Annotated in this window: 224 protein-coding genes and 1 tRNA gene (1 of these 225 cut by a window edge); 136 read left to right on the forward strand and 89 right to left on the reverse strand. The window is 58.2% G+C overall.

What is annotated here, in order from left to right:
- Together ACR0DB_RS07965 and ACR0DB_RS07970 are read left to right on the forward strand one after the other, a co-directional pair.
- Window positions 1–716: hypothetical protein (locus ACR0DB_RS07965; protein WP_480549980.1), on the forward strand; the 716-nt coding region annotated here is incomplete at its 5' end.
- 272 nt (window positions 717–988) lie between these two features.
- On the forward strand, window positions 989–2,710 hold the full coding sequence (locus ACR0DB_RS07970) for an adenylate/guanylate cyclase domain-containing protein (RefSeq protein ID WP_480549982.1): 1,722 nt from the start codon (window positions 989–991) through the stop codon (window positions 2,708–2,710).
- A 297-nt stretch (window positions 2,711–3,007) separates the two neighbouring features.
- Here ACR0DB_RS07970 and ACR0DB_RS07975 read toward each other — a convergent pair whose 3' ends face one another.
- Window positions 3,008–4,153, reverse strand: coding sequence for a glycosyltransferase (locus ACR0DB_RS07975; protein WP_480549984.1), 1,146 nt, complete (start codon window positions 4,151–4,153; stop codon window positions 3,008–3,010).
- A 558-nt stretch (window positions 4,154–4,711) separates the two neighbouring features.
- Here ACR0DB_RS07975 and ACR0DB_RS07980 point away from each other — a divergent pair.
- Together ACR0DB_RS07980 and ACR0DB_RS07985 are read left to right on the forward strand one after the other, a co-directional pair.
- On the forward strand, window positions 4,712–5,647 hold the full coding sequence (locus ACR0DB_RS07980; RefSeq protein ID WP_480550518.1) for an NAD-dependent epimerase/dehydratase family protein: 936 nt from the start codon (window positions 4,712–4,714) through the stop codon (window positions 5,645–5,647).
- A gap of 1 nt (window position 5,648) precedes the next feature.
- The gene (locus ACR0DB_RS07985; RefSeq protein WP_170789462.1) at window positions 5,649–6,971 is read left to right on the forward strand and encodes a protoporphyrinogen/coproporphyrinogen oxidase; all 1,323 of its coding nucleotides are present in this window, start codon (window positions 5,649–5,651) and stop codon (window positions 6,969–6,971) included.
- A 10-nt stretch (window positions 6,972–6,981) separates the two neighbouring features.
- Here ACR0DB_RS07985 and ACR0DB_RS07990 read toward each other — a convergent pair whose 3' ends face one another.
- Complete coding sequence (locus tag ACR0DB_RS07990; protein WP_170789463.1) at window positions 6,982–7,896, reverse strand: sugar phosphate nucleotidyltransferase; 915 nt, start codon at window positions 7,894–7,896, stop codon at window positions 6,982–6,984.
- A 146-nt stretch (window positions 7,897–8,042) separates the two neighbouring features.
- On the reverse strand, window positions 8,043–9,368 hold the full coding sequence (locus ACR0DB_RS07995; RefSeq protein WP_480549986.1) for an O-antigen ligase family protein: 1,326 nt from the start codon (window positions 9,366–9,368) through the stop codon (window positions 8,043–8,045).
- A gap of 292 nt (window positions 9,369–9,660) precedes the next feature.
- On the opposite strand from ACR0DB_RS07995, the gene ACR0DB_RS08000 reads away from it, so the two are divergent.
- The 3 genes from ACR0DB_RS08000 (at window position 9,661) to ACR0DB_RS08010 (ending at window position 14,028) form a co-directional block, all read left to right on the forward strand.
- Window positions 9,661–11,088 (forward strand): oligosaccharide flippase family protein, encoded by a 1,428-nt coding sequence (locus ACR0DB_RS08000; protein ID WP_480549988.1) that lies wholly within the window; start codon window positions 9,661–9,663, stop codon window positions 11,086–11,088.
- A 1,012-nt stretch (window positions 11,089–12,100) separates the two neighbouring features.
- A complete protein-coding gene (locus ACR0DB_RS08005; RefSeq protein ID WP_237215821.1) occupies window positions 12,101–12,712 on the forward strand; it encodes a sugar transferase in 612 nt (203 codons plus the stop codon).
- A 32-nt stretch (window positions 12,713–12,744) separates the two neighbouring features.
- Window positions 12,745–14,028, forward strand: coding sequence for a polysaccharide biosynthesis/export family protein (locus ACR0DB_RS08010; protein ID WP_480503513.1), 1,284 nt, complete (start codon window positions 12,745–12,747; stop codon window positions 14,026–14,028).
- Window positions 14,029–14,129: 101 nt separating this feature from the next.
- On the opposite strand, the gene ACR0DB_RS08015 is transcribed toward ACR0DB_RS08010, so the two are convergent.
- The gene (locus ACR0DB_RS08015; RefSeq protein ID WP_480549990.1) at window positions 14,130–16,322 is read right to left on the reverse strand and encodes a GumC family protein; all 2,193 of its coding nucleotides are present in this window, start codon (window positions 16,320–16,322) and stop codon (window positions 14,130–14,132) included.
- 304 nt (window positions 16,323–16,626) lie between these two features.
- Here ACR0DB_RS08015 and ACR0DB_RS08020 point away from each other — a divergent pair, with 304 nt between their 5' ends.
- The 12 genes from ACR0DB_RS08020 to ACR0DB_RS08075 all read left to right on the forward strand — a co-directional run bounded on the left by ACR0DB_RS08020 (window position 16,627) and on the right by ACR0DB_RS08075 (window position 28,276).
- Entirely contained in the window at window positions 16,627–17,427 is an 801-nt protein-coding gene (locus tag ACR0DB_RS08020) for a WecB/TagA/CpsF family glycosyltransferase (protein WP_170773028.1), read from the forward strand.
- Window positions 17,428–17,481: 54 nt separating this feature from the next.
- Window positions 17,482–18,363, forward strand: a complete 882-nt coding sequence (locus tag ACR0DB_RS08025; protein WP_480549992.1) for a sulfotransferase family protein — start codon at window positions 17,482–17,484, stop codon at window positions 18,361–18,363.
- A gap of 3 nt (window positions 18,364–18,366) precedes the next feature.
- A complete protein-coding gene (locus tag ACR0DB_RS08030) occupies window positions 18,367–19,338 on the forward strand; it encodes a sulfotransferase family protein (RefSeq protein ID WP_480549994.1) in 972 nt (323 codons plus the stop codon).
- The gene (locus ACR0DB_RS08035) at window positions 19,328–20,293 is read left to right on the forward strand and encodes a glycosyltransferase family 2 protein (protein WP_480549996.1); all 966 of its coding nucleotides are present in this window, start codon (window positions 19,328–19,330) and stop codon (window positions 20,291–20,293) included. The genes ACR0DB_RS08030 and ACR0DB_RS08035 overlap by 11 nt, the downstream gene beginning before the upstream one ends.
- A 1-nt stretch (window position 20,294) precedes the next feature.
- Window positions 20,295–21,221 carry a glycosyltransferase family 2 protein gene (locus ACR0DB_RS08040; protein ID WP_170785320.1) on the forward strand — a complete coding sequence of 309 codons (927 nt, stop codon included), beginning with the start codon at window positions 20,295–20,297 and terminating at the stop codon, window positions 21,219–21,221.
- 31 nt (window positions 21,222–21,252) lie between these two features.
- Window positions 21,253–23,787, forward strand: a complete 2,535-nt coding sequence (locus ACR0DB_RS08045) for a glycoside hydrolase family 9 protein (RefSeq protein WP_480549998.1) — start codon at window positions 21,253–21,255, stop codon at window positions 23,785–23,787.
- A gap of 148 nt (window positions 23,788–23,935) precedes the next feature.
- The gene (locus ACR0DB_RS08050) at window positions 23,936–24,370 is read left to right on the forward strand and encodes a hypothetical protein (protein ID WP_480550000.1); all 435 of its coding nucleotides are present in this window, start codon (window positions 23,936–23,938) and stop codon (window positions 24,368–24,370) included.
- Entirely contained in the window at window positions 24,367–25,026 is a 660-nt protein-coding gene (locus ACR0DB_RS08055; protein WP_170785314.1) for a MotA/TolQ/ExbB proton channel family protein, read from the forward strand. The genes ACR0DB_RS08050 and ACR0DB_RS08055 overlap by 4 nt, the downstream gene beginning before the upstream one ends.
- Window positions 25,027–25,057: 31 nt before the next feature.
- Window positions 25,058–25,384, forward strand: coding sequence for a biopolymer transporter ExbD (locus ACR0DB_RS08060; RefSeq protein ID WP_170773012.1), 327 nt, complete (start codon window positions 25,058–25,060; stop codon window positions 25,382–25,384).
- On the forward strand, window positions 25,381–25,758 hold the full coding sequence (locus ACR0DB_RS08065) for an ExbD/TolR family protein (RefSeq protein ID WP_170773010.1): 378 nt from the start codon (window positions 25,381–25,383) through the stop codon (window positions 25,756–25,758). Before ACR0DB_RS08060 ends, ACR0DB_RS08065 begins: the two co-directional genes overlap by 4 nt.
- A complete protein-coding gene (locus ACR0DB_RS08070; RefSeq protein WP_480550002.1) occupies window positions 25,755–26,921 on the forward strand; it encodes an energy transducer TonB family protein in 1,167 nt (388 codons plus the stop codon). Before ACR0DB_RS08065 ends, ACR0DB_RS08070 begins: the two co-directional genes overlap by 4 nt.
- 341 nt (window positions 26,922–27,262) lie before the next feature.
- Window positions 27,263–28,276, forward strand: a complete 1,014-nt coding sequence (locus tag ACR0DB_RS08075; RefSeq protein WP_480550004.1) for a porin — start codon at window positions 27,263–27,265, stop codon at window positions 28,274–28,276.
- Between the two features lie 52 nt (window positions 28,277–28,328).
- Here the strand turns inward: ACR0DB_RS08075 and ACR0DB_RS08080 are convergent, their stop codons facing one another.
- From ACR0DB_RS08080 to ACR0DB_RS08100, 5 genes are read right to left on the reverse strand one after another with little or no spacing between them, the layout of a single operon-like run.
- A complete protein-coding gene (locus ACR0DB_RS08080) occupies window positions 28,329–28,871 on the reverse strand; it encodes a DUF3833 domain-containing protein (protein WP_480550006.1) in 543 nt (180 codons plus the stop codon).
- Window positions 28,868–29,485 carry a DUF3833 domain-containing protein gene (locus ACR0DB_RS08085; protein WP_480550008.1) on the reverse strand — a complete coding sequence of 206 codons (618 nt, stop codon included), beginning with the start codon at window positions 29,483–29,485 and terminating at the stop codon, window positions 28,868–28,870. The genes ACR0DB_RS08080 and ACR0DB_RS08085 overlap by 4 nt, the downstream gene beginning before the upstream one ends.
- Window positions 29,482–30,705, reverse strand: a complete 1,224-nt coding sequence (locus ACR0DB_RS08090) for an MFS transporter (RefSeq protein ID WP_480550010.1) — start codon at window positions 30,703–30,705, stop codon at window positions 29,482–29,484. Before ACR0DB_RS08090 ends, ACR0DB_RS08085 begins: the two co-directional genes overlap by 4 nt.
- The gene (locus ACR0DB_RS08095; RefSeq protein WP_480550012.1) at window positions 30,705–31,181 is read right to left on the reverse strand and encodes a hypothetical protein; all 477 of its coding nucleotides are present in this window, start codon (window positions 31,179–31,181) and stop codon (window positions 30,705–30,707) included. Before ACR0DB_RS08095 ends, ACR0DB_RS08090 begins: the two co-directional genes overlap by 1 nt.
- Before the next feature lie 19 nt (window positions 31,182–31,200).
- Complete coding sequence (locus ACR0DB_RS08100; RefSeq protein ID WP_480550014.1) at window positions 31,201–32,535, reverse strand: NAD(P)/FAD-dependent oxidoreductase; 1,335 nt, start codon at window positions 32,533–32,535, stop codon at window positions 31,201–31,203.
- Window positions 32,536–32,724: 189 nt separating this feature from the next.
- Between ACR0DB_RS08100 and ACR0DB_RS08105 the strand changes: the two genes are divergently transcribed.
- Window positions 32,725–33,450 carry an SDR family NAD(P)-dependent oxidoreductase gene (locus ACR0DB_RS08105; RefSeq protein WP_480550016.1) on the forward strand — a complete coding sequence of 242 codons (726 nt, stop codon included), beginning with the start codon at window positions 32,725–32,727 and terminating at the stop codon, window positions 33,448–33,450.
- A gap of 15 nt (window positions 33,451–33,465) precedes the next feature.
- Here the strand turns inward: ACR0DB_RS08105 and ACR0DB_RS08110 are convergent, their stop codons facing one another.
- Window positions 33,466–35,118 (reverse strand): Y-family DNA polymerase, encoded by a 1,653-nt coding sequence (locus tag ACR0DB_RS08110; RefSeq protein ID WP_480550018.1) that lies wholly within the window; start codon window positions 35,116–35,118, stop codon window positions 33,466–33,468.
- A 61-nt stretch (window positions 35,119–35,179) separates the two neighbouring features.
- Complete coding sequence (locus tag ACR0DB_RS08115; protein WP_480550020.1) at window positions 35,180–35,467, reverse strand: I78 family peptidase inhibitor; 288 nt, start codon at window positions 35,465–35,467, stop codon at window positions 35,180–35,182.
- Between the two features lie 130 nt (window positions 35,468–35,597).
- On the opposite strand from ACR0DB_RS08115, the gene ACR0DB_RS08120 reads away from it, so the two are divergent.
- Window positions 35,598–36,710 carry an S-(hydroxymethyl)glutathione dehydrogenase/class III alcohol dehydrogenase gene (locus ACR0DB_RS08120; RefSeq protein ID WP_480550022.1) on the forward strand — a complete coding sequence of 371 codons (1,113 nt, stop codon included), beginning with the start codon at window positions 35,598–35,600 and terminating at the stop codon, window positions 36,708–36,710.
- Window positions 36,711–36,762: 52 nt separating this feature from the next.
- Here ACR0DB_RS08120 and ACR0DB_RS08125 read toward each other — a convergent pair whose 3' ends face one another.
- The 3 genes from ACR0DB_RS08125 to ACR0DB_RS08135 all read right to left on the reverse strand — a co-directional run bounded on the left by ACR0DB_RS08125 (window position 36,763) and on the right by ACR0DB_RS08135 (window position 41,216).
- Entirely contained in the window at window positions 36,763–37,701 is a 939-nt protein-coding gene (locus ACR0DB_RS08125) for a DMT family transporter (RefSeq protein ID WP_480550024.1), read from the reverse strand.
- A 134-nt stretch (window positions 37,702–37,835) separates the two neighbouring features.
- On the reverse strand, window positions 37,836–38,249 hold the full coding sequence (locus ACR0DB_RS08130) for a group III truncated hemoglobin (protein ID WP_480550026.1): 414 nt from the start codon (window positions 38,247–38,249) through the stop codon (window positions 37,836–37,838).
- Between the two features lie 48 nt (window positions 38,250–38,297).
- Window positions 38,298–41,216, reverse strand: a complete 2,919-nt coding sequence (locus ACR0DB_RS08135; protein WP_480550028.1) for an error-prone DNA polymerase — start codon at window positions 41,214–41,216, stop codon at window positions 38,298–38,300.
- Between the two features lie 110 nt (window positions 41,217–41,326).
- Here ACR0DB_RS08135 and ACR0DB_RS08140 point away from each other — a divergent pair, with 110 nt between their 5' ends.
- The gene (locus tag ACR0DB_RS08140) at window positions 41,327–41,791 is read left to right on the forward strand and encodes a DUF1203 domain-containing protein (RefSeq protein ID WP_480550030.1); all 465 of its coding nucleotides are present in this window, start codon (window positions 41,327–41,329) and stop codon (window positions 41,789–41,791) included.
- Here ACR0DB_RS08140 and ACR0DB_RS08145 read toward each other — a convergent pair.
- A complete protein-coding gene (locus tag ACR0DB_RS08145; protein WP_480550520.1) occupies window positions 41,788–42,780 on the reverse strand; it encodes an ABC transporter ATP-binding protein in 993 nt (330 codons plus the stop codon). The genes ACR0DB_RS08140 and ACR0DB_RS08145 overlap by 4 nt on opposite strands.
- An 87-nt stretch (window positions 42,781–42,867) precedes the next feature.
- On the opposite strand from ACR0DB_RS08145, the gene ACR0DB_RS08150 reads away from it, so the two are divergent.
- From ACR0DB_RS08150 to polA, 4 genes are all read left to right on the forward strand, one after another.
- A complete protein-coding gene (locus ACR0DB_RS08150) occupies window positions 42,868–43,041 on the forward strand; it encodes a zinc-finger domain-containing protein (protein WP_170772979.1) in 174 nt (57 codons plus the stop codon).
- 90 nt (window positions 43,042–43,131) lie between these two features.
- Window positions 43,132–43,794: a YrbL family protein gene (locus ACR0DB_RS08155; RefSeq protein ID WP_480550031.1), complete on the forward strand. Its 663-nt coding sequence runs from the start codon at window positions 43,132–43,134 to the stop codon at window positions 43,792–43,794.
- Between the two features lie 138 nt (window positions 43,795–43,932).
- Complete coding sequence (locus tag ACR0DB_RS08160; RefSeq protein ID WP_170772976.1) at window positions 43,933–44,403, forward strand: hypothetical protein; 471 nt, start codon at window positions 43,933–43,935, stop codon at window positions 44,401–44,403.
- 70 nt (window positions 44,404–44,473) lie between these two features.
- Window positions 44,474–47,269 carry a DNA polymerase I gene (gene polA, locus ACR0DB_RS08165; protein ID WP_480550034.1) on the forward strand — a complete coding sequence of 932 codons (2,796 nt, stop codon included), beginning with the start codon at window positions 44,474–44,476 and terminating at the stop codon, window positions 47,267–47,269.
- A 43-nt stretch (window positions 47,270–47,312) separates the two neighbouring features.
- Here the strand turns inward: polA and ACR0DB_RS08170 are convergent, their stop codons facing one another.
- Window positions 47,313–47,543 (reverse strand): DUF2798 domain-containing protein, encoded by a 231-nt coding sequence (locus tag ACR0DB_RS08170; RefSeq protein WP_170789490.1) that lies wholly within the window; start codon window positions 47,541–47,543, stop codon window positions 47,313–47,315.
- Between the two features lie 60 nt (window positions 47,544–47,603).
- Window positions 47,604–48,359, reverse strand: coding sequence for a hydroxypyruvate isomerase family protein (locus ACR0DB_RS08175; protein ID WP_480550036.1), 756 nt, complete (start codon window positions 48,357–48,359; stop codon window positions 47,604–47,606).
- 172 nt (window positions 48,360–48,531) lie between these two features.
- Here ACR0DB_RS08175 and ACR0DB_RS08180 point away from each other — a divergent pair, with 172 nt between their 5' ends.
- Complete coding sequence (locus ACR0DB_RS08180; protein WP_237215817.1) at window positions 48,532–49,473, forward strand: DMT family transporter; 942 nt, start codon at window positions 48,532–48,534, stop codon at window positions 49,471–49,473.
- On the opposite strand, the gene ACR0DB_RS08185 is transcribed toward ACR0DB_RS08180, so the two are convergent.
- Window positions 49,470–50,048, reverse strand: coding sequence for a DUF1285 domain-containing protein (locus ACR0DB_RS08185; RefSeq protein ID WP_170785275.1), 579 nt, complete (start codon window positions 50,046–50,048; stop codon window positions 49,470–49,472). The two genes, ACR0DB_RS08180 and ACR0DB_RS08185, sit on opposite strands and share 4 nt — an antisense overlap.
- Window positions 50,049–50,112: 64 nt before the next feature.
- On the opposite strand from ACR0DB_RS08185, the gene ACR0DB_RS08190 reads away from it, so the two are divergent.
- The 4 genes from ACR0DB_RS08190 to ACR0DB_RS08205 are packed head-to-tail and all read left to right on the forward strand — an operon-like array spanning window position 50,113 to window position 56,790.
- Window positions 50,113–51,120: an AAA family ATPase gene (locus ACR0DB_RS08190; RefSeq protein WP_480550039.1), complete on the forward strand. Its 1,008-nt coding sequence runs from the start codon at window positions 50,113–50,115 to the stop codon at window positions 51,118–51,120.
- Entirely contained in the window at window positions 51,117–51,992 is an 876-nt protein-coding gene (locus ACR0DB_RS08195) for a DUF58 domain-containing protein (protein WP_480550041.1), read from the forward strand. The genes ACR0DB_RS08190 and ACR0DB_RS08195 overlap by 4 nt, the downstream gene beginning before the upstream one ends.
- Window positions 51,989–54,751, forward strand: coding sequence for a DUF4159 domain-containing protein (locus ACR0DB_RS08200; RefSeq protein WP_480550043.1), 2,763 nt, complete (start codon window positions 51,989–51,991; stop codon window positions 54,749–54,751). Before ACR0DB_RS08195 ends, ACR0DB_RS08200 begins: the two co-directional genes overlap by 4 nt.
- Window positions 54,748–56,790, forward strand: a complete 2,043-nt coding sequence (locus ACR0DB_RS08205; protein WP_480550045.1) for a hypothetical protein — start codon at window positions 54,748–54,750, stop codon at window positions 56,788–56,790. Before ACR0DB_RS08200 ends, ACR0DB_RS08205 begins: the two co-directional genes overlap by 4 nt.
- Here ACR0DB_RS08205 and ACR0DB_RS08210 read toward each other — a convergent pair whose 3' ends face one another.
- On the reverse strand, window positions 56,791–57,642 hold the full coding sequence (locus tag ACR0DB_RS08210; protein WP_480550047.1) for a 2-keto-4-pentenoate hydratase: 852 nt from the start codon (window positions 57,640–57,642) through the stop codon (window positions 56,791–56,793).
- Window positions 57,643–57,759: 117 nt separating this feature from the next.
- On the opposite strand from ACR0DB_RS08210, the gene ACR0DB_RS08215 reads away from it, so the two are divergent.
- Complete coding sequence (locus ACR0DB_RS08215; protein WP_480550048.1) at window positions 57,760–59,964, forward strand: response regulator; 2,205 nt, start codon at window positions 57,760–57,762, stop codon at window positions 59,962–59,964.
- Between the two features lie 9 nt (window positions 59,965–59,973).
- Window positions 59,974–60,432, forward strand: coding sequence for a VOC family protein (locus ACR0DB_RS08220; protein WP_170785263.1), 459 nt, complete (start codon window positions 59,974–59,976; stop codon window positions 60,430–60,432).
- Here ACR0DB_RS08220 and yaaA read toward each other — a convergent pair.
- The 3 genes from yaaA to ACR0DB_RS08235 form a co-directional block, all read right to left on the reverse strand.
- Window positions 60,423–61,193: a peroxide stress protein YaaA gene (gene yaaA, locus ACR0DB_RS08225; RefSeq protein ID WP_480550050.1), complete on the reverse strand. Its 771-nt coding sequence runs from the start codon at window positions 61,191–61,193 to the stop codon at window positions 60,423–60,425. The genes ACR0DB_RS08220 and yaaA overlap by 10 nt on opposite strands.
- Window positions 61,194–61,225: 32 nt before the next feature.
- Window positions 61,226–63,265 (reverse strand): DNA helicase RecQ, encoded by a 2,040-nt coding sequence (gene recQ, locus ACR0DB_RS08230; protein WP_480550052.1) that lies wholly within the window; start codon window positions 63,263–63,265, stop codon window positions 61,226–61,228.
- A 78-nt stretch (window positions 63,266–63,343) separates the two neighbouring features.
- The gene (locus tag ACR0DB_RS08235) at window positions 63,344–63,631 is read right to left on the reverse strand and encodes a YggT family protein (protein ID WP_480550054.1); all 288 of its coding nucleotides are present in this window, start codon (window positions 63,629–63,631) and stop codon (window positions 63,344–63,346) included.
- Between the two features lie 130 nt (window positions 63,632–63,761).
- Here ACR0DB_RS08235 and ACR0DB_RS08240 point away from each other — a divergent pair, with 130 nt between their 5' ends.
- The 10 genes from ACR0DB_RS08240 (at window position 63,762) to smpB (ending at window position 71,914) form a co-directional block, all read left to right on the forward strand.
- Window positions 63,762–65,129, forward strand: coding sequence for an MFS transporter (locus ACR0DB_RS08240; protein WP_480550056.1), 1,368 nt, complete (start codon window positions 63,762–63,764; stop codon window positions 65,127–65,129).
- Window positions 65,126–65,989 (forward strand): penicillin-insensitive murein endopeptidase, encoded by an 864-nt coding sequence (gene mepA / locus ACR0DB_RS08245; RefSeq protein WP_170785255.1) that lies wholly within the window; start codon window positions 65,126–65,128, stop codon window positions 65,987–65,989. The genes ACR0DB_RS08240 and mepA overlap by 4 nt, the downstream gene beginning before the upstream one ends.
- On the forward strand, window positions 65,962–66,846 hold the full coding sequence (locus tag ACR0DB_RS08250) for an esterase-like activity of phytase family protein (RefSeq protein WP_480550058.1): 885 nt from the start codon (window positions 65,962–65,964) through the stop codon (window positions 66,844–66,846). The genes mepA and ACR0DB_RS08250 overlap by 28 nt, the downstream gene beginning before the upstream one ends.
- A 91-nt stretch (window positions 66,847–66,937) precedes the next feature.
- The gene (locus ACR0DB_RS08255) at window positions 66,938–67,582 is read left to right on the forward strand and encodes a queuosine precursor transporter (protein ID WP_480550060.1); all 645 of its coding nucleotides are present in this window, start codon (window positions 66,938–66,940) and stop codon (window positions 67,580–67,582) included.
- Between the two features lie 263 nt (window positions 67,583–67,845).
- Entirely contained in the window at window positions 67,846–68,265 is a 420-nt protein-coding gene (gene arfB, locus ACR0DB_RS08260) for an alternative ribosome rescue aminoacyl-tRNA hydrolase ArfB (protein WP_480550062.1), read from the forward strand.
- 55 nt (window positions 68,266–68,320) lie between these two features.
- Window positions 68,321–69,067, forward strand: a complete 747-nt coding sequence (locus tag ACR0DB_RS08265; RefSeq protein WP_480550064.1) for an SDR family oxidoreductase — start codon at window positions 68,321–68,323, stop codon at window positions 69,065–69,067.
- Between the two features lie 81 nt (window positions 69,068–69,148).
- A complete protein-coding gene (locus ACR0DB_RS08270) occupies window positions 69,149–70,168 on the forward strand; it encodes a P1 family peptidase (protein ID WP_480550066.1) in 1,020 nt (339 codons plus the stop codon).
- A gap of 113 nt (window positions 70,169–70,281) precedes the next feature.
- Entirely contained in the window at window positions 70,282–70,695 is a 414-nt protein-coding gene (locus tag ACR0DB_RS08275) for a c-type cytochrome (RefSeq protein WP_170772938.1), read from the forward strand.
- 152 nt (window positions 70,696–70,847) lie between these two features.
- Window positions 70,848–71,390, forward strand: a complete 543-nt coding sequence (gene idi / locus ACR0DB_RS08280; RefSeq protein ID WP_480550068.1) for an isopentenyl-diphosphate Delta-isomerase — start codon at window positions 70,848–70,850, stop codon at window positions 71,388–71,390.
- Between the two features lie 41 nt (window positions 71,391–71,431).
- The gene (smpB, locus tag ACR0DB_RS08285) at window positions 71,432–71,914 is read left to right on the forward strand and encodes an SsrA-binding protein SmpB (protein WP_170755184.1); all 483 of its coding nucleotides are present in this window, start codon (window positions 71,432–71,434) and stop codon (window positions 71,912–71,914) included.
- 13 nt (window positions 71,915–71,927) lie between these two features.
- On the opposite strand, the gene glpK is transcribed toward smpB, so the two are convergent.
- From glpK to panB, 3 genes are all read right to left on the reverse strand, one after another.
- Entirely contained in the window at window positions 71,928–73,406 is a 1,479-nt protein-coding gene (glpK, locus tag ACR0DB_RS08290; RefSeq protein WP_480550071.1) for a glycerol kinase GlpK, read from the reverse strand.
- Window positions 73,407–73,476: 70 nt separating this feature from the next.
- Window positions 73,477–74,319, reverse strand: coding sequence for a pantoate--beta-alanine ligase (panC, locus tag ACR0DB_RS08295; RefSeq protein ID WP_480550073.1), 843 nt, complete (start codon window positions 74,317–74,319; stop codon window positions 73,477–73,479).
- Window positions 74,316–75,155 carry a 3-methyl-2-oxobutanoate hydroxymethyltransferase gene (gene panB / locus ACR0DB_RS08300; protein WP_480550075.1) on the reverse strand — a complete coding sequence of 280 codons (840 nt, stop codon included), beginning with the start codon at window positions 75,153–75,155 and terminating at the stop codon, window positions 74,316–74,318. Before panB ends, panC begins: the two co-directional genes overlap by 4 nt.
- Window positions 75,156–75,326: 171 nt before the next feature.
- Here panB and ACR0DB_RS08305 point away from each other — a divergent pair, with 171 nt between their 5' ends.
- From ACR0DB_RS08305 to ACR0DB_RS08330, 6 genes are read left to right on the forward strand one after another with little or no spacing between them, the layout of a single operon-like run.
- Window positions 75,327–76,814, forward strand: a complete 1,488-nt coding sequence (locus ACR0DB_RS08305) for an ABC transporter substrate-binding protein (protein ID WP_480550077.1) — start codon at window positions 75,327–75,329, stop codon at window positions 76,812–76,814.
- Window positions 76,815–76,874: 60 nt separating this feature from the next.
- Entirely contained in the window at window positions 76,875–77,936 is a 1,062-nt protein-coding gene (locus ACR0DB_RS08310) for a ligand-gated ion channel (protein ID WP_170785236.1), read from the forward strand.
- A gap of 40 nt (window positions 77,937–77,976) precedes the next feature.
- Window positions 77,977–78,924, forward strand: coding sequence for an ABC transporter permease (locus ACR0DB_RS08315; RefSeq protein WP_170772926.1), 948 nt, complete (start codon window positions 77,977–77,979; stop codon window positions 78,922–78,924).
- Complete coding sequence (locus ACR0DB_RS08320; RefSeq protein WP_209195758.1) at window positions 78,921–79,736, forward strand: ABC transporter permease; 816 nt, start codon at window positions 78,921–78,923, stop codon at window positions 79,734–79,736. The genes ACR0DB_RS08315 and ACR0DB_RS08320 overlap by 4 nt, the downstream gene beginning before the upstream one ends.
- Window positions 79,733–81,331, forward strand: a complete 1,599-nt coding sequence (locus ACR0DB_RS08325) for an ABC transporter ATP-binding protein (protein WP_480550079.1) — start codon at window positions 79,733–79,735, stop codon at window positions 81,329–81,331. The genes ACR0DB_RS08320 and ACR0DB_RS08325 overlap by 4 nt, the downstream gene beginning before the upstream one ends.
- 32 nt (window positions 81,332–81,363) lie before the next feature.
- Complete coding sequence (locus ACR0DB_RS08330) at window positions 81,364–82,815, forward strand: aldehyde dehydrogenase family protein (protein WP_480550081.1); 1,452 nt, start codon at window positions 81,364–81,366, stop codon at window positions 82,813–82,815.
- Window positions 82,816–82,818: 3 nt separating this feature from the next.
- On the opposite strand, the gene pncB is transcribed toward ACR0DB_RS08330, so the two are convergent.
- Window positions 82,819–84,111 carry a nicotinate phosphoribosyltransferase gene (gene pncB, locus ACR0DB_RS08335; protein WP_480550083.1) on the reverse strand — a complete coding sequence of 431 codons (1,293 nt, stop codon included), beginning with the start codon at window positions 84,109–84,111 and terminating at the stop codon, window positions 82,819–82,821.
- Window positions 84,112–84,275: 164 nt separating this feature from the next.
- Between pncB and ACR0DB_RS08340 the strand changes: the two genes are divergently transcribed.
- A complete protein-coding gene (locus tag ACR0DB_RS08340) occupies window positions 84,276–84,809 on the forward strand; it encodes a hypothetical protein (protein WP_170772915.1) in 534 nt (177 codons plus the stop codon).
- Here the strand turns inward: ACR0DB_RS08340 and pncA are convergent.
- Entirely contained in the window at window positions 84,806–85,399 is a 594-nt protein-coding gene (gene pncA / locus ACR0DB_RS08345; protein WP_480550085.1) for a bifunctional nicotinamidase/pyrazinamidase, read from the reverse strand. The genes ACR0DB_RS08340 and pncA overlap by 4 nt on opposite strands.
- 93 nt (window positions 85,400–85,492) lie before the next feature.
- Here pncA and trhO point away from each other — a divergent pair, with 93 nt between their 5' ends.
- A complete protein-coding gene (gene trhO / locus ACR0DB_RS08350) occupies window positions 85,493–86,398 on the forward strand; it encodes an oxygen-dependent tRNA uridine(34) hydroxylase TrhO (RefSeq protein WP_480550087.1) in 906 nt (301 codons plus the stop codon).
- Between the two features lie 63 nt (window positions 86,399–86,461).
- Window positions 86,462–86,962, forward strand: a complete 501-nt coding sequence (locus ACR0DB_RS08355) for a potassium channel family protein (protein ID WP_170772909.1) — start codon at window positions 86,462–86,464, stop codon at window positions 86,960–86,962.
- 3 nt (window positions 86,963–86,965) lie between these two features.
- On the opposite strand, the gene ACR0DB_RS08360 is transcribed toward ACR0DB_RS08355, so the two are convergent.
- Window positions 86,966–87,295, reverse strand: a complete 330-nt coding sequence (locus tag ACR0DB_RS08360; RefSeq protein ID WP_480550089.1) for a hypothetical protein — start codon at window positions 87,293–87,295, stop codon at window positions 86,966–86,968.
- 370 nt (window positions 87,296–87,665) lie between these two features.
- Here ACR0DB_RS08360 and ACR0DB_RS08365 point away from each other — a divergent pair, with 370 nt between their 5' ends.
- Window positions 87,666–90,110: a GcvT family protein gene (locus ACR0DB_RS08365; protein ID WP_480550091.1), complete on the forward strand. Its 2,445-nt coding sequence runs from the start codon at window positions 87,666–87,668 to the stop codon at window positions 90,108–90,110.
- Window positions 90,107–91,456 (forward strand): MmgE/PrpD family protein, encoded by a 1,350-nt coding sequence (locus ACR0DB_RS08370; protein ID WP_480550093.1) that lies wholly within the window; start codon window positions 90,107–90,109, stop codon window positions 91,454–91,456. The genes ACR0DB_RS08365 and ACR0DB_RS08370 overlap by 4 nt, the downstream gene beginning before the upstream one ends.
- Window positions 91,457–91,492: 36 nt before the next feature.
- Here ACR0DB_RS08370 and ACR0DB_RS08375 read toward each other — a convergent pair whose 3' ends face one another.
- Genes ACR0DB_RS08375 through ACR0DB_RS08395 form a run of 5 tightly spaced genes read right to left on the reverse strand, consistent with a single transcriptional unit; the run spans window position 91,493 to window position 96,099 of the window.
- A complete protein-coding gene (locus ACR0DB_RS08375) occupies window positions 91,493–93,631 on the reverse strand; it encodes a tetratricopeptide repeat protein (RefSeq protein WP_480550095.1) in 2,139 nt (712 codons plus the stop codon).
- Complete coding sequence (gene motA, locus ACR0DB_RS08380; protein WP_480550097.1) at window positions 93,628–94,497, reverse strand: flagellar motor stator protein MotA; 870 nt, start codon at window positions 94,495–94,497, stop codon at window positions 93,628–93,630. Before motA ends, ACR0DB_RS08375 begins: the two co-directional genes overlap by 4 nt.
- Window positions 94,498–94,543: 46 nt before the next feature.
- Entirely contained in the window at window positions 94,544–95,116 is a 573-nt protein-coding gene (locus tag ACR0DB_RS08385) for a MotE family protein (protein WP_480550099.1), read from the reverse strand.
- Window positions 95,113–95,592 carry a hypothetical protein gene (locus ACR0DB_RS08390; RefSeq protein ID WP_480550101.1) on the reverse strand — a complete coding sequence of 160 codons (480 nt, stop codon included), beginning with the start codon at window positions 95,590–95,592 and terminating at the stop codon, window positions 95,113–95,115. Before ACR0DB_RS08390 ends, ACR0DB_RS08385 begins: the two co-directional genes overlap by 4 nt.
- 9 nt (window positions 95,593–95,601) lie before the next feature.
- Window positions 95,602–96,099 carry a flagellar basal body-associated FliL family protein gene (locus ACR0DB_RS08395; RefSeq protein WP_480550103.1) on the reverse strand — a complete coding sequence of 166 codons (498 nt, stop codon included), beginning with the start codon at window positions 96,097–96,099 and terminating at the stop codon, window positions 95,602–95,604.
- Window positions 96,100–96,218: 119 nt separating this feature from the next.
- On the opposite strand from ACR0DB_RS08395, the gene fliF reads away from it, so the two are divergent.
- The 4 genes from fliF to fliP are packed head-to-tail and all read left to right on the forward strand — an operon-like array spanning window position 96,219 to window position 99,412.
- Window positions 96,219–97,808 carry a flagellar basal-body MS-ring/collar protein FliF gene (fliF, locus tag ACR0DB_RS08400; RefSeq protein WP_480550105.1) on the forward strand — a complete coding sequence of 530 codons (1,590 nt, stop codon included), beginning with the start codon at window positions 96,219–96,221 and terminating at the stop codon, window positions 97,806–97,808.
- Window positions 97,808–98,404, forward strand: a complete 597-nt coding sequence (locus tag ACR0DB_RS08405) for a FliH/SctL family protein (RefSeq protein WP_480550107.1) — start codon at window positions 97,808–97,810, stop codon at window positions 98,402–98,404. Before fliF ends, ACR0DB_RS08405 begins: the two co-directional genes overlap by 1 nt.
- Window positions 98,397–98,684, forward strand: a complete 288-nt coding sequence (locus ACR0DB_RS08410; protein WP_170785198.1) for a FliM/FliN family flagellar motor switch protein — start codon at window positions 98,397–98,399, stop codon at window positions 98,682–98,684. Before ACR0DB_RS08405 ends, ACR0DB_RS08410 begins: the two co-directional genes overlap by 8 nt.
- Complete coding sequence (gene fliP, locus ACR0DB_RS08415) at window positions 98,684–99,412, forward strand: flagellar type III secretion system pore protein FliP (RefSeq protein WP_480550109.1); 729 nt, start codon at window positions 98,684–98,686, stop codon at window positions 99,410–99,412. The genes ACR0DB_RS08410 and fliP overlap by 1 nt, the downstream gene beginning before the upstream one ends.
- Before the next feature lie 4 nt (window positions 99,413–99,416).
- Here the strand turns inward: fliP and ACR0DB_RS08420 are convergent, their stop codons facing one another.
- Window positions 99,417–100,859 carry a sensor histidine kinase gene (locus tag ACR0DB_RS08420; protein ID WP_480550111.1) on the reverse strand — a complete coding sequence of 481 codons (1,443 nt, stop codon included), beginning with the start codon at window positions 100,857–100,859 and terminating at the stop codon, window positions 99,417–99,419.
- Complete coding sequence (locus tag ACR0DB_RS08425; RefSeq protein WP_480550113.1) at window positions 100,856–101,590, reverse strand: response regulator transcription factor; 735 nt, start codon at window positions 101,588–101,590, stop codon at window positions 100,856–100,858. Before ACR0DB_RS08425 ends, ACR0DB_RS08420 begins: the two co-directional genes overlap by 4 nt.
- Before the next feature lie 220 nt (window positions 101,591–101,810).
- Here ACR0DB_RS08425 and ACR0DB_RS08430 point away from each other — a divergent pair, with 220 nt between their 5' ends.
- Genes ACR0DB_RS08430 through ACR0DB_RS08445 form a run of 4 tightly spaced genes read left to right on the forward strand, consistent with a single transcriptional unit; the run spans window position 101,811 to window position 105,987 of the window.
- Window positions 101,811–103,055: an ABC transporter substrate-binding protein gene (locus ACR0DB_RS08430; RefSeq protein WP_480550115.1), complete on the forward strand. Its 1,245-nt coding sequence runs from the start codon at window positions 101,811–101,813 to the stop codon at window positions 103,053–103,055.
- A gap of 58 nt (window positions 103,056–103,113) precedes the next feature.
- Complete coding sequence (locus ACR0DB_RS08435) at window positions 103,114–103,986, forward strand: carbohydrate ABC transporter permease (protein ID WP_480550117.1); 873 nt, start codon at window positions 103,114–103,116, stop codon at window positions 103,984–103,986.
- Window positions 103,979–104,884, forward strand: a complete 906-nt coding sequence (locus ACR0DB_RS08440; RefSeq protein ID WP_480550119.1) for a carbohydrate ABC transporter permease — start codon at window positions 103,979–103,981, stop codon at window positions 104,882–104,884. Before ACR0DB_RS08435 ends, ACR0DB_RS08440 begins: the two co-directional genes overlap by 8 nt.
- A 5-nt stretch (window positions 104,885–104,889) precedes the next feature.
- The gene (locus ACR0DB_RS08445; protein WP_170772880.1) at window positions 104,890–105,987 is read left to right on the forward strand and encodes an ABC transporter ATP-binding protein; all 1,098 of its coding nucleotides are present in this window, start codon (window positions 104,890–104,892) and stop codon (window positions 105,985–105,987) included.
- A gap of 58 nt (window positions 105,988–106,045) precedes the next feature.
- Here ACR0DB_RS08445 and ACR0DB_RS08450 read toward each other — a convergent pair whose 3' ends face one another.
- Together ACR0DB_RS08450 and ACR0DB_RS08455 are read right to left on the reverse strand one after the other, a co-directional pair.
- Complete coding sequence (locus ACR0DB_RS08450; RefSeq protein ID WP_170772878.1) at window positions 106,046–106,648, reverse strand: MlaC/ttg2D family ABC transporter substrate-binding protein; 603 nt, start codon at window positions 106,646–106,648, stop codon at window positions 106,046–106,048.
- Window positions 106,638–107,450 carry an MlaA family lipoprotein gene (locus ACR0DB_RS08455; RefSeq protein ID WP_480550122.1) on the reverse strand — a complete coding sequence of 271 codons (813 nt, stop codon included), beginning with the start codon at window positions 107,448–107,450 and terminating at the stop codon, window positions 106,638–106,640. The genes ACR0DB_RS08450 and ACR0DB_RS08455 overlap by 11 nt, the downstream gene beginning before the upstream one ends.
- Window positions 107,451–107,750: 300 nt before the next feature.
- Between ACR0DB_RS08455 and ACR0DB_RS08460 the strand changes: the two genes are divergently transcribed.
- The 4 genes from ACR0DB_RS08460 to ACR0DB_RS08475 are packed head-to-tail and all read left to right on the forward strand — an operon-like array spanning window position 107,751 to window position 110,493.
- Window positions 107,751–108,206: a RidA family protein gene (locus ACR0DB_RS08460; RefSeq protein ID WP_170772876.1), complete on the forward strand. Its 456-nt coding sequence runs from the start codon at window positions 107,751–107,753 to the stop codon at window positions 108,204–108,206.
- Window positions 108,203–108,970: a glycerophosphodiester phosphodiesterase family protein gene (locus ACR0DB_RS08465; RefSeq protein WP_480550124.1), complete on the forward strand. Its 768-nt coding sequence runs from the start codon at window positions 108,203–108,205 to the stop codon at window positions 108,968–108,970. Before ACR0DB_RS08460 ends, ACR0DB_RS08465 begins: the two co-directional genes overlap by 4 nt.
- 45 nt (window positions 108,971–109,015) lie before the next feature.
- Window positions 109,016–110,203 carry a GNAT family N-acetyltransferase gene (locus tag ACR0DB_RS08470; RefSeq protein ID WP_480550126.1) on the forward strand — a complete coding sequence of 396 codons (1,188 nt, stop codon included), beginning with the start codon at window positions 109,016–109,018 and terminating at the stop codon, window positions 110,201–110,203.
- A complete protein-coding gene (locus ACR0DB_RS08475; RefSeq protein ID WP_170785182.1) occupies window positions 110,200–110,493 on the forward strand; it encodes a 4a-hydroxytetrahydrobiopterin dehydratase in 294 nt (97 codons plus the stop codon). Before ACR0DB_RS08470 ends, ACR0DB_RS08475 begins: the two co-directional genes overlap by 4 nt.
- On the opposite strand, the gene ACR0DB_RS08480 is transcribed toward ACR0DB_RS08475, so the two are convergent.
- From ACR0DB_RS08480 to ACR0DB_RS08495, 4 genes are all read right to left on the reverse strand, one after another.
- Window positions 110,490–110,801, reverse strand: coding sequence for a hypothetical protein (locus ACR0DB_RS08480; RefSeq protein WP_170772872.1), 312 nt, complete (start codon window positions 110,799–110,801; stop codon window positions 110,490–110,492). The two genes, ACR0DB_RS08475 and ACR0DB_RS08480, sit on opposite strands and share 4 nt — an antisense overlap.
- Window positions 110,802–110,829: 28 nt before the next feature.
- The gene (locus ACR0DB_RS08485; protein WP_170772871.1) at window positions 110,830–111,177 is read right to left on the reverse strand and encodes an EF-hand domain-containing protein; all 348 of its coding nucleotides are present in this window, start codon (window positions 111,175–111,177) and stop codon (window positions 110,830–110,832) included.
- Between the two features lie 10 nt (window positions 111,178–111,187).
- A complete protein-coding gene (locus ACR0DB_RS08490; protein WP_170772870.1) occupies window positions 111,188–111,433 on the reverse strand; it encodes a glycine zipper 2TM domain-containing protein in 246 nt (81 codons plus the stop codon).
- Window positions 111,434–111,533: 100 nt separating this feature from the next.
- On the reverse strand, window positions 111,534–112,019 hold the full coding sequence (locus ACR0DB_RS08495; RefSeq protein WP_170755218.1) for a peroxiredoxin: 486 nt from the start codon (window positions 112,017–112,019) through the stop codon (window positions 111,534–111,536).
- A gap of 99 nt (window positions 112,020–112,118) precedes the next feature.
- On the opposite strand from ACR0DB_RS08495, the gene ACR0DB_RS08500 reads away from it, so the two are divergent.
- From ACR0DB_RS08500 to ACR0DB_RS08515, 4 genes are read left to right on the forward strand one after another with little or no spacing between them, the layout of a single operon-like run.
- On the forward strand, window positions 112,119–113,330 hold the full coding sequence (locus ACR0DB_RS08500; RefSeq protein WP_480550129.1) for an NAD(P)/FAD-dependent oxidoreductase: 1,212 nt from the start codon (window positions 112,119–112,121) through the stop codon (window positions 113,328–113,330).
- Complete coding sequence (gene rsmD, locus ACR0DB_RS08505; RefSeq protein ID WP_170785176.1) at window positions 113,327–113,887, forward strand: 16S rRNA (guanine(966)-N(2))-methyltransferase RsmD; 561 nt, start codon at window positions 113,327–113,329, stop codon at window positions 113,885–113,887. Before ACR0DB_RS08500 ends, rsmD begins: the two co-directional genes overlap by 4 nt.
- Window positions 113,880–114,515 (forward strand): HAD family hydrolase, encoded by a 636-nt coding sequence (locus tag ACR0DB_RS08510; RefSeq protein ID WP_170785174.1) that lies wholly within the window; start codon window positions 113,880–113,882, stop codon window positions 114,513–114,515. The genes rsmD and ACR0DB_RS08510 overlap by 8 nt, the downstream gene beginning before the upstream one ends.
- 25 nt (window positions 114,516–114,540) lie before the next feature.
- A complete protein-coding gene (locus ACR0DB_RS08515; protein WP_170785172.1) occupies window positions 114,541–114,726 on the forward strand; it encodes a hypothetical protein in 186 nt (61 codons plus the stop codon).
- Here ACR0DB_RS08515 and map read toward each other — a convergent pair.
- Entirely contained in the window at window positions 114,714–115,526 is an 813-nt protein-coding gene (gene map / locus ACR0DB_RS08520) for a type I methionyl aminopeptidase (protein ID WP_170772862.1), read from the reverse strand. The two genes, ACR0DB_RS08515 and map, sit on opposite strands and share 13 nt — an antisense overlap.
- A 247-nt stretch (window positions 115,527–115,773) precedes the next feature.
- Here map and ACR0DB_RS08525 point away from each other — a divergent pair, with 247 nt between their 5' ends.
- Entirely contained in the window at window positions 115,774–116,136 is a 363-nt protein-coding gene (locus ACR0DB_RS08525) for a hypothetical protein (RefSeq protein ID WP_170785170.1), read from the forward strand.
- On the opposite strand, the gene sfsA is transcribed toward ACR0DB_RS08525, so the two are convergent.
- Complete coding sequence (gene sfsA / locus ACR0DB_RS08530) at window positions 116,133–116,843, reverse strand: DNA/RNA nuclease SfsA (protein ID WP_170785168.1); 711 nt, start codon at window positions 116,841–116,843, stop codon at window positions 116,133–116,135. The genes ACR0DB_RS08525 and sfsA overlap by 4 nt on opposite strands.
- Window positions 116,844–116,894: 51 nt before the next feature.
- Here sfsA and ACR0DB_RS08535 point away from each other — a divergent pair, with 51 nt between their 5' ends.
- From ACR0DB_RS08535 to ACR0DB_RS08550, 4 genes are read left to right on the forward strand one after another with little or no spacing between them, the layout of a single operon-like run.
- Window positions 116,895–117,617 carry a competence/damage-inducible protein A gene (locus tag ACR0DB_RS08535; protein ID WP_170785166.1) on the forward strand — a complete coding sequence of 241 codons (723 nt, stop codon included), beginning with the start codon at window positions 116,895–116,897 and terminating at the stop codon, window positions 117,615–117,617.
- Window positions 117,614–118,321, forward strand: coding sequence for a GNAT family N-acetyltransferase (locus tag ACR0DB_RS08540; protein WP_480550133.1), 708 nt, complete (start codon window positions 117,614–117,616; stop codon window positions 118,319–118,321). Before ACR0DB_RS08535 ends, ACR0DB_RS08540 begins: the two co-directional genes overlap by 4 nt.
- 15 nt (window positions 118,322–118,336) lie before the next feature.
- Window positions 118,337–118,909, forward strand: a complete 573-nt coding sequence (locus ACR0DB_RS08545) for a peroxidase-related enzyme (RefSeq protein ID WP_170785162.1) — start codon at window positions 118,337–118,339, stop codon at window positions 118,907–118,909.
- On the forward strand, window positions 118,906–119,808 hold the full coding sequence (locus tag ACR0DB_RS08550; protein ID WP_480550135.1) for an OmpA family protein: 903 nt from the start codon (window positions 118,906–118,908) through the stop codon (window positions 119,806–119,808). Before ACR0DB_RS08545 ends, ACR0DB_RS08550 begins: the two co-directional genes overlap by 4 nt.
- A 5-nt stretch (window positions 119,809–119,813) precedes the next feature.
- Here ACR0DB_RS08550 and ACR0DB_RS08555 read toward each other — a convergent pair whose 3' ends face one another.
- On the reverse strand, window positions 119,814–120,776 hold the full coding sequence (locus tag ACR0DB_RS08555; RefSeq protein WP_480550137.1) for a sodium-dependent bicarbonate transport family permease: 963 nt from the start codon (window positions 120,774–120,776) through the stop codon (window positions 119,814–119,816).
- Window positions 120,777–120,874: 98 nt separating this feature from the next.
- On the opposite strand from ACR0DB_RS08555, the gene ACR0DB_RS08560 reads away from it, so the two are divergent.
- Window positions 120,875–121,792, forward strand: a complete 918-nt coding sequence (locus ACR0DB_RS08560) for a hydrogen peroxide-inducible genes activator (protein WP_480550139.1) — start codon at window positions 120,875–120,877, stop codon at window positions 121,790–121,792.
- Between the two features lie 52 nt (window positions 121,793–121,844).
- Here ACR0DB_RS08560 and ACR0DB_RS08565 read toward each other — a convergent pair whose 3' ends face one another.
- Complete coding sequence (locus ACR0DB_RS08565) at window positions 121,845–122,750, reverse strand: LysR family transcriptional regulator (protein WP_170772843.1); 906 nt, start codon at window positions 122,748–122,750, stop codon at window positions 121,845–121,847.
- Window positions 122,751–123,033: 283 nt separating this feature from the next.
- A complete protein-coding gene (locus ACR0DB_RS08570) occupies window positions 123,034–125,061 on the reverse strand; it encodes a 2,4-dienoyl-CoA reductase FMN-binding domain-containing protein (protein WP_480550141.1) in 2,028 nt (675 codons plus the stop codon).
- A 134-nt stretch (window positions 125,062–125,195) separates the two neighbouring features.
- On the opposite strand from ACR0DB_RS08570, the gene ACR0DB_RS08575 reads away from it, so the two are divergent.
- The 3 genes from ACR0DB_RS08575 to ACR0DB_RS08585 all read left to right on the forward strand — a co-directional run bounded on the left by ACR0DB_RS08575 (window position 125,196) and on the right by ACR0DB_RS08585 (window position 127,971).
- Window positions 125,196–125,681, forward strand: coding sequence for an RNA pyrophosphohydrolase (locus ACR0DB_RS08575; protein ID WP_480550143.1), 486 nt, complete (start codon window positions 125,196–125,198; stop codon window positions 125,679–125,681).
- Window positions 125,682–125,761: 80 nt separating this feature from the next.
- On the forward strand, window positions 125,762–127,135 hold the full coding sequence (locus tag ACR0DB_RS08580; protein WP_480550145.1) for a radical SAM protein: 1,374 nt from the start codon (window positions 125,762–125,764) through the stop codon (window positions 127,133–127,135).
- The gene (locus ACR0DB_RS08585; RefSeq protein WP_480550147.1) at window positions 127,132–127,971 is read left to right on the forward strand and encodes a DUF547 domain-containing protein; all 840 of its coding nucleotides are present in this window, start codon (window positions 127,132–127,134) and stop codon (window positions 127,969–127,971) included. The genes ACR0DB_RS08580 and ACR0DB_RS08585 overlap by 4 nt, the downstream gene beginning before the upstream one ends.
- A gap of 48 nt (window positions 127,972–128,019) precedes the next feature.
- Here ACR0DB_RS08585 and ACR0DB_RS08590 read toward each other — a convergent pair whose 3' ends face one another.
- Window positions 128,020–129,009, reverse strand: a complete 990-nt coding sequence (locus tag ACR0DB_RS08590) for an adenosine kinase (protein ID WP_480550149.1) — start codon at window positions 129,007–129,009, stop codon at window positions 128,020–128,022.
- On the reverse strand, window positions 129,006–129,650 hold the full coding sequence (nth, locus tag ACR0DB_RS08595) for an endonuclease III (protein ID WP_170772829.1): 645 nt from the start codon (window positions 129,648–129,650) through the stop codon (window positions 129,006–129,008). The genes ACR0DB_RS08590 and nth overlap by 4 nt, the downstream gene beginning before the upstream one ends.
- Before the next feature lie 116 nt (window positions 129,651–129,766).
- Between nth and ACR0DB_RS08600 the strand changes: the two genes are divergently transcribed.
- Both ACR0DB_RS08600 and ACR0DB_RS08605 read left to right on the forward strand, forming a co-directional pair.
- Complete coding sequence (locus tag ACR0DB_RS08600; protein ID WP_480550151.1) at window positions 129,767–130,609, forward strand: bifunctional helix-turn-helix domain-containing protein/methylated-DNA--[protein]-cysteine S-methyltransferase; 843 nt, start codon at window positions 129,767–129,769, stop codon at window positions 130,607–130,609.
- Window positions 130,610–130,772: 163 nt separating this feature from the next.
- Window positions 130,773–131,423 (forward strand): peroxiredoxin, encoded by a 651-nt coding sequence (locus ACR0DB_RS08605; protein WP_170355987.1) that lies wholly within the window; start codon window positions 130,773–130,775, stop codon window positions 131,421–131,423.
- Between the two features lie 38 nt (window positions 131,424–131,461).
- Here ACR0DB_RS08605 and ACR0DB_RS08610 read toward each other — a convergent pair whose 3' ends face one another.
- From ACR0DB_RS08610 to ACR0DB_RS08620, 3 genes are all read right to left on the reverse strand, one after another.
- A complete protein-coding gene (locus tag ACR0DB_RS08610) occupies window positions 131,462–132,184 on the reverse strand; it encodes a glycosyltransferase family 25 protein (RefSeq protein WP_480550153.1) in 723 nt (240 codons plus the stop codon).
- A gap of 69 nt (window positions 132,185–132,253) precedes the next feature.
- Window positions 132,254–132,943, reverse strand: a complete 690-nt coding sequence (locus tag ACR0DB_RS08615; RefSeq protein WP_170772824.1) for an outer membrane protein — start codon at window positions 132,941–132,943, stop codon at window positions 132,254–132,256.
- A gap of 132 nt (window positions 132,944–133,075) precedes the next feature.
- On the reverse strand, window positions 133,076–133,561 hold the full coding sequence (locus ACR0DB_RS08620) for a PACE efflux transporter (protein ID WP_480550155.1): 486 nt from the start codon (window positions 133,559–133,561) through the stop codon (window positions 133,076–133,078).
- 249 nt (window positions 133,562–133,810) lie between these two features.
- On the opposite strand from ACR0DB_RS08620, the gene ACR0DB_RS08625 reads away from it, so the two are divergent.
- Window positions 133,811–134,446 (forward strand): DUF1326 domain-containing protein, encoded by a 636-nt coding sequence (locus tag ACR0DB_RS08625; protein WP_170772820.1) that lies wholly within the window; start codon window positions 133,811–133,813, stop codon window positions 134,444–134,446.
- 57 nt (window positions 134,447–134,503) lie between these two features.
- On the forward strand, window positions 134,504–135,025 hold the full coding sequence (locus tag ACR0DB_RS08630) for a GNAT family N-acetyltransferase (RefSeq protein WP_170772818.1): 522 nt from the start codon (window positions 134,504–134,506) through the stop codon (window positions 135,023–135,025).
- A gap of 61 nt (window positions 135,026–135,086) precedes the next feature.
- On the opposite strand, the gene pnp is transcribed toward ACR0DB_RS08630, so the two are convergent.
- Window positions 135,087–137,234 (reverse strand): polyribonucleotide nucleotidyltransferase, encoded by a 2,148-nt coding sequence (pnp, locus tag ACR0DB_RS08635; protein WP_170785135.1) that lies wholly within the window; start codon window positions 137,232–137,234, stop codon window positions 135,087–135,089.
- Window positions 137,235–137,580: 346 nt separating this feature from the next.
- Here pnp and ACR0DB_RS08640 point away from each other — a divergent pair, with 346 nt between their 5' ends.
- Complete coding sequence (locus ACR0DB_RS08640; protein WP_480550158.1) at window positions 137,581–139,293, forward strand: adenylate/guanylate cyclase domain-containing protein; 1,713 nt, start codon at window positions 137,581–137,583, stop codon at window positions 139,291–139,293.
- Between the two features lie 69 nt (window positions 139,294–139,362).
- Here the strand turns inward: ACR0DB_RS08640 and ACR0DB_RS08645 are convergent, their stop codons facing one another.
- Window positions 139,363–140,133: a nuclear transport factor 2 family protein gene (locus ACR0DB_RS08645; protein WP_480550160.1), complete on the reverse strand. Its 771-nt coding sequence runs from the start codon at window positions 140,131–140,133 to the stop codon at window positions 139,363–139,365.
- Between the two features lie 180 nt (window positions 140,134–140,313).
- Here ACR0DB_RS08645 and ACR0DB_RS08650 point away from each other — a divergent pair, with 180 nt between their 5' ends.
- Complete coding sequence (locus ACR0DB_RS08650) at window positions 140,314–140,691, forward strand: winged helix-turn-helix transcriptional regulator (RefSeq protein ID WP_170772810.1); 378 nt, start codon at window positions 140,314–140,316, stop codon at window positions 140,689–140,691.
- 83 nt (window positions 140,692–140,774) lie between these two features.
- Here ACR0DB_RS08650 and rpsO read toward each other — a convergent pair whose 3' ends face one another.
- From rpsO to rbfA, 6 genes are all read right to left on the reverse strand, one after another.
- Window positions 140,775–141,044, reverse strand: a complete 270-nt coding sequence (gene rpsO / locus ACR0DB_RS08655) for a 30S ribosomal protein S15 (protein WP_008757925.1) — start codon at window positions 141,042–141,044, stop codon at window positions 140,775–140,777.
- 145 nt (window positions 141,045–141,189) lie between these two features.
- Window positions 141,190–142,188: a calcium-binding protein gene (locus ACR0DB_RS08660; protein WP_480550162.1), complete on the reverse strand. Its 999-nt coding sequence runs from the start codon at window positions 142,186–142,188 to the stop codon at window positions 141,190–141,192.
- 95 nt (window positions 142,189–142,283) lie between these two features.
- Window positions 142,284–142,787 (reverse strand): DUF1643 domain-containing protein, encoded by a 504-nt coding sequence (locus ACR0DB_RS08665; protein WP_480550164.1) that lies wholly within the window; start codon window positions 142,785–142,787, stop codon window positions 142,284–142,286.
- Between the two features lie 20 nt (window positions 142,788–142,807).
- Entirely contained in the window at window positions 142,808–143,713 is a 906-nt protein-coding gene (gene truB, locus ACR0DB_RS08670) for a tRNA pseudouridine(55) synthase TruB (RefSeq protein WP_480550166.1), read from the reverse strand.
- Between the two features lie 54 nt (window positions 143,714–143,767).
- Window positions 143,768–144,511 carry a phosphodiester glycosidase family protein gene (locus tag ACR0DB_RS08675; RefSeq protein ID WP_480550168.1) on the reverse strand — a complete coding sequence of 248 codons (744 nt, stop codon included), beginning with the start codon at window positions 144,509–144,511 and terminating at the stop codon, window positions 143,768–143,770.
- The gene (rbfA, locus tag ACR0DB_RS08680; protein WP_170379347.1) at window positions 144,508–144,903 is read right to left on the reverse strand and encodes a 30S ribosome-binding factor RbfA; all 396 of its coding nucleotides are present in this window, start codon (window positions 144,901–144,903) and stop codon (window positions 144,508–144,510) included. The genes ACR0DB_RS08675 and rbfA overlap by 4 nt, the downstream gene beginning before the upstream one ends.
- A gap of 90 nt (window positions 144,904–144,993) precedes the next feature.
- Between rbfA and dapB the strand changes: the two genes are divergently transcribed.
- Window positions 144,994–145,803 carry a 4-hydroxy-tetrahydrodipicolinate reductase gene (dapB, locus tag ACR0DB_RS08685; protein WP_480550170.1) on the forward strand — a complete coding sequence of 270 codons (810 nt, stop codon included), beginning with the start codon at window positions 144,994–144,996 and terminating at the stop codon, window positions 145,801–145,803.
- Window positions 145,804–145,841: 38 nt separating this feature from the next.
- The gene (locus ACR0DB_RS08690) at window positions 145,842–146,525 is read left to right on the forward strand and encodes a DUF2306 domain-containing protein (protein WP_480550172.1); all 684 of its coding nucleotides are present in this window, start codon (window positions 145,842–145,844) and stop codon (window positions 146,523–146,525) included.
- On the opposite strand, the gene ACR0DB_RS08695 is transcribed toward ACR0DB_RS08690, so the two are convergent.
- Genes ACR0DB_RS08695 through tmpA form a run of 3 tightly spaced genes read right to left on the reverse strand, consistent with a single transcriptional unit; the run spans window position 146,512 to window position 148,900 of the window.
- Window positions 146,512–147,180 carry an ureidoglycolate lyase gene (locus tag ACR0DB_RS08695; RefSeq protein WP_480550174.1) on the reverse strand — a complete coding sequence of 223 codons (669 nt, stop codon included), beginning with the start codon at window positions 147,178–147,180 and terminating at the stop codon, window positions 146,512–146,514. The genes ACR0DB_RS08690 and ACR0DB_RS08695 overlap by 14 nt on opposite strands.
- On the reverse strand, window positions 147,177–147,767 hold the full coding sequence (gene tmpB, locus ACR0DB_RS08700; RefSeq protein WP_480550176.1) for a (R)-1-hydroxy-2-trimethylaminoethylphosphonate oxygenase: 591 nt from the start codon (window positions 147,765–147,767) through the stop codon (window positions 147,177–147,179). The genes ACR0DB_RS08695 and tmpB overlap by 4 nt, the downstream gene beginning before the upstream one ends.
- On the reverse strand, window positions 147,764–148,900 hold the full coding sequence (gene tmpA / locus ACR0DB_RS08705) for a 2-trimethylaminoethylphosphonate dioxygenase (protein ID WP_480550178.1): 1,137 nt from the start codon (window positions 148,898–148,900) through the stop codon (window positions 147,764–147,766). Before tmpA ends, tmpB begins: the two co-directional genes overlap by 4 nt.
- A gap of 99 nt (window positions 148,901–148,999) precedes the next feature.
- On the opposite strand from tmpA, the gene ACR0DB_RS08710 reads away from it, so the two are divergent.
- Window positions 149,000–149,854, forward strand: coding sequence for a LysR substrate-binding domain-containing protein (locus ACR0DB_RS08710; protein ID WP_480550180.1), 855 nt, complete (start codon window positions 149,000–149,002; stop codon window positions 149,852–149,854).
- 4 nt (window positions 149,855–149,858) lie between these two features.
- Here the strand turns inward: ACR0DB_RS08710 and ACR0DB_RS08715 are convergent, their stop codons facing one another.
- Window positions 149,859–150,041, reverse strand: coding sequence for a DUF1674 domain-containing protein (locus ACR0DB_RS08715; RefSeq protein WP_170772791.1), 183 nt, complete (start codon window positions 150,039–150,041; stop codon window positions 149,859–149,861).
- 89 nt (window positions 150,042–150,130) lie between these two features.
- Here ACR0DB_RS08715 and ACR0DB_RS08720 point away from each other — a divergent pair, with 89 nt between their 5' ends.
- From ACR0DB_RS08720 to ACR0DB_RS08750, 7 genes are all read left to right on the forward strand, one after another.
- Window positions 150,131–151,387, forward strand: coding sequence for an RsmB/NOP family class I SAM-dependent RNA methyltransferase (locus ACR0DB_RS08720; RefSeq protein ID WP_480550182.1), 1,257 nt, complete (start codon window positions 150,131–150,133; stop codon window positions 151,385–151,387).
- Between the two features lie 90 nt (window positions 151,388–151,477).
- Window positions 151,478–153,217, forward strand: a complete 1,740-nt coding sequence (locus ACR0DB_RS08725) for a heparinase II/III family protein (protein ID WP_480550184.1) — start codon at window positions 151,478–151,480, stop codon at window positions 153,215–153,217.
- A gap of 22 nt (window positions 153,218–153,239) precedes the next feature.
- Window positions 153,240–154,829 (forward strand): bifunctional phosphoribosylaminoimidazolecarboxamide formyltransferase/IMP cyclohydrolase, encoded by a 1,590-nt coding sequence (purH, locus tag ACR0DB_RS08730; protein ID WP_480550186.1) that lies wholly within the window; start codon window positions 153,240–153,242, stop codon window positions 154,827–154,829.
- The gene (gene lspA / locus ACR0DB_RS08735) at window positions 154,829–155,299 is read left to right on the forward strand and encodes a signal peptidase II (RefSeq protein WP_480550188.1); all 471 of its coding nucleotides are present in this window, start codon (window positions 154,829–154,831) and stop codon (window positions 155,297–155,299) included. Before purH ends, lspA begins: the two co-directional genes overlap by 1 nt.
- A gap of 50 nt (window positions 155,300–155,349) precedes the next feature.
- Window positions 155,350–155,868 (forward strand): DUF3035 domain-containing protein, encoded by a 519-nt coding sequence (locus tag ACR0DB_RS08740; protein WP_170772786.1) that lies wholly within the window; start codon window positions 155,350–155,352, stop codon window positions 155,866–155,868.
- 81 nt (window positions 155,869–155,949) lie between these two features.
- Window positions 155,950–157,290, forward strand: a complete 1,341-nt coding sequence (locus ACR0DB_RS08745) for a M16 family metallopeptidase (protein ID WP_480550190.1) — start codon at window positions 155,950–155,952, stop codon at window positions 157,288–157,290.
- Window positions 157,287–158,591, forward strand: a complete 1,305-nt coding sequence (locus ACR0DB_RS08750) for a M16 family metallopeptidase (protein WP_480550192.1) — start codon at window positions 157,287–157,289, stop codon at window positions 158,589–158,591. Before ACR0DB_RS08745 ends, ACR0DB_RS08750 begins: the two co-directional genes overlap by 4 nt.
- Before the next feature lie 3 nt (window positions 158,592–158,594).
- On the opposite strand, the gene ACR0DB_RS08755 is transcribed toward ACR0DB_RS08750, so the two are convergent.
- The 3 genes from ACR0DB_RS08755 to deoC form a co-directional block, all read right to left on the reverse strand.
- On the reverse strand, window positions 158,595–159,326 hold the full coding sequence (locus tag ACR0DB_RS08755) for a cyclic nucleotide-binding domain-containing protein (RefSeq protein WP_170785097.1): 732 nt from the start codon (window positions 159,324–159,326) through the stop codon (window positions 158,595–158,597).
- Window positions 159,327–159,461: 135 nt separating this feature from the next.
- Window positions 159,462–161,795 (reverse strand): aldehyde dehydrogenase family protein, encoded by a 2,334-nt coding sequence (locus ACR0DB_RS08760; RefSeq protein WP_480550195.1) that lies wholly within the window; start codon window positions 161,793–161,795, stop codon window positions 159,462–159,464.
- 11 nt (window positions 161,796–161,806) lie between these two features.
- Window positions 161,807–162,796 carry a deoxyribose-phosphate aldolase gene (deoC, locus tag ACR0DB_RS08765; protein WP_480550196.1) on the reverse strand — a complete coding sequence of 330 codons (990 nt, stop codon included), beginning with the start codon at window positions 162,794–162,796 and terminating at the stop codon, window positions 161,807–161,809.
- 200 nt (window positions 162,797–162,996) lie between these two features.
- Between deoC and ACR0DB_RS08770 the strand changes: the two genes are divergently transcribed.
- From ACR0DB_RS08770 to ACR0DB_RS08795, 6 genes are all read left to right on the forward strand, one after another.
- On the forward strand, window positions 162,997–163,950 hold the full coding sequence (locus ACR0DB_RS08770) for a metal ABC transporter solute-binding protein, Zn/Mn family (RefSeq protein WP_480550198.1): 954 nt from the start codon (window positions 162,997–162,999) through the stop codon (window positions 163,948–163,950).
- Window positions 163,951–163,953: 3 nt separating this feature from the next.
- A complete protein-coding gene (locus ACR0DB_RS08775; RefSeq protein WP_480550200.1) occupies window positions 163,954–164,757 on the forward strand; it encodes a metal ABC transporter ATP-binding protein in 804 nt (267 codons plus the stop codon).
- A 3-nt stretch (window positions 164,758–164,760) separates the two neighbouring features.
- Complete coding sequence (locus ACR0DB_RS08780; protein ID WP_480550202.1) at window positions 164,761–165,966, forward strand: metal ABC transporter permease; 1,206 nt, start codon at window positions 164,761–164,763, stop codon at window positions 165,964–165,966.
- Complete coding sequence (locus ACR0DB_RS08785; RefSeq protein WP_480550204.1) at window positions 165,963–166,892, forward strand: metal ABC transporter permease; 930 nt, start codon at window positions 165,963–165,965, stop codon at window positions 166,890–166,892. Before ACR0DB_RS08780 ends, ACR0DB_RS08785 begins: the two co-directional genes overlap by 4 nt.
- 254 nt (window positions 166,893–167,146) lie before the next feature.
- Window positions 167,147–168,997 carry a DNA mismatch repair endonuclease MutL gene (gene mutL / locus ACR0DB_RS08790; protein WP_480550206.1) on the forward strand — a complete coding sequence of 617 codons (1,851 nt, stop codon included), beginning with the start codon at window positions 167,147–167,149 and terminating at the stop codon, window positions 168,995–168,997.
- Between the two features lie 52 nt (window positions 168,998–169,049).
- A complete protein-coding gene (locus ACR0DB_RS08795; protein ID WP_480550208.1) occupies window positions 169,050–170,279 on the forward strand; it encodes a DNA recombination protein RmuC in 1,230 nt (409 codons plus the stop codon).
- Between the two features lie 3 nt (window positions 170,280–170,282).
- Here the strand turns inward: ACR0DB_RS08795 and ACR0DB_RS08800 are convergent, their stop codons facing one another.
- The 3 genes from ACR0DB_RS08800 to ACR0DB_RS08810 are packed head-to-tail and all read right to left on the reverse strand — an operon-like array spanning window position 170,283 to window position 172,057.
- A complete protein-coding gene (locus ACR0DB_RS08800) occupies window positions 170,283–170,687 on the reverse strand; it encodes a hypothetical protein (RefSeq protein ID WP_480550210.1) in 405 nt (134 codons plus the stop codon).
- Between the two features lie 52 nt (window positions 170,688–170,739).
- The gene (locus tag ACR0DB_RS08805; RefSeq protein WP_480550212.1) at window positions 170,740–171,390 is read right to left on the reverse strand and encodes a ChrR family anti-sigma-E factor; all 651 of its coding nucleotides are present in this window, start codon (window positions 171,388–171,390) and stop codon (window positions 170,740–170,742) included.
- A 10-nt stretch (window positions 171,391–171,400) separates the two neighbouring features.
- The gene (locus tag ACR0DB_RS08810) at window positions 171,401–172,057 is read right to left on the reverse strand and encodes a sigma-70 family RNA polymerase sigma factor (protein ID WP_170773067.1); all 657 of its coding nucleotides are present in this window, start codon (window positions 172,055–172,057) and stop codon (window positions 171,401–171,403) included.
- 146 nt (window positions 172,058–172,203) lie between these two features.
- Here ACR0DB_RS08810 and ACR0DB_RS08815 point away from each other — a divergent pair, with 146 nt between their 5' ends.
- Window positions 172,204–172,977 carry a DUF1365 domain-containing protein gene (locus ACR0DB_RS08815; RefSeq protein ID WP_480550214.1) on the forward strand — a complete coding sequence of 258 codons (774 nt, stop codon included), beginning with the start codon at window positions 172,204–172,206 and terminating at the stop codon, window positions 172,975–172,977.
- A gap of 237 nt (window positions 172,978–173,214) precedes the next feature.
- Window positions 173,215–173,532, forward strand: a complete 318-nt coding sequence (locus ACR0DB_RS08820) for a DUF3775 domain-containing protein (protein WP_170408475.1) — start codon at window positions 173,215–173,217, stop codon at window positions 173,530–173,532.
- Window positions 173,533–173,543: 11 nt separating this feature from the next.
- Here the strand turns inward: ACR0DB_RS08820 and ACR0DB_RS08825 are convergent, their stop codons facing one another.
- Together ACR0DB_RS08825 and ACR0DB_RS08830 are read right to left on the reverse strand one after the other, a co-directional pair.
- On the reverse strand, window positions 173,544–175,778 hold the full coding sequence (locus tag ACR0DB_RS08825; protein ID WP_480550216.1) for a CHASE2 domain-containing protein: 2,235 nt from the start codon (window positions 175,776–175,778) through the stop codon (window positions 173,544–173,546).
- A 34-nt stretch (window positions 175,779–175,812) separates the two neighbouring features.
- Window positions 175,813–176,772 carry a FecR family protein gene (locus ACR0DB_RS08830; RefSeq protein WP_480550217.1) on the reverse strand — a complete coding sequence of 320 codons (960 nt, stop codon included), beginning with the start codon at window positions 176,770–176,772 and terminating at the stop codon, window positions 175,813–175,815.
- A gap of 347 nt (window positions 176,773–177,119) precedes the next feature.
- Between ACR0DB_RS08830 and ACR0DB_RS08835 the strand changes: the two genes are divergently transcribed.
- The 8 genes from ACR0DB_RS08835 to ACR0DB_RS08870 all read left to right on the forward strand — a co-directional run bounded on the left by ACR0DB_RS08835 (window position 177,120) and on the right by ACR0DB_RS08870 (window position 181,387).
- Window positions 177,120–177,209: transfer RNA gene (locus tag ACR0DB_RS08835), tRNA-Ser, on the forward strand.
- Window positions 177,210–177,389: 180 nt separating this feature from the next.
- Window positions 177,390–178,532 (forward strand): tyrosine-type recombinase/integrase, encoded by a 1,143-nt coding sequence (locus tag ACR0DB_RS08840; RefSeq protein ID WP_480550219.1) that lies wholly within the window; start codon window positions 177,390–177,392, stop codon window positions 178,530–178,532.
- A gap of 18 nt (window positions 178,533–178,550) precedes the next feature.
- On the forward strand, window positions 178,551–178,856 hold the full coding sequence (locus tag ACR0DB_RS08845) for a hypothetical protein (RefSeq protein ID WP_480550221.1): 306 nt from the start codon (window positions 178,551–178,553) through the stop codon (window positions 178,854–178,856).
- Window positions 178,853–179,482, forward strand: coding sequence for a hypothetical protein (locus ACR0DB_RS08850; protein WP_480550223.1), 630 nt, complete (start codon window positions 178,853–178,855; stop codon window positions 179,480–179,482). The genes ACR0DB_RS08845 and ACR0DB_RS08850 overlap by 4 nt, the downstream gene beginning before the upstream one ends.
- Window positions 179,483–179,575: 93 nt before the next feature.
- Window positions 179,576–179,785 carry a MerR family transcriptional regulator gene (locus ACR0DB_RS08855; RefSeq protein ID WP_170789589.1) on the forward strand — a complete coding sequence of 70 codons (210 nt, stop codon included), beginning with the start codon at window positions 179,576–179,578 and terminating at the stop codon, window positions 179,783–179,785.
- A 183-nt stretch (window positions 179,786–179,968) separates the two neighbouring features.
- Window positions 179,969–180,310, forward strand: a complete 342-nt coding sequence (locus ACR0DB_RS08860) for a hypothetical protein (protein ID WP_170789457.1) — start codon at window positions 179,969–179,971, stop codon at window positions 180,308–180,310.
- A gap of 103 nt (window positions 180,311–180,413) precedes the next feature.
- Window positions 180,414–180,830, forward strand: coding sequence for a helix-turn-helix domain-containing protein (locus ACR0DB_RS08865; protein ID WP_480550226.1), 417 nt, complete (start codon window positions 180,414–180,416; stop codon window positions 180,828–180,830).
- Window positions 180,831–181,006: 176 nt separating this feature from the next.
- Window positions 181,007–181,387, forward strand: a complete 381-nt coding sequence (locus tag ACR0DB_RS08870; protein WP_480550228.1) for a hypothetical protein — start codon at window positions 181,007–181,009, stop codon at window positions 181,385–181,387.
- 490 nt (window positions 181,388–181,877) lie between these two features.
- Here the strand turns inward: ACR0DB_RS08870 and ACR0DB_RS08875 are convergent, their stop codons facing one another.
- Both ACR0DB_RS08875 and ACR0DB_RS08880 read right to left on the reverse strand, forming a co-directional pair.
- Window positions 181,878–185,021 (reverse strand): efflux RND transporter permease subunit, encoded by a 3,144-nt coding sequence (locus tag ACR0DB_RS08875; protein WP_480550230.1) that lies wholly within the window; start codon window positions 185,019–185,021, stop codon window positions 181,878–181,880.
- 12 nt (window positions 185,022–185,033) lie between these two features.
- Window positions 185,034–186,095, reverse strand: coding sequence for an efflux RND transporter periplasmic adaptor subunit (locus tag ACR0DB_RS08880; protein WP_480550232.1), 1,062 nt, complete (start codon window positions 186,093–186,095; stop codon window positions 185,034–185,036).
- A 186-nt stretch (window positions 186,096–186,281) separates the two neighbouring features.
- Between ACR0DB_RS08880 and ACR0DB_RS08885 the strand changes: the two genes are divergently transcribed.
- Complete coding sequence (locus tag ACR0DB_RS08885) at window positions 186,282–186,923, forward strand: TetR/AcrR family transcriptional regulator (protein ID WP_480550234.1); 642 nt, start codon at window positions 186,282–186,284, stop codon at window positions 186,921–186,923.
- Window positions 186,924–187,184: 261 nt separating this feature from the next.
- On the opposite strand, the gene ACR0DB_RS08890 is transcribed toward ACR0DB_RS08885, so the two are convergent.
- The 5 genes from ACR0DB_RS08890 to ACR0DB_RS08910 form a co-directional block, all read right to left on the reverse strand.
- Window positions 187,185–188,171, reverse strand: coding sequence for a zinc-dependent alcohol dehydrogenase family protein (locus ACR0DB_RS08890; protein WP_480550236.1), 987 nt, complete (start codon window positions 188,169–188,171; stop codon window positions 187,185–187,187).
- Window positions 188,172–188,252: 81 nt separating this feature from the next.
- Complete coding sequence (locus ACR0DB_RS08895) at window positions 188,253–189,098, reverse strand: enoyl-CoA hydratase/isomerase family protein (protein ID WP_480550238.1); 846 nt, start codon at window positions 189,096–189,098, stop codon at window positions 188,253–188,255.
- Between the two features lie 91 nt (window positions 189,099–189,189).
- A complete protein-coding gene (locus ACR0DB_RS08900; RefSeq protein WP_480550240.1) occupies window positions 189,190–189,978 on the reverse strand; it encodes an SDR family NAD(P)-dependent oxidoreductase in 789 nt (262 codons plus the stop codon).
- Window positions 189,979–189,990: 12 nt separating this feature from the next.
- The gene (locus ACR0DB_RS08905) at window positions 189,991–190,956 is read right to left on the reverse strand and encodes an LLM class oxidoreductase (RefSeq protein WP_480550242.1); all 966 of its coding nucleotides are present in this window, start codon (window positions 190,954–190,956) and stop codon (window positions 189,991–189,993) included.
- A gap of 12 nt (window positions 190,957–190,968) precedes the next feature.
- Window positions 190,969–191,745 (reverse strand): CmcJ/NvfI family oxidoreductase, encoded by a 777-nt coding sequence (locus ACR0DB_RS08910; protein WP_480550244.1) that lies wholly within the window; start codon window positions 191,743–191,745, stop codon window positions 190,969–190,971.
- Window positions 191,746–191,852: 107 nt separating this feature from the next.
- On the opposite strand from ACR0DB_RS08910, the gene ACR0DB_RS08915 reads away from it, so the two are divergent.
- The 10 genes from ACR0DB_RS08915 to ACR0DB_RS08960 all read left to right on the forward strand — a co-directional run bounded on the left by ACR0DB_RS08915 (window position 191,853) and on the right by ACR0DB_RS08960 (window position 200,349).
- Window positions 191,853–192,764, forward strand: a complete 912-nt coding sequence (locus tag ACR0DB_RS08915; RefSeq protein ID WP_170789599.1) for a LysR family transcriptional regulator — start codon at window positions 191,853–191,855, stop codon at window positions 192,762–192,764.
- Window positions 192,765–193,093: 329 nt separating this feature from the next.
- A complete protein-coding gene (locus tag ACR0DB_RS08920) occupies window positions 193,094–193,378 on the forward strand; it encodes a hypothetical protein (RefSeq protein ID WP_254430677.1) in 285 nt (94 codons plus the stop codon).
- 219 nt (window positions 193,379–193,597) lie between these two features.
- On the forward strand, window positions 193,598–194,026 hold the full coding sequence (locus ACR0DB_RS08925; protein WP_480550246.1) for a hypothetical protein: 429 nt from the start codon (window positions 193,598–193,600) through the stop codon (window positions 194,024–194,026).
- A 242-nt stretch (window positions 194,027–194,268) separates the two neighbouring features.
- Window positions 194,269–195,882 (forward strand): alpha/beta fold hydrolase, encoded by a 1,614-nt coding sequence (locus ACR0DB_RS08930; RefSeq protein WP_480550248.1) that lies wholly within the window; start codon window positions 194,269–194,271, stop codon window positions 195,880–195,882.
- A gap of 129 nt (window positions 195,883–196,011) precedes the next feature.
- The gene (locus tag ACR0DB_RS08935) at window positions 196,012–196,626 is read left to right on the forward strand and encodes a hypothetical protein (RefSeq protein ID WP_480550250.1); all 615 of its coding nucleotides are present in this window, start codon (window positions 196,012–196,014) and stop codon (window positions 196,624–196,626) included.
- Between the two features lie 52 nt (window positions 196,627–196,678).
- Complete coding sequence (locus ACR0DB_RS08940) at window positions 196,679–196,984, forward strand: hypothetical protein (RefSeq protein WP_480550252.1); 306 nt, start codon at window positions 196,679–196,681, stop codon at window positions 196,982–196,984.
- A 42-nt stretch (window positions 196,985–197,026) separates the two neighbouring features.
- Entirely contained in the window at window positions 197,027–197,200 is a 174-nt protein-coding gene (locus ACR0DB_RS08945) for a hypothetical protein (RefSeq protein WP_171210277.1), read from the forward strand.
- 120 nt (window positions 197,201–197,320) lie between these two features.
- Window positions 197,321–197,965, forward strand: a complete 645-nt coding sequence (locus tag ACR0DB_RS08950) for a protein-tyrosine phosphatase family protein (RefSeq protein ID WP_171129927.1) — start codon at window positions 197,321–197,323, stop codon at window positions 197,963–197,965.
- Between the two features lie 19 nt (window positions 197,966–197,984).
- Window positions 197,985–199,418 (forward strand): hypothetical protein, encoded by a 1,434-nt coding sequence (locus tag ACR0DB_RS08955; protein ID WP_480550254.1) that lies wholly within the window; start codon window positions 197,985–197,987, stop codon window positions 199,416–199,418.
- Window positions 199,419–199,479: 61 nt separating this feature from the next.
- On the forward strand, window positions 199,480–200,349 hold the full coding sequence (locus ACR0DB_RS08960) for a metallophosphoesterase family protein (RefSeq protein ID WP_480550256.1): 870 nt from the start codon (window positions 199,480–199,482) through the stop codon (window positions 200,347–200,349).
- On the opposite strand, the gene ACR0DB_RS08965 is transcribed toward ACR0DB_RS08960, so the two are convergent.
- Window positions 200,350–201,108 carry a hypothetical protein gene (locus ACR0DB_RS08965; protein WP_480550258.1) on the reverse strand — a complete coding sequence of 253 codons (759 nt, stop codon included), beginning with the start codon at window positions 201,106–201,108 and terminating at the stop codon, window positions 200,350–200,352. It abuts the gene before it with no gap.
- A 354-nt stretch (window positions 201,109–201,462) separates the two neighbouring features.
- Between ACR0DB_RS08965 and ACR0DB_RS08970 the strand changes: the two genes are divergently transcribed.
- The 3 genes from ACR0DB_RS08970 to ACR0DB_RS08980 all read left to right on the forward strand — a co-directional run bounded on the left by ACR0DB_RS08970 (window position 201,463) and on the right by ACR0DB_RS08980 (window position 204,520).
- A complete protein-coding gene (locus tag ACR0DB_RS08970; protein WP_480550260.1) occupies window positions 201,463–202,257 on the forward strand; it encodes an SdiA-regulated domain-containing protein in 795 nt (264 codons plus the stop codon).
- A gap of 424 nt (window positions 202,258–202,681) precedes the next feature.
- Window positions 202,682–203,242, forward strand: coding sequence for an OsmC family protein (locus ACR0DB_RS08975; RefSeq protein WP_480550262.1), 561 nt, complete (start codon window positions 202,682–202,684; stop codon window positions 203,240–203,242).
- 24 nt (window positions 203,243–203,266) lie between these two features.
- Entirely contained in the window at window positions 203,267–204,520 is a 1,254-nt protein-coding gene (locus ACR0DB_RS08980) for an NAD(P)-binding domain-containing protein (protein WP_480550264.1), read from the forward strand.
- 3 nt (window positions 204,521–204,523) lie between these two features.
- Here the strand turns inward: ACR0DB_RS08980 and ACR0DB_RS08985 are convergent, their stop codons facing one another.
- From ACR0DB_RS08985 to ACR0DB_RS08995, 3 genes are all read right to left on the reverse strand, one after another.
- Entirely contained in the window at window positions 204,524–206,287 is a 1,764-nt protein-coding gene (locus ACR0DB_RS08985; protein WP_480550265.1) for an adenylate/guanylate cyclase domain-containing protein, read from the reverse strand.
- 298 nt (window positions 206,288–206,585) lie between these two features.
- Window positions 206,586–206,939: a putative quinol monooxygenase gene (locus ACR0DB_RS08990; RefSeq protein ID WP_170789612.1), complete on the reverse strand. Its 354-nt coding sequence runs from the start codon at window positions 206,937–206,939 to the stop codon at window positions 206,586–206,588.
- A 96-nt stretch (window positions 206,940–207,035) separates the two neighbouring features.
- Window positions 207,036–207,797 carry an IclR family transcriptional regulator gene (locus ACR0DB_RS08995; protein WP_480550266.1) on the reverse strand — a complete coding sequence of 254 codons (762 nt, stop codon included), beginning with the start codon at window positions 207,795–207,797 and terminating at the stop codon, window positions 207,036–207,038.
- Between the two features lie 70 nt (window positions 207,798–207,867).
- Between ACR0DB_RS08995 and ACR0DB_RS09000 the strand changes: the two genes are divergently transcribed.
- From ACR0DB_RS09000 to ACR0DB_RS09020, 5 genes are all read left to right on the forward strand, one after another.
- Entirely contained in the window at window positions 207,868–209,223 is a 1,356-nt protein-coding gene (locus ACR0DB_RS09000) for a selenium-binding family protein (RefSeq protein WP_480550268.1), read from the forward strand.
- Window positions 209,220–209,585 carry a 2Fe-2S iron-sulfur cluster-binding protein gene (locus ACR0DB_RS09005; RefSeq protein WP_480550270.1) on the forward strand — a complete coding sequence of 122 codons (366 nt, stop codon included), beginning with the start codon at window positions 209,220–209,222 and terminating at the stop codon, window positions 209,583–209,585. The genes ACR0DB_RS09000 and ACR0DB_RS09005 overlap by 4 nt, the downstream gene beginning before the upstream one ends.
- Before the next feature lie 3 nt (window positions 209,586–209,588).
- Window positions 209,589–210,053, forward strand: a complete 465-nt coding sequence (locus tag ACR0DB_RS09010; protein ID WP_170789616.1) for a CoA-binding protein — start codon at window positions 209,589–209,591, stop codon at window positions 210,051–210,053.
- A gap of 337 nt (window positions 210,054–210,390) precedes the next feature.
- Window positions 210,391–212,043: an adenylate/guanylate cyclase domain-containing protein gene (locus tag ACR0DB_RS09015; RefSeq protein ID WP_480550272.1), complete on the forward strand. Its 1,653-nt coding sequence runs from the start codon at window positions 210,391–210,393 to the stop codon at window positions 212,041–212,043.
- Between the two features lie 304 nt (window positions 212,044–212,347).
- A complete protein-coding gene (locus ACR0DB_RS09020; RefSeq protein ID WP_170773679.1) occupies window positions 212,348–212,920 on the forward strand; it encodes a carboxymuconolactone decarboxylase family protein in 573 nt (190 codons plus the stop codon).
- An 80-nt stretch (window positions 212,921–213,000) separates the two neighbouring features.
- Here ACR0DB_RS09020 and ACR0DB_RS09025 read toward each other — a convergent pair whose 3' ends face one another.
- The gene (locus ACR0DB_RS09025; protein WP_170773677.1) at window positions 213,001–213,879 is read right to left on the reverse strand and encodes a LysR family transcriptional regulator; all 879 of its coding nucleotides are present in this window, start codon (window positions 213,877–213,879) and stop codon (window positions 213,001–213,003) included.
- A 163-nt stretch (window positions 213,880–214,042) separates the two neighbouring features.
- On the opposite strand from ACR0DB_RS09025, the gene ACR0DB_RS09030 reads away from it, so the two are divergent.
- Both ACR0DB_RS09030 and ACR0DB_RS09035 read left to right on the forward strand, forming a co-directional pair.
- Window positions 214,043–214,306, forward strand: coding sequence for a DUF4242 domain-containing protein (locus ACR0DB_RS09030; protein WP_170773675.1), 264 nt, complete (start codon window positions 214,043–214,045; stop codon window positions 214,304–214,306).
- A gap of 733 nt (window positions 214,307–215,039) precedes the next feature.
- Window positions 215,040–215,939 (forward strand): hypothetical protein, encoded by a 900-nt coding sequence (locus ACR0DB_RS09035; RefSeq protein WP_480550274.1) that lies wholly within the window; start codon window positions 215,040–215,042, stop codon window positions 215,937–215,939.
- 267 nt (window positions 215,940–216,206) lie between these two features.
- Here ACR0DB_RS09035 and ACR0DB_RS09040 read toward each other — a convergent pair whose 3' ends face one another.
- Window positions 216,207–216,587, reverse strand: a complete 381-nt coding sequence (locus tag ACR0DB_RS09040) for a 3-methyl-2-oxobutanoate hydroxymethyltransferase (protein ID WP_480550276.1) — start codon at window positions 216,585–216,587, stop codon at window positions 216,207–216,209.
- 305 nt (window positions 216,588–216,892) lie between these two features.
- The gene (locus ACR0DB_RS09045) at window positions 216,893–217,879 is read right to left on the reverse strand and encodes a sterol desaturase family protein (protein ID WP_170774026.1); all 987 of its coding nucleotides are present in this window, start codon (window positions 217,877–217,879) and stop codon (window positions 216,893–216,895) included.
- A 101-nt stretch (window positions 217,880–217,980) separates the two neighbouring features.
- Here ACR0DB_RS09045 and ACR0DB_RS09050 point away from each other — a divergent pair, with 101 nt between their 5' ends.
- The 3 genes from ACR0DB_RS09050 (at window position 217,981) to ACR0DB_RS09060 (ending at window position 220,633) form a co-directional block, all read left to right on the forward strand.
- Window positions 217,981–218,904, forward strand: a complete 924-nt coding sequence (locus tag ACR0DB_RS09050; protein WP_170774024.1) for a LysR family transcriptional regulator — start codon at window positions 217,981–217,983, stop codon at window positions 218,902–218,904.
- Between the two features lie 212 nt (window positions 218,905–219,116).
- Entirely contained in the window at window positions 219,117–220,166 is a 1,050-nt protein-coding gene (locus tag ACR0DB_RS09055) for a GFA family protein (protein ID WP_480550278.1), read from the forward strand.
- 245 nt (window positions 220,167–220,411) lie between these two features.
- Window positions 220,412–220,633, forward strand: coding sequence for a DUF3604 domain-containing protein (locus ACR0DB_RS09060; RefSeq protein ID WP_480550522.1), 222 nt, complete (start codon window positions 220,412–220,414; stop codon window positions 220,631–220,633).
- 367 nt (window positions 220,634–221,000) lie between these two features.
- Here the strand turns inward: ACR0DB_RS09060 and ACR0DB_RS09065 are convergent, their stop codons facing one another.
- The 4 genes from ACR0DB_RS09065 to ACR0DB_RS09080 all read right to left on the reverse strand — a co-directional run bounded on the left by ACR0DB_RS09065 (window position 221,001) and on the right by ACR0DB_RS09080 (window position 224,259).
- Entirely contained in the window at window positions 221,001–221,786 is a 786-nt protein-coding gene (locus tag ACR0DB_RS09065; RefSeq protein WP_480550280.1) for an alpha/beta hydrolase, read from the reverse strand.
- Between the two features lie 35 nt (window positions 221,787–221,821).
- Entirely contained in the window at window positions 221,822–222,205 is a 384-nt protein-coding gene (locus ACR0DB_RS09070) for a carboxymuconolactone decarboxylase family protein (protein ID WP_480550282.1), read from the reverse strand.
- A 78-nt stretch (window positions 222,206–222,283) separates the two neighbouring features.
- Window positions 222,284–223,375 (reverse strand): aromatic ring-hydroxylating oxygenase subunit alpha, encoded by a 1,092-nt coding sequence (locus tag ACR0DB_RS09075; protein WP_480550284.1) that lies wholly within the window; start codon window positions 223,373–223,375, stop codon window positions 222,284–222,286.
- Window positions 223,372–224,259, reverse strand: a complete 888-nt coding sequence (locus tag ACR0DB_RS09080) for a MurR/RpiR family transcriptional regulator (protein WP_480550286.1) — start codon at window positions 224,257–224,259, stop codon at window positions 223,372–223,374. The genes ACR0DB_RS09075 and ACR0DB_RS09080 overlap by 4 nt, the downstream gene beginning before the upstream one ends.
- A 68-nt stretch (window positions 224,260–224,327) precedes the next feature.
- Between ACR0DB_RS09080 and ACR0DB_RS09085 the strand changes: the two genes are divergently transcribed.
- A protein-coding gene (locus ACR0DB_RS09085; RefSeq protein WP_480550288.1) for an FAD-dependent oxidoreductase crosses the window boundary here: on the forward strand, window positions 224,328–226,441 show its 5' portion. It continues 343 nt past the right edge of the window; 2,114 of the gene's 2,457 nt are visible here — the first part of the coding sequence; its start codon is at window positions 224,328–224,330; its stop codon lies beyond the right edge, outside the window.

The raw sequence follows: 226,441 nt of genomic DNA on the forward strand, positions 1-226,441 counted from the left end.
TGTGGAAAACTGATGTAGGTGAAACGTATTATGAGTGGATCCTGAACGATCAGGGGGCCGTGGTGGGCGGGAACGCCGTCGACAACGTTGCGGATATCGAAGCGTTCTACGATGTGGACCTCAACGATGACGACACTATCGGCCATGTGACGACTCCGATCGAATCCGACGGTGCGACTACGTTGGCGGTTTCGACCGCAAGCGGCTATCTGATCAATGGCAGTGTTGGCGTGACCGAAGGGGGTAGCGCTGTTGGACCAGACAGGATTGAAGGCTGGAGCGCGATCCATGTCGAAGAGACCAATGAGGGCGGATATCGTCTGCTGTGGAAAACTGATGTAGGTGAAACGTATTATGAGTGGATCCTGAACGATCAGGGGGCCGTGGTGGGCGGGAACGCCGTCGACAACGTTGCCGATGTCGAAATCTTCTATGGTGACGATATCGACGGCAGCGGCACGACTGGTCCGGGCGAGCCCAGAATTGCCGCTCAGCCCCAGGAAAGCGTTGCTTTTGTCGACACCCGTGACTGGGATATGTTCGAGTTCACAGACGAAACCGATGCCGATGAGCTGACCCAAGAAGACGAAGCCGAGCTTTTGGTTTTGAACGGGGCTCAGACCGAAGCGCTGGATATTGCTGACCAGCTTTTGGATCTGAGCGTCGCTGATCTGCTGGAACATTTGCTACCGGACGACGATCTGTTCCTTCTGTAAGGCCGGTCTGACAAGTAAAATTAGGGGGCTGCCGATACCGGCGGCCCCTTTTTTGCGCCCTTCCTGAACGAAGCGTGACGTTGCCAATAGGACTGCCAAGGCCAAAAAAACTGAGGCTTAAGCGGCATGGCGCGTAACCCGCTGTTCTTTCCACACGAAGACCACACCTGAACGTGAAGGCGAAAACGGATTTGTGGTGAATAATCCTCTACCCCTGCGTGTCAGCCATTTTAGGTGATTACGAAACAAGCGATTGATCAGGGGCGTTGAAGATGGCCGTCAGACATCGAGAGATCAAAGCCAACGGGCGAGGAACCGTGACTCAGCAGGCCCGGTTGTGGTCGGGGCTGGTGCTGATGGCCTATGCAACGGGGCATTTTATCAACCACGGTCTGGGGCTGGTGTCGCTGGAGTGGATGGACCGGATGCTGGCCGTTATGTCCGCGATCTGGAGCTCGGTCCCCGGAACGGTTCTGCTCTATGGCGCCCTGGCTGTGCATGTGCTGTTGGGCGCGGTCTCGATCCTCAGCATCCGAAGCTTGAAAATGCCGTTCTGGCGCTGGTTTCAGATCATTTTGGGGCTGGCCATTCCCTATTGGCTTGTCAGCCATATCATCGTCACCCGCGGGTCCGAGTTGCTGACTGGCGTGCCCGTCAGCTATTTGCAGGAACTGTCGCTGCTATGGCCGGTTGCGGCGATCAAACAGAATGCGCTGATGTTGCTGGTCTGGGGGCACGGGCTGATTGGCGTGCATTTCTGGCTTCGACCGAAGCATTGGTACAAGAATGGCCTGTTGGTGCTCTTGCCGCTGGCGGTGGCCGTGCCGATCGTGGCAATGGCCGGATGGATGACAGCGGCCAAGCGCGAGGTGTTGCGCCTCAGCCTTGATCCGAACGGGGCAGAGGCGACAGAACTGGCCTTGCGCCTGACCGAGGTGCGCGCTGCCGTTTCCGAATATCAGGCGATTGCGCAGGGCTGGGTGGTGATCATTCTGTGCGCGCTGCTGTCCCTGTTCGTTCTGTTTTTGCTGGGCCAGAATCTGCGCCGCAAGGTGCGCGTGACTTATGGCGAAGGGCTGACCGTGGATGCGGCCCCCGGAAAGACCATTCTGGATGTCAGCCGCGACAACGGGATTGATCACCTGTCGGTCTGTGGCGGGCGGGCGCGGTGTTCAACCTGCCGGGTAGTGGTTCTGTCCGAGCAGGATGGCCTCAGCCCGATCGGCCCGGCCGAACGCAAACTTCTCGACAAGATCAACGCGGAACCGAACATGCGCCTTGCCTGTCAGGCGCGCGTGAACGGAGATGTCAGCCTGCGCCCAATCATCCAGCCTCAGCGCGCCGCATCGACTCCGTTGAAATCCGATCCGTTCGGCTGGGGGGTCGAGCGTGAGGTCAGCGTGTTGAACCTCAAGATCAAGGATTTCCGCCCATTCGTGGACAAGTCACTGCCCTATGACGTCATTTTTGTCCTCAACCAGCTTTTGGACATGGTGGTAGAACAGATCGAAGAGCAGAATGGCCATATCGACAAGTTCACCAATGACGGGCTGACGGCTGTTTTCGGACTTGAGACGCACAAAACCCAGGCCGCGCGCTCTGCGCTTTATGCAGCGGCCAAGTGCCAGTTGCTGGTTCAAGAGACGCAAGGCAGCCTTAGTCAGCATCTTGTTGAGCCGCTGAAGATCGGGATTGGGGTGCACTCGGGCCGGGCCATTATCGGACGGGTGGGCAAGACCTCAGACCAAGCAGCACCCAGCCCGGTGACGGCGATTGGCAATGTGTCGATCATTGCCGAGGCTTTCGAGACTGTCACCAATAAAATCGAGGCCGGGATCGTCTATTCAACCTATATGCATGAGATGTGCGGCCTGGGTATTCCTGACATGCTGGGTAAGACCGGCGGCATCACGATCCAGGGCGTGTCCGAACCGGTGCAGGCCGTCATTGTCAAAAACAGCGGCCCGTTGAAGAAAAAACTGGAACTGGCCTGAGGGGGCGATCACACCCTTCGCTCCACATGCCCGTTAAAAAGTGGGCCGAGATGGTGCGGGAGCGGGTTTTTTTGCCCTTGCGGGAACCAATTGATTCGGGAGTGAGTCATCGTTTCCAGAAAGCGAACAATAAGTTTCCCCAAGAATCGTGGACACAATTTTGCCACAATGTCATCCTGCTTGGGTGGGCGGCATGTTTATTTTAGCACATACTGGTTTTTCTGACTGGCTTTGAAGGGGTATTGAGTGCCACATGCCGCCCCACGAACTTTCCTCCATCTACCGACAAACAAGGGCCTAGGCCGTTTGGGCTGTGTCTGCGCGTAGCAGGGTTTCAGACATGCTGGACAGCACTTGCCGTCTGTGTGCCATCCCATCTGATTCCGGCAGACCCAGCTTTTCAAGAATTTGCGCCCAACGGTGCAGCCAATCGTGTTTGTTCAGGGCTTGGGCCATGTTAACCCGCCGCATCTGATCGAGCTTACCCGGCGTTTCCAACAACCCGACGATCTGGTCAATGGCCTCGTCGGGATCCTCGGACAGGCGGAACACGGATTCTGGCCAATCGAAATACTGCCGATAGTCATCCGAGTCCGGCGCATAGCCGACCTGAGCGGCCCCACCGGCAATGCCCTCAACATGGCGGGGACCCCAGGCAATATTGCCTTTTTTCTGATCGGCATGGCCGATCTTGGCGATATCCACCATGAACAGTTTCGAATGCTGAACCAGATTTGCCAGCAAATCCCGATGCACCGCGTGTTGCGCCGTGGTCGGAGGTTTTGTTGCAGTATCATATAGATAGAAGCCCCCGCGATCCTTGATTGCCTTGAGTAAACGGTCATGCAGCTCGGGCCGTCTGCGTCCCATGCAATAGATATCTATGGGTCGCTCAGCGGAAAGAGAGGTTGGCGCAAACCGGACCATATCCGCAGCACCAGGCAGGTGAATCACCGGTTTGCCGGTGATGCGATGCAGGGCGTCGCAGGCCTCGGCAAAGGCGCAGGCGATCAGGTCGAACTCGGCGAGAGACCGGACCAGAGGCAGGTGTACGTGCAGGTCCTTGCTCCAGACCTCTTCCAGCACACAGACGGCCAGACCGCAGTGTTCGCGCCAGTTCGGGATCGCATCCAGCGTCAGCAGCTCCTGCGGTTTCTGGACGTCGCAAACAAAGATGTCATAGTCCTTTTGCAGCGTCACTTTCTGCGCACCAGACGGCCAGTGCCGGAACAGATCTGTTCGTTTGGACAGCCAGCGTTTGGGATCATAAGGCAGCGACCGGTCCCGTTTTCGGGCTGGGGCCACGATGTCGACCGCTTCTATTTCGGTCAGAACGTCTTCGAATTCGAACCCCGAACAGCGCGAAACGTTGTCGTTCAATCTGCGTTGAGAGAATATCAGCATATCGCGCGAGGCGGTGGTGGAAACTGAGGAACTGGTCAACCGCTTGATCCTTTGACACAAAATAAGGCCAAACTATCTCATATGGCGGCCAAGCTTCCAAAGGTTTTTTCCGATCCTGCGCTTGCACACTTGTTCAGCGTCACCGGCAAACACCCCAAGGAAAGTCCGAAAATTGTGGAAAATCAGGCTGTCTGTGTTTAAGTTTTTGGGGGCCGGCCTAGTTTGTAGAATCTTAGGCAGGGTAAATTTTGTTTGATTTCTGACCACGTGTCGCGCGGGTTGTTTTTGGTTGGGTGCCGTTGATAAAGGCGGGTGTTTAATGATTTTCACGGATTGCCCCTTGCGGCCTGCTGGCGTTGTTTCCCATAGGACGATTTGGCTTTGCGTGCGGGGTCTAATACTGACGTTTGCGCAGGCGTTTAGTTCCTCCACCACATTCAAAAGCACGGAGATTGGCCGAGGGATTCGAATTGACGCCTCTGCACCGGGTGCACAATGTCCATTTTTTGCATCTACTGTTTCTGAAACAGATGCGACCTGGCCGCTCAATCCAGTCTGATTTCCTGAAAGCTCCGCAAGATAGTATCCCCAGCCATGATGAGTTTGAAACAGAAAAAACCAACGGTTCTGGTCACGGGTGCAGCGGGATTTATCGGACGCGCTTGCGTTCGTCAGCTCGCCACTGCCGGGTGCCGAGTCATCGCCACATATCGAAGTGGTCCACCCCCGCAAGTCTCCGGCGACGTGACCTGGATCAACGCTGATACGACTGACACCGCGGCGATCCAAGCGGTGTTGGACCAGCACCGACCCACACACCTATTGGCATTGGCTTGGTATATGGGGCCGGGAAACCAGCAAGCGTTGGAGAATTTCCGCTGGGTGCAGCATTCGATCGACCTGTTATTCGCCTTTGCACAGGCGGGCGGGCAGCGGGTTACATTTTGCGGGTCGTGCATGGAATATGATTGGTCCAAACCGATCAAGCTGCATGAGCGCGAGACACCCCTGACACCGGCAACTGAATACGGCGCGGCCAAGGCGGGGTTGGCTACCACTTTTGAAAAGATGTGTGGCGCGCTGGATCTGTCGGGGGCCTGGGCGCGACCCTTCTTTCTGTACGGGCCGGGTGAGAACCCACGGCGATTGGCGGCGGATGTGGTGATCTCGTTGTTGCAAGGGCGCGAAGCCCTGTGCACCCATGGGCGGCAGAAACGAGATTTCCTGCATGTCGACGATGTTGCCAGCGCGATGGTGGCCCTGCTAAACAGCGACCTTGAAGGTCCGGTCAATATCGGCAGCGGCACGGCCATCCCTCTGTCTGACCTGATCCTTGAAATCGCCCGTCAGATTGGTGCCGAAGACCTGGTGCGTCTTGGCGCGCGCGAAGCCCGGCCGGGCGACCCGCCTCTGGTCGAGGCCAACAATACCCGATTGCGGACCGAGCTAGGCTGGTCCCCGAAATTCACTTTGGAAACCGGAGTTGCGGACACCATTGCCTGGTGGCGCCGCGAGATTGCGAAAGAAACCTGATATGAGTGACGAGAACATCATTATCCTTGGGTCCGGCATGGCTGGTCTGGGCGCGGCCCATCATCTGCATGGCGCGGGCGTTTCAAGCCGGATGTATGACAAAAACGCTTTTCCCGGCGGTCATACGGCAACCTTTGCCCATGACAGCGGCTTCATCTTCGACGACGGTCCGCATATTTCCTTCTCGAAAGACCCGCGTATTCAAGATCTGTTTGCCAGTAACGTGGACGGCAAATACGAAAAACTGCAGGCTTACGTGAACAACTATTACCACGGGGCCTGGGTCAAGCACCCGGCGCAGGCCAATCTGCACAATCTTCCGGATGAGCTGAAAACCCAGTGCATTCTGGATTTCATCGAGGCGTCCAAACAGGAAGTGGTCGAGAAGCCTGCGAATTATCTGGAATGGCTGATCTCGGTCTTTGGGGAAACCTTCGGTACGCATTTCCCGGCGGTTTACGGCAAGAAATATCACACCGTGGACGCCGATCAGATGAGTACCGTCTGGATGGGCCCGCGCCTATATCGCCCCTCGATGGAAGAAGTGATCCGAGGCGCGGTTTTCGCCGAAACGCCGGATGTCCACTATATCACCGACTTCCGGTATCCGACCGAGGGGGGCTTTATCTCATACCTCAAGCCTTTCATGGAAAAAACCGATCTGCATCTGGATCACAAGGTGGTGGCGATTGATCCGGTGGCCAAAACGGTCCGGTTCGAAAATGGTGTGACCGAGAGCTATGACAAGCTGATCTCCTCCATCCCGCTGCCGGACCTGATCCCGATGGTCAAAGGCGCGCCGCAATCGGTTCTGGACGCGGCTGCCAAGCTGGCCTGCACCACTTGTGTGACGGTGAATATCGGCCTTGCGCGCGATGATTTTACCCCGGCTACCTGGACTTATATCTACGACGAGGACATCGTCTTTACCCGCCTCAGCTTCCCGCACAAAATGTCCACCAAGACCTGCCCGCCGGGATGTGGTTCTGTTCAGGCCGAATGCTATTATTCCAACAAATACAGACCGCTGGATGTCGCGCCCGAGGATCTGATTCAGCCGGTGATTGATGATCTGGTCAAGATCGGGTTGATCACCGAGGATGAAGAAATCCTGCACAAGGATGCGCGTCTGATTACGCACGCCAACATCATCTTCGATCTGGACCGGGAAGAGGCGCTGCCGATCGTCCACAAATGGCTGGACGAGGTCGGCATCACCTATGTCGGACGGTTCGGCGAGTGGGGTTATCAGTGGACAGATGAGGCGTTCAAATCCGGTGAACGCGGTGCCCGGACCGTTCTTGAGACGCTCCAGGCAGTTTAATTCGAAACGCTTACAGGGACTTGTAGCGGACCCAGTCCCCCGGATTTCCGCCTCGGCCAATGCCGGGGCGATGACCGTCGCCGGTCAGGCGGGTCGAGCCGTTCGTCGGCCCGTTGCCTTGTTCCCACGTGGCCCAGGGGCGATTGCCGTTCTTCCACATATCTTCCAAACGGCGTTTGTCGGCGAGGTGGTCCATGCAGTACCAGAAGCCGGGATGGCGATAGGCCATCAGCTCTCCCAGCTCCATCAGCTTGGGCAAGGGGCCTTCTTCCCACATGATTTCGTCGCCATTTACACTGGCGACGGCGTCGAACACTTCCGGCTCTAGAACAAAGAAGCCGCCATTGATCCAATCTGCGGCGGTTTCGGGCTTTTCCATGAACCCTTCGACCAGACCATCCTCGCGCACCTGAAGATGCCCGAACGTGGTCAGGGGACGCACCATAGTGATCGTAGCCAGCTTGCCGTGCGACCGGTGAAAGGCCAGCAGCGCGTCCAGATCTACGTTTGACACGCCGTCCCCATAGGTCAGCATGAAGGTCTCGTTCCCCAGATAGGGCTGTAGCCGAGCCAGACGCCCGCCTGTCATCGTGTCGACGCCAGTGTCGATCAAATCCACGGTCCAAGGCGGCATTTGAGCGTCCAGCGCGGGGTTCCGGTATTCAGGTTCGCCAAACAACTCGCGCTTGGCAAAGTCGATCCTCAGGTTCCCGTCATGTTGACACAGATCGGACATGTACTGCTTGATCAGATCGCCCATATACCCAAGGGCCAGCACGAATTCATGATGACCATAGGTCGAATAATGCTGCATGATGTGCCAGAGGATCGGCCGGTTGGCGATTTCCACCAATGGCTTGGGACGAATGCGGGTTTCTTCTATCAGGCGAGAGCCCTTACCGCCTGCGAATATTGCTGTCTTCAACTGGGCCTCCCCCAAATACCTTTGAATCGAAATTGATCTCGATACGCGAATGGCCAGAGTCCACACTACCCACCGTGCGCCTGTCAATCTTTCTGCAACTGCATAGGGTCCGAAATTACCCTTTGCTTAGAAAAAAGTCGCAACATTCACGTGGGTTTTGACACGAATTGGGAAGCGCGGCGCGTTCTGTTCTGGAGTTCATAGTGGGCCCGTGCATCGGCCCGCAGCGCGCGGGCGACCAGATTCATTTTGGTCGTGTAGGCCAGGAAGAAAATCCAACTGGAACTCATCCGACTAAGAAGCGTGCTCTCGGTGATGTTCGAGAACAGGTACATCATACCCAGAACAAACACGAATACGAACGGATCGCGCTGCGGGATGTGGCGCATGCAGTAGAAAACCGAGAAAAAGAACCTCATTAGACCCAAAAATAGAAGGGCCACGCCGATAAAACCGGCATTCAAGAAGGTCTCAAGCAACCCGTTATGCGAATAATGCGGCAGGAACCCCAGCTCTCCCTTGCTGGCGTAGAACCGCAGGTGTGGTGCGTTTTCATTCCAATGGGCTAGATAACCCCAGCCCAACCAGAACCGCTCTTTAACATTGGGCCAGACCAGCTCCCAGATCGGGATGCGTTCAGACAGGGTGGGTTTGCGTCCGATCAGCGCAAACAAAGGCTCGGCAATCGGTGAGGCCAATAGGAAGGCAATCGTACCGACAAAGAGAAATGCAAACAAAATGAAGCCTATGGCCCAAATTGTTTCCAATCGCGGAACGATCTGACTGATCAAAAGCGCCGACATCGTGATCAGCCCGATGACCTGAGAGGTGCGCGATTCTGAGGCGATCAGCAAAAAGACACCCAGCAGGGCGCCGATCATAAAGACGGTTTTCAGCCGCCCTGTGAATTGTCGCGACGCATAGTAGCACGTCAGCATCGCCGTCATTGCCGCCAGTCCCAGCCCGTTTTTGTGGGCATAGATCCCGTTCCAGGTGTCCCCCCAGGGCGGGATACCACGTGCTTGCGGCAGGGTCATGATTGCGCCCATCGACAGGACCATCGAGCTCCCGAAATAGATGGCGAGAAAGATCAAAAGCCCACGCATGGACATCATGCTACCCAAAGCGATGGCAAACCCGGACGTCACGATCAAGGGAACGAGACGCTCGATTGAATAGGCGGGAAAATCGCTCCAGGTGATTGATAAGACAGTCAAACAGATCAACAGCGTGATCTCGGGTGAGGCCGTCATGCCCCGGATCAAGTGGCGATAATACAGCAACGTGATGCCCATGATCGGTATCAGCAGCACGATTTCAATCTTCTTGGCCAGCCCCATTTGCCACAGCACGATCGAGACCACATCGGTGCCAACCAACAGCATGATCACCAGACAGGCGGCCAGAATCCAATGATGGAAGGCTGCGCCGGATTGTTGCTGGTATTGTGTCTGTCGGGTCAGGGGCGTCATCGCGGCGTAAGGTCTATCCAAAGAATTTGCGGTAGGAATTGGCGCGCCTCATCGGGTCGACAGCTTGAATTTTTCCACCGGTTTTAATCACTCGGTAAAGTTTGCCACGGCCGCGGTGGACCCGGCAAATGAATTATGTGCGCGGCGTATGATCCAAAAACCATCTGTACATTCGACGGGCGGGTGTCACAGTAGCCAGACAGGCGAAAGGTCGGCGGATGTGCGGCGTGTCGACCGGGCGATTGGGATTGTTTATGAGTTTTCATCTGTCGTTTCTAAGGTCCGACCTGCGATGACGTGGTTTTTCGTGCCCAGAATGATGTCTGCGGTGATTGCGATTGCGATCCTTGTCGTGATGACCCGCGTTCTGGGGCCTGCGGATTTCGGACGTTATACGCTGACCCTGTTGCTTGGGAATCTGATGTTTTCGTTCACCTTCCATTGGTTGGCGATTGCGATCGGACGATTCCACCACACGCCGGAATTCGAAGGCAAAACCATCGCCATGTCCCTGTCGACGGCTGCGATCCTGGCTGTGGCGCTGTTCGTTCTGGCAGCTCTGGTGTCGGTCATCCTGCCTGGTGGATGGATCGACGGCCTTTTCTTTGCGGCGATCTATTGCATCAGCCACGCGATGCACGAACTAGGAACCGCCTGCCTGCGCCAGTACCACGAGGGGCCGAAATACGCAGCCGTTACCTTGCTGCGCCATGGGCTGGGCGTTTCGCTTGCGGTCGGATTTGTTCTGACCGGTGGCGGTTACAAAAGCGCGCTGATTGGCATGTCCCTGGGCGCAGCACTGACCGGGGCCTATGCACTGGCGGTAACGCTGCGCCGCTCGGGCGTGGCGCGGCCAAAAGGGGCGGTGCTGAAAACCTATCTTCTATTCGGGTTTCCCGTGGCTGTGGTCTCCTCCACCGCCACATTCTTTGCGATGTCAACGCAATCCTTGCTGGCCGTCTTTGCGGGGATGGACTACGCGGGCTATTTCGCGGCGGCGCAAACCTTGGCCTCCCGAACTGTGCGCCTTCCGATGGAGACCCTGTCCCGCGTATGGGGTCCGTCGATATTCGAGGCGCTAGAAAAACGCGGCGCGCAATCGTCAGACGCGGTGCTGGAGCGGTATTTCTCGTTTCTGATGCTGATTGCGGTGCCCATCGTGGCCGCGCTGATCTGTGCGGCAAGCGTTTTTGCCAATCTGCTGTTCGACCCTGAATTTGCCGACCGAACCACAGGGTATCTGCGGGTTCTGGCGATAGCCTCATTTACGTTCGGGTTGCAGGGGGCGTATTTTAGCTTTGCCTTCTCGCGCGCCAAAAAGACTGGGCTGCAATTGACCATTACCTTGTGTTCGCTGGCTGTGCATGTCGCGCTATCTTTCGTCTTCATCTACCTTCTGGGTCCACCGGGTGCCGCCGTTGCCTTTTTGATCAGCGGATTGCTGAGTTTTCTGGCCTACTATCATATTGGCCGTCGCATCGACCCCATTGCAGTGCCCGTGCCAGAGATATTCAAAGCCGCCGCTGGAGCTGTTGCTTTCGCACCTCTGGCGGTTCTCGCAGCTGAGTCGGGTGGAATCGTGTTACAATTTGCGCTGCTTTCGCTTTCAGCTGTCGTGATGTTCGTGGTTTTCGCATGCCTGCATCAGACGGCAGCTGCCGCAGCATGGCGGAAGATACGTGGCTGGGCGTCCGCAAGCGGATTTCCCTCTTCGAAGTAATTCAGCGTTAACAACTTCTTAACTGAAGACCGACAGATTCGAGTGGGCCGGGTGGCGCAAATTTGCCCACTGGCACAATGAATTTTGAATCCCGGCTAAAGGGATATCGTGGTCCTGAAAATATGATGATATGATGAACTTGAGATCAATTTGATGTGTTACCCCGCGACTGTTTGACTTTGGGAAACTATATTTTCCAACAGTTGCCCCAAAAAACACACATTCTGGTTTCAGGGTAGGCAGACGCAGAAACGACGCATAAACCAAGAGCAAAACCGATGGTCATATTGTATTTACTGTCAGGTCCGCTGGTTGCCGCAATGTGTTTTGTGGCATTTCTTCTAACTGGCACAGGCCTAATTCAGGCCGTGATCTTCAGCTTCCTGATCGGATGCAGTGCTCCGGCTCTGATCGCCGGACTTCATTTTCTATTCAACGGAAGGTTGCGCGTGAAGATCGCTGAGAAATCCGCCGTTAAAACTGGAAACTGACAAAATCCCTGCTCAGCGCAGGGACAATACGCGAAGGGCGGCAAGGCTTGTTTGGACTGGCCTCAGCGGTTTGTTTTGGGTGAAGTTCAGCCCATTTTTAAGGCAGCGTGTCAATTTACTTAGCATGTTCACGAAATTGTGGTCGTTTTGTTAACAGGTGGTTAACAAAATCGTTGTCACATCAGACCATTAGTGCGAGTATCTAGCGGGGTAAAAATCCTGACCGCACATCATGTGTGAGTCGGGAGAAAACAAAGGGTGGGTTGTCGCGTTCGTGTGCGGCGTTCCCCAAATCTATTGAGCGGATAGTAGTCAATCGTTGGGTCTTTGCCTTGTTTTTTGGGGCAGATTCCCAAGCGGGTGTGTTGCGCGGCTGGAAGACTTGTTGGCGTGATTTTAGTCCGTTGTGTTAGTTTTTGGGGGTTATTATGAACCAAATACGAGGTTCTTTCCAATTAGAAGAATCGGAAATTTATAAACCAAACCAAAGTTCTATTAAGGTCTGTGACGAGTTCTCCAATTTGCGGAGCTTCTACGCTGTCAAAGGCAAGCGTTTGCTGGATATTTTGTTGGTTCTAATCGGTCTGCCGTTTGTGCTGCCGGTCATGTTAGTGATTGCCGTCTTGGTGAAGCTGGATGGCGGACCTGCCATCTATCGCCAAAGCCGTGTTGGAATCGGCGGTCGCGAGTTCGACTTCCTCAAGTTCCGGTCGATGGTTTCTGACGCAGAGTTTCAACTTCAGAAACATTTGGCCGAAAATCCAACCGCTGCGTCCGAATGGGAAACAAAGCAAAAGCTGGACAACGATCCGAGGGTCACAAAATTCGGTCGATTCATCCGTATGACCTCGTTGGATGAGTTGCCTCAGCTTTGGAATGTTCTGATCGGCGACATGAGCCTTGTCGGCCCACGTCCGATGATGCCGCAGCAGCAGGAATTGTATCCGGGGCGCGAATACACGCTGATGAAGCCAGGGATCACCGGCTTGTGGCAGGTGTCCGAACGCAACGAGGTTGAGTTCTCGCATAGGGCGATCTTCGACAGCGACTATGCGCGAAATCTGGGCTTCTGGTACGATCTGAAAATCCTGTTCCGCACGATCGGTGCCGTTTGCAATGGAACCGGCTGCTGATCCCGAACTGACCGACGATAGGATGATGGCTTATGAAACGCAGATTTAGAAACCCAGCGTTGCGCCTGTCCACCGCGTACCGCGCGCTCGGATTGTGCACCCTGCTAGCGATGCCAATGTCGGCGGCGGCGGATTTCAACCTTGAGCCAGGTGACAAGGTCCGTGTGACTTTGACGGGTTTGCAAGATCTGTCCTTCGAAGCGGCGATTGATGCCCATGGCGAGGTCAACCTGCAATGGCTGGGCCAGTTCCAAGCGCAAGGTCTGTCGACGGATGCGCTGGAGCAGTTGGTACGTCAGGACGCAGCGGGCAAGATCGTCAAGCAATATGACCAGAATGGCGAGATCTATATCATCCAGTTGGACGGAGATGAGATCGAGATCGCCCGCAATGGATACCGCCCGATTATCATCGGCGGCGATGTTGCACGCACCGGTCAGATCGACTTTCGCCCCGCCATCACTGCGCGCGAGGCGGTTGCCTTGGCCGGGGGGGTTAGAAGTCGGCTACTGGCCGATGATGTCACCATTGACCCGATCCAACTGCTGCGCTGGCAGACCACCTATGGTCAGGCTGCGTTGCAACACGCACAGGGGCTGGTGACTGCATGGCGCGCCTCATCCGAGTTGGCGCAAGATATGGATCTGGCGCCGCCCAGTCAGGCCAGTGTTTCTATATCTCCCAGGGTCTTGAAGGAATTGGTGGCAGAACATGTCCGGATTCGCACCATCAATCAGGAAAACGAAGCAGGTGAGCGCGCCTATTTCGAAGATGCCCAATTTCAGGCGGCCGAGCGGATCCGGATTCTTGAAGAACAGAAAGTAGAGCTTGCCAAGGCTGTCGCGGCCGATGAAGAGGAAGAGGCGCGCGTCGTTGCGCTGGTCCAAAAAGGCCTCGCGCCGGGGTCCCGTATGGCCGATACGCGCCGTACGACCGTTTTGTCTGCAACCCGTTTGTTGGAGGTTGAAGAGGATCTGGCAGCTACAAGCCTGATCCTGACCCGTCTGAAACGCGATCAAGAGCAATATGATCAGGAACGGTCGCTTCGGTTGTTGCAAGAGCGTCGCGCCGCTAGCCTGTCCGTCCGTGATGCGCGGCATCAGATGGATACGATCTCAAAATATCTGGCGGGCGCGTCGGATGAGATCGGAACCGAAAACCTGATTACGGATATTGACTACTCGGTCACGATCTTTCGGGTGGTAGACGGACAACTGCAACAGTTGGGTGCAGACAAACTGACCCAGTTGTTGCCCGGTGACAGCGTAGAAGTCTCGGTGCAGGAGATCACGCAAGAGGTCCCTCTGACCGAATAGCACCAAAATGCAGCTGGCTTACAACGGGCGTGAGGTCTTTGACCCGCGCCCGCTTCGTTTTGCGAGGTCGGAGTGCCGCCCCTTTGCTTTGGACTGGTCTTTTATCCTAGGATCGGGTCGCCGTAGTGTCGGACCTGTTTCATATCGACCCGCGTAGCCACCAGGGCCGAGGGGCGAACGCCCGCATTTTCCAATTCGCGCATTGCCTGCAGGACCGTGTTCTTATGCGTGCTGTTCCAGCGCGCAAACAGGATCACCCGATGCGAGATTTGCGACAGGTAAGCCGACTCGACCGCGCGCAACAACGGCGGTGTATCCAGAAGGATCACTTCATACATGTCGGACAGCGAATAGAGCAGGTTCAGGAAGGCCGGAGAGCACAGGAATTCACCCACTTCTTTGGCCTGAGCCTCGTCTTCCAACGGTCCGATCAACGGCAGGATATCCAGTCCGTCTTGCGGGGTGCTGACGATGTTGTCCTGAAACGACGCTGGGTGCTTTGCCCCGTGTTTCAACCCTTCGACGGACAGTTGCGACAGGTCGCGATAGGTGGAAGTGACCGTGTCGCAGTCAATGATCAACGTCCGATATCCGGCTTGCGCGCAGACCGACCCGATCAGCAGTAGGCCGGATGTTTTTCCCTCATCCGGTACCGCTGACGCGCCTGAAAAGATCATGCACCCATTCTCGGCAAAGCGCTGGCCGTGTTTGCTATCGACATTCTTGGTAAAGAACTCGGCCGCTTGAGAGGTGGTCAGCTCACTCTCGTTGCGTAGGGTGCGCAGACCGATATCGCTGCTGGCCAGAAGCTTACGCCCGAAATGCAGCAACTCTGGGTCCAGCTTTCCGTCATTGGTAAAGAAGGTTTCAAAGGGTGGGTCCTTCCGAACTTCGGGAATGATTGCCGAAAGTTTGACGCCCGTGGTGCTTTCAAGCTCATAGGTGGTTCTGAGGCGCGTTTGGAACAGCTCGCGGATCACGGCAAAACCCAGGCCGCCAAAGATCATTGCAATCATGACCCCGATCGCCATTTGCGCCCGTTTCGGCTCTGATGGATCGACCGAAGCGCGTGCAGTTTCGATAATGTGGGCCCCTGCATCCAGGTAGTCACCCTGTTCGGCCCGGCGCCCCAGTTGCGAAACAAAGTCACGATAGATTGCTTCTGCCACAAGAATCTCATTCTCGATCCGCTTGGTGACCGAGTCATGCTGAACCTGGCGTACCTGCTGGTCCTTGAACGTGTTGATGCTGATATTCAGCGTGGCCAGCTGTCCGTTCAGAATTTCCGTTTTGCGCTGTGCTGCTTCCAACGCACTGTCCAGAACCGCTTGCGCGTCATCTGAATTATTGGCCGTGCTCTGCGGTACCAGCGCCGATTGAACGGCGAATTCTACCGCTTCGGCGACATTGTCATTGTCCCTGAGCAGTTGGATGGTGTTGGTCTGTTCATCCAGCACAAACAGTTCTTCATTTACCAGCCGGGCGCGTTTCTCGGCCTTGATGCGCTGTGCCTTGATGGTGGCGTATTCCTCGGGTGAGTAAGGCGTTTCGACCGAATGTGCCTCAAGATCCGAGATGAGCTTGTTCAGGTCTTCGCGTATCTGACCGATCCGCGTTGCCAACCATTCCTGCGACTGGCTTAGATCATCGCGTTTCATGCGCGTCAGGACAAATAGGTACTCATTGGCCAGGCTATTGGCGATGACGGCTGCTTTTTGCGGCGTTTTCGCAGACACGCGAATTTCGTACACGGCCGAGGTTTCGCCGATCTGTTCGATGCGGCGTGACTCCAGCAATTTCTCGATGGTCGCTTCGCGCTGCATCTCTTCCAGGGTTTGACCACTGTCGCCACCCTCGTCCGCGTCATCCTCCCCGCTGAGTGCACTGACCAGCCCGTTTTTCAAACGGCGCGCCAAGGCAATAGGAGAAAGGGTAAAGCCAGTTTCAGCACCCGAGAATTCCGGATCCGTATGCAGTTCCAGACGATCCACGACATTTTCGATCAGATCGGTCGAGCGCAGAAGTTGCAACTCACTCTCAAGCGATGTCAGGGAAAGGGGCAGGCCCGATACCTGCGGCGTAAACTGCGTTTCGGTCTGAACGCGGGTCTCGATCATGACCTTAGCGCTTGAGGTGTATTTCGTGTCCGACAGGTAGGACAGCAGATAGGCGGTCACCCCGCCCAGAAATCCGACCAGCAATATCCACAGGATCGAACGTCGGATCGCCCACGCGATATTCGACAACACCCTAAGTTCGGGATCGCCGGCCGGAGCCTGGCCGAAACCCGTCAATTCAACATCCAATCCTCGGCGATACTGATCAGTCATAACTAATTAACAATCTGAAACACGGACTACAGAAAACATAGGCCCACAAACCTGTATTCAACAGAGAAAACCGCATATGTCGTAAACAATGTGCTAAGTTTCGGAGGATTGATGACTAATTCGGTGCGGCTTGCCTGCAATTGGTGCGAAGTAGGGTCAATTTCCAAGATGAACGGAAGATAAACTCAAATTTAATAGTAAGAATCGCTGCGGCTGTTACTTTGAGTCCAGCGTCGAGTGTTACCTGGTGATTTTGGAACGAGTATTGATGAACAAGACGGTCGAAATGCGCTTGCCGCACATATTGGTCGGAGGGGTACCCGTCGCGCAAGCCGGGGATGAAGACCTGACCAAAGCAATGGCGGAAGATGTGCTCAAACGGCGATCTGGCGCGTTGACACGTGCGGTGACTGTGTTCAGCTCGAATGCGCATGCCATATCCACCTATGCCACGGACGAAGGATTTGCCCGTGTGATGGATTCGGCCGATATCATCCATGCGGATGGCCAGATCGTCGTCTGGGCGTCTCGTATGGCGCACGGAGAGGGCGGGGTGCCCGAACGTACCGCAACCACAGATTTTATCCACTCGGCGGCTAAGGTCGCTGCTAAAAACGGTCTCAGCTTTTACCTGCTGGGCGCGACCGAAGAGATCAACCGAGATTGCGCAGCGCGCCTGCAAGAGATGTATCCCGGTCTTGTCATTGCCGGGCGCCGCAACGGGTATTTTGATCCCGCCGATGAAGAGGCGGTGATTGCCGATATCAATGCGAGCGGTGCGGATATCTTGTGGGTGGGGCTCGGCAAGCCGAAAGAACAGTATTTTGCCGCCCGTATCGCGCCGAAGCTGACGCAATGCGCCTGGGTGGTGACCTGTGGAGGGTGCTATCACTACGTGGTTGGGGACTACGCCCGAGCACCGCGATGGATGCAGTCCATGGGATTGGAGTGGTTGCACCGTATCGCGACAGGTCCGGGCTACCTGCTCAAGCGATACTTGCATACACTACCGCATGCGTTGAGTATCGTCGTCAGAAAAGACGTGTTCACAAAGTTTTTGCGCCGGTGACGGCAGGGGTAAAGGTGTCGGGCCATAGGGCCTGTTTTTCGAAGGTGTGAGCGAGTGACGAAGACAAATTTTATCGGGATTGGTGTCCAAAAAGCAGCCACCACGTGGCTGCATCATGTGCTTTCCGAACACCCGTCGGTGCGGACCAGTGAAACGAAAGAGCTCAATTTTTTCAATGCCCGTTACGATTTGGGGTTTCAGTGGTATGAATCCCGCTTCGACTCGGCTGAACCGGGCGTTATCCGGGGCGAATGCTCGCCCAATTACTTCTACAGTCGCGATGCCGCACAACGGGCGTGGGACTATAACCCCGACTTCAAGCTGATCTGTATTCTGCGTGATCCGGTCGAACGGGCGTTTTCAAATCATCTGCACGAGATCCGCAAAGGTCACATTCCGCCCGATACGTCGTTCGAAGATGCGCTGCCGCTGAACCCGGCCTACACGCTGCAAAGCCACTACAAAGCGAACCTGCAAAACTGGTTGGACTACTTCAACAAAGGCGCACTGCTTGTCCTGCTGTCCGAAGACGTGGCGAAAGATCCTCAGGGAACCTATCGGCGCATTTGCGCACATTTGGGTGTCGCGCCCGAGGAAAACCCCTCTGCGATCACTGAACGTCATCACGAAACTATCGTATACAAAAACCAGGCCGTTCAGAATGCATTACGCAAGGGTGGTTCAGTTCTGCGTTCGCTTGGGTTGGCAGATTTGGTCAAAGGGTTGAAGAAGGCGCCTGGCTTGAAGCAGGCTCTGGCTATGAATAAACAGCATCTGAAAACAAAAGTGTCGCCGCCCACACCCGAAACTCGCGTAATGTTGGCCGAGCAATTCCGCGACGACATGGAGTTTGTCGCGCAGTTTCTCGGGCGCGACAATCTACCTTGGCCCACTTGGCAACTTTTGCCACCGATCAAGACGGGAACGCACGGGTAAGATATGGGCGTCCGGGATACAGCACGGATTTTTGGGGACCTGCGCATCAACCAGATCACGCGTATGACCCGCCGCATTTTGGGGGCCCGGTTTCTGGATGGCCGGGATTTCATGCCGCAAGTCTCTGCCGAACAGGGCGCACATCTTGCCGCCCTTGCGCGCAGGGCGCGCGGTGACATCCGTACTCCGATCCTGATTTTTGGCGTTTTGCCCCGTTCGGGGACGAATTTTGTGCATGATCTGGTGGGAATGCACCCTGACGTCACCGCCGATCCCGGCAGGCTCTATGAGTTTCCGCTGCTTCACGCGGCTGGCGACGCAGCGGCCTTTTCGCGTGATTTCCTGCGGTACTTCCCGCGCAATGGGGAAGTGCTGGGGCATTATGACATGCTGGCCATGCTGGCTGGGGCATGGTTCCGCGAGTTGCAGGCGCAGGCCGAGGGGCAGCATATACTACTAAAATGCCCGCATGTGCAGGACCTGTCGCTGGCACGCTATATCTTTCCCGACGCCAAGATAATCCTGTGTCTCAGGGACGGGCGGGACGTGCTGGACTCCTCGCTCAGAACGTTCTCGCGGTTTTCCCTGCGAAGCAAAAATTTCCGCCAATTGGCCGATGAATGGCGTTTGGGGGCCGAGGCGATTCTGAGTTTCAGCAGCGGCGGCCCTAATGAAAACGCTGATACGATGGTTGTCCGATACGAGGATATCGTCGGCAATACGCCCAGCCACGTGCAGCAGATGCTGGACCATATCGGGCTGGAGGCCGCGCGCTTTCCTTGGGCCGAGATCGACAAGATGCCGGTGCGGGGGTCCTCGCGTTCAACCGCTGCGAACGAACAGCGTTGGCAACCGCAGGCAAAGACCGCGGATTTCAACCCGGTAAAGCGCTGGGCCGAGTGGCCGGACAGCAAGAAAGCCCGGTTCGACAAGTTGGCCGGACAGGCGCTGGAGCAGGCGGGTTATGAGCGCTGATGCCCACCATAGCACGCGACCTCATGTTGCCATTTGTATCGCAACCTACCTGCGGCCTCATGGGCTGAAGGCGCTGATCGACAGTCTGAACGCGCAAAAACTTGAGGGTCGGGATGCGCGCGTGACGCTCGTGATTGCCGACAACGCGCCCGAAGCCACGGCGCAAGCAGAGTTAGGGGATATTCACGCCCTTACGCGTTGGCCGGTTATCTATGTGATTGAACCCGCACGCGGCATTGTTTCGGCCCGGAACCGGACGCTGGCCGAGGCGCCGTCCGAAGCGGACTATATCGCGTTTCTGGATGATGATGAGGCGGTCTCGGACCAATGGCTTCTGCAGATGCTGGACACGATGCAACTGCCGGACACGATTGCTGCGCAGGGCCCGGTCGAGCCGAGGTTCAGAACCCCTCCGCCGGGCTGGGTCGAAGCGCTGAACCTGTTTCGAATGGGGCCGTATGAGCAGGGCGCTGCGCTGGTGTCAGCGGCGACGAATAACTCGATGGCCGATGCACGCGTCATTCGCGACCGCAACATGCGCTTTGATACCCGGTTCAATATCACCGGCGGCGAGGACGAAGAGTTTTTTTCGCGCATGCGCCAATCAGGCGGTGTGATCCGGGCGGCGGCGCAGGCAATGGTCTGGGACGACGTGCCTGAAAACCGCGCGACGCTGAAATGGCTGGGACGGCGCTGGTTTCGCAAGGGCAACACGCTGGGGCGCATCGCCCTGATCCGGCGCAAAGGCGTCGCAATGCGTGCGGTCAAAGGGGTGGGTGCCATCGGATGGGGCTGTGTGATGTGTCTGTGCCTGGGGTTCGGCTCGAAACCCAGATGGTATCGGGGCTTGTTGGAGATCTATCGTGGCGCCGGGATGCTGGCTGCCCTGATGCGGGTGGAGTTTGCCGAATACAGCGCTTCGGCCGTGCAGGTCGACCGGGTCGGAGGCGGCTGAAATGACCGACCCCGTGCCCGAGTTTTCAATCATCATCCCCGCCCGCAACATGGAACGGTTCGTGACGCAGACGCTCGACAGCGTCAGCAGCCAAACCCTAACCGCGTTCGAGGTGATCTGTATCGATGACGGCTCAACCGACGGCACACGACGCATCTTCGATGCTTACGCACAGAAGGATGCCCGGTTTCGGCCAGTGTCAGGCCCGGCAAAAGGCGTCAGCGCCGCCCGCAATCTGGGGCTCGAACAAGCCAGTGGCGCGTTTGTTCTGTTTCTGGATGCGGATGATCTGCTGCATTCTGAGGCGTTGCAGCGGTTCCACGCATCGCTATCGAACAGCGACGCGGTTGGTGCCGTTGCGGGCGTTCAGCGGATCAACGTCGACGGCGAAGATTTGCGCGGCGCGGACAATCGCGCGCTGATCCCCGAACAGGATCAATTGGCGGCACTTTTGCGCAAGAATTATGTGGTCAATGGTGGCGCGCTGGCTCTCAGAACGCAAGCAGCGCGACAGGCCGGGGGCTATGACACCAGCCTGAAAAACGGCGAGGATTGGGAGTTCTGGAGTCGCGTCGCGCTGGAAGGTCGGTTTGAGGTGGTGCCGGGCCCTGCGCTGTTGCTGTATCGGCAGGTGGCCACCGGGGCGAATTTTCAGACCCGCGACACGGGGTTTACCCAGATGGCGCCTTGCATCGAAAAGATCGCCAATAATCCCGCGATGCAGCAGAAATTCGGCGCGCAGCTGCGGCGTCTGCTGCGCGCGCGTGAGATTGACCGCTATTGGTCCAATGTCCGCAATCAGTTCCAATATGGCCGCAAACCTGTGGCCTTGTTGGAAGGGCTGCGCGGAGTGATTATGTATCCTGACAGCCTGTTTCGCCCAAAATTGATCTGGCGCTTTGTTCGCAGTCTTGATCGTAGGGTGTAAAACAGTCGCATCGAAGCAAGGAATACAGCCAATGGGACTCACACGGCGCGCAGTATTGCTGCAAGGAACGGCTCTGGCCTTGTCTGCGCCCTTTGCCCACACGCTGGTTTCCAGTGTCGCAGCAGGCGAGCTTCCAGACCCTGTTATGGGTTTTTTGGGCGATAGCGTGGTCCAACTGACGGTGATGGATACGATGTTCGACCTGCCGCAACCCGTTGTCGTGACGGCGCAGGACCGGGCTAATTGGACCCTAGATACGGGCAATGCCTTTGGCGCGCGTGGAAAGCTGAACGGGGAAAAGGGCAATTTCTCGGGTCGTCAAAGCGAAACACAGCCGCAGTTTTTTACTCCATGGCCACAGATAACCAAGGGCAGCCGCAAAGGCGGTTTTCGCCAAGGCCCTCAAGAGGCGCCGACCGCCGCCTTGGCCGACCAGCCCGCGCAATGGCTGGTTCAGGTCGACGGCCAGCCCGCGACGATCCGGTCGCTTTATCGAAAAACCACCCCTGTTGCGACGCGCGCCATTGGTGTCAGGCGATGGGAAAGCACCAAGCGGCACCAACTGACCTTTGTGCTGGACCGCGTTATTCCCGACGGTTCGACTGTCTCGTTGAACGGGCCGTCTGTGACCAAAACCGCGGCGCGGAAACAGGCCGAGACTTTCAGCGAATCCATCCATCTCTGCCAGCAAGGCTATCCAATACTAGGCCCTAAAAAGGCCTATGTCGGAAGCTGGTGGGGTCATGACATGAACAATCAGGGCGGCAATACCGATGCGCTGTTGTCCGAACAGACGGTTTGGCGCCTGATCTCGACTGAGGACGGGGCCGAACTGCGATCGGGGCGATTGCGACTGGCCAAACCGGGGTCCGAGCCGCATGGGCAGGACCTTAACTATAATGGCTGCGATGTATATGAGGCCGATTTCTCGGACCTTGATCACATCGGATCGTACTACATTCAGGTCGACGGTGTCGGGCAGTCGTTTCCGTTCGATGTGACGCAAAGGGTTTATGACGGGGCGTTGCGGCTGGCGGCGCGGTGGTATTTCCACCAAAGATCAGGCTGCGCGATTATCGACCCTTATGGCGAGGGCCGCACCCGCCCGCGCAACGGTCATCCCGAAGATGGGCTGACCGTCTGGCAGACCGGCGTCAAACTGGGTGACACGCGCGAAGGGTATGGCAAGGCCTCGGCCGCGAAATCCCTGGCGCAACAGGCCGAGGCCTTGGGGGTCGAAGACTACCCCGACGCGTCCCAGATGACTGCGAACCCGGAGGCGTGGGGCGGTTGGCACGATGCGGGTGACTGGGATCGCCGTATCCAGCATATGAACGTGGTCTATCACATGGCCGATCTGGTCGAGACCTACCCCCATATCCGCGCTTTGGCACTGAACCTGCCAGAAAGCGGAAAACCTTTCACGCATGGTGATGTTGCAGCTCGAAAGAATGACCTGGACCGGGGGGATGGCGAAACCGTACTGCCAGATCTGATCCACGAAGCGCTGTGGGGGGCCTCGATCTGGCGGCGCACGCAGCAGCCGGATGGCGGGATCATCGGTGGCGTTGAATATTCCAGCAGCGGGATTTTGGGCTCGGTCTCGTGGAACCCGGTTCAGGTGACGTATGCCTATGCGCCAGAGGACTGGGCTGCGTATCGGTTTGCCCATGGGGCCGCTAAGCTGGGCCATGTGATCAAGACGGTTTGCGGGGACGCCGCCCTTGGAGATGCGCTGATCGACGAAGCTCTTCGCGCCTGGCTATGGGCAGAACAACAGCCGGTGCCTGAAAATGAGGACGGGCAGGGCGATCCGCGCGCCGATGTCTCGCGGGCGCGCATCGCCTCGGCCTCGGTCTTATACCGCGCAACAGGTCATGCCGCCACGCGGCAGGTGTTCGAGGATTTCAACCCGTTCGAACCCCATGCCGAGACCCCGCTGGAGGGCGTGCGACCAGAGTTTTTTGCCAATTCTTATTTAGACTACGTCAAGGCGGGGCGCGAAGGGCGGGCCACGGATGCCAAGCTGGTTGCCGCGATCGAAAACTGGATCAAATACCGCGCCCTGAACGGCAAGCGGATGGGTCAGGATTTCGGGCTTCACAACACGGATTCTTATGTTTGGGGGCGGGGATGGCTGCGGTTTGGCCCCGGCTCGAACTGGCGGGCGGGGCAGATTGCGCTGCAATACGCGGCAACGGGCAAAATCCCTGCGGAATTATACGAAGCGGCGGTCGAGGGTATGTGGTTCGGGATGGGCTGCAACCCGGCCAATGTCAGTTTCGTGCAGGGGCTGGGTCAGCGCAGCTTTGCCGACCCTTTGCTGACCGACCACTATGGTGATGAAACCATTCCCGGTCAGATCAGCTTTGGCGTGGCGGGTGGCAAGCTAAACGAATGGGAACTTAAAAAGGTCGAGGGCGCAATTTATCCATTCAATCAGGACGAATGGCCAATATATGCACAGATATTCGAAAGCCGCAGCATCGCCATAACAGCTGAACACGGGATGAAATCCAACGCGCTGGAATGGCTGCTGGCTTGCGCCCTGGTCACATCGCAGTAACTCGAGCGGCGCGGTGGCGGAACTTTGCGTCAAATCACAAAGCTGTCGGGATGGCTTTCACCTACGGACTGTGTTGGATATGTGTAACTGAATGTCGGCGGAACGTCGCAGGCCTTCGGACCGCAAGAAACAAATCAGGAGCACGCGCATGTTGTTTCTCCGCCGGACAGTTGCCGCTGTTCTGATCGGCACTTTGCCTTTTGCAGCGTTGGCGCAATCTGATCAGTCCCAAACGGGCGGATTGCAGATCGAACTCAACACTATGCAGGATACTGGTGAGGCCTGTCGGCTGACCTTTGTGGTGCAAAACGACACCGGCACCGCGATTGAGACGGCCAGCTTTCAGACCGTGATCTTCGATGCGGAAGGTACGGTCGAGCGTCTGACGCTGTTTTCATTCCGCGATATGCCAAAGGATCGCGTGCGGGTGCGTCAGTTCGATCTGACCGGTATCACCTGCGCCGGGGTAGGGCAGGTGCTCTTCAATGGCACAAGCTCTTGTCTTGTAGACGGTGCCGACAGCCCGATCTGTGACGCGGCCCTGACGCTGAGCAGCCGGACCGATACAGAGGTGTTGGGATGATACAGGCAATAGAACAGATCCTTGAACTCGGCGGGCCGGTTGTTGCGATCCTGATTGCGATGTCCGTGGTGACGCTGGCGGTGACCCTTTACAAACTCTGGCAATTTGCAGCCTCGGGCGTGGGGCGGCACCGGGTGTTGTCGCAGGCGCTGGCGGCATGGGATGACGGCGACGTACAAACCGCCCGCGCGCGTCTGGCCAAAAGCCGCAGCTATCTGGCCCCGCTGGTCGAGGTGGCCATGGACGCGCCCGAAACCCCCGGCCTGGATCAGCGTCTGGATGCCGAGGCCGGTCTGGCCCTGGCCGGGTTGGAACGTGGGTTTCGCTTGCTGGACACCGTGGCGCAGTTGGCCCCGCTTTTGGGTCTGTTTGGGACGGTTTTGGGCATGATCGAAGCGTTTCAGAGCCTGCAATCTGCGGGCTCGTCCGTTGACCCGTCGTTGCTTGCAGGCGGGATCTGGGTGGCGCTGATTACCACTGCTGTCGGCCTGGCGGTGGCGATGCCCACCTCGATGGTGCTGTCCTGGTTCGAAAGCCGCACCGCGCGGGAACGGGTGTTTGCCGACAAGGCGCTGCGGACCATTCTTGTGCCTGGTCAAGCAATTCCACTGCCTGACGCACCTCAGACCATGGCTGCCGCGCCCGGACATGCGTAACCGCGCGCCCTTTGTCCGGCGGCCCCTGTCGATGACCCCCCTCATCGACGTGATCTTTCTGTTGCTGCTGTTCTTCATGCTGACCTCGACCTTTTCGAAATTTGCCGAGGTCGAGCTGAGCAATGCGACCGGCGGCGGCCAGCCCTCGGACACACAGACCGAGCGGTTGTTCGTTCAGCTTGGCTCCGACCGTCTGACGCTGAACGGGGCCGAGGTCACGTTGGATCAACTGACCGAACAGGTTGAGACTGGGCAGGTGCTGGTCAGCCTTGATCCCGACACCACCTCGCAACGTTTGGTCGATTTGCTGGTGCGTCTGCGCGGGCGCGAAGACCTCAGCGTGTTGGTGCTGGAATGATCCGCTCAGGTACTCCGCGTCGCAAGCGCGACTCCACGATTCCTTTGATCAACGTCGTGTTCCTGATGTTGATCTTCTTTCTGATCACGGGAACGATCGCTACGCCTCTGGACCCCGACCTAGAACTTGTGAACACCTCGGAACTGGAAGGGCGAGAGCCGCCGGATGCACTGGTGCTGCATAAGGACGGAACGCTCAGCTTTCGCGGCAACGCCATTCTGCCCGAGCTTTATATGGAAGGGCGCGAACCCGGTGCCGTCCGCATCGTACCGGACCGCGAGGCCCCCGGCGCGCGGCTTATTGAAATCACCGGCCAGCTTCGCCGCCTTGGTGCAAGTTCTGTCTTTGTCGTGACGGAAAAGGCGCTGCAATGATCCGGGGTTCGGTGGTCATCGCCGTCGTAGCCATTCTGGTGTCGTTGATCCTGCACCTGATGGGGTTGCTCTATACTGCGCCGCGACTGGCCGAAGACGGCAGCGAGGCGGCTGCGCAGAACTCAGTTGAGCTGGGCAGTAGTTTCGAAGACCTCGCCGAGGAGGCTGAAGAAGCCGTTGAGCCGGAACAGGCCGAAGCGCCGGAGCCCCCCGCCGAGGAAGAGCCGGTCGAAGAAGAGATTCCCGAAACCCCCGAGGTTCCCGTCAGCGAGGCGCTGGTCGCGTCGGACAACCCCGAAGAAAGTTTTGCCCCTGATCTGGGAGAGGCCGAAGTCGTGCAGCCCGAGGCCACTGAACCAGTCGAGCCAAACGTGGCTGAAAGTGTAGACGGGACCGATGGCGATCAGTCCGCCAGCGAAGAGGCCGACGAAAATCCGCCTGTTGAGGTGGCCGAACGTGCCGAAACGCCCGAGGGCGATCCGGATGCTGCGGCAGAATCGACTGAACCTCTGGAAGAGGCGCAGCCTGTCGAGCCGGCGCAGGAACAACTGGCTGCTTTGCCCCCGACTGAAGCTGCGCCAGTTCCCGAGGCGACGGCGATTCCGGTTGTTCCGTTGGAAAGTGAGGCGATTGAACCGGACTTGCCCGAAACGGCGCTGGAGCCGGTTGAAAATGACGCGCCGACCGAATTGGCTGTCACAACCTCGATCCGCCCGCAGCGCCCGGAACGGCAGCCTGTTCCTCAACGACGGGGTATCGCCAACGGCGCACGTGATTTCAGCAACCTGCGCTTCCCTGCACAAGAGATCGAGTCGCCTTTGACGGCCTATCGTCGCCGGGGCGTCGACGCGTTCACATCCGGCAATAGCGGTACGCGATCAGGCGGTCGCGGGCCGGGCAATGCGAATGAAACCAATTACGAAGGGCAGGTACTGGTGCATCTGAACCGAGCACCGCTTGTCTTTGTGTCCGCCCGAGGGTTCGCGCAGGTGTTTTTCCAGATCAACCCCGACGGCACGCTGGAATTTGTCGAAGTGGTCGACAGCTCGGGCTCGCGCGAAGTGGACCGCGCTGCCCGCGAACAGGTACGCGCCGCTGAACCTTTCCCCCGACCGCCAGGAGGCGTAAGCCGCAAGCTGTCTTTCTTCTACACCAGCAATTGATGCCTTGCCCAATCGTCGAATCGGATTTCCGTCGCAAGGCAGGTCAAACATCCAAGGTGCCAGGTTGATTTTTCCAACATGGGTGACGCGATTGATTTGCAAGAAGTCAGGATGATTTTTGTGGATCACAGCTGCGTTATCAGTCTGGAGAATGCGCAAAACCCTCATAAATAGGGGACACCCGCTGCATCGCCAGAAGCAGATGGATGCATAGATGCAACAGAGCACGATATGCTGGTATCTGGACAAAGATTACATATTACGTATTTTTTGTAAATCCACGAAAGGAGCGTCGGGCGCAGCTTTGCGGCCATCCTCCTCTCGAAATTTATGGATTTACCATGAAAAAACTCCTCATCGCATCGACCGCACTGATTGCGGCCACAGGTGCCGCCTCGGCGGAAATAAAGTTCAGCGGCTTCGCCCGCTTTGGTATCGGCTACGAAGAAGATCGCTCTGGCGACGTTACCAATTTCAACACCGCTGGTGGCGTCGTTACCTCGACGGACACTGCAAATGTTGACACAGATGACGCGATCCTGATCTCGCGGTTCCGTCTGAACATCGACGGGATTGTCGAAACGGACAGCGGCGTTGAATTTCAGGCGCGTGTCCGGTTGCAAGCCGACGAAGACAACGGCAATGGCGAAGCCTCTGAGGCAGGCCTGAACGGCGCGCGTTTCTCTGTTCTCTATGGTGGGCTACGTGTCGATGCGGGGAACGTGGCAGGTTCGTTTGACAACCTGGATGACTACTTCGGCAATGAACCGGGCCTGGAAGAATTCCTGGGTCAGTATGTTGGCGTCAACTACGAGTTCCTCGAATACAGTTCGACGGGTTCGGGCGCGAACGCGGTGTTCGCTCAGTACCAGCTTGGCGACCTGAGCTTTGGCGGTTCATATGATCAGGAAACTGTTGCTCTGAACGGGTCTGATGAAAGCACCGACCGCTGGGATATTTTTGCGTCATACTCGTTTGACGCCTTTACCGCTTCGGTCGCCTATGGTGAAAAAGATCTGGTGAATGGCGACGACGAAAGCCTTACTGTTCTGACACTTGGTGCAGAATTGGGTGACTTCTACGGTACTTTGTTCCTGGCGGACGATGACGTCGCGGACGATGCCGAGAATGGCACCGCCTATGGTTTCTCGGCCTCGTATAACGTTGGAGCCGCGACAACGCTGTTGGTCGCTTATGGTGACGGCAACGCCGATGATGACGAGCGCAACATCGGTGTTGGCGCAATCTACGATCTGGGCAACGGCGCATCGCTGCGCGGCGGTATCGGCGAGATCAAAGAAGGCGACGAAGATGGCTTTATCCGTGCCGATTTTGGTGCGCGCTTCAACTTCTAAGTCGACCTAGGCAATTTTGATTTTGGGGCGGGCCCTTGCGCCTGCCCTTTTTCTATTTCTTTTCGAAGAACAGTACGACTTCGCCCAGGCGCACACCATAGCGCGAGACATAGGCGCGGTTCAGCAACCGGTCATCGGTCATCAACCACATCCAGTCATCGAAATTCACCCGCATGGTGCCGTCCTTGATCGGCAGATCGATCTTGTATTTCCAATTGAACGTATCGCCGCGTTCAATCCCGCTAGCCGTACCCAGCACACCCGGAGCCGTGCCCGTCCAAGTATCCTCGCCAGTTTTGGTCAGGGTCCAGATGCGCTGCTCGGTCGTGCCGTCGTCATAGACGAAATCTTCGACCAGGGTCAGGGTCGTGCCGTCCCATGTTCCGTCGATATCGACCGTGAACCGGCGTGGGACATTGCCCAGAACATCCTGAAACTGGCCATAGGCGACGGTTTTACCCACAAAGAACTCTTCCAGGTTCAACTGTCGGTCTGACAGGAACGACTTGGGTACGCGCGGTTTGGCCGAGCATGACGCCAGCGCGGCGACGCCAGCGATGGCAAGTAAGGTGATCAGAAACCGGCGCAGGGTCATTGCAGGGGCCTCGCCTCGCTGTCTGAGTCATAACCGTTGGCCCCGTTCAGATGCGCGGCTTTGACCTCAGGCGCGGGTCGCATTGTGGCGACGAGCTCGGCGACTTTGATGCCATATTTGCGCATTTCCGAGCGATTCATGATCACGCCGCTTTCGGTCAGATACATCCAATCTGTAACATCCAGTGTATGCCCGCCCGAGTCCTCAGGCAGGATAATCCGATAGGTCAGTTTGACGGTCGAACCCGAAATCGTGCCTTGTCCTTCGCCGACTATATCATCCGCCTTGGCCGTGAACGTGTTGCCTGTACCCAGCGTCAGGTACCATTTGCGGGTCATCTTCTTGCCGTTGGAATAGGTAAAGTACTCGGCCAGCGTCCCGGTGTTGCCGTCCCATTCCCCAATCATGCGGGCGACGAAGCTGTTGGTCATCTTGCCGTTGGGGCCGTAGATCAGACCTTCGGACAGGATCTCTCCGTTCAGGTTTTCCTTCATTTTGAAGGCGGGGCCGGTTCCAGCGTAATCGGCGGGGGATTGCGATCGGAAGCTCAGAAATCGACCCTTTGCGACGAAGAGAGCCAAGACGGCTAAAAGCAGAACAACAAGCAGTTTCATTTGGCAGAGACCTCAGTAGGCAGCGTCAGAACCAGTCCGAACGCGCCGAGTTTCAGGATGCAGGGAAGAACGGCATAGGCGAGGGTGAGCGTTTTCAGCGCCTCGGTCGTGTTCGCCTGACCAGGAGTGAACCCGCTGCGTTCCAGCAGCGGCAAGGTGAAAAAAGCAGCCAGCGCAAGGCCCAGCTTGCCGGCAAAGGACCAGATGCCGAAGGCGGTTGAGGCATTCAGCCCTGCGCGCGTCAGCACAACCGAGAACATGGCAGGCAGCACCACCATATCGGCACCCAACGCCGCGCCCGAAGCGATGCAGATCGCGGCGAAGCCAGCTAGGTTTCCAGCCGACAGCATGGCCGCTCCAATAAAGCCCGCGATAGACAGGGGCATGGCTATAATCAGAGTCTGTTTTGGGCCAATTCGCTTGCTCAGCCGTGCCCAAAGCGGAACGCTGACGCCTGCGCTGAGGAAAAACAGGATCAGCAGTGGGCCCGCTTTGCCCGGCAGTTGCAGCTTGTCTTCAACAAAGAACAGAAACAGGGTCGAGGTGATGGCCACAGGAAGGCTGTTCACCAGCGCCAGAACCAAAAGACGCAACGCACCAGCTTGTCCAAGCCCCGCCAGAGATATCCCTTGTCCGGTGATCGGCGCGCGCCGCCAGATTGGAACGGTCATCGCCAGGGTTAGAAGGGCCAGCACCCCAAGAAACAGTCCAAAAGCGGGATAACCTTGCCCCCCGGCCCCAAGCGCCACGAACACAGCCGGGGCGATGGCCGCCAGAATGACCCCTGTCAGCTGTCCGCCTTCGCGCCACGCAGCCAGAGTCATAAGCTCTTGTGCATCGGTTCGCTTGGCAAGCGTAGCGCTGCGGCCATAGAGAAGGATCGTGCCGAGGCTGTAGGCCGAGAACAAAAGGATCAAAACAGACACTAATGCGGCGATACTGGCCCCGTCGGGCAAACCGAACAGCAAGGGAAACCCGATGGCCAATCCAAGTGCAGCGGCGGCGGCGAAGGCAAGCTGCGCCCCCGGCCAGCGGTCGATAGCCCATCCGATCAGCGGATCTTGCACCAGATCAATCAGGCGGATCAGCAATAGAACCGTCCCGATCACCCCCAACCCTATACCCAGATTGACGGCAGCAAAGCGCGGCAGGTGGATGTAAAGCGGGATGCCCGCCGCCGCGAGCATCAGCGCATAGAGGCTGACCCTCGGATACAACATTACTGACCTTTGAGCTTCTGCGTGAACGCGGCCGAGCGGCTTTTCTCGCCCAGAAACACCGACATGAAGCTACGCTTGATGCCCGGATGGCGCATGGTGCAGGTTTTTGCGCCGTTCAGCCAGAAGGATACCTCATTTGGCCCGTCCGAAACTGCCAGATACCGATCGCCCTTTTTCACGGCCTTGAAGCAGACCTCAAGCTGATCACGCACAGGGGCGGGGCGCCCGATGCGGTCCATTTCGTCCAGGGTCGAGTTGATCAGCACCTTCTTTGATACGTTACGGCGGTATTGCAGTTCCAGCGCGAAATCCTTGTTCCAGTCGAACGCCGCGCCGCCCGGGGTGAAAAGCCGCCCGTTGTAAAGCGGCAGCCCAAGATAGCGATAGGTCGCCGTGCCGCGCAGTTGCGGATCGTCTAGATCATTCAGCCCGGTAGCGGCCTGCAGGCTGCCCGGCACCAGCAGGGCCAAGGACAAGAGTGTCGCCCGACAGAAGTCAGACGCTTGCCGAGGCCACGATGGCTGCGTTTTGTGCATCAGTCTCATTGTCAGCTCCGAATGTGTGTTGGGTGCCATTCAAGCGCTCGACCACATGCATCGCGCTGGCAATCCCATCTTCGTGAAAGCCGTGCCTGTTATAGGCGCCGGCAAACCAGGTTCGGTTCTGTCCCTGCATCGCGCGGATTTGCCCTTGTGCCTTCAGGGCCGCTTTGTCGAAGACCGGGTGCGCAAATTCCACCTGATCATAGATTTTATCCGCGGGAATTTCTGATGAAGCGTTCAGCGACACGAACAGCGGATCGCTGTCGGGAATGTTCTGCAGACGGTTCATCCAATAGGTTACGCCAACATTTCCGGCTTGCGACCGATAGGTCCAACTGGACCAGCAGGCGCGCCGGCGGGGCATCTGGCGCTCGTCGCAATGCAGGATCGCTGTGTTCGGTTGATACCGGATTGCACCAAGTGCGGCGCGTTCGCCTTCGGTCGCGCTGTCACCCAGAATAGCCAGCGATTGATCGGAGTGGGTGGCCAGGATGATCTCGTCAAACTGGTCCCCGTGCCCTTGGCTGTGGACGGTAACGCCGTCGCCATCGCGTTTCACGTGATCCACCGGCGCGGCCAGTCGGATCTCGCACCCTCGCGCACGCAACGCGGCGTCGATGCGACGCACATATTCGATACTGCCGCCTTTTACAGTGTACCACTGATGCTGTTTGGCGCGGCCACTGGCCAGCAGCGCATGGTTGCGAAAGAACTGCACCAACGAGCGGGCCGGGAACTGATCCACAAACTCAACAGGGGTCGACCAGATCGCGCCGCACATGGGCATCAGGTAATTGTGGCGGAACCAATGGCCGAGGCGCAGCTGATCCACCAGCTCTCCGATCGTGGTGTCGTCGTCTTGTGCGGCCTCGGGGGCCTCTTTGCCGAACCGCAGAATGTCGGCGATCATCTTGTAGTATGCGGGGCGCGCAAGATTGCGTTTCTGCGCGGTCAGGGTGCGCAGATTGTTCAGCCCGTATTCGATGCGGCCATTGTCGATGGTGGCACCAAAGCTCATTTCCGACTTGATAACCGGCACGTTCAGTTCTTCAAACAAGGCGGTCAGATAAGGATAGGTCACGTAGTTGAATACGATGAAACCCGTATCGACCGGCTGATCGCCGTTCTTTCCCGCCATAACCGTGCGCGCGTGACCGCCCAGCCGGGGTTCGGCCTCGAAGACGGTTACGTCATTGTTTTCTGACAGGTAGTAAGCTGCGGAGAGACCCGAGATGCCTGCGCCTATTACTGCGATTTTTTTCCGACCGCTCCGGGTTTCGTCGAACATTCAAGCCTCGTTCTGTAACGTATTACAATAAGATACGCAGAATAGGCTTGGGTGGATCAATCGGGTTAGAAGAATTTCGAAAATGCACTAGGTTGTGACTTCGGGTTACAAGATGCGTTATCTGTCCCGCCTGTGATCCGGCACCCCTCGGCGGTCGTAAAACAGAAAAGCATATGAAACGGTCCCGGAATGAGCAGCTTTGACGGAAAGACATATTGGATCATCGGCGCCAGTGAAGGGCTGGGGCGGGCTCTGGCTGAGACCCTCAGCCGTCAGGGCGCGCATCTGATCCTGTCGGCCCGCAACGCGGAGCGTCTGGCCGAGATTTGCGATACCCTGCCCAACGCCCGTGCGATTGCGATGGATGTGACTGATTTAGCGTCTGTTTGTGCTGCAGCGACCGAGGCTGGCTCAGTCGATGGGCTGGTCTATAACGCTGGTGCCTATGATCCCATGCGGAGTGGTGACTGGAATACGGAAAGCGCGCTGAGGATGGTCGATGTGAACTATCTTGGGGCCATGCGGGTGCTGGGGGAAACCGTGCCGGGGTTCGTCCAGACAGGGCGCGGGGATATCACCCTGATCGGGTCTTTGGCTGGTTATCACGGTCTTCCAGCGGCGATTGGGTATGCGTCCAGCAAGGCGGCGCTGGTGTCGCTGGCCGAGACGATGCGACATGATTTGGCCGGATCGGGTGTAACCGTACGGATCGTCAATCCGGGGTTCATCAAGACCCGGCTGACCGAGAAGAACAGTTTCAAAATGCCCATGCTGATGACGCCCGAGGACGCGGCGGATCGCGTGGCCAAAGCCATGGCGCGTCGCCGGTTCCGCACCGATTTCCCTGCGCCGTTTTCCTGGGTGATCCGGCTGATTGATTACCTGCCGGATTGGCTGGTGTATCGCGGTAAGTAGACTCTAATCAGGGGTTTATCCAAACTGACCATGGCAAAACCAGCCCGCCGACATGGTGCCGCCGTGGCCGTAAAACAGCCACAGCCGCTCGCCCTGTTCGGTCACAACCACCCAGTAATCGCGCACGCCGCTGCGCCAGTTAGGGTCATCCAGCCACCATTCCGGTGCGATCCGTTCCGGCCCGGTGGCTTGTGTCAGTTGCCAGTTTCGCCCGCGCCAGCGAAATGTGTCTGGCACGTCTGGGGTATCTGGAGCGGCTACTGGCTCGGGTTGCCACATCTGCAAGGGACGCGGACGCGGTGGTGCAGGCCAGTCTTGCGCGGGTTCGGACCACGCAGCAGCCAGCACCTGTGCGGTTTTCTCGGGGATATGCGAGGCCGCCGGGTGCCGCCTTGTGATCGCCTCCAGCCCGACCCGCGCACCTAGTTTTCCGATCAGGTCTTCGACAGCGGTGTTACCGTCCAATCGGTTGCGGGCGACGCGGCGCGCCTCGGCATGACCGGCCATGGTGCGGGCGTGGATAGGTTCCGTCTGCACCGCCTCAAGTCGCAGCATGTCGATGCCATAGCCCGCATCGATTTGGTCGATTTTCATCTCTAACAAAGGGCGAATGCGGTGTTTATCATAGGTTGGACGGGCCAGCCCGACCTCGATGATCTCAGCCGCCTGATCGGCGCGATGGGCTTCCAGCCGCAGAGTCCGCACCCCGCGCGCTTTCTCCTCTAGCTTGGTGCAGAGCGTCGGTAGAACGCGGTCGATGGCGGCCATGACGTCTTCGGTCAGACCGATCGGGTTGGGCAGGGTCATCCGCACCGCAAAGTGATGCGGCGGTCGGGCGGGCGAGACCGGCTCTGGCGCGCTGCCCATCGCCTGATCCAGCCGTAGCACCAGTCCCCGCCCAAATCGCCGCGCCAGCGACGCGCGCGGCTGCCCCAGTAGGTCGCCGATCCTGCGCAGGCCCAGACGGTTCAGCTGTGCGACCACCTGATCCTCAAGCCGCAGCGCTGCAATGGGAAGCGGGCTGAGCGCGCCATAGGATTGCCCCGGCGCTGTGATCCGCGCGCCACTGCCCACAGCCACCATTTGCGGTGCGGCCCCGCCCTTGGTCCAGTGCCGCCGCTTGGTGGCGCGGGCGCGGGTGGCGCGGGCCTCTTGGCTGATGGCGTCGCCATTGCGGTCGGAGGCGGCCTCTTGCCCCGCGTAGCGTGCCAGCGCCCAGGCCGCACCCAGCGTGTCGGCGATGCCCATCTGCACGCTGAGCCCCATATCGGCGCAGTCGGTTTCGATCACGTTCAACAACGCTTCTTCCCCGCCGAACAGATGCGCGCAGCCTGACAGGTCCACGATCAATCCGTCTGGCGCTTCTTCAGCCACCCATGGGCTGAATTTGCCCACCCACCGTCGCAGGGCGGTCAGAAACGCAGCCTCGGCCGGGGCGTTGCGGGGGCGTGTCACCAGATTGGCGCACATGGCATGAGCGTCGCGCACTGGTTGGCCCACGCGCAGACCAGCGGTCTGCGCATCCGCGTTCAGGGATGTGATCACCTGCATGTTCGACTGCTCGGTCACCACAGCCAAAGGCCCATCCTGCAGCCCCCGCGCAGCGCGGATCAGCCGTTCAGCCCCCAGACGGGGAAACCAGAGCGAGAGTATTCGGCGTTTTGGCATTGGCAGACATCAAAATGTTCTCATTTTGTTCTTATCGTATAATCGCCCACCGAGTCCACGCTTACCCGCAGGTCAGGCGTTGGATGACCCCGGTCTCATCTACAAAAACATTCAGCCGGTCGATGCGGTAATCCTGCGTGGCCAGATCACCCGGCCCCAGAACGCGGGACCGTTCGGGCAACTGGGTCTGAATGGTCGAGACCGGTTGACCGACAGAGCCTGCAACAGCTTCGCCCTGACAAAAGGCCAGATCGACCGGGGCGGGTTCGGGCGACAGGGGCGCATCCTCGGGCGCGGGGGTTTGGGCACAGGCGGCCAGCAGGGCCAGCGTGGGAATAAAACGGTGCATTGGCGTTCCTCTTTCCGGCAATGTCGTTTCTGCAATATCAGATGTTTAGCAAAGCTGGCATCAAAGCGCAGTTGAAAACGCCCGGCAATTAACGCAGGGTCGAGGCAAAAGTGACAGGGAGACACCGAATATGCGCACCCGTGCTGCCGTCGCCGTTCAGGCAGGCAAACCTTTGGAAGTGATGGATGTGAACCTTGAAGGCCCCAAAGCGGGTGAGGTTCTGGTCGAGATCAAAGCCACCGGCATTTGCCACACCGACGAATTCACCCTGTCGGGCGCGGACCCCGAGGGGCTGTTCCCCGCGATTCTGGGCCATGAAGGCGCAGGCGTCGTGGTCGAGGTCGGCCCAGGTGTGACCAGCCTGAAGCCAGGCGACCACGTGATCCCGCTTTACACCCCCGAATGCCGCGAGTGTGAATACTGTCTGCATCCCAAGACCAACCTGTGTCAGGCGATCCGTGAAACGCAGGGGCAGGGGCTGATGCCGGATGGGACCTCGCGCTTTTCGACTTTGGATGGTGATCCAATCCTGCACTACATGGGCTGCTCGACTTTCTCGAACCACACGGTTCTGCCGGAAATCGCGCTGGCCAAGGTGCGTGAAGACGCGCCCTTCGACAAGATCTGCTATATCGGCTGCGGCGTGACCACAGGGATCGGCGCTGTCATCAACACTGCCAAGGTGGAAATCGGCAGCCGCGCCATCGTGTTCGGTCTGGGCGGTATCGGGTTGAACGTGATTCAGGGCCTGCGTCTGGCCGGGGCCGATCAAATCGTCGGCGTTGACCTGAACCCCGCCAAGGTCGAGATGGCGACCAAGTTCGGCATGACCGATTTCGTGAACCCGACCGAAGTTGAAGGCGACCTGGTGCCCTATCTGGTCAACCTGACCAAAGGTGGCGCGGACTACACCTTTGACGCCACTGGCAATGTGGGCGTGATGCGTGCCGCATTGGAATCGGCGCATAAGGGCTGGGGTGAATCGATCATCATCGGCGTGGCGCCTGCGGGGGCAGAGATATCGACCCGTCCGTTCCAGCTGGTCACGGGCCGCTCGTGGCGCGGTACGGCCTTTGGCGGCGCGCGGGGCCGGACCGATGTGCCGAAAATTGTCGACTGGTACATGGAAGGCAAGATCGAGATCGACCCGATGATCACCCACACCATGGGTCTGGACGACATTAACCACGGTTTCGACCTGATGCATAAGGGCGAAAGCATCCGCTCGGTCGTGGTTTACTAAGGCCCTCAACCTGCGATTTTGAGGACGGCGCGCTGTGAATGGCGCGCCGTTTTTATTTGCCGGGACGGCTTGCGCCGGTGTCAGAGCGTGGCGAGCGGACCCGCAGAACCGGGGTATTGACCGACGAGGTGTTCGCCCGGCTTTCGCGCCAGACCACATAGACGCCTGAGGCGATGATGATGCTGGCCCCAACGGCGACCCAGCCATCGGGCCGCTCGTTGAAAAAGACCATGCCGAACAATGTGGCCCAGATGATCTGACTGTATTGGCTGGGGGCGACGACCCCAGCGGGCGCGGCTCGATAGGCAAGGATGATCAAGTGTTGTGCGACGACCGAGAACACGCCCACCAGCGCCATCATCGCCAGATGCAGCAGCGAGGGAGGTTGGTAAACGGCGGGTTGCATCAAGCTCATGACCACAATGGCCAGCAGCATCGGATATAGGATCAGCACGGCCGAGCGTTCCTCATTCCCGATCTTGCGCACCAGAACAGATGCAAAGGCGCTGCAGAATGCAGCCGTCAGGGCCGCGAGGTGTCCCAGCGTGATATCTGTTGAACCGGGGCGCAGCACGATCAGAACACCGATGAGGCCGACGCCAACCGCGGCCCAACGTTGGACGCGGACAACCTCGCCCAAAATCGGGATCGACAGGACCGTGACGATCAGAGGGAAAGAGAAAAGCAGCGAATAAACCTCGGCCAGTGGCAGGACCGAGAACGCATAAAACGCGCAGGACATGCCTGTGACCATCAGACTGGATCGTAACAGCACCAGCCATGGATGATGTGGCAGGAAATTGCCTGTTGCCCGGTCGGTCAGGATCGTCACCGCCATCGGCACAAAGGAAAACAGCGTTGCGAAAAAGATGATCTGCATCACGGAATAGGTGCTGCCCAGCACTTTGATCAGCACGTCGTGGCTGGCAAAGACCGCAAAGCCCGCAAACGCATAGCCAAGCCCCCGAAGGGTGGTGTTCTGAGTGCTCATGAGGCGGCCTCGGGTGATGTGTCGGTGTAAGGGCGCAGCGCAATGGGGCTGTCGTACCCCTGAGTAAACCCATTTGGCCGACCCGCATAGCCCCTATTTTACCGCTAACATGGCAAAGCCGCCATGCTCTGGGATCAACGCAGGATAGGAGGTGCGTCTTTGGGTTGGCGTGCAGATTGCACACCGGCCTTCATCCCCACGCCGATCCGGCGGGCCAGTGCGACCCACGGGATCGCGGTCTCGGGTGGCAGGGTCTGGGTGGCGACCTCTTCGAACAGGTCCAGCCAATTGGCGAACATCTCGGGCTGCACGTCGGGCCGTTCAATATGGACCCGCTGCGGATTCCCGTCATAGCTGCGCTCATACAAGATAGCGTTGCGCCAGAAGGCGGCGATCTTTTCCTCATGCGCGGGCCAGTCTTGGACATGTGTGTTGAAGACCGGTCCCAGCACCGCGTCCTCGCGTACGCGGGCGTAAAAGGCACGGACCTGCGCGTTGATTTGGTCCGGGGTCGCGGGAAAGCGCGGCGGCAGGGTGGGGCGGGTCATATTTGGTCCGTTTTCGACTCTGTTCCGGGCGGATACCCGGTTCAGACGTCACGCAACAGGTGTGGTTTTGTCGCGCGGCTCTGGCGTCAGCAGATGCCGTATCAGAGCCACCGGATGCGCCTTGAGGCTGAGGCGGGTGGCCACGTAATCTTCGACCACCTGCTCGCCCAGCGTCATCTGCGGCAGATAGGCTTCGGGCTCGTCCAGCGCCTCGCCTTCCAGGTCCTGCGAGAACAGGGGCAGGGGCTTGGCGGTGGCAATCGCTTTGGCCTGCCACAACGCCTCGCGCCTTGTCAGATCGCAGGCGGAGAAGGCATCGGCCTCAGCTAGCCGCTCGATCACCGAGGGACCAAGCCCGGCGCGTCGCCAGACGTCATCCACCTGATGGTAGCCATTGCCCCGCGCGGCGGTCAGCCAGCTGGCATCTTCCTCGCTCAGGCCTTTGATCTGACGGAACCCCAGCCGCAGGGCCAACCCGCCGTGACCGTCGGGTTCCATCACATTGTCCCAGAAGCTGGCATTGATGCAGACCGGGTACACCTGCACCCCATGTTCCCGCGCATCGCGCACGATCTGGGCAGGGGCATAGAACCCCATCGGCTGTGAATTCAGCAGGGCGCAGGCGAAAATACCGGGATGGTGGCATTTGATCCAGGCGCTGGCATAGACCAGCAGTGCAAAGCTGGCCGCGTGGCTTTCGGGGAAACCGTATGAGCCAAACCCTTCGATCTGTGAAAAGCAGCGCTCGGCAAATTCGTCATCATAGCCGTTGCGCTTCATGCCGCGCAGGAACAGCGCGCGGAATTCGCTGACATTGCCGTGTTTCTTGAAGGTTGCCAGCGATCGCCGTAGCCGGTCCGCCTGTTCCGGTGTAAAGCCTGCGCCGACAATGGCGATCTGCATCGCCTGTTCTTGAAACAGCGGCACGCCCAGCGTTTTACCCAGCACCTCGCCCAACGCGTCCGAGGGGAAGCTGACCTCCTCCTCGCCATTGCGGCGGCGGATATAGGGGTGGACCATGTCGCCCTGAATGGGGCCGGGGCGGATGATGGCGACCTCGATCACCAGATCATAGAAATTGCGCGGTCGCATGCGGGGCAGAAAGTTCATCTGAGCCCGCGATTCCACCTGAAACACGCCGACGCTGTCCGCCTTGCACAGCATGTCATACACCGCCGGATCCTCGGGCGGCAGGGTGGCGAGGCTATAGCCCGTCTGGTGGTGCTGGCTGATCAGATCGAACGCCTTGCGGATACAGGTCAGCATCCCGAGGCTGAGCACATCGACTTTTAGAATACCTAAGGAATCGATGTCATCCTTATCCCAGCAGATAACCGTACGATCCTCCATCGTGGCGTTTTCGATGGGGACAAGTTCGTCCAGCCGCCCTTCGGTGATGATGAACCCACCCACATGCTGAGACAGATGACGGGGGAAGCCGTCAATCTCGTAGACCAGCATTAGAGTCTGTTTTAGGCGTTTATCGTCGGGATCAAGGCCAATCTCGCGCATGCGTTCGGCTTCAAGACCTTTGGCCGAGAAGAATCCCCATAGCTGTGACGAGAGCGCCGAGATCGTATCCTCGGTCAACCCCATCGCTCGCCCCACCTCGCGGATGGCGCGTTTGCCGCGATAATGTACGACCGTGGCGCAGAGGCCCGCGCGTTCCCGGCCATAGCGGTCATAGATGTGCTGGATCACCTCTTCGCGGCGTTCATGTTCGAAATCGACATCGATATCGGGCGGCTCGTCCCGCGCCTCGGACACAAAGCGTTCAAAGACCATCGTGCCCAGTTCTGGACTGACCTCGGTGATGCCAAGGCAGTAGCAGACCACCGAATTGGCCGCCGAGCCGCGCCCCTGACACAGGATATCGCGGGATCGGGCGAAGGTGACGATGTCACGGACGGTCAGGAAATAGGGTTCATATTTCAGCTTGCCGATCAGGGTCAGTTCATGCGCCAGCATTTTCTTGGCCTTCTCGGACGCGCCCGCCGGATAACGCCAGTTCAACCCCTCATGGGCCAGACGGTGCAGGCGCTGGGTCGGGGTTTCCTGTTCGTCGCCCTCGCTTGGGTATTCATAGCGCAGCTCATCGAGCGAGAAGGTGAGGTCTTTACTAAGAGCATGAGCGCGGGCGACGGCCCCTTCGTGTCCTTTGAAGATGCGCAACATCTCAGATTCCGAGCGCAGGCGCAGTTCCCCATTGGCCAGCGCATCGCGGCCCAGATCATCGACCTTACGACGCAGGCGGATGGCGGTCAGTACATCACCCAGCTTGCGACGGGTACCATGGTGCATTATCGGCGCAGCGCTGGCGAGGGTGGGGAGGTTGAGTTGTTGTGATTCAGTCTCTAATACAGAGAAATACTCACTGTCTGCGCCATCATATCTGGGGTGCATCACCAGATGCATCCGCCCGGAAAAGCGGCGCGTCAGCTTTTGCGCCTGTGTCCGCCAAGCACTCGCGCCGCCCTGCGGCCGGGTCGCTTGTGGCCAGAGCAGCAGGTGCAGACCGTCGGAGAATTCCATCAGGTCGGACAGGTGCAGGATACAGTCGCCTTTCTCGGCGCGCAGGCGGCCTGCGGACAGGATACGGCACAGGTTGCCCCAGCCCTGCCGGTTCAGGGGCAGGGCGGTGACGGTGGGCGCGTCGGTGAAGATCAGCCGTGCCGCAGGGATCAGGCGTGGCACGGCGTGGATCGGGTAGGAGGGCGGTTTGGGAATGTGATCGGGGCAGGGCGGGCCGATGGGCGTGTTCTGCCCTTCCCATTCCACACGTTCGCGCACCTTTCGGGCGATCTCGCGCGCCTGGGTGTGGGCACGCACGATCCCGGCGACCGAGTTGTCATCGGCAATCGCGATGGCGGGCAGGCCAAGGGTGACGGCACGCTGCATATACTCCTCGGGGTGCGAGGCCCCGGTGAGAAAGGTGAAATTCGACGTGATTGACAGCTCGGCATACATGGCGATTCCATATTATATTCACCTTTTGTTCTTTTTCGAGTCCTTTGCGCAGGAAACGGGTCGATTGCAGTTTCCCCTCTGGGCAAGTTGGCAGAAAAAGGAGACCCGAGATGTTCAAGATCACTGCCCTTCCCACCCATCAAGTCCGCGCGCTTCAGGCCGGAGGGCCGGACGCATATGGCGCCTCACCCGAGCGCGCCGTTTCCAAAGGTGCGGGCAATCCCTGCCGACATTGCCTACAAAACATACCAGAAGGCCAAGAAATGCTGATATTGGCGCATCGCCCTTTTCCAGAGGCACAACCTTACGCGGAAACGGGTCCGATCTTTCTATGTGCCAGCCCGTGTAAGCGATATGAGGGCACGGAGCTGCCCGAGATTTTGACCACCTCTCCGGACTATCTGATCAAGGGGTATGGATTGGATGACCGGATCGTCTATGACACCGGGGCGATCGCCCCGACAGATCAGATTGGTGCGGCGGTAAAGGACATCTTTGCCCGTGCGGACATCGCCTATGTCCACGTGCGATCCGCCCGAAACAACTGCTATCAGGCGCGAATCGACCGGTCTTAAAGCTTGACCCGGTGCATCCCCCGGCGCGGCTGATCCAGATCATCCGCTGGGCCATCATCGGCACGGGATGAGGTCAGGGCGAGGAACACATCCTCGAGATCGGCCTCTTCGGTGCGCACGTCGCGGATGCGGATGCCTGCGGCGCGCACGGCCTCAAGCACCTGTTCAGCGCTGGTCTGGGCGCTGCGATATTGCAGGACAAGGCTGCCATCATCGCGCAAAGCGGCTTCGACACCATCAGTCGTGGGCAGATCCACGACCGGGCTGTCGGGAAGGATCACCATCGTCCGGCTGTCCATCCGACCCAGCAGGTTGGCGGTACTGTCCTGCGCTATCTTTTCGCCGTGGTTGATGATGGCGATCTCGTCACACATCTCTTGCGCTTCTTCCAGATAATGCGTGGTCAAGATGATCGTCATGCCCTGTTCGTTCAGCTTGCGTACATTGGTCCAGAGCATCTGGCGCAGTTCGATATCCACGCCTGCCGTGGGTTCATCCAGAACCAGAATCTTGGGGTGGTGCACCAGTGCCTTGGCCAGCAAAAGCCGTCGTCGCATGCCGCCCGATAGCGTGCGGGCATAGGCCTCGGCCTTGTCGCTGAGGCCCACAAGTTCGAGAATTTCATCGCTGCGACGCTGCGACTTGGGTACGCCATAAAGCCCGGCCTGCACCTCCAATGCGCCGCGCGGGGTGAAGAACGGGTCTAGGTTCAGCTCTTGCGGCATCACGCCAATGGCAGCGCGGGACTGACGGGGGTGTTGGTCCTGATCAAACCCCCAAATCGACACTGAACCCGCCGATTTCACCACCAGACCGGCCAGAATGTTGATCAGAGTCGATTTCCCGGCCCCGTTCGGCCCCAACAGCCCAAAGACCGAGCCGCGCGGGACGGTCAGATCGATGCCCTTCAGCGCGTGCTTTTCAGGCTGGCCCTTACCGCCACGATAGGTCTTGCGCAGCCCTTCGATCCTGATTGCCGCATCGCTCATGTGGCTCTTGCCCCCGGTTTGCTCATCGCTCATAAACGCACCTAAACCATGCCCGCGAGGCCGACAACCGAAGAAGGATCGCCAGCCGTGACCATCGAAGCGCCGGAAACCAAGATCGTCGAAACCTCTCGTGTTGCCTGCGACGGCGGCGAGGGTGCGCTGGGCCATCCGCGGGTCTGGCTGCAGATCCCCGAGGATACCGGCTGGGTTGAGTGCCCCTATTGCGATTGCAAATATGTGCTGGCGGATCAGGATCAGTAGGCCCGTCACAAAACTGTTACGCGTCCTATTTCCGCCCGAGTGAAGACTCTATATCCTGACGAAATAGCTTTATGATTCCAGGGCGCGAAGATGCTCTTTTCCGTGCAGGTCATGCACCTTTCAGACCGGGATATTGTGGCCAAGGGCGGCCACCGGAACGTTTATGCCTGCCCCAACCAGCCAGAGTTGCTGGTCAAAGTGACGCGTCCCAGAATCCGCCGCAACAGATCCATCATGAAACGCGCTGTGCGTCGTCTGCTGCCCGATTCAGCATTCCGAAACGCCTTGAAAGAGCTGGAGTGCGAGATGAAGGCGGCGCTGAAAAGTGGTCTGGACATTTCCAGACTGCCACTGGCGCGGTCCTTTGGTGTCGTGCAGACAGATGTCGGGCCCGGCGTCGTGGTCGAGAGGATCAGCACCGAAGATGGCGCATTAGCGCAGGACTTGCTGTCGATGTGCGCGCGGCAGGAGATGACGGCTGAGACATTGGATGATCTGAACATCTTTGTCCGAAAGCTTTTTGAGTTCCAAATTGTGGGTCGGGACATCCATGGGAAAAACATCGTCTATGGATTGCGTGACGACATAAGTATGTTCTTTCTGATCGATGGGTACGGGGAACGAAACCTTGTGCCGTTACGCTCGTTAAGTCGCAGGCTGAATGATCGGTCATTGAACAAGCAGATGCAGCACATTGCGCAGCAATCCGGGATGAACTGGGACAAGACGAACCGCGCCTTCAGTATCGCGTGATTTATCCTGAGCGGGTGTCTTGTGCATCTATGTTTTTTTAAACACAAATCGGCTTCAACTGCTCCAATAGTCATTTTTTCCCAAAACGCGCCCATATTTGCGTGATACGCTGTGCCGCATTCGTCTTAGGTGAGTGTGATGACTGAGATTACTCAAACGGACAGCGCAAGCCCGGTTTTTGGCTGGGTCGGATTCTGTTTCGCTGCTTTGGCGTTGTTCGCCGCCTTGTTTGTGTTTTGGGCGGGACCGTTTGCGCCTCAGCAATCTACAGGCGTCACGCTTGGCGAACTGGCGGCCGAGATCGGGAAATCGACCCTGCGTGCCGCTACGGGGGCAGAGCAACCCGAACCTGTGGCCCGAACCCGCGATCTGGATGATTTTTTGCAAATCGGTGTGGCGATGCTTGGCGGGCTGGCGATTGTTGTTTCGGTCATTGGCCTTCTGCGTCACGAAAGGCGTCGCCCGGCCATTGCCGGAATGGTTATCGGTGTTGGTGCCATTCTGTTTCAGTTTTTCGCCTTTGCGTTTTTTGCGTTCCTCGGTGTGCTGGTCATAATGGCCCTGGTGCATAGTTTTTCGGACTTTTTCAGCGGCCTCTTTGGGGGTTAGGGCACGTTCCTGACTGGTCACCCGTCTGCCCCTGTGGCAGAACGATCCCTGACCGACAGGGAGAGCGCGCATGAGCAATTTCGGAAAAGGGTGTCATCTGCATCTGATCGACGGATCAGCCTTTATTTTTCGGGCCTATCACGCGCTTCCCCCGCTGACGCGCAAATCCGATGGGCTGCCCATCGGCGCTGTATCGGGCTTCTGCAACATGCTGCAGAAATATGTCGAAGGGAACGCGGGACCGGATGCGCCGACCCACGTGGCGGTGATCTTTGACAAGGGCTCGCACACGTTCCGCAACGACCTCTATGACCTCTACAAGGCCAACCGCGAGGCCATGCCTGAGGATTTGCGTCCGCAGATGCCTCTGACCCGTGAAGCCACTCGCGCCTTCAACATCGCCTGCAAGGAGTTGGAGGGGTATGAGGCCGACGACATCATCGCCACATTGGCCGTTCAGGCGCGCGAGGCCGGGGGGCGGGTGACCATCGTTAGCTCGGACAAAGACCTGATGCAGCTGGTGGGCGGCGGCGTGGAAATGCTGGACGCCATGAAAAACAAGCGCATCGACCGCGACGGCGTGTTCGAGAAATTTGGCGTGGGTCCCGAACGGGTGGTCGATGTCCAGGCGCTTGCGGGGGATTCCGTAGATAACGTGCCCGGTGCGCCGGGGATTGGGGTGAAAACGGCGGCCCTGTTGATCAATGAATACGGCGATCTGGAAACCCTGTTGGATCGCGCCGAAGAAATCAAACAGCCCAAACGCCGCCAGACTCTGATCGAAAAGCGCGACCAGATCGAGTTGTCGAAGAAGCTGGTGCAGCTGGATGAACAGACGCCTCTGGACTTCACGCTGGACGATTTGGAAGTGCGCGATCCTGATCCAGAGACCCTGCTGGGGTTCCTCGCGGATATGGAGTTCCGCACCCTCACCAAGCGCATTGCCGACAAGCTGGGGGCCGAGGCTCCGGTGATCGCCGGCGCGCCCGCGCCCGAAGTGGCCTCTGAGGCCGAGGATATCCCCTTTGACGCCTCGAAATATGAATGCTTGCGGGATGCGGCGGCGTTGCAGGCGTGGATCGACCGGGCCTATGAAACCGGCTGGGTGGCCGTCGATACCGAAACCACCGGATTGAACGAAATGATCGCTGATCTGGTGGGTATTTCGCTGAGTGTTGAGGCGGGTTCGGCCTGTTACATCCCGCTGACTCACCGCGATGGGGCATCGGATGACTTGTTCGGCTCAGACGCGCTGGCCGAGGGGCAGATGCAGCTGGATGAGGCTCTAACTTTGCTCAAACCGATGCTTCAGGACGCCTCGATCCTGAAAATCGGCCAGAACATGAAATACGACGCCAAGATTTTCGCGCGTTATGGCGTAGAAGTGGCGCCGATCGACGACACGATGCTGATGTCTTATGCGATGCATGGTGGTGAGCACGGGCATGGGATGGATACGCTGTCCGAGCGTTACCTGAACCACACGCCCATTCCGATCAAACCGCTGCTGGGGTCCGGCAAATCCGCAATCACTTTCGACAAGGTGCCGATTGACGAGGCCACTGCCTATGCCGCTGAAGATGCGGATATCACGCTGCGCCTCTGGAAACTGTTCAAGCCACAACTGCATCATGTGCAGGTAACGACGGTGTATGAGACGCTGGAGCGGCCTCTGGTGCCGGTCCTCAAGGAAATGGAGATGCACGGCATCAAGGTGGACCGCGATGTCCTGAGCCGCATGTCCAACGCCTTCGCGCAAAAAATGGCCGGGTTAGAGGCTGAAATTCACGAATTGGCCGGTGAGAATTTCAATGTGGGATCGCCCGCGCAACTGGGTGAGATTCTGTTCGACAAGATGGGACTTGAGGGCGGTAAGAAGGGCAAGACCGGGAAGTATTCGACCGGGGCGGACATTCTGGAAGACCTCGCCACCGAACACGAACTGCCCCGCCGGGTGTTGGACTGGCGGCAGCTTTCCAAGCTGAAATCGACCTATACGGACGCGCTGCAAACCCATATCAACCCGGATTCAGGCCGGGTGCATACATCTTATTCGATCACGGGGGCGAATACCGGGCGTCTGGCCTCGACCGATCCGAACCTGCAGAACATCCCGGTGCGCACCGAAGAAGGGCGTCGCATTCGTGAGGCGTTTATTGCCGAGCCGGGCAATGTGATGGTTAGCCTCGACTATAGCCAGATTGAATTGCGGATACTGGCTCATATCGCTGACATTTCGACCCTGAAACAGGCGTTTTCGGATGGGTTGGACATTCACGCCATGACCGCCTCCGAGATGTTTGACGTGCCGCTGGATGAGATGACACCTGAAATCCGCCGCCAGGCTAAGGCGATCAATTTTGGTGTGATTTACGGGATTTCGGGCTTTGGTCTGGCGCGCAATCTGCGCATTCCTCGGTCCGAGGCGCAGGGGTTCATTGACCGCTATTTCGAACGCTTTCCGGGTATACGGACATATATGGACGACACCATCGCTTTTGCGAAAGAGAACGGATACGTGCAGACGCTGTTCGGCCGCAAAATCCATACGCCTGAGATCAATGCCAAGGGGCCGCATGCCGGGTTCTCGCGTCGGGCGGCGATAAACGCGCCGATTCAAGGCACGGCAGCAGATGTGATCCGGCGCGCGATGGTGCGGATGCCGGATGCGATCAACGGGCTGCCTGCCAAGATGCTATTGCAGGTGCATGACGAATTGCTGTTCGAAGTGGCTGAGGATGCAGTGGATCAAGTGATTCGTGTGGCGCGCGATGTGATGGAGGGGGCATCGGACCCCGCGGTGAAGCTGGACGTGAAGCTAAGCGTGGATGCAGGGCAAGGCGCGAATTGGGCCGAGGCGCACTAAGAAGCGCTGCTCATCAGGCCCGGCGGGCCCTCTTCGCAGCGGGTCAATCCTGCGTCTTGACCAGACGGTTCACCAACTGTTGTACGGTGGGTCCCAGGATAAAGATGACCGTAAAGGCGATGGGCCAGCAAAACCCCCAAGCAGACATCCAATCGCCGAATGTGGTAGGCCCAAATCCTATGGCCTTGACAGTGGCAATGCCTGTGACGATGCAGGACATCAGCCCCGACATGATCAGACAGAACACAATGCGCGAAAAGCGGGCAGGGATCATCACAGTTCCTTCAAGTCATTGTGGTGATGTCTGCGCGATTTTTTTTGAAAAGGCCAGATATCAGAACTCTACCCAGTCCAGACTGTTGAAAGTTTGCGCCGTTGAGGGGGTATATTCGGCACTGACCCAGCCGGAATAGCCCATTTCGTCAAAGGCCTCGAAAAGCGCAGCAAAGTCTGTTGGTCCGCGTCCGGGCTCGGACCGGTCTGGGGCGGCACCGATCTGAGCATGGGTGACAATGTGGTGAAAGCGGTGCCAGACGTCCAGCGCGTCACCGTGGATCATATGAGCGTGGAAGCTGTCATATTGCAGGCCGATATTGGGGCGGTCCACCAAGGCCAGAACTTCGGCAGCCAGATCATAATCGTTCAGGAAGTAGTTGGGTTGTGAGACAGGGTTCAGCGGCTCGATCGTAAAGTGCTGTTTGGGGGCGAAATCGGCGGCCCATTTCAGGTTCTCAACCATGGTTTTTAGTGCATCTGGTCCCGCGCAATACCCCGACATGATATGGATCAGCCCTGGTTTCAAAACATCGGCGTAGCGCATGACGCGGCGGATATCGGACTGAAACCGCGCTTCGCCACCTGGGACCGCAGCATAGCCTGGCTCGCCACCGGTGTAGTTGGGCGGAGGGGCGTTGATCAGCACCAGGTCCAGCCCGTTGGCCAGCAGGGCGCGGCGGGTTTCCTTGGCAGCCAGCTCATAGGGAAACAGGATCTCGACTGCCTGAAACCCGGCCTCCGCCGCGGCCTGAAACCGGTCGAGATAGGGCAGCTCGGTAAAGAGCAGCGAGATGTTGGCGGCGAATTTCGGCATAAGAGGTCCCACGTGATGCTGCCCGGACCTTAGCCTTGGGGCGATTTCAACGAAAGAGACTGAAAACGACAGTTTGTCGAAAACCGGCCAGAACCATCGGCTCGAATCAGCCAGCCTTCAGCCATCACGGTGGATCATTTTCGGCCACCGTTCCAACAGAAGGTCTGACACCATGGCGATGAGCCCTGACCCCGTGCGCGGGAACACTCTTTCTGTGTCTGCGGGGCGCCGCTCGGCTGTATCCGGCAATGGCCTGGCAGTGGCGTCCATGCTGACATGGGCAGCCGGGTTTCCTGCGGCCGAGGTTTTGCTGCAAACTTGGCCTCCGATTACGTTGCTGGTGGCGCGGTTGGCGTTGGCAGTGCTGGTGATGGTGCCGGTCTGGGTGTTGATGGATGGGCCCGCGCGGGTGTTACGCGCGCGTTGGGGGCACGCGATGTTTGTCGGCGCTGCGTTGGGATCTGGGATGTTCCTGATCATTCTGGCGCAAAAGCTGACTGACCCGGTGACGGTTGCGATCATTGCGTCCGGCGCGCCCTTGTTTGCAACTCTGCTGGAACTGGCGACAGGCACGCGGCGCTTGCGGTGGAATTTTGCGCTGGGCGTGGTCGTGTCAATCATCGGCGGGTTGATTGCAACCAGCGCGCTGGCCCCGGCGCAATTGGGTTTGGGTGCGGCCTGCGCCATTGCGTCCACGGCCCTGTTTTGCTGGGCCAGTATGGCGACGGCGCGGGATTTCCCGGCGCTCAGCCAGACAGGGCGCAGCACGATCACTTTTGTCGGCGGGCTGGTAACGGCCTCGGTTCTGTTTTTCTGCGCCGCGCAAATGGGTGTCAGCGTTGCACCGACAGCGCCGGTCGATATGCAACAGATGGGCATGCTTGTGATGTATGCGCTGATCTCAATGGGGCTAAGTCAGGTCTTTTTCATCGCATCCGTTGGCAAAATCGGCGTGGCGCTGGCCGCATTCCACATCAACATTGCGCCGTTTTACGTGATGTTGATCATGCTGGTTCTGGGTGAGGACTGGAACTGGACCCGCGCGCTGGGCGCGGGGATCGTGGCAATCGCCGTGCTGTTGGCGCAGGACCGTCGCGTGGCGCGTCGGGTCTAATCCGGCAACTCCTCGGACCGGATCAGGGGAAAAAACTGCCCACCCGACCAGACACCGAACCAGCCGTCGCTATGTTCGGCGATATCGACCAACCGGTAGAAGCTTTTGCGGTCGATCCGCGCCTCGAGATTTGCGCGGATCAGGATGTAGGGCGCGGGTTCCTCGGATTCGGGGTCGATGACAATGCGGATTGGATGGTCGGGCCCTGCGACGGCTTCATCCCCCACATGGGTGGTGAAACATAGCGTCTGCGCCGTGCCCTTGCCCGTCGCATCGAAATCGACCGCCACGAAAGGTGCGTCCTCGACAGTGATTCCCACCTTCTCGACCGGGGTAACGAGGTAATATTTCCCGTCTTCCTTTTTAAGAATTGAGGAAAATAGCTTCACAAGCTCGAACCGGTTGATCGGCGACCCTAGATAAGTCCAAGAGCCATCTTTGGCGATATGGATGTCCAGATCGCCACAAAACGGAGGATTCCACAGATGAACCGGGGGTAGGCCCTTGGTTTTGGCGGCATTGACTGATGCCGCAATGCCATCAGGGGAAGGTGTCACAGGTTTTTGTCCGCTCATTACTTTTGCCATTTCCTTTTCGCGCGATACACTTCAACCATATTAGTCCACGGAAGGGAAAGTCATGACCGAACCTGCCGACCTCGTGTCCGAGATCGAAGCGCTGGAAACCAAACTGCAAGAGGCCAAGTCCTCGATCACCCGTCGCTTTATCGGACAGGAGAGGGTCGTGGACCTGACCCTGACCGCGCTGCTGTGCGGCGGGCATGCGTTGCTGATCGGTCTGCCCGGTCTGGGTAAGACGCGACTGGTCGAAACGCTGTCGACCGTGATGGGCCTGCACGGCAACCGCATCCAGTTCACGCCGGACCTGATGCCTGCCGACATTCTGGGGTCCGAAGTTCTGGATACCGCCGAAGATGGCAGCCGCCATTTCCGCTTTATTTCGGGCCCGATCTTTTGCCAGTTGCTGATGGCGGATGAGATCAACCGCGCCAGCCCCCGGACGCAATCGGCGCTGCTGCAAGCGATGCAGGAACGCACTGTGACGGTGGCGGGCGAGGATCGCTCGCTGGGTACGCCCTTCCACGTGTTGGCGACGCAGAACCCGATTGAGCAGGAAGGCACCTATCCGCTACCCGAGGCGCAGTTGGACCGTTTCCTGGTGCAGATCGACGTGGAATACCCTGATCGCCAGACCGAGCGTGACATTCTGCTGGCCACCACGGGCGTTGACGAAGATGACGCGCATGAGATTTTCACCAAAGAAGAGCTGCTGGCAGCGCAAGTTCTGTTGCGACGCATGCCGGTGGGCGACTCGGTGGTTGAACTGATCCTCGATCTGGTTCGCGCCTTCCGTCCCGATGAGGCGGGCGTGTCTGAACGTGTGGTTGAAACCGTTGCATGGGGCCCCGGTCCGCGGGCGGCGCAGGCGCTGATGATGACCGTGCGGGCGCGGGCGATGTTGCAGGGACGGCTGGCCCCGAATGCCGAGGACGTCTTGGATATGGCCCGCCCTGTCCTCAGCCACCGGATGGCATTGAACTTTGCCGCAAGGGCGCGAGGGGACAGCCTTGCTGACCTGATCGAAAGCACCGCTGCCGGGTTGATCCGCACCGAGGCTGCGGCGTGAATGCCGCGCTGACCCTTCGTGAAAGATCTGAGGCCGAGGCGTCCCGGCTGCCGCCCCTGTTGGCGCGGGCCGAACATCTGGCCGGAACGGTTCTGCTGGGCGATCACGGACGCAGGCGTTCGGGTCTGGGTGATGATTTCTGGCAGTACCGCCCGGCCCAGATCGGGGACAGTCGCCGGATGATCGACCATCGCCGCTCGGCGCGCGGGGATCAGCAATTTGTGCGCGAACGCGAATGGCAGATCGCGCAATCGGTAATGCTGTGGGTCGATCAGGGTGCCTCGATGCGGTTTGCGTCTGACAAGAACCATCCCACCAAGGCCGACCGGTCGCGCTTGCTGGGCCTAGCCACGGCCATCCTGCTGGTGCGAGGCGGAGAACGCGTGGGCCTGACCGGCACCACCCTGCCGCCCCGGCGCGGCAACGCACAGATCGTGCGGCTGGCGCAAGCCTGGTCCGAGGATGCCGAGGCCGATTATGCGCCACCTGAACACCGCGCCATGATCCCGCATGCGCGGGCCGTTTTCATTTCCGATTTTCTGGGGCCCATGGACGAGGTCGAACTGGCCCTGACCAAGGCTGCCGACCGGGGCGTGCGCGGGGTTCTGTTGCAGGTTCTGGACCCGACCGAGGAGAGCTTTCCCTATCGTGGCCGGACCATTTTCGAAAGCGTCGGCGGCACGACCCGCCACGAGACATTGAAGGCCGGAGAGCTGCGCGATCGCTATCTGGACCGGCTTGCCAAACGCAAGGATGCGCTGATGCAGTTGTGCCGCGCGACCGGTTGGCAGCTTGGGCTGCATCACACGGGTGACAGCGCGCAGGCAGCTCTGTTGTGGCTCTATCGTGCGTTGGATCGGGGGTCTGTATGACGATTTTGGCAGGCATCGGTTTTACCGCGCCATGGGTGTTGCTGGGTCTGCTGACCCTGCCGATCCTGTGGCTGATCCTGCGCGCAGTGCCGCCCGCGCCGATCCGGCGGCTGTTTCCGGCGGTGACTCTGTTGCTGGGGCTGAAGGATGAGGAGAGCGTCTCGGACCGCACGCCGTGGTGGCTGCTTTTGCTGCGGATGCTGGCGGCGGCGGCGATCATCATCGGACTTGCAGGGCCGGTACTGAACCCCTCGCGTGATCAAGCGGGGTCAGGTCCGCTGATGCTGGTGCTGGATGCCAGCTGGGCCGGGGCCACCCGATGGTCCGCAACGCTGGATCAGATTGACGCGCAACTGGCCGAGGCCGGACGCGCTGGGCGCACCGTTGCGATCCTGAGCCTGACCGAACCCGAAGTACCGGTGTTCCAATCCGCCGAAGACTGGCGCGGCAGGTTGCCGGGGCTGGCGCCGACACCCTGGCAACCGACCGAGGTGCAGATAGAACAGACTCTGGCTGCGCTGGATCAGTTGGACGGGGGCTTCGACACGCATTGGTTCAGTGATCGTCTCGATTTTGATGGCCAGGATACGATCCTAGCGACACTGCAAGGGCGGGGTGAGGTCACGGTCTATCAGGCGGCCTCAGCGGTTGTTGCCCTTTTGCCTGCCACATATCAGGACGGGTTGATCCAACTGACAGCCCAGCGGGCCGAACCTGGCCCAGCCCAGCAGATCACTGTTTTGGCGCAGGGCCGCGACCCGGCTGGAGTGATGCGCGTTCTGCAATCCGCGGCGATGGAATTTGCCAGCGGCGAAACGCAGGCGCAGGTCGAACTGGCCTTGCCGTCCGAGCTGCGCGCACGGATCACTCGGTTTGAAATTCAGGGCCAGCGCTCGGCGGGCGCGATGACCTTGACTGATGACAGCCTGCGCAGGCGCGAGGTTGCGCTGATCGCGGGAACACTGAACCGCGAAGGGCTGGAGCTGTTGTCGCCACTGCATTACTTGACGCAGGTTCTGACCCCCACGGCGGATTTTGTCGAAGGCGGGCTGATGGATGTGCTGCCCGCGAACCCAGATGTGATCGTGCTGGCCGATGTGGCGAAACTGTCTGCGGGCGAGCAAGAGGCGGTCGTCGAATGGGTTGAACAGGGAGGGTTGCTGTTGCGCTTTGCCGGACCGCGTATGGCTGCCAGCGATCTGGGCCGCGATGCCGAGGATACGCTGTTGCCGGTACGTCTGCGCAGCGGCGGCCGCTCGGTCGGTGGTGCGATGAGCTGGGGTGAGGCCAAGGGGCTTGCCCCCTTCCCAGAAGGCTCGCCCTTTTATGGCTTAAGGGTGCCGTCGGACGTTTCCGTTACGACGCAGGTGATGGCACAACCAGACCCTAATCTGGCGGATCGAGTGATTGCATCGCTTTCGGATGGGACGCCACTGGTCACGCGCAAAGCGCTGGGTCTGGGGCAGGTGGTGCTGTTTCACGTAACGGCAGATGCGGAATGGTCCAGCTTGCCTCTGTCCGGTTTGTTCGTCGAAATGTTGGATCGCCTGGCTGTCGCCTCGGCCGCTAAGTCGCGGCAAGAGTCTCAGTTGCAGGGCACCACTTGGGCGCCAGTGCAAGTCATGGACGGTTTTGGCGGTTTGATGGATGCAGGGAATCTTGCCGGTGTCGACGGGGTTGATCTGGTGACGGGCACGATCGGTCCTGACTTGCGCCCCGGTCTCTATGAAAGCGGCAAACAGAAGCTGGCGTTGAACGTCTTGGCTGAAGATACCGTTCTGACGCCGGTCTCTTGGCCTTCGGATGTGCCGATCAAAGGGCAGGAAATCAGCACTGAAACCCCGATTGGAGGCATGTTGCTCAGTCTTGCGCTGCTGTTGTTGACCATGGACGTGATCGCCTCGTTGGCGTTGTCGGGGCGGCTTGGTCTTGCGCGCGCGGCGGCGATTGCGCTGGGCGCAGTGCTGATCGCACCCGAGGTGCAGGCGCAAACGCCCGACGAGACCGAATTTGCCCTGAACGCAACGACTGAACTGGTGTTGGCCCATGTGCTGACCGGAAATGCCGACGTGGATGAGATCGCAGAGGCCGGGATGCGCGGGTTGGCGCAGACCCTGTTCTACCGCACGTCGGTGGAACCGGCCGGGCCTGTGGGCGTTGATCTGGAGCGTGATGAACTGGCGTTTTTCCCGCTGCTCTACTGGCCGATCACGCCGGATCAACCGCAACCCTCGGTCGAGGCGTATTCCAAGCTGAACGCCTATCTGCGCTCGGGTGGCATGATCCTGTTTGACACGCGCGATTCCAACGTGGCGCGGTTCGGGGCTGCCAGCCCCAATGGACGCAAGCTACAGCAACTGGCCGCGCCGCTGAATATCCCTTCGTTAGAGCCGATCCCGCGTGACCATGTGCTGACGCGGACATTCTACCTGTTGCAGGATTTTCCGGGTCGCCATGCCGGAGCGGATGTGTGGGTTGAAGCCGCCCCGCTGGATGCGGAACAGATCGAGGGGATGCCCTTCCGCAACCTCAATGACAATGTGACACCGGTGGTGATTGGTGGCAATGACTGGGCAGCAGCCTGGGCGGTGGATCGCAATGGTCAGGCACTTCTGCCCGTCGGGCGCGGATATGCCGGAGAGCGACAGCGCGAATTGGCCAATCGTTTCGGGGTCAATCTGGTGATGCATGTGCTGACCGGGAATTACAAATCGGATCAGGTGCATGTGCCTGCTCTGCTGGACAGGTTGGGACAATGACGGGAACCGTACTTTTTGATCCGCTGATCCCGTGGCCCGTTCTGGCAGTGGTAGGTGCGATAGCGTTGGCGGGGGTGGCTGTTGCCCTGTGGCGTGGTCTGTCCGGCTGGGCCTTGCGTGGGCTGGCGGCGCTGGTGGTGATCGCGGCGCTGTCCGGGCCGGTCTATCAGGTCGAGGACCGTGCGCCGCTGACCGACATCGTGCTGATGATCGAAGACGAAAGCGCCAGTCAGACCTTGTCGGACCGGGCTGAACAAACAGCGCAAGCGGCGGATGCCCTGGCGGATGAGATCGAATCCCGCGACAATACCGAGCTGCGCCGCATCAAGGTCGGCGATGGTGACGGCGACGAGGGCACCCAGGTTATGGCCGCGTTGAATGAGGCGCTGGCCGAAGAACCCCGTGCCCGGATCGCGGGTATCGTTGTCGTTTCGGACGGGATCGTGCATGACGCGGATCAGGCCCCGGACCTGCCAGCGCCGATGCATCTGTTGCAGACCGGGCGCTCCAGCGACTGGGACCGCCGCCTGATTGTCCGCAACGCCCCGGCTTTTGCCATTATCGGCGAGCCCGTGACCCTGACCCTGCGGGTCGAGGATAGCGGCGCTGCCCCTGCCGGTGCCACTACGGCGCCGCTTGAAATCTCGGTCGACGGGGCCGAGCCCGAGCAATTCACCATTCCCATTGGCACAGATGTGGAATTGCCCGTCACGCTGCCTCATGGCGGGCGCAATGTGCTGCAATTCACCGTTCCGCAGGCCGAAGGTGAGCTGACCGATCGCAACAACACCGCCTTGATCCAGATGAACGGCGTGCGGGATCGCCTACGTGTGTTGCTGGTCTCTGGCGAGCCGCATCCCGGCGGGCGGACATGGCGAAACCTGCTGAAATCCGACAGCTCGGTCGATCTGGTGCATTTCACCATCCTGCGCCCACCCGAGAAACAGGACGGCGTGCCGGTGGATGAGCTCTCGCTGATCGCCTTCCCCACGCGTGAGTTGTTTTTGGAAAAGATCAACGATTTCGACTTGATCATCTTTGATCGCTACAAACGGCGCGGAATCCTGCCCGCCATCTATCTGGACAATGTCAGTAGCTACATCAATGAAGGTGGTGCAGTTCTGATCGCGGCGGGGCCGGATTTTGCCAGCGCTGATAGTATTTTCCGGTCGCCTTTGGCTTCAATCCTTCCGGCGCAGCCAACTGCACGGGTGATCGAAGAACGCTTTGTCCCTATGGTGACGGATCTGGGTCAGCGCCATCCGGTGACGACCGATCTGGGTGATCCTGAAAACTGGGGCGCATGGCTGCGGCAGATCGACGTGAACCAGCGCCGGGGTGAGATGCTGATGACCGGCGTGGACGACCGCCCCTTGCTGGTGCTGGACCGTGTGGGTGAGGGACGCGTGGCGATGTTGGCCTCGGATCACGCGTGGCTGTGGAGCCGCGGGTTCGAAGGCGGCGGACCGCAATTGGAACTGCTGCGCCGTCTGGCGCATTGGATGATGAAAGAGCCCGAGCTAGAGGAAGAGGCGCTGTGGGCCGAAGCCAACGGTCAAATCATGCGCATCATTCGCCAGACCCTTGAAGATGAGGTCGGCCCTGTGACCGTCACGCTTCCCAACGGCGAAACGCTTGAGGTGACATTGGACGAGGTCTCACCCGGTCGGTTCGAAGCGCAGTATTACGGGCCCGAGATTGGCCTCTACCGTTTGCAGGAGGGCGAGCACTCGGCGGTGATCGGCCTTGGCCCCGCCGCGCCAAAAGAGTTCGAGCGCACGATCGCGACCTCGGAAGTGGTGGACCCTATTCTGGCGGGATTGCGCGGTGGCACCATCCGGGTCGAGGAGGGCTTGCCGTCGATCCGAAATGTGCGGGCCGGACGACCGGCCTCGGGACGGGGGTGGATTGGCCTGACACCACGCGACGCCTATGAAACGCGTGATGTAACACAGGCTGGGCTGTTGCCGCCGTGGTTGGTGCTCTTGCTGGTTGGCGGGTTTCTCGTCGGCGGGTGGTTGCGCGAAGGACGGCGCTGATTAGTCGAACACAACGCTGACCGTGGGATCACCGGGCAACCCGTCATAGCTGACCGACGCGCCACCTTTGCCCTTTGCAGGTGGGACCAGCGGGCCGAAAGAGCCGACCGAAATCAAGTGGCCGGGTTGAAACTCGATCCCTTTCGAGATCAGCCACAACGCTGCATTGGCTGGGTGCCCCATGACTGCAGCGCCTGGAGCCTCTGCCAATACCTCCCCATCCGCCGCCCGCAAAGTGACGGTCATATCTGACAGGGCCTGGGACATCGCGGCAGGGTCGGAGACAGGAATATCAGACCCTAAAACACCCAATTTTGGCGCCACCCCAATTGCAGTCAACGTAATCGGCGTGATCGGTTCGCCTTCGGCGAGGGTCAGGTCTGGTAGTTCCAAAAATGGGCGAATGGCTGATATGTTTTGCATCACCTCCAGCGGCGTCGTGGCCATGTTGATATCAGCATCTCCCACGACCAGAACCAGATCGGCCTCGAACACAGGGCGTGCGCCCCAGTTCAGTGGAACCGTCGCGCCATTCGCGACCATCATGTCGCGGTACAAGACCCCCTGCACCGGTTCATCCGCGCCAAACCGGTTCTGCGCGGGCTTGCTGGTCAGACCCGCTTTGTAGCCGATGATTGGGCCCAAATAAGGCTCTAACGCAGTAGAAATTTTGGCCTGCGTACACAATGCGTCTTGCATCGTTCCATCGGCGGACAGAGCCGCAGTCGGCGTGTTGGAAAGATAATCCTGAACAAACCGGTCAACCTGCGCATCCGTGGCGCATTCGGCCCAAGCGGGCTGCGTTGCCGCGCAGAACAGCCAGACGGCAGAAAAATAGCGTGCATTTGTCATAGGTAGCCTCCGGTTTGCAAAAAGTCTGACACAAGCCCTGGCTTCCAAGCAACGGCTTAAGCAGTTCTTCACCCTCTGCCCGGATGCTGGGACGGAATGGCCCGAGGATCGCCCACGATGAGTCTTGCAACAAAACTGGCACAAGAACGGCGTGCGCGGCTTGCCGCTGAGCGCTTGCTTGAAATGAAACAGGCCGAGTTATCGGCGGCCAACCGCAAGCTTGGCCTGCACGCCATAGCTCTGACCAAACGAATTGGCGAGACGCAGGCCGAGGTTGAAACCGTCCGCGGTGAGAATGAGAAGGTCAAATCGGACCTCACACTGGCCAATGCAAAGATTGAAGTGGCCGAGCGGCGGCTGTGGCACTCGATTCAAACCTTCCATGACGGGTTTGCGTTTTTTGACAGTAATAACCGTCTGATCGGCGCCAATACGGCCTATCTGAGCGTCTTTGACGGAATCGAAGAAGTGGCGCCGGGCATTGCCTATCCCCGTATTCTGGAAATTCTCACAGCCGAGGGTCTGATCGACCTTGGAGATGAGGCTGCCTCGGACTGGATAGAAAGAATGAAGGTACGGTGGACGCAAGCCAACCCGCAACCCGAAGTCATTCGTCTATGGAACGGTCACTATTTCAAACTCATCGATCAGCGTGGCAACGGCGGCGATGTGGTTAGTCTAGCGCTGAATATTTCGGCTTCAGTCCGGCATGAGGCTGAATTGCGATCAGCGCGAGAACGGGCCGAAGCGGCCAATCGGGCAAAGTCGGCCTTTCTGGCGAATATGAGCCACGAGATCAGAACCCCAATGAACGGGATCGTCGGCATGACCGAATTGCTGGACGAGACACCTTTGGATGAGGAACAAAGGCTCTACCTCAACACAATTCGCAATTCGGGCGAGGCGTTGCTGGTCATCATCAACGATGTTCTGGACTATTCGAAGATCGAGGCTGACAAGCTGGTCCTGCACCCCGAGCAGTTCGATTTCGAACGCTGTATCCTTGAGGTCGCGATGTTGCTGCAACCGGGTGTGCGGGACAAGGGGCTGACCTTGCTGGTCGACTATGACTTGTTCCTGCCCACACTGTTTGTTGGCGATCCGGGGCGGGTGCGGCAAGTTCTGACCAATTTGGTGGGCAACGCTGTCAAATTCACCGCCAATGGCCATGTGCTTATCCGCGTCACCGGCGTCCCCAATGCCGAGGCGCAAAGCTGCGATATTCACGTGGCAATCGAAGATACCGGCATCGGGATCGAGCAGGCGAAAATTGACCACATCTTTGGAGAGTTTAATCAGGTCGAAGATGAGAAAAACCGCCAGTTCGAAGGAACCGGGCTGGGTCTGGCTATCACCAAGCGTCTGATCACGTTGATGGGCGGAACGATCTGGGTGGAAAGCGATCCGGGGCAGGGTTCGTGCTTTGGGTTTCGGATATCACTGCCCACGGCCGAAGGTCCTCAGCCCGAACCACCTGATCTTGAAGGCAGGCTCAACCATGTGCTGGTGGTTGAGGATTTGGCGGTCAACCGCGCGATCTTGTCCAAACAACTTGGGCGGCTGGGGTCTCGGGTCACTGTCTGCACCTCTGGGGGTGAGGCGTTGGCGGCTATCGACTCATCGGTCGATCTAGTGCTGTGCGACCACGACCTGCCGGATATGGATGGGTTGGAACTTGCCACCACATTGAAGGAACGGGGCTGGGGCGAGTTGCCGATTGTGGTCATGTCTGCCAATCCCGGCACTATACATGCCAATCCCGCCCGTCACCTGATCGAAGGGGTCTTGCAAAAACCCATCCCGCGATCCGAGCTTTACGCGCGCCTGACTGCATTGGGTCAACACAAGGTGGATGCCCCCGCCCAACAGGAAACCGAGCCAGCGCCCGCCACAGACACCTTGGATCAGCGCCTGATGCGCGTCTTGGCGGCTGAGGATAACAGGACGAACCAGTTGATCCTGCAAAAGATGGTCAAGACGCTGAACATTGACCTGCGCTTCGCTAATAACGGGGCCGAGGCGGTTGAGGCTTATATGAATTTTAACCCCGACCTGATCTTCATGGATATCTCGATGCCCGGAATGGATGGAAAACAGGCTACGGGTGAGATTCGGCGGCATGAGATCCAGACCGGGCGCGCTGTGCCAATCGTTGCGCTGACGGCGCATGCGATGGCGGGCGATGATCAGGGTATTCTGTCTGCGGGGTTGGATCATTACCTGACCAAGCCGCTGCAAAAGCGGAAAATTCATCAGATGATCTTGAATCATGAGCCTGATGACGCACAGCCGGTGATTGATAGCGCAAAGGAACCCACCTAGGTTGTACCCATGTCGGACCGTGGATTTCAACCGCGCGCATTGGGCGAGATTGCCATTCGGTGCGCAGACATGCGCGCAATGGTGGCATTCTATGAGGATGTCATCGGGTTGGAGCGCCTGAGCGGCGACCACAACAGCGCCATCACATTCTTTCGAATTGGCCCAGGATTTGGCGGCCACACGCAGGTATTGGCCTTGTTCCACCACACGGCCGCTCCGCGCCCCGGTTTGCATCCCGCAGGTGCAGGCCGCCCCACGACCGGGGCCGGGTCATCGCTGCATCACATTGCTTTGTCTTTGCCGTTTCAGGAGCAAGAGGCCGTCCTGCGCTGGTATGACCAGTTGGGCCAGCCTTACCGCGTCGAGCAGTTCAGCTGGATCGGTTGGCGCGGTATTTTCACCGAAGACCCCGAAGGCAATACGGTCGAGCTGGTGGCCTATGACACTTCGATGCAGGATCAGGCCTGATAGGGGCGCACAAAGACGGGTTTGTCCTCGGATGACAGGTCGGGGCGGTATTCATACCCACCGCTGTCAAAGTCCAACAGCCCCGCAGGATCGGTCAGGCGGCGCTGGATGACATAGCGCGCCATGGCCCCGCGCGCTTTCTTGGCGAAAAAGCTGACGATCTTGGGGGTGCCTGCCTTGTCCTCCATGAACACCGGCGTGATGACCCGCAGTTTCAGTGCCTTGGGATCAACCGCGCCGAAATATTCCTGGCTGGCGCAATTTACCAGCACATCCGACCCGATCTGCGCGCCTTGCGCGTTCAATGCCTTGCTGAGCTGATCGCGCCAGTATTCATACAGGTTCTTGCCGCGCCGGGTTTTCAGCTTGCTGCCCATCTCAAGCCGATAGGCCTGAATGGCGTCCAGCGGACGCAGCACGCCGTAAAGCCCCGACAGAATGCGCAGGTGATCCTGTGCCCATGCCATTTCATCTGCATCCAAAGATGCGGCCTCAAGCCCCTGATAGGTGTCACCGGCAAAGGCCAGCGCGGCGGGGCGGATCAGGTCGGCCTCGGGCGCATCGGAAAAGGCGCGATAGCGGTCGCGGTTAAGGCGGGCCAGATCATCGCTCAGGTCCATCAGCTTTTTCAGATCGCCCAGCGTCAGGTTGCGGGCGGTTTTCGATAGTCGGATCGCGTCATCCTGAAAATCCGGTTGTGTGACCGTCACGTCGCGCTCGGCCCAGTCCAGCCGTTTGGCCGGGGAAATCACTACCAGCATATCCGCCCTCTTCGCTTGCCTGTTCGGGGTATCTAGCCCGCTTGTTGCAAGACGTCCAGAAAAGCGGCCCCAAACCTTTCGTGACGACGATCGCCCAGCACTTGTTCCAGCCCGCGCTGATCGCCGGGGCGCAATTGCGCGACCTTGGCCAGTTGCGAGGCAGAACAGGTCAGCGGTTTGTCGATCCCGTCAGGCCCGCGTGCCAGATCGTTCTGAACGGCCAAAAGCTGGTCGTAGATGTCCCCCTGATCGCGCCCGGCCAGTTTGCGCCGGGCAGGGTGCAGCGCGGCGGCCTCACCTGCGATCACCTCAAGGAAAGTGTCGCCATAGCGTTCTAGCTTTTTTGCACCGACGCCGCCGATCCGGGCCATGTCGTCCAGCGTCATGGGGCGGGTCTCGGCCATTTCGATCAGGGTGCGGTCGGGGAAAATGACGTAGGCGGGCACCCGCTGCGATTCCACCAGCGCGCGGCGTTTGGCCTTGAGCGCGGACAGCAGTGGCGCGTCTTCTTCGGCCACCATCGCCTTGACGGCAGGGCGGCGGGTGGCTTTGCGGATCGAGTCCTTGCGCAGGTTGATCTGCGCCTTGCCCTTCAGGATCGGTTTGGCGGCTTCGGTCATGCGCAGCGCGCCATGGCGGTCGGGGTCTGGGCGCACCAGATCATGCCCCATCATCTGCCGGAAAATCGCCTGCCATTGCGGGCGGGACCAGTCTTTTCCAATGCCCCATGTGGACAGCGCATCATGCCGCCGCGCGCGGACCTTGTCGGTTTCGTTGGCCAGCAGGATGTCGATCAGATGGCCTGCGCCGAACCATTCCTCGGTGCGCAAGATGGCAGACAGGGCCATGCGAACCGGCGTGGTGCCGTCGAATACCTCGGGCGGGGCATCGCATAGATCGCATTTGCCACAGGGTTCGGCCTGTTCACCGAAGTAACCCAGCAGGGTTTGACGGCGGCAGACCAGCGCCTCGGCCAACCCAAGCAAGGCGTTCAGACGGGCATGATCGGCCATGCGGCGTTCCGGTGGGGCCAGCCCCTCGTCAATTTGCGCGCGGCGCAGGCGGATGTCATCGGGGCCAAACAGGGTCAGCGTTTCCGCAGGGTCGCCGTCACGTCCGGCGCGCCCGATCTCCTGATAATAGGCTTCTATGGATTTCGGCAGGTCCGCGTGGGCGACCCAGCGGATATCGGGTTTGTCGATGCCCATACCAAAGGCGACGGTCGCGACCACGATCAGTCCATCTTCGCGCGCAAAGCGGGTTTCGACAATGCGGCGATCTTCGGGGTCCATACCGCCGTGATAGTGACAGGCCGAATGGCCCTCGGCACGTAGGGCCTGCGCCAGCACCTCGGTCTTGTTGCGGGTGCCGCAATAAACGATGCCGGATTGCCCTTTGCGCGCGGCGGCGAAATCCAGCACCTGTTTGCGTGGTCCGTCTTTGGCAGCAAAGGCCAGATGGATGTTGGGTCGGTCAAAGCCGCGCAGGAATTTGCGGGGTGCGGTGCCGTCGAACAGTTTCTCGACAATCTCATCCTGCGTTTCCGCATCCGCTGTGGCGGTAAAGGCCGCCAAGGGAACGTTCAGCGCGCGCCGCAGCTCTCCGATCCGCAGATAGTCGGGGCGGAAATCATGGCCCCATTGGCTGACGCAATGCGCCTCGTCCACCGCAATAAGGCCGACATTGATCCGGCGCAGCATGCCCAGAGCTGACCCGGCGGCCAGACGTTCGGGAGCCATGTAGAGCAGCTTCAGCCGCCCGGCCTCCAGCGCCTCCCACACCGCATCGGTTTCTTCGGGGGTGTTGCCGGATGTCAGCGCGCCAGCCTCAACCCCTGCCTCTTGCAGCCCGCGCACCTGGTCGCGCATCAGGGCGATCAGGGGGGAAATCACCACCGTCACCCCGTCGCGCAGCAAGGCAGGCAGTTGGAAACACAGGGATTTACCGCCACCCGTGGGCATGATGGCCAGCACGTTCTCGCCTGCCGTCACGGCGTCGACGATCTCTTCCTGACCGGGTCGGAAGTCGTCGAATCCAAAGACATCTCGCAGCAAAGGCGCGGAGTCGAACATCTGCGGGGTTGCCCTGTTTTATGGTTTATCTGCTCTTAAGACAGGACAATCACATACTAAGATTCGGTGAACAAGAGGTCAGACGAAATAGACCATGTTGTTGATCAGAATGATCCGCAGCGCATAGACGCCGACCAGCACGACCAGAGGCGTCAGGTCCAAGCCACCCATATTGGGCAGGATACGGCGGATCGGGCCGTAGATCGGCTCGAGTATGCGGTTCAGGCCGTACCAGATTTGCGCCACCAGCTGCTGATGCAGGTTGAGCACCTGAAAGTTGATCAGCCAGCTCATGATCACATGGGCCAGAATGATGAACCAGACAATGTCTAGGATCAGCAGCAGAATTTGGATCAACGACAGCATGGGGCCTCCGGGTGGTCGATTGCCTGAGACCTAAGCGCCCTTGCGTCAAAGAGCAAGCCCGCGCCCACAGAACGCTTGCGAATTGACCCAAAGCCCCGTCTTATTGAAGCAAGAAAAAACAGGGGCGGTCATGGTAGAGATTTCCAAGCGCAAGCGCATCTGGGGCTGGTGGTTTTTCGATTGGGCGTCGCAACCTTTTCATACGTTGCTGGTGACATTTGTCTTTGGCCCCTATTTCGCAGGGGTTGCTGCGGGGTATTTCAGTGGCACCGGGCTGGATGCCGAAGCCGCCGCGGCGCGGGCGCAGACGGTTTGGGCCAATTGCCTGACGATCACCGGGCTGATCATCGCGTTTGGCGCGCCGTTGCTGGGGGCGATGGCCGATGTGTCGGGGCGGCGCATCCCTTGGGTTTTTGCCTTCTCGGTCATGTATGCTGTGGGGTCCGCCGCGCTGTGGTACACGCTGCCTGACGGGTCAAACATGTGGCTGATGCTGTCGGCCTTTGGTCTGGGTTTTGTGGGGGCGGAATACGCGCTGATCTTTATCAACTCGCAACTGCCCGAACTGGGTGATGACAGCGAGGTGGGCGAAATTTCAGGCTCGGGCTTTGCTTTTGGCTATTTCGGCGGGCTGATCTCGCTTGCGATCATGCTGACGCTGTTTGTCGAGCAACCCAACGGCAAGACGCTGATTGGGATTGCTCCGATCCTAGGGCTGGATGCGGCCAATCAGGAGGGCACGCGGTTCGTCGGACCCTTTACCGCGATCTGGTTCATCCTGTTCATGGTGCCGTATTTCCTGTGGGTAAAGGACGATCCTGATAGCGGAAAACAGGGATCGGTCGGGGATGCGCTGAAACTGCTGGGCAAATCCGTCTCGGACTTGCGCCACCGGGTCAGTCTGGCGACTTATCTGGGCTCGTCCATGTTCTACCGCGATGCGCTGAACGGGCTTTACAGCTTTGGCGGGGTCTATGCGCGGCTGGTGCTGGAATGGGGCCTGATCAAGATCGGCGTGTTCGGGATTGTGAGCGTTCTGGCCTCGGCTATCTTTGCTTGGATCGGGGGCAAGGCGGATAAGAAATACGGCCCTAAACCGGTGATTTTGGTCGCGATCTGGGTGCTGATATTTGTCTGTATCACCGTGGTGTCGATGGACCGGACACAGATTTACGGCATTGCTTTGCCCGAAGGTTCAGGCTTGCCGGACATGGTGTTCTTCGGCTGTGGCGTTCTGATCGGGGGTATGGGGGGCATCCTGCAATCGGCCAGCCGGTCTCTGATGGTGCGGCACACTGACCCCAAAGCTCCGGTGGAAAGCTTTGGTCTTTATGGTTTGTCGGGGCGTGCAACCGCCTTTGCCGCGCCGTTGCTGATCGGGATTGCAACAAGTGTGACCGGCAGTGCGCGTCTGGGGGTGTCACCGATCATCGCTTTGTTTATTCTGGGTCTAATCCTTATGCGCTGGGTGAAACCGGAAGGGGATCAGAGCAGATGATTTTACTACGTTTTTTGGCCATTTTGGCCGCAATCACATTGGCAGGCACAGCCACGGCACAACCCTTGGCCAAGCAGCTTTTCGGGGCCCAGAAGGTCGGGTCAGAACAAAAATCGGCTGCTTTCGGCAGTTATTCGCGCGGATGCGCCGCCGGATCGGTGCAGCTGCCTGAAACCGGTCCGACATGGCAGGCCATGCGCCTGTCGCGCAACCGCAATTGGGGGCACCCGCAGGCGATCGACTTCGCGCAGGACCTCAGCCGGTTTGCGGCGAAACAGCCGGGGTGGAATGGTCTCTATATCGGGGATATCAGCCAGCCGAGGGGCGGGCCGATGACCTCGGGGCACCGCTCGCACCAGTTGGGTCTGGATATCGACATCTGGATGCTGCCCGGTGACAATATGCGCCTGTCCCGCAAGGCGCGCGAGAATATCTCGTCCATCTCCCTGCGCCGTGAAAACGGGGCCTTTGTAAACGGCAATTGGACCAAGCAACACCACGCGGTGCTGCGCGAAGCTGCCAAGGACAAGCGCGTCGCTCGGATTTTTGTCTTCCCCGGTGCCAAAGTGCAAATGTGCAAGGATGAGAAAGGCAACCGTTCCTATCTGCGTAAGATCCGGCCTTGGTGGGGGCATCACTATCACTTCCACGTTCGCCTGGCTTGCCCGAGAGGGTCGCGCGGCTGTGTCAATCAGGACCCACCCCCCAAGGGTGACGGCTGCGCACAGGCGCAGGAATGGGTGAACAACATTCTCAACCCGCCGCCACCGGACCCGAATGCGCCTGCGCCGAAGCCCCGGCGAGAATACCGACTTGCCGATCTGCCCCAACAATGCGCCGCCGTTCTGCAATCCAACTGATCGCCGCGTCTCTGGTCGCAGGTGCTGTTTGGGCAGTTGAGGCAAAAACGGCCTCGCACCTGAGCGGCTACACCTGGAAACACCCCGCCGCGTGGTTCGGCGGATTTTCTGCCGTTCATGTCTATGATCAGGGGCAGCGCATAATCGCGCTTAGCGATCGGTCCACGGTCATCGAGGCTCGGATCGAGCGCGACAGGGGCCAGATCACCGGCGTCACCCTGACCGACCACGCGCGGCTTTTGTCCAGCACTGGGCGCGCCATGTCTGGCACAGCGGGCGATTCCGAAGGGATCGCCGTTGCCCCGGATGGCAGCTTTTACGTCTCTTTCGAGGGTATCCACCGTGTCGCGCATTACACAGGATTAAAGGCCAAAGCCCGTGTTCTGCCGCGCCCCAAAGCGTTCGACGCATTGAATGGCAACGGGTCGTTCGAGGCGCTGGCGATGGATTCCAGCGGTCGTCTCTATACCTTGCCGGAAAAGAACCGCACCGCGCAGGGTGATATTCCCGTCTACCGTTGGGATGGTCGGGGTTGGGCGACCCCCTTTGTCTTGCCGCAACGCGGTAAGTTTTTGCCTGTTGCGGCGGATGTCGGCCCTGACGGGCGGTTTTACCTGTTAGAGCGCGCAGTCGGGTGGACCGGCTTCCGCTCGCGTTTGCGACGCTGGCAGTTGGGCGACGGGGAGGTGACCAGCGAAGAAACCCTGTTTGAAACGGGCACCGGCACGCATGACAACCTCGAGGGGCTGTCCATCTGGCGCGATGACCAAGACCGTTTGCGCGCCACCATGATCTCGGATGACAACTTTCTGGCGCTGCAACGTACCGAGCTGGTCGAGTATCTTCTGCCCGATTGACTCAGAACACCCAAGGGTCTAAACGCACGGCTTGCCTTGGGACGGTCCCTTGGCCAAGTCGCCGCTACCTTGACAAAACGGGCATCAAAATATGAAACGCAGCTTTATTCCCGGCATTTTTGCCATGGCCGCCATTGTCGTGGCTTCGAACTTTCTGGTCCAGTTCCTGATCTTTGACGGGCTGTTGACCTGGGGTGCTTTTACCTATCCGCTGGCCTTTCTGGTCACGGACATCATGAACCGCGTCTATGGCGTGGGCCCGGCCCGCAAGGTCGTGTTTGCCGGGTTTGTCACCGGCATCATCTGCTCGCTGATCGGCAGCCAGATCATGTTGCAAGGTGACGGGTTCACCTATGCCGCCGTCCCGCTGCGCATCGCCGTAGCCTCGGGCACCGCTTTCCTGATCGCGCAGCTGACCGACGTCACCGTGTTCAATTCGCTGCGCGGCGGACGCTGGTGGCGCGCACCACTGGTATCGACACTGGTTGGGTCTGCGCTGGATACGGCGATCTTCTTTATGCTGGCCTTCTCGGCCTCGGTCACGTTCTTCGGCGCCAATGCGGACGCCGCGATCAACTGGGCGTGGGAGCCGGTGCCCTTCATGCTGACCGGCCCGATGGCACCCTTGTGGGTGACGCTGGCCTTTGCGGATTGGCTGGTGAAATTGTCGCTGGCCCTGATCGCCCTGATCCCGTTCAAAGTGATCGTTGGTCGATTGACTGCACAGCCCGCGTAAAAAAGTGCTTTGAGAATGGCGCATCTTGTGTCACCATCCTTGTCAACCGCAACAGATAGAAAAGGAGGTGATCCAGTGTCGAGAAAGAGATTGGAGAGAGGTGTCGGAACAACCGGGGGGATCGCCTGCTAGGGCAGCCCTTGGCGGGGTGTTTACCCCGGCTGGTCGATTGACCTAACCGACCCAACCTCCTGTACTTTCGAAGGGCCGTCCCACCGGGGCGGCCCTTTTTGTTTCCGTTCGCGCTCGCTAAGGTCCGCCTCATGTTGCGCATCACCGACGATATTACCCTGCAAGACTGGGAAATGACCGAAACCTTTGTTCGGTCCTCCGGCCCTGGTGGGCAAAATGTGAACAAGGTCTCGACCGCGGTCGAGTTGCGGTTCGAGGCCGCGCGCTCGCCATCTCTGCCTGATCCGGTGAAGAACAGGTTGAAACGGCTGGCCGGACGACGCTGGACCAAGGATGGCGCGATCATCATCCAGTGCGAGGAAACGCGGTCACAAGCCCGAAACCGGGAATTGGCCCGCGCCCGTCTGGCCGAGTTGATTTCCCGCGCCCTGATCAAACCCAAACGGCGCATCGCCACCAAACCCACCTATGGGTCGGTGAAACGGCGGCTGGCGGCGAAAAAGGCACGCTCTGACGTCAAGGCCCTGCGCGGACGGGTCAACGAAGATTGAACTGGCAGTTTCTCGGTGCCTTGCTAGTCTGATCCCCAAACGGGAGGGCAAGGCTATGAGGCTTAAGGGCAAAACGGCAATCGTGACCGGCGGTGCATCCGGTTTCGGTGCAGGCATCGCGCAGACATTCATAGCCGAAGGTGCCCGCGTGATGATCGCGGATATCAACGGCGAGGCGGCACAAGACATGGCCACGTCTCTTGGCGACCAAGCCTCCGCGCAACAGGTCGATGTAGCTGATCGGGCTTCGGTTGAGGCCATGGCCGACGCCGCAACCGCAGCCTTCGGAACCCTCGACATTTTGGTCAACAATGCGGGCGTTACCCACTTGCCAACTCCGCTGGAGGACGTGACCGAGGATGATTTCGACCGCGTCTTCAACGTGAACATGAAATCCGTCTACCTGACCGCCCGCGCCTTTGTCCCGGCGATGAAGGCGCGCGGCGCAGGCGCGATCCTGAACGTGGCATCCACGGCGGGCCTGTCGCCGCGCCCGAACCTGAACTGGTACAACGCGTCCAAAGGCTGGATGATCACGGCCACCAAAACCATGGCTGTGGAACTGGCCTCATCCGGTGTGCGCGTCAACGCCATCTGCCCGGTGGCCGGTGAAACCCCGCTGCTGAAATCCTTCATGGGCGAAGATACGCCGGAAATCCGCGCCAAATTCATCTCAACCATCCCGCTCGGCCGCTTCTCAACCCCGCAAGACATGGCAAACGCCGCCCTGTTCCTGTGCTCGGATGAGGCGAGCATGATCACCGGCACAGCTTTGGAGGTCGATGGTGGCCGCTGTATCTGATCCGCCCTTCATCTGGCCAAAAATATCCCCGCCGGAGGCAGCGCGCCTGCGCGCTTCCCGCCCCCATCGGACCAGCTAGTCGTGACACCCGGACCCAAAAACCTGATCACCGATATCCCCGGCCTGCTGGTCGGCAACGCACAGGACGCCGCGCTGAAATCCGGCACCACAGTCCTGACCTCCGCCAGCCCATTCACCGCATCGGTCCATGTGATGGGCGGCGCTCCGGGCACGCGTGAGACGGACCTTCTCGCCCCGGACAAATCCGTGGACCGAGTCGACGCCATCGTTTTGTCCGGGGGATCGGCCTTCGGGTTAGATGCCTGCTCCGGCGTCTCGGATGCCATGCGCGCGCAGGGTCGGGGCTTCGCCGTCGGCGCGGCTGTGGTCCCCATCGTTCCGGGCGCCATCCTGTTTGACTTGCTGAACGGCGGTGAAAAGGCATGGGTGGAAAATCCGTATCGCAGCTTGGGTCATCAAGCGTATCTCTCGGCCTCAGATCAATTTGAACTCGGCAGCATTGGGGCCGGCACCGGCGCATTGGCAGCGATGCAAAAGGGCGGGCTGGGCTCGGCTTCTGCCGTTCTGCCCAATGGCATCACGGTCGGCGCTTTGGCGGCGGCGAACCCACTGGGCAGTGTCACCACGCCGGGTGATCGCCATTTCTGGGCCGCGCCGTTCGAAATGGGTAGTGAATTCGGAGGACTGGGACCCGACCCGAATTCGGGTCTGGGGCAACCAGCCCCCAGCCGCAAGGCGCAGGCCATGCACCCGGCGGCGCCGGACAAAGCAAATACCACCATCGCGATTGTCGCCACCGACGCCAAACTGTCCAAGTCGCAATGTCATCGAATGGCGGTTGCCGCCCATGATGGTATTGCCCGCGCCATCGTTCCCGCCCATACGCCGGGCGACGGGGACCTGGTCTTTGCAGTCAGCACGGGGACCCGCCCGCTTGGGGGTGACCCGATGCAGATAGGAGCGCTGGGACACGCAGCGGCCGTCTGTCTGGCCCGCGCCATAGGTCGCGCCATCTTTGAGGCGACGCCACAGACAGGGGATCTGTTACCCTGTTGGTCACAGATACATGACTTAAGTTAAGGACGACCAAAGTCGGGCTGTGACACAGTGCCATCGCGCGGCAATCTGCGCGTTGACTCTCATCTACACTGACGATCCATTCAGTGCAGCCAATTCGTATCGGAGCAAAAGCTATGAATCGTATCCTCGCCACCGCAGTTGCCGGTCTTCTGGCCCTTCCTGCCTATGCAGAAGGTGACGCCGAAGCGGGCAAGAAAGCGTTCAACAAATGCAAGTCCTGCCACCAGATCGCCGATGCCTCCGGTGAAGCCATCGTCAAAGGCGGCAAGACCGGTCCGAACCTCTACGCCATCGCAGGCCGTACCGCTGGTACCGTTGATGGATTCAAATATGGCGACAGCCTTGTCGCTGCAGGTGAAAATGGCCTGGTCTGGGATGAAACGACTTTCGTTGGATATGTTCAGGACCCCAAAGCCTTCCTGAAAACCTATCTGGATGACACAGCGGCCAAGTCGAAAATGACCTTCCGGCTGAAATCCGGCGGTGAAGACGTCTATGCCTATATCGTCAGCGTTTCGGGCGAATAATATCTGACACCGATCTCCTGAGATTCATCGAAAGGCCGCAGTCCCCCTGCGGCCTTTCGTGCGATTGATATGAGTGCTCAACATCGCCACCTTGGACATACGCAGCCGAACGAGCCCGACCTGTCCGTCGGGCAGGCAGCAGGAGTTGAAAGATGGGAATCATGATCCCGGCCTGGGTCGATGGCGAGTTGACCCCCGTGGACAAGCTTGAAGCGCATGAAAAGGGTTTGCGGCACAAGGCGGTGTCGGTCTTTGTCATGCGCGGCACCGAGATTTTGCTGCAACGCCGGGCGATGGGCAAATACCATACGCCGGGCCTGTGGGCGAATACCTGCTGCACCCATCCCGACTGGGGTGAGACGCCCTCGGAATGCGCAGTGCGCCGCCTGCGCGAAGAGTTGGGGATTACCGGGCTTTATCCCGAATACCGTCACCGGCTGGAATACCACGCCGATGTGGGCAATTCGATGATCGAGCATGAGGTGGTGGACGTGTTCCTCGCTCATGTGCGTGGGCCATTGCAGATCGAACCGAACCCCGACGAGGTGATGGATATCCGCTGGATCGACTATCACGACCTTCTGGCCGAGGTGCAGCGCCACCCCGCGCGATTCACACCCTGGCTCAAGATTTATCTGCACAACCACGCCGACACGATTTTCGGCCCCGACCTGATCATCTCGGCCAAGACCTGAGGGCTTGCAAGGCCGCGCCAAGCCGCCTAAATCAACGCGTCATGGCCAAGCAGAAGCAGAAGACCGACCCGAACTACAAAGTCATCGCCGAAAACCGGCGGGCCCGCTTCGATTACGCGATCGAAGAGGATATTGAGTGCGGCATCATGCTGGAAGGCTCCGAGGTCAAATCCTTACGCGCGGGTGGCTCGAACATTGCCGAAAGCTATGCCTCGGTCGATGACGGAGAGCTGTGGCTGATCAATAGCTATATCGCGCCTTACGAGCAGGCGAAGGTCTTCAAGCATGAAGAACGCCGCCGCCGCAAGTTGTTGGTATCGCGCAAGGAATTGTCGAGTCTGTGGAATGCGACCCAGCGCAAGGGTATGACGCTGGTGCCGCTGGTTTTGTATTTCAATCACAAGGGCCGGGCCAAGCTGAAGATTGGAATCGCCAAGGGTAAGAAACTGCACGATAAGCGTGAAACGCAGGCCAAGCGCGACTGGTCACGTCAGAAGCAGCGGTTGATGAAGGATCACAGCTGATCCCTCACCGGGTTCAGAACGCCATCGCGGCCGAAACAGCCCGTTTCCAACGGTCATAGGCGGCGTCGCGATCCTCTTGCGACATCTCTGGTTTAAACCGGCGATCCAGCGCCCAGGTCTCCGAGAACCCTTGCTGATCGGGATAGACCCCCGCGCGCATTCCGGCCAGCCACGCCGCGCCCAGGGCAGTTGTTTCCTGCATCACCGGACGGTCAACTTCGGCCCCCAGATAGTCCGACAACCCCTGCATCGCCCAATCCGAGGCGCTGGCCCCGCCGTCCACGCGCAAGGTCACATCGGTATCCGCGCCCCAGTCGCCCTGCATGGCGTGCCATAGGTCACGGGTTTGGTAGGCGATGCTTTCCAATGTGGCCTTGGCGAACTCGGCCCGACCTGAATTTCGGGTCAGACCAAACACTGCGCCGCGGCAATCGGGTTTCCAGTAAGGCGCGCCCAGCCCGGTAAAGGCGGGCACCAGCACGACATGTTGATTGGGGTCTGCTTGTTGCGCCAAATCGCCGCTTTCGGGGGCAGTTTCGATGATCTGCAACGCATCACGCAGCCATTGCACCGCAGCCCCGGCCACAAAAATCGAGCCCTCCAACGCATAGGTTCGTTTGCCGTCCAGCTGATAGGCGATGGTAGTCAACAGACGGTTTTTCGATTCAACCGGTTTGTCGCCCGTGTTCAGCAGCGCGAAACAGCCCGTGCCATAGGTGGATTTCATCATGCCGGGCTGGAAACAGGCCTGCCCGATGGTGGCGGCCTGTTGGTCGCCCGCCACGCCCAGTATCGGGATATTTCCCCCTAGTAGGGTCGTTTCTCCAAAATCCGAGGCGCAATCGTGAACCTGCGGCAGCATCGACATCGGCACATCCAGCAGATCGCAAATTTCCGCGCTCCATGCGCCCTTGTGGATGTCAAACAGCAGGGTGCGCGCGGCGTTGGTGGCGTCGGTGGCGTGGCTACGGCCTTCGGTCAGACGCCAGATCAGGAAGCTGTCGATGGTGCCGAACAGCAGCTCTCCGGCTTCGGCCTTTTCGCGCGCGCCGGGGACAGTATCCAGCAGCCATTTCACCTTGGTGCCCGAGAAATATGGGTCCAGCAGCAGGCCGGTCTGGGCCGTCACGTCGTCCTCACACCCCGCTTGTTTATAGCGGGCGCAAATCTCGGCAGTGCGGCGATCCTGCCAGACAATGGCGTTGTGGATCGGTTTGCCGGTGGCGCGATCCCAGACCACGGTGGTTTCACGCTGGTTGGTGATGCCGATGCCCGCGATCTGATCCGGGGTGACGCCGTTGGTGTCCATCACTTCGCGGCAGACGCGCAATACGCTGTCCCAGATTTCCTCGGGGTCGTGTTCCACCCAGCCTTCCTGCGGGAAATGCTGGGTGAATTCGTGCTGCGCGGTGCCCGCGCGCTGCATTTCAGCGTCAAACAGAATGGCCCGCGATGATGTGGTACCCTGATCAATGGCGAGAATATAGGTCATGCCCCGCGCCCCCCTCCGGTATTGGTTTTGCAGGACTTTAGCGCAAACAATAGCGCGGTTGCCAGAGCGTTCAGACCGGAATATTGTCGATCAGTCGCACCCCATCCGCCCAGGCCGCCACAAACAGCCGGGCGGGGCGGTCGGCATGGGTCAGCGGTTCCAGCGTCTCGGCGCAGTGCAGTTGGATATATTCGACCTGCGTAAACCCTGTGGCCAGCAGATCGGTCTGCGCCTGCGCGGCCAGAGTGTCGAACTCTGCCCCGTCCCGCAGTGCGGCGGCCAGATCACTCATGATCCGGTGCTTGTTGGCGGCGATTTCCAGTCCCTCGGGAGACAGACGCAGGTTGCGCGATGACATCGCCAGCCCCGAGGGTTCGCGGACGGTGAGGCAGCCAAGCACCTCAATCGGGATGTCCAGATCGCGGGCCATACGGCGCACGACCATCAGTTGTTGATAGTCTTTTTCGCCGAAATAGGCCCGATCTGCTTGCGTTTGCAGGAACAGTTTCGCGACGACGGTGGCGACTCCGTCGAAATGGCCGGGACGGAATTCACCCTCCATCACGTTGGTCAGGCCAGTGACGGAAACGGTGGAGGCAAAGCCCTGCGGATAGATCTCATCAGGATCGGGCACATATATCGCATCCACGTCAAATGGGCCCAGTTTCTGCGCGTCCTGATGTTCCGTGCGCGGATAATTGGCCAAGTCTTCGGGGTTGTTGAACTGCTTGGGGTTCACAAAGATCGTGACGATCACGCGGTCGGCCCCGGCCTTGGCGGCCTCAACCAGTGACAGGTGACCTTGATGCAGCGCGCCCATGGTGGGGACCACGCCAATGACCTCACCGTTGCGGTGCCATTCTGTCGTCAACACGCGCAGATCGGCAAGGCGGCGCAGGATGGGGGCTGTCATGTCTTTGGTCCTTTGGACGGAGCCTGATTGGCAAAGACATGTTCGTCCGCCGGGAATGTGCGGGCGCGCACCTCGGCGGCGTATTCGGCGATGGCGGCCTCGGCCAGTGGGCCAAGTTCGGCATAACGTTTGACGAATTTCGGTTTGAAGGCGGTGAAAAAGCCCACCATGTCGTCGACCACAAGGATTTGCCCGTCACAGCCAGCCGAGGCTCCGATGCCAATGGTGGGGATCGCGACCTCGGCTGTAATGCGATCTGCCAGACCTTGCGGAACCTTCTCTAATACGACCGAAAACGCGCCTGCATCTGCGACGGCGTGGGCGTCGGCCAGCACCGCCTCGGCCTGATCATCGCGGCCCTGTACCCTGTAGCCGCCCAGCGTGTTGATCGATTGTGGAGTCAGACCGATATGGGCCATTACCGGGATACCGCGCTTGACCAGAAATCGGATGGTCTCGGCCATCTCAACCCCGCCCTCCAGCTTGACGGCACCGGCGCCGGTTTCAGCCATCAGACGCGCAGCGTTGCGAAAGGCGTCGGCAGGGGAGTGTTCATAGCTGCCAAAGGGCATGTCGATGACCATCATCGCATTGCTCAGCCCGCGGGCGACGGCCTGCCCGTGCATCACCATCATCTCCATCGTCACGCCCAGCGTCGATTCCAGCCCGTGCAGCACCATGCCGACGCTGTCGCCAACCAGTACGAAATCGCAATGGGCATCCATCAACCGCGCCATCGGCGTGGTATACGCGGTCAAGCTGACGATGGGCTCGCCGCCTTTGAGGTCGCGGATATCCTGGGCGTTTGGGGCTTTTTTGCGGGCGGTGGCACTCATGATCGTTGCTCCGGGGTTCATGTTGCAGCGCGGCATAACAGATCGACATGGGCCATAGAAACCCCGGTTGCGCGAACATTTCCTTGATTGACCTTGGGTTTATGGGGACATTGGTCTCAGAACGACCCTCGGAAACGAAGGGTCACACATTTTCAGTGGGGAGTGATTTACATGACAAAGCAGACGTTTCGGTCCTTTGCGTCGGTGTTGGCCGTGGGAGCCAGCCTCTTCGCCGGGCAGGCTTGGGCCAAATCCGATATTACCATTGCGATGCAGTTGGAGCCTCCGCATCTGGACCCGACAAGCGCCGCCGCGCAGGCCATCGATTCGGTCGTTTATACTAATATCTTCGAAGGGTTGACCCGTTTTATGGGCGATGGCTCGGTCGTGCCGGGGCTGGCGGAAAGCTGGGAGATTTCGGATGACGGCACCGTCTATACTTTCAAGCTGCATGATGGGGTGACCTTCCATGACGGCTCGACCATGGATGCCGAGGACGTCAAGTTCAGCCTTGACCGCGCCCGCGCCGAAGACAGCGCCAACGCGCAAAAAGCCCTGTTTGCCGGGATCGACAGTGTCGAGGTGGTGGACCCGCTGACTGTCAAGGTCACGTTGTCTGCACCGAACGGGAACTTCCTGTTCAACATGGCGTGGGGCGATGCGGTGATTGTCGCGCCTGAAAGCATCGAGAACATCAAGACCAACCCGGTTGGTACCGGGGCCTATACCTTTGGCGACTGGGTGCAGGGCGACAGCATCACGCTGAACCGCAACCCGAACTATTGGGGCGATCAACCCGCGTTGGAGACCGCTACGTTCAAGTTTATCTCGGATCCGACCGCTGCATTTGCTGCGATGATGGCCGATGATGTGGATGTGTTCGACAATTTCCCGGCCCCCGAAAACCTGCCTCAGTTCGAGGCGGATTCGCGGTTTCAGGTGCTGGTCGGCTCGACCGAGGGCGAAACGATCCTGTCCACGAACAACAAAAAGCCACCCTTTGACGATATCCGCGTGCGGCAGGCTTTGGCCCATGCGATCGATCGGCAGGCGATTATTGACGGAGCGATGTTCGGCTATGGCTCCCCCATCGGCACTCATTTCGCACCGCACAATCCGGCCTATGTCGATCTGACCGGCAATTCGGCCTATGACCCCAAAAAAGCCGCGCAGCTTCTGGCTGATGCAGGCTATGCTGACGGGTTCGAAACCACGTTGCACCTGCCGCCCCCCTCTTACGCCCGTCGCGGCGGTGAGATCATCGCGGCGCAACTGGCCGAGGTCGGGATCAAGGCCGAGATCATCAATGTTGAATGGGCGCAATGGTTGGAATCGGTGTTCAAGGGCAAGGATTTTGGCCTGACTATCGTCAGCCATACCGAGCCGATGGATATCGGCATCTATGCGCGGCCCGACTATTACTTCCAGTATGACAGCAGCGACTTTCAGGCTCTGATGGAACTGTTGAACGAAACAACCGACCCGGATCAGCGCAAGAAATTGCTGGGCGATGCGCAACGCCTGATCGCCACCGATTTTGTCAACGGCTATCTGTTCCAGCTGGCCAAGCTGGGTGTTGCCAAAGCAGGTGTGCAGGGCCTGTGGGAGAACGCGCCCACGGCTGCCATCGATCTGACGCAGATCAGTTGGTCTGAATGACCGGAACTGGGGCCGTGTTGCGCGGCCCCAAGTTTTGCCAGGGTCAGGGTGAGCAGTATCATGACGTCTTTCCATGTTCTTTTGCTATGCGTGTGTACGCTCTGCGGGCTGGCCTCGATGGCGGGTGCGCAAAATGCGCTGAGCACCCGGTTGGACGCACTGGCCGGCACCCCCGAAAATCCGTTGAATGTGGGCGTTGGGATCAGGATCAACCAGATTACAAGCGTCGATCAAAAGGCGGAAAACTATGGGGCGGTGGCGGTTTTGCGGTTCGAATGGACGGACCCTCTGCTGGCGTTTGACTCAGAGAAGACGGGGCGAGACATTCGGGTCTTCAACCCGTCTGACCTGGCGGACCACGCGGCCGAGATTGGCGCCGTCATGCCCGCTTTCGTGATCCACAATCAGCAATCCAACAAATGGATACACGAGGCCGCCGCCTCGCTGCGCAGCGACGGGCGGGTGGTTTATGTCGAGAAATCTTCGCTGACCTTGCAGGCCCCTCATTTCGATTTCCGCAAGTATCCGTTCGACACGCAGGATTTCTATTTCGAGGTCGTTTCAGTCTTTCCCTCGGATTACGTGACGTATTACCCGCTGGAAGACTACTCGGGTCTGGGCGATCTGCTGGGCGAGGAAGAATGGGTTCTGGGCAATGCGCGAATGGTGAAAACCCAGGTTCAGGGTCTGTCGGGGCAAGATAGCGATCAGTTGGCGCTGGCCTTTCAGGGCAGCAGGCATCAGACTTACTACATGATCAGGGTGTTCATGCCCATGCTGGTACTCGTTGCTGTTGGCTGGGCGCTGTTCTTTCTGGACGAATACCGCAAACGGATCGAGATTGCGGGGGGCAACCTGCTGGTCTTCGTTGCTTTCAACTGGGCGATTTCTGCTGATCTGCCCAAGCTGGGCTATCTGACCTTTCTGGATTTCGTTCTGCAATGGATGTTCTTGATGACCGGGGCGCTGATCGTGTTCAACGTCGCCTTGCGCAGACTCAAGGTCGCCGGGCGCGAGGACACTGCGCGCAAGCTGGACAATTACGCGGTTAAGTGGATCTATCCTCTGGGATATGCCGCGATCGTCGGCTACGCGGTTTCTGCTTATTTGCTGATACCTTAGACGCTGGACCAACGGCGCCTGTGACCCTAACGTGCGATCTATGCTGCGCTACGCTCTCAAACGTTTGATATCGCTGATGATCAGCCTGGCTGTTGCTTCGGTCGTGATCTTCGCAGTGATCGAGGTTGCACCGGGCGATCCGGCATCCTTCATGCTGGGCGTAAACGCGCAAGAGGACACGCTAGCTGCGCTACGGGCTGAGTTGGGCTTGGATGGCTCAAAGCTTGAGCGCTACTTCAATTGGGTCAGCGGAATGCTGGTGGGTGATTTCGGCACCTCCTATACCTATCGCACTCCAGTTTCGCAGATGATCCAGGATCGGCTTTGGGTGTCTTTGCCGCTGGCGCTCTATGCATTGACCTTGTCGACACTGATTGCCTTCCCTGCCGGGATTTACGCTGCTGCGCGTCGGGGCAAGCCCGGCGATCTGACCGTGATGGGTGCGACGCAGCTGGGCATTGCGGTGCCCAATTTCTGGTTTGCCATGATGCTGGTGCTGATCTTTGCCATAAACCTGCGCTGGTTCAACGCCGGAGGGTTCGCAGGTTGGGATCAGGGGTTTTGGACCGGGTTGCATTCGTTGACGTTGCCCGCCGTCGCGCTGGCCTTGCCGCAAGCAGCGATTCTGGCGCGGGTCATGCGGTCATCTCTGCTGGATATTCTGGGCGAGGATTTCATGCGCACTGCTCGCGCCAAGGGTCTGTCGCGCCGTCAGGCCCTGTGGCGGCACGGCGTCCGCAACGCGCTGATCCCGGTGCTGACCATCATTGGGCTGCAGTTTTCATTCCTCTTGGCTGGGTCGATCATTATCGAGCAGGTCTTCTATCTGCCCGGCCTTGGGCGCTTGGTGTTTCAGGCGATCTCGGCCCGTGATCTGATTGTGGTGGAATCGGTTGTCATGTTGCTGGTCTTTGCCGTCATCACCGTGAATTTCCTGGTCGATCTGGCTTATGCTGCCGTCGATCCCCGCCTCAGGAGCCGGACATGAGCCGCAACCTGATCCTTGGCGCCTTGCTGTCCTCGCTGGTTCTGCTGGCGGCGCTGGTGTCCTTTGTCTGGACACCTTACGACCACGCCGCGTTGGATATTCCCGGCAAGCTAAAGACGCCAAGCGCACAGAACTGGTTTGGCACGGATCATTTCGGGCGCGACATGTTCTCGATGATTATGGTGGGCGCGCGCACGTCGATTGCGGTCGCCCTAGTTGCCGTGGGGATCGGTATGGCGCTGGGCGTGCCGCTTGGCCTGACAGCGGCGGCGCGCAAAGGATCTTGGCTGGATGAGGTGATCATGCGCGGCAATGATCTGGTCTTTGCCTTCCCATCGCTGGTCATTGCGATCCTGATCACAGCCGTATTCGGCGCAGGGGCGATCAACGCGATTATCGCCATCGGTATCTTTAACATCCCCGTCTTCGCCCGTATCACCCGCGGCGCGGCGCTGTCCCTGTGGGAGCGTGAGTTCATCCTCGCCGCCCGTGTCTCGGGCAAGGGTGCTGCGCGCATATCGGCGGAACATATCCTGCCCAATGTCGCCAATCTGCTGATCGTACAGGGCACCATCCAGTTCTCGCTGGGGATACTGGCCGAAGCCGGGCTGTCTTACGTCGGACTTGGTGCGCAACCGCCCACACCTAGCTGGGGCCGCATGCTGGCCGATGCGCAGACAATGGTCAGTTTTGCCCCGCATTTGGCTCTGATTCCAGGGCTGGCGATCATTGTCACGGTGCTGGGTCTGAACCTGCTGGGCGATGGGCTGCGCGATTGGCTGGACCCCCGGATCAGGGTGGCGCGCGCATGAGTTTGCTTGAGGTCGAAAATCTGTCGCTGTCCATCCACGGGGTGCCGATTCTGAAACAGGTCAACCTGTCCATTGATTCCGGCCATATCGTCGCCGTGACAGGTGAAAGCGGCTCGGGCAAGTCGATGACCGCTTTGGCCGTGATGCAGCTGTTGCCCAACGGGGCGCAGACGCAGGGCGAGATCCGGCTGGAAGCGCGCGACGTGCTGACCACTCCCGAAGCTGAGATGTGTGCCCTGCGCGGGGCCGCAATCGGGATGGTGTTTCAGGAGCCGATGACAGCCCTGAACCCGGTGAAGACCATCGGCGATCAGGTCATGGAAACGATCCTGATCCATAAGGCCATGCCTGCCACGCAGGCTCTGGACCGCACGAAGGAAGTGTTGCGCCGCGTGGGCCTTCCCCCGGAGCGCTTTCCCCTGTCTCGCTATCCGCATGAGTTGTCGGGCGGGCAACGCCAGCGCGTTGTCATCGCCATGGCCATTGCCTTGCGGCCCACGTTGCTGATCGCGGATGAGCCGACAACCGCGCTGGATGTAACAACGCAGGCGCAAATCCTCGATCTGCTGAAGGGGTTGGTGCGCGAATACGGCATGGGTCTGCTGATGATCACCCATGATCTGGCCGTGGTCGCTGACATGGCAGACCAGATCGTCGTGATGCGGCACGGCGAGGTCGTGGAAGCTGGCCCCACCGACGATCTGCTGCGAAACATGCAGCACCCTTATACCCGTATGCTGTTTGAGGCCTCGGGTCATCAGGTGGCCTTGCCCGACACAGCGGGGGATCGCCCGTTGTTAGAGGTCACTCAGGTCGTCCGCGACTATCACTTGCCGCGCAAGGGTCTGTTCGACAAGCCGGGCCACCACCGCGCGGTGGATCAGGTCAGCTTTACGCTCAATCGTGGTGAACGACTGGGTTTGGTAGGTGAGTCTGGATGTGGAAAATCGACCCTAACGCGTGCGATTCTGGGCTTGGAAGAGGTGCAAGCGGGGGAAATCCGTCTGGATGGCGCACCCGTTTTCACGGGCCACAAACCAAACCCTGCGGTGCGTCGTAAAATGCAAGTGGTGTTTCAGGACCCCTATGGCAGCTTCAACCCCCGCCACAAAGTCGCGCGTTTGATCACCGAACCGTTTCATTTGCTGGACACGCCGCCTACTGGGACCGAGCGGCAGGACCGGATCGCAGAAATGCTGACCGCCGTCGGCCTCAGCCCTAATGACGCTGGGAAATACATCCACGAGTTCTCGGGCGGGCAGCGTCAGCGTATCGCCATTGCCCGTGCCTTGATCATCCGCCCCGAATTGATCCTGTTTGATGAAGCGGTCTCGGCCCTTGATGTTTCAGTTCGTGCGCAAATCCTGGATCTGCTGGCCGAGCTGTGCGCGACCTATGACCTGACCTATCTGTTCATCAGCCACGACCTGAGCGTGGTGCGCACGATCACTGATCGGGTGATGGTCATGCAGGCGGGCAAGATCGTGGAACAAGGCGAGACCGAGCAGGTCTTTGCCCATCCGCAGCACAGCTATACCCGTACCCTGATCGACGCCGCGCCGGTGCTGCCTGATATCGGAACGCTTGCTGGCTGAAATGTATGATTAGAGCCTGAATGGAGAGAAACATGCCCAATCCTCTTTGGTTCAACCCCGCACTTTGTTTGATTGGTGGAGAGTGGATCGCGCCCTCTGCTGGCGTCGACCTGCCTTTGATCAACCCGTCTGACGGTACGGAAATCTGTCGCATCGCGCTGGGGGATACGTCCGATATCGACGCGGCGGTCGCGGCTGCGCAGGCAGCACTAGATGAGGATTGGGGCCGTAAAACCGCAATGGAACGCGGGCGGATCCTGACCCGATTGGGTCAGTTGGTACTTGAACGCGTGGACGATCTGGCCGCGTTGGAGGCGATGGATGTGGGCAAACCGCTGACTCAGGCGCGCGCGGATGCGGTGGCCTTGGCGCGGTATTGCGAATTCTACGGCGGCGCGGCGGATAAGGTTATGGGCGAGACGATTCCCTATCTGGACGGCTACACTGTTTATACCCTGCGCGAACCCCATGGGGTGACGGGCCATATCGTGCCGTGGAACTACCCGATGCAGATCATCGGGCGTTCGGTCGGGGCGGCACTGGCGATGGGCAATGCCTGCGTGCTGAAACCGGCGGAAGAGGCCTGCCTGACCGCGCTGGCCTTTGCGCATCTTGCCCAACAAGCCGGTTTGCCAGCTGGTGCGCTAAACGTTGTGCCGGGTTTGGGGGCCGAAGCCGGGGCTGCACTGTCGGCGCATCCGGGCGTCCACCATATCTCGTTTACAGGGTCGGTCGCGACAGGGGCCTTGGTGCAGCAGGCGGCGGGGCGCAATGTTGTACCAGTAACGTTGGAATTGGGCGGAAAATCCCCGCAACTGGTGTTTGATGATGCCGATCTGGACGCGGCCCTTCCGTTTCTGGTGAATGCGGGTATTCAGAACGCGGGGCAGACCTGTTCGGCCTCGTCCCGCATTTTGGTGCAGCGTGGGGTTTATAGCCAAGTCAAGGCGCGCATGGTTGCGGCCTATGCTGATCTGACCGTTGGACCTGCGGTGCAGGATTTGCGGGTGGGGCCGTTGATCTCGGCCCGTCAGAAAGAGATTGTTGAGGGGTTTCTGGCCAGGGGCACGGACCTGAATATCGCAGGTCTTGGGCAGATCGTGGAGGACGCCCCGACGCAAGGCGCGTATGTGCAGCCCACATTATTCGCCGATGTGCCGCCTGATCATGCGTTGGCGCAGGATGAGATTTTCGGCCCGGTGCAGGTGCTGATCCCGTTCGACACCGAGGACGAAGCCGCAGAGATCGCCAACAGTACCGACTATGGGCTTGTCGCCAGCATCTGGACCCGCAACGGCGCGCGGCAGATGAGGTTGGCGAAACGGCTGCAGGCGGGGCAGGTTTTCGTCAATAATTACGGGGCCGGCGGCGGGGTCGAACTGCCATTTGGCGGCGTCGGTAAATCTGGCCATGGCCGCGAAAAGGGTTTCGAGGCGCTCTATGGCTTCTCACAGCTTAAAACCGTGGCGAACTACCATGGTTAGGGTCTAAACGATGACCTCGATCGCTTCTTGCGCACCGACCCCGAAGACACGTTTGTAACGTTCGATCTCATCCGCCGGACCCATCGCCTTTTCGGGATTGTCCGACAATTTGACCGTCGGGCGCCCGTTGGCCGAGACCGCCTTGCAGACCAGAGAAAACGGTGCAAGCGCGTCATCCGGCACCAACCCGCGAAAATCGTTGGTCAGCAATGTACCCCAGCCAAAGGAAATATTGGTCCGTCCGGCAAACTGGCCGTGCAACTCGCGGATCTTGTCTACATCCAGCCCGTCGGAAAAGATCACGCGCTTCTCGCGCGGATCCTCGCCGCGTGATTTCCACCAGTTGATGGCGGTTTCCGCCCCCGTCGCCGGATCACCACTGTCCACGCGGATGCCAGTCCAGCCTGCCAGCCAGTCGGGCGCGCGATCCAAAAAGCCCTGAGTGCCATAGGTGTCAGGCAGGATGATACGCAGGTTGCCCTCATGCTCATCATGCCAATCGCTGAGAACATCATAGGGCGCTTGCGCCAATTCGGCGTCCGTGTTGGCCAGCGCGGAATAGACCATGGGTAGCTCATGCGCGTTGGTGCCGATGGCCTCAACCTCGCGCCGCATGGCGATCAGGCAGTTTGACGTGCCTGTAAATGCGGGTCCCAAGCCTTCGATCATCGCCTGCACGCACCAGTCCTGCCATAGAAAGGAATGACGCCGCCGGGTGCCGAAATCCGCAATGCCCAGCCCATCAATGTCGCGCAGTTGCTCAATTTTTTCCCAAACGCGCGTCATGGCGCGGGCATAGAGCACCTGCAACTCGAACCGGCCCATGTCGTTCAGAACCGCGCGGGATCGCAATTCCATCAACACGGCCAGGGCCGGGATTTCCCACAACATGACCTCATGCCATTTGCCTTCGAAGGTCAGTTCGTACTGATCGCCCTTGCGTTCAAGATGGTAGGGCGGCAGGCGTAGGTTCTCGAACCACTCCATGAAATCGGATCGGAACATCTGCCGCTTGCCGTAGAACATGTTGCCCCGCAGCCATGTGCTTTCGCCGCGGCTGAGGCTGAGCGAGCGGATATGATCCAGCTGTTCGCGCAGTTCGCCCTCGTCAATAAGCTTGGCGAGGGGGATGTGATTCGACCGATTGATCAGTGAAAACACCACATCCGTTTGGGGCCGATTTCGAAACACTGACTGGCACATCAGCAGTTTGTAGAAATCTGTGTCGATTAAAGACCGTATAATTGGGTCAATCTGCCATTTATGATTGTACACACGTGCCGCAATATCGACCATGAGGAACTCCTGCGATTTCCGTTGTTAGATCAATCGGTGTGTGGAATGGCAAGAGTCGCTGGTTTGGTGACAATGACAAGCTCAGGTCACAAAGCGAGCAAATTGTGTGATCTTTTCACCGGTTAGTGAGAAGAGGGGTTGGGAAGTCGAGGTTAAGTTAGTGAATGGTTCTCGAGTACGATTTTGACATCGTTGTTGTCGATCCGGGGGACGGAGAAGGCGAGCAAGGCGCAGAGGGGGCTTCGAAAAAGCCCGTTTTGCGCGCAATGTTCCGCAATGTGAAAACGGCGGATGCACTGCGGGCGGCTTCTCCGAAAATCCGCAAGATCTTTCAGGATGCAGGTTTCGGTCTGGACGCGACCGGGAGCCAGTTGATGCATGGCTTTTATCGACCCCGTGACGAGGCCGAGCGTGAACGGATTCTGAAAGCGCTGTTTGCCAACATTCGGGAAATGGGTGTTCAGGGCGAATATTGCGGCGAATTCGACTTTTGGAAATTCCTTCGGGACGTCAAATCGGCCCGCCCGCGCAACGGTCAGCGACGTAACACCGCTGATTGGACCCCGAACCCGCGCTATAAATCCCCGGCAACGCCGGAACGCCGCACCTTGCCCGCCCGCATTGGCGTGGCTCTTGGGCTGGCGGTTATTATTTTTGTGATCCTGAAATATCTGTTGGATTCGGGCTCCGCGCCCTAAGCCAAGGTCACACCGGCAGCCTTCATCGCTGTTTCTGCCGCCGTCAGCGAGCCGTCCAGATCTATCGCGCGGCACAGTCCCATTTTCACCGTCACCTCAAAACCCAGCCGCGCCGCGTCCACGGCTGAGAAATGAACGCAGAAATCCGTGGCCAGGCCCACCATCGTCAGTTTGCGGATGCCTCGGGTGTTCAGATAGCCCTCCAACCCGGTTGGCGTAGTCTGATCGTTCTCGAAAAAGGCTGAGTAGCTGTCAATTGCGCTGCGAAACCCCTTGCGAATGATCAAATCGCCTTCAATGCGCAGATCGGGATGAAACGCTGCGCCCTGCGTTCCCTGCACGCAATGATCCGGCCAGAGCACTTGCGGGCCATAGGGCATTTCCGTCACGTCGAAAGGGTTCTTTCCTGCATGAGAGCTGGCGAATGAGGAATGCCCTGCCGGATGCCAGTCCTGCGTCAGGATCACCGCGTCGAACTCATCCATAATCGCGTTGATAGGGGCGACGATCTCATCGCCGCCAGGAACGGCCAACGCACCGCCGGGGCAGAAATCGTTCTGGACGTCGATTACGATCAGGGCATGGGTCATCGCGCTCTCCTTTTCAGCTATCGGTAAGGGCGCGCGCGGGGGGCGTCAATCCGATCCCTTGCGACTCTGCGCGCGTGGGGCTAGACCGCGCGCATGTATACCATCGCTGCCCTATATCACTTCACCCGTTTCGCTGATCACGTCGCCCTGCGCGAACCCTTGCTGGACCTGTGCCGTGCGCAATCGGTCAAAGGCACGCTGCTGCTTGCGCAAGAAGGGATCAACGGCACAATCGCGGGTCCGCGCGCTGGGATTGACGCGGTGCTGGCGCATATCAAGGCGCTGCCCGGTTGTGCTGATCTGGAATGGAAAGAAGCCACCGCCGACCATCCGCCTTTCGGCAAGATGAAGGTGCGCCTGAAGAAAGAGATCGTGACCATGGGCCAGCCGGATGTCGATCCGCGCGCCCGTGTCGGCAATTATGTCGAGCCGGAGGAGTGGAACGACCTGATCCGTTCCGATGATGTGGTGGTGATCGACACCCGCAACGATTATGAGGTGGCGATCGGTACGTTTGAAGGGGCAATAGACCCTGAAACAGCCAGTTTCCGCGAATTCCCGGCCTGGTGGGAGGAAAACAAGGACCGCTTTCACAACAAGCGTGTTGCCATGTTCTGCACCGGAGGTATCCGGTGCGAGAAATCCACCAACTTCCTTTTGGGTCAGGGTGTTGAGGATGTCTATCACCTGAAAGGCGGCATCCTGCGATATCTCGAGGAAATGCCCGCCGAGGACAGCACCTGGCAAGGTGAGTGTTTCGTCTTCGACAATCGCGTGTCCGTGGGGCACGGGCTGGTCGAGGGGCCCCACAACCTGTGCCATGGCTGCCGCCGTCCGATCCTGCCCGAGGATATGAAACGCCCTGAATATGAACACGGCGTCTCGTGCCATCAATGTGTGGATGAAACCTCGGAAGCTGACAAGATGCGTTTCCGCGAGCGGCAGAAGCAGATCGGGCTGGCGCGCCAACGCGGGCAGGAACATTTGGGCGCAGACTAAACCACTCGGTTGCACGGGCGGGGCGAAACCCCGATCATCGCACCCGTTAAAGACGGAGACGACATGCGCCGCGAGCCGACAACGTTGGAAGAATGGAAATCGACCCTGCTTGCCGCAGGCGGTATGGTTTTGGCCAGCTTCTTTGCCTGGTTCGGCCTGTCCCGCCTTAGTGAATCAACGGCGGGCGATACGTTGGGCACGTTTGCATCCGTGGGCCTGTTCCTGTGGATCGTCTCGCAATCGTGGTACTATATGACACAAGTGAAATCCCCGCGCCGCGTGCTGTTCTTGATGGGCGTATCCTTTATTCAGGTCGTCCCCTTCCTGTTCGCCGCCGTCTATGGTGCGTTCGGCTATAAAGACAACTGCGTGGTCGGTGCCAGCGGACCGGGGGACATCCTGTATTTCTCATATGTCACCTTCACCACCGTTGGATATGGCGACATGGCCCCGACTGGCCTGTGCCGCGCGTTGGCTGTGTCAGAAGCGGTGACAGGCTACATCCTGCTGGGCCTCTTCGTCGCCGCTGCCGTGGCACTTTATGCCCGAAACCACTCGGACTAGAGCCTATTTGTTGGTGTCAATCCACCGGGACATCATGTGCTTGTCGCGGAAACACTCAGACGGTATCGGTCTGCGTTTGGAACGCGAGATCCGTTCGGCAAAAGCGACCTGTTTGCCGGTCGGGTAATTGGCGAATGGTGACGGGTCATCCTGTTTATGCGCCGAAATCCACTGGGACATGGCCCTGCGGTCGCGTTGTGCCTCGACCGGGATTTCAAGCGCCGATTGCTGGGCAATCGCGCGCGCATAGCGCATCTGCCGGTCCGTGACGGGCATCATGTGATAGTCGTTGCTGGGTGCGTCGTACCAGCTTTGACGGGCAGCGTTGGCCATAGCTCGAATACCTCCGTTCCACCTCAGACATTCACGTGGAACAAATATAGAACATTTTAGGAACTTTTCAAGATTTCTGCTGATCCACGCGGTCTTCACCGTGTTTCAAACCAGCCTGTCCCGTCGCATTTCGACCTATTCGGCACGTATTTTCGTGCTTCCTAATTTAATCAAAGAATCAGTGCGTCTCATTTCAAGACACAAACGCTCACGACATCGCGCGTTTGGTGTCACCGGGCGATGATCCGCCGACGCGGCGTTTGCTTCCGGCGCTTTGATCGTCATTACCGACATTTTGCGTCGGGAACAGAGCATCAGTAGCCCCTGACCTGTGGCTGACTTTCGTGCAAGCTCTGTAGGAGGTGCGCCAATGAAAACCCATGCTCAGGCCGTTGTCATCGGAGGGGGGCTGGTCGGCTGCTCGATCCTGTATCACCTGGCCAAGCTGGGCTGGACTGACGTTGTCCTGCTGGAACGCGATGAGTTGACCAGTGGGTCCACGTGGCACGCAGCGGCCAATATCCACGGGCTGCATGACAACAACAACATCACGCGCATTCAGCACTACACGATGAACCTGTACAAAGAGTTAGAGAAGGAAACCGGACAGGGCTGCGGCGTGTTTCAATCCGGGTCGCTCTATCTGGCGCAAACCGAGGACCGCGAACACCAACTGCGTCTGCAAGAGGCCAAGGCGCGTTTCTACGGCCTGAACTTCCACGAGATCAGCCGCGAACAGGCGATGGAACTGCACCCGCTAGCGCAGTTCGATGACATCCGCTGCATCATGTTCGAACCCGATGGCGGCAATGTTGATCCCTCGGGTGTAACACATGCCTATGCCGCTGGAGCACGCGCGATGGGCGCCAGTATTGAACGGTTTTGTCTCGTGTTAGGGACTGATCAACAGCCTGACGGAACGTGGATCGTACGCACCGAAAAGGGCGATATCCACACACAGTGGGTGGTCAATGCCGGTGGATTGTGGGGGCGTGAAGTGGCCGCGATGGCTGGGATCGAACTGCCCCTGCAACCGACTGAACATCAGTATTTTGTCACCGAAGCGATTGATGAAGTCGCCGCGTTGGGCCGTCGCTTGCCGTCCATCGCCGACCGGGATGGCGAGTACTACTTCCGGCAAGAGGGCAATGGCTTGCTGATCGGGGCCTATGAGAAGGACATGCGGTTTTGGGCCGAAAACGGCACACCGCTGGATTTCGCCCACGATCTGTTCCCCGACGATCTGGACCGCATCATGGAAAACGTTATCCGGGCCACCGAACGCGTGCCCGTTGCGGCAACTGCGGGGGTGAAGCGGGTAATCAATGGCCCGATGATCTGGTCGCCGGATTCGAATGCAATCTGGGGGCCTGTGCCCGAGTTGCAGAACTATTTCTGCTGCACGGGGATCATCCCCGGATTTTCGCAATCGGGTGGGCTTGGCCTGTTGTCGGCGCAATGGATGATCGAGGGCGAGCCGCAATACGACATGCTCGCCTGGGATCTGGCGCGGTTCGGCGACTGGGCCGACAAGGCCTTCACAAAGGCGCGGGTGCAGGACGTTTATACGCACCGCTTCGCCATCCATTTCCCGAACGAAGAGCGCAGCGCCGGACGCCCCGCGCGCCTCCGCCCGGCCTATCAGATGCAAAAGGAGATGGGCAGCGTCTTTGGCCTGAACTGCGGGTGGGAACACCCCCTCTGGTTCGCTGATCAACCCGGTGTGGTCGAAACCAACGGCTTCACCCGCCAGAATTGGTGGAAACCCGTTGGCCGAGAGGTGCAGATGTTGCGCGACAATGTGGGTGTGATCGACATCTCGAACTTCGCCAACTATGTGATCAAGGGGCCAGGGGCGCATGATTGGCTTGATCGTCTTGTTGCCAACCGGGTACCGACCGAGGTTGGCCGGTCGTGTTTGACCCCGTTGATTTCAGTGCGCGGAGGCGTGGCCGGGGACTTTACCATCACCAAAGTCGCCGATGACGAATACATGATGATCGGCTCGGGCATGGCCGAGCGCTATCACCAGCGGTTCTTCAACATGGTTGATCTGCCTGAAGGTACCCGTTTCGAGGTTGCCACAAACCGTATCGCCGGGTTCAACGTCGCCGGCCCGAAATCGCGCGATGTGCTGCAACGGCTGACCAATGCGGATCTGTCCAACGAAGGGTTCCGCTTCATGCGTTCACGTCAGATAGACGTGGCGGGCGTTTCCTGCCTCGCCATCCGTGTCAGTTTTACCGGCGACCTTGGGTGGGAGCTGCACTGCGCTGAGAGCGATCAGGTTGCGCTTTACACGGCCTTGCTGGAGGCCGCGAAAGAGCAAGGCGGCGGCCCAGTTGGCGGCCGTGCGCTGGGTAGTCTGCGTATCGAAAAGGGCTACGGCTCGTGGGGGCGAGAGTACAGTCAGGAATACTGGCCGCAAGAAGTCGGGCTGGACGGCCTCATCAAGCTGGACAAGGATTTCCTGCACAAGCAGGCCTATCTGGCCATCAAGAACAATCCTGTGCGTGAGGTTTTGTCGATGTTCGAAATTGAGGTGGACACCGCCGACGCCTCGGGCGGTGAGCCGATCTTTACACCAGATGGTCATTCGGTCGGGCGCGTGACATCGGGTGGCTTCGGGTATTCGGTCGGTAAATCGCTGGCCCTTGGGTTCGCAAACCCGCAAGTCGCAAAACCCGGTGATAGGGTTGAGGTGTTCATCCTCGGCAAACCGCATCGCGCAACTATTCTGGCTGAACCTCCTTTTGATCCTGCGGGATATCGGCTGCGTGACGTCTCTAAGCCCGCTATAGAGCCTGCCGAATGACCGATACGTTCGCCCGCGTTGCAAATTTCGTCCTAAATCGTCCACCCGAGGAAATGCCAGACAGCGCCAAAGAGGCAGCGGCGCTGATGATGGTGGACACTATGGGCATCCTGATTGCCTCCGGCCCGATGGAAGCGGGCGTGATCGCGCGGGATACGGCGGCATTGCTCTACGCCAGCACGGATTCTGCCTTCAGCGCTCGGCTGATGTTTGACGGGCGACCCGTCAGTATGGCTGGCGCTGCCTATGCGGCGGCGACACAGACAGACAATCTGGACGGGCATGACGGGTATAACCCGACCAAAGGCCATATCGGCGTGGTTGTGCTGCCTGCGTTGGTGGCGCTGGCCACGCATTGCCCGAATTTGACTGGCCCGCAGGCTTTGGCTGCTGTGATCACTGGCTATGAAATCGCGGGCCGCGCGGGGATTTCGTTGCACGCGTCGGTCAGCGAATATCACACCTCTGGGGCCTGGAATGCGCTGGGCGTGGTCGCAATGGCGGCCCGTTTGCGCGGGCTCACTCCAGACCAGTTGCGGCAGGCGCTGGGGATCGCCGAATTTCATGGGCCGCGCAGCCAGATGATGCGCGAGATCGCCAATCCCACGATGCTGCATGATGGTTCGGGATGGGGTGCGATGGTCGGCCTGTCCGCGGCGATTCTGGCCGAGCGGGGGTTTACCGGGGCGCCTGCCATCACGATCGAGGCCGAGACTGCCGCCCCTCATTGGGCGGATTTGGGCAGGTTTTGGCAGGTTGAGTATCAATATGTGAAGCCGTACCCGATCTGCCGCTGGGCCCACGCCGCGATAGATGGGGTCCGCGCGCTGATGTCGAAACACAGTTTGGTCGGTGACCAGATCCATTCGATCCAGATCAACACTTTTTGTGAGGCCGTGCGACTGTTTTCTGGAATGCCCGCGACCACTTCGCAAGCACAGTACTCTCTGCCCTTCGCTGTTGCAGTTCAGGTTCTGTATGGCCGTATCGGAGCCGAGCATATCTCAGGGCCCGGACTGTCCGACCCCCGGATCGCGGGCCTGATTTCCCGTATACACGTGAGCGAGGAAGAGAGGCATTCGCAACGGTTCCCGGGTGGGCGCTGGGCAGATTTATCAATTGAGACAACGGACGGGCGCATTTTGCATTCGGGCGATATCCACGCCCGCGGTGGCCCTGAGGCGCCTATGTCGCGCGATGAGGTTTTGGCGAAATATTCCGAGTTCGCAGAACCAGTTGTCGGAGCGCATCGGGCTAACGCGATCCGCGATGCGATCTTGTCCTGGATTGAACCGCATTCTAGATATGCCGATCTGGCGTCGCTGGTTTCTTCACCCCCGCGATAGCAGTCTCGCGGGGAATCGGGCCCCAATTGATACGGTTCACTGCTCGAGAATAGTAAGCAATTCGGTGATTTTTTCCCTAGCTTCGACACTATCCTGAAGTAAATCCGCCGCCTCGGCCAAAGGCTTGTCAGGTTGCGAAACAGGAGGAGTGATCAGAACCTGTGTCGCCTTGCTAACCAAACTAAACTGCGTTTCTTCCTCTTGATCAATGGCTTCGGGGTGGTCGGCCAGCCAAAAATTGCGGTCAGCCTGCTCCGCCTGCCCTAATGTGCGCGATAGCTCTCCGGCTGTATCGAAATCGCCAAGGGCTTGCATCGCTTGGTTCCTGATACGCAATGCCTCTTCCGAACTGTCCCCCTCCAGTTCAAGCATAGCTTGGTGAGGGCGTTGCGTTTGCAAGGCAGAGCGTGCCCTGATCCGTGCACGCTCTGACCGTTGCACCGTATCTTGGGGTCTGTTCGACAAAGCCAGCGCTGGTCCAGGGAACCCAAGCTTCACCAGACGGTTTGCCAACGCGACAGCCGTATCGGTGCTCAGGTCCTGCGTATCACCGGATGCAAATTCCAACGCCCGACGTAGAAATGTTATGTCATCCGCCCTCTCCACCAGAATGTGAGAAATCCGGTTCAACGTGGCCAGGCGTTCTTGCCCTGCAGGTATTTCCAAGGCAGCATCAAATGCTAGGTCGAATTCCTGAGTCAGACTTAGGGCCACAGCAAGAGCCCGTTTTAACTGTGGCTCGATCTCGGATTTACGAAACTCGTTCGAAAAAGACGCCGCAAGGGCGACTTCTTTGGGTGAAGCGGCGCCTCGATCAACCCATCGGTTTTCGATCAGCCGCGCCAAAGCGAGCGGAGCGTCCAGATTGGGGCCGGAGGATGCAACCACGTCGTTTAGCAACGCCTCGGCTTTTGGAGCGTCACCTTCGGCGGCTGCGACCTTAGCTTTGGCCCGTGTTGTGTCCGAGGCGTTTTGAATTCCCGCCCGGTCAACAGACCGCAATACGCGTCGAGCGGCTTCTAACCGACCTGCATCGACCAAAATTTCGGATAGATCAGGTCCAAATTGCCGTCTTAGATGCGTTGGCAGCCGTGAAAATGATTGCTCTACCCTGTCCAAGTTTGCTTCAGCGGATAATTCCCCGGCCATCAGAACAGCCCAAAGTGCAACGTCACCCCCGCATCGTTGCAAGCCACCAAACGGATTGTCGTCTGCCACATGCCCTGCGTCCAAAAACTGCGCAATTGCTGCAATCCGGTTTACGTCAGCATCGGGATCTTCCACCAATGCCAAAGCCTGCATCGCCTCGGCGCCGAAGCCATAGAATGCGTACAGCTTTGCCAGAGACAACGCTGTGTCCTGATCAACCCGATCGAATTCCTGAAACAAACCTGATCTTAAGGTGGCTATTTGCTGAGGGAAATCGGCTGAGCCACCCCACGTCTCGAACCCCAACTCTGTATCGGATATGCAGGCAGGTTCTTGTTCAAACCCGATCAAATCGGGCCCCAATAGACCGTTCAATTCATCGAGCACCGTCGATACGCTGATATTCCCTGTCGGGACTGCTGGACCTTCCGTGGCACCGTCAAAGATCGACGATCGCGGGCCAACCTGGGCAAGCTCAAGGTCAACGATGCCCCGGTCTGCACCTTGCAATAGACGTTCTGACAGGCGATCCTCAAACCCAAGCAATGGCGTCGGAAGCGCAGGCATTGGCAAGACGTTGCGGTTCTGAGCGGCCGCCAGCAGTCCGGTGTCGCGGTTTGCTTGCGGCAAGATGGGCGGAGGAATGTCCGCACCTATCGGTGGCAGGGCCTGCGCAATGGCAATATCGACCACAATCATGGTGTCTTGGTATAAAAACGCCGAAGCCGCGCAGTCACACCCGAATTGCATTTCCAATGGCCCGCCCGGTTCGGTCTGAGAAATGGCGGACAAACGGTTTTGAGACAGCCTGCGGAAGACCGAAGTGGTTTCGAAATGAACATCCTCCAGGGTGACGTTCAGACGCGCACCATACTCGGTTTGGGTGAGGACCCAGCCGGTGCCAGGCGGCACCTGAATGACCAGCCTGGTGTAGTCCTCATGCTCTCCCGAGCGCACGGTGGCTTCACGCGAAGTGGCACCGTTTGCTGCAAGCAACACTGCAAGAAAAAGACCAAGTCGGATCATGCCGCCGCCTGTTTCAGCTCTTTCAACGCCTCTTCCAGTTCCGAAAAACCAGGGCGGTTATGGGTCGGCGTGTTCTGGCGACCGACTTCAATGCACATCGCGGGGTTGTGGTTGTGCAGATTGGCGACCAGAACCTCTTTGATCAGTTGATAGAAATGGTTGTCCTCCTCAACCACGGCCTTCAGTTTTCCTGCGAATGGTCCGACCAGACCATAGGCCAGGAAAACGCCCAGAAAGGTCCCAACCAGAGCCCCCCCGATCAGTTTACCCAGTACCTCGGGTGGCTGGTCGATTGATCCCATGGTCTTGATCACCCCTAAAACCGCAGCCACGATCCCCAGGGCTGGCAAGCCATCCGCAACGGTCTGCAATGCATGGCTGGAATGCATGGCGTGGTGAAAATTTGCCTCCATCCGCTTCTCCAGAACTTCTTCGACCTGATGGGGGTCGTCGTAGTTCATCGAAGCCGACCGCATCGTGTCGCAGATCAGATCCACGGCCTCTTTGTCGGATTGGATCTTCGGATAAGCCGAAAACACCGAGGAATTTTCGGGGTCTTCGATATGCTGCTCGACCTCGACCGGGTTGGCTTTGGCGATACGGATCAGGGAAAACAGAAGGCATAACAGGTCGCGGTAGTCATCGGGTTTCCATTTCGGACCTTTGAACACCTTTGCCATGTCCTTGAGCGTATGCTTCACGGCGCTCATGTCGTTGCTGATCAAAAACGCTCCGACCGCTGCGCCGCCGATCATCATCATTTCGAACGGCAGAGATTTCATGATGATGGTCATCTTGCCGCCAGCGGCCAGATAGCCGCCGAACACCATGACGAAGATGACGACAATTCCGACTAGTCCGATCATGAGGGGTCTCCAGCAAACTCAAACGCGGCTTTGGTGAACATGGACGTCATTCCTGTGGCGCGGCAGCGTTGCGCCCCGCCATTATGACGCTGATTGTATAGGCGGCCTCAGGGCTCAGCCCCGCCAGCACGCCAGCGGCGGCATCCGCAGGCATCCGTGACAGGAAACCGGCGGCAAAACCTGGGTCCATCGTCTCGAACAAGGCGGCTGTGTCTTTGGGTTTCATGCTTTGATACACATCCGTCAGCCGGGTCAGGTCGGTCTCGGCCGCTTTTTCCGCATAGGCCAGTGTTTCGCGCAGGTTCTCTTCGGCCGCTTGCATAGCGACCATTCGGGTTTCGATGGCTTGCTCGGCGATTTCCAACGCCTTTTCCTTGTCGATTGCGGCGGCTTCGCGCTTTTCCAACGCTGCTTCGCGTCGCAGAAGTTCTGTCAACAATTCCTGTGCGCCGGGCTTTTCCATACCTTCTGGCTTGGCTTGCTTGACCGTCGGTTCGGCGTTCTTGGCCAGTGCCGGACCAGCCTCCAACCCGACGCGAATCGCAGCCGATCCGATCAACAGCAAAGAGATCACAGCAAGCACGCCGCCTTTGGGTTTGTTGCTCTGCCTTGTTTTCATGCCGTGGCCTCACGCCTCTTGCGACCATGCCGCATAAACATCGGACCAGCCGTTCGTTTTTCCGCAGGCTCAGGAACGGGTTCCTCCTTTTGCTCGGGCGCTTCCGCAGCTTCAACCTTTGCAACCTCAGGCTCTGGTGGCACCGTAGGCTCGGTCGCGGGCGAGGCTGTATCCTTTGGGGCTTCCTGATCCGGCACGATGTCATGCATCGACGCCATCATCAGCTCCAACCGCTGCGCGACCGTCTCCGCCCGTTGCGTCAATTGCTTCAAGGTGTCCCCGGAGCGGTCCGACGCCGCACGCGCGGACTCCAGCGATTTCTTTAATTCATCCGACTGTGCCGAAAGAACGGCAACGGCGCCGCCAACGCCCTTTTCAAGATCGGTGAATCGCTTGAGGCGTCGAGACAGAACAAAGCAATAGAGACCTGCGCCCAAGGCGCCTGCAATCAGGAAAATATCTGCGATCAGTTCCAACTTCGCCTCCTAATTCAAAACGAATTCCATCACGAGGACATCGCGAACGCGATCCTCGCCAACTACAATGCCGATGCGCCGCAGCAGATGCCCGCGAATGCGCACCAGGGCCAACGAATCCTCAAGATCCGAGATTTCAACCGCCCGCAGATACCCGTTCAGCACATCCATGATTCGCGGCTTCATCTTTTCGACATCGCCCAGATAGTCCGAGTTCACCTCAAGCTGAGCGTGAAATTTCAGGTGCCGCGAATCGCCCGAGTTCAGCGACAGGATCAGGGGCGGAAGATCGACGAATCCAACGTCAGGCAAGGCTTTTGCAGGCTTTTTTTCCGCCTTTTCAACCGCCTCTTGCGCCTTGGGCATGGCGCCTATTGGCAACAGCCCGGACGTGGTTACAAAATACCCTCCACCCGCGCCGGACAGGGCTAGAATCACACCTATTATCAATCCCTTTTTCCCAGGCTTTTCTGGGGCTTCTGCCTGTTCTGCAGTTGCGTCAGTCATGACGTCCTCATCCATCCGTTCTGCAATCGTCATAACCCGGTAGGGACTAACCGATTATTAAGGGCAATCGGTCAAACAAGGGATGCGCCGAGCAGAATGTCGGCGAGTCGGAGGTGAGCGTGCAGCAGATCGGAACTGTCTGGACAAGTTTGGACAGGCGAAAACAAATCATCGTTGCCGGTGCGGTTATGCTGGTATTTCTTGGGGTCCTTGCGATGTCGCGGCTGATAACGGCACCGTCGATGACCTTGCTTTATGCCGGGCTGGAAAGTGGGGCGGCGGGCGATATCGTTCGGTCACTGGATCAGCGCGGCGTGCCCTTTGAGATTCGGGGCGGCTCGATCTACGTGCCGGGGTCGCAGCGGGATGAGTTGCGCATGACTCTGGCGAGCGAGGGTTTGCCTGCGAATGGAAACCGGGGGTACGAACTGCTGGATACGCTCAGCGGGTTCGGGACCACTTCGCAAATGTTTGACGCCGCTTATTGGCGCGCCAAAGAGGGTGAACTGGCCCGCACGATTGTAGGGGCACCCCATATCAGCCAGGCGCGAGTGCACATCGCCAATGGTTCAACCAATCCATTTCAGCGCAGCGTTGCACCGACTGCCTCGGTTTATCTGGTGTCTTCGGGGGCGGATATCACGTCAGATCAGGCCAAGGCGATCCGGTTTCTGGTCTCATCCGCGGTCAGTGGTCTTGCGCCCGAGAATGTGGCGATCATCGATTCGAACGGGGCTGTGATTGGCGCGCAGGAAAACGCCGTTGCCGCCGATACGGCGGATGACAAGTCGCGGCAATTGCGGGAAAAGGTCCTGCGTTTGGTCGAAGCCCGCGTAGGTACGGGCAATGCCGTTGTAGAAGTCAGCGTAGATACGGTGACGAAAACCGAATCCATTCGCGAGCGTCGCTTTGACCCCAACGGTCGTGTGGCGATCAGCACCGATGTCGAAGAACGTTCAGACAGCGCGCGCAATCAATCCGCTGATGTCACCGTTGCGTCGAACCTGCCGGATGGTGACGGCGCGAGGGGCGACGAGTCGAACTCGAACGCCACCCAGACGCGCGAGCGGGTAAACTACGAGGTGTCCGAGACGGAGCTTGAGGTTCACAACGCCCCCGGCGCGATCAAACGTCTGACTGTGGCCGTACTGGTGAATGGAACGCGCAGTGTGGATGCGACGGGCACGGAAGGTTTTGCCCCCATGCCCGAAACAGAGATGGAGGCCTTGAAGGAATTGGTCGCCTCGGCTGTGGGGTTTGATGCGGAACGCGGCGACGTGATCACGCTGAAATCTATGGACCTGCCGGTTGTTGAACCGCAGGGCACGCTGGCCTCGGCTTCGATCTGGCAGAAGGTGCATTTCGACGCAATGTCGCTGATCCAGATGGCAGTTCTGGCGATTGTGTCTCTGATCCTTGGGTTGTTCGTGATCCGGCCTATTTTGACCAAGCCGGTTGTGACCACGGCACTACTACCTACTGGAAGTCTACCCGAACCAGGCTCGGTTTTGACGGGTGAGATTGCGACCGAAGAAGGCGGGCAATTCGCACCGATCGCGGGTCAGGTCGCGGGCGGGGATGTTCCAGCGCTGGCTTCTCAGCCCGGGGCGGACCCGGTAGATCGGCTGCGGGCGATGATTGGCGACAAGCAGGAGGAAACGGTCGAAATCCTGCGCAGCTGGCTTGAAGAAGGCGAGGAAAAGGTCTGATGTCGATCGCCCATTTGCTGGAAGATTTCACGTTGCAGGCTGGCGGTGGAAAGCTGCACTTGCTGGATGAGGACGGGTTGGAGGAACAGCGTCTGGCGGCGTTCGAACAGGGCTATGCCGCCGGTTGGGAAGATGCCGTTCAGGCACAGGAGCAAAACCGAGGCCGGATCTCGACCGAGTTGGCCAAGTCGCTTGAGGACATGTCCTTCACCTATCGTGAGGCGGTAACACGGATGACACTGTCGCTGGAACCGATGTTCAACAGCCTGATGCTCGCGGTCCTGCCCGAAACTTTGGAGCGGGGTTATACCATCCGGCTGGCCGAACAACTGACCGACATGGCTCGCGAACAAATCAATGAGCCGATGCAGGTTTTCGTCCCCGAAGGCCTCGCGGCTGAGGTGAAAGAGATGCTGCCCGAGGGGATGGCCGAGATGGCGCAAGTCATCTCAGACCCGCAGATCAAACCCGGCCAGGCTAGATTGCAGGTCGGTATCTCGCGGCGCGAGGTGGATTGCGGCGGCCTGCTGACGTCGATCCGCGCCGCGTTCGACGCGTATGTATTCGAGGCAAAAGAGGCATTGAGCAATGAGTGATCCCCAAACTCCCAAAAGCGAAAAATCCAACCCGTTTGAATCGGTCCCGATCGAGGTCACGGTCTCGGTCGGCCGCGCCCGCCCACTGATCCGCGATCTGTTGAATATGGGTGAAAATGCGGTGCTGACTTTGGACAAACGGATCGAGGATCCGGTGGATCTTTATGTAGGGGACCAGCTGGTGGCCCGCGGCTTGCTGGAAGAGATGGAAGGCGATCAGGCCGGACAACTGGCCGTGCGCCTGACCGAGATTGCCGATCTGCAAAACGGGATCGGTTGATGCGCGTTCTGCCCTGGATCATCGTGGCGCTGCTGCTGACACCGTCTTTTGCAGAAGCGCAGGATGTGTCCTTGTCGCTGGGTGACGGGGGTTCCATCTCGGCGCGGACGATCCAATTGATCCTGTTGATTACCGTGCTCAGCCTCGCACCTGGGCTGGCGATCATGATCACCTGTTTTCCTTTTCTGATCACCGTGCTGGCCATCCTTCGGCAAGGGATTGGGTTGCAACAATCGCCCCCCAACATGCTGATCGTCAGCCTGGCTTTGTTTCTGACCTATTTCATAATGGAGCCCGTCTTTAACGAAGCCTGGACCACTGGCATCCAACCCATGGTCGACGAAACGATGGAGGTCGAGCCCGCTTTGGAACGCGCCTTTCAACCGTTTCGCGCCTTCATGGCCGCGCGACTGGACCCTGACACGTTCTACGCCATGGCTGCACTGCGCCCCGAAGGCAATGCGGTGGACGTGTCGCCGGATGCGCCGTTGTCGATCCTGATGCCCTCTTTCATGTTGTCCGAGATTGCGCGGGCCTTTCAGATCGGTTTTCTGATCTTCCTGCCCTTTCTGATCATCGACCTCGTGGTAGCTGCGGTGCTGATGTCGATGGGGATGATGATGGTGCCACCTGCAACGGTTTCACTGCCGTTCAAACTGGCTTTTTTTGTCATTGCGGATGGGTGGTCCCTGATCGCCAGCGCTTTGGTGCGAAGCTACATGGGCTGACAGATTACTGCCGCGTGATCGTCAATCGGGCGCGCAGCCCCTGATCTCCGGCCTCGAAATGCAGCCCGCCACCATGCTGGTCAGCCACTGTGGCAGCAATTGTCAGACCCAGGCCAAACCCGTCTGACGAGCCTGTATTTGATCCGCGCTGAAACGGGGCCATCAGGGCCTCGATCTCATGAACGGACAGGTCATTGCCCTTGTCCTCGACCGTGATCGTTGCGGTGTGCGCGTCGGTTTCCAACTGGACCTCGGCGTGGCGGCCATATTTCAGGGCATTGTCGATTAAGTTGGTCAGTGCTCGTTTCAGCGAAATGGGCCGACCCGTTACCAACATGCGCCGGGTTTCCAGCAACGTCCCGTGCCCACGGCGGGACATGAAAACGGACGGAGCACCCTCGACCGCGACAGGATCGACATTCTGAAGCGTCACCGGCAGGTCCATGTCCTGATAATCGGCGACGACAGATTCGACCAAGGATGTCAGAGAAATCTGGCGCGGTTCCTCGACGCTCAGTTCTGAACGCGTATAGGTCAGAACACTTTCGATCATGCCGGTCATCTGGTCCACATCCGCTTCCAGCTTTTCGCGCAGCTCGTCATCGGCGATCAACGCGGCGCGCAGCCGGACGCGGGTTGCGGGGGTGCCAAGATCGTGGCTGACACCCGACAAGACCGTGGCCCGTTGTTCTAGCAAGGCGCGTTCGGCGTCTAGATGGGCGTTCACCGCAGACACGATATCACGCAGCTCGGTCGGCCCGTCAGCGTCATAGCTGTCGGGGCCTCCGCGCCTCCGACGGTCGCGCAGGGCATGGGCAAACCGGGTGAATGTATCGGACACGTTGCCGACCGAGGTCAGAATGACCGCCAGCGCCACGATGCCCAGCAATATCGCAGGCAGGCGCAGATCGGTTGGCGCCGCGCCACAGCCCCAGATCCCGGTGCCATCCACGCGGTACCACGGCCCGCGTCCGAATTGCGCAATCAGGATCGGTTCGCTGCAATAGGTGGCCAGCAGCCGGGTCAGGTTACCCATCTTTTCAGGCCCGGTCTGATCACTGCGCGAGACGATATCTGACACCGGATAGACCAGACGATCGGACAGGATCGCCAGCGTCAATTCACGCCCGTTGAGCGGCGCTGAACTGTCGGTCAGGATCGAAAGGTTGGTCAGGAACCGACGGCCCGAAGACCCAGGCAATTGCTGGAACTCTCCCTTGTCGGCCAGGACGGCATCCGCCGGTGACAAGGGCGTAATGGACAGCGGGGCTGCTGGGGCCATTCCTGTGCGCAGTTCTTCGTAAACGGTAAACCCTGCGACGAAGGATTGCGTCAGGAAATGATTCCAGGCGCGGGCCGAAGCAAACCACAGGCTGGCCGATACCAGCCCTGTTGCGAACGCTGAGATCACCCAAAACCAGCCTAGATTGCGCAGGCGCAGTGTCATTCCTCTTGCACCGACACGTCAGCGGCAAAAACATAGCCGACGCCGCGTTCGGTGCGCAGCATCTGCGGGTCCTTCGGGTTGACTTCGATCTTTGACCGCAGCCGCCCCACCAGCATGTCGATGGCGCGGCCCTGCGCCTCGGGCTTTTCGGTGCCGCCGGTGACATCCAGCGCGGCGACGATCTCATCCCTTGTCAGGGGGATATGCGGATTGGCCAGCAAAACCTTGAGCAACGCCGTCTCACGTTGTGACAGCGCCACCAAATAGCCTTCGGGCGAGTGCACCTCATCGCGCTTGCCGTCATAGAGCCAGCCGTCAAAGCGGAAGCTGTGGATGCGGCGGCGGTAGGCCAGCGACGATGACCGCCGCGCCCGTTGCATCACCGCCCGTACGCGGGCCAGCAGAAGCTGAGGATTGAACGGTTTGGCGATATAGTCATCGGCCCCGACCTCATACCCTGCCATGCGCTGATGGTCGGCTGACAGGGCCGAGACCAGAATGATCGGCACATCCTGTTCGGCGCGCAGGCGGGCGCAGATCTCGACGCCATTTTCATCGCCCAACATCACGTCCAGCAAGATCAGGTCAATGCGGCCCGCCCCCAGATGCCCACGAATTTCGGATTCCGATCGGGCGGGCAGGGCGATGAACCCGTTTTGCTGCATGAACTGAGTCATCATCGAACGCATCTCGGGGTCGTCATCCACCACCAACAGTCGCGGAATGCTCATGATGTCTGTCCTCCCCGGTTGTGGCCCCTCAGATATCGTCAATTGTAACGAACGGAAACAGATTCAATGTCAACGTAACACGCGGTAACAGAAGCGGTGAAAAATTGGACCGATGCACGGGCTTGGCGCGGATTCCAAGTTGCCAGACGGCCCGTGCGCCCCAGTATGGCCGACATCGCTGCTGCGGCAGTCACTTCGTTCTCTAGGGAGGAGACAAGAAATGAAACGTTTTGCATTTGCCACCGTATCGACGCTGGCTGTTGTGGCCGGATCGTCGGTGTTGGCGGGCCCCCAGGCAGAAGTTCTGCATTGGTGGACATCGGGGGGCGAGGCCAAGTCGGTTGCCGTCCTGCAAGAGGAATTCGCGGCCAATGGTGGCAGCTGGACCGATATGCCCGTTGCTGGCGGTGGCGGTGATGCCGCGATGACCGCGCTGCGCGCCCGTGTTCTGTCGGGCAACGCGCCGACGGCGGTTCAGCTAAAAGGCCCCGCCATTCAGGAATGGTATGAGGAAGGCGTGCTGGCCGATATCTCATCTGTGGCCGAGGCCGAAGGCTGGGCCGACGTTCTGCCCGCCTCGATCGCGGGCCATATGAAATGCGAGGGCACGTGGTGCGCTGCGCCGGTGAACGTACACCGCGTTGACTGGATCTGGGCCAATGCCGACGTTCTGGCCGCAAATGGCATCGAGATGCCGACCACGTGGGACGAATTCAACGCTGCAGCGGATAAGCTGCAAGCCGCAGGTGTGATCCCGCTGGCCCATGGTGGTCAGGCATGGCAGGACGCGACCGTTTTTGAAACCGTGGTACTGGGCATTGGCGGGCCAGAGTTCTTCCAGAAAGCGCTGGTTGATCTGGACCCTGAGGCGCTGACTTCGGACACGATGGTTCAGGTGTTCGACCAGATGCGCACAATGCGCGGCTACGTGGACGAGAACTTCTCGGGCCGCGACTGGAACCTGGCCACCGCGATGGTCATGAACGGTGAGGCCGCGTTCCAGATCATGGGTGATTGGGCCAAGGGCGAGTTCCTGGCGGCGGGCAAAAAACCCGGCGAGGATTTCCTGTGCGCCTCGACCCCCGGTGATGGCTATCTGTACAATGTCGACAGCTTTGCCATGTTCGATGTGGACGGCGATGACAAGAAAGCCGGTCAGGACCTGCTGGCCAAGCTAATCGTCGCACCGAACTTCCAGAAAGTGTTCAACCTGAACAAAGGCTCGATCCCGGCACGGACCGACGTGGCACTTGATGACTTTGACATCTGCGCCAATTTGTCGGCCGAAGATATGGGTGCGACCTCGGATGCAGGCTCGCTGCTGCCGTCTTATGCCCACGGCATGGCGCTGCGCGGGTCGCAGTCTGGTGCGATCACGGATGTTGTGACCGCGCATTTCAACTCGGATATGTCGTCGGCTGACGCGGTTCAGCAATTGGCGGCGGCAGTGGCCAACAGCTACTGATCCAAATCGCTCTGCCCCCTATACTGACGGGGCAGAGCATCTTTCCCCGGAGGAAATCATGTCCGAATGGCTGGAAAACCACCTGCCCAAGGTGGTGCTGGCACCGTCGTTCATTGCCGTATTGATCTTTGTCTACGGCTTTATCGGATGGACGGCTTGGGTGTCGCTAACCCGATCGAAACTGTTGCCGAAATACGAGATCAAAGGCTTCATTCAATATGAACGCCTGTTTGACTCGCCCCGTTGGGATACGGCGATCAACAACCTCTATATCTTTGGTGCGCTGTTCATCGTGATCGCGATGGTGCTGGGCCTGCTGCTGGCCATTCTGCTGGATCAGAAGATCCGCGTCGAAGGGGCCATCCGCACGATCTATCTGTACCCGATGGCGCTGTCGATGATCGTGACCGGTACCGCGTGGAAGTGGATACTGAACCCGGGTCTGGGGATCGAATCCATGGTGCAGGGCTGGGGCTTTACCAATTTCGAGTTCGACTGGCTGGTAAACCCGGACTACGCCATCTACAGCATCGTGATGGCCGCGATCTGGCAAAGCTCGGGCTTCGTCATGGCGCTGTTTCTCGCTGGCCTGCGCTCGGTCGATGGTGAGATCATCAAGGCAGCCCAAGTCGATGGTATCCCAACATGGCGCATCTACACGGCGATCATCATCCCGTCGATGGCCCCGATCTTCCTGTCGGCCTTCATCGTGCTGGCCCACCTCGCGATTAAAAGCTTTGACCTTGTCATCGCCCTGACAGGTGGCGGTCCCGGATACGCAACCGATCTGCCAGCCACATACATGTACGCAATGGCGTTTTCGCGCGGCGATATTGGTCAGGCGGCGTCGTCCGCGATGATCATGATGCTGGTCGTCTTTGCCATCGTCGTTCCCTATCTTTACTCAGAGCTGAGGGCGAAAAATGACTGATCTGTCGATGCCCCAATCCCAAACCGAACCCCGTAGCCAAAGTGCCGTTGGCAAGATTGTCCTGCGTTGGTTGCTGTACGTCCTGCTGGGCCTTTTTGCGCTGTATTACCTGATGCCGCTGTTTGTGATGTTGACCACATCGTTGAAAAGCCTTGAGGAAATCCGCACCGGCAGCCTGATTTCCTTACCGCGCGAAGTCAGCTTTGATGCCTGGAAAACCGCATGGTCCGGTGCCTGTACCGGCATTCAGTGCGAGGGCCTGCGCCCCTATTTCTGGAACTCGGTCCTCATCGCGGTGCCTGCGGTGGCGATCTCGACCCTGCTAGGTGCGCTGAACGGCTATGTCGTGGCGCAGTGGCGGTTCAAAGGCGCGAACATCATTTTCTCGCTGATGCTGTTTGGCTGCTTCATCCCGTTTCAAGTGGTTTTGCTGCCGATGGCGCGCCTGTTGGGCATGATGGGGATCGCCGGGACCATTCCGGGCCTGATCTTTGTCCATGTGATCTACGGGTTGGGCTTCACCACGCTGTTTTTCCGTAACTACTATGTCACCATCCCGTCCGAGCTGACCAAGGCCGCACGCGTTGATGGGGCCGGGTTCCTGCGGATCTTCTGGTCGATCTTCCTGCCGCTGTCGCTGCCGATCATCGTTGTGACCGTGATCTGGCAATTCACGCAGATCTGGAACGACTTCCTGTTCGGCGTGTCGTTCAGCCAGGCGGGTACGCAACCCGTGACAGTGGCGCTCAATAACATCGTAAACTCCACCACCGGCGTCAAAGAATACAACGTCGACATGGCCGCCGCGATCATCGCGGGGCTACCGACGCTGTTCGTCTATGTCGTTGCCGGTAAGTATTTCATACGCGGCCTGACCGCTGGTTCTGTGAAGGGATAAGACCCATGGCACCCATCCTTGATATCAACAAACTCTATAAGAATTACGGTGCGACCGAGATTCTGAAGGACATCAACATCTCGATCGAGCCGGGCGATTTCCTGGTGCTCGTCGGCCCCTCGGGCTGCGGCAAGTCCACCCTGCTGAACTGCATTGCCGGGTTGGAGGAGATCACTGGCGGCACCCTGTCCATTGGGGGCAATGACATGACCCATGTCAGCCCCAAGGACCGCGACATCGCGATGGTGTTCCAGTCCTACGCTTTGTACCCGACCATGACCGTGGCCAAGAACATCACCTTTGGCATGAAAGTGCGCGGGGTCGATCAGGCGACGCAGGATGCCAAGCTGAAAGAGGTCGCCCAACTGTTGCAGATCGAACCTCTGCTGAACCGCCGCCCCAGCCAATTATCGGGCGGTCAGCGTCAGCGTGTGGCAATGGGTCGGGCGCTGGTGCGCGATCCCAAGCTGTTCCTGTTCGATGAACCGCTATCCAACCTCGACGCCAAGCTGCGGGTCGAGATGCGGACCGAGATCAAGAAGCTGCACCAAACGCTGGATGCCTCGATCGTTTACGTGACCCATGACCAGATCGAGGCGATGACACTGGCGACCAAGATCGTCGTGCTGAAAGGTGGAGTCGTTCAGCAGATCGGCACACCGGCCGAGATCTATAACAACCCGGCCAACCTGTTTGTTGCTGACTTCATGGGCTCGCCCGCGATGAACCTGATTCCGGCGCAGGCGCATAAGAACGGAGCGGGGACCCAGATCGCCATCGCGCGCGACAGCGGTGAGACACTGGTGCTGAACGACGCCCGCGATCTGGCGCTTCCCAAGGATGTCATCCTGGGCCTGCGTCCCGAAGACATCGCCGAAGCCGGGTTCCGCGCCGGCGATGGGGTGCAAGAGGCTGAATGTCTGGTCGACATGGTCGAACCCGCAGGGGCCGACACCTATGTGGTCTCGGAGCTGGGCGGCAAGCAGGTCACGGCGCGTTTGCACGCTGAAACCAGCGCGCAGGCGGGCAAGATGCTGAATCTGGCCTTCGACATGAGCAAAGTGTCTTACTTTGCTCAGGAAACCGGTGAACGCCTGAACTAAACGCACAGCGCCGCGCGACCAAAAGGTTGCGCGGCGCTGCATGCATTTTTAAAGACGCTCAACCGACTTTGTTCAGGTCCTTGATCAACCGGTTCAGATCGCCACCACGGGCATCCAGCATCGCACCAATCTCGGTCCGTTCGGTCAGCAGCATGTTCACCCCTTCGATGAACATGTTGAAGAACCGGTCTCGGCCCGATTTGTCGGATACAAGGAAAGTCACCTCAAACGGGGACGAGCCCTGCAGCTTGACCGAGGTGCGTACTTCGTACCCAGCCTTGATTTTGCGGGCGTTGCGAACTGTAACCTGGCCGCCAATGAATTCACGGAAGCGGCGGCCATATTTGTTCGAGATATAGCCCTGAAAGGCTTTGGTGAATTGTCGCAACTGCGCCGGGCTGGCCGAGCGGCCATCGGCACCCAGTACGTAACGCGCCATGATTGGCACGTCGGCATATTGGGTAAAGATCTTCTCGAAATCGCGGATCATCGCGTTTTCGGATTTGCCCGAAGCGATCACGCGGTTGATGTCATCCACCACGCTGACCACCAGCGCCTTTGCGCTGGCCTCGGTCTGGGCGTAGGCGGGCAGGGCGGTCATCAGCGCCCCGGCCAGGCCGGTGGCGACGAAACCGCGTCGGTTCATCAGATTACTCGGCATAGGGGTCCTCGTAAGGGTCAAGATAGGGGTCCCTGACCGGGTCGGTCCCGGTTACGGAATAGGGGTCGTCATAAAGGCCCAGATAGGCGTCTTCGTCATCACGCGCCAGTTCAAAGCGGCGGTTTTGCAGGTAGATGGTTTGTGCCTGCGCATAGCTGTCGGCACTTTCATACAGAATCGAGTCCACCGTGTCCGAGAACCGGCCTCGATCGCCCATGCGGCGCACCACCTCGGCATAAACACCGATATTGTCGACCGGGCGCACCGGGGAAAAGTTGATCGGGTTCGAGAACAGGTTGAACACAACACCAATCGCATCACGCTGGGTCGAGGGACCATAGAACGGCAATTCGACGTAGGCGCCTTCGCCCACGCCCCAGACATGCAGGGTCTCGCCGAAATCAGTATCGACAGGCGGCAGGTTCAGCTCGTCTGCGGGTTTGGACAACCCGGCCCCGCCTACAGTGCTGTTGATGGCAAAGCGCAGCAATGCGTTGCCCGCCTGTTTCAGGTTGCCCTGCAACAGATAGTCCAGCGCCTGTCCCGGCAAGGTCAGGTTCTCGGCGAAATTGCTGAAGCTGGTCACGACCGGATCGGGGAAGATTTTCACATAGCCTTTTGACGCGGGTCGGAACAGAAAGCGGTCAACGCCGAGGTTGAAGTCGTGAATACTCCGATTGGTCTTTTCATAGGGGTCGAAGACCTCTCCGGGAGGGGCGTCAGCAGGCGGGCGCGTGGCGCAGGCACCAAGAGTTGCCACCAGGGACACAAGGATCAGAGGCTTCAAGCTGACTTTGCTCAACACGGTCTTTGCCACTCCAACACGTCAGGAATGAAAATGCCTGGACGTTCAATCAATACTATCTTCGACCGCAACAAGCGGCGCAATTCAATGTCACATAGGTGTTTCTCAAATAGATTGAAACACTCAGCGTGTAACCCGGACAAGTGGTCAACGTAAAGTGACCCAACTTCAACAGTCCCGAATAAGAGAAGTTATGCTTACTGCGCGGGCAACCGTAAAACTGCCGGTTTCATGCTTTTCGATCCGCGCTATCCCGGTTAGCGTCCGTCCGAGTCGAATTTAGTTGAGGAGTATCACATGAGCATCGCAGCCAAACTGGACAGCCTAGGCGTCACCCTGCCGGACGCACCTGCGCCTGCCGCCAACTATGTGCCCTTCGTGCGCGTGGGCAATATCGTCTATGTCTCGGGCCAGATCTCGAACGACGGCACGATGATCACTGGCAAGCTGGGCGACGACATGGATGTCGAAGCGGGTGCCGCGGCGGCCAAGGTCTGTGCAATCAACCTGCTGGCGCAGGTCAAGGCGGCCTGTGGTGGCGATATCGACAAGCTGGTACGCGTGATCAAGCTGACCGGGTTCGTGAACTCGACCGCAGATTTCACCGCGCAGCCGCAGGTGATCAACGGGGCCTCGGATTTTCTGGTCGAGGCGCTGGGCGAAGCGGGCCGTCACTCGCGCTCGGCTGTCAGTGCCGCTGCGTTGCCGCTGGGTGTAGCGGTCGAGATCGAAGGCATCTTCGAGGTCGCATGATACCCGCCCTACCTGATGTGCTATTGCAGACCCCGATTGCGCATCGAGCCCTGCATGACCTCTCGGACAACCGCCCGGAAAACAGCCGGGCGGCCATTCGCGCTGCAGTCGAGGCCGGTTACGGGATCGAGATCGACCTGCAACGCAGCCGCGATAACCGGGCCATGGTATTTCATGACTACGACATGACACGGCTGACCGGCCGATCCGGTCCGATCCAGCAGATCACGGCGGATGAGGCGCAAGCCACGCGGCTTTTGCACGGCGAGGACGGCATTCCGACCTTCGACGAGGTGTTGCAGATCGTTTCGGGCAAGGTTCCGTTGTTGATCGAGCTGAAGGATCAGGATGGGGCGATGGGCCCTAATGTCGGCCCGCTCGAGGCGGATACGGTGCGCGCGTTGCAAGGCTATGACGGGTCTGTGGCGCTGATGTCGTTCAACCCCAACTCGGTCGCTGAACTGGCACGGCTGGCACCGAATCTGCCGCGTGGGATCACCACCTGTTCCTACCAGCCCGAAGTCGAGCATTTGCCGCATGCGGTTTGTGACCACCTGCGCGACATCCCCGATTTCGATCGGGTGGGGGCCGGCTTTATCAGCCATGAGGCCGCAGACTTGTCGCGCCCCCGCGTGGCTGCGCTGAAGGCGCAGGGCGTGCCGATCCTGTGCTGGACCATCCGCTCGCCCGAACAAGAGGCAGAGGCCCGCAAGGTTGCCGATAATGTGACCTTTGAAGGGTATTTGGCCGCCCGCCCGGGTTGAACCCCACCCCATCCGTCACAGATAAAGACAAGACGCGGAGGGCACATGGATCAGGCGCAAATCGAGGTTCGGGTACTGGGGTCGCTCTCGCAAATCCCTGCGTCAGAGTGGGACAGCTGTGCCTGCCCCGAGGCTGCGGATGGTGGTCGTCCAATGGACCCGTTTACCACGCATCGGTTTTTGTTGGCGCTGGAAAATAGCGGCTCGGTCGGGCGGGGCACGGGTTGGCAGCCGCAATATCTGACCGCTTATCTGGACGGGATGCTGATCGCGGCGGCACCGATGTACGCCAAGTCACATTCGCAAGGCGAGTATATCTTTGACCACAACTGGGCTCATGCCTACGAAAATGCGGGTGGGCGCTATTACCCCAAGCTGCAAATCGCAGTGCCCTTCACACCCGCCACGGGGCGACGGTTTCTGGTGCGGCCTGGGTACGAGGGCGTCGGCCTGTCGGCCCTCGTACAAGGTGCGGTGCAACTGGCGGCGGATAATCAGGTCTCATCCATCCACGCGACCTTCTGCACCGAGGCCGAGGCCGAAGCGGGTGAAGAAATGGGTCTGATGGTGCGCCATTCGCAGCAGTTTCACTGGCTGAATGATGGCTACTCGGAATTCGACGGGTTTCTGGCGGCGCTCTCGTCGCGCAAACGCAAGAATATCCGCAAGGAGCGCGCGCAGGCCTGTGGGTTTGGTGGAGAAATCCGCGCGCTCACCGGTGACGACTTGCGGCCCGAACATTGGGACGCGTTTTGGCGGTTCTATCAGGACACCGGCTCGCGCAAATGGGGGATGCCATACCTGACACGTCAATTCTTTGACATTGCCCATGAAACCATGGCCGACGACATGGCGCTGGTTCTGGCCGAGCGTGACGAATACCCGATTGCAGGCGCGTTGAACTTCATCGGGCGTGAGACGCTTTATGGCCGCTATTGGGGCTGCGTCGAGCACCATGCCTGTCTACATTTCGAACTGTGCTATTATAGGGCGATCGACTTCGCCATCGCGCAGGGACTGTCTCGGGTCGAGGCCGGGGCGCAAGGGGAACACAAGCTGGCCCGCGGTTATCTGCCAACGCGCACGCACAGCCTGCACTGGGTCAACGACCCTGGCTTTGCCGACGCGATCCGAAAATATCTGGACGCCGAGGCCCACGCAGTGGGAGAAGAGATCGAGATTCTGACGGATTACGGCCCGTTCAGAAAAGCGAACCCGGAGGAACAGCAATGACCGAACTTTTGTCGACCGAAACGCGCGGCCCCCTTCTGGACCCGTTGTTTCAAACCGGCTGGACCATGGTTGAAGGCCGGGATGCGATCACCAAGACCTTCACGTTCAAGAATTTTGTCCAGGCCTTCGGCTGGATGACCCAAGTGGCCATCTTTGCTGAGAAATGGAACCATCACCCCGAATGGTTCAATGTCTACAACAGGGTCGAGGTGACACTGTCCACCCATGATGTGGGCGGTTTGTCGGCGCTGGACGCCAAGCTGGCCCGCAAGATGGACAGTCTGGTTTAACCCCGGTCGCTTGCCGAGCCGACGCCACCCGCCAGCGAGGCGGCAACGCCCATTTGACGGAACTCATCCGGCGTGACGGTGCCGCTGCTGACGTCGATATTGCCGGGGATGCGCGTCGTGCGCAGGCCGTTCGACCGCACCGACCGCGCCGCCGGGTCAATATACAGACAGCGCGTATCATAGCAGGTCATCCCGCTGGTATTGATCTGAATCCGTTGCTGGCCGTCTGGTCCTGTCACAATCGGCGCCTGCGGCACGTCGCAAGCCGCTAGCAGACCCAGAACACCCAGCGATATCCATTTGTTCATCATACGCTCCTGTCGGGTTCGGGCGGCCCTAGTCCAACTGGCCGTTCCCGTCTTTGTCGGCAGACGTGAAGTCGTCGTTCATCTGCGCATCGAACTCTGACCGAGAGATAATGTTATCCTGATTGCGGTCAACGCTTTGGAATTGCTTTATGTCCAGAAAGGGCTTGGCTTCGTCTAACCCCAGTGTGCCGTTCTTGTCTTCGTCCATCGCTTGAAACGCATAGTCGGAAAAAGCGTTGAACTCATCCTTTGACAGAAATCCATCGTTGTTGGCGTCGATGGCTTTCAATTCATTCTCATGCAGCTCTGCTACCGTTTCGGCCGCAACGGTCCCAGCCAAAAGGGTCAGGCCAAGTGTCAAAATCCCAAGTTTCATGATGTCCCCCTCAGCACGCGAATTTCTGACCTTCGATCCCGCCGACGGCAGCCCCTGCTGCTGTCAGGATCGTCTTGCCGGACCCGCCGCCAAACTGATTGCCGATGACGCCACCCAATAGCGCGCCGCCGACCGTGCCGCTGAGGCAGGCGATCTCATGTTGGCGGGCGGCTTGTTGTTGTGGTGTGGGGGCCGGGCCGCACGCGGCCAGTGCGCCTGCTGTGCCCAGACATAGGGTAATGGACTTGAGCTTCATTAAAGGACTCCCTGAACAACTAGGCCGAGTATTTGCCGTTCAGGGGTATCTATCAAGTTAAATAGGGCAAAGGCCCCGACAGAACCGGGGCCAAACCGGATCAGATGACGTCCAAAAGACCCTCACCAGCCGAGATTTCGCACGCTCCGGGGCTTTCTTCCAAGTTCAGCGCGGTGACTTTGCCATCCTCGACCAGCATCGCATAGCGTTTCGAGCGCGCGATCAGCCCGGCCGGCGGAGCGTCGAAATCCATACCGATGGCCTTGGTGAATTCGGACGCGGCATCTGCCAGCATGGTCAGGCCCGCATCTGACGCGCCGGTGGCCTCGCCCCAGGCTTTCATCACGAAGGGGTCGTTGACCGACAGGCAGATGATTTCGTCCACGCCTTTGGCATCGAATTGATCCTTGGTGCGCATGAAACTGGGCACATGGGCCGAATGGCAGGTGGGCGTGAACGCGCCGGGGACGGCAAAGATCACCACTTTGCGCCCGTTTGTTTTATCGGAAATCCGAACCTCCTCGGGGCCTTCTGCGCCGATCTGGGTCAGTGTGGCGTCGGGCAGCGTATCACCTGTTGAAATCATTTTTGTGCTCCTGTCGTTTGGATTTGCAGAGTCGGGCTTAGCCGCAATATAGGTGGTCGCGTGGAGGAGACCACGGGAATTCGACAGGGTGAGGGGAAGATGAGCCATATTGTCGTGATCGGTGCCGGGCAGGCGGGTGCATCGCTGGTGGCGCGGCTGCGCAAAGACGGGTTTGAAGGGGACATCACCCTGATCGGGGCCGAGTCGCATCTGCCTTATCAGCGCCCGCCCCTGTCCAAGGCTTATTTGCTGGGCGAGATGGAGCTGGAGCGCCTGTTCCTGCGCCCCGAGAGCTTTTATGCCGAGAACAACATCACCCTGCGTCTGGGTCAGCGTGTGACCGCGATTGATCCGCAAGCCAAGACCGTGTGGCTGGGTGATGAAGTCATTTCCTATGACGAACTGGCCCTGACCACCGGGTCTGACCCCCGCCGCTTGCCTGCCTCGATTGGTGGCGATCTGGCAGGCGTGCATGTGGTGCGCGATTTGGCCCATATCGACGAGATGGAGCCGCGCGTGACCGACGGCGCCCGCGCGCTGATCGTGGGCGGTGGCTATATCGGGCTCGAGGCGGCTGCGGTTTGCGCCAAGCGCGGCGTCAATGTGACCTTGGTCGAGATGGCAGACCGAATCCTGCAACGGGTCGCTGCACCTGAGACCAGCGATTACTTCCGCGCGCTGCATTCCGGATACGGTGCCGATATCCGTGAAGGCGTCGGGCTGGACCGTCTGCTGGGCGAGGATGGCAAGGTGGTGGGCGCGGTTCTGACCGATGGTACCGAGATTGCCGTTGATTTCGTTGTGGTTGGCGTGGGCATCGCGCCCGCGACCCAACTGGCAGAGATGGCGGGGCTGGAGCTGGAGAACGGTATCAAGACCGACGCCCATGGCCGCACATCCAATCCGTCGATTTGGGCGGCAGGCGATTGTGCGTCTTTCCCGCATGGCGAAGGGCGCATTCGTTTGGAAAGCGTGCCCAACGCCATTGATCAGGCCGAGATCGTGGCCCAGAACATGCTGGGCGCGGCCAAGGATTACACTGCAACACCGTGGTTCTGGTCCGACCAGTATGACGTCAAGCTGCAGATCGCGGGTCTGAACACGGGCTATGACCGCGTCGTGACCCGGCAAGGTGAGGGCGCAACCGTGTCCTTCTGGTACTACAAAGGCGATCAACTGATTGCGGTGGACGCGATGAACGACCCTCGTGCTTATATGGTCGGCAAACGCCTGATCGACGCGGGCAAGACCGCCGATCCCGCCGTGGTAGCCGACCCGACTGCGGACCTGAAACCGCTGCTCAAAGCGTGAGGATTATCGCCGGAGATTTCCGAGGCCGAGCCCTGGCCTCGGTCGGCAAAGGCGATTCGGGGGCGCATCTGCGGCCTACCACGGACCGGGTGCGCGAAAGTCTGTTCAACGTCCTCAGCCATCAGATTGATTTTGACGGGCTGCGCGTGCTGGACGTGTTTGCTGGCACTGGTGCGCTGGGGCTTGAGGCACTGTCGCGTGGTGCTTCCCATGTGACCTTCGTGGATGACGGGCGCGTAGCGCAGGGTCTGATCCGAAAGAATATCGACCTGACCCGCAGTGCAGACCGCACCCAGCTAATCCGACGCGACGCGACCCGGCTGGGTGAAAACACCGACGCGCCTTATGATTTGCTCTTCCTCGACCCGCCCTATGGCAAGTCGATGGGCCAGAAGGCCATCGCGGCTCTGACCCAAGGGTGGTTCGCGGACGACGCGCTGATTGTGTGGGAGGAGAACGCGCCGATGCAACCGCCCGAGGGGTTCATCCTGCAAGACGCCCGCAAATACGGCGACACGCATATCACTCTGATGTGGAAGGACCGCGCCGATGCATGATCTGGTCATCTTCGATTGTGACGGCGTTCTGGTGGACAGCGAAAGGCTGACCAATCAGGTTCTGGTCGACAACCTTGCACGTTACGATTTGCATGTGTCGCTGTCGGAATGCATGTCTCTGTTCGTAGGCGGCACCATGAGCGGCGTCCACCAACAGGCGCGCAACCTTGGGGCGGACCTGCCCGACGACTGGGTGGAGCAAATCTATACCGAGGTTTACGCCGCCTTGCGCGCCGGAACGCCTCTGGTGCCCGGTGTTCGGAACGTGTTGCAGCGGCTGGAGACCGCCAGTGTTCCCTATTGCGTGGCCTCGAATGGCCGCCCCGAGAAAATGCAGATCACGCTGGGCCAGAACGGGCTTTGGGATCGATTCAAAGACGTCATGTTTTCGGCCCAGGTAATGGGGACCGCCAAGCCGGACCCGACCCTGTTTCTGACCGCAGCGCAGCATTTTGGTGCTGTCCGCCCGGTTGTCATCGAAGACAGCGAAAATGGCGTCACTGCCGCGATCCGGGCCGAGATGCGCTGTCTGGCCTATGCCTCCCATGATGACGGCGCGGGATTGTCCGCCTTGGGCGCCGAGGTGTTCACGCAGATGTCACAACTGCCCGAGCTTTTGGGACTCTGATCGCAAAACATGCTAGGGTTTCAGCATGGATCGCGCATTACCCCCATTGTTCTGGGCACCCAAGCAGGATGCCGCCACAGACTCGGCCACCGGCCCCGAGCGTAAACCGCTGCGCGCACCGGTTTTCATCCATGACGCCGTCATCCCGTGGCGGGACGAGACCCTTTTGCTGAAGCTTCTACGCGATCAGGCCAAAGATCAGGACGAATAGGTCGGGTGGAACATATCACCCGGCGACAGGGTGAAAATCTCAACCCCGTTTGCCGTCACGCCAACCGAATGTTCGAACTGCGCCGACAGAGACTTGTCGCGGGTCACAGCTGTCCAGTCATCGGCCAGCGTCTTGGTCTCGGGGCGGCCCAGATTGACCATGGGTTCGATGGTGAAGAACATGCCCTCTTCCAGCACAGCGCCGGTGCCTGGGCGGCCGTAATGCAGCACGTTGGGCGGCGCGTGGAACACACGTCCCAGACCGTGACCGCAGAAATCGCGTACAACGCTCATACGGTGCGCTTCGACATAGGCCTGAATAGCGTGGCCGATATCACCGAAAGTGTTGCCGGGTTTAACCATCTCGATCCCCTTGAACAGGGCATCATGGGTCACTTGGATCAGACGCTCAGCCTTGCGGGGCAGTTTTCCGGCCACATACATGCGCGAGGTGTCGCCGAACCAGCCATCCACGATGACCGTGACGTCGATATTCAGGATATCGCCCTCTTTCAGACGTTTATCGCCAGGAATGCCGTGGCAGACCACGTGATTGACGCTGATACAGCTGGCGTGCTGATAGCCCTTGTAGCCGATGGTTGCCGAGGTCGCGCCCGCATCTTCGACCATCTGGGTGATCAGCCCGTCAATCGCGCCCGTGGTTTGGCCGGGAAAGACATGCGGGGCGATGTCATCCAATATCCGCGCAGCCAAGGCCCCTGCCGCGTGCATCCCGGCAAAGTCACCCTGTTCGTAAATGCGGATACCGTCCTTGGTCAGACGGCCACGATGTTCTTTCATCGGTGCGAGGCTCCAAATGTTTCGCGCAGCGCTCCTTTTACGCTGCTTGTGCAGAAAGTACCAGAGGGCGTCCGGTCGCGGCGGGATCGATGGTTCAGATGAGGCGCAAAGCCTGGAAATTCAACCTTCAGTATGGGTTATGATCTTAAATCATGGCGTGTCAAAAGTAAATTTGCGCGCGATCTTGTGATCTGCGCAAGTGCAGAAAGCCGGTACAGACATGTGTGGCTCGGAAAGGATGGTGAATATGAAAAAGGGTCTGATCCTTGCAGTTTTGACCCTTGTGGGATGTCGGGAAGAGGTTCAGATGCTGTCCGCGACCGATGTGGCCGCGCTTTTGGCGCAGGATCGGAGGATCACATTCGAACGGTTCCACATCTCGGGCTCGGCGCGAATTGACCGCGATGGCCAGTTCGCGGTGCTGGTGCCTCGTTTAGGGCAGGACACAGGCGCGTGGTGGCTTGAAGAAGACGCGATATGCAGCCAATGGGCTGCGTTCCGGCAGGGGGCAAAGCTGTGCGCGACCGTGGGCCGGACAGAAAGCGGTGGTTATCAGGCGTTCAGCCCCGACACGGGGTCTTATCTGGGCGACTTCCAAATTCTTGACTAAGGGCGACCGTCGACGTGCCAGATCTTGTCGGTGTCGACCCAGACCCCTTCGGGCGTGATCGTGGTACCGCAGATCAGCCGCTCGACCCCTTGTGCGGCCTCGAACGCGGCTGCATAGGCCGGGTCGATATCGGCAGCCAGAGCAAAGCGGTCGCAGTCGGTGCGTTGTACCAGATACAGCATGATCGCCCGGTGGCCTTGTGCTGCCATTGCGGCCAGCTCTCCCAGATGTTTGGTGCCGCGCGCGGTGACGCTGTCGGGAAATTCGGCCAGACCGGGCTGGCGGGACAGAGTGACACTTTTGACCTCGACATAGGCATCGGGCAGGCCGGGTTGGGTCAGAAGAAAGTCGATGCGGCTGTTTTCGCCGTATTTGACCTCGGGCCGGATGGTTTCATAGGCGGCCAGCGCCGGGATTTCTCGCTCCAGTAACGCCGCGCGCAGGGCCTTGTTTGGTAGCGATGTGTCTACCCCGGTAAAATGCCCATTTTCGTGGCCGACCAGCCGCCAGCCATATTTCAGCTTTTTCTTGGGGTCGTCATTGGGCTCCAACCAGATTTTCTGGCCTGGCTCGGCCAGACCCATCATTGAGCCGGGATTGGCGCAATGGGCGGTTACCTCGCGCCCGTCCTCCAGCGTGCAATCGGCCAGAAAGCGTTTGTAGCGCCGGATCAGGCGGGCGGGGACAAGAGGGGTTTCAAATCGCATGGCCTAGGGCCTATACCTGCCCCAACGGTCGATCAAGAGGGGGTATGCGCCATGGCCAATCCAACCGCTGCAATGCTGGTGATCGGAGATGAAATCCTGTCGGGCCGCACGCGCGATGCCAATATGCATTTTCTGGCGGGCGAGTTGACCAAACAGGGCATCGACCTGAAAGAGGTGCGTATCGTCAGCGATGACGCCCCGGCGATTGAAGCCGCCGTTAAGGCGCTGTCCCAAGCGCATGACCATGTGTTCACCAGCGGTGGTATCGGGCCGACCCATGACGACATCACCGCCGATTGCATCGCGCGTGCCTTTGACGCGGCCATTGATATCCGTGCCGACGCGCGCGCTTTGCTTGAAGCGCACTACAAGAATTCCGGGTTGGAGTTGAACCCGGCCCGCCTGCGCATGGCGCGCATCCCGGATGGGGCCACGCTGATCGACAACCCGGTCTCGACCGCACCGGGGTTCACGATTGCGAATGTGCATGTCATGGCCGGGGTTCCTTCGGTCTTTCAGGCGATGGTGGCCAGTGTGCTGCCCGGCCTGACCGGCGGCAGCCCGCTTTTGTCGCAGACCCTGCGCGTGCATCGGGGCGAGGGCGATATCGCGGGGCCGTTGGCAGCGTTGGCTGCGGATTTTCCCGATCTGGCCATTGGCAGCTATCCGTTTCAGATCAACGGGGCCTTTGGCGCGAATATCGTGGTGCGCGGCACCGACGGGGCGCAAGTTGATGCAGCGGTCACACGGTTGGCGAAAGAGTTCGAGCTTTGACCGATTGGGCCAACATCGTCGACGGCACATGGCCCGCCGCGCAGTACACGCAGCAGGGCCCGTTCCAACTGCGTCAAGGGCAGGGCGGTGGCTCGCGCGTCTCGGCTGCCAGCGCGCGAGGACCCGCGTCTGACGCACAGATCGACGCCGCCGAAGCCGCCATGCTGGCGATGGGGCAGAAACGCATCTTTTGCCTGCGACCGGGGGACGAGGCGTTGGACCGGCAGCTCTCGGACCGAGGGTACGACGTGCTGGACCCGGTCAACATCTACACCTGCCCGGTGGCGCATCTGACCGATATCCCTGTTCCGCGGGTGACTGCCTTTGCCATCTGGGACCCGCTGGCCATCATGGTCGAGATCTGGGCCAAAAGCGGCATCGGCCCAGAACGGCTTGCGGTCATGGAACGCGCGCCGGGGCCGAAAACGGGACTGCTGATGCGCCGCGTGGATAAACCGGCCGGGACGGCGTTTGTCGCTATCCACGATGATGTCGCCATGGTCCACGCGTTGGAAATCCTGCCGGAACACCGCCGTCATGGACTGGGTCAATGGGCAATGCGAGCGGCGGCTTTCTGGGCGCAAGAACAGGGGGCGCGGACGCTCAGTGTGATTTGCACCAAGGTCAATGATGGGGCCAATGGTCTCTATCATGCGCTGGGGATGGAGATCGCCGGAGAATACCATTACCGTCAGCTTATCTAAGGAGAAAAACCTGACGTGACCGATCCCTCTCTGCCGACTGCATTGAACCTGCCGATGGTCGATCCCCTACCAGCGGAAACCCAGCGGTATTTCGATATCTGTGTGGAGAAGCTGGGCTTTGTGCCCAATGTGTTGCGGGCCTATGCCTTTGACATAGACAAGCTGAATGCCTTTACCACCATGTACAACGATCTGATGCTGGCCGAGAGCGGCATCACCAAGCTGGAACGTGAGATGATTGCGGTTGTCGTCTCGGCCATCAACAAGTGCTTTTATTGCCTTGTGGCGCATGGGGCAGCCGTGCGGCAGATGTCGGGTGATCCCCAACTGGGTGAGATGTTGGCGATGAACTATCGCGTCGCCCCACTGGATGCGCGGCAGCGGGCGATGCTGGATTTCGCGGCCAAGATGACCCATGCCAGCGCTGAGATTGAAGAACCGGACCGCCAAAACCTGCGTGATGCGGGTTTCAGCGACCGTGATATCTGGGACATTGTCAATGTGGCCGGCTTTTTCAACATGTCGAACCGGGTCGCCAGCGCCACGGCGATGGTGCCAAACGACGCCTATTTCGCGCAGGCCCGATGATCCTGCGCGCGGGCCTGATATCGCTATGTCTGGCTGGTTCTGCGTTGGCGCAGGATGTGGCCTTGCCGTCGGGTTCGCGACTGGTCAGCGAACGAGTCAGTCCGCTGGACAGCTATGACTTGCCCACCGGCGGATTCGCGACTGGCAAAGTCCCTGCCCTCACAGTCGAGGGCCGCGTCGAGCGCCTGACATGGCGCCTGCAATCAGGGTCCAGCACCACGTTGCAGCTATTGGCCCCACTGCGTCAACAGATCATGGATCAGGGCTTTGACATCGTCTTCGAATGCGAGGCGATCACCTGCGGCGGTTTCGACTTCCGTTTTGGAACCGAGGTCGTGCCCACCCCGGATATGTACGTGGCCATTCAGGACTATCGCTTTCTCTCGGCCACCCGTGGGGATGAGGCGCTGAGCCTGCTGGTCAGCCGCAATCCGCCCGACGGATATGTGCAGATGATCCGTGTCACGCCCGTGGACGCGCCCGAACCGCCGCCTCTGGTCGTTGAGGAAACGGTGAAGCAGACAGACGGGCTACTGGACGCACTGGAACAGAATGGCCACGTTATCCTTGAAGACCTGCATTTCAGAACCGGTGAGATCACGCTGGGCGAAGGCCCGTTTCCTTCGCTGGCGCTGATCGCGTCTTATATGGCCGACAATCCCAACGTCCGATTGGCGCTGGTGGGCAATACCGACGATACGGGTACGCTCGAGGCGAACATTTCGGTCAGTACGGGGCGTGCGCAGGCTGTGCGCGTGCGGTTGATCGAACAGCACGGCGTTGCCGGAAACCGTCTTGAGGCGCGCGGCATTGGCTATCTGGCCCCCATGACCTCAAATGCCACGCCCGAGGGCCGCGACCAGAACCGCCGGGTTGAGGCGGTTCTGCTGGTGAACTGACCTGCCTACATCACCCACCAAAGATAAAGCGGCAGGCCAACAGTGATGTTGAACGGGAAGGACACGCCCAGAGACAGGGTCAGGTAAATCCCGGATTCCGCCTTGGGCAGGGCGATTTTCATGGCCGCAGGCACCGCTATATATGAGGCCGAGGCGGACAGAACCATCAGCAGGAACAGGCTGCCTTCGGACAGACCGATCAGCGCGCCCACGGCCCAGGCCATCATCGCGCCGATCAGGGGCATCAGGACCCCAAAGGCGAACAGGCCGACCGACAGCTTGTCGCGATTGCTCAGCAGGCTGCGCCCCGCCGACAGGCCCATATCAAGCAGGAACAGGCACAAAATCCCGGTAAATGGCGTCACGATGAAGGGCGCAATCATCTGCATCCCCTGACCACCGGTGATAGCCCCGATCAGGAACGCCCCGGTCAGCAGAACGATGGAGCCGTTGGCCAGCAGATCACGCCACAACCCGTCATCCTTGACGCCACTGCCATTGGACCGGTGCGCCAACCACAGCGCGGACAGAATGGCCGGAACCTCCATCGCGGCGGCGACGGCCACCATGAACCCGTCATGACTAAGTCCTACAAGGTCCAACAGGCTGGTCGCGGTTACGAAGGTCACGATCGAGATCGAGCCGTAATGCCCTGCAACCGCGGCTGCGTTCAGGCTGTCCAACCGTGTCATCACTCGCAACAGCCCGAAAGCGACGAAGGGGATGGCAAAGGACAGCGCCACCCCGCCCAGAAGCGTCAGGAACAGGTCCATGTGGATGCCGTGCTCGGCTAGGTTGCTTCCGCCTTTGAACCCGATGGCAAGAAGCAGGTAGAGCGACATGAACTTGGCCGCGCCCGCCGGGATGGACAGATCACTGCGCACAAACGCGGCCACCAGCCCCAAGGCAAAAAACAAAATGGTGGGCACCAGCAGATTGCTGGACAGAGTTTCTAGGACGCTGGGCATATACGGCTCCTTTTCCGGCGGTCCGGGGCCTAGTGCCTTGCAGAATTGAATCAGCCCAATATTATCTTTCTAACAACTGAATAGTTTGGAACTATGAAATGCGACCCACCCTGCGCCAGCTGGAATATATCGTCACGGTCAGTCGCTTGGGCAGGTTCGGACTGGCTGCTGACGTTCTCAATGTCAGTCAGCCCAGCCTCTCGGCGCAAATTGCGACGGTAGAACAAGAGCTTGGCTTGCGTATCTTTGAACGGGACCGGGGCGGGGTACAGGTTACAGCGCGGGGCGAGGAGTTCATTGCCCGCGCTCAGAAAATCCTGGCCGAGGTACAGGACCTGCGCCATGCGATGACCAGCGACACCCCTGTCGGTGGACGACTGCGGTTGGGTGTATTGCCGTCGATTGGGCCCTACCTGTTGCCGCAAGTCATCAAGCATGTGCACCAGGAACGGCCCGGATTGCGCATCGTCGTGCGCGAAGAAAACACCCGAGACCTTGAGCAGGGATTGAAATCCGGCCGGTTCGACATGATCATTTCAACCCCCGAAGATCACCCCAATACGCTGCAACAACGCCTGTTCAACGAAACGCTCTGGATTGGGGTGGCCGTGGACGACGTACTGGCGCGCGATCTGCACGGGGTCACAGCCGAGGATTTGCGCGACCGTCTGATCCTGACTTTGGACCAAAGCCACCGTCTGTCCCGGATCGTCTATGCGCTGGCGGCGGAATGCGGAGGCGTGGTATCCGATGAATACGAGGGCACGACACTGGATTCTATCGTGCTAATGGCAGCCTCGGGGGTGGGGGCTGCGGTTTTGCCCGATCTCTATGCAAGGCGGCAGGGTATTTACCGAGACGAGGTGCGTCTGCGCCCTTTGACGATCCCCAACGCCAACCGCGATATCTCGCTGTTGTCGCGGCGCGGGGAAGCCGCCCTGCTCGGACAAAACATCCTGATCCAATCCCTGCGCACCGTTGCCAAGGGCATGGGGCTGTCGGTCTTCATGGAATAAAAAAAGACCCGCACAATTGTGTGCGGGCCGTTCAGTCTTCACCGGGGAGAAATTACCAATCCATCGGGCCCTTGTCGTTGAAGGACTCGACCAGAAAATCAATGAATGCGCGCACCTTGGGCTGTGTGAAACGGCCCGGAGGGTACACTGCATAGACGCCCTGCAACTCATCAGGCAGCGACGGCATCGCATCCAGAACCTTGCCGCTCTTCAGCGCGTCAGCGTACAGATAGCTGGGCAGATGCGCGATCCCAAGGCCCGAGATCGCTGCGTTCAGCAGGGACTGCCCGTCATTCACGCTCAGCCAGCCGGCGGTACGGACCTGACGCTTTTCGCCTGATGGCGCGGTCAGTTTCCACACGTTGCCGGAAGATTGGCTGGAGTAATGCAGCAGCTTGTGCTCGTTCAGATCGTCGATCTTTTGGGGGCGGCCATATTTGTCGATGTAACTGGGGGCCGCGACCATCCGTTTCACGGTTTCGGTCAGTTTACGGGCGCGCAGGGTGCTGTCTTCCAACTCACCAATACGCACGGCCACGTCGAACCCTTCCGAGATCAGCTCAACATACCGGTTGTTCAGCACCATGTTCACGGTGATATCGGGATAGGCTGACAGGAATTCCGACAGGACCGGAGACAGATGATTCACGCCAAAATCCGTGGCCACACTGATGCGCAACAGGCCCGAAGGCGCGGATTGCATCGACGTCACCAGCGCATCAGCCTCGCCTGCGTCATTCAGCACACGGCGCGCGCGGTCATAGTAGGCCAAACCGATTTCCGTAGGCGATACGCGTCGCGTAGTGCGGTTCAAAAGACGGGCGCCCAGACGCGCCTCGAGGCTCGAGACGTGCTTGGACACGGCCGATTTGGAGATGCCCATTTTCTTGGCCGCATCTGTGAAGCCACCTTGGTCCACCACATTGGCAAAGGCTTCCATTTCGGTCAGTCTGTCCATACTCGTACCCCAAGTCTTGGTTCGTTGACTGACCTTGGCGCTCAATCTGGGCGGAAACTGGGCAGACATGGGATAATATCAGGGATTTAATCTGGATCGTTTGCGGATAGGAAACGTGGAAACGGTGGTTTCTAAATTCGCCACAAACCCGAAAACTATGGGGTTTTACCGGCAGCATTACACATATGTTAATCTGAGGATGGCAAATTTGTGACCGTTGAACGTGTCACCAAAGCCATTTTTTCGTTGTAGCGCAGGCCCGGCGCGAACCGGGCCCGATGCCTCAAAAAGTCGCCGCCAGACGTGTGCCTTGATTAATTGCGCGTTTGGCGTCCAACTCTGCCGCCACATCCGCCCCGCCGATCACGTGCGGAGTTATACCGCGTTCGATCAGCGCATCCGCGAGGCTGCGTTCGGAAACCTGACCCGAGCATAGAACAATCGTGTCCGCCGCAATCACGGTTGGGTCGGCGCGCTCTTCGCCAAAGCTTACATGCAGGCCATCATCGTCGATGCGTTCATAGTTCACACCGCCGACGAAATTGACGTCTTTCATCTTCAGCGTCGCGCGGTGAATCCAGCCGGTTGTTTTACCCAGACCCTTGCCATGCGCCTGTTTCTTGCGCTGCAACAGCGTAATGTCGCGCGCGGGTGCCGCCGGTTGGGGGCCTTCGGGGGCAAGGCCCGAGCGATGCTCGGCCGGGTCGGTGACGCCCCATTCCTTCATCCATGCAGGCAGGTCAGTGGTGATGCTGTGGCCGTCCTCCAGCAGGAATTCGGACACGTCAAACCCGATGCCCCCCGCGCCGATTACAGCGACGGATTTGCCGACCTCGGCCTTGTGGCGCAACACGTCGATATAATCGATCACATTGTCCCGATCCTGCCCCGGAATCTGCGGATCGCGCGGGGTGACGCCCGTGGCGATGACAACCTCGTCAAAGCCGGTCAGGTCGTCAGCCGTTACCTCGCGGTTCAGTTCAACCTTCACGCCCAGATCGGCTATCATGGTGCGAAACCAGTCGACCAGCCCCCAGAACTCTTCCTTGCCGGGCACCTGTTTGGCCATGTTCAGCTGGCCGCCGATCTCAGATGCGCGGTCAAATAGAGTCACGTTATGGCCGCGCTGAGCGGCGGTCATGGCAGTGGACAGACCCGCAGGGCCCGCGCCAACGATGGCCACGGTTTTTGGTGTGTCGGCCTTGCCAATCACCAACTCGGTCTCGTGGCAGGCGCGCGGGTTCACCAGACACGAGGTCAGCTTGCCGCCGAATGTGTGGTCCAGACAGGCTTGGTTACAGGCGATGCAGGGCGCGATCTTTTCCGATTTGCCGTCCATCGCCTTGGCGACGAAATCCGCATCCGCCAGCATCGGGCGCGCCAGTGACACCATGTCGGCGCAGCCGGTGGACAGAACCTCTTCGGCGACTTCGGGCGTGTTGATCCGGTTCGAGGTAATCACCGGAATGCTCACCTTGCCCATCAGCTTTTTAGTAACCCACGCAAAAGCTGCGCGCGGCACGGATGTGGCGATGGTCGGAATCCGCGCCTCATGCCAGCCGATGCCGGTGTTGATGATCGTGGCTCCCGCTTGTTCAACCCGTTTCGCCAGTTCGACAACCTCATCATGGGTGGAGCCATTGGGCACAAGGTCGATCATCGACAGGCGGTAGATGATAATGAAATCACGGCCCACGGCCTCGCGCGTGCGGCGCACGATTTCAATCGGCAGGCGCATCCGGTTCTCATACGAGCCGCCCCAGCGATCTTCGCGCTTGTTGGTGTGGGTCACGAGGAACTGGTTAATGAAATAGCCTTCCGATCCCATGATTTCGACCCCGTCATAGCCCGCCTTTTGGGCCAGCTTGGCGGCGTTGACGATGTCGCTGATCTGTTTCTCGATCCCGTCTTCGTCCAACTCATTGGGCGGGAAGGGTGAGATGGGCGATTTCACCGGGCTGGGCGCCACGCATTTGGGGCCGTATGCATAGCGACCCGCATGCAGGATCTGCATGGCGATCTTGCCGCCTGCCTCATGCACGCGCTGGGTCACGATGGAGTGGTTTTCGACGTCCTTCTCGGTGGTCATCATCGACGCGCCGGGCAGGACCGAGCCTTCGAGGTTCGGGCCAATCCCGCCCGTCACCATCAGCCCAACTTCGCCGCGGGCGCGGTCGGCATAAAATTCCGCGACGCGGTTCCAGTCGCCGGTTTCTTCCAAACCAGTATGCATCGAGCCCATCAGGACCCGGTTTTTCAGAGTGATAAAGCCCAGATCCAGCGGGGCCAGCATGTTTGGGTACGCGGTCATGGTGAACTCTCCCTACGTTTGGCGACTAGATTGATGTTTGCGTCAACATTGTCACGCGAAACCTTGCGTCACGGTCTTTGCTGTCCTGACGGCACTTGATACAGACAAGGCGTGACAGGAAAAAGAGGCCGCACATGACCCCCGATGAAATCGCCAAACTGCCCTATCGGCCCTGCGTCGGGCTAATGCTGATGAACGCTCAAGGTCATATCTTTGTCGGCCAGCGCAATGACCGCCACGCCGATGCCTGGCAGATGCCGCAGGGTGGGGTAGACAAAGGCGAAGACCCTCGCGATGCGGCCCTGCGCGAGCTGTGGGAGGAGACAGGTGTGACCGCTGATCTGGTCGAGGTCGTGGCCGAAACTACTGGCTGGCTGCCCTACGATCTGCCCCATGACATCGTGCCCAAGATTTGGAAAGGCCGCTATCGCGGGCAAGAGCAGAAATGGTTCCTGCTGCGTTTCACGGGCCGTGACGATCAGATCAATATCGACACCGATCATCCCGAGTTCACCCGCTGGAAATGGCAGGAGCCCTCACGCTTGGTTGAAGAAATCGTACCCTTCAAGCGCGATGTCTACGCGCAGGTGGTTGCAGCATTCAGCGCATTTCTGCGGTAGGAGCGCGCTTCACTCACCCTGCGACAACTTGCCGTGAGGGGGCATAGTTCGGGCCACACGGCATCTCTAGCTTGGTCCGCATGAGAGATACCGCGCACAGCCCCCCCGCCTTCGTCCCTGCAGGTCGCAAGTTCATCGGTTCTGACCGCCGCGCGCCTCTGCGCGAGGGTTTGCAAGGCTGTGGCGAATACCATGCCGGGCAAACGGCGGGGCGGTTCTATCCCATCGCTTGCGTTGCGCTGGAGGTCACGCAAAGGTGCAATCTGGATTGCACGCTGTGTTACCTCTCGGACCGGGCCGAGATTACCTATGACCCTCCTCTGTCGGTTCTGTTTGCTCGGTTGAAGACAATTCAAAGCCACTACGGCACCGGCGTATCGGTGCAGTTGACTGGCGGTGATCCGACCCTGCGCAAGATCGAGGATCTTGAGGCGCTGTGCCGGGAAATCCGCCATTTGGGTATGCGGTCCTGTCTGATGACAAACGGGATTCGCGCCAGCCGCGCCAAGTTGATGCGGTTGGCAGCGGCGGGGCTGAACGACGTGGCCTTTCATGTGGACATGACGCAAGAGCGTAAGGGGTTCACCTCGGAAGAAGAGCTGAACACCGTCCGCCGCGCCTATATCCGCCGGGCGCGGGGATTGGGGCTGCGTATTCTGTTCAACACCACGGTGTTTGCCGGCAATTTCGACGAACTGCCCATGCTGGCGCGGTATCTGCGGGATCGACCCGAGGTGGCGTTTGTCTCGTTCCAGATGCAGGCCGATACCGGGCGCGGCGTGTTGCGCGAACGGCCCGAGATGATCACGCAGGACAGTGTCGCGCGCGCGGTCGAGGAAGGCTATGGGACGCCGCTGCATTTCGGCACGGCGGCTGTGGGCCATTCCAAATGCAACCGTTACGCCAGCGTCCTGACGGCCGGAGGGCGCGCGGTCTCGCTATTGTCTAACCAAAGCTTGGTGCATCGGGTGATGACAGCGCTGGAAGGGGTGGACGACAATCAGGACGCCCATATCCGTATTCGCCCCAAGGTTGGGCGCATGATCCGACGACATCCGCTGCTGGCCCTGCGCGCATTGGGGCAACTTGGGCTGAGCGTCGCTTGTCTGGGTAATGGCGTGCTGCGTGGCCCGGTGCGGCGGCAAGCGGTGTTCATTCACAATTTCATGGCGGCAGATCAGTTGGACGAAGACCGCTGCGCCTCGTGCGTGTTCATGGTGGCTACGGCGAACGGGCCGCTTTCGATGTGTGTCCATAACGCGCAGCGCGACATGCATCTGGCCAGCCCTGACCGGATTGACGGGCCGACCGGTCCAAGCTGGTGGAACGCTGCCGTTCCGCGTCTGTCCAATGGCCCGGACCTGCCCGAACTGAGCGATCCGGCGCTTGCTCCGATGAAACGGCTGAAAGGGCAGATGCGCGCCCTGCGCCAGTCCCGAAAGGATGCCTCATGAGACGTCTGCTGACCCTGCTGTTGCTGCCCCTGCTTGCGGCTTGTGCCAGTGTCGAACGACTGGCCCTTCCCGCGCCCGAACCTTTGGCGAACAGCGCCCTGACCCGCGTCGCCCAACCGCCCGGAGAGCGTGTTGATCACCGCGACTGGACCACCTTTCTGAACCGCTATGTCGCGCCTGATGCGCAGGGGGTGAACCGGATGGCTTACGGGCAGGTCTCGGCCGAAGACAAAGCACGTTTGGACGGGTATATCGAAGATTTGCAAGCAGTGGACCCTGCGGCGCTGACCCGTGATCAACAGCTGGCCTATTGGATCAACATGTATAACGCGGTGACGGTGGATGTGATCCTTGAGAACTACCCCGTCGCCTCGATCCGCGACATCAAGGACGGGCCGCTGTCAATCGGGCCATGGAACCGGCCCATAGTGACGGTTGCGGGGCAGGCCTTGACCCCGAACGAGATTGAACATCGCATCATCCGCCCTGAATTCAACGAGCCGCGCATTCACTATGCCCTGAACTGTGCCGCTGTGGGCTGCCCCAACCTGATGGACCGCGCCTGGCAGGCCGACACGCTGGAGCGTGACTTTGCCGCCGCCGAACACGCCTATATCAACGACCCGCGTGGCGTGCGGTTTAATGACAATGGCGGGCTGATCCTGTCCAAGATCTTCATCTGGTTCCGAGAGGATTTCGGACCGAACGAACAGGCGGTTCTAACCTATGTCCGAACGGTCGCCGACCCCGATCTGGAAGCGCGGCTGCAAGATGTGTCCCGTGTCAGTGCCTATAGTTATGACTGGGCACTGAACGACGCGGCGGCGGGGTCGTAAAAAAGCTGCGCCAAGGTCATCTGGGCGCCCTCGGCGCTACTCAGCGACTTACAGCAAGCCTTCGGCGCGCAGCAATTCCTGCATATTCGCTTCTGGCCTTGGGCCGATATGGCTGATCACTTCGCGGGCGCAGACATTGCCGATCTTGGCGCAGGTCTCGTAATCGCGCCCTGTGGCCATACCGAACAGGAACCCAGCGGCGAATTGATCGCCCGCGCCGGTGGCGTCCACGGGCACAACCTTTTCCACCGGCACGTCCACCCGCTGACCATCGAACAAAACCGAGACGCCATCACCCGACCGGGTGCATACGACCAGAGGGCAAATCGCGGCGGTTTTGGCCAGAGCATCCTCGAGATCATCGGTTTCGAACAGCGATTTGATCTCGGCCTCGTTGCCGATCACGAAATCCAGCTCGTTCTCGATCAGCAGCAGGAAATCGACCCGGTGACGTTCCACGCAGAACGGGTCGGAAATGGCGATCCCCGCCTTGCCGCCGCCCTTGTGACAGGTGCGCGCGGCCTCAAGAAACGCGGCTTTGCCCTTTTCCTTGTCGAACAGATACCCCTCAAGGAACATGATTTGGCTGTTGCCTGACACATCCTCGGACACGTCCTGTGATGACAGTTCCGAGGAAATGCCCAGATAGGTGTTCATTGACCGTTCGCCGTCGGGCGAGACAAAGATCATCGAGCGTGAGGTCGGCAGCTCGCCACCCGGCACCGGCGGGTTGACGAAATCGACGCCGTCCTCGTTCATCGCATCCGCATAGAACCGCCCCAGCGCGTCGTCATGCACCCGGCCAATGAATGCCGCATCCAGTCCCAGTGCCCCGGCACCCGCGATGGTATTCGCGACCGAGCCGCCGGGCGTCTGCACGCGCCCCTCCATCGAGGCATACAGCACTTCGCCGCGCTCCTGCTCGATCAGTTGCATGATGCCCTTTTCGATGCCCATCAGTTCCAGAAAGCTGTCATCGGCCTGGGAGATCACGTCCACAACGGCATTTCCGATACCGGTGAGCTGGTAGGTTTTCATAGGGTCTTGTCCTCAAATTCGCAGAGATCGCGGATGATACAGGTTCCGCATTGGGGTTTGCGCGCCTTGCAGTGATAGCGACCATGCAGGATCAGCCAGTGATGCGCGTGCAGTTGGAAATCGGCGGGAATATTGTCTTCGATGGCGCGTTCGACGGCATCTACGGTCTTGCCGGGACAAATGCCGGTGCGGTTGCCGACGCGGAAGATATGGGTGTCGACCGCCTGCGCCGGTTGCCGCCACCACATGTTCAGAACCACATTGGCCGTCTTGCGCCCGACACCGGGCAGCGATTGTAGCGCGGCACGGGAATTGGGCACTTCGCCGCCATAGTCTTCGACCAGAATGCGGCTGAGTTTGATGACGTTCTTGGCCTTCTGGCGGAACAGGCCAATGGTCTTGATATGCTCGGTCAGGCCCTCTTCGCCCAAATCCAGCATCTTTTGCGGTGTGTCGGCGATTTTGAACAGCTCGCGCGTGGCTTTGTTAACGCCCGCATCGGTGGCCTGCGCCGATAGCGCTACGGCCACGACCAGAGTATAGACGTTCACATGATCCAGCTCGCCCTTGGGTTCGGGGTCGGCGTCCTGAAAACGCGTAAAGATCTCGCGGATCGTGTGGTAATCGAGTTGCTTTGCCATCCGGGCCTTAATGCCGCCCGCAGGCGCATGACACAAGCCCAAAGCCAATGCGCATGTTTCGGGTCGCGGCGGCGTGGCGCGCGGGATATGGTCCGGGGCAGCAGATGAGGTGAGTTATGAACGTCCAGACCCCCGAAAGCGGATACCACTACAACGTCATGCGCCGCGCGATCGAGCTGATTGATCAGGGCGGCGAATCCCTGTCGCTGGACGAACTGGCCCGCCAGATGGACATGAGCCCCGCGCATTTTCAACGCCTGTTCTCACGCTGGACCGGGGTATCGCCGAAACGCTATCAGCAATATCTGACGCTGGGCCACGCCAAGGCCTTGCTGCACGAGCGGTTCACCACGCTGGAGACCGCGCATAACGTGGGGCTGTCCGGAAGCGGCCGTCTGCATGACCTGTTCCTGAAATGGGAATCCATGAGCCCCGGCGAATATGCCCGCAAGGGCGATGGCCTGACGATTTACTGGGGGTGGTTCGACTGCCCATTTGGTCCGACGCTGGTGATGGGCACCAACAAGGGTATCTGCGGCATGGCTTTTGGCGCGGAAACCGGCGAAGCGGCGGCGATGGAAGATATGACCTCGCGCTGGCCCAAAGCCTGCTATGTCGAGAATGCCGAAAAACTGCGCCCATGGGTCGAGGCGTCGTTTGGTACCGATCGGTCTGAGACGCCGCTGCACCTGATCGGCTCCCCTTTACAGATCAAAGTGTGGGAGGCGCTGATGCACATCCCTTCGGGGCAAGTCACGACCTATTCCGAGATCGCGCAGCGGGTGGGGTCTCCTCAAGCAGTTCGGGCTGTGGGTACGGCAGTCGGGCGCAACCCGGTCAGTTGGCTGATCCCATGCCACCGTGCGTTGCGCAAGTCAGGCGGGCTAGGTGGCTATCATTGGGGCCTGCCCGTCAAGCGCGCCATGCTGGCTTATGAGGCCGCGCAGGCCGAGGCCTGAGACAGGCGCGCCGCGTTTTTGTTGGGGCGAATTCCTGAATTTCAGGATAATATCGTGATACGTGAATTTTGAGCGATCCCTCAAAGAACGGTTTAACTTACACGCAAAGTGATTAAATTCGCATCAGCCTGCCAGGCTGACCAACAGGAGAAGGAGACGCATTATGGGCTTGCGCATCAACGACACCGTCCCGAATTTCACCGCAGAAACGGATCAGGGCACCATTCAGTTCCACGACTGGATCGGTGACAGCTGGGCTATTCTGTTCTCGCACCCCAAGGACTTCACTCCTGTCTGCACCACCGAGTTTTCTGCCGTGGCGCAACTGAATGACGAATGGGCGGCACGCAACACCAAGGTTTTGGGCGTGTCGGTCGATGGTGTGGAAGACCACAAGAAGTGGAAGAAAGACATCGAGGCCTATGGCAATGCCAATCCCGGTTTCCCGATCATTGCCGACGACGGGCTTGCGGTCTCGAAAGCCTTCGACATGTTGCCTGCCGAAGCTTATCTGCCCGATGGCCGCACCCCGGCGGACAGTGCCACCGTGCGTTCTGTGTTCATCATCGGCCCGGACAAGCAGTTGAAGCTGTCGATGACCTATCCGATGACCGTGGGTCGCAATTTTGCGGAAATCCTACGCGCGCTGGACGGTCTGCAAATGAGCAGCAAGGGCGTCGCAACCCCGGCCAACTGGGTGCCCGGTGAAGACGTGATCATCCCGCCTGCGGTGTCGAACGAGGAGGCCAAGGAGAAATTTGGCGAGTTCGAAACGATCTTCCCTTATCTGCGCAAAACCAAAGCGCCGAGCTAAGAAACAACAAAGCGGGGCATCAGGCCCCGCTTTTTCGTTCAGCAAGCCGGCTTTTGCGGATGGCTGTGCAGATAGGCGCGATAAGCTGCGCGCTTGAACTCGCGGGTCAGTTTGTCGCCCAGCGGAGGACGAGTCTGGATTGTGGACCCGCCGATTTCGCCAGCCACTTCCTGATTGCCACTGCCCTGAAGCGACAGGATTGGTTGGCCGGTTAGCCAGTGCATTTGCAGGAACGTATCCACAGGGCGGTCGATCTTGTCAGTTGCGGCCAAAAGCCGTTCTGCCGCGCGGCGCCCGACAAGCTGGCACACACATTGCAACCCGATCACCTTTGGCAGGATCAGACGCTGATCATTGGTTTTGGCCAGCACTTGCGCCGCAACTTCGCGTTGTTTTACGGGAATGCGGATATAGTGCTCGGGCGTAGCAAAGGCCGCCAACATCTTTAGCGCTTTGGCCATGCGAATGGGGTCAATGCGCAGGTCATCTTCGGTGATGATGGCCATATCGATCTTTTCGTCCACCAGTTTGCGCCAAAGACGACGATGGCTTTCGAACACCCCGATCTCCGCAGGGCGCAATTTAAACGGGTATTCTGGATGGTGCAAATTGCCGGGAAACAGCGCAACATCGGCGATCTGCGCCGGGTCGCGACCGTTTACCGCTTCGAATAATTCCGCGTTCGGAAGGTCGCTGCAAAGTTTCTCGGCATTGGGTCGCCGCGCGGCACTAGAGGACATATGGATGACGAAAGATCGCATGTCCTCGTGCATAGAGCACGCGGACATGCGGGGGAAGGGAAACCGGAGAGAAACACTTCCCCTATTCGATCAAAATCTTTGGCGCACGCCGAAATTGATGCTGAACGCGTCGATGTCATCTTCGACGGTGCCGGTCAACGCGCCGTTCGGGGCCAGACGGTCCGAGGAAACGTCGAAGGCGCGCGAATAGCGCGTATCCAGTGTCAGGGCCGTGTTTTCGCTGACATCATAGGCAACGCCTGCGATGATCTGAGCGGCAAAGTTGGTGTCACTGTCATCCAACTCCACACCCGGTCCGTATGAGAAATCCAGATCGGTGTAGGCGACACCCAGACCCAAGCCGACATAGGGCGTGAGCGCGCTAGCGGTTTTGAAATCGACCAGAACATTGGCAAACAAGGACGTTTGGGTCACATCACCCGAAACGTTGACTTCGCTTGCGGGCCCGTTGCCGGAAAAATTCACTCCGTCTACGTCATTGTCCCGATAAGAGAGTTCAAGTTCGACCCGAGTGGCGATGCTGTCATTGCTCCACTGTGGGATTTCTTTGCCGATGGCAATGCCCAGTCCAAACCCACCGTCAAAATCGGTATCGACGGATTCCGGGCCACCATTGACGGTGCCGGTGAAATCGCTGTCCTGCAAATTGCTGTAGCCAGCAAATCCGTGGACGTAGAGGTCATCTGTGAGGCTTTGCGCAACCGGTGCTGACGCGCTGAGGCCCAGCACCGCCGAGGCGAGAATAATTCGCTTAACCATGTCCATGTCCTTTGTTCCAAATGGTTGTGAACCCACATGTGGACAAACTCGCCGCAAATGAAAGACAGGCGAGCTTCACTTCGATTCACAGCTTATTGGGGTGGAGTGATCGAACAAGCAGCGCGGGTTTGTTCAGATGTTATTGCAGACCGCCGCGCCGGGATCGCATTGCGGTGTGCCCTCGACCGCAGAGACAGGTCTTACGGGGCGTAACCGGTCATAAATGATATGAAAAACATAGGTGTAGATCGAATAGGTGATCGTCAGCCCAAGATTGAAAGCCAGTGCGGCCTGCAGGGAATAGCCGCCAAAATACATCAGCAACGGGCATGTAATAATAATCGCGGTGACCTCATGCAGCACCGCGTGGACGATCCGCAACCGGTGGGGGCGGGCGCTTGCCAGGCGGCGGGTTCGGTGCCGCTCTATCCAGTCGAACGACGTGTTGAAAATGGGCGACCAGATCAAAATGACGATGGACAGCAGGGAAATCAGCGCAAACCCATGCGCCATCGATGCCCCCGCGATATACGCATAAACCGGCGAGACGAACGCGATCCCCACCACCTCGAAACTACATGTTTGGATGACTCGCTCTTTGAACGATCTTAATGTCATGGCCCATTCCTTCGCACACACTTATTGGTTGTGAGACGTCGGCCCTGCATGCTCGGTCGCGGGTCTTTCGACCCTTGCGCAAATTGTCATGCCGAAAGCCTTCTGACTGTGAAGTTCGACACATTCGCGCGTCTTTCTCATTCTCATTCGATTTTTCGCGGAGGTTCGGGATTTGGCGTAAATATGCTATGGTGCCGCGATCGGGGCGGGTGATGACAGGTATCGGGCTTTCACATCAGGAGAGTTACGATGGCATTCACAGATTGGTACGTTGAGGGCGAAGCCTTCGGGAATTGCAACTGCGGCTACGCCTGCCCCTGTCAGTTCGAAGAATTACCCACCAATGGCAATTGCAGGGGTTTCGAAGTGCTGGAGGTCTCCAAGGGGCATTTCGGCGACACTGATCTGGCAGGCACCAAAGCGGCCCTGATCTACGCGTGGCCCGGCCCGATCTTTGAAGGCGGCGGCGAGATGCAGGTGATTATTGATCCCAGCGCCTCGGACGCGCAGCGCGATGCGTTGGAAAAGGTGTTTCACGGTGAGGAAACGGATGAGATGGCCACCCATTGGTTCGTCTTCCGTGCCATGTGCAAGACCGTTCACGAGACACTGTATCTGCCGATTGATTTCGATATCGACATCGAAGGGCGCAAGGCCAAGGTCACCGTGGGCGATGTGCTACAATCCACGGGGCGTCCAATTCAGGCCCCGCACGGCGGCGGCGAGCATCGCGTTCGGATCGACATTCCCGGCGGGATCGAATTCACACTGGCCGAGATCGGTAGCGCTTCGACCAAGGCGGATGCAGCGATCAAGCTTGATCTGAACGACAGCTATGGCCAGTGGCACGTGATGAAACATGGGCCGTCCGGTGTTGCGCATTGAACAATGGCTTGTGGTCACACCCGCAACAGGGTCAACTGATCCGCGAGGTGTGACCCGATGATTGAAATTGAAAACTGCGCCGCGTTGCCGCCCAAGGATCAGCTGAATGGCATCCTGTCGCAATATTACGACCTGATTGTCGAACGCATGGGCGCCATGGGGTTCGAGATTGATCCATCCGCCCCGGAAAGCGCCTTAGCCGAATTCTGGGCGCGCCCCGAGGATTACCTGCCACCCAATGGTTGCCTGGTCGTGGCGCGGGATGGGCAGTCCGCGATTGTGGGGTGCGGGATGCTGAAGCGTCTGGATCAAGAGACCGGTGAGTTAAAGCGCGTCTTTGTCACCGAAAGTGCCCGTGGCACCGGAACCGGGCGCGCGTTGATCGTGGCGCGAGAGAATGCCGCAAGACAGATGGGGTTGAAACGGCTGGTGGCCGATACGTTGACCCCGAATGTTGAGATGCGCAGCCTGTATCCGAAGCTTGGGTTTGTGGAACTGGACACACCGATCGAGACAACAACCTACAAGGACCAACCGATGTTGCGACCGCATCTGCATTACTTTGCCAAGGACTTGTAGGGTCACAAAAAAAGACCCCGGCCAGAACCGGGGTCTTTGGTAATTCGAAAAGAGGCGCTGATTATTCGGCGTCTTCTTTCTTTTCTTTCTTTTCGGGAACGATCTCTTCGCCGGTTTCCTGATCGACCACTTTCATCGACAGGCGAACCTTGCCGCGATCATCAAAGCCCAGCAGTTTGACCTTTACTTCCTGACCTTCCTTCAGAACATCCGAGGGATGGTTCAGGCGGCGGTTTTCGATCTGCGAGACGTGCACCAGACCGTCGCGCTTGCCAAAGAAGTTCACGAAGGCACCGAAATCGACGATCTTGACCACTTTACCAGTGTAGATCTGACCTTCTTCGGGCTCTGCGACGATCGAGTGGATCATCTCGTAAGCTTTCTTGATCGACTCCCCATCGGGCGAGGCAATCTTGATCACGCCGTCGTCGTTGATGTCGACCTTGGCACCCGAAACCTCGACGATTTCGCGGATGACCTTACCGCCCGAGCCGATCACTTCGCGGATCTTGTCGGTTGGGATGTTCATGGTCTCGATGCGCGGGGCGTGGACCGAGAATTCGTTGGTCTCGGACAGGGCTTTGCCCATCTCGCCCAGGATGTGCATCCGGCCGTCCTTGGCTTGCGCCAGGGCTTTCTCCATGATCTCGGGCGTGATGCCCGCAACCTTGATGTCCATCTGCAACGAGGTGATGCCGTTTTCGGTACCCGCAACCTTGAAGTCCATGTCGCCCAGGTGGTCTTCGTCACCCAGAATGTCCGACAGGATGGCATAGTTGCCGTCATCTTCCAGAATCAGACCCATGGCCACACCGGCAACTGGTGCTTTCAGCGGAACGCCCGCATCCATCATCGACAGCGAGCCGCCGCAGACCGACGCCATCGAGGACGATCCGTTGGATTCGGTGATCTCGGACACGATGCGGATCGTGTAGGGGAAGTCGGTCGCCGCAGGCAGAACCGCCTGCAGGGCGCGCCATGCCAGCTTGCCGTGGCCGATCTCTCGACGGCCGGGACCACCGACGCGGCCAACTTCACCAACCGAATAGGGAGGGAAGTTGTAGTGCAGCAGGAAGTTCGATTTGAAGTTGCCGTGCAGCGCGTCGATGAACTGCTCATCATCACCGGTGCCCAGCGTGGTTACGGCCAGTGCCTGAGTCTCACCACGGGTGAACAGGGCGGAACCATGGGTCCGGGGCAGCATCGAAGTTTCAGCAACGATCGAACGGATGTCGGTGGTCGAGCGACCGTCAATCCGCTTGCCGCCTTTGACGACGTCGCCTCGCAGGATGCCGGCTTCCAGCTTTTTCATCGCGGAACCGAGGTTGCCGTCTTCTAGCTGCTCTTCGGTCAACGCTTCTTTGATTGCTTCGCGGGCCGCGGCAACGGCGGTGGTGCGCTCTTGCTTGTCGGTGATCGCGAAGGCGGCGCGCATCTGCTCTTCACCGGCTGCGGCCACAGCAGCGTAGAGGTCCGCATAGTCGGGGGCGGCGAATTCAAACGGCTCTTTCGCAGCTTCTTCGGCCAAGCTGATGATCAGGTCGATAACCGGCTGAATTTGTTCATGCGCGAAGGTCACGGCGCCCAGCATTTCGGCCTCTGACAGCTCGTAAGCTTCCGATTCCACCATCATCACGGCATCTTTGGTGCCGGCGACAACCAGATCCAGACGCTGTTCAGGGTTCAGGCGCAGGTCCTGCATGTCGTCTACGGTCGGGTTCAGGACGTATTCGCCATCCACGAAACCAACGCGGGCACCGGCGATCGGACCCATGAACGGCGCGCCGGAAATAGTCAGAGCAGCCGACGCAGCAATCATTGCAACGATGTCGGGATCGTTGACCAGATCGTGGCTCAGCACGGTGCACATGACCAGAACTTCGTTTTTGAAGCCATCGACGAACAGCGGGCGGATCGGACGGTCGATCAGACGCGCGGTCAGCGTCTCTTTTTCGGTCGGGCGCGCCTCGCGCTTGAAAAAGCCACCCGGAACTTTACCGGCAGCATAGTATTTCTCTTGATAGTGGACGGTCAGCGGGAAAAAGTCCTGACCGGGCTTTTGGCTTTTGGCAAAGGTCACGTTGGCCATGACGCTGGTTTCGCCCAGCGTGGCAATCACGGTGCCGTCCGCTTGACGGGCAACCTTGCCGGTTTCCAGTGTCAGCGTCTCTTCGCCCCACTGAATCGATTTCTTTGTTACATCAAACATATGCGTATCCTAGAACGGAGCACTCCCGCCCCTGCGGGTCTCCGGTTTGCATGGCGGCCCCATTGCCGCCGACCCCATTTATCTTCCATTCGAGTGCCAGGGTCCGGGCACAACGTCTCAGATACCCGCGCGCATACATGAGTTTGAGGCGGAAGGGAAGCGAAACCGAAGCACCGACCTTTAGTTGCATGCTTGTCAAACAGGGAGTTGACACCGCGCGCGTGAAATCAGGTTGGAACGAAAGCGAAATGTGCCAAGGCTACGGACAAACTTCGCGGATGTCCTGCGCAAATAACCTGACAGACGGTCTCCCGCGCGGTAAGTTGCCTTTGTTGGGGGGCTGTCAATGAAAAGACGACTTACGACCGTGCTGGCGGCAGATGTCGTTGGATACTCGGCGCTGATGGATCAGGACCGGCAGGGCACGTTGGCCGCGCTCAGGTCGTTTCGTGAAGACACGCTTAAGTCCTTGCTTGAGGCGCATAAGGGGCGCCTGATCAAAAGTATGGGGGACGGGTGGATTGCCGAGTTCCCCTCGACATCCGACGCCGCCGATTGCGCAATTGCGGTTCAATCGGCTCCAAAGGCAGATACCATTCGGCTGCGTATCGGCATCCACACGGGCGAGGTGATCTCGGACGGCGACGATATCTTCGGTGACGGGATCAATATCGCCGCGCGGCTTGAGGCATTGGCTGAACCCGACCAGATCCTGATCTCGGACACGTCGCACAACAGCCTGGACCGGGGTGATGCGGCTCAGTTCGACGGGGGCGAGCAGACCGAGTTGAAAAACATCACGCGCCGCATCGGTGTCTGGTGCTGGCCCAAGGGGACGTCGGCCAATCTGTCGACCTCGGCCGACACGCGCCCCGGGATCGCCGTGCTGCCCTTTGACAATATGTCCGGCGACCCCGAGCAGGAGTTTTTTGCCGACGGCATGACCGAGGACATCATCACCGAGCTGTCGCGGTTTCGGTGGCTGATGGTAGTGGCGCGCAATTCATCTTTTATTTTCAAAGGAAAAAGCATTGATATCCGTGAGGTCGGGCGTAGCCTGGGCGTTCGCTATGTGCTGGAAGGGTCAGTCCGTCGGGCGGGCCAACGTGTTCGGATTACCGGGCAGTTGATTGATGCGGAAAACGGCAGCCACCTTTGGGCAGATCGGTTTGATGGTGTGTTGGACGATATTTTCGATCTTCAGGACAAGGTCACGCAAGAGGTGGTGACAGCAATCGAGCCGTCACTGCGTCGCGCTGAAACCACCCGCTCGCGCGCCAAGCCAACCGAAAGTCTGGAGGCGTATGAGCTGTATTTACAGGCTCTGTCGCATTTCCATTTGCTGACCGATGAAGACAATCGCGAAGCGATCCGGCTTACCACTCTGGCACTGGAGCGCGACGCTGACTACGCAGCCGCAGCCGGGTTGTTGGCATGGCTGCACATCCAGCGCCTTGTGCAGGGTCTGGAACCTGTGGGCAAAGGCCCCAAGGCCGCCGTAGCTGCCGCCGAACGCGTGTTGATGAGCGACCGGGCTGACGGAATCGCACTGGCCTATGCGGCGCACTCGATCTCAATGCTGGCGCGGGATTTACCGCGCGCACGGGCTGCTTTCAAACAGGCGTTGGCCGAGAATCCGAATGCTGCGAGTGTGCATATGCTGGCTTCGATCAACCTGTGCATGCTGAATCGGCCGGACGAGGCACTGGATCATGCGACGCAATCCGTTGAACTCAGCCCCAAGGACCCGATGCGACACGCCGCGCATATTGCCCGATGCAGCGCTTTGTTCCAGCTTGCCCGGTACGAAGAAGCCGCCGCCGCAGCGCGTGAGGCTCTGGCCGTTCGGTCCGGTTTTGTCATGAGCCATTTGATGCTGATTGCCGCGTTGGGGCAACTGCCGGATACAGCCGCGGCGAAGTCTGCGGTCAATGACCTTAATGCGCTTCGGCCCGATATCACCGCATCTACCGAACAAGCCAAACTGCCTGTGTTTTCGATGACAAATGCTTCGGAAAATTGGCGCGCCGGGTGGCGGAATGCGGGTCTTCCTGATTGAAGAAAGCGGAAAACGCCCGCACGTTTGACGGGCGCTTTCTCATGGCGCTTCAGGGGCGGTCAAGCTTACTCAGAACTTGCCGTTCCCATGTGCCATTTCGGACGGGATAGGTGAGACGACGTCCCAGTGCTCTACGATCTTGCCATCTTCCACGCGCCACAGATCGAAGAAGGCCCAGGGTTCGCCGCCCATGACAGCATCGGTCGCGACAAAGACGAAATTGCCTTCGGCCACGGCGAATTGAGGCTCAAACTTGGTGATTACCATTCCCTGTGCAGCAAATGCTTCGATCGCGGCCATCAATCCCGACAGGCCGTCTTCGATTGACGGGTTGTGTTGCATGTAAACTTCGGGGTCCATGTATTTCGAGACATTCTCTGGTGCTGCCCCGCCCAACACGTCGCGTACAAAACCCAGAACCAAGGCTTTGTTTTCTTGGGTCTTGTCGAGATCGGTGATCTCAACCGCACCATCCGTCATGCCGCGCCCTGACGCGGTGGTTTCGGGGATAGGTTGCAAGTTGTCCCAATGTTCAACCACTTTCCCGTCTTCTACGCGAAAGATGTCAAACGCAGCGAGCGAGGACGCGCCGAACGCGTCGGCATTGTCATAGGTGTTGTGCAGTACGACCAGATTACCTTCGGTTATCACGCGATGGGTGGTCGCGGTCATACCAGCCTGACCGACCAACGAGATCAGGCCCATCAGTCCTTCGGCCCCGGTCGGTACCTGCGGATTGTGCTGAACATAGTCGGTGCTTACCATCTGACGCGCAGCTTCTGGGTCATGGTCCAGGAAAGCGGCAGAAAAAAGTGCGAGGACAAGATCTTTAGGGGTCATGGTGAATTCCTGATGATTCGTGTTGCGTTGATAGTAGGTATCAAAAACGCACCAAAGGGCAATTACGCACCTTAAATTCACCGGGTTACTTTTAGGATACTAGCGAAAAAACAGTATGTTGCATTTGTGATATAAGGTATTGTAGTCGTTTCTGGTATTCATAATGAACTTGAGGGTGTCATGCTTCCCATTGGCGTTAGCAATAAAGCCGAAGCGTCGAACTGTTCGATCCGATCCGTTTTGTCCAACGTCACAGGCAAGTGGCGGATGATCATCATTCTGGCGCTAGAAGATGAGCCGAAGCGGTTCGGAGAGCTCAAGCGATGTATCGGTGACGTTACGCAAAGGGTGCTGACCGAAAATCTGCGGGGGCTACAGCGGGATGGATATTTAACGCGTACTGTCGATCCCGGTCCGCCTGTCGCTGTGTCTTATGCACTGACACCTCAGGGCCGCAGCTTATTGGAACTGCTCAGGCCGCTCGTCTACTGGTCGCACGAACAGATGGATCAGGTTAAGACCGCGCGCATGGAATATGATCGCGCCGCTTCGGACTGACAGCACAATAGCTTCGATAGATCGTCCCGAACAAAAAAACGCCCACCAAATTGGCGGGCGTTTCGAATTGGACGAAAAAGCGCTTAGCGGCGGATGCCCAGCTTTTTGATCAGGTCCTGATAGCGTGCTTCTTCCTTGCCCTTCAGGTAGTCCAGCAGTTTACGGCGCTGGGCGACCATTTTCAGCAGACCGCGGCGACCGTGGTTGTCTTTTTTGTGGGTCTTGAAGTGCTCGGTCAGGGTGGTGATGCGCGAGGTCAGGATGGCAACCTGGACTTCAGGCGAACCGGTGTCGCCGTCCTTGGTTGCGAATTCTTTCATGACGCGTGCTTTTTCAGCGGCAGTAATCGACATCGGGGTCTCCTTGTAAAAGGTTAAGGTTGATGGCGCAGGCCGGGATGTCGTCCAGCACAGGCCCATGGAGAAAACCGCACCGATTCCGATGCGGATGCGCGCGTATAAGCGGATTTTCGGCGGATGGCAAAGGGATTCTGCCCGATCAGCCCAACGCGTTCAATTGCGCCAGCGCGCCCTCGCCAATCAGTTGGATATCCTCGGCGGTCAATCCTTCGGCTGCCAGCAGTTGCACGGCGGTCTGCCCGTTGATCACGACATTTGTCAGGTTGTCATCTTCGGCATCGGGTTCAACCTGAATGTCGGGATCTTCCTCGCCGGTCCACGAGATCAGCAGCTTGTCTTGACCGGGCTGGAAGTCCATCACTGTGACCGGGTCGTCGCCCTCTTCTGGCGTAACAATGATCTCATCCGCCCCTTCGCCACCGGTCGCTATGTCGCCCCCTTCAGCCAGAATAGTGTCGTCCCCGTCGCCGCCGTTGAGGAAATCGACCTCATCTTCGCCTTCGGCATCCTGTCCGATCAACACATCGTCGCCGTCGCCCCCGAACAGCACATCCTCACCCGTGCCGCCGTGCAGCCTGTCGTCGCCATAGCCGCCATGCAGGGCGTCATCCCCCTTATCCCCGCTCAGATCGTCGTCGTCCTGACCGCCATAGAGGTCGTCGTTCCCGACGCCGCCCTCCAGATGGTCTGCACCGAAATGGCCGTAGAGCGTGTCATCCCCGTCCTCTCCGATCAGAAGGTCATCGCCATCTTCGCCATGCAGAATGTCATCGTCCAACCCGCCCAGGACCGTGTCGTCCCCGTCCCCACCGTGTAGGGTATCGTCGCCTGCGCCGCCGACAACGGTGTCATCCCCGGCATAGCCGTTGATCTGGTCGTCGCCCTCCTGACCGGTCAGAATGTCCTGCTCTTCGGTGCCTGCAAGGATCAGATTGCCTTCGTGTTCGGAAATGACAGTTCCGGTTGACGGTGCGTCTGGCACATCGTCAATCTCAAGCAGATTGCCTTCCGAGATCTCTTCGGCGTCATCTTCGATGACGTCTTCTTCTTCATGCTCGTCCTCGGGCTCAAAAATGTCGCTGATCGCATAGGCCGCGCCACCTAGGGCTGCGATACTGAGAAACCCGATCATGAACATGGAACCCCTCCGCGAACGCATTGCCCCGAGGATGATTTATCCCATGCGTTCAGGTGGTTGGTCAAAGACAGCTTGGGGTCGTGGTTAACCCTTTGTCACCATAGCTCGGGCTGCTGGGTATAGGCGATGTAGAGCGGGTGTCTCGGGTGGCCCGCCTTGGTAAGTCCCAGATGGAATAGCAGCTGACCGGTGCCGCGCAGCAGGGTCTCGACCGCCGGGCCACGGTTCAGATGTTCTCCATGCGTGCCCCATGCGGCGATGACCTGATCGGCCCATTCGACACCGTCGAGAATGGCCGCGTCATTCGCAGGGCCCACCGGATCGGTGGCGGCGCGCATCTTGCGGGGGTCGGTGTCGCGCCAGGCAAAGATGTTCGTCACCTGAAACGCGCCAAACCCCAGCGCCCGCGCGCGCCGTTCGCAGCGTTCGACCGTGGGGTCGTTCTGCACCTCAGTCGCGGTCGAAGGGTTGAGCATCACAAACAGCGCCTTGCGCCCGCCCGCATCCCACACACGGGTCAGGCTATAGCGATACTTCTCACAATCGGAATAGACGGCGGTCGAGGGCGCATCGCCCTTGGTATGCGTTCGGATGATCATGCCTCCGCCTAACACGGAGTTCAGGAGACGAACACCCGGCTGGGATGCAATTCGCCGGATTTATAGATGCCCACCGCCACGGCTTTGCCATCGAGCGAGGCCCAGGCTTCATCGCCATATTCCACGTCGCGGGCCAGAACCATGCCCGGATTGCCGTTTCGCAGGCGGGTGGCGCCCTCGGGGGTGCATTTCAATTCGGGCAGGTCGGCGAGGCCGGTTTCCAGAGGGTGCAGATAGGCGTCCAACGCTTCGGTCTTGGCCATCTCGTCGATCTGGTCGATGGACAAGCCATCTTCGACCTCAAACGGGCCGGACCAGATGCGACGCAGCTCTTTGACATGGCCGTGGCATCCCAAAGCGGCACCCAGATCGCGGGCGATGGAGCGGACATAGCCGCCCTTGCCGCAGGTCATCTCCAGCACCACGTGATCGGCGTCGGGGCGGTCGACAAGGATCAGTTCCTCAACCCACAGGGGGCGGGCGGACAGCTCCACATCCTCGCCGTCGCGGGCCAGTTTATAGGCGCGCTGGCCGTCGATTTTCACGGCGGAGAACTTGGGCGGCACCTGCATGATGTCACCCAGAAACGGGGTCAGCGCCTGTTTGATATCGTCATCCGAGGGGCGCGCATCGCTGGACGCGATCACCTCGCCCTCGGCGTCATCGGTGTTGGTGGCCTGACCCAGACGCACGGTGAAGGTGTAGGCTTTCAACGCGTCGGTGATGTAGGGAACGGTCTTGGTCGCCTCACCCAGCGCCACGGCCAGAACGCCGGTCGCCTCGGGGTCCAGCGTGCCCGCATGGCCCGCTTTCTTGGCGTCCATCGCCCACCGCACCTTGTTGACCACAGCGGTTGAGGTCATGCCCGCAGGCTTGTCCACCACCAGCCAACCGGAAATGTCGCGGCCCTTGCGTTTGCGTCCCATATCACACCTTGATTCATGCTAAGGCGCGCGGGGTAGCGGATCACGTGGGCGCTGTCAATTTACGGGTGCGCTTTCGACCACACCCACGATGGGCCCCAGTGAAAAGCCTATATCCGAGCGGCCCCCGGCCCGGTCATACATGCGTGAAATATTCCCGTCGAAGAACAGTGCGTTGGGGGTTTTCAGCACGTCCCGAAACAGGCTGCCGAATTCGTGGAAGGTGACGTAATCCTCGGAAATCGCGAACACCGCGCGGGTGCCATCGGCGCTGGTGCCCACACCGTTGCGCACAAACAGAGAGGTCGAGTCGGGCAGGAAGCGCGGGTGCAGCTCTCCGTCGATCACCAGCATGGGGCCGGATTGGGTGGCGAAACGGCACTCGGGCGCCTGATCGACATAGTCCAGCGTCTCGAACACGTCGGCGCGGCCGTCGCGGACGCAGAACACGCCATTGGGCAGCAGGCCGAAATTGCCGGGGCCGGGGTTCGAAATGACGCGCATCTGTTCCTGCCCGTCCTCGACATAATGGCCGACAGGCGAGCGGTCATCGTGATACATGCCCGCATTCATTGCAAAGGCCAGACGTTCACCCCCGGGGGCCAGCGCCTCATTCACCGAGGAGAAATGCCCCAGCAGATCGCCATTGTCGTCGTTCAGAAACAGGCGCAGGTCTTCATTGGCCGCGTCCACTTCGCACACAGTATATCGCTTGTCGTCGTGGGTGACTTTCTCACAGCTCACCGCACTGGCCTGCGCGGCCCACAGGAGCGCGCCCAATGTGGCCAGCGTGCGGATCACTCGTCCAGATCGCGGCGCACCGCGTCCTGTTCGAACATGCGGCGGGTGTCGTCCAGACGGTCGAACGTGTCATCCAGACGGAACCGCAGATCGGGTGAAAACTTCAGGTTCAGCTTCTTGCCGATCATGCGCCGCAGCTCACCCTTGTTGCGGGCCAGCAGATCGATCACGTCCTCTTGGCCTTTGCCGCCCAAAGGCAGCACATAGGCGGTGGCGATTTTCAGATCGGGCGAGGTGCGCACCTCACCCACAGTGATTGACATACGGTTCAGGTCGGGATCGTGGACATCTCCGCGCGCCAGAACCTCGGACAGGGTGCGGCGGATCAGTTCGCCGACACGCAGTTGCCGTTGGGACGGGCCGGGGCCATCGTGGAATTTGTTCTTTGCCATGACTTCGATCTAAGCCCAAATCCCACCTTTGCCAAGCGGGCGCGAACCGGGTAGGAGGCTTTGAGCCGATTGCAATGAGGGAAGCAAGCCATGACCCATATTCCGGGGATCGTCATCACAGGGGCTTCGGGCCGTATGGGGCAGATGCTGATCAAGACCGTGACGGACAGCGATCAGGCGCGTCTGGTCGGCGTTGTTGAACGTGCGGACCATGACTGGATCGGTCAGGATGTGGGCACGGCGATGGGCGGCCCCGCGTTGGGCGTCACTGTCACAGATGACCCACTGGAAGCATTCGCGCAGGCGCAGGCGGTGATAGACTTCACCGCGCCCGAGGCGACGCTGGAATTTGCCGCGCTGGCCGCACAAGCGCGCTGTGTACATGTGATTGGCACCACCGGTATGACGGATGAGCAGATTGCCGCGCTGGAACCTGCCGCGCGCCATGCAGTGATCGTGCGGGCGGGCAATATGAGCCTCGGCGTCAATCTGCTTGTGCAGCTGACCAAGAAAGTTGCCGCCGCGCTGGATGAGGATTTCGATATCGAAGTGATCGAAGGTCATCACCGCCACAAGGTCGATGCGCCCTCGGGCACTGCCTTGATGCTGGGTGAGGCCGCAGCCGAAGGGCGCGGGGTCAATCTGGCGGACGTGTCCGATCGCGCCCGCGACGGCATCACGGGCGCGCGCAAACGCGGCGATATCGGTTTCCACGCCATTCGCGGCGGAGACATCGTGGGCGAACACGATGTTTTATTCGCAGCTCCGGGCGAACGTATCGTGCTGCGCCATTTGGCCACCGACCGCGTCATCTTCGCCCGCGGCGCGCTGAAAGCGGCGCTGTGGGGGCAGGGCAAAGCCCCCGGTCAGTATGATATGGTGGATGTACTGGGGCTCTGAGCTATAGACGTGCTAACCGACGGCCCTATGGTCAGCTTATGCAGACCGTAAGATCTCGAGTACTTTTGGGCCTGTTGCTGATTGGGTTCTATCTGACTCTGCTGCCTTTCGTTGTACACGGCGTAGGTATGATCGGCATCGGATTGTCCGCAGCCGCTGCGCAGCAAAGCTATTTGTTTGCAGATGGGCAGCCTGTCGGCAATTTGGCGATGGTGCTGCATATTTGCGCCGGAACTGTTTTGGTCGCTCTTGTTCCTTTGCAACTGCTGAAAGGGGTTCGGCGCACGTTCACCGGCTTTCATCGTCAGCTGGGCAGAGTGCTGGTCGCATTGGCGTTGTTCACGGGTTTGGCCGGAATGACCTATATCCCCCTGCGTGGCACGATCGGTGGGTCGGTCATGTCGGCGGCCTTTTTCCTTTATGGGCTTTGCCTGTTCACGGCAGCGCTGATGGTGGCGCGTATGGCGTTGAACAAAGACCGTGCCGGTCATTGGGCTTGGGGCCTGCGCCTGTTCTGGCTGGCGCTGGGATCGTGGCTTTATCGGGTGCACTACACGATCTGGTATCTGTTGACCGGTGGGCTGGGGTCCGAGCCCGATTTTTCGGGCCCGTTTGACCTTGTGCAAAACTTTGCGTTCTACGTGCCATATCTGATGGCCGTTCAGCTATGGATCACCCGCAAGCAACGGGCGCATACTGGGGCTTTGCCTACACGTCCTTAATCTTGTCCGCGCGCAGCGGGCAAGACAGGTAGACGCCGAACTCTTTCCCGATATCGGCGCTGACGCGCGCATGAACTGCGCCCTGACGGTCAAGAAACCGCTGGCTGTCTTCGACCGGGAAAATTCCCTCGTGCCAGATACCGGGATGAATATAGAGCCCGCGTGAGCCGTCACACCAGAAGGCCACGACCTTCTCGGGCGTCAGGTTGTCGCCGGGCAGGGCAGCAGGAACGATGAAGGGCTTGTTGTCCAGGGGCCAGAACATCTGACCGCCATCCGGGTGATAGTTCATGTGCCACAGCAGGACCTGATCACGAGGCGCGGTTTGGCGTGCGGTTTGCGCCTGCTGCGGATCGGCGGACCAGCCCAGAACATAGTGGCCTTTGACCGCCTCGTTCTCGCCATAGAGCACGTCGCCTTGCCAGTCGCATTTGAACGTGCCTTCAACCCAGCCGCCTTCGTCACCGGTGCCCTCGTCGATGGGCCGCCAGCCTTGCTGCGGCCAGCGGGTGATCTCGATCTCGAACCCCTCGGGGTCATCGACCAGACAACCATAGCCTTTGACGGATGCATCGGTGGCTCGGATCAGGGGCAACTCGTGCCACGGCAGGGACGGTTTGGTGCTGGCTTCAAAGATGTACTCAGGCGCGTTCATGCGGCCCCCATATGCTTGTCGACCATACGCTGCACCATCGGGGCGAAATGAGCGAAATCGGGGGTTTCCATATCCGCGCGTTTGCCGGCCTCGTCCAGATAGCGGACCTGAATGATCTCTTTTAGGTTCGGGTTGGCCTCGAACGCGGCCACCTCTTCGGGGTTCATCGGGCCGCCCTGCAACTCCAATGTGTGGACCGAGGCGGTGGACAGCCGGTTGAAATACTCGGGCTTGGTGGCGCAGAGATAGCGCTTGGCCGCCACGTGATACCGGCAGCAATCGGTGATGACGGACGGGAAGAACTGCTCCAGCACTTCGGCACCTGCATCCTCGTGGTGGCGGTCTTCGGTGTCGTCGGGGTGATAGGTGCCGAACTCGGACGTAAAGTGGCCGATATCGTGCAGCAGGGCGCCGACGATGATTTCCTCGGGCATGCCGTTCTGTTCAGCAATCGTGGCCCCTTGCAGCATATGTTCGGCCATGGTGACGGGTTCGCCCAGATATTCCTCACCACCGCGGCGGTCGAAGATGTCGCCGATGAAGGCCACAATGTTGGTGCGGTTCAGGGTCGAGAAATCGGGTTTCATTCCGCCGCCTCCGGCTGAGGGGCATCCATTGCCGCCAGCGTGGACAGCAGCCCGTCCTTGTCGGCGTAGCAGCCTTGCAGCCACCGCGACCCGGCCCCGGAATAGCCCAGCCGCGCATGCAGCACGCGGGTGTTGTCGACGATAAAGCATTCACCCGGTTCCAGCTTGAACGACACGCCCATGGCCGGGTCGTCGATGATGGCTCCCAACTGACGGTAGGCGGCATAGTAGGCCTCCATCTGGTCAAAGGGGATGTCCACAAGCGGAGCAGACGACCGGTTGTTGAATCGGATGCCAATCAACTCGCCATCGGGCGACAGTTCGATCATCGGGCGGCGGGACCGCAGGCAAACCCCGTCTTCGCCCTTGTATTCAAACCGCGCCGGGTATCCGGTCAGCAGGGCAAAGCCCTCGGGGTTTTGATCACGCAGTTTTTCGGCTGCGCGGAAGCCATCGACCACGATTGACTCGCCACCTTCGGCGCTGTTTTCAAGGCAGTAGAGAATTTGCAGCGTTGGCACCGGGTCGCGATAAGGGTTGTCGGTATGCGCCTGCAAACCGAGCCCGGTAAAGGCAAGGTTGGTGGGGTTCACCTCAGTCCGAACCTCGAAATAAGGGCCATAATTGGTCTCGCGCACATAGCCGAACAGGTCGGCCACTTGCAGTAGCGATTCCGGCTCGGTCGGGCCGTTTGTCAGCTTGGCGAAGCCATATTCGGCGACGGCGGCCAGCCAGTTGCGCTTGGCAGTGGGATTGGAATGAACCTGCGCCCAATCTCCGGCGGGGGCTTCGATGCCCTGCGCCCACGTGGTGATGCCGGGGGCGAGGCGTCCAAACTCGGCACTTTGGGTGCGGTCATAGCTGTGTGCGGCAAGCCAGTCGGCGGGAAAGGTGACCGTCTTGTCTTCGGGCTGAAAGGTGACGCGAAGATCGCCCTTTGCCATCTCAGCGGCGCTGATCGTGGTATCGACGGGAATGTCCCCGATGGTGATCAGGCGCTGACCATTGCCCGGCGCGCGGGTGTCGGGGTCCAATGCATTGTCACGCAGCCAGATGGCGTGAAAGCGGGATTGGGTGCCATCGGCAAATTCGACAGTCACGATCTGGGCCGTATGAGTGGCAGTGCGCAGCATGAGGCTTCTCCTGATCGGCGCGAGCTTTGCTTGAGGTGATACGTGCCTCGTGGCATTAACACAATTAAACCTTATTGCGACTGAGGGCTGGAAAACCTTATGGCTAAGAAGAAGATCGGATTGCCGCCTCTGGACTGGCTACGGGTGTTCGAGGCCGCCGGTCGGCTGGGCGGGTTTTCCGCTGCCGCGCGCGAGTTCGGCTTGACACAAGCGGCCGTCAGTCAGCGGATTGGAAACCTGGAATCCTGGCTGGGCCGGACCCTGTTTGTGCGCGAAGCACGTGGCGTGTCGTTGACGGTCGAAGGCGAAAGCTATTTGCCGCTGGTGCAGGACAGCTTACAGGCGCTGGAACGAAATACCGAGGATCTGTTCGGCAAATCTCCGCGTGAGTTGCGCGTTGCGGGGCTGTCGTCGAACATCCATGCGCTTGTGGTTCCGGCGATATCCCGGTTCCAGCGGATGCGCCCGAAAGTGCGGGTAATGACGGATTCGGTCGCGCGGCGGTCATCGCTGGATGAAGAGCGGACTTGGCTGCAAATCCGCTATGGGCGCGGCACGTGGTCGGGGCGCGAGGCTGAACGGATCGCGCCCGAGGTTCTGGTGCCCATGGCCGCCCCGGATGTGGAGTGGGGCGCGCCCCTGATCGACCTGCGCGGCGAACGGCCCGGCTGGCGCGACTGGGCGCGCAAGACGGGTCATGATGATCTGCCGCCTTCGGTGATCAGCTTCGATTCGATGGAACACGCCCTGTCGGCAGCGCGGCAAGGGATGGGTGTGGCGCTGGGGTCTGAACCTCTGGCGCAGGCCGATTTACAGGCCGGGCGCTTACGGCGTCTGGATCTTCCCGAGTTGAAAACAAAAGACGGCTATTGGCTGACATGGCCCGAGGATCGGGCGAAATCCAAAAAACAGCGCGCGTTGATTGCCGATTTCCTGGCCGCGCTGCGGGGTTGAGTGATCAGAAGTCGATTGCGATGCCCTTCTTTTCCCAATCTCCATAACGGGCGGGGTCAGGGCCGTCGCGACCACCCAGTTCCTTGGGCAACTCTTTCGCTTGGGCCTCGGCCTTGCGGCGACGGTCCTCGGCCTCGGCCAAAGCGCGTTGGGCGGCAGGCGGCAGGTCTTTGCGGTCGTCGCTCATGAGATCGGGTTCCTTTCCGTTCCATGGCTTGATATACGCCCCCGTCCGCGTTTGGCAATGCGGGCGAGGGTCACATCAAAGGCGGTTCCATGTCCGACAACGCAACGGCAGCGCGGCGCAGCGCGATCTATCTGCTGGATCAGATTTTGGGCGAAGGGCGGCTTTTGTCCGAATGTCTGGCGGCTGGCGCATTGGATCGGTTGGACCGCGAAGACCGCGCGCGGGCACAACGCCTGACGCTGGAAACCCTGCGCGGGTTGGAACGCGCTGACCGTCTGCTGGACAACCACCTGAACCGCACGCCTGCGCTGACGGTCCATAACGCGCTGCGCCTTGGTGCGGTTGAGTTGTGCCACGGCGAGGCTGCGCATGGGGTGGTGAACTCGATGGTCGAGATCGTCGGCCGGTCCAGCAAGCATGGCCGACTCAAGGGACTGGTCAACGCGGTGCTGCGCAAAGTGGCCGCTGAAGGGCCTGAGGCGTGGCCAAAGATGCGCGTGCCGCGCCTGCCCGAATGGCTGCGCGACCCGCTGACTATGGCTTGGGGCGCGGATGCGATCACGGGTATTGAACAAGCCCATTTCGCAGGTGCGCCGCTGGATATTACCGTCAAACCCGGTGCCGATGGTCCCGGTGAGGCGCTGCCTACTGGCTCGCGCCGGGTGCAGGATGCGGGGCAGGTCTCGGCCCTGCCAGGATTCGATACGGGCGATTGGTGGGTGCAGGACGCGGCGGCGGCGCTGCCGGTGCAGGTGCTGGCCCCGAAGGCTGGAGAGAAGATACTCGACCTCTGTGCCGCACCGGGGGGCAAGACGCTGCAACTGGCGGCCGCCGGAGCACAGGTCACGGCGTTGGACATCTCGGAATCGCGGCTGGAACGGGTTCGCGAGAACCTTGCTCGCACGGGGCTTACGGCGCAGGTCATCGCAGGCGACGCGTTGGACCATCAAGGCCAATACGACGCCATCTTGCTGGACGCGCCTTGTTCGGCCACGGGCACTATTCGCCGCCATCCGGACCTGCCCTTTGCCAAGGATGGCTCGGAATTTGGCGGGCTGATCGAATTGCAGGCGCAGATGCTGGCTCATGCGTGGAGCTTGCTGAAACCTGGCGGGCGGCTGATCTATTGCACCTGTTCCCTGCTGCCAGATGAGGGCGAAGTGCAGATCGAAGAGGCGTTGGATATGTTCCCCGACATGCAGGTAAACCGGCAGGCTCTGGCCGTGACCGGCGTTGAAAAGGGCTGGATCACTGAAGAGGGCGGGTTGCGGCTGCGGCCCGATTATTGGTCTGATCGCGGTGGTATGGATGGCTTCTACATCGCCTGTCTGAACAAATCGGAATAATCCAACGCTTTTCGGTGACTTGACGTGCGGCGCGGTCTATCGTTGGGTCTCAGGCGCCAACAGAGCGCAAGGGGCAGAGTAACGAGCGCAATGTCTAACTCGGATTCCATGACAAGCCGGTGGACCCGGTTCCAGAACCGTCTTTATGCGCGGCTGAGCCAGCGTCGCAAGGCGGCAGCGGGATTCGTGAAAGAGCCCGAGCCGCGCACGGTTGGTTCATTCGCACGTGGGCGGCAGTTGGTGGCGGGAAACCTGCTGTTTGCCGGGTTTCTGGTCGAGGCGCAGGATACCGGCCTTTGGGACGTGACTGCCCCGAGCGCCGGTTTTGACCACGAACGCCACGGCTTTGCCTGGCTGGACGATCTGGCCGCCGTTGGTGATATGCGCGCACGCGACAAGGCCCAGCGATGGGTCTGGGGCTGGATCGAGGCGCATGGCCGCGGGCAGGGGCCGGGCTGGGTGCCCGATCTGACCGGGCGACGGTTGATGCGCTGGATCAATCACTCGTCCTTTTTGCTGCGCGGAATGGATGAAAAGCAAACTCAGGTCTTCTTTCGCGCACTGGCGCAGCAGACATGGTTTCTGTCCAAGCGGTGGAAAGCTGCAACCCCCGGCTTGCCCCGATTCGAGGCGCTGGCCGGTCTTGTGCAGGCCGGTTTGGCGTTGCAGGGCCTTGAACAATTGGCTGACCCGGCCCTGCGCGCGCTGGCGCGCGAATGCGGCAGTCAGATCGACGATCAGGGCGGCATTCCCACGCGCAACCCCGAAGAACTGCTCGAGGTGTTCACCTTGCTGACATGGACCTCGGCCGCGCTCAGCGATCTGGGGCGGGGAACACCTGGCGCGCAGGCTGATGCGATCAAACGCATCGCCCCGGCGCTGCGCAACTTGCGCCACACGGATGGCGGTTTGGCCCGGTTTCACGGCGGTGGGCGCGGAGTTGAAGGGCGGCTGGATCAGGCCCTTGCCCAAAGCGGGGTAAAACCGCAACGCGCCAAGGGGCTGTCGATGGGGTTCGGGCGGCTTTACGCGGCCCGGACCAGCGTGATTATCGATGCCGCAACGCCGCCGAAGGGGGCCAATTCTTACAACGCCCACGCGTCAACGCTGGCTTTCGAGCTGACCTCAGGGCGGCGGCCATTGATCGTGAATTGCGGATCGGGTGAGACATTCGGGGTCGAGTGGCGTCGGGCAGGGCGGGCAACCCCATCGCATTCGACCCTGTGTCTGGACGGCTATTCCAGCGCGCGGCTGGCGGACCCGGTTCCGGGGACCGAGAAAGAGGCGCTGATGGATGCCCCGCGCGAGGTACCCAATGAGTTTGAAGAGGCGTTCGAGGGCGCGCGCTTCATGGCTGGGCATGACGGCTATGCCAAGGTTTTCGGTCTGACGCATGCCCGTACCTTCGAACTGCGCTTTGATGGCCGTGAACTGACCGGCGAAGATATTCTGCTGGCCACAAGTGACAAGGCCAAGCGGCAGTTTGACCGGGCGATGGATGCCTCGGGGTTGAAAGGTCTGGGCTTTGATATCCGCTTTCACCTGCATCCTGACGTGGATGCGGCGCTGGATTTGGGCGGTGCGGCGGTGTCGATGGCGCTCAAAAGCGGTGAAATCTGGGTGTTTCGCCATGATGGCGTTGGAAAATTGGGTGTCGAGCCAAGCGTTTACCTGGAAAAAGGGCGGCTAAAGCCGCGCGCGACAAAACAGATCGTTCTATCTGGCCGCGCAATGGAGTATGCGACGCGCATCCGGTGGACGTTGAGCAAGGCGCAGGATACAGCCTATGCCGTGCGCGATGTGCACCGGGACGAGCCCGATTTCGACTGACGCCAAAAGGACCTTTGGACCCATGACCGACCTTCACCCCGTGCGCCGCGCGCTGCTTTCCGTATCCGACAAGACCGGATTGATCGACTTGGGCAAGGCGCTGGCCGAGCGCGGGGTCGAGCTGTTGTCCACAGGTGGTACCGCAAAGGCGCTGCGCGAGGCAGGGCTGGATGTGAAGGATGTCAGCGAGATTACCGGTTTTCCCGAAATGATGGACGGCCGGGTCAAGACCCTGCACCCGATGGTGCATGGTGGCCTGTTGGCGCTCCGTGACAACGACGCTCACGTCGCCGCAATGACCGAACATGGCATCGGCGCGATCGACCTTCTGGTGGTGAACCTCTACCCGTTCGAGGCCACAGTCGCCAAAGGTGCAGGCTATGACGAATGCATCGAGAATATCGACATCGGTGGCCCGGCGATGATCCGGGCGGCGTCCAAGAACCACGCCTTTGTAAACGTAGTGGTGGATGTCGAAGACTACTCCTCACTGCTGGACCAGTTGGAGGAGAATTACGGAAAGACGTCGTATGGTTTCCGACAATGGCTTGCCCAAAAGGCGTATGCCCGCACAGCGGCCTACGACACGGCTGTGTCGAACTGGATGGCTGACGCGCTGCAGCTTGAAGCTCCGAAGCGTCGCGCTTTTGCAGGAGAGTTGAAACAGACCCTGCGCTATGGTGAGAACAGCCACCAGCAGGCAGCGTTCTATACCGATGGCACAAATCGTCCGGGTGTCGCCACCGCCGTGCAGCATCAGGGCAAGGAACTGAGCTACAACAACATAAACGACACCGACGCCGCGTTTGAGTTGGTGGCTGAGTTCGATCCGGCGCAGGGTGCTGCCTGTGCCATCATCAAACACGCCAACCCCTGCGGTGTAGCGACAGGTGCCACGCTGATCGAGGCCTATAAGGCGGCGTTCGACTGCGATCGCACCTCGGCATTTGGCGGGATCGTGGCGCTGAACCAACCGTTGGATGCCGAAACCGCGCAGGAAATCACTGGCATCTTCACCGAGGTCGTGATCGCCCCAGGCGCGTCCGATGAGGCGAAAGCCATTTTCGCCGCCAAGAAAAACCTGCGCCTGCTGACCACCGACAGCTTACCTGATGTAATGGCCGGTGGTAAAACCGTCCGTCAGGTTGCCGGAGGTTTGTTGGTACAGGACAAAGACAACGGGTTTGTCGGCATAGATGACCTGAAGGTCGTCACCAAAAAAGCCCCGACCGAAGACCAAATGCGCGATTTGCTGTTCGCGTGGAAAGTGGCGAAACACGTCAAATCCAACGCCATCGTCTACATCAAAGATGGCGCAACCGTGGGCGTCGGCGCTGGGCAGATGAGCCGCGTCGACTCGGCGCTGATTGCGGCCAAGAAAGCCGAACGTATGGCCGACGTGCTGGGGCTGGCGCAACCGCTGACCATCGGGTCGGCCGTGGCCTCGGATGCGTTCTTCCCCTTCCCGGACGGTCTGATGGAGGCCGCTGAGGCCGGTGCCACCTGTGTGATCCAGCCCGGTGGTTCAATGCGTGATGACGAAGTGATCGCAGCGGCGGACGAGGCCGGTCTGGCCATGGTCTTCACCGGCATGCGGCACTTCCGCCACTGATGCGCTATCGGTTGCTCATTTGGGCTGCACTAGCGGCGTTTGTGATCGACCAGATCAGCAAAGTTCTGGTCGTTCACGTCATGCGCGTGGCCGACGGCGATATCGACGTCCTGCCGCCCTTGCTTGTGTTCAAATATGGCGAGAATCGCGGCATCAACTTCGGCTTGTTTCAGGGCAATACCGAGGCGGCACGTTGGGTTCTGATCGGCGTGTCCATTGCGATCTCGGCTGCTGTTCTGATCTGGCTGATGCGGTCAACGCCGTCGAAAATCATGCTGCTTTCGGGCGGGCTTTTGATTGGCGGCGCGCTGGGTAATGTGCTGGACCGGGTGCTTTATGGCTATGTTCTGGATTTCCTGAACATGTCCTGTTGCGGTATCAACAACCCGTTTGTCTTCAATCTGGCCGATGTGTTTATTTTCGCCGGTGCCATCGGGTTGATCCTATTCGACGGCAAAAAGCCCTCGTGACGCGCCGGTGGAAATGCGATAAAAGCGCCTCAAACAGGCTGGAGACTACGATGCGGTTGCCGCGTTCCATTATTGCAGTGACGCTTGCCTTCACGGTGGCGGGATGTTCCGATATCGGTCTGCGCCACCTTCAGGCGCCGGGTCCGGGACCGGATGAATTCTCGGTCCTGCCGGTCAAGCCGTTGACACAGCCCGAAGATTATCAATTCCTGCCCGCGCCGACACCGGGCGCAGGGAATCTAACCGACCCGACCCCCAAAGGGGATGCGATTGCGGCACTGGGCGGCAACCCGGATGCACTGAATCCTAACACGGCGATTCCCGCGGCGGATGGCGCATTGGTGACGGCCTCGAGCCGGTATGGCGTGACCGAGAATGCTCGTCAGGTGGTCGATGCCGAAGACGCTGAGTTCCGCCGCAAGCAAAGCCGTTTTACCCGACTGCGTCTGTTTAACGTGGACCGCTATTCGCAGGTTTACAAACGATGGGCGCTGGATTCGTCGCAGGTAAATGAACAGGCACGGCAGGCTGGGGTCGAAACTCCGTCGGCTCCGCCGCCAGGTGAATAATCCTTAACTTTTCGTCATCACACTTGAACCTGCGCCGCGCCACCGTAGTTTGAAACTCAGACAACAAACGGAGGATGCCCCATGGTACGGGCCCTTGCCCTGTCGGCTGCCTTGATTGCTGCCACCCCGGTCTTTGCCGAAGTTGGCCAGGAGGCGGTCACAACCTTCACGCTGGAAAACGGCATGGATGTCGTCGTGGTCGAGGATCACCGTGCCCCTGTCGTGCAGCATATGGTCTGGTATCGCGCAGGTTCGGCGGATGAACCCGTCGGATCGTCCGGTGTGGCGCATTTTCTGGAACACTTGCTGTTCAAAGGAACTGATACGCTGGCACCGGGTGAGTTCTCGGCCACGGTGGCGGCCAACGGCGGCAATGACAACGCATTCACTTCGTATGACTACACCGCCTATTTCCAACGCGTCGCCGCCGACCGGCTGGAACTGATGATGCGAATGGAGGCGGACCGGATGCGCAATATCCGCCTGTCCGAGGATGATATCGTGACCGAGCGTGATGTGATCCTTGAGGAACGCAACCAGCGCACCGACAATAACCCCCGCGCCCTGTTCGGCGAACAGATGAACGCGTCGCAATACCTCAACCACCGCTACGGGGTTCCGATCATCGGCTGGCGGCACGAGATGGAGACGCTGGACATGGAGGACGCTCTGTCCTTCTACCAGACGCACTACGCGCCCAATAACGCCATTCTGGTTGTGACAGGCGATGTCGAGCCCGATGAGGTCAAGGCGCTGGCCGAAAAATACTATGGCGTGATCCCCGCCAACCCGGACCTGCCCGAGCGCATCCGTTCGCAAGAGCCGCCACAGACGGCCGCGCGGAGGCTGACCTTCAAGGACGCACGTGTATCGCAGCCCTACGTGCAGCGCAGCTATCTGGCGCCTGAACGCAACGCGGGCGAACAGGAAAAGGCCGCAGCCCTTTTCATGTTGGCCGAATTGCTGGGTGGTGGGAACACGTCATACCTGACCGAAAAACTGCAATTCGAGCAACAGAAAGCCGTTTACACCGGGGCGTTCTATCGCGGCGTGTCGTTGGATGACACGACCTTTGATCTATTTATCGTTCCGGCGCAGGGCGTTTCCCTGCAAGAGGCCGAAGAAGCCATGGATGCAGCCGTGGCCGGGTTCATTGCCGACGGTGTTAACCAAGAGGATCTGGACCGGATCAAGATGCAGCTTCGCGCTTCGCAAACCTATGCGCGCGACAATGTGGACGGGATCGGCAATCGCTATGGCCGGGCCCTGACCAGCGGATTGACGGTCGAGGACGTGCAGGCCTGGCCGGATGTCCTGCAGGCCGTAACCGGGGAAGAAATCATCGCTGCCGCCCGCGAGGTTCTACAGCTGGAAACTTCGGTCACGGGTTGGCTGATGCGCGACGATGAGGTGACGCAATGAAACGAATTTTCGCAACCCTGATTGCATTCGTGATCGCATTGCCCGCCTGGGCTGAGATCGAAATTCAGGAGGTGACATCGCCTGGTGGCATCACCGCGTGGCTGGTTGAGGATCACTCGATCCCGTTCACCGCTTTGGAATTGCGGTTCCGCGGCGGGACCTCGTTGGACGACCCAGAAAATCGGGGGGCCGTTTATCTGATGAGCGGCCTGATCGAGGAAGGCGCGGGCGACATGGATTCCCGAACCTATGCGCGTGAGCTTGAATCGCTGGCGGCATCGTTTGGCTATAACGCTAGTGACGATACCGTCTCGGTCTCGGCGCAGTTCCTGACTGAAAACCGGGACGAAGTGATCGACCTGCTGCGTGTGACCCTGCACGAGCCGCGTTTCGATCAGGACGCGGTGGATCGTGTGCGGGCGCAGGTTCTGTCCGGCTTGCGGTCGGATCAGACCAGCCCGAACGATATCGCCGGACGCAATTTTGCGCGAATGGCTTACGGGGATCACCCCTATGGAACCGAGGGCAAGGGAACGATCGAAAGCGTGACCGCCCTGACCCGAGACGACGTGGTTGATGCCTATGAGAACGTCTTTGCCAAAGATCGGCTCTATGTAGGGGCTGTGGGCGATATCACGCCCGAAGAACTCGGCAGGTTGCTGGATCACCTGCTGGCCGATCTGCCCGAAACAGGCAAACCGATCCCCGGACCGGCGCAAGTCAACATCTCCGGCGGGGTCAGTGTTGTCGAGTTTGACACGCCGCAATCTGTGGCTCTGTTTGGTCATGCGGGTATCGATCGTGACGATCCCGATTTCTTTGCAGCCTTCATCCTCAATCACATGCTGGGCGGCGGTGGGTTCGAAAGCCGTCTGATGCAGGAAGTGCGCGAAAAACGCGGGTTGACCTATGGGGTGTCGACCTTCTTGGTGCCCAAGGATCTGGCCTCGGTCTATCTGGGTTCGGTCTCATCTTCAAATGACCGGATCGCGGACGCGGTGTCCGTCATCCGGGATGAATGGGCGCGTGCGGCCAATGAAGGCTTCACCCAGAAAGAGCTGGACGATGCCAAGACCTATCTGACGGGCGCCTATCCTTTGCGGTTCGATGGCAATAGCCAGATCGCCGGGATCATGGTCGGGATGCAGATGGAGGATTTGCCCATCGACTATATCGCCACCCGCAACGATCAGGTGAACGCGGTCACGCTTGAGGATGTGAATCGTGTTGCCTCGGAACTGCTGGACCCGGAGGGGCTGCATTTCACCATCGTTGGTAAGCCCGAAGGGCTGGATGGCTAACGCCTAGGCTGCGACCGAGCTGTTCTGCGCCCGAAGGGTGTGTTTGTTGCTGCTCAGCAGTTTTTGCCGCGCATGTCTGAAATGCGCGGCCTTCAACGCATCGTCGATATGGCGATTCCGGCGCAGCAAGCGCGTGAGTTGGATATTGTCGAATACTAGGCAGGTGGTGGGCTCGGTGGCCTTTACCGTGGCCGTTGCGGGCAATCCCAGGCTAAATGTCAACTCGCCCAGTATTTCGTCAGCCCCGCAGCGGTTGATCACCTGATCGTCCTTCAGGATGGTTGTTTGTCCGCTGAGGACGAAACCCAGAAAATCGGTGGTCTTGCCCTCTTCGATCAGCTTGCTGCCCGCCGGGAACTCCTGAATAGTTGCGGTGTTCAGCAGCCGCCGGGCTTGATGCGGTTTCAACGTCTCCAGATGATGCGCGATGAACTGTCGTTCGGCGTCGGAAAAACGCACCAGATGACGTGACAGGTACCCGCGCAGCAAGCCTAGAACTGAGATCGAGATATAGGCCATCTGGATGATCGAGCCTGCCAGATTGAACTCGCGCATCATGCTGATCAGCACGCAACTGGCAGCGACAATCACCAGCACCGGATAGGTCACACCAGTGCCGCGCACCATGCCCATCTGAAGCAGAAAATAGTTCAGGATATAAAGCCCCGCGCCGAAGACACCGACCATTGTGGTCAGTTGTATGTAGTCAGGAATTTCAAACGGGATATTCAGCATGATCGGCCCACCCTCATCTGGAATGGGTCCACGCTGAGGGACGTGGGGTTATCTGTATATGAACGAATTCACATGTTAATCGGTGATATGCGCGTGTTTTCGCGCATATGCACCACTGGGTTTGGTTCTGGGGGCCTACTCGCCGTAGGGCACCCAGATGTTTTTGACCTCGGTCGCGGCTTGCAGGAAGCGGCGCGTCTGATCCGCGTTCCAGTCTGTAGCGGCCCCATTGTTGACCCATGTCCGCTTGAGATTCCCCGCCGAGGCTTTCTGAATCTCGGCCGACAGATCGGTCGATGAGAATGACCAGACCGCATCCACATTCAGATGCGCGGCCAGGGGTTTGGCCAGCTCCGCGTGGCTGCCGGTCAGGATATTGACCACGCCCGCAGGCACGTCCGAGGTTTCGAGGATCTGGTAGAAATCCGTTGCCGCTAGCGGATAGGGCTCGGAGGCTGCCAGCACCACCCGGTTGCCCATCGCAATCGCCGGGGCCATAGCTGAGATCAGGCCCAGCAAAGGCGCCTCATCCGCGCACAGCGCGCCAATCACACCAACGGGTTCCTTCATCGCAAGGGCAACACCCCGGATCGGAACGCCATGCACCTGACCGTCATATTTGTCGGCCCATGCAGCGGCGGTGAACAGGCGCTGGATCGAGGTCTCAATCTCAGCCGCGCCGGTCTTGCCGCCGGTCATGGCGTCGATCCGCGCCGCGAACTCATCCGCGCGGGCCGAGAGGTTTTCGCCGATATAGTACAGGATCTGCGCACGTGGATGGCCGGTGGTTTTGGACCAGCCTTTTGCGCCCGCCGCGGCCTCAACCGCGTTGCGCACGTCTTTGCGGTTGGCCAGACCCACATGGCCCAGCAGGCCGGATTTGCCCCATACGGGTTTCGAATATCCGCTGTCTGGTCGCGCCTGCTTGCCGCCAACATACATTTTGGCGGTTCGGTCAATAGGATCAACCGGCGCGCCTTGGCCCATTGCAGCCTCGACCTTGGCCAGCGGCTTGGTCTTGCCTTTGGGTTTGGTATAGGCGGCCAGTCCTTCCCAGCCGCCTTCACGGCCAAATCCGCTTTCGCGCACGCCTCCGAAACCGGCGGCTGCGTCGAACAGGTTGGTGGCATTCACCCAGACCACGCCCGCAACCAGCTTGGGCGCGATATCGAGCGCGAGGTTCACATTCTCGGTCCAGACCGTCGCGGCCAGCCCATAGCGGGTGTTGTTGGCCAACTCGACCGCTTCGGCTGGGGTGCGGAAGGTCGACGAGACCAGAACCGGGCCGAAGATTTCCTCCTGCATCAGAGGGTCCGAGGTTTCGAGGCCGGAAATCAGTGTAGGCGGGTAAAAACAGCCATTTTCGGGCAGTGCGCAGGCCGCCTGATAAACCTCACCTGCGGTGTTGCTGTCGACCATGCCTTTGATCGTCTGCAACTGGATCGGGTCCACAACTGCGCCCACGTCGATGCATTTGTCCAGCGGATCGCCGATGCGCAAGCCATCCATCCGTGCGCGCAGCTTGGCGTGGAACCTGTCGGCAATACCTTCTTGTACCAACAGGCGCGAACCTGCACAGCAGACCTGACCCTGATTGAACCAGATCGCATCGACCAGCCCCTCGATGGCGCTGTCGATATCGGCGTCATCGAACACGATATAGGCGGACTTGCCGCCTAGCTCCAACGTCAGTTCCTTGCCGGATCCAGCGGTTGCCTCGCGGATGCGCCGCCCAACGGCCGTCGAGCCGGTAAAGGCAATCTTGTCTACGTCGGCGTTGACGATCATTTCGCCTACCGCGCCGTCTCCGGTCACGATATTGACGACACCTTTGGGTAGCCCGGCTTGCGTGCAGATGTCAGCAAACAGCAGTGCAGTCAGCGAGGTATACTCGGCCGGCTTCAGAACCACCGTATTTCCCATCGCCAGCGCGGGCGCGATTTTCCACGCTAGCATCAGCAGCGGGAAGTTCCACGGGATGATCTGCCCGCAAACGCCCAGAGCCTGGGCATCGGGCAACTCGCTTTCCATCAGCTGCGCCATGCCAGCGTGGTAATAGAAATGCCGCTGGGCGAGAGGGATGTCGATGTCGCGCGATTCACGGATCGGTTTGCCGTTGTCGAGGCTTTCCAGCACCGCGAACAAACGCGAATGCTTTTGAAGCAGGCGCGCAATGGCATAGAGATACCGCGCCCGTCCCGCGCCTCCCAGCTTCTCCCACTTGGGTTGCGCCTTGCGGGCTGCGGCCACTGCGGCGTCCACGTCGGCGTGTTTGGCTTGAGTCAGCTTGGCCAACACTTCTCCGGTCGCCGGGTTGCGGCTGTCAAACCCTTTACCGGGTTTGGTGAAGGCCCCGTCGATATAGTGGCCGAATTTGTCACCCTGATCGACCAGCCAAGCCAGCGCCTCGGCTGCGCTTTCGGGGGCTGGGCCGTAATCCATGGTTTCGAAAATCTCTTTGACTGTCATTGTTCTTGTCCTCAGCCCATGGAGTGACGGTAGCCAGCCGAGTACGCCCCGGTGACATAATGTTCCAACTGCCGCTCGATATCGCCCAGCAGTGACGAGGCGCCGAACCGGAACAGGTCCGGCTCCAGCCAGCGATCGCCCAACTCGTCCTTGATCAGCGACAGATAGACCAGCGCATCCTTGGCCTTGGAAATCCCGCCCGCAGGCTTGTAGCCGACGCGGTATCCTGTGCGGTCATAGTAATCGCGGATCGCACGGATCATCACCAGCGACACGGGCAGTGTGGCGTTGACGCTTTCCTTGCCGGTCGAGGTCTTGATGAAATCCGCCCCCGCCATCATGCACACGACCGAGGCGCGAGCGACATTGCGCAGGCTGCCCAATTCTCCGGTCGCCAGAATGGCTTTGACATGGGCGTCGCCACAGGCGGCACGGAAAGCCTTCATCTCGTCATACAGAGCCTGCCAGTCGCCTGACAGCACGTGACGGCGCGAGATCACGATATCGATTTCCTCGGCCCCGGCCTTTACGCTTTCTTCGATCTCGGCCACGCGCAGATGGAAGGGGGACAGACCCGCAGGGAACCCGGTCGAGACAGCAGCCACCGGAATGCCAGTGCCTTTTAGCGCCGCAACAGCTGGTTCGATCATGTCGTGATAGACACAGACCGCACCCGTGGTGATCGGCGGCATGTCCATCGCTTGCAATAGCGCGGGGGCTACAGGCTGACGCGCCTTGGCGCACAAGCGGCGCACGCGGCCCACCGTGTCATCGCCTGACAAAGTGGTCAGGTCGATCATCGTGATCGCCTTCAGCAGCCAAGCGGCCTGATAATCTTTCTTTACCGAACGACGACCGGGCAGGGTGGCGGCACGGCGTTCAATGGCTGAGGTGTTGGCCTGCACGGCGCACACCCAGTCCAAATCCAGATCCATACCCGGATTGCGGGGTTCGGTCACTTGCGGCAGATGCGCGGTGCGCACGGGGCTCTGCGTTTCCATCATCGCGTCCTTTGGGAGATTTGCGCCAAAATCGCATGGGTTGCGTCTAAAGAAAAGGGCAAGCGAGTGCGTTTCAGCCATTTTTTTGACCAAATGGACAAATATGGCCGCCTTTTTTGCGAATAATTCGCAATAGCATTGACTAAGTTGCGAATGGTTCGCATATTAACAGTCATGGGGATATCAGATCGGGGTCTGACATGATTCGTCGTAGCTTTCTTGCAGCGCTGGCTTTTGCCGTCGCTCTGCCGATGTCGGTGCTGGCCGAAGCGCCGCTTAAAGTGGTGGCGACGACCGGTATGATTGCGGATGCCGTGCGTCAGGTCGGCGGGGATCAAGTCGAGGTCAAGGGCCTGATGGGCCCTGGTGTAGACCCGCACGCTTATCGTCAGACCCGCAGCGATATCGTTGCCATGACCCGCGCAGATCTTATCCTATGGCACGGCCTGTATCTTGAAGCGCAAATGGAGGATTTCTTCCACGACCTGTCTCGCAAGCGCAACGTGGTGGCCGTTGCCGAAGGGATCGACACGTCCAAGCTGCGCGCCCATGATGATTACGCCGACAAATACGACCCGCATGTGTGGATGAGCCCGGCCCTGTGGCGCGACGTTGTGGTTCAGGTGCAAAATGCGCTGACCGACACCCGCCCCGAAGCGGCCGAGTTTTTCGCCGCCAATGCGCAGGCCCATCTGGCCGAGATTGCCCAGTTGGAAGCCTATGGGAAACGGATGCTGGCCGCCGTCCCGAAGGACAACCGCGTTCTGGTGACGGCCCACGACGCATTTGGCTATTTCGGTGCGGAATACGGCTATGCGGTGCTGGGCATTCAGGGCATCTCGACCCAGTCCGAGGCTGGTCTGAACCGGATCGGCGAACTGGTCGATACGCTGGTTGATCAGAAATTGACGGCGGTGTTCGTGGAAAGCTCGGTTTCGGACCGGTCCATGCGCGCGCTGATCGAGGGTGCCGCGGCCAAGGGCCATCAGGTGGATGTGGGCGGTGAACTTTATTCAGACGCGATGGGCGAACCCGGCACGTATGAGGGCACCTATATCGGAATGCTGGATCACAATATCACCGTCATTGCCACTGCGTTGGGTGCAGATGCACCGGCACTGGGCATGAACGGTAAACTGTCGGCGGGGTTTTGAGCGATGCTGGAGCTTGCAGCACATCAGGGCGTATCCGTTCAGGACAACGGGATTGAACGCAGCCCGCTGGCCATTCGCGGCCTGACTGTGTCCTATGGTCAGAAACCCGCTGTGTTCTCGGTGGATATGACGGTGCAGCCCGGCGCTATGACCGCGATTATCGGGCCGAACGGTGCGGGCAAGTCGACTTTGTTGAAAGCCGCGCTGGGGATCGTGTCGGCGCTTTCGGGGCAGGTAACGGTCCACGGTCAACCGCTCGAGTCCCAACGCGCCCACATCGCCTATGTCCCGCAGCGCGCCAGTGTGGATTGGGATTTCCCGACCCGTGTGATTGACGTGGTCCTGATGGGTCTGTCGCGTCAGTTGGGTCTGCTGGGCCGCATTCGGGGTCGTCATCGCGCGCGCGCGATGGATTGCCTGAACCGTGTCGGTATGCGTGATTTCGCGGACCGTCAGATCGGTCAGCTTTCGGGCGGTCAGCAACAGCGGGTGTTTCTGGCGCGCGCTCTGGCGCAGGATGCTGACCTGTACCTGCTGGATGAGCCCTTTGCCGGAGTCGATGCGGCCACCGAAAAGGCCATCATTGCGGTGCTGAAAGCGCTGAAAGAGACCGGCAAGACCGTGGTCGTCGTGCATCACGATCTGGCCACCGTCACCGATTATTTCGACCATGTCTTCCTGATCAACACCAGCAAAGTGGCCGAGGGCCCAGTGGATCAGGCCTTTACCGCCGAGACATTGCAGGCTGCTTATGGGGGCCGTCTGGCCACCGCTCAAATCGACCAGATCTCGCGCGCGCTGGGATAATCCATGCTTTGGGACGCTCTGACCCTTCAGCTGGGCTATAACGCCTCGCTTGTTGCCATTGGGGCTGCGCTGCTGGGCGTGTCGGCGGGGGTGACGGGGACGTTCCTGTTTCTGCGCAAACGCGCGCTGGTCAGCGATGCGATCAGCCATGCTACGCTGCCCGGTGTGTGTCTGGCCTTCATGGTGCTGGTTGCCTTTGGCGGCGACGGACGTAACCTGCTGGGACTGCTGGCCGGATCGGCCCTGTCGGCTTGGATGGGCCTGCTGTGCATGAACTGGCTGACCCGCCACACGCGTTTGGCCGAGGATGCCGCGATCGGCGCGGTTCTGTCGGTGTTCTTTGGCTTCGGTATCGTACTGCTGACTGTGATCCAGACTATGGGCGTGGGTCGTCAGGCGGGGTTGGAAGGGTTCCTGTTGGGCTCGACCGCCGGGATGCTATGGGCGGATGCGCTGATCATCGCTGTTGGAGGCGCTGCGACACTGGTGCTGGTGATGATCCTGCGCCGACCCATGACGATGGTGGCCTTTGACCCTGAATATGCTGCCGCCCGAGGGCTGCCGGTGCATCGCATCGACCTTGCGATGATGGGGCTGGTGATGGCCGTCACCGTGGTCGGCCTGAAAATCGTCGGACTGATCCTGATCGTGGCATTGTTGATCATCCCTGCCGTCACGGCACGGTTCTGGACTGAACGGTCCGACCGGGTGGTCCTGTTGGCAGGGGTCGCCGGAGGGGTCTCGGGCTATGTCGGCGCGGCGCTGTCGGCCTCGGCCCCGAACCTGCCGACGGGTCCGATCATCGTGCTGGTCAGCTTTGCCCTGTTTGCCCTGTCGCTGTTGCTTGCTCCGGTGCGTGGCGTTCTGGCCGCCGTGCTGCGTCATCTGCGCTTTCAGCGCCGGGTTCATATTCGTCAAGGCCTGCTGGCCTTGGCGCAGGGGCAGAAGATCTACGAACCCCTGACCCTGCGTCTGTTGAAACGCGCCGGGCTGGCCCGCGCCGATGGCGTCGCCACCGAGGCTGGCAAGGCCCGCGCCGCCAAGGCTCTGCGGGATGAGAAACGCTGGGAAATCGTCCGTGCCGATCAGGCGCATGAGGCGACAGCCGCGCTCTATGACGGGTTGCGCGATATTGAGACCGTCTTGACCCGCGACCAGATCGCCGAGATTGACCGCCAGATCGGCGGCCCGCAGGGGGTGGTGGCATGAGCGGTGAAGAGTTTGTCCCCCTGTCCTTAACGCCCTTGTTGATTGGCACTTTTGCGGCGATTGCCTGCGCGTTGCCGGGCAACTTTCTGGTGCTGCGCAAACAGGCGCTGATTGGCGATGCGATCAGCCATGTGGTGCTGCCGGGAATTGTGGTGGCCTTTATCCTGACCGGAGCGATCTCGACCTGGCCCATGATGCTGGGTGCGGCGGGGGCTGCGGTGGTCGCCGTGGTGATGATCGAGGCGATCCGGAGGCTGGGCCAGATCGAACCCGGTGCCGCGATGGGTGTGGTATTTACCACCATGTTCGCCGCCGGGGTGCTGTTGCTGGAGCAGACCGATACCTCGACCGTGCATCTGGACGTGGAACATGCGCTCTATGGCAATCTGGAAAGCCTGATCTGGCTGGACGCAGTGGGTTGGTCGTCGCTTTTGGATATTGACGCACTGGCGGGCTTGCCGCCTGAACTGTTGCGCATCGCACTGACGCTGGCCGCGGTGTCTGTGTTTATATGGCTGTTCTGGCGGCCGCTCAAGATCTCTACCTTCGACGAGGGCTTTGCCCGCACCATCGGTATCCGGACCGGCCCGCTTGGGTTTGCGCTGGTGATCACCGCTGCCATCGCTGCCGTAGCAGCGTTTGATGCGGTGGGGTCGATCATCGTGATCGCCATGTTTATCTGCCCACCCGCAGCCGCGCGGATGATGACCAATCGGCTGGAAACGCAAATCGCCTGGTCCGTCGCCTTTGCAGTGACCTCGGCCGTGCTGGGCTATGTGCTGGCCGGATATGGCCCCCTGTGGTTGGGCATGGCGGATGCCGTCAGTGCGGCGGGTATGATCGCAACGGTAGCTGGGCTGATCCTGGCCGTGGCGGCAATCTGGGGGCCATGCCGGACGCGCGCCGGGGCACCGGGATCGGCGTAATCGCGCGCTTATGTCGGCTGAACTTTGCCCAACACCACTGACTGGCCAGAGTTCGCAAGCCTCAATAGCCTTTTCGTGCTACGAACGCCGCATCAAGCGAACGACCACCACTCACATTGGACCGTTCGGACAATCGTTGCCTCTGTGTTGCTTTACTGGGTGACACGACGATTGTCCGAACGCCCCCTCAATCAGAAAATTGACCTCTGCAAACCAGTGGTAGAATCGTGCGTGCCTGTGCTAGGTCTGGGGGTATGGCGCAGGCAAACCCCAATATCAGCGAATCCCGTCCCGTAATTCGGCAATTGGACGACGCAGCGATCAACCGTATCGCGGCGGGTGAAGTTGTTGAGCGCCCCGCTTCGGCTGTGAAAGAGCTGGTCGAGAATGCGATTGATGCGGGATCGACCCGAATTGCCATTGATATTGCCGATGGCGGCAAGACGCTGATTCGCGTCACCGATGATGGCTGCGGGATTGTGGCGGATGATCTGCCGCTGGCCTTGTCGCGGCACGCGACCTCGAAAATCGACGGCTCGGACCTGCTGAACATCCACACATTTGGGTTCCGGGGCGAGGCGCTGCCCTCGCTGGGGGCCGTAGGTCGACTAACCATTACCAGTCGCGTGCCGGGGGCCGAGGCCGCGTCGGTTCACGTCTCGGGTGGCAGAATGGAGGCGGTGAAACCCGCAGCCTTGCGCGCGGGCACGGTGGTCGAGCTGCGCGACTTGTTCTTTGCCACGCCCGCCCGGCTGAAATTCATGCGCACCGACCGGGCCGAGGCACAGGCGATCACCGACACCGTGAAACGTCTGGCGATGGCAGAGCCCGCGATCACCTTCACCCTGCGCGATGTCTCGGGCGGGGGAGAGGGGCGCGTGACCTTCCGCGCCGACCGAGAGAATGGCGATCTGTTCGATGCCTTGCACGCCCGTCTGGCTCGCGTGATCGGGCGCGAGTTTGCCGAGAACGCGTTGCAGATCGACGCTACGCGTGAGGGGATCAGGCTGTACGGATACGCCGCCTTGCCGACCTATTCGCGCGGTGCTGCGGTGGCGCAGTACCTGTTCGTCAATGGCCGTCCGGTGCGGGACAAGATGCTGACCGGGGCGCTGCGGGCGGCGTATTTCGATTTCCTGAGCCGTGACCGCCACCCGGCGGCGGCGCTGTTCATAGACTGTGACCCGACGCTGGTGGATGTGAACGTGCATCCGGCGAAGTCCGAGGTCCGGTTTCGCGATCCCGGCGTGGCGCGGGGGCTGATCGTCTCGGCCCTGCGCCACTCGCTGGCCGAGGCGGGGCATCGGGCGTCTTCAACCGTGGCAAACGCGACTTTGGGCGCGATGCGGCCAGAAGCGGCGCAGCCCGCCCCGGCGCGGGTGTATCAAATGGATCGACCCTCAGCAGCGGCGCGGCACACGGCCTACCGGGCCCAGGCGCCGGGCTTTGCGGAACTGTCGCAGGATTACAGCGGCAGCATTGTCGAACCCGCTCCGGTCGCCGCGGAGGAACCTCCGGCACAGGACTTGCCCTTGGGCGCGGCCCGCGGGCAGGTGCACGAAAATTACATCATCGCCCAAACCGCCGATGGCATGGTGATCGTCGATCAACACGCGGCGCATGAACGCTTGGTCTATGAGAAGCTCAAACACCAGATGGCTAAGAACGGAGTCGCCGCGCAGGCGCTGCTGATCCCCGAGATCGTGGAACTGTCCGACGGCGACTGTGCGCGGCTGCAGGCCGTGGCCGACGACCTGACCCGACTTGGCCTGACGTTGGAACCCTTCGGCGGCGGGGCCATCGCAGTGCGTGAAACCCCGGCCATTCTGGGCGAAGTCGACGCCCGCGCGATGATCCTGGATATCCTTGATGAGCTGGCTGATCAGGGCGAAAGCCAGACTGTGCAGGCGCGGATCGAGGCGATCCTCAGCCGGGTGGCCTGTCATGGCTCGGTCCGGTCGGGCCGTCGGATGCGAGCCGAGGAAATGAACGCCTTGCTGCGCGAGATGGAGGCGACGCCCCATTCCGGTCAATGCAACCATGGGCGGCCGACTTATGTGGAACTGAAACTGTCTGATATCGAACGTCTGTTCGGGCGCAGTTGATCCCGCCGCGTGCGCGCGATATGAAGAATAAAACAAGAACATCCGAGGCGACATGATCGAGATTGCTGGCACCCAAATCGCCCTGAACGACCCCGTGATCCTGATTGGGGGCAGCGTGGTGGCGCTGATCCTGCTGCTGCTGTTTCTGTCACTGCGGGCGGCGCAGCGGTCGGCACGCATGGCCGAGCCGCTGGCGCGGCAGATGGCGCATTTGGGTCAGCATGTGCAGCAATTGGGTCAGGGGCAGGAACAATTGCGCGGGGGGCTCCAGCATGTGTCAGATACGCAGGCCAATGCGCAGGTGCAGGTGATTCAAACGGTTGAGTCGCGCCTGTCCTCAGTCCAGCAGCAGATGAATGATCGGCTGGCGGATAACGCGATGAAATCTGCCCGTGCGCTGGCCGAAATGCAGGAGCGGATGAAGGAGTCGCTGCATGGCTCGTCGAAACAGACCGCTACTTCGCTGACGCAATTGCAGGAGCGCCTCGCCGCCATCGACAAGGCTCAGGACAATATCACCAAACTGTCGGGCGATGTGTTGAGCTTGCAGGATATCCTGTCGAACAAGCAGACCCGCGGCGCGTTTGGGGAAATTCAGCTGAATGACATCGTGTCGAAGGCGCTGCCCTCGGACAGTTTCCAGTTGCAGGCCACGCTGTCGAACGGGCGGCGCGCCGATTGCCTGATAAACCTGCCGAACCCGCCGGGCCCCATCGTGATCGACAGCAAATTCCCGCTTGAGGCTTATGAGGCGCTGATCGGGTCCACCAATGATGCCGAGTTAAAAGCGGCGGTGCAGATGTTCCGAAGCACCGTGCGCAAACATATCAACGACATTGCCGAGAAATACATCTTGGACGGCGAAACCGCCGATGGCGCGCTGATGTTCCTGCCGTCCGAGGCAGTCTATGCCGAGCTGCACGCCAAGTTCCCCGAATTGGTGCAGGAGAGTTTCAGCAAACGGGTCTGGATCGTGTCACCTACCACCTGCATGGCCACGCTGAACACCATGCGTGCGATCCTGAAAGACGCCAGGATGCGCGAACAGGCCGGTGCCATTCGCAAGGAACTGGGCATGCTACACAAGGATGTCGAACGTCTGGGCGACCGCGTCTCGAACCTTGATCGACACTTCGGGCAGGCCGCCAAGGATATCTCAGAGATCAAAATAAGCGCCGAAAAGGCAGGCCGCCGGGCGCAGCGGCTGGACAATTTCGATTTCGAAGAACTGGCCCCGGACGATCACACCAACGTGGTGCCCCTGGGTAAGACCGAGGGGTAGGCGCTACTGGATCGACAGATCCAGATTATAGCCAACTGTCTTGCCGGTATCGCGGTCATTGCCCATCAGGTAAACCCGGATCGTATAGTTTCCGTTTTGAGGCAGATCGATACGCGCCGTGTTGCCGTCGATGGAACCGATATAAATCGCCTCACCCTCGCTGCCCGGCGGCAGGATGTTGAAATAGATCACGCCGTTGCCATTTGTGTCGCTGACATTGAGTTCGGCAAACATCTCCTGCCCGGCCTGCGCGCCGAGCAAATAGTCGAAATATTCATTCCCGGTGATTGTGCCGCTGACCATCGTGCCATAGTTGCCGGGTTGGAATTTGACCTCGGCGACACTCTGTGCCGAGACCGGGAAGGTCAGCCCCAAGGTCGCAGCGATAAAGATAAGGTGTTTCATCATGCAAGAACCCTCCGTTCCGCAAGGTCAGTTGAGCACGATGCACACCTAATCTTCAGATCCGTAGAAACGGCTGGAACAGGCGCGGCATCAGCTTGTTGAATTTCAGCGGCGCATCGGTCACGGCCAGACATATGCAATCCTCAGAAATATCTGCAGTCGGCGTGTGGTGCAGGTCTTCATCTGCGATTTCCACGTCGCCACGTGCGAAATGGTCGACCTCATCCGAAAACGCACCCTGCAGCACCATCGTCAATTCCATGCCATTGTGGCTGTGATCCGGCACGGCAGCCCCGGCGGGAATGAACAACAAACGCGCAGTCGCCTCATGGGTGGTCGGTAGAATCGCCTGTTTCACGCCCATGCCGATCGATCGCCATTTGATATCATTGACGTCGCCGCCCACATAATCCTGCAACGGAGTCGGCAGGACCGAACAGCCCGGACGCACAGGTTTGGCAATAGGGGCACCTTGGGCGATCATCGCCATGGTAGCGGCCAGCGACCCGTCGTTCATGCTGACGGCGGCGTCCTGTTCCTGCAACACGCACCCGCCCACCGCATCAAAGCTTTCAGCCCGCGCGCGGCAATGGTCGCACAGGGTCAGATGCGTGGCGACCATCAGGTCGAACGCCTCGGGCAGTGTGCCTGCGGCATAGGCCATCAGCAGGTCGTCAGTCAGGTGATGTTTAATCTTGTTGCTCATCATCGTCATCTCAGTTCATAGCATGGCGCAAGCGGTCCAGCGCCAGCCGAATACGTGATTTGATCGTGCCCAGCGGCAATCCGGTCTGCGAGGCGATCTCGCGATGACTCAGGTCGCCAAAATAGGCCTTTTCAATCAACTCTCTTTGCGCCTCGGGCAACGCGGTCAACGCGTCGCGCAGCTGCGCGGTTTCCTGTTGCAGCGCCATGACGTCGTGCTGATCCGGCTCGGCCTCGGGACCCCATCCCAGATCTTCGGGCTCGGGGCGGCGTTGCCTGCGCAGCACATCGATGCGCTTGTTCCGTGCAATCGTGAACACCCATGTGGCCACGGTCGCCCGAGTTGGGTCGAACAGATGCGCCTTGTGCCACAAGGTCGCCATCACCTCTTGAGCGCATTCCTCGGCCATGGCCGCATCCGACCCCGACTTGATCAGGAACGCTTTAACCCGAGGCGCAAAATGCTGAAACAGCTCGGCAAAAGCCGCCTGATCCTGCGCGTCCCGGATGCGGGCCACATGGCCCACCCATTCGGTTCTGGTCTCACAACTGCCGTTTGCGTGGTTCACCGGTCGTCCCTTGATGCGTCGCTTGACGCGCAATGGCCTCACTACGGGCCCATCGGCCACCGGTTCATCCAAGCGCGCGGTATCGCTCTCGGTAAACATAACCATATTACGTGGAAGGTCCCAAGTCGGATCACTCTCACAGATAATTTTAATCCGTTGCAGTGTTTTCAGCGTAATGTGAATATCCAAGGACGGGCGAAAACAGCGCCGATTGAACGGTTTACAGGCAGATTGGAAAAAGTGGCATGAACCGGATCGACCATATCGCAGGCCACACTTATCATGGCCGGAAGGGGGCGATTGAAAATGCCTTCCGATACTCGGTCGACTATATCCTGCTGAATCCCGAGGCCGAGGTTCAGACGCCACGTTTGTTTTCATTGGACCGCGCGAACATCGTCAACTGGCGCAAACGCGATCACGGCGGTGTGCCGGGGAAAGGCCGGGGCGCGGCATGGCTGCGCGATCAGTTCACACAGTTGGGTGTGTCACAACCCGCAACTCTGACCCTGCTAACGCAGCCGCGTGTGTTGGGTCACGTATTCAACCCGGTCAGTTTCTGGTTCTGTTTTGATGAGGATGATCAGCTTTACGCTGTCGTGGCCGAGGTAACAAATACCTTTGGCACGCGGCACAGTTATCTGTGCCACAACCCGAATTTCGCGCCCATTCAGCCCTCGGACCGGATCGTGGCGGACAAGTTGATGCATGTATCACCGTTTCAGAAAATCGAAGGATCTTATACATTTCGCTTCGACTATCGGCCTGACAAGGTAGGTGTCTGGATCGATTATGGCCGCGAGAAAGGCGGGTTGATTGCGACCCTCAGCGGCCCACGCGCACCGCTGTCGGATCGGACAATCCTATGGTCCTTGGTCCGGCGTCCCTTCGGCGCGCGGCGCGCGTTTTTCCTGATCCTTTGGCAGGCGTTGAAGCTTAAGTTGAAGAAGGCGCGTTTTCGTCCGTTCCGCCATGCACCCGTGCCCGATCATCCGGTTTCGCGCATCCGCGAGCCCTAGGGTCAGGAGCCATTAATCTTGCGCCACTGGCGCGTGAACCGCTGCAAAGCAGCGGCTTTGATCGCTTGAAATTGACACCGCCAGTCCCTGCGCACCCAAAAGCACTGCTTTTTTGCCGTTCGCGCGCCAGTGGCGCAAGATTAATGGCTCCTGGCCCTAGTTTGCGTAAGATCAAAGACTCAGCCCGGCGAGAGTGGTTGTGGTACTATAGAGACCGCGAACACGAGGAGTTGGGACATGTTGGAAATCTCGGCAAGAAAAATCGCTCAGGTCGCCATGATGGGACGTGAGTTGGACCGGGCCGAGGGCGAGCTGCGCGCTTTCATCGACCGGATGGGCGAAGATGAGCAGGCCGAATTGGTTGCGGTCATGTGGATCGGGCGCGAAAGCTTTTTCGCCGAAGATCTGGCCGAAGCCATCGCCACCGCCAAGTCCGAGGCCTCGACCCCCTGCGCGGATTACCTGATCGGAACGCCACATCTGTCGGATCATCTGGAAAACGGTTTGGACGCTTTGGGCATTTCCGCCGAGGATGTGGAAAACGACCTGATGTAACCAGGTCGGATCTAAGCCGAAGGCAGGTTCGCCTGTGCGCGGTGGCTGAACATGATCTGGTCCGATTGTACATCTGACCGGAAATCAGCCGCCCGACCCGGAACAGCTTGATAGAACGGGCGAAGCCCCGGTTCGACCTCGGTCGCCAGCGTTGCGCACAGGTTGCAGTGCTTCTTAATCTGCACATAGGATTGCCGCTGTCGAATGGCTGCGATCATATCGCCATGCGCCGCCGCGAGTTCCATAAACCCAGGCGAAGTGCGCAGCGTAGTGTTACCAACCAGAAGAAAAACAGCCTCAAGCTCGGACTTGCCCTTCAGATCGACAAATCCAGCTTCGAGCATCGCCAGATCCTGCCGCGCGGCCTTGTAGACGGAGCTGGAAACGAGGATGTCATATTCCACGTGGCGGCAGCTTTGTTCGATCCGAGCGGCCACATTCACCACATCGCCAATGACCGTATAGTTGAACCGGCTGCGCGATCCGATATTGCCCACACAAGCCAGACCGGTGGCGCATCCTGTCGCCAATGCGATCGGTGGGCGACCCTTCATGACATCGGAGGCGTTGAATCGGATCAAGGCCTGCCGCATCAACAGCGCTGAATGGGCGGCGCGGCAGGGATGATCCTCGACTGGCAGCGGCGCGTTCCAAAACGCCATGACCGCATCGCCAATGAACTTGTCGATGGTTCCCCGTTCGTGCAGGATCTGATCTCCGACCTGTGAGAACAGCTCATTCAGCAATGCCACCAGATCAGTGGCCGACACGGATTCAGACAGCGGCGTAAACCCCCTGATGTCCGAGAACATGACGGTGATTTCCTGCGTCTCGCCACCCAGTTGCAGGCGATGGCCCGAAACCTCCATCTCATCCAGAATTTCCGGGGCAACGTAGTGTGAGAACACCTGCCGGATTTCCCGCTTTTCCCGCTCGGTCGTGACAAATAGGTACCCCGCCAGTAAGCCGAAATTGGCCATTCCACCCAGCAGTGGAAAGGTCACGTCAAACAGGGTGAGCTGGTTCTGAAAAGCAAGCCAGCTGGTGCCCAAAACCGCGGCCGCTGCCACCCCGCCAGCAACGAATGAGGCGACCGCGCCAAAACTGGACATCACTGCAATCACGATCAGGCCTAGCAATACGAAAGACACCAGTTCCAGTGCTGCCGTCACATCCGACCGGTTTAGCATTTCACCTGTAAAAATTTGCTCCAGCAACTGCGCGTGGATCGACACGCCCGGCACCGACTCGCCCAGCGCGGTCTGATGCATGTCGAACAGACCCGCCGCCGAGGTACCGACAAGGATAATCCGTCCTTCGATCTCCGCCCTGAGTGCGGGATCACCTGGGTTTTGCATGACCCTGTCGGCCGATAGGTAAAGGTCCGGCTGGTCATGTCGATACCTGACCCAGACCTCACCGTTTTCGGTGGTCGGCAGGCGGAAATCTCCCAGCTCAACCGCGAGCATGATCCCTTCCTCATCTGCCGAGCCCTCGGCCAGAATGAACGGTGCGTCCAGCGCGACCCTCAGCGCTTCGATCCCCAAACCGGGCATCGGACCGTTCGGGCCGCCCCACAAAACCGGGACGCGTCTGATGATCCCGGTACCACCCAGGGGCGAGACGTTTACCCCGCCAATCCCCGCAGCGCTGCGATCCAAGGGAGGCGCGATCGGCGTCCAATGCGGGACCGAGATCAACCCGGAGGTCGGTGCTTCTCCGACCTCGATAATCCCGGCCTTGGGGGTAACATTGCTGCCCTCCTGCGAGATACGCGCCGCCGTGCCCATCACCACCGGCCAATGTGCGGCCTCGAGTCCGAAAAGCACGTCATAGTCCACCTTCTGCGCATGACGTTCCACGGTCAGAACACCGTCCAGCGCAGGGTCGTTGAGCAACCGGGCGGGTGAGTATCGGTCCGGTTCGACAAACAGCATGTCAAAAGCAATAGCCGCTGCGCCATTCTCGCCCAGGTTCTGGACCATCTGCGCCAGCAATGTGCGTGGCCAGGGCCATTGGCCCCAATTGGCCAGAGACTCTTCGTCAATATCCACGACTCGCACCGGCAGGTCAGGTGTGTATTCGCGGGGCGACATCCGTTGCAGCAAATCGAAATAGATCATCCGCGACATCCGCACTGGGTAAGGGTCCATGATCCGGATGAAGCATCCAAACAGAATCAGGCCAAGCCCGACCAGGCGAAACGCCCGTCGCCGTCCCGTTCTCTCTTTGGATTTCAAACGCAAGTCGGCCTCCGACTAAATCTGGCGTCGTTTCTATTCAGGCGCGTTTGCCTTTGCCTCGGCCTTTACCTTTACCTTTGGCTTTCCCCGGATTGTCAAACCCATCCGTGTTGCCGCTCTGTCCGCCGGGATTGGAACCGTCGGCCTGACCGGAACGGTTGCCTTTCACGTCGGGTTCAGGTTCCGGCTCAGGTTCAGGTTCAGGTTCAGGTTCAGGTTCAGGCTCTGGATCCGGTTCTGGATCCGGGACGGGTGGCTCGGGAGCCGGGGGTTCAGGCAGCACAACCGGTTGAGGCGTTGATTCTTGCACGAATTGTGGTGGCTGCGGCGGATCGGATTTGGGCACGGGCAAGGGGGCCGCTTCGCCCGCGCACCCACCAATACCGACCTGCAGAGGGCTCAGCAGGTCCTGTTGAGATTGGATAAAGGGAAATCCGGTTTGTAGCGCCAGATCATATTGTGCCTGATCCACCGGACGCCCGACTCCACCCCGCTGGTTGGTTGCAAACAAACTGCACTGTCGGCCTGCCGAGTGGCAAAAACCGCCATTTCCGCACATGCGGACCGTGCCTTCGAGCACCAACATGGCGCTCTGAGCGCCCGGAATGACCCACATGTCAAACGTTGTCCCGCGCACGGCCATCGTCGCCGTCGGGGTCTTGATCGAATAGGCCCGCTTTTTGCTTTTGCCTGAAATGAAGCGGAAACTGCCGCCCAATGCCTGCACCGCAAATGATTTTGCCTTGCGATTGCCGCGCAGCATCGTCACGTCCAGGACCATACTGGCATTCGGCCCGATGGCTATTTTGGTTTCATCGACAAAGACCAGTTGCACCAGCCCATTCCCGTCGGTCGAGATCGAATCCCCCGACGCGACATCCATTCCGGCTTGCAACGGTTGTGATTTTCCACCTCGGGTGATTTCCGCGCCTGGCTTGACACCAATCACCTTTCCAATATTGGCCAGCACCTGTGCAGGCACCAGCAATAGACACATTAAAACGAATAGCACTCTTAACCAGGCCAAGCTTCCATTCCCCCATAGCTCGTATGGTGAGCAAATTGCTCACTGCCCGGTTTTGTGCCCCCTACATATTCAAAATATTAAATTTATTAAGTTTTATGTCTGATCAAATATGCCTTAAACAGCACATGTTTGGCAAGTTTTCTAAAATTGATGTTGGTGAGGGGGGGATCCTGGGTCGTCTGTGCACCCACCCCAACCCCAGAGCGGTTGGGTTTTCGTCGTCGTTCCCGGCAATCGGATGGTGCTGGGAAGAAAAATGCGAAACCCTTTGAAAATCGCCTTGTATCTGGCCGTCCGGCAAGGATATACCGGCCAGCGGAGACGTGGCCGAGTGGTCGAAGGCGCTCCCCTGCTAAGGGAGTAGGCGGGAAACCGTCTCGAGGGTTCGAATCCCTTCGTCTCCGCCATCCATCCATTATGATAAGTTGGCATGGCATGTTTAACATGCCGTATATTCATAAAAAATCAGCGCTTACTGTCTCTTAGTGCCATCTTAAATTTTGCTGAATTACCTTTAGTGTGATTCATTGAGTGGTACATTTTGTGGTATTTTTTTGTCTGCGTTAAGCGGGAAACTGACAAAGAAGTTGGTAGAGAATCTCGGTCCGGGTCGTCGTGGCGACGGGTCTGGTCTCTACCTTGTTGTCGATCCGTCGGGCGCACGGCGCTGGATCGTGCGCGTAACGGTCAAAGGACAGAAGAACCGCAAGGGCGCTCCGCTGAGAACGGACTTCGGTTTGGGCGGCGCTGATGTCGTCACTCTGAACCAAGCGCGGGAAAGAGCCCTCGAATATCGACGCATGGCTAAGTCCGGGCTGAACCCGCGTTTCAATGCTCAGCATGAAATCCCGACCTTCGAAGAACTCAGCCGCCAGGTCCACATTGATCGCCTGCCCACGTGGAAGAATGCCAAGCATGGGCAGCAATGGCTCAACACCTTGCGCGACTATGCGTTCCCCAAGATCGGCCGTATGCCCGTGGACAGCATTGATCAGCCCGAAGTGCCGATGTGCCTGTCCCCAATCTGGACCGAGAAACACGAAACCGCAAAGCGACTGTCGCAGCGGATCAAGACAGTGCTCGACGTGGCGAAGTCCAAGGGCCTCCGCTCGGGAGAGAACCCGGTGACCGCGATCCGCGAAGGCAAGGTGCTGCCTACCGTCAAAGCCAAGGTGCAGCACCACGACGCTATGCTATGGCAAGAGGTGCCGGCGTTCTATGCCGAGTTGCAGACCCGCTCAGCCATGGCCGCCAAAGCGCTGCAGTTCACCATTCTGACCGCTTGCCGGACCTCAGAAGTGCTGGAGATGAAGTGGCCCGAGGTCGATGCCGATGCGCGCCTGTGGACCATTCCAGCGGAGCGCATGAAAGGCGGGCAGGTCCATCGCGTGCCTCTCACCGACGAAATGCTGGGAATTCTGGAGCCGCTGCGTGCGCTGGCCTCCGACTATGTGTTCGAGGGGCAAAAGCGGCATCAGCCCTTGTCGAACATGTCCATGCTGATGTTACTACGCCGGATGCGGCATGATGGCGTCACTGTGCATGGCTTCCGCAGTTCGTTTCGGGATTGGGCAGCGGAGGCTGCAAACGCGCCACGGGAAGTAGCAGAGGCGGCATTGGCTCATCAAGTTGGGTCCGATGTAGAGCGGGCCTATGCGCGGTCGGATTTGTTGGAAAGGCGGATGGTGTTGATGGAAGGCTGGTCTAACTATTTGAAAAAATGTAGTTAGGAGAATTGGGGGCACTATATGTTTGCACCAGAAGGATACGTTAGCTTTGGGCTAATGACTGACTACATTCGCGATTGGTCATACGGAATTTACTTGGCCTATTTGGTCGAAGAAAAGGGTGGCGACCCCTTAGAAGTCATAATGTCAGAAACCGATAAGAACCTGCTTCTGATTAAACACAGGGGCGACGAATTACGGGAGATTGATCCTAACTTTCGGCCATCAAAAAACGAAGCGGCTTGGATGGAGCACGCCAGAAAAAACAATGAGGAAAATTTTTTGTCACGATCTTGTTCCATTGCATATTTGCTAAACTTCTTATGAAAACAAACACTTTATTGGTTTCTAGTAGTGGAGAGACTATCCAGCCAGATGACTATGTATTTGTCCATGAGGACAGGTTGGATTGGGTTTATCCTCGCTGGCCTTTGAGGAGCAACACTGAGCTCAAGACGTTTATAGAATACTTCGACAATGGAACCTTCGATGGCGGTGACCTTGCAGAGCGCTACTGTTTTCTAGATTTTCCGATGGGCGTCTTAGCAATGAAAAACAACTCAAGGGCTGGTTTCAACCGAAGCTCTCACTTTTCTGATGACGCATTCTGCGAGCGTTATGTTGCTGCGCATGTGTCCCCATTCATCTCCAGAGCGGTTGTTTGGAACGATGCAGGCCTTCCTGATAGTTTTGCAGAGTTCTTGGAAAACATCGGTGCAATTGAAGAGCGTTGGGGTTTGTCGGCGCTGCTTAGCAAAACCGGACAATCAACTGGTCCAAAACAAAGGAGGGGCACAAAACCTACTGGTGCAAGGCTGGAGTTTTTGCGCCGATATCCAAACGGAAAACCAGAAGGGCTTAGCGGTGACGCAATTGCGGCTGAGCTAACGGAGGCTGGCTTTCCGATTTCCGGCCGAATGGTCAACAAATACGCGGAGGAATTGAAGAATTAATTCCTTCTAATTCCTTCCGCTTAGGTGTCTGCCAAACGGATTAAACCAGATGCATTATTTTGCCATCGCAACTGATCCAAGAGGATTTCAACGATGGCAAATGTCTTCAATGACGACCGGGTCTATTTCCCAGAAGACCCTGAAATGCAATTGCTGGGAAACCGCGAAAAGTTGGCTCAATGGCGTCACCGCATGTGCGGTCCGGCCTTTATCCGCATCGGTCGGCGGATCGCCTACCACGGCGTCGATCTGAACGCCTGGCTGGCGGCCCGGCGCACCGATCCCAACAACGAGGCTGCATAATGAAAAACCCCAACTCCAAGCGCGGAGATGGGGCTTTCCAAGTGACATCAACTGCCACCCTAGCAAGTCCAGTTGATGCCACAGGATGCCCCGCGCCGACAAGACAAAACGAGCGCCGGTACTACTGGTCGCCCCTGAGCCATTCGGTTGAACGGGTGATCGTGCGGAAAGGACGGATTGAGCATGGCTGATACGTCCTTTTCCAAATCGCGCAATCAAAACTATGAAAGCGGGCTGGAAGACGGCCCCCTTTCCAAGACCAATCATCGAGAAACCGCTGAGAACTACCGGGGCGAGCTCTTTCGCCATGGTGTTTACCGCGTCGCAGTTTGGCGGGACGGTATCCAATGGTTGTTTCAGCGTCAGAGACCGCAATTTCCGGCCGGGGGAGCGGCCTGGGACACACTCGGGTACAGTGTGTCCAAATCCGGCCTAACCCGGCTCGTCCGGGCGCATATCGGCTGCGACCTTCCGGAGTTGGATGCCCTTCCCGAGCACTTCCAGCGGAGGTGTCGCGATGAGTAGGCGGCGGTCTCCCAAGGGTAAACGGTCAGATGAGGGCCAATACGTCCCTTTGCCCTACGCCATGATCAAGTCCCCGGCATGGCGGGCTCTGTCCGGACCTGCAGTGAAGCTCTGGCTGGAACTTCACTCCCGCTACAACGGCGGCAACAACGGCAAGGTTTTTCTGTCGATGAATGAAGCAGCAGAGATACTGGGATTGGGCAAGGCCACGGTTCAGCGGGCTTTCGAGGATCTGCAGAACAAGGGCTTCCTTGTTCTGGAGCAGGAAGGCAACTGGTATCACCGGCGAGCCCACGAGTGGCGGTTGACGACCAAGGCGACCCAGACCCGATCTGGAAAGAAGGCCGCCACCAATGATTGGCGGTTCTGGCAGCCCCAAAAAACAAAAAGCGGTTCTGAGACGGACCCGTCACCATCATCTGTGGTTCCGTTTGAGAACCCAAAGACCTCTGATGGTTCCATATCAGAACCCGTCAGGCCGGTTTCTCTCCGGTCGGTCGGTTCTGAATTGGAACACTAATACTAACCACTCTGTGAGAAGCAAAGAGACATACGGAGGAACAATGAAGGTCGACTAAGGAGTAGGCCAGAGCATCCCAACCCAAGGGGGGTAGGTCAATCATCGTCGCTTTCACACTGCATACCGACACACCCGCCGTTTACACATATCCGCAATTCAGAAATTCGAGGTACAGAATGCCCAGACCAAAGACACCACTTGGCAAGGCGATCCTGACAGGCGCCGCAAAGAAAGACCCACAGCGGTACAGAGGACGGAACGAACCGGAAGGTCTAGGCGAGCTCGGGGTGCCACCGGATTATCTCAACGAGACGGAACAGGCTGTCTGGCGTGCCTTTGCAGACGAATTGCCCTGGTTGGTTCATAGCGACCGTGCTTTGCTGGAATCGGCGTGTATCCTGAGGGCTCGAGTACAGCTCAAACAGGACCTCAGCGCGGCGCTTTTGAGAGAACTTCGTTTACACGTCAGCGCATTGGGCGGGAGCCCAACCAACCGCAGCAATATTCAGGTTCCTGAAGCAGAGGCGGAACACAATCCATTTGATCGGTTCGCATAGAGCAAAAGCGTTATGTATATCCACGATTGGAGGCTGCTTTCTCATGGAAGGCGGTCTTTGATCAACGAATAGCACCACAAGTTAGCCAGATTTTTCTAAGTCTGTAGGTATGGAAGTCAAAGAATGTGGCCAGGCATTTTCGGCAACGTGCAAAACAGGGTGCGGCACAATGACAAAAGCAACGACAAACTCATGGACCACACCAGACGGCTCAGGAACGCGCCCAGATGCGCAGGTTAAGCAAAGTCTACCGTTCAAGGTTGGAGTGTCCGCAGCATGCATGGCGCCAAAGCGGTCATTGATGCACTAAGCTGCGAAAGTCAGCTTTGAGCCCATAGTGACGGATGCTGCGCGATCAACCGACGGCGGCTATGCGCAGAAATCAGACTTTGCAAAGTTCAGCGTGCGACCCATAGCAGAAATTGAACCTTGCTTCGAACAACGAAGGCTTTGAAACATAACAACTCGCAAGGAGAAGTAGTCTCGATCCTCACTCTGCTACAAGCGCAACACTAGCTTCTTGAGGCTGGGAATGCTGGTTTTTTGCGTCAAGCCGTTTGTCGAACTTTCCACGATACACCAACGCGAACACGGGTGGGGTGAAATAAAACGATACGACAGTCGACAACAGTACACCCCCGGCGATTGCAACGGCGAATGGTGGCCAAAATGCTCCCCCAGCTATGATCAGGGGTAGGAAGCCGCCAAAGGTTGTGATCGTTGTCGAGATGATGTGCCGACTTGAACCAGTCACGACGCGCGCCATGGCCGCTCGGTCACCTTGGCTTGCGTCAACGTCTTGTTGCAACCCGGTCAGAATTATGATCGCCGCGTTGATCGAAACCCCGATCGAGCCGATGACTCCGATGATCGCCGTAATTCCGAACGGGAATTGCATGACGGCCAGCGACAGCATTGAAAGGCCTGCAGACAAAACGCACACGACCAAGGTCACGAGCGTCAGCCGGAACGAGTTAAAGGTCAGAACGATGGTCGCGATGGAGAGTGTGACAATCAAACCAACAGAGGCAAGCAGATTGCCCACGGTGTTGGATCGGGCATCACTGTCGCCGCCTAAGGACATCGAATAGCCTAGCGGCAACGCAAACCCGGACGCATCAAGCGCTTCTAGTATGTCCTGCAAAGCCTCTTCGGGTAAAACACCAGGTACGATAAACGCCTGTATGGTGTTTTCGCGCGCGCCATCCGTTCGGGTTATAACGCTTTCCGCAGGTTCGACCACCGGTCTGGCTAGTTCCGACAAAGGTACAGCGGGGAAAACTCCGATCGCGGATATGGAGGCAGCATTGGGCAGCAAGATCGGCATACTGACAATGGCGCTTAGGTCTGATCGCACCTCGTCGCCGAGACGAACACGCACCGGCAACTGTTCAGTCCCTTCGATCAGTGATCCACCGGTGATGCCAACAAGCGCCGTGTCCAGCTGAACAGCTATATCGGCCACGTCCAGTCCCAGCAGACGCGCTTTGACCTCATCAATCTCGAACCGGATTTGAGGGTTGCCGCCGTTCACGCTGGCGCGCGCCTGGGTCACCAGATCGAGATTGGCCATGACTGAACGCACCTCGTCGCCCAGATCACGCAAAACCGTGATATCCTGTCCCTGAATTTTGACTTCAACCGGTGCGGCGACCGGAGGGCCCTGAACAAGACTGCGAACGATGATCTGCGCGTCGGGAAAGTCGGTATCCAGACGACTCTGCAACGTTCCAACAAGGCGGGCGGCGTCGTCGGCCGTGTCGGTCGTGATCATAGCTTGTGCAAACCCAGGCTCGCGTGAGCGGTTTCCAACGATATTGTAGTAGAATGCCGGGCCGGACTCTCCGACGGTCCAGTAGACGCTTTTGACGCCGTCGTCAGCCAGCAGCATTTCATCGATCTGGCGGGTGGTTGCTTCGGTGGTGGCAATTGACGCTCCACCCGGCATGTCGACTTCGATATAGAATTGGTTGCGGTCGACGCCCGGGAAGAATTGCGCGGTCAGCGTTGGAAAGGCGGCAAAGCCAAGCACCGGCAAGATCAATGCCAACGCGATAGATCGCACCGGATTGGCGACTGACAATCGAATTGAGGCCTCGAACACACGGGCAAGTGGCGGGATGCTGATACCGCGGCTCAGCATTCCTGCGTCTGGGCGATCGGACAGTAGCCAGCCTGCAATCGCCGGAGTCACAGTCAAGGCCACAACTAGGGACCAGACAAGCATAAGAACCAGGGCGATGGCGATGGCGCCGACAAAATCGCCTGCGGGTCCTGGCAGCAAGATCATCGGCGTGAAGGCAAGCGCCGTTGTCACGGTCGATGCCAGCAATGGCGCGGCCAACCTGCGAACAGCATCTCGCACGGCTGCAAGTCGCTCCATCCCATCCTGCAGACGACGTCGGATTTCATCGGTCATCACGATGGCTGCGTCAACGAGCAGTCCGAGGGCAACAATCAGTCCGGTCACAGACATCTGATGAATTGGCAATCCAATCATGTTCATCGTCGCCAGGGTCGCCAAGGAGACAACCGGCAAAACCAAAGCCACAATCGCGGCTGCCCGAACCCCTAACGTAACAAACAAAACTGCCACGACCAGAGCCACGCCAATGGCCATGTTGACCCCAACCTCTGACAAACGATCCGTCGTGTACTGGCTTTGATCAAATAGCAGTATTTCCTGCATGCCCAAAGGAACCGACGCGGCGCCGGCATCAAGCTCATCCCGAAGGAAGCCTGTCCAACGGTCGATCTGTACGCCGTCCTGCGCCAGAATCCCGACCAAAACTGAGGGCTTTCCGTTGGCGAACGCGATTGAGGACTGCGGTTCGCGTGCGCCACGATCTACGCTGGCAATATCTCCGAGCTTCACCACGGCACCGCCTGCGTTTTCACGCAGGACGATGCTCCGAATGCGATCCAAACTCTCAATTTCTCCGCTGACGCCGATGGTCAGGTCGACATCAGATTGCAACCGCCCAGACTGAACCTTTCCGTCTGCTTCGGTGATCCGCCGGGAAATCTCGGCAGCGCCAAGCCCAAGCGCAGCGGCCTTGTCCATATCCACACTTACGAGCACCTCTTCTTCCGGCTGACCGAAATAGTCCACTGCTCGTGTGGCAGGTATCGCACGCAATCTGTCGCCCAGTGCTTCGGCATGACGTGACAGCAAAGTTAACGGAAAGTCTGGATCCTCGGCCGCAACTGCAATGACCGCAGAATAGGCAGAAATGCCCTCGGCATCGAATTCCGGTGGCAATACTCCTGTGGGAAAAATCTGGCGCGCATCTTCAACGGCGTCCCTAGCCTCGGCCCAAACCTGCTCAATGGTGGCTTCATCTAGCGTTTCCAGCAACTCTACCGAAACAACCGACACGCCCGAACGGGATACAGAACTGATCTCATCCACCTCGGCGATTTTCCGCAGCTCTTCTTCGATTTCTGCAGTCACCAGCGCTTCAACCCGTTCTGGATCTGCACCCGGGAACTGTGTCGTTACAGTTGCGAAGAGGTTGGTGATCGTAGGATCTTCCTGCCGCCCAAGTGATAGGAACGAAGACAGACCTGCAGATACAAGCACTAAAATGATCAGGGCGACCAGTCGGGGATGGCGAAAGGTAAGAGTTTCCATCAAATCGCTCCGTTACTCGCCAGTGTTGAAGACAACGCGCTGACCAACGCTGACTCGCTGCGGCCCCTGATCAATCAAGACGGTGCCTTTCGGAAACGCGCCACGCACAAAGACGCGGTCATCTTCGGCATGTAGCACTTCGACAGTCGCCAGGCGCACAGTCTTTTGCGCATCGGCAACGAGCAGTGTCCATTGCCCGCGAGTTCCTTCCTTCAGAGATGTTGTAGGCACCCAGGTCCCCGCACTTGGGACGGGTTCGAGTACATGCACACGTGCGGTTTGTCCGAAAACAACGTCCGGCGCGTACTTCAAACCGAACAGCGCGGTGCGGGTTCGGGTCACCGGGTCAATATCGGGCCGCAAAGTTGCAAGCTCAGCCTGATAGCTTTGACCTGCAATTTCGATTTCAACGTCAGTCAACAGCGCCGGATCAACATCGAGAGGGATACCGATCCGAACCTGCGGCGACACGACCTCGACCATACCCAAAACCAACTCGCCCGAGCGCAGAGTTTCACCGCCATCCACGTGTCGCGCGGTTATTTGACCGGCAAACGGAGCCTCGATACTGGATTTCTCGATCCGAACGGTCACATCACTCAAGGCGGCATCTAACTCGCCAATCCTGGATAGCAATTCATCCTGCTGAGAAACGGCCTCGTCCAAACGGGCTTGACTGGTAAAGCCTTCTTCAATGAGTTTCGCGTTTCGCTCGACTGTTTTCTTTGCAAATGAAAGTTGGGCTGCAATGGCGTCACGTGATGCTGTCAGACGGTCGCGTTCGACCTCCAGCAGTGCGATGTCCAGTGTCGCAAGAAGTTGACCCTTGGCAACCTCGTCGCCCTCATCCACCAGAATTTGATCCAGCGTCCCGTTCAGTTCGAAAGAGATATCTGCCGAACGCTGAGGTTCGACCTGCCCGATGAATACACGGTCGACTGTGTATGCGCTCTCGGACGTGATCGGTGTCACGGACACCGGTGTCACAGCAGCGGCATCTGGTGCGGGTACAGCGTCCGCTCTACGGGTGAGCTCGGATGCGCCAAAGTAAACGGCGGCCGCTGCAACGGCCATAATACTGACGGTTACTCCCAGGCGCACAGTGCTGCGCAACACACGTGCAAGTAGGCTCGGTTTGGTCGCTTCAGTAGATGAATTTGCAGGATTCGGCATTTGGGGACCTCATCAAGTTAGCGTTTCTAACATATGTTAGAAGTTCTCACTTTGACAAGAGATACGTGATCTGGCACATGTTGGATCATGAGCAGCACCGAAAAAAATCATCCGACAAACAGACAAGCGGCTGGTCTGTCCGTTAGCAAGAAAGCCTATCATCACGGCGATCTCCGCGCTGCACTGATCGAAGCAACCCGACAGTTGGTTGAAGAAAAAGGTCCGGAGAGTTTTTCTGTATCCGAGGCGTGCAGACGCGCGGGCGTATCAACCGCGGCACCTTACAAGCACTTCAAAGACAAGACAGAAATGCTGGTTGCCACTGTCCTTGAAGGAATGGATCGGCACCGAGACAAAATGCTGGCTGCGCTGGAAGGTGTTCCTGAAGGAACTCCCGAGCGCATTACTGCCATAGGAATGGAGTATATTGCCTTCGCGTTAAATGAGCCCGGGATCTTCAGACTGAAATTTGGCGGCTTCACAGACCGTATCGCGGACCTCCGGCTGGAGGAAGGCGGCCAGCAAAGCTTCGGGATTCTTTTGACTGAGGTAGCAAAGTGTCTCGGTGAACCGGGAATCACAGGCGAAGTTCGCCGCCGTGGTTTTTTGTTGTGGAGTTTCGTGCACGGGCTGTCTTTCATTCTGCATGACAAAGGGCTTGCGGAGAAAGGCGAAGAGTTCGATCTTCATACCCTTCTTGAGGACGTTTCGGAAAGAATGCTGAGTTGAGCGTTATAACGCCAAAACGAACTCAACCAAGCACTGAGAGCAGACGATCCAAGCCGCTATCACGCCTACGCCTAAACGATTACTCTGCTCCGCGTAGCAGACGTTCAACGAATTCTGCCGAACATCTGCTCCCAGCCAAAAGCAACCTGTTCTGCAATTTGCACCAAAGCCAGCTATGCAATGATAGGCGACGTCAACTGCAGCGAAAACTGATTTGGTGTGCCAAGTAATTATGCGCGCCCTAAGTCCAACCGGATCAGATCACAATTCCACAACGACTTTTCCGACCGCAGATCCATTCGTCAGATGCGCGTAAGCTGCACCGACGTCGGCCCACCCAAACTTATGTTCGTCAACAATCGGTTTGAGCGCGCCATCATCCGCCAGATCTGCCAGTATCCTCAGGATGTCGCTATGTGTTTGCCGCCCGACATCGTGCATCATCGGGATCAGCATGAAGACAACATGCAGAGATAGACCTTTGAAATGCACAGGCGTCAAATCAATCTCGACCATCGCGACCGTTGAGGCCACATGGCCATTAAGCTTGGCTGCTTCGAAAGAGTTCGTCATGTTCGACCCACCTACGCTGTCGAACACCACGTCGAAGCCGACGCCACCGGTATGCTCCGCAACATAGTCCTCGACACTCTGCGTTGTGAAATCCAGAGGGCGCGCGCCGAGACCCTCGATCAGTGACATCTGATCTGCGCCGCGACCTGTCGCCCACACTGTTGCACCAAGGTGGCGTGCGATTTGAACCGCAACATGACCCACACCACCAGCGCCGCCCTGGACGAGCACGGTTTGCCCTTCGCTCACATCTGCGCGTGTCAACCCTTCATAGGCGGTGATACCGACGAGAGGCAGCGCTGCAGCTTCCCGCATGCTAAGCGTCTTGGGTTTGTGTGCGATCAGACGGGAATCCGCGTTAATGTATTCCGCGAGAGAGCCAGGCAAATCCATCAAACCTCCAGCGCAGCCATACACCTCATCGCCTATGGTAAAGTTAGTCACGCCTTCACCAATTGCGATAACCGTGCCTGCAAAATCCATGCCAAGCAAAGCGGGCAATTTGGGGGACAGCGGCAGGTCCGCACCCATGCTTCGGATCATAGTGTCGACGGTATTAACGCTGACTGCGGCCATTTTGACCACCACATGTCCAGGTGTCGCCACCGGATCAGGCATTTCTGCGAGCTCGAACGGTGCTTCGGGTCCATATGAATTTAGAACCATTGCTTTCATTGGTGTATTCCTTTTGTAACGCCACGCCAGAGGCACGTCGAAACAACGCACACCTGACTAGATACTTGTGTTGGGGGTAGGTCAGTTGATGTCCTGTACCTGCATCACCAGATCGCCCCATTTACGCTGGTTTTCGATGTCGTGCTCCAAACCTTGTTCATCCGCGATGGCGAACCGTTTGACGGCCGGGGTTTTGCTGGTGGCCTGATAAAGCCAATAGGCTTCGGCTTTCAGCGCTTCATCAATTGGTTTGTCTATCGATTCGTAGACCATCTGTTTGCAGGCATTGATCGACTCTGCTGGAAACTGTGCTATCCGCTCGGCCAGCGCGGCTACGTACGGACCAATTTCATCCGGCTCCAAAGCTTTATTGATGGTGCCCAAGCGCTCTGCATCATCTGCGTCAAAGTCTTGAGCGCTCAGAATGATCTCAAGCGCTTTTCCAAGGCCGGTTTGACGCGCCATACGTGAGGCACCGCCGCCGCAGGGAAGAATGCCCATTCCGACTTCCATCTGCATGAACTTGTACCTGCCCCGCGCGGCAAAGCGCATGTCGAGTGCTAATGCCAATTCATGTCCGCCGCCGCGCGCAAACCCTTCCAGCTTTGCGATAGTTGCCTGTGGTACCTTGCTGATCCTCTCGCAGACCGATTGCAGGTCCAAAAGTTGCGCATCCTCGCGGGACACGGCCTCAGTCGACATATCCTTAAGTAGTTCGGTATCGTAGTGGCAGACCCAGATTTCCGGATTGGCCGATTGAAAGATCACGACCTTGGTGTCGCGGTCCCGCTCTAGCCGCATGGCCAGACTGTTCAGGTCGGCCAGCATTTCCTGGCCTTGCACATTCACAGAGCCAAAGTCGAATGTCACTGTAGCGATACCGCTCTCAACGGCTACGTCAAAGGTTTGAAAGTTTTCGTATTTCATCAGGCAGTCCTTTCTTGGGCCTCGACGCGGCATGCGTGAGGGTAGAGGGGTGTTAAAGATGGAAGTGCTTGGCGTTTTAGCGCCGAGAGGGTCAGTTGGTCTGTTTAATCAATTCTTTGATAGCGCTCATGACGTCAGCAACGTGATCTATGTCCAGTGCTGCGGCATGCGGGTTTGCGAAAGCGCCGCTGTCATTGTCGAAATAGGTCCCTGATGCGTCAGCAAACCGCGCGCCCAGGGCGGCCTCGATCAGGATATCCGCGCCGATGTTCATGTCATTCCCGGCAACGCCAAAGCCTTCTTGCACCATTTTCGAGGCCAAAAGTGATCCGGGATTTACCGCGACCACCACAGGCGCATCAGCTTGGGATTTGGCCCATTCCCGGGTCCAGATGGTGATCGCCAACTTGCTTTGGGCGTAGGCCTCCATATCCGCCAGTGGCACATTACCTTGCATGGCCCTGATGTTCACCGGGGCTTGTGCGGCAGATGAGAGGTTCACGACACGCCCGTTTGCCGGAATATTCGGCTGCAGCAAATCGGTCAGCAGATACGGTGCAAGAGTGTTGACGACAAAGCGGATATCCTGCCCGTTCTCAAGTACGGTTTGCGGGGCTTTCAGCACCCCCGCGTTGTTGATCAAAACATCCAACCTGTCATGTCTGGCCCGCACGTTCTCGGCCAGTTCACGCACCGCGGACAGGTCGCTCAGATCAGCGGCATAGGTTTCGACATTTTCACCGACTTCGGCAGCTGCGCTCTCCAGTTTGGAAATGCTGCGGCCATGCAACAGCACGTTGTGCCCGTGAGCGGCCAACTTCTTGGCCGTCAGCAAACCAATGCCGTCGGTCGAACCTGTTATGAGAATGGTCTTGGTCATCGGTCTGATCCTTTAAGAAAAGTCAGGCAGCACAGTGTCTGCCAAGTGTTCAAGGGTTGCGTCGATAGGTGCTTGATTGAACCTGAGGTTCAGCGCGACGTGGTTGATCCCGAGCGTTTCAATCTCGCGCAGATAGCTGCGCAGGAAATTTGTGCCAGACTGAAACCCAAGGTGGATCGGGCGCGGAGGCTCGTCAGGGTCGGCAACAACATCGACATAGAGCGATTGCACGACAGGTTTATCCAGTTGGCCCGCTTCCCTAACGCGTCGTCGGTAATCTGCGATGACTTGGCCCTGAGCCGCCGCATTCCGCGGATATGTCATCCAACCGTCGCCGTTCTGCGCCACCCAATCGGGGGATTGCTGGCTACCGCCGGTAATAAGCATCGGCAGTCGAGTACCATGCGGCTTTGGCAATAAGTCAATTCCGCCAGACAAAGTGCCCTGGGCGTTTTGATGAGTAGGATAATCCGACCCAGCCGCCCGTATGTAGTCAATGCTGTCGCGGAACCGTGCCCCTCGGTCGTCAAAGCTGTGGTTCATCGCCGGGTATTCCTCGGGTCGGTCACCTGAAGCAACGCCCAAAAGTAACCTCCCCCCCGAGAGCACATCGGTCGTCGCCGCCGCCTTGGCCACATGCGCGGGGTGACGCAATGGCAGGATTACACTCGACGTTCCCAGCGCAATTCGATCCGTCGCCATTGCCAATGCCCCCAGATAGACAAATGGATCGAAAACTTGCCCGGGATCACCAAAGCTTGGAACATTAAACGGCACGTCGCGCAGCCAAAGGGCCGCAAACCCAAGTTCCTCTGCCCTCTGAGCCGCTTCTAGATGTCCCCGCATATTCGGCTCGGCGCCGACTGCGTATGCTTCGAGCGGCAGCACGAGGCCAATGCTCAACCGCCCGCGACGGAACACCCGGTTATAGGCCACGTTGATCCGGGCAAACTCAGTAGGCTGCATTTTATCCAACATCTCAGGGTCCTTTTAATAGCGCACCAGTGTGCGGCTTTCGATGCTTTTGCGGATGGTGGAGATGCGTGGATCTTCGACCATGTCGAGCGCGCTATGCGCGACCGATGGTAGGCCTTGGTTGTCATAGATGTTGAAGATCGCGACCTCATCTGGTGTCATCTTGGATTGATAGACCCAGCTATGCTTTGGGTTTTCCACCAACCCCATGATTTGTCCCTTGCGGTCGGGATAGATCAGGTCCAGCAGAATCCAGTCGGACGGGTCAACCGATGAAGGGCGCACAAAGCCAAGCGGAGCGGAGTTGATCGGATGCTCTATGGGGCGCCACACGTTAACAAAAGCATAGTGGCCTTGCGCCCATTCCGCCGCGACCTCGGCACCCAGCAGGTCAGCAAGCCGCTGTTCCGCTCCGTCCTTGCTGTAGTCACTGTGAACGTTACGTGCGGGTTTGCGCGTCGCACTCGGGTCGTCTTTCCGAACCGTATGGTCGAAAACCAAAACCTCGCGCGCGCCCAGCCTGTCAGAAAGCATCGCCGTCAACTCGGCATCGTATATCGGTTTCCAGGCGGCTCCTGTAAAGTGCTGAACCTGCGTTATAAGCGCTACGAATTCAACAGAATCAGACGCAAATTTAACTGTATTGGTCGTCGCGCGATTATCGACCAACGTAACGCTTGTTGTGCCCAATTCGGGGGAAACCAGGTTACCTGCAATCCCGCCTGCATCTAACTCAAAGGCTTGCCGATAGGGCTTATGGACGTGGTAGTTGACTGTGGCTGTCCTCGTCATGTGCGCCTCCTGTCTATGCTGTGTTGCATCGATTACAGGGATTTAGCGTCAATCTATTTTCATATAAACTGCCCATCGGTGGAATGATAATTCGGGTTTGCTATATAATGGGACTTGATACAGATGCGCTGCGATTGTTTGTCAGGGCAGCAGAAATACTGAACATAAGCGCGGCGGGGCGCGCATTAGGCATGGCACCGGCCGTGTCCAGCGCAAAACTCGCCAAGTTGGAGCAAAACTTGGGTTCCGAATTGCTCCACCGCACAACGCGCAAAGTGTCACTGTCGGTCGAAGGTGCTGACTTCCTGCCCTTCGCCCGAGAGATCATCGCGCAGGAAGAGGCCGCACTTGCTGCTTTAGGCAAGCAAAGAACAACCATCAAAGGAACGTTGCGCTTCGCCGCGCCTAGCAGTTTTGCACAACTCTATATCGCGCCAATTCTGCCCAAGTTCCTTGAACAGCACCCCGACCTCACAATCGATCTGCGTCTGTCGGATGTGCAGTTCGACTTGATCGAGGGAAGTTATGATCTGGCACTCAGGAACGCGCCACTTGTCGACACTAGCCTCAAGGGTCGCAAACTGGCCGATGACCAGCGTATTCTTTGCGCCGCACCAAGCTACCTCTACACGCACGGCACGCCCAAAACTCCTGATGATCTAAACAACCACCACTTGATTGCTTTCCAAAACCGCCAACCGCGCCTGTTGACAGGACTGGAAGGTGAGAACGCGGTTTTCGACCCCGCATCGGCGAAAGGTCAATTGATAATTGACGACGGTCAAAGCCAGGTCCGCGCCACATTGGCCGGGGCCGGTATTTCCTTGAACGCTCTATGGAGCGTGCATGACCAACTGAAATCAGGCCGTTTGATACGGGTTCTTCCAAACTTTGAAGCCGCAGAGGACAATGTCTTGTGGCTGATCTATCCCAAGTCCAACGTACTGTCCCCCAAAGTGCGGGTGTTCATGGACTTTCTCGTCGCAGAGATTGGCGCAAAGCCTCCTTGGGAAACATGAGCTCAAATTAAGTTTAGCGCGCTGTCAAATACCCCGACGCCAGTGTTGGAGATAGGCGTTGAGCGTATATGCCTTGTCAAATCACAAAAGTCCGCTTTGTCCGCATAGCGGTCCCTCAGACAGATCGTAGCGAAAGACCGCACCGAGCCCATAGTGACCGATGCTGCGCGATCAATCGACGGCGGCTATGCGCAGAAAGCAGACTTTGCAAAGCTTTATGGGGCAAAAGTCACCCAGATAGTCACATAGTCAAAGTGTTGATTTTGTCCTGAGTCTTTGACTTAGTACTAGGCGGAGATCACAGAGGAAGAACAATGAAGAGAATATTGATGCCCACTGCTGTATTGTTTGTGACTTTGACTGTTGCAGCATGTGAAGATACTGGCGGCTCGACTGCGTCATCGGAACTGACTCCTGCCCAGCAGGCGTGTCTGCGTGATGTCGCCAATACGACAAACAATTCGCAAGTCGTGGTGCTGTCGTCTGCGTTTAGCGAGGCGGGAACACAAGTAACCGTCGGCGTTGGCGAGGATCGTGCCCCTTGGAATTGTATTGCTTACAGTGATGGCGCGACAGCTGGTATCGAGTTCCTGGGCGACGAAGGCGCATTGTGATCAATTTGGTGCGTGGCTGAACACGGCCGCGCAACACTGGCTTGCTCTTCGGAAACTCGACTTGGTTTGTAGAATAACCACCATCGTATTTGCGATCTTTTACCTGCTGGCTTTGTTTCTGTTCTTGACGGGTACATTTGGCTGGTTGGGACAAGAAAGAGACCCGTTGTCCGGGATGTTCCTTTTGCCATTGGGATTACCCTGGATACTCGTAGCGGAGTGGGTTTCAGAGTCGGCCAAACCGTGGTTCGCGGCGCTTGCACCGGTTCTCAACCTTTTGGCGCTGGTTTTGATTTGCAGATGGGCACGCGGTTCGCGGCAGTAGTGAAGGCTGAGCTCGTTCTCACCAACAGGGAGGAAATCATGGGAATCGTGATCGGACTCGTTCTCGGCGTGGTTGGGGCGATGACCCTGGGTGGCGGTGCCGCGATGGGTGTTGGCGTAGCGACTGGCTTGTCCGCCGGTGTCTGTTCCACATTGAAAGGAGCACAGGCCGAAAACCTGATCACCGCTGAACAAGCGGATCAGATCCTCAATCGCGTTAATTCCGAGATGGCGTCACTGCAAGGAATTGATGCGACGGGCGAGATCGTCGGTAGCGCACAGGCATGCGATGAGTTTCTGTCAAAGTTAAAAGAAGCGAAGTGAAATCCCCTGATCCTAGTTCAAAGAAGGGATTGATTTCTAAAAGAAAGGAACTTTTTGAATGCACTTTGACTTGGCACATGCAGTCGTCACCGTACTACTACTAGTGGCAACACTCTTTGTACTTCAAATGACAGGGATCATTAAAGAAGAGGAACGTCGCAAGTTTAACTGGAAAGTAGTTGTCGCGATGGCCGTTGTTGTCTTCCTGCTGAATTTAGTATGGCCGTACGGACCATGACCTGATGAGCAGCAGGACTCTGAAACCTACTGTTTGTTACCAATTTGCTCTATCCACTGTCGGCAAGCTGCGTTTGATGTGCACAGTGGGCATGTTGACGATGATTGCTTTGAGCGGATCAGCATTCGCGCAAAGTGCGTTTGAGATTGTTCCTGGTCCCTGCGTTGTACCCGTCCCAGATGAAGCAGAAATTGCGTCGGATTTGTCTTGCGGCACGTTTTATGTTCCACAGGACCGCTCTTACCCTAACGATGACTTAATTGGCCTACCTTTCGTCCGTGTCTCCCAAAAAAGGGAAGCGGCAGATCCGCCAGTGTTTATGCTGTCAGGCGGACCCGGATCCTCGCTTTTGACTGAAGGGATTTACGCCGTCTTTTCAGACCCAATGCTCGGCTCGTTGGTCGCGACCCGGGATATCTTTATCCTAGAAGAGCGCGGTTCCAAAAACAGTGTACCTTCTTTGGATTGCACACCCTTCCATCGTCTGCCGTGGCGTGCTGTTGTGGAAGACAAAACCAAATCAGATACAACCAATTGGCTTCGTGACGCTATTCAAACTTGCAAATCTGATGCTGAAGCTGACGGTATTGATTTGACCAAATTCAATAGCTTGCAAATGGCACAGGATTTAGACGCTGCTCGCGAAGCCTTCGGATACGAAAAAATCGCCGTCTACGGTGCGTCTTATGGAACTCTTCTGGCGCAACACTACGCTCGTATGTTTGGCAACAATATTGAAGCTCTCATTCTTGATGGTGCAGAGACGCCCACGACCCAAAACTGGGCAGAGAACCGGGCTGTTGGCGTAGATTTCTCGATTGGGCAACTCGCATCCCAGTGTTCGGCCGAACCAAAATGCGCGGCAGAGTTTGATCTGCTTTCTCTGGTTCAAGAGGGTATTGACCTCTTTCAAGAAGGACCGATCCCAACAACCTATGTGAACCCGAAAGACGAAACAGAGACTTTGACCTTCAGCATCTCGAAACAAAGTTTCGTTGAGTTTGTGTTTGAGCGGCAAAGTGGTCAGATCTCTGTTGGCAGCTTGCCGGCCCTATTGACACTCGTACTTTCCGAAGGCCGAGCGGGTTTGTCTGAAGGGCTCGGCCCAATCATCGGGCAGGCAGCGCTAGAAGCTAGAGACGCACCGGCCGGGAGTCTTGCTTCACTGATGCATTTCTCAGTCGTCTGCTCTGAAGATCCGGTCAACTCAACCGATAAAGTCAAGACAACACCTGACACGAGTGAATATGCTTCGTTGTTTTCAGGGTTGGTAGTTGAACAGTATAAGACTGCGTGTGAGGTTTTGGCGCTTCCAGAGCTTCCAAGGGAAACCGATGAGCCGCTCAGAACCGACGTTCCAACGCTGATACTGACAGGTCAGCTAGATGCGAGAACACCAGCGTTCCTCGCAAACAAGATCGCGGAGTCGCTACCGAACGCGCAACAGTTTGTTTTTCCGTCTGGCACGCATGTCCAACTTGGTGAATTCAACCGTTGCGCGGCTTCACTTATGGTCAAGTTTCTTGCCGACGTTTCAAACGAGGTTTCTGCACCCTGCCTAAACGAACTTGAGCCGGTGAACTTCGTTTTACCAGACGGGTCTTTGTCGAGGGATTAGAAATTCGGGACACGTAGATCTTCATTTGGAAGCTAAGCAACCGAGAAAGGCAAATCTGAAGTTAGAAATATGCCCGCCACAACCTTGGGCCAAACGAAACTATAACGATCATTCAACAGGGGCCAACTGATGAAGCTCAAGATACTCAAACTCCTCACACCCGTCTTCGCAATCGCGGGTACAGCTGCTTTTGCAATATCAGAAGCCGACGATGCGTGTATTGACCATTTGCGGCAGGTGGGAGGACCAGACGGTCAATCAGGTAAGATTGAAAGCTCGCAGTTCTCGGAAGCTGGTACGCTCGTCATGCTACGTGACGCAGGCGGAACGCTTTGGCGCTGCATCGCTTACAAGGATGGAAGCATCGGCGAGATGTCGGTTGTCGAAGCGATGGATGATGGAGGAGGAGCCATGGCAGGCGCAGCCGGGTCTACTGGAAGCCAACGTGTCAAATTTGATTCTGGTTCCACTGGCGCAGAACTAGTCGGTGAACTCGCGCCCGGAGCGTCGCAGCAATACGTTCTGGGTGCCAAAAACGAACAGTTTCTTTACGTCCGCGTTGCTCCGCGAAATGGCTCCTTAGACTACGTTATACGTAACCCCGATGGTACTGAACTGTTGGGATTGATGTCGGCGGACAAAGAGTATCGAGGACAGCTTTGGCAATCTGGTGATCATGTTGTGGAGGTTATCAATCGCAGCAACTCTTCCGTCAACTACAACGTAATTTTCGGAATTGAATAGGTGATCGACTAGAATCCCCGAAACGTATCCCCCATAAAGCTAGGAAAAACAGATGAAATCCAAAGTACTATTTGTGATCGGCATGATGTGCATTTCTGCGCTTGCAGCATGCGATGAGAGTAGCGGTTCGGTAGATGCAAGTGCACCAACTGTGGGCAGCTCTAGCGATCTTTCTTCATTTGAAGGGGCAAGAGCGGGCCAAGCTGAAATGGGTATTCAAAGTCTCGGGTTTGAACTCATCCGAAGCGAAGGGCTGACCTCGTACTGGTTTAACAAAGATACCGGTGCCTGTGCTCGGATCACGACATCCGAGGGAAGGTACTCAGATGTAGCTATGCTGCCATCAGGTGATTGCTAACACATTTTCATCAATCTCCAATCTGAAAGAAGGAGCTCGCACTTGCACTTTGACCTGGCACATGCGGCGGTCATCATCGCCGCTCTAGTTATGACAAATCTGGCTTTGATATCGGCTGGCGTGATCAATGAAGAAAACAAACACCAATGGAACTGGAAAGTTGTTCTAGCCTACTTCGTGGTCATCGTTATCATCAACCTGGTGTGGCCCATTTAAAGTTTCATAACGTTAAGTTAACCGCCCACTTGAAATGGTTATCGTGAACCAGCCCTTTCGAGAGTTTATCAGGTCGGAAGAGTGTAACCATCAAGTGCTCAAGAATAGGAAGGAGCTGGCATGCGGTTTTTGATGTCCCTCATATTCATTGGTGTTTTCGCAACCGCTGCCAATTCTGACGTGACCAGTCGAAACGGCGGCCCAAGCAACAGTCAAATGCTCTCAAAGGGTGGTGACGGAGGCATCGATGGCGTCGCTTTTTTTCGCCCCGTCTTAAGCGGAGTATTGTATCGCTCTGGTTTCAAAGGCGGCGACAAGGAGCGAACGGGCCTAAGTGAAGGTCAACGCGAAACTCTGTGCGGTGAAGGGTTTTCAACCGGGTTCTACGCCGACTTTGGTAAAAACACTGAATACGGTCGCACCAGTTGCGGAAACGGATCCTTTGACTATCAAAGCGCCAGATCCTCCCGACCCGGTGCTGTCATGGCGTCCATACACGAGGTGATTGAAAACCCCGGAAAAGGCCCTGTCCTGGTGCACTGTATGTGGGGCGTTCATTCCTCAGGTGCATTGTCGGCAATGGCGCTCGTTCAGTTCTGCGGTTGGACGGAAGAAAGGGCCAAGGAATATTGGAATGATGCCCGAAACGGGGCCCCATGTTCAGGCGGATGCGACCAGTGGATTGACTCAAAATTCTCCAACTTCAGCGTCGACCCAAAGTTGAAAATCTCCACCGAACAACAGGCCGCGATTTGCCCTAAATGAATCCAGGAGGACTATCCAAATGAAGTTCAATCTTCTGGGGTCACTTGCTCTCATTGCACCCACTGCCTTGTGGGCGAGCGACGATGTTCTCGGTGAAGCCACGACATTTGATAGTCCCAACGGCGTTACTGAACGCTGTATTCGTATCGAAAAAGTTCCAACGGGCGTGTACAAGAACAGCGATCTTGAGGAAGAAACTGCCTATTGCGAGATCGATTTCTATGCCTCCGAAATTGCCATTTGCCCAAAAACCTGGAGCACCAGCCCAGGAATGGCCGTCTACGATATTTCGGAAGGACCTTACGTAGGGAACCGTTCTGAATTCGAGAGAAACGCTTGCAAGGAGGGGAAGGCGGCAAAAGATCTGGCCAAGGACAGGGTGGCTAAATTCAAGTCAACCATGAACCAAAAAGGCACCAGTGGAACTTTTTCCACGTCTTCACTGCTTTACTATCATTTGTCCAGATATTTCGACGCGACTGTAAAAGTTCCAGTCGCCGTTTGGCGTAGCATGGACGCCCAGGCGCATTTTTCCGAGGTCGCCGAGCCTGGCCTTGCGATTTCTGGTGGCTCTCATGGCGGGCGCATGAACCACGAAGGCTGGCGGGTCTTCGCAGCTGCGGATGCTGACCCGAACTCATACCAGCCAACCGACGATCTGTTCACCGCAGATCGAACGCAAATATACGGTGTGCTGCTTGATAGCCCTGGGCATCGATACGGCTCGGAAATCAACGGCACCCGTAAATCTGGTTGGGGGAAAGGTCAGAACCGCGATTTTCAGGAAACTCCTGCTTTCTTGGCTTTGCGTTCTTCAAAACCCTTGCCAGAGGCCATTATAGAGGGCGTCAGGGAAGGTCGAAGAGACCGGATGATCAACAAGGATCTCGGCCCCGATGTCAGCGACCAACAGATGGCATTTTGGATGCAAGAACTTACCGAGATTGTTCTCCTCGATTTCATCTTTAGCCAGCAGGACCGCGTAGGAAACATAGACTTCACACCCTATTGGTATTGGGTCGAAGACGGAAAACTGAAGCAGAAGAAAGCCAAGCACCATGAGCCAAACGATGGAGACGTTCCCGCCGACGCGTTATTGATCCGTCGCAGCAATCTAAACGACAACGATGCCGGCGGGCGTGTCGAGTATGCCAACTTCGCGAAATCTACTCAAATGCTGGAGAAAATTCGCCACTTCTCTCCAAGCACGTACCGGCGCTTGGTTACATTGAATAGTGACCTTCAAACCCAAGGCTCGGTCTATGACTGGCTATCGCAAAGCTTTGGGTTATCAGACAGTCAGATTGCACAAGTTGTCAAAAATACTGCGCTGGCAACGTCCATCCTCCAGAGCAATTGTTCAAATGGCGATTTGATGTTCGACTTGGATCCTGTCGTATTCTTTTTGAGAAACGGCACCGAGGTAGAGGCTGTGGACTGTTATGAACCGTAGGTGTTCTGCTCTTATTGCGGTGTTCATTTGGACCGCTCTGCTCGCCTGCAAAGCGGCGGCATTGGATGTCATCGTCATATCGGATCTGAATGGAAGCTATGGTTCGGTAAAATACGATGCCCGCGTCGACAAGGCGATTGAGCGGATAGTCGAGATTGATCCCGATTTGGTTATTTCGACCGGAGATATGGTTGCGGGACAGCGCATTCCCAACTTGTCCGACAAACAGGTCAGGGAAATGTGGAAGGCGTTTCATGAGGCGGTATCAGATCCTTTAGCGGCTGCCGGAATTCCGTTTGCGGTCACGCCTGGAAACCATGACGCCTCCGCTTACCGAGGGTTCGAGCGCGAAAGAAAAATATACGCAGAAGAATGGGAACCAAGAAAACCAGACGTCGACTTCCTGGTTTCGGATGACTACCCGTTCTTCTACGCGTTTGAGATGCAGGGCGTAACGTTTGCATCTTTGGATGCTACGACCTTAGGGCCGCTATCCGGTGATCAACAGGACCGACTTGTGGAACTGGGTGCAAATGGAGACCCGATTGTGACTTTCAGTCATCTTCCGCTTTGGCCCTTCGCGATCCAGCGCGAACGCGAAATCATCGGTGACTCAACACTTGAGAAAATCTACCTGGAAAGCGGTGTCGTTCTGCACCTGTCAGGCCACCATCATGCCTTCTATCCCGGTTGGAAAGACGGTGTGGCCTACGTCTCTCAAGCTTGTTTGGGAGGTGGTCCGCGTCGGCTTATTGGCGATAGCGCCAGATCGCCTCACAGCTTCACTCATGTTAAGTTCCAGCCGAACGGAGAGTTTGGGATAGCAGTATATCGAGGGCCTGATTTCGAAAGGTCGGTAAACTTCAAGTCGCTCCCGAAAGTGATCAGATCTCCGAATGCTGTTTTGAAACGATTAGACCTTGTGAAATGACTAGAGGTTGAGTTTCAGTTCGACTTTTTCTGGGACCAGATCGTTTACCATCTCTTCTATCCGGGCTTCTGAAAGTCCTCCCGAGGTGATGAAAAGCAATGAGACGCGAGACTTTCCGGGGACGTGGTGTTTTCTGACCAGCTTCCAGCCAGCGTCTGCGGCCATCGCTTCAATGTCACCGCTGACTTTCAATGAGTGTTCTTCATCTGAAGCTTTGAGCGAAACTTCCACGCCCTTGTTTCGCCCTCCGAGCCAAATGAAGCTCCAACACACAATCGCCACCAGCGTGGCCATCAGCGGTAAGCCCAAACCGACGGCAAGACCAAGAACCGTTACGATTATCATTTCGACTGTATCGACCGGATCATCCAGATTGGAGCGGAACCTGAGCAACGCGCCGATGCCAAAAATAACGAAACCAATCATTGACCCATGCTGGACCACCAGGAATCCCACAGCCATTCCAATTAGCGCGTAAAGGAAGAACAGTCTGGGCATAACCAGATCGCTGACACTTCGGCGCGCTTTACGTCGTACGGGATGATAGACAATCAATGCGGTCAAAATGATAGTTACAATGACGTCTAGCGTGAAGAAGTAGAGTTCCTGCTTACCGCGGAACTGAGTCCAGCCTCGCTCAATCACTATCTCTGACTCGGACGTTCCCGCAAGCAAGGAAGCAGGATCAATCTGGGAATAGCTAACACTAGGCAAAAGCACCGCCAAAAGGACCGATACTATCGAAAACAGCTTACTCAAAAGTCTTTCCCTCCCGCTGTACCGTCGAATAGTCGCTGCGAAGTGAGTAACTTGACGCAATCGTTCCAAACCTCGCGATGAAGCCGCACTCCCATAGACTAATTCAACCTTATGAATTTGGTTCCGGTAAAGCCTTGCGGGATGAAACATCAAACTTCCGCCAAATACTGTGTTAGGTTGGACAACATCGATTTTTGATCGAGTATGAACTAAGTCCAAAAGAACGCAGGTTTTACTCGAATGAACCAGCCAAATGATCGGCACAAACGAAGAGTTGCGAAGGTAATTTGCGTAAGCCTTGCTGTGGTCGCCAACGCTTTGGCGTTAACGAGCCCAGTGAGAGCGCAGACTGATATGTTGGAACTTATTGAGTCTTACAAAGTTGCAGATAAATCAGCGGGCTTTTCTGAGCCATCCGGATTGTCGCTTTCAAGTGTTCATGGATTCTTGTGGGCAGTAAGCGATGAAGCATCGAAGCTGCACCTTCTAGGAGTAAATGGAGGGCTAAAGAGTTCGTTCAAACTTCCAGAATATCTGGGCGCAGACTTGGAAGGTGTCGCGGGAAGAAAGGATGGGTCTGTATTGCTGTTACAAGAAACTGACCGATCTATCGTAACGGTCCAACCTACAGAACCAATCAAAATCAATTCTACTCCAATTTCTTCACTCAGGGGCTACGGCAAAGTTGCTGAAATGCTTGCTGAGAACCCTTTGAACAAGGGGCCAGAAGGGATCACTGTAGATCAAGACTCTGGGCAAGTATTCGTAGTCATTGAGGGTCAACCAAGACTGCTGCTCATCATTTCGCCAGAGATTGATGAGATTGTCGAAGCAGTTCCACTAACGGCTCAGGCTGGTTTCGTTTCATCTCGTGCCGACGATGACGAACTAGACATCAGCGGGATCGCCTGGTCCGGCCAGACTAAGTCTTTATGGATACTCAGCGATGAAGGGCGCCGAATTTTTGTTTTTGATCCTGAAGTTCAAACGGTCAAAACTATCGACTTAGTTTACTCCAAAAAGGATGAAGTAAAGGGAGTGAAGAACCCTGAGGGGATAGCTTTGGATGAAAGTGGTGGCGTTCTCTACATCTTGACCGATGATGAAAAAAAGTCACGCCTCTACGCATTTGTTTTACCGCAAGTTTGATTCCCGAAACAAACTCGCATTGGCTTGTCGCATTCAATTGTACAAAAAGGAAATGGCCACCTCTTCCCGCATCTCGGGAATTGCGAATTCCAGTATCGAATGTCCGGTTTGGGCTGACTGCGGTCCTTTGAATTAAGAATGCGGATGGCTGCAAAGTCCGCAAAACGGTCATTAAGACAGAACGCAGCGAACGGCTGCTCTGAGCTCGAAGCGGTCATTCAAGAAAAAAGTTGCGTAAATTGCAATGCTCGATTCATAGCATTTCCCATCAGACTTCAGGCATTTCGCTGTCCGGAGATTTGCGGCTCTGCTGGGCCATGTCGTGGCGTCGGCGAGCGCACTTCAGGAATCCAAATGTCAAGGCGCGCAAAAGATTGTTTTTTGTGTTATTAACTGTGGATGTTTCAAATGCCGGGGGAACTCTATGGAACCGACTGAGCAAACTGTGGACAACGGCGTCAACGTTGGCGCACTTCTCGAAGCACGTGAAGCACTGACTGCCACGCCGGAAGCCGCAAGGTTCAAGTGGCGCGCCGACTGCGAATGGAAGAATGGCACGCACAGCCACTCAAGCGTCGAAAGCTTCTTCGGCCTCGGCGAAGAGCAGCGGCACCGCAAGGTGTTTACATTCAATTCGGATCATCCGGAGCTGTTCGCCTCCGAGGACCATGGAGCGACACCGGTTGAGTACGTGCTGGTGGGACTTGCCAGTTGCCTGACTGCAGGCATAGCCGCGGTTGCGCAACACCGAGGAATCCAGCTGCGCTCGGTGAAGGCGACACTTGAAGGTGACATGGATGTGCAGGGTATTCTCGGGATCGATTCCGATGTCCGAAATGGCTTTGACGGCATCAATGTGATTTATCAAATCGATGCCGACGCAAGCCGTGAGGATATCAAGGCGCTGGTGGCGCAATCGCAAAAGCGCTCGGCAGTCTTCGACATCATCACGAATCCGACGAATGTCTCGGTGACTGTGAAGTAGCGGGCCGGGCCTTAGAAGCATTCGATGTCTGATCGCCTGACCACAGTCGTCGTGATCGGCGCCGGCCACGCCGGGCTTGCCATGAGCCGATGCGTCGCCGAGCGCGGTATCGATCACGTTGTTCTTGAACGTGGCGAGGTGGCGAATTCTTGGCGAACCGAACGCTGGGATTCGCTTCGTCTGCTGACGCCGAACTGGTGCAGCCGGCTGCCCGGTTACGCATATGGCGGCGACGATCCCGACGGCTACATGAACATGGCTCAGGTGATCGACTTCATTGGCGAGTATGCCACTGTAATCTCGGCCCCGGTGGAGACGGGTACGACGGTAACCTCAGTTCGGGAGGCAGACCCCGGCTTTCGGGTCGAGACCGATCGCGGGGCCTGGCACTGTCGCGCCGTTGTCCTGGCTTCGGGCGCCTGTAACATTCCGGCTGTTCCGAAGCTGGCAGGTGACCTTCCCAATGATATCCTGTCGATCGACACCAAGACTTACCGCAGACCTTCAGACCTGCCGGACGGGGGTGTCATGGTGGTCGGCGGATCGGCGACCGGCACACAGCTTGCCCGCGAGATTCACCGTTCCGGGCGGCCCGTGGTCCTTTCAACTGGCGAACATGTACGTCTGCCACGGGTCTATCGGGGCCGTGATATTCTATGGTGGATGGATGCCTGCGGGCTGCAGGACGAGACCTATTTCGAGGTCGAGGATCTCGAACGCGCGCGCACCGTGCCCTCGCTGCAATTGACGGGCACAGACACGCGCGACACGTTGGATCTGAATGCGCTGACGGATGAAGGGGTCAGGCTGGTTGGCAAGCTTGCAGGCCTGCGCGACGGCTCAGCGCTGTTCTCCGGTTCGCTTAGTAACGTCTGTGCGTTGGCCGATCTCAAGATGAACCGGCTTCTCACGACCGTTGATGAATGGGCCACCGAAGCAGGACTGGACAGCACGATGCCCGATCCGCACCGGTTCGAGGCAACCCGCGTACCGAATCGTCCGCCGCTAACCATGAAACTGCGTGCCGAGGGGATCCGCTCGATCGTCTGGGCGACAGGCTACCGCCCCGACTATTCCTGGCTGCATGTCCCTGTCTTCGACCGCAAGGGCCGGGTCCGACACAACGGTGGCGTGGTTGATTGGCCGGGAATGTACCTGATGGGAATGCAGTTTCTGCGCCGACGTAAGTCCTCGCTGATCGATGGGGCCGGGGAAGATGCGTACGATCTGGCTGCCCATTTGGCAGACTGGCTGGACGGGCGCGTGCAATCGGCCTGAGCGCTATTCCGGAAGACCAGCCAGGTGAAGGCTGTCAATCAACTCGTCGACGAGTTTTGGGTCAACGAACATAGGGTTCTTGCGAACGGCACTGAGCGAATAGCGGGGGATATCGGCCAGAAGTTGGTCGATGGCGCGCTTCGCCTCATCCATCCGACCGAGCCGGGCGTTCGCGCAGGCCAGAGTGACCAGCGCACCGAATAAACCGGGGTCGCTTTGCAGTCCCCGGTTCGAGAGATCGATGGCCTTTTCGTATTCGCCACGGAAGAAATAACCGTGACCAATCGCATCGAGCAACCAGCTACCCCGGAAGTCCCGTGGCGTGCTTTTGAGCGCTGTCTGACAAGCCTTGATGCCCTCTTCGAGTTCGCCGCACATGATCAACGAATGTCCGAGTACGGCGTGGCCCTCGGCATAGTAAGGATTAAGCTCGATCGCGCGCCGGGCAGAGGTCACGGCGTCCTTCGCCTTGCCAGTGTACATCAGAACACAGCCAAGTGCCTGGTTCGCTTCGGGGCTTGCCGGTGCCATCCGAATGGCTCTGTTGGCGAGGTCCAGTGCCCGGCGGAAACCCTCTCGCGCCGGCCGCGTCCAGCCATGAGTTGCCATCTGCCCATGGCAGAGTGCCAACAGTCCATAGGACATAACGAAATCCGGCTCCAGTTCGATTGCCTTGTCGAGGTGTGTGATCGCCTCCTCCAGCGCCTGCTTGGTCATTGTGAAATAGCCGCGCAGTGCCAGCAGATAGCGGTCCCATGCGGTGTGGTCCTGGTTTTGCTTCAGCAAGACATTCGATACTTCAGCTTGCATTATTTCCGGTCCGAGCGTCGACGCGATACGCGTAACGACATCGTCCTGAGCCTCGAACGGATCTGCCATGTCTGCATCCAGCATGTCGGCCCAGACGTGGCCCTGACGCTCTGTCTCGATCAACTGGACGTTCACCCGCGCCCGCTTGTCGGCCGAGCGAACGCTGCCTTCGAGCACATAGCGAACGCCAAGTTCCCGTCCGACGCGTTTCACGTCAACAGGCTGGCCCTGATATCGGAAGGCGGCATTGCGCGCAGCCACAAACAACCAGTCAAAACGCGACAGCCCGGTCGTCAGATCCTCGCTGACACCGTCGCAAAAATATCGCTGATCGGAATCGCCCGACAGATTGTCTAATGGCAAGATTGCGATCGACGGTCGGACCGTCACGGCCGACGCCGCAGTCGCAAACGGCATCGTGATGCTTCCGGCTGGCTTCACCTGATAGACCCGGACCGGCTCGGCGATGTTTTTGACAGTCTGTTCACCGAGGTCTTCGAATTTGACGTCGACTTTGCTCTTGACCTGGTCGTAGACCGAACCGGCGATGCATATGCCGCCCGGATCTGCGATTGCCTCAAGCCGGGCCGCGATATTGACGCCGTCGCCGAAGATGTCGCCGCGATCGATGATGATGTCGCCCAGATTGATGCCGATGCGAACCAAGATGGCCTTGGCCTGGGGCAGATCGGCATTGCGTCTTGAAAATCCCGCCTGGATATCAATTCCGCACTCAACGGCATCGACGACGCTTTGGAACTCGACGAGCGCGCCATCTCCCATCAGCTTGACAACGCGCCCACTGTGGCCTGACACCGAGGGATCCAGGATAGACTTCTGGCAGTCCAGCAGGGCGGCATATGTTTCAACTTCATCCGCCGCCATTAGTCGGCCGTAACCAACGACGTCGACCGCAAGAATCGCCGATAGCCTTCTTCGAACTCGTTCCTGAGACATCCAACCGCGCCATAGCTGTTCGAACCACAATAATCTGGAGATCGACTGGATGCCAACCAATCATTCCAAGCCTGTCTGATGGTTCACTCTGGAAATTCGCGAGGAACATACAGAATCTGCAAAAGCAATTTGTAACTTCTGAAGCCATCGCCGCCGTGCTCAATGTACGACGACGGCTTTGTCCGCATAGCAGTCGTTCACGCCAGATGCAGCGTACGAGTGCACCGAGCCCAACGCAGACCAGCACCAAAATCCATAATTTTCTCGCACCGGCGATAGCTTCAAACGTCGGTCAGTTTTACCATAGTAGCAGGCTTGTTTTTTGCGCCTCGAAACCTTTTGGCGTCGGAAAAAGCGAGCGCATCCTGGCAACAAGTTCGATCTCACCATCCAGCATCTTTCGGACAGTGTTTAACCAGTTATTGAAAGTTTCAGATTCCCAATGATCCTGGACCGCGGCTTCGTTCCTGAACACTTCGTAGAAATAGAAACGATTTGGGTTTGTTTCATCCACCATAATATGAAACTGAAAGACTTCGGGTTCTTCACTGACAACATTTTGCGCTTGGAAGATGCTGGCGTCCAAAAAGGGCTGCCGATACTCAGGTTTTACGTTGATCACGAAGAACCCACCAAACATTGCATCTTCCATATTTGTCTCCCTCATTGATCTAAAAGCGGCGAAGGTCGCAAAACACACCTGTCCTGCTGAATGGCGTTAACCTACAGCACTGCGATACCCATGAACCTAAGCGGGTATCCTTTCTTTATCTGCTTCACCCCATCCTAGCGCGCGTGCAAGTTCGTGTGACATTGTGGTAAGTGTCTGCCCAATATTTTCTCGCCTCGAAGGTGTAAACACCCGAAGAGACGCCGTAGCGCCGATTGAAAGCGTCGCACCGACACCAGTTTTAGTCAGCGTTGTTGCGACAGAACTGATTCCGCGCTCGAGCTCTTCAACACATTCGGCATACCCTTTGGCTCGAATGACATCGAGTTCCGCGGCCAGTTCCTTTGGGTCTGTAATCGTGCGATCTGTGTACCGCTTAAGCTGCCCATCCAATCGGTCTAGAGACAGCAGCTCAGGCGACACGGCGGCGATTGCCTTGGCGCAAGAGCACGCGTGCATTGGTCGTTTGCCCATACCTGGATGAAGAAAAGACACGCCCGTCTGCGGTGTCTCCACATGAATAATCTCAACCCAATGGCCCCGTAGCCGAGACAAGAAAAACGCAGCGCCGTAGTCATTCGCGGCACCAGAGAGGACAGGCGCAATCACTTGCAAAAGAGCGGGATCAGAGTGATCGCTCAACGTGATACGCTTTAGCCTAATCCCAATCGCGAACTCACCACGAGTTGGTGATTCAAGGAGGCCAGACAAAACAAGGTCTTGAACCAGCCTGTAGGCCGTCGGTTTAGGTATATCGGACTGAGCACAGATATCCGCTACGGACGCACGTCCTTTTTGACCCACGATTTCCAAAATCAGCGCTAATCGTTCGAGATGCATTTTTCTCACTTTATGATAACTAAGTTTTCGATATACGATACAATTTAGGGAATCAAGGGAGGAGCACTCGATGGATGGACAATGCTGTGGACCGGGCTTCAAAAGTCCGCAAGAAGCCATCAAAGCCCCCCGAGAAAAGCTACTCTACACGATCGCCATCTACACCGGGACAGGGATCCAGAAACCTGATTACCTTGCTACAGTGGATGTCGACTCTGACAGCCCGACCTATTCTCAGGTAATACATAGGCTGGAAATGCCGGGGATTGGGGACGAGCTTCACCACATGGGGTGGAACGCCTGTTCGTCCTGTCACGACGACGGCTCGATGTCCCGCAAATACCTGATCTTGCCGGGCGTACGCTCTAACAACCTTCACATCGTTGATACAGCCACTGACCCGCGTGCGCCGCGGTTGCATAAGATCATCGACGGGGCCGAGATCAAGGCCAAGGCAGATTTATCGGGCCCGCATACGGTGCATTGTTTGGGCTCGGAAATCATCATTTCCTTCCTTGGAAATGCCAAGGGTGAGGCTCCTGGAGGCTATCTGCATCTCGACAAAGAGTTCAACATCGTCGGTCGCTGGGAAACCTCGATGGGCGATATCAAATTCGGCTATGACTTCTGGTACCAACCACGCCACAACGTGATGGTCAGTTCAGAATGGGCTGCGCCCAATACCTTCATGCCAGGCTTCGATCTGGAAGAAGTTGGCCATCTGAAATATGGGCGGGAGCTGCATTTTTGGGATTTTGAAAAGCGCGAACCGGTCGAAAGCTTCTATTTGGGTGAAGACGGGCTGTTGCCACTGGAAGTCAAGTTCCACCATGACCCCGACAGCACGCATGGGTTCTGTGGCGCAGCTCTTTCGACCAATGTGATCCATTGGTGGCAAGACGATGCTAAAAAGTGGCAGTGGGAAAAGATCATCGATGTCGAAAACGAGATGCACCCCGAATGGCCGATCCCGTTGCCAGGGGTGATGTCGGCGATCCTGATCTCGATGGACGACAAATACTTGTACCTGAACAACTGGCTGCATGGAGATATGCGCCAGTATGACATCACCGATCCGCATAATCCCAAGCTGACCGGCCAAGTGTTTATGGGGGGCCTTTTGGGTAAAGCTCCGATCGTTAACGGGGTCGAGGTCGCGGGTGGTCCGCAAATGTTCCAGCTCTCTCTCGACGGACGAAGGCTTTATGTCACGACCTCGCTGTTCTCGACTTGGGACAATCAGTTCTATCCCGAGATCCGCGAAAAGGGCGGGGTTATGGTGATGATCGATTGCGACCCTGAAAACGGTGGCATGAAGATCAATAAGGATTTCATTGTGGACTTTGGCGCAGAACCGAATGGTCCATCGCGCTGTCACGAGAGCCGGTATCCGGGCGGTGATTGTACAAGCGACATCTGGCTATGACTACGTATACCGTGACGATCGCGAACAGAGATGGCGCGCAATATTGTGTGGATGCGCGGCGTGCACTTTTGGAAACGCTGAGAGAACAAGGCGTCGACTTGCCTTTTGGGTGCAAGTATGGCGGCTGCATTACCTGCGCAGCAAAACTAAAGACTGGCGCGATCGATCAACGCCGACAGGTTGCGCTGAATAATCGGCAAATCGCGAACGGCTATGTGATCCTTTGCGTCGCGCGTCCGACATCCGACATCACGCTTGAGATCGGGGTCGAGAGCCATGACAAGCTGTACCGCAATCCGTTTCTCGACGCTCTCAAACCCCACGAACTCAAGGCTGACATTGCGACGCCGAAGGAAGGTTAACCGATGCCCGAAGCAGATATTGACCGCATCTACGATTACGACCCTAAATACCTCGCCGACATCCTGCAGTCGGTTAAAACCATTGCAATGGTGGGGGCTAGCGCGGACAAAACGAAATTCAGCTATGGCGTTCTGCGACAGCTGAGTGAAATCGGCTATGATATTCTACCGGTGAATCCTAACCCGAATGTTTCGGAAATTAGAGGGCTCAAGGTCTACCACTCGCTGGAAGAGATCGACAAAAATGTTGATATGGTTGACGTTTTTCGCCCGAAGGAAGAGTTTTATGCCTTTGCCGAGAAGGCTATCGCAATCGGGGCAAAAGTTCTTTGGGGTCAAATCGGTGTGTACGACGACAAAGCAGCGCAACTCGCCGAAGCGGCGGGCCTTAAAGTCGTGATGAACCGATGCCCCAAGATTGAACTCTTCCGCCCGTTTTGGAAGCCGCGCCTGGACCTAAAGATATGATGGAAATTCGATTGGTAGCGACCTCCTCAGCATCCAATAATGGTGCCAATTGAAATACTGTGCTTACGGAAGAGAAGACACGTAATCCAGCCCGCTTTACGAAATCCGCGTTCTCTAAACCCAAGAATGGCCGTTTTGTTTATAGAACCAACGGCCACCTTGTCCACGAACCAGATATTTAGGTTACATCCCAGCGCTGCGCAGCGGCGAACGGCAGCTTTGTCCTGCCGCGACCTGGATAAGCGGTTACGACGATTGTTGGATCATACCAGCATTTGTATAAGTAATTGCCGCATGGGTTGACGCTGAGCCCGACCATCTAAATGGAGGACGAAACATGGGCAGCCGTTTAGCAGTGATCATCGTAGCGGACATTGTCGGTTATTCCGGGATGATGGCCCGCGACGAAAAGTCAGGGATAGCGACAGTCAAAGAGATCAACGACACCAAGCTGGTTCCGATCTGCGATCGCCATGGGGGCGAAATCCTCAAGCGTTTGGGCGACGGATGGATCATTGCATTCGGGTCGATCATGGCGGCTCTGGAATGTGCCACTGAGATACAGAGTAAGCTGGCCAAACACCCAATGATAAAGTTACGTATCGGCGGCCATTTGGGTGAAATTACCGAGGATGAAGACGAATTTTATGGCACCGGGATCAACCTTGCGGCCCGGCTCGAGGCCGAGGCACCACCTGGCGGCATCATGATTTCGCAAGACCTCTTTCGACAGCTTAGCGGCAGTCTGGCAGCACAATTCGAAAGCGCGGGGCTGCTCGAGTTAAAAAACATTCCCGACCCGGTCGAGGGTTTTTACTGGTCGCCTAAGACAAAGGTCGCACCGGAAGAGGATAAGCGCCCCGTCATCGTCGTGGTGAAGATAGAGTTCGGGCCAAATGACGAAGAAACCAAGGCCGCAGCGCTGGAGTTGCGTGACCAGCTCTTGATGAACCTGTCGAAACGCACCGGTATTCGGGTTGTGGACGCGCTCACGGCGATGACGCTTGACCCAACCTATTTTCTGCGCGGCAGACTGCGGATGGCGGCGGGCAAAGCGCGGCTGAGTATATCTCTGGTGCTGTCTGAAACCGGAGAGCCTTCTTTCTCGCAGAACTATCAAGGTGAAACTGCGGACATCTTTGCGTTCTTCGACGAAACGGCTGCACAAGTAAACGCGGATATCCGCAACCACCTGAACAATTTTGATGCCGAGCGTGTGAAACATATGCCGATCGAGGAAATGGGCATATCCGACCTTCTGGCACGCGTCGCGAGCACCGGTCAGTCAGGCAAACACAAAGAATGGCTCGACGCCAGGAAATATCTGGACCGGGCGCTGGAACTGAACCCGGACCATCCGATGGTTCTGGCGATGTCGTCTATGGGGGATATCCTGTTTGCCCGAACGAGGTTCGAGGAAATTGAACCCTGCAAAGCCGAATTGCTGGAAAGCGCATTGAACCGCGCGTTGGTCTCAATGCCCAAAAGCGATTACCTGTTTGCCGTTCGCGGTATGTGCTATTTGTTCGGCAAAAAGGATTTCAAAAGCGCCAAGCGCGATTGCCATCACTCGCTGAAGCTCAACCCGACCTATTATTTTGGCCGCTTAATCCTCTCCATGGTTGAGATCGCGGAAAGCAAATTCGACGATGCTCTTGCAACGTTGGAGCAGGTGGAGGGGTTGGCAACCGAGAAGTCCTATGAACCAATGCGGCAGGTCAATCTCGCGGTCTGCCTGTATTGTTCCGGCGACTTTCAGGGCTGTGCCAATGCTCTGGACAGCGTTATCCAGCTTCAGCCCGGCTTCTGGACGCTCCATCGGTTCAAGGCAATCGTACTGAGAAAACTTGGCGACACTGACGCCGCCGCAGCAAACGACGCCGTTGCCGATGCTCTGTCAAAAGAACCGACGATGTTCTTTCTCAAGCCGTTGCTGCGAGCCGAGCACGCCGCCCTGCTGGAAGCTCTCGTCCCAACAGAAGGTTTCTAGTCGTGGGAAATGCGGTGGCAGGCAGCTGCCTCAAAAACGGAAGCCACCCTGACCTGGCCTTATTTCATGTCGGCTCTGTCCGCTCAGCGGTCATTAGAGAAAATTCTGCGAACGGCTGCTCTGAGCCCAAAGCTGTCTTTCAACAAGTGTCGAAAATGCTGCGTTGCAGCCAAGCGAACCCGCCGTTTGCAGTGTGTGCAGAAAACTATCACGTGGGATCCAAAAATCGCTTTGAGTTTGCGTAAGCAACTTGGCATCGTCACATTGAGACCAGGTTTACCCAAAAATATTGGGAGAGAATTCAATGAAACGCCTGTTCCCGTCTTTGCCGGACAACGCAACACTTGGTAGTGTCTATCAAGCTTTTCCCGATAAGCTTTCTCCACTTTGTGCGTACGAAAGCCTGGTTATGAGGGGAAAGAGCGATCTGTCGGTCGCCGAACGTGAATTAATCGCAGCCTATGTCTCGGGCTTGAATGCTTGCGCGTATTGCCATGGGGCGCACATCGTTTTTGCCAAGGCATACGGTATTGAGGTCGAGACAATTGAGTCGCTGATGGAGGACCGCGATACGGCACCAGTCGAGGACCAGCTTAAACCTTTATTGGCATATGTCGAAAAGCTCACTGTCTCGCCATCGCAAATGACTGAATCAGACGCAAAAGCGGTGTATGACGCAGGCTGGTCGGAGAGTGCATTGTTTGATGCCATCCAAGTTTGCGGCGTGTTCAATCTGGTGAACCGATTTATAGAAGGAACAGGTGTCCAAAGCCCTGGCAACGATCCAAGACAAGCCGATGAGGCCACTTTGGAACGATGCCGCAGCGAAACCTTCTACACTGATTTCGGACGGGAGAACGGCCTCGATATCTCTTGATTTGTAGTTGTGCCAGACCGCAGAGCAGAGATTGAACGGAAGTGACTTAGTGTGTGCACCGAGCCCAAAGCTGACGTTACTTATCCCGGCCATGCAAAAGTCTGCGATGACCTCATAAGTGCATCAAGTGCAGGCGAATGTTTTCGGCCGGGGACTGTAAAGGCCGCGATAGTTCTTGAAACTTCTGGCTCAACAAGCGGGCGCTGCATCAAGCCCGGTAGAGTAACCGAGTACTCAGGCATAAAGGCAAAACCAATGCCCGCAGCAACCATTGCTTGTACCCAATCTTCTCGCTCAGACCTGAAGCGAGCGTACAGCTCAACGCCTTTTGACTGACAAACCGACATTACCATCTCGCGCAACTCACAGGCCAAGCGGTCAACGTAGTTTTCTTGTGATAAGTCTTGGAGCGAAACTGAGTTGAGTTGTCCAAGGCGGTGTTCCGGCGGGAAAACAACCACATATCTTTCGTCGTAGAGTGGTCTAGTCCTGAACTCCTCTTCAAGCTCTTCAGTCAGGGTCATTAAAGCAACATCGATATCGCCATCGGCAAGTTTTTTCTTTAGGTCCGACACGCTTGCTTCGTTGACAGACAACTCCAATCCGCTGTGGTTTTTCTCGAATTGAGCTAAAAAGCGAGCAAGGCGAACGTGCCCAATTGTTGATAGGACACCCAAGCGCAGCGGTACTTTTTCCAGCAAACGAAAATTCTGAGCCAGCGCTTGTGTAGCTGCTGCTTCGTCGACGATGTGCTGTAGATGCGGCAGCATAGACTTCCCAAAGTCGCTAACCAGTATTTTCCTACCTTCCCGATGGAAAACCTGTGCGCCCAGTTCGGTTTCTAGTGACTTGACGCCCTTGGTAAGCGCTGGTTGGCTCACATTGCATTCTGCAGCAGCTTTGGTGAAATTCAGATGCTTTGCGGCAGATAAGACATATCTAATCTGAGACATCTCCATGTTGGGGCACCTCGTCACTGAAAGCTAATAACAATCATGACGCAGGATACACCGTTTTATCCAAACCTGGAGTTATTAAGTCATAAGGTATTGATAGTTCCCCGAGCCACCGCTCCGTGATGCAATAGGCGCATTAGTTTTGACTATTCGGAAAGGGAGCGAAATGTCTGTTTTTATGGTCGAAAGAAACCTTAAGGGTATCAGCATAGATGACTTGGGCGCTGCTCAAAAAGCCGCGATAGCAACTGCGCAAAAAATGACGGCAGATGGAGACAAGATCAGCTACGTTCGTTCAACATTTGCTCCCGAAGACGGGCGCTGCATGTGCTTGTTTGATGGTGAAAGCGCCGATCAAGTTCGTCGATTGAACGATACCGCTGGGCTTCCTTACGAAAAGGTCGTAGCCGCAATGGACCTTACCCCGTAACGGCTTGTAATATTGATTGCTTTTTGGGCCCTGAGTATATGCTCATGGGCCCTTGGCAATGGTTGAGCAGCTCGGCAGGGAGGTGCAGGTTCGTCCCGCAGATACTTGGTACACCGAGTTTTGCGGAAGCGCAGCATCATCTCCAATGCAGACTAGAACTCATCTCGTTTTAGCTTCTTCGAAAGACTAGCTCAGGCTCCCTGGAGTTCTGCTTACACAATGCGACCACAGACTGCCGGATGGATCACTTGGTCAACCTGCGCGACTGTTTGCATTGGACGCTGCAGTACAGAAGGGAACTCGGGCTAAGGCCTGCCCTCGCCATCCCAATACTCTTGATCAGGCCTTTGATATCCAGCCCCTTGATAGCTGTCATAGCTGCACACCCTCACAACAATAATTACAAAGAGTGCTATGAGGATTGCCCTGGCAGTTGGGGTTTGGAGCAAGTACTTCATTATTCATTTTTAATTTTGCGAGAGTGAAATGGCAAAGAAGTCCTGCGCCCCTTCATTCAGACCGCCAGTAGAACCGAACTAGACGAACGCGAAATTACACTGCTGAACAACGCGCTGAAGGTTTGCGAGGTGGCTTGGATATCGCTTGTTAGGCAACACCTGCTGATGACGGTGTTAACGGCGGCTTCGTCCACTTAGCAGACTCTAAAGGACTTGATCTGTTCGACCAGGAATGACAATTCAATACGTAACCAGTCTCACGTGGAAAATGTCAGATGAAAAATCTTCTTCTAACGTGCTGCTTTGGATTTGTTTTTCTTGGGTTCACCTCGCTTCCGTCGGCTGCCCAGCCTCGGTTAGGCTGGGCGTATCAGGTTGATGGGCTTGCCGCGTTTCAAGGGGATGCGGATTTGAGTGACGGCGGCAAGTTCTCTGCAAGTCGAGCGTTTCTACGTGCCACCGCACTTTACAATCTAGAAGGCGGAAGCTCCGTTGGGCTTTCCACCAGTTTTGGCAAGCTGGACTATAAATTCAGCCAATCGAACAACCAGCCATGGGAAAACATACGTGACCTTCGCGTAGCTGTTCCTGTTCGGTTTCGTGTGGGGGATACAACAACGGTTTTTGTATCGCCACAGATCAGGTGGGACTACCAAAGCGGGGCCTCCTCATCTGACGGTAGAACCTACGGTGTTTTTGCAGGTATTGCATGGCAACTGAACGAGCGCCTAACGATAGGCCCAGCCTTTGGTGCGTTTTCTGAATTTGACGAAAGCGGTACTGATTTTTTTCCGGCTCTGCTTATCGACTGGGACATAAATGACCGCTGGAAATTGAACACCGGCTCTGGTGTCGGAGCAACGCAAGGTCCCGGGTTGTCGCTGAGCTACGCTCTAAATGAGGCTATCGATCTTTCGTTAACCGCACGATCAGAGAGAATTCGTTTCAGGTTGGATGAGGATGGCCTCGCCCCGGATGGGGTGGGTGAAGACAAGAGTATCCCTGTGGTTCTTTCTCTTGGGTACAATCCGAATCCTGGAGTTTCATTGAGCGTATTTGCGGGAGCAGAATTTGATGGCCGCCTGACGTTAGATGATGCGAATGGAGTAGAAATCAGTCGGCAAAGCTATGACACTGCGCCGTTGGTTGGGCTGGCGTTTAGGGTCAGGTTCTAATCGCGGCATTGAGCCTGTTTGCCAGATGTGTGCGGAGGTTTTTTCGCGGCTGAGTTCATACTTCTGCTTTGTCCGCACGGCGGTCATTGATGCGCTGCTTAGCGAACGACTGCTCCGAGCCCAAACCAAAAAATGTCGCGCGGCAAATGATTGGCCACTTTTAAAGATTCGAGTTTACGTCTCCCAGAGTTTCGCGAGTGTATCTTCGTCGATGTTCACGATTTGGTTTGCATTAGGAAACCCTCCGTTCGTGACGTCTGCGAATTTTTAACGGTAGGCGGCGACACGTTCATCTTGTAGCCTGTCCCGCTCTCCGGCGAAGCTACGGTAGGTTTTGGCATGGCGCGGGATATAGCCGCGGTTTTCGCCCAACAAATTAGCCGAGAACAGATATTGCGCGTCGCATCCACCGCCTGACCGCAGCGAGAGCGTCGGCATAGATGTGCGTTTGGTGATCTCGATTGCAAGACCTGCGGCCACGACCTCCATCTCTACGGCGAACGCACCGGCGTTCTCGAACTCCTGAACTTGCGTCCGGATCATCTTGGCTTGTTCCAGCGTCTTGCCCACGCCTTGAACCCGCCCGTCCAAGCTGCCTTGGGCGGGCAAGACCCACGTTGCAAATGGCGGGAACACCGTGACGGGCAAGCGCCTCCACGACCCATGGGTTGTAGCCGCAATAGACAGATTGAGCGCCTGCCATCATTGCGGCCATGGCATTGCGCAACGCCTCTGTTACGTCTGCGGGTATGCCCCATGGTAGGCCAAACTGGAAATGCGTGTCGGGCACAGCTTTGGCAGAATGGCCCTGCTCTGGTACAAAGGCTGAGCCGATCATGTCTATACCCGCTTCGCGCGCCGCAATCGCTTCTTTTTCGCGGGCGACCTGCACGTAGTTGATTGTGCGTTTGCCTTTGGCCTCCAGCAAGTCCTTGACTGTCATGCCACCCAATTCATTTGGCCCCGTTGGTAAATTTCTTGCGCCGCTCGCGGATTTTCGCGTCAGATTCTACGGTGCCATCATGGAATGAACCGAACCACTTGTCCCAAGGCAATTCGAGCGAGCCATAGTTACACTCAAAATAACGATGGTGCATCTGGTGATGGAATGTTCCCAACTTCAAGCGGTTCTTGTCCTTGATCATCATGCCTTCAAAGCCCGTATGCGTCGTCGCAGCCGTCAGCGCGTAATATTGCAGGTGGAACAGAATGTGCAGCGGGTGTGCCGCAACAATAAAATGGATCAGCACCGACCCAAGAAAGATCAAATGTTCTACCGGATGCATCGCCATGCCCGACCAAGGCCCTACGTTGATGTTGCGATGGTGCAGTGCATGCACGTGTTTGTAGAAGAACGGGATGTGCAGGAAGCGGTGAATCCAATAGAAATAGAAACTTTCCCAAACGGGGATCAGCAGAAATAGAGCGATGAACCAGATGGGGTTCGCTGCCCATGTCAGCATCGGTGCATAACCGTTGGCCATCGCCCAGAACATCAGCACCTCATAGAACGTCCAAACCGTGACGCCACTGGCGATGGTCCAGAACATGTTGTCGCGGATTTGCCCGCCCAGCGTGAACTGTCGCCCGTTTTTCATCAGGGGACGCGGGTCGTATTTCAACTCCTGGCCCTGTTTGGTGAAGGTATAGAAATAGAGGTGAAGCCCTCCGGCGACGAGTGTCATCAATGCGACGTTACGGATGAACATCTCGGCAATCCAACCGAACGCCAGCGTTTGCGTTTCGGCTAAGGGGGGGTGGAACCAATAGAACGAAATGCAGGCAATCGCGACGACGATTAATCGTTCGGTGAGGAAGAACCAAGAGTTCCAGAACCATGCGACCATCGCCATTGGGCGCGGGGGCCAGCTAAAGAATGGCGACACTTGCAGCGGGACATTTGGCGTGTGGTTCCAGCCTTTGAGTGGTGCGCCAGACATCAATGGTCTCCTAGAAAAGCAGCGCATTTACGTTGGCATGATTTGTTTCACCGGAAAAATAGTATTAAAAGACAAACATCATCATAAATTCAGAGATAAAGATGCCGCTAACCCTTAAGGCCATGGAATATTTCACAACCGCGCTGCGTCATGGCAACATTGCCAAAGCGGCGGCGGAACTGAACATTGCTGCCTCTGCAGTATCCAGCGCGATTGATCAGGTCGAGGCAGAATTTGATCTGACACTTGTGATCCGCCAACGCGCGCGTGGTATTCAGCCGAACGCAGCGGGACGCGACGTGGCGCGGAAATGCGAGCATTTGTTGGAAGACTACCGGTCACTTCTGATTGAGGGCGCGGAGTTGAAGCAATCGCATAGTGGAACGCTTAGGGTAGGCTACTATGCTCCCATCGCCCCAGCGTTTCTACCGCAGATTTTTGATACGTTCTTGTCTCACCGCACAGGTGTCACGCTCGAATTGCAAGAATGTAACAATGATGAAGTACAGGACGGGCTGCTCTATGGGACATACGATGCCATTTTGTTTGTCGCAGAGGGTGTAAGGCCCTCCATCGAATTTACCCCCCTCATCACAGCACCGCCGTACTGCTTGCTGCCACAGTCCCATCCATTGGCAGACCAAGATGCAGTCACGATGGCTCAGATTTCAAAGGAACCTTTGGTTGTGCTGAACCGCCCCTTGGCCGCTTCCTATTACAAAGGTCTGTTTCAATCCCGCACAAGGCAAGTGCCAATCGCGGCCTACGCGAACTCGACCGAAATGGTACGCAGTCTTGTGGCAGCGGGGAGGGGATGCGCAATCCTAAATATGCTGCCTTTAACGTCCGAGACGTATGTTGGTGCGCCTGTCGTCGCGCGCCCGATTTCAGATACTCTGCCGCCACTAACGCTGGCCCTCGGCTACGACAGTGCGCGTCCAAGACGGATCGTTCAAGAATTCGCTCAAGCTTGCCGAGATTACTTCTCTGAATCCGGGTCAACACAATGCGTTGTCTTGAGCTAGTCCTAGACAGGCGACCATTGGGGCGCATGCAGCGAAATGACGTAGTGTCCGCAAAGTAGACGTTCAAGCAAGGTGCAGCGAACGACCGCATTGAGCCCTGAACGGTCTTTCAAAACTGGAAATAACACCTCAGCTACCGTGGCTCGCTGCGACCGATTTTATGTTAAAGTAAGCAGGCATCAATTGGAGATTGTTGGCTCGGAGCAACGGAGATGGAACGCAAATTAGCGGCCATTCTGGCCACCGATATAGTCGGTTTCGCGGGATTGGTATCACGCGATGAAAGTGGAACATTAGCTAAGTTGGTTCGACTAGAACGTGAAATCATCGGCATGCAGGTGGAAGCAAACCGGGGTCGTGTTTTTAAGTCTACTGGCGATGGGTTTTTGGCTGAGTTCTCGAGTGTCTTTGAGGCGGTCAATTGTGCAACTAACATTCAAAGAGCCTGCGCACGCGAAGCACGCCGGTCGAACAGTGACGACCCTCTCATCTTACGCGTCGGCGTTTCTCTCGGTGATGTCGTTGTACACGGCGACGATATTCTCGGAGACGGCGTAAATACTGCGGCACGGCTTGAAGCAATAGCGGAACCAGGTGGAATCGCGGTTTCAGGAGAAGTAATGGCGCAAATAGCGGGCAAGATAGATCTTCCGCTGGCGGATTGCGGTCACAAAAGACTCAAGAGAACTGATAGTCCAATACATGTCTACATGACCGTTTCAGAACCCGGAGAAGAGGGAGGTTTTCTGGATTTTGATGAAGATGAATTGGCCAAAACCTTAATAACTGGTGGCTGCATCTGTGGGTTGGTACGGTATGAAATAAACGCGCCTGCCATAAGCACCGGGTATTGCCATTGCAGTTGTTGCAGAAAATTTTCTGGTTCAGCAGTTAATGCATGGGCGGCTTTTCCTGCTTCTGCTGTTCGATTTCTCACCGAGGAACCTCGATACTTCGCAACTACGCCGATAGCAAATCGTGGCTTTTGTGCCAGATGCGGGGCAAGCCTAACTTATAAGCTCGTGAAGCCACGAGAAACGGCCTATCTGGTCCTGCATACTTCGAGCCTCGACCAACCGGAAAACTTTGCTCCTTCAGTCCACTCCGGAATAGAAAGCAAAATGCCTTGGTTTGATATTTTGGATGATTTGCCGCGGACAAGATCTTCAGACTCCAGAGTTTTGCAAGAAGCGTGGTCAAGTGTCGGTCTACCAGACCCTGAAACTTGGGGACCTTTGGCTAAGCCGCCTGAGGTTTTTTAGTGACCGAGCGATTTCTGCTTTATCCCGCATGGCGGTCATTCAACGCAAATAATCCAAAGTCTGGTATCCGGAGGAGCGGCCGTTCGCGCCTAAACCTTCGGAACCCGTTTTGAGATGACGGACGGCTGCTGCCGTCCGTCAAACCGTCAGATGTCGATCTTCTCCGCGATGCTCAACGCGTCGTCGAGTTCGACCCCAAGGTACCTGAACTTGTAAACGCGGCGTGTGACGGCTCGGTTGGCAATATAGTGGATGTAAAGAACGCGTCTTGGACAAATGACATTGGCCAGGCAATTCTCGCCGGATATTGGGAAGACCCGGACTACGACCCGACGCAAAGCGCGTTCTGCTACGTGAGAGTGTTGGCAATACCGACACCGCGGTGGACGACATACGATGCAAAGGTGTTCGGAACGCAGATCCCTAATGAAGCCCCGCATTCGCTACAGGAACGAGCTAACCTATAGCCAATATGGTACATACCTCGCAGATGATTTTTTGATAATCCAATACGGCCATTCGCATAGTTTGCTTCGGGCTCAAAGCGACTGTTTGAAGCAATCCGCGTGAGAGTCTGCTATCGTATTTGACCAACGTCCTATCACTTGACATCGAGTTGTGTGTGGTAGGTATCGTGGTATTTCTCCTGATACTTCTAATTTATTTCTCACTTAACAGTATCTTATGGGCTTAGTTATGCTGACTTCGTCTCCGCCATTTGTTTACATTGGGGCCAAAAAATACCTTTGGTCAGCGATTTGGGGTTGAACCGGATTACCTGAGTCCGGTTACGCGTTGGTGCGCGGCACACAAAACATCTTACTGAGAAAAGAGTCATTTAATTCCGTCAAGTTGCCCGACCCAATCCACCACAGTTTGCGCCGTTTTGTTCCATTGAGCGTCAAACTGTATATAGTGGCAGGCCCCCTCGACGGGCATGAACTCGGCTGAGTCAAAGCGGTTCGCCATCGCCTTGGCCGTGCTGGTCGCCACGGCCTTGTCTTCCGTGCCAGAAACGAACAAGAGCGGGCATGTCACATTGTGCGGGTCGATCAGGGTCGTTTGCGCGCTGTCAAACATCCAGAACACGAATTCGAACAGCACCCGACCGGACTCGGTGCCAAGCCGCTGATGGATGTCGTGTTGCAGCGCCTCTGGCAGAGTGTTCAGCCCGTAGGTTGCCAAAAGCTCGAAATCCTGACCCAAGGCCTGATCCCAGAAAGCTCCGGCCGAGATGAACAGTTTTCCCAGATCGCGCTCTCCGTCGGTGGTGGGCAGGACACCATTGACGATACTGCTGTTCAGCAGAACTCCGGCGCGTATCAGACCTTGTGCCGCCAAAAGCTGAGCGATCACGCCGCCGAGCGAATGACCCACGACTATCGGAGCCTGCCCGATCTCATTGATGGCGCGTCGTGCATCTTCGACATAGTCGGCAATGCTAAGCCCGATCAGTTTGGCGTCCCGATCCGGGCCCGGAGGCAGATCGTGGTGGCGATAAGTCAGGCTGTGACAGCTATAACCCGCTTGTTCGAAGGCTTGGCGGACGGGCGCCATCGTCCAAGCAGCGGCATTTGTTCCGGTCAGCAAAAGGACGGGTGGCAGGGGGTCGTCGGTCATCGCGTGCTCGGATCCGCATGGGCTTGGGGCGTGATTTACGTATGCCCCAGAACTTTGCGCGCCACGCGGAAACATTCAAGGGCTTGGGGTACGCCACAGTAGATTCCGATCACATGGATGATGGCGCGGATCTCTTCGGGCGTAACGCCGTTGTTGATCGCGCCTTTGCAGTGAATCTCCCATTCATGCATCTTGCCCAGAGCGCCGATCATCGACAGGTTCATCATCGACCGAGTTTTGGCGTCGATGACATCATCGCCCCATCCAAAACCCCAGCACCAGGCTGTCATCGCTTCTTGGAACGGGCGGGTGAAGTCGTCAGCCGCCGCGAGGTTCTTTTCGACATATTCTGCGCCAAGAGTGCTCTTGCGTTGTTCCAGTCCTTTTAGAAACAAGTCTTCGTTGAACAGGTCTGACATTTTTACCTCGGGAGTCGTGGACAATAGTTGTGTGTTGGGCCGAGAAAATTCGTCGAATTTTCTTCGCCTTCGGGTAGGTCAGCCATCAATGGCTTCGCGCATCCAGTGTTGCAAGCGCGCAATGGAATGTTCCGACATCACGCCGCAACCGGGGTCCAACACCAGCGGGCCGGGGCGGTATCCGCGGGACTTCAGGCCGCGGTGGACGGATTCGACCAGACGGATATCCTCTTCGACCGTTGTCTCGCGGTCTTGTGCGGCCAGTTGGCGGATCAACGCGCTTTCCGATCCGCCTTCGGTGTACCAACCGCGCCAGACGGTGCAGTGATCGGCGTCGTGGGCGCGCCAGTGATAGGTGTTCAGTACGTTACCCGGATAGCACTGGAACGAGAACATCGGCCACAAGAACCACGACTGGTAGTCGCCCGCATGAGGCACGGACATGTCGATGGGGTAGGTCATCTTGTCGAGGCTCTGACACTCGGTCGTATGACGCAGGACATAGCCGCCGCTGGCGTCGGGCTGAATGTCATAAGTCTCGGGCTTGACGACGCCTTCGGCAAAAGTCGGGTGGTTGGTCGGGCAGTGATAGCATTCCGAGTAATTCTCGATACTGACCTTCCAGTTGCAGTTTTCCGGAATTTCTACCCATTCCAGCGGTTCCAAATCGTCGATATGCGGTACAAACGCACCGATTTCCTCGCGCACGCCGGGATACCAATCGTCCATGGGGGCTGCATCATCGTCGAGGTTGACGAAGATGAAGCCGTTGAACACTTCGGTCCGAACCGAGGTCAGGCAGATCGCGCTGCGGTCGAAACCGGGAACCGATTTGATATTCGGGCCGGCGCGCAATTGGCCCGTCAGTTCATAGGTCCAAGAGTGATAGGGGCAGACGACCACGCGGGTATTACCCGCGCCACTGACCATCTCGTGCGCGCGGTGTTGGCACACATTGTAGAATGTGCGGATTTCCCCGTCGCGACCCCGAATGCAGAAGAGGTTTTGCCCCGCGATCTCGAACGCGAAATAGTCGCCGGGTTCGCGCACCTGTGCCACGTGGCCTGCGAATTGCCACGTTCGGGCCAGCAGCCCTTGCATTTCCTGCGCGAAAATTGCGGGGTCGGTATAGTATCTGGCGTCCAGAGAATGGGTGAGGGGGGCGTTCATTCGGGCTCCTCCGCGTAGAGGCCAAGCTGGTGTCTGCGTTGGTGAAACCGCTCCACCCGCTCGACGATTTCATCGCTGGACACGGCGATCACGAAGGACAGCAGCGTTTCCAGCAGAGCGATTGTCGAAACAGAGGAGGGGAAGAATTGCGGCGTATCGGCGGCCACGACAAAGCCGTGCTGCGCGTTCAGGATCACTGGGCTAGCCGGACTGTCCGAGATCCCCACGACGGTCATTCCCTGTTGCCGAGCCAGTTTGATGGCGTCGATCACCTCGGTCCGGTAGGGGTGGCATGTGATGGCAATCAGCACGTCTTGTTCATCAGCCCAGGCCAGGTCGTCCACCGGGGTTGATCCGGGGCGGGGAATAGCGTGGAATTGCTTCATCCCAGTTGACGCTAGATAGGTGAAGTTCCGTGCGTTCGCGTTGTTAACGCCCACGCCCAGCGTGAAAATCTGGCGACAGGTCCAGATATCCTCGGCCGCCGCCTTTAGGTTGGCGGCGTCAATTCCGGCAAAGGTCTCTTCGATATTGCGGATCGCGGCGCCAATCATATCGGCATAAAGCCCGCCCAGCTCACCCGACTTGCCGATATCCTGCAGCCAACGCGCACGGTCGGGGAACGAAACGCCGCCCCGACGAATCGCATCACGGAAGGGCGCGCGGAAATCTTCATACCCTTCGAAGCCGACTTGCCGCGCCATGCGGACAAAAGTGTTGGGCTTTACTTTTGCCGCCTCGGCAATCTCGCGCACGGTCGAAACCCCAACATCCGTGGGGTTTTCCAGCACATAGCGTGCGGCCTTTTGCGCCTCGGGCGTCAGGGCCTCCCATTCCTCCGTAAGGCGGTCGAGAACGATTGATGATACATTTGTGTCATTCATGATTGACGATGGTACAAATGTGGAATTAGCCTGTCGAGCAGAAAAGCGACTCGGGAAGAGGAAATGTCATGTCCGAGAAGAAATTGCCCACCCACGCCCGCGTGGTCATTGTTGGAGGCGGCGTCATGGGGGTCGGTCTGGCCTATCATCTGGCGCATGAGGGGTGGGGCGATGACACCGTCCTGCTGGAAAAGGCCGAGCTGACCAGCGGCAGCACGTGGCACGCGGCGGGCCAGATCACGCATTCGACCTCAAGCTTTGGGCTGGGCAAATGCGTGGACTACAATATCGGTCTCTATTCCGGCGCGTTGGAGGCTGAAACCGGCCAGCCGGTCACATGGCACGGCTGCGGCTCGTTCCGCTTGGCCTATACCGAGGATGAGATGGACTGGCTGCGCCACACCCTGTCCGTGGGCCGCTCGCTTGGCTTCAACATCGAATTGGTGGGCCCCGAGAAGGTGGCCGAGCTGCACCCGTTCTACAATCTCGACGGCGTATTGGGTGCGCTGCACACGCCTGATGACGGGCATGTGGACCCGACCAATGTGACCATGGCGATGGCGACGGGCGCGCGCCAGAAGGGCGTCCGCATCTTCCGCAACTGCCGCGCGACGAACATCACGCAGGCCGAGAATGGCGAGTGGGTGGTTGAGACCGAGATGGGCACGATAACCTGCGAACATGTGGTGAATGCGGGCGGCACTTACGCGCGCCAGATGGGTGAATGGTCTGGGTTGCAACTGCCGATGACCTCGATGACGCACCATTACTTCGTGACCGAGCCGGTGCCCGAGTTCCAGAATCTGGACACGGAACTGCCGGTGATCCGCGATGACCGCAAGGTCTCGGGCTATATCCGGATGGAGCAACAGCGCGGGCTGATCGGGATTTACGAGAAAGAGAACCCGAACTCGGTTTGGCATGACCATTGCCCGTGGGAATACGAAAACTGGCTGTTTGATGCGGATTACGACCGGGTGATGCCGTGGCTTGAGGAAAGCCTGAACCGGATGCCGATCTTTGCCGAGCTGGGTATCCAGCGCGATGTGCATGGCGCTATCTCGCACCCGCCGGACGGCAATCCCCTGATCGGGCCCGCGCCGGGTGTGCGGAACTATTGGTGCTGCTGCGGTACGCAGATCGGCATTGGTTGGGGGCCAGGTCTGACGCGTGAGTTGGCGCGCTGGATGGTGCATGGTGCCGCCGATATCTCAATGCGTGAGTTCGACCCGCGCCGGTTCGGCAGCTATGCCACGAAGGACTGGCAGGTGATCAAGGCCGAGGAAGACTACTGCCTGCGCCACGAGATTCCGTTTCCGCATTTCAACCGTCTCGAAGGGCGTCCGATCAAGCCATCGCCCCTGTATGAGTTGCTGAAATCCAAGGGCGCGGTGCATGAGGAAGTCTATGGGTTCGAGCGCCCCCGCTGGTTCGCCCGCGATGGGGTTGAACAGCGCGACCACTATTCCTTCCGCCGTACCCCAGCCGACGACATGGTGGCCGCCGAGGTCAAGGCGGTGCGCGAACGCGTGGGCATCATGGATGTGACGGCCTTTACCAAGGTCGAGGTTTCGGGGCCGGATGCCTACGCCCTACTGGATCGGCTGACGGCCAACCGGATGCCGCAAAAAGTGGGCTCGATCACGCTGACCCATATGCTGAACCGCCGGGGCCGGATCGAGTTGGAGACAACCATTGTTCGTATGGCTGAAGACCGCTTCTATCTGGTCTGTGCGGCGTTCTTCGAGCAACGCCTGCTGGATCACCTGACGCAACAGCGGGCGGATGAGGATGTTCAGGTTACCGCCCTCTCGTCCGATTGGTCAGCCTTGTCGCTGAACGGCCCCCTATCGCGGGACGTACTGGCGCGCTGCACCGATGCCGATTTGACCAATGTCGGGTTCCGCTGGTTGTCCGCGCAGGAAATCACAATCGCAGGCCACAAGGTCTGGGCGTTCCGCATGTCCTATGCCGGGGAACTGGGCTGGGAGTTGCACATGTCCAACGCCGCTTGCCTCGACGTTTACACCGCACTTTGGGGTGCGGGTGAGCCGCATGGCATCGCCGACTACGGCAGCTTTGCCATGAACGTGATGCGGATCGAGAAAGGTTTCAAAGGCGCGGGTGAACTAACCAATGAAGTCACATTGGCCGAGGCGGACGCGCTGCGCTTTGCGCGCAC

The organism is Ruegeria sp. AB6 (genome assembly GCF_056542685.1).

Coding starts and splice junctions, on each gene's coding strand:
- ACR0DB_RS07970 (WP_480549982.1), top strand. CDS start 989: ATGGCCGTCAGACATCGAGAGATCAAAGCCAACGGGCGAGGAACCGTG.
- ACR0DB_RS07980 (WP_480550518.1), top strand. CDS start 4,712: ATGAGTTTGAAACAGAAAAAACCAACGGTTCTGGTCACGGGTGCAGCG.
- ACR0DB_RS07985 (WP_170789462.1), top strand. CDS start 5,649: ATGAGTGACGAGAACATCATTATCCTTGGGTCCGGCATGGCTGGTCTG.
- ACR0DB_RS07995 (WP_480549986.1), bottom strand. CDS start 9,368: ATGACGCCCCTGACCCGACAGACACAATACCAGCAACAATCCGGCGCA.
- ACR0DB_RS08000 (WP_480549988.1), top strand. CDS start 9,661: ATGACGTGGTTTTTCGTGCCCAGAATGATGTCTGCGGTGATTGCGATT.
- ACR0DB_RS08010 (WP_480503513.1), top strand. CDS start 12,745: ATGAAACGCAGATTTAGAAACCCAGCGTTGCGCCTGTCCACCGCGTAC.
- ACR0DB_RS08020 (WP_170773028.1), top strand. CDS start 16,627: ATGAACAAGACGGTCGAAATGCGCTTGCCGCACATATTGGTCGGAGGG.
- ACR0DB_RS08030 (WP_480549994.1), top strand. CDS start 18,367: ATGGGCGTCCGGGATACAGCACGGATTTTTGGGGACCTGCGCATCAAC.
- ACR0DB_RS08035 (WP_480549996.1), top strand. CDS start 19,328: ATGAGCGCTGATGCCCACCATAGCACGCGACCTCATGTTGCCATTTGT.
- ACR0DB_RS08040 (WP_170785320.1), top strand. CDS start 20,295: ATGACCGACCCCGTGCCCGAGTTTTCAATCATCATCCCCGCCCGCAAC.
- ACR0DB_RS08045 (WP_480549998.1), top strand. CDS start 21,253: ATGGGACTCACACGGCGCGCAGTATTGCTGCAAGGAACGGCTCTGGCC.
- ACR0DB_RS08050 (WP_480550000.1), top strand. CDS start 23,936: ATGTTGTTTCTCCGCCGGACAGTTGCCGCTGTTCTGATCGGCACTTTG.
- ACR0DB_RS08055 (WP_170785314.1), top strand. CDS start 24,367: ATGATACAGGCAATAGAACAGATCCTTGAACTCGGCGGGCCGGTTGTT.
- ACR0DB_RS08060 (WP_170773012.1), top strand. CDS start 25,058: ATGACCCCCCTCATCGACGTGATCTTTCTGTTGCTGCTGTTCTTCATG.
- ACR0DB_RS08065 (WP_170773010.1), top strand. CDS start 25,381: ATGATCCGCTCAGGTACTCCGCGTCGCAAGCGCGACTCCACGATTCCT.
- ACR0DB_RS08070 (WP_480550002.1), top strand. CDS start 25,755: ATGATCCGGGGTTCGGTGGTCATCGCCGTCGTAGCCATTCTGGTGTCG.
- ACR0DB_RS08075 (WP_480550004.1), top strand. CDS start 27,263: ATGAAAAAACTCCTCATCGCATCGACCGCACTGATTGCGGCCACAGGT.
- ACR0DB_RS08080 (WP_480550006.1), bottom strand. CDS start 28,871: ATGACCCTGCGCCGGTTTCTGATCACCTTACTTGCCATCGCTGGCGTC.
- ACR0DB_RS08085 (WP_480550008.1), bottom strand. CDS start 29,485: ATGAAACTGCTTGTTGTTCTGCTTTTAGCCGTCTTGGCTCTCTTCGTC.
- ACR0DB_RS08090 (WP_480550010.1), bottom strand. CDS start 30,705: ATGTTGTATCCGAGGGTCAGCCTCTATGCGCTGATGCTCGCGGCGGCG.
- ACR0DB_RS08100 (WP_480550014.1), bottom strand. CDS start 32,535: ATGTTCGACGAAACCCGGAGCGGTCGGAAAAAAATCGCAGTAATAGGC.
- ACR0DB_RS08105 (WP_480550016.1), top strand. CDS start 32,725: ATGAGCAGCTTTGACGGAAAGACATATTGGATCATCGGCGCCAGTGAA.
- ACR0DB_RS08110 (WP_480550018.1), bottom strand. CDS start 35,118: ATGCCAAAACGCCGAATACTCTCGCTCTGGTTTCCCCGTCTGGGGGCT.
- ACR0DB_RS08115 (WP_480550020.1), bottom strand. CDS start 35,467: ATGCACCGTTTTATTCCCACGCTGGCCCTGCTGGCCGCCTGTGCCCAA.
- ACR0DB_RS08120 (WP_480550022.1), top strand. CDS start 35,598: ATGCGCACCCGTGCTGCCGTCGCCGTTCAGGCAGGCAAACCTTTGGAA.
- ACR0DB_RS08125 (WP_480550024.1), bottom strand. CDS start 37,701: ATGAGCACTCAGAACACCACCCTTCGGGGGCTTGGCTATGCGTTTGCG.
- ACR0DB_RS08130 (WP_480550026.1), bottom strand. CDS start 38,249: ATGACCCGCCCCACCCTGCCGCCGCGCTTTCCCGCGACCCCGGACCAA.
- ACR0DB_RS08135 (WP_480550028.1), bottom strand. CDS start 41,216: ATGTATGCCGAGCTGTCAATCACGTCGAATTTCACCTTTCTCACCGGG.
- ACR0DB_RS08140 (WP_480550030.1), top strand. CDS start 41,327: ATGTTCAAGATCACTGCCCTTCCCACCCATCAAGTCCGCGCGCTTCAG.
- ACR0DB_RS08145 (WP_480550520.1), bottom strand. CDS start 42,780: ATGAGCGATGCGGCAATCAGGATCGAAGGGCTGCGCAAGACCTATCGT.
- ACR0DB_RS08155 (WP_480550031.1), top strand. CDS start 43,132: ATGCTCTTTTCCGTGCAGGTCATGCACCTTTCAGACCGGGATATTGTG.
- ACR0DB_RS08160 (WP_170772976.1), top strand. CDS start 43,933: ATGACTGAGATTACTCAAACGGACAGCGCAAGCCCGGTTTTTGGCTGG.
- polA (WP_480550034.1), top strand. CDS start 44,474: ATGAGCAATTTCGGAAAAGGGTGTCATCTGCATCTGATCGACGGATCA.
- ACR0DB_RS08170 (WP_170789490.1), bottom strand. CDS start 47,543: ATGATCCCTGCCCGCTTTTCGCGCATTGTGTTCTGTCTGATCATGTCG.
- ACR0DB_RS08175 (WP_480550036.1), bottom strand. CDS start 48,359: ATGCCGAAATTCGCCGCCAACATCTCGCTGCTCTTTACCGAGCTGCCC.
- ACR0DB_RS08180 (WP_237215817.1), top strand. CDS start 48,532: ATGGCGATGAGCCCTGACCCCGTGCGCGGGAACACTCTTTCTGTGTCT.
- ACR0DB_RS08185 (WP_170785275.1), bottom strand. CDS start 50,048: ATGAGCGGACAAAAACCTGTGACACCTTCCCCTGATGGCATTGCGGCA.
- ACR0DB_RS08190 (WP_480550039.1), top strand. CDS start 50,113: ATGACCGAACCTGCCGACCTCGTGTCCGAGATCGAAGCGCTGGAAACC.
- ACR0DB_RS08200 (WP_480550043.1), top strand. CDS start 51,989: ATGACGATTTTGGCAGGCATCGGTTTTACCGCGCCATGGGTGTTGCTG.
- ACR0DB_RS08205 (WP_480550045.1), top strand. CDS start 54,748: ATGACGGGAACCGTACTTTTTGATCCGCTGATCCCGTGGCCCGTTCTG.
- ACR0DB_RS08210 (WP_480550047.1), bottom strand. CDS start 57,642: ATGACAAATGCACGCTATTTTTCTGCCGTCTGGCTGTTCTGCGCGGCA.
- ACR0DB_RS08215 (WP_480550048.1), top strand. CDS start 57,760: ATGAGTCTTGCAACAAAACTGGCACAAGAACGGCGTGCGCGGCTTGCC.
- ACR0DB_RS08220 (WP_170785263.1), top strand. CDS start 59,974: ATGTCGGACCGTGGATTTCAACCGCGCGCATTGGGCGAGATTGCCATT.
- yaaA (WP_480550050.1), bottom strand. CDS start 61,193: ATGCTGGTAGTGATTTCCCCGGCCAAACGGCTGGACTGGGCCGAGCGC.
- recQ (WP_480550052.1), bottom strand. CDS start 63,265: ATGTTCGACTCCGCGCCTTTGCTGCGAGATGTCTTTGGATTCGACGAC.
- ACR0DB_RS08235 (WP_480550054.1), bottom strand. CDS start 63,631: ATGCTGTCGTTGATCCAAATTCTGCTGCTGATCCTAGACATTGTCTGG.
- ACR0DB_RS08240 (WP_480550056.1), top strand. CDS start 63,762: ATGGTAGAGATTTCCAAGCGCAAGCGCATCTGGGGCTGGTGGTTTTTC.
- mepA (WP_170785255.1), top strand. CDS start 65,126: ATGATTTTACTACGTTTTTTGGCCATTTTGGCCGCAATCACATTGGCA.
- ACR0DB_RS08250 (WP_480550058.1), top strand. CDS start 65,962: ATGCGCCGCCGTTCTGCAATCCAACTGATCGCCGCGTCTCTGGTCGCA.
- ACR0DB_RS08255 (WP_480550060.1), top strand. CDS start 66,938: ATGAAACGCAGCTTTATTCCCGGCATTTTTGCCATGGCCGCCATTGTC.
- arfB (WP_480550062.1), top strand. CDS start 67,846: ATGTTGCGCATCACCGACGATATTACCCTGCAAGACTGGGAAATGACC.
- ACR0DB_RS08265 (WP_480550064.1), top strand. CDS start 68,321: ATGAGGCTTAAGGGCAAAACGGCAATCGTGACCGGCGGTGCATCCGGT.
- ACR0DB_RS08275 (WP_170772938.1), top strand. CDS start 70,282: ATGAATCGTATCCTCGCCACCGCAGTTGCCGGTCTTCTGGCCCTTCCT.
- idi (WP_480550068.1), top strand. CDS start 70,848: ATGGGAATCATGATCCCGGCCTGGGTCGATGGCGAGTTGACCCCCGTG.
- smpB (WP_170755184.1), top strand. CDS start 71,432: ATGGCCAAGCAGAAGCAGAAGACCGACCCGAACTACAAAGTCATCGCC.
- glpK (WP_480550071.1), bottom strand. CDS start 73,406: ATGACCTATATTCTCGCCATTGATCAGGGTACCACATCATCGCGGGCC.
- panC (WP_480550073.1), bottom strand. CDS start 74,319: ATGACAGCCCCCATCCTGCGCCGCCTTGCCGATCTGCGCGTGTTGACG.
- panB (WP_480550075.1), bottom strand. CDS start 75,155: ATGAGTGCCACCGCCCGCAAAAAAGCCCCAAACGCCCAGGATATCCGC.
- ACR0DB_RS08305 (WP_480550077.1), top strand. CDS start 75,327: ATGACAAAGCAGACGTTTCGGTCCTTTGCGTCGGTGTTGGCCGTGGGA.
- ACR0DB_RS08310 (WP_170785236.1), top strand. CDS start 76,875: ATGACGTCTTTCCATGTTCTTTTGCTATGCGTGTGTACGCTCTGCGGG.
- ACR0DB_RS08315 (WP_170772926.1), top strand. CDS start 77,977: ATGCTGCGCTACGCTCTCAAACGTTTGATATCGCTGATGATCAGCCTG.
- ACR0DB_RS08320 (WP_209195758.1), top strand. CDS start 78,921: ATGAGCCGCAACCTGATCCTTGGCGCCTTGCTGTCCTCGCTGGTTCTG.
- ACR0DB_RS08325 (WP_480550079.1), top strand. CDS start 79,733: ATGAGTTTGCTTGAGGTCGAAAATCTGTCGCTGTCCATCCACGGGGTG.
- ACR0DB_RS08330 (WP_480550081.1), top strand. CDS start 81,364: ATGCCCAATCCTCTTTGGTTCAACCCCGCACTTTGTTTGATTGGTGGA.
- pncB (WP_480550083.1), bottom strand. CDS start 84,111: ATGGTCGATATTGCGGCACGTGTGTACAATCATAAATGGCAGATTGAC.
- ACR0DB_RS08340 (WP_170772915.1), top strand. CDS start 84,276: ATGGTTCTCGAGTACGATTTTGACATCGTTGTTGTCGATCCGGGGGAC.
- pncA (WP_480550085.1), bottom strand. CDS start 85,399: ATGACCCATGCCCTGATCGTAATCGACGTCCAGAACGATTTCTGCCCC.
- trhO (WP_480550087.1), top strand. CDS start 85,493: ATGTATACCATCGCTGCCCTATATCACTTCACCCGTTTCGCTGATCAC.
- ACR0DB_RS08355 (WP_170772909.1), top strand. CDS start 86,462: ATGCGCCGCGAGCCGACAACGTTGGAAGAATGGAAATCGACCCTGCTT.
- ACR0DB_RS08360 (WP_480550089.1), bottom strand. CDS start 87,295: ATGGCCAACGCTGCCCGTCAAAGCTGGTACGACGCACCCAGCAACGAC.
- ACR0DB_RS08365 (WP_480550091.1), top strand. CDS start 87,666: ATGAAAACCCATGCTCAGGCCGTTGTCATCGGAGGGGGGCTGGTCGGC.
- ACR0DB_RS08370 (WP_480550093.1), top strand. CDS start 90,107: ATGACCGATACGTTCGCCCGCGTTGCAAATTTCGTCCTAAATCGTCCA.
- ACR0DB_RS08375 (WP_480550095.1), bottom strand. CDS start 93,631: ATGATCCGACTTGGTCTTTTTCTTGCAGTGTTGCTTGCAGCAAACGGT.
- motA (WP_480550097.1), bottom strand. CDS start 94,497: ATGATCGGACTAGTCGGAATTGTCGTCATCTTCGTCATGGTGTTCGGC.
- ACR0DB_RS08385 (WP_480550099.1), bottom strand. CDS start 95,116: ATGAAAACAAGGCAGAGCAACAAACCCAAAGGCGGCGTGCTTGCTGTG.
- ACR0DB_RS08395 (WP_480550103.1), bottom strand. CDS start 96,099: ATGACTGACGCAACTGCAGAACAGGCAGAAGCCCCAGAAAAGCCTGGG.
- ACR0DB_RS08405 (WP_480550107.1), top strand. CDS start 97,808: ATGTCGATCGCCCATTTGCTGGAAGATTTCACGTTGCAGGCTGGCGGT.
- ACR0DB_RS08410 (WP_170785198.1), top strand. CDS start 98,397: ATGAGTGATCCCCAAACTCCCAAAAGCGAAAAATCCAACCCGTTTGAA.
- fliP (WP_480550109.1), top strand. CDS start 98,684: ATGCGCGTTCTGCCCTGGATCATCGTGGCGCTGCTGCTGACACCGTCT.
- ACR0DB_RS08420 (WP_480550111.1), bottom strand. CDS start 100,859: ATGACACTGCGCCTGCGCAATCTAGGCTGGTTTTGGGTGATCTCAGCG.
- ACR0DB_RS08425 (WP_480550113.1), bottom strand. CDS start 101,590: ATGAGCATTCCGCGACTGTTGGTGGTGGATGACGACCCCGAGATGCGT.
- ACR0DB_RS08430 (WP_480550115.1), top strand. CDS start 101,811: ATGAAACGTTTTGCATTTGCCACCGTATCGACGCTGGCTGTTGTGGCC.
- ACR0DB_RS08435 (WP_480550117.1), top strand. CDS start 103,114: ATGTCCGAATGGCTGGAAAACCACCTGCCCAAGGTGGTGCTGGCACCG.
- ACR0DB_RS08440 (WP_480550119.1), top strand. CDS start 103,979: ATGACTGATCTGTCGATGCCCCAATCCCAAACCGAACCCCGTAGCCAA.
- ACR0DB_RS08445 (WP_170772880.1), top strand. CDS start 104,890: ATGGCACCCATCCTTGATATCAACAAACTCTATAAGAATTACGGTGCG.
- ACR0DB_RS08450 (WP_170772878.1), bottom strand. CDS start 106,648: ATGCCGAGTAATCTGATGAACCGACGCGGTTTCGTCGCCACCGGCCTG.
- ACR0DB_RS08460 (WP_170772876.1), top strand. CDS start 107,751: ATGAGCATCGCAGCCAAACTGGACAGCCTAGGCGTCACCCTGCCGGAC.
- ACR0DB_RS08465 (WP_480550124.1), top strand. CDS start 108,203: ATGATACCCGCCCTACCTGATGTGCTATTGCAGACCCCGATTGCGCAT.
- ACR0DB_RS08470 (WP_480550126.1), top strand. CDS start 109,016: ATGGATCAGGCGCAAATCGAGGTTCGGGTACTGGGGTCGCTCTCGCAA.
- ACR0DB_RS08475 (WP_170785182.1), top strand. CDS start 110,200: ATGACCGAACTTTTGTCGACCGAAACGCGCGGCCCCCTTCTGGACCCG.
- ACR0DB_RS08480 (WP_170772872.1), bottom strand. CDS start 110,801: ATGAACAAATGGATATCGCTGGGTGTTCTGGGTCTGCTAGCGGCTTGC.
- ACR0DB_RS08485 (WP_170772871.1), bottom strand. CDS start 111,177: ATGAAACTTGGGATTTTGACACTTGGCCTGACCCTTTTGGCTGGGACC.
- ACR0DB_RS08490 (WP_170772870.1), bottom strand. CDS start 111,433: ATGAAGCTCAAGTCCATTACCCTATGTCTGGGCACAGCAGGCGCACTG.
- ACR0DB_RS08495 (WP_170755218.1), bottom strand. CDS start 112,019: ATGATTTCAACAGGTGATACGCTGCCCGACGCCACACTGACCCAGATC.
- ACR0DB_RS08500 (WP_480550129.1), top strand. CDS start 112,119: ATGAGCCATATTGTCGTGATCGGTGCCGGGCAGGCGGGTGCATCGCTG.
- ACR0DB_RS08510 (WP_170785174.1), top strand. CDS start 113,880: ATGCATGATCTGGTCATCTTCGATTGTGACGGCGTTCTGGTGGACAGC.
- ACR0DB_RS08515 (WP_170785172.1), top strand. CDS start 114,541: ATGGATCGCGCATTACCCCCATTGTTCTGGGCACCCAAGCAGGATGCC.
- map (WP_170772862.1), bottom strand. CDS start 115,526: ATGAAAGAACATCGTGGCCGTCTGACCAAGGACGGTATCCGCATTTAC.
- ACR0DB_RS08525 (WP_170785170.1), top strand. CDS start 115,774: ATGAAAAAGGGTCTGATCCTTGCAGTTTTGACCCTTGTGGGATGTCGG.
- sfsA (WP_170785168.1), bottom strand. CDS start 116,843: ATGCGATTTGAAACCCCTCTTGTCCCCGCCCGCCTGATCCGGCGCTAC.
- ACR0DB_RS08535 (WP_170785166.1), top strand. CDS start 116,895: ATGGCCAATCCAACCGCTGCAATGCTGGTGATCGGAGATGAAATCCTG.
- ACR0DB_RS08550 (WP_480550135.1), top strand. CDS start 118,906: ATGATCCTGCGCGCGGGCCTGATATCGCTATGTCTGGCTGGTTCTGCG.
- ACR0DB_RS08555 (WP_480550137.1), bottom strand. CDS start 120,776: ATGCCCAGCGTCCTAGAAACTCTGTCCAGCAATCTGCTGGTGCCCACC.
- ACR0DB_RS08560 (WP_480550139.1), top strand. CDS start 120,875: ATGCGACCCACCCTGCGCCAGCTGGAATATATCGTCACGGTCAGTCGC.
- ACR0DB_RS08565 (WP_170772843.1), bottom strand. CDS start 122,750: ATGGACAGACTGACCGAAATGGAAGCCTTTGCCAATGTGGTGGACCAA.
- ACR0DB_RS08570 (WP_480550141.1), bottom strand. CDS start 125,061: ATGACCGCGTACCCAAACATGCTGGCCCCGCTGGATCTGGGCTTTATC.
- ACR0DB_RS08575 (WP_480550143.1), top strand. CDS start 125,196: ATGACCCCCGATGAAATCGCCAAACTGCCCTATCGGCCCTGCGTCGGG.
- ACR0DB_RS08580 (WP_480550145.1), top strand. CDS start 125,762: ATGAGAGATACCGCGCACAGCCCCCCCGCCTTCGTCCCTGCAGGTCGC.
- ACR0DB_RS08585 (WP_480550147.1), top strand. CDS start 127,132: ATGAGACGTCTGCTGACCCTGCTGTTGCTGCCCCTGCTTGCGGCTTGT.
- ACR0DB_RS08590 (WP_480550149.1), bottom strand. CDS start 129,009: ATGAAAACCTACCAGCTCACCGGTATCGGAAATGCCGTTGTGGACGTG.
- nth (WP_170772829.1), bottom strand. CDS start 129,650: ATGGCAAAGCAACTCGATTACCACACGATCCGCGAGATCTTTACGCGT.
- ACR0DB_RS08600 (WP_480550151.1), top strand. CDS start 129,767: ATGAACGTCCAGACCCCCGAAAGCGGATACCACTACAACGTCATGCGC.
- ACR0DB_RS08605 (WP_170355987.1), top strand. CDS start 130,773: ATGGGCTTGCGCATCAACGACACCGTCCCGAATTTCACCGCAGAAACG.
- ACR0DB_RS08610 (WP_480550153.1), bottom strand. CDS start 132,184: ATGCGATCTTTCGTCATCCATATGTCCTCTAGTGCCGCGCGGCGACCC.
- ACR0DB_RS08615 (WP_170772824.1), bottom strand. CDS start 132,943: ATGGTTAAGCGAATTATTCTCGCCTCGGCGGTGCTGGGCCTCAGCGCG.
- ACR0DB_RS08620 (WP_480550155.1), bottom strand. CDS start 133,561: ATGACATTAAGATCGTTCAAAGAGCGAGTCATCCAAACATGTAGTTTC.
- ACR0DB_RS08625 (WP_170772820.1), top strand. CDS start 133,811: ATGGCATTCACAGATTGGTACGTTGAGGGCGAAGCCTTCGGGAATTGC.
- ACR0DB_RS08630 (WP_170772818.1), top strand. CDS start 134,504: ATGATTGAAATTGAAAACTGCGCCGCGTTGCCGCCCAAGGATCAGCTG.
- pnp (WP_170785135.1), bottom strand. CDS start 137,234: ATGTTTGATGTAACAAAGAAATCGATTCAGTGGGGCGAAGAGACGCTG.
- ACR0DB_RS08640 (WP_480550158.1), top strand. CDS start 137,581: ATGAAAAGACGACTTACGACCGTGCTGGCGGCAGATGTCGTTGGATAC.
- ACR0DB_RS08645 (WP_480550160.1), bottom strand. CDS start 140,133: ATGACCCCTAAAGATCTTGTCCTCGCACTTTTTTCTGCCGCTTTCCTG.
- ACR0DB_RS08650 (WP_170772810.1), top strand. CDS start 140,314: ATGCTTCCCATTGGCGTTAGCAATAAAGCCGAAGCGTCGAACTGTTCG.
- rpsO (WP_008757925.1), bottom strand. CDS start 141,044: ATGTCGATTACTGCCGCTGAAAAAGCACGCGTCATGAAAGAATTCGCA.
- ACR0DB_RS08660 (WP_480550162.1), bottom strand. CDS start 142,188: ATGTTCATGATCGGGTTTCTCAGTATCGCAGCCCTAGGTGGCGCGGCC.
- ACR0DB_RS08665 (WP_480550164.1), bottom strand. CDS start 142,787: ATGATCATCCGAACGCATACCAAGGGCGATGCGCCCTCGACCGCCGTC.
- truB (WP_480550166.1), bottom strand. CDS start 143,713: ATGGGACGCAAACGCAAGGGCCGCGACATTTCCGGTTGGCTGGTGGTG.
- rbfA (WP_170379347.1), bottom strand. CDS start 144,903: ATGGCAAAGAACAAATTCCACGATGGCCCCGGCCCGTCCCAACGGCAA.
- dapB (WP_480550170.1), top strand. CDS start 144,994: ATGACCCATATTCCGGGGATCGTCATCACAGGGGCTTCGGGCCGTATG.
- ACR0DB_RS08690 (WP_480550172.1), top strand. CDS start 145,842: ATGCAGACCGTAAGATCTCGAGTACTTTTGGGCCTGTTGCTGATTGGG.
- ACR0DB_RS08695 (WP_480550174.1), bottom strand. CDS start 147,180: ATGAACGCGCCTGAGTACATCTTTGAAGCCAGCACCAAACCGTCCCTG.
- tmpB (WP_480550176.1), bottom strand. CDS start 147,767: ATGAAACCCGATTTCTCGACCCTGAACCGCACCAACATTGTGGCCTTC.
- tmpA (WP_480550178.1), bottom strand. CDS start 148,900: ATGCTGCGCACTGCCACTCATACGGCCCAGATCGTGACTGTCGAATTT.
- ACR0DB_RS08710 (WP_480550180.1), top strand. CDS start 149,000: ATGGCTAAGAAGAAGATCGGATTGCCGCCTCTGGACTGGCTACGGGTG.
- ACR0DB_RS08715 (WP_170772791.1), bottom strand. CDS start 150,041: ATGAGCGACGACCGCAAAGACCTGCCGCCTGCCGCCCAACGCGCTTTG.
- ACR0DB_RS08720 (WP_480550182.1), top strand. CDS start 150,131: ATGTCCGACAACGCAACGGCAGCGCGGCGCAGCGCGATCTATCTGCTG.
- ACR0DB_RS08725 (WP_480550184.1), top strand. CDS start 151,478: ATGTCTAACTCGGATTCCATGACAAGCCGGTGGACCCGGTTCCAGAAC.
- purH (WP_480550186.1), top strand. CDS start 153,240: ATGACCGACCTTCACCCCGTGCGCCGCGCGCTGCTTTCCGTATCCGAC.
- lspA (WP_480550188.1), top strand. CDS start 154,829: ATGCGCTATCGGTTGCTCATTTGGGCTGCACTAGCGGCGTTTGTGATC.
- ACR0DB_RS08740 (WP_170772786.1), top strand. CDS start 155,350: ATGCGGTTGCCGCGTTCCATTATTGCAGTGACGCTTGCCTTCACGGTG.
- ACR0DB_RS08745 (WP_480550190.1), top strand. CDS start 155,950: ATGGTACGGGCCCTTGCCCTGTCGGCTGCCTTGATTGCTGCCACCCCG.
- ACR0DB_RS08750 (WP_480550192.1), top strand. CDS start 157,287: ATGAAACGAATTTTCGCAACCCTGATTGCATTCGTGATCGCATTGCCC.
- ACR0DB_RS08755 (WP_170785097.1), bottom strand. CDS start 159,326: ATGCTGAATATCCCGTTTGAAATTCCTGACTACATACAACTGACCACA.
- ACR0DB_RS08760 (WP_480550195.1), bottom strand. CDS start 161,795: ATGACAGTCAAAGAGATTTTCGAAACCATGGATTACGGCCCAGCCCCC.
- deoC (WP_480550196.1), bottom strand. CDS start 162,796: ATGGAAACGCAGAGCCCCGTGCGCACCGCGCATCTGCCGCAAGTGACC.
- ACR0DB_RS08770 (WP_480550198.1), top strand. CDS start 162,997: ATGATTCGTCGTAGCTTTCTTGCAGCGCTGGCTTTTGCCGTCGCTCTG.
- ACR0DB_RS08775 (WP_480550200.1), top strand. CDS start 163,954: ATGCTGGAGCTTGCAGCACATCAGGGCGTATCCGTTCAGGACAACGGG.
- ACR0DB_RS08780 (WP_480550202.1), top strand. CDS start 164,761: ATGCTTTGGGACGCTCTGACCCTTCAGCTGGGCTATAACGCCTCGCTT.
- ACR0DB_RS08785 (WP_480550204.1), top strand. CDS start 165,963: ATGAGCGGTGAAGAGTTTGTCCCCCTGTCCTTAACGCCCTTGTTGATT.
- mutL (WP_480550206.1), top strand. CDS start 167,147: ATGGCGCAGGCAAACCCCAATATCAGCGAATCCCGTCCCGTAATTCGG.
- ACR0DB_RS08795 (WP_480550208.1), top strand. CDS start 169,050: ATGATCGAGATTGCTGGCACCCAAATCGCCCTGAACGACCCCGTGATC.
- ACR0DB_RS08800 (WP_480550210.1), bottom strand. CDS start 170,687: ATGATGAAACACCTTATCTTTATCGCTGCGACCTTGGGGCTGACCTTC.
- ACR0DB_RS08805 (WP_480550212.1), bottom strand. CDS start 171,390: ATGAGCAACAAGATTAAACATCACCTGACTGACGACCTGCTGATGGCC.
- ACR0DB_RS08810 (WP_170773067.1), bottom strand. CDS start 172,057: ATGTTTACCGAGAGCGATACCGCGCGCTTGGATGAACCGGTGGCCGAT.
- ACR0DB_RS08815 (WP_480550214.1), top strand. CDS start 172,204: ATGAACCGGATCGACCATATCGCAGGCCACACTTATCATGGCCGGAAG.
- ACR0DB_RS08820 (WP_170408475.1), top strand. CDS start 173,215: ATGTTGGAAATCTCGGCAAGAAAAATCGCTCAGGTCGCCATGATGGGA.
- ACR0DB_RS08830 (WP_480550217.1), bottom strand. CDS start 176,772: ATGTGTCTATTGCTGGTGCCTGCACAGGTGCTGGCCAATATTGGAAAG.
- ACR0DB_RS08845 (WP_480550221.1), top strand. CDS start 178,551: ATGTTTGCACCAGAAGGATACGTTAGCTTTGGGCTAATGACTGACTAC.
- ACR0DB_RS08850 (WP_480550223.1), top strand. CDS start 178,853: ATGAAAACAAACACTTTATTGGTTTCTAGTAGTGGAGAGACTATCCAG.
- ACR0DB_RS08855 (WP_170789589.1), top strand. CDS start 179,576: ATGGCAAATGTCTTCAATGACGACCGGGTCTATTTCCCAGAAGACCCT.
- ACR0DB_RS08860 (WP_170789457.1), top strand. CDS start 179,969: ATGGCTGATACGTCCTTTTCCAAATCGCGCAATCAAAACTATGAAAGC.
- ACR0DB_RS08870 (WP_480550228.1), top strand. CDS start 181,007: ATGCCCAGACCAAAGACACCACTTGGCAAGGCGATCCTGACAGGCGCC.
- ACR0DB_RS08875 (WP_480550230.1), bottom strand. CDS start 185,021: ATGGAAACTCTTACCTTTCGCCATCCCCGACTGGTCGCCCTGATCATT.
- ACR0DB_RS08880 (WP_480550232.1), bottom strand. CDS start 186,095: ATGGCCGTTGCAGCGGCCGCCGTTTACTTTGGCGCATCCGAGCTCACC.
- ACR0DB_RS08885 (WP_480550234.1), top strand. CDS start 186,282: ATGAGCAGCACCGAAAAAAATCATCCGACAAACAGACAAGCGGCTGGT.
- ACR0DB_RS08890 (WP_480550236.1), bottom strand. CDS start 188,171: ATGAAAGCAATGGTTCTAAATTCATATGGACCCGAAGCACCGTTCGAG.
- ACR0DB_RS08895 (WP_480550238.1), bottom strand. CDS start 189,098: ATGAAATACGAAAACTTTCAAACCTTTGACGTAGCCGTTGAGAGCGGT.
- ACR0DB_RS08900 (WP_480550240.1), bottom strand. CDS start 189,978: ATGACCAAGACCATTCTCATAACAGGTTCGACCGACGGCATTGGTTTG.
- ACR0DB_RS08905 (WP_480550242.1), bottom strand. CDS start 190,956: ATGTTGGATAAAATGCAGCCTACTGAGTTTGCCCGGATCAACGTGGCC.
- ACR0DB_RS08910 (WP_480550244.1), bottom strand. CDS start 191,745: ATGACGAGGACAGCCACAGTCAACTACCACGTCCATAAGCCCTATCGG.
- ACR0DB_RS08915 (WP_170789599.1), top strand. CDS start 191,853: ATGGGACTTGATACAGATGCGCTGCGATTGTTTGTCAGGGCAGCAGAA.
- ACR0DB_RS08920 (WP_254430677.1), top strand. CDS start 193,094: ATGCCCACTGCTGTATTGTTTGTGACTTTGACTGTTGCAGCATGTGAA.
- ACR0DB_RS08930 (WP_480550248.1), top strand. CDS start 194,269: ATGAGCAGCAGGACTCTGAAACCTACTGTTTGTTACCAATTTGCTCTA.
- ACR0DB_RS08935 (WP_480550250.1), top strand. CDS start 196,012: ATGAAGCTCAAGATACTCAAACTCCTCACACCCGTCTTCGCAATCGCG.
- ACR0DB_RS08940 (WP_480550252.1), top strand. CDS start 196,679: ATGAAATCCAAAGTACTATTTGTGATCGGCATGATGTGCATTTCTGCG.
- ACR0DB_RS08950 (WP_171129927.1), top strand. CDS start 197,321: ATGCGGTTTTTGATGTCCCTCATATTCATTGGTGTTTTCGCAACCGCT.
- ACR0DB_RS08955 (WP_480550254.1), top strand. CDS start 197,985: ATGAAGTTCAATCTTCTGGGGTCACTTGCTCTCATTGCACCCACTGCC.
- ACR0DB_RS08970 (WP_480550260.1), top strand. CDS start 201,463: ATGTTGGAACTTATTGAGTCTTACAAAGTTGCAGATAAATCAGCGGGC.
- ACR0DB_RS08975 (WP_480550262.1), top strand. CDS start 202,682: ATGGAACCGACTGAGCAAACTGTGGACAACGGCGTCAACGTTGGCGCA.
- ACR0DB_RS08980 (WP_480550264.1), top strand. CDS start 203,267: ATGTCTGATCGCCTGACCACAGTCGTCGTGATCGGCGCCGGCCACGCC.
- ACR0DB_RS08985 (WP_480550265.1), bottom strand. CDS start 206,287: ATGTCTCAGGAACGAGTTCGAAGAAGGCTATCGGCGATTCTTGCGGTC.
- ACR0DB_RS08990 (WP_170789612.1), bottom strand. CDS start 206,939: ATGGAAGATGCAATGTTTGGTGGGTTCTTCGTGATCAACGTAAAACCT.
- ACR0DB_RS08995 (WP_480550266.1), bottom strand. CDS start 207,797: ATGCATCTCGAACGATTAGCGCTGATTTTGGAAATCGTGGGTCAAAAA.
- ACR0DB_RS09000 (WP_480550268.1), top strand. CDS start 207,868: ATGGATGGACAATGCTGTGGACCGGGCTTCAAAAGTCCGCAAGAAGCC.
- ACR0DB_RS09005 (WP_480550270.1), top strand. CDS start 209,220: ATGACTACGTATACCGTGACGATCGCGAACAGAGATGGCGCGCAATAT.
- ACR0DB_RS09010 (WP_170789616.1), top strand. CDS start 209,589: ATGCCCGAAGCAGATATTGACCGCATCTACGATTACGACCCTAAATAC.
- ACR0DB_RS09015 (WP_480550272.1), top strand. CDS start 210,391: ATGGGCAGCCGTTTAGCAGTGATCATCGTAGCGGACATTGTCGGTTAT.
- ACR0DB_RS09020 (WP_170773679.1), top strand. CDS start 212,348: ATGAAACGCCTGTTCCCGTCTTTGCCGGACAACGCAACACTTGGTAGT.
- ACR0DB_RS09025 (WP_170773677.1), bottom strand. CDS start 213,879: ATGGAGATGTCTCAGATTAGATATGTCTTATCTGCCGCAAAGCATCTG.
- ACR0DB_RS09030 (WP_170773675.1), top strand. CDS start 214,043: ATGTCTGTTTTTATGGTCGAAAGAAACCTTAAGGGTATCAGCATAGAT.
- ACR0DB_RS09035 (WP_480550274.1), top strand. CDS start 215,040: ATGAAAAATCTTCTTCTAACGTGCTGCTTTGGATTTGTTTTTCTTGGG.
- ACR0DB_RS09045 (WP_170774026.1), bottom strand. CDS start 217,879: ATGTCTGGCGCACCACTCAAAGGCTGGAACCACACGCCAAATGTCCCG.
- ACR0DB_RS09050 (WP_170774024.1), top strand. CDS start 217,981: ATGCCGCTAACCCTTAAGGCCATGGAATATTTCACAACCGCGCTGCGT.
- ACR0DB_RS09055 (WP_480550278.1), top strand. CDS start 219,117: ATGGAACGCAAATTAGCGGCCATTCTGGCCACCGATATAGTCGGTTTC.
- ACR0DB_RS09065 (WP_480550280.1), bottom strand. CDS start 221,786: ATGACCGACGACCCCCTGCCACCCGTCCTTTTGCTGACCGGAACAAAT.
- ACR0DB_RS09070 (WP_480550282.1), bottom strand. CDS start 222,205: ATGTCAGACCTGTTCAACGAAGACTTGTTTCTAAAAGGACTGGAACAA.
- ACR0DB_RS09075 (WP_480550284.1), bottom strand. CDS start 223,375: ATGAACGCCCCCCTCACCCATTCTCTGGACGCCAGATACTATACCGAC.
- ACR0DB_RS09080 (WP_480550286.1), bottom strand. CDS start 224,259: ATGAATGACACAAATGTATCATCAATCGTTCTCGACCGCCTTACGGAG.